Raw genomic sequence first — 183,481 nt, forward strand, 5'->3', positions numbered from 1 at the left:
CTCCACGCACTCGCGCAGATAGGCCTCGTGGTCGTCGATCCCGAGCGCGGCCCGCGCGGTGTCCCGCACCCGCCACACCACGAGCACCGCCACCCGCAGCGCGACCCCTCCGGCGTCGGCGGCCGGCATCGGCTCGCTGCGCCAGTGCCGCAGCCGGACGTCGATCCGGCGGCGGCGCACCAGCGGGTTGACCCACATCAGCCCGGTGCGCCGGACGGTCCCCCGGTAGCGGCCGAACAGGCCGAGCACCCAGGCTCGCCCGGTCCGGCCCCGGGTCAGCCCGCCGAGGCCGGCCAGACCGAGCGCCCCGGCCCCGGCGTACGCGACCCACTGCGGCAGGCCGGGCCCCGGGCCCGCGGAGGCCGGCAGCCGCAACGCCCCTGTGGCGAGCGGCGGCAGCACACCCGCCCACCACGAGGTGAGCACACAGCCCGCCGCCCCGCAGGCCCCGGCCAGGACGCCCACCGTCCCCGGCAGCACCCGCGCCGGCCGCTCCACCAGTTCCGGGTCCATCTCCGGCACCGGCCGGGTGGGGACCCGGCGCCTGAAGCGCGGCTGCTCGCCCGTGCCCTGCCTGCTGGCGACGACCGCGGGCCTGAGCCGCTCGGGGGCCGGATGGGGTTCGGGGTCGTCGCGGAAGAGCAGGTGAACCGGGATCTCGGTGGTCACCTCGTTCTGGATGAGCCGGGGGACGGAACGGTTCGCCCGGCCGTCCGCGGCCACCGCCCTCTCGCGGCCCTCGGGGTCGGGTGTGGGGGAAGTCGTCGTACTCGTGCCTGCCATACCTGCCTCCAGCCTCCGCGCCAGATGGTTCAGGACAGTTGGGTCGCCGCCCGTTCGCGGCGGTGGGTCACCCCCGCGGCGCGTGGGGCCTCATGCGAACAGCCGCCGCCAGGTCTCCGGCCCCGGGTAGCCGTCCGCCGCGCCGCCCCGCCAGCCCTGGGCCCGCTGGAACGCCTCGACCGCCCTGCGGTCCGCCTCCGACCAGCGCGGACCCGGACCGGTCGCGTAGAACCTGCCGTACCCCTTCTGCACCAGCCGCTGCCCCAGCCGTGTGACGTACGTGCCGGCGGCTCCCGGCCGGAACAGTGCCCGCCCCGGGTAGCCGGGCACCCCGTGCGAGGCGGGGGACCCGGCCGCGGCCCCGATGTTCTTGCCCCGGCCGGTCGCCAGCAGCCGCCAGGTCCCCGGCCCCGGCAGCCCGTCCGCGTCCGCCCCGGTCCAGCCCTGGGCCCGCTGGAAGGCCTGCGTCGCCTTCCGGTCCGCCTCCGACCAGCGCGGACCCGGACCGTGCGGGTAGTGGGCGGCACCGCCCCGGGCGACGAGCAGCTGCCCGAGCCGGGTGACGTGGCGGTTGTTCGCGCCGGGGCCGAAGGAGGCGGCCCCCGGATACGGCTCGGGCGAGGCCGCCTTCGGGCCGGCCGCACCCCGGGTGACGCCCTTGTAGCGGTAGGGGACGTACCGCGACGAGTTGCTCCAGTAGGCGTAGGGAGTGGTCTTGCGCCGGGTGCGCGGCGGGACCTGCTCGTAGGCGATGTAACGGGTGTGCTTGTGGTCGGTCCAGCCGCCGAAGAGCACCACGTGCGAGCCCTTCTGAGGGTTGTCAGGGTTGTGGTGGAGCAGGATGTCGCCGGGTTCGAGCTGCGCCTTCTTGATCCGGGCCGCGTACCCGCCCAGGCTGCCCGTCCACTCGTTGCGCGGCAGGTTCCAGGCCATCGAGACGAAGCCCGAGCAGTCCTGGCGGTATCCGTCCGGCCAGAAGGAGTACATGCTGTACGGCACCCGGGCACTGATCCACTTCTTGGCGCGGGCGATGATCGCCGTGCGGGTGGTGGCGCGGATCACGACCTGGCCCCCCGCCTTGGCCGGTTCGCCGTCCGGGCCGTGCAGCGGGGCCGGCTTCCCCTGCGGGGTGTCGACCTCGCCGTCCCCGCCGGCACCCGGCCGGCCCGGAGCGTGGACGGCGGCGCCGGCGGCGACGGACGGGGGCGCGTGACCGACACCGAGGGCGGCGGTGGTGACAGTGACGGCCGTCACAAGGAGCACGCATCGCATCTGACGCTTCGTACGGATATGTCCCGATCTGTGCACATTGATCAGTGTCACAACTGTCGCCGGGGCGCGCATGTTGACGGTCCGAATGATGTACCGCGGCCACCCGGGGGCCCGCCCACCAGCCACGGGTGGTCCGGAGCACCGCACCACGTCATGTAGAGTTAACGGCGTCAGCAGGCGCCGCTAGCTCAGTTGGTTAGAGCAGCTGACTCTTAATCAGCGGGTCCGGGGTTCGAGTCCCTGGCGGCGCACCACAGCAAGACCCCTCGCGGAAGCGAGGGGTCTTTTGCGTTACCAGCTTTTGCGTTACCCGCTCTTTACAGTCGCACCCTTGTGCGTTTATGCGCCGTAAACTCCTCATTTCGCATCTTGCGATCATGCTGAACACCGTAGAACCCTGGATGCCAAGTTGCCGCCGATACGCGGTAGTTGGGGGACGGCTGGGGGGATTTCGAAGAACCGTTTGAGTCGGGTTGCCCGATGCGCGGGGAGAAGGGGTCCCGGTGCGTCGGCGGCTGCCTAGGGGGGCAGCCATGCAACCGGCAAGGAACCGGATGAACACGCGCTGACGTGCGTGTGGGGGGATGACTCATGACGTCGACGCCGTCAGGCGCGCGCCACAACACCGGCACGATCACGAGCACCAGCACCAGCACCAGCACCAGCACCAGCACGGGAACCTTCCGCAGACTCAGGAAGAACCTGCCGAGATACGACTACGAGCACTACAGCCGCCTGGCCGGCCCCCTCACCCAGCCCGACCCGAGCAGGCCGTACCGGGTGCGGTACCGCTCGCTGATCTCGCAGGAACCGCACCGCGTCCGGGTGGCCCTGATGCTGGCCGCCGCGCCGCTTCTGTCGCTGGTGCTGCTGGCCTGGCTGCTGCAGCCGGAGCACTGGACCGAGCGCGACTACCCGGCCTACGACTTCCTGCCGGCGCTCGACGTCGTGATGCTGGTCTCGATCGGCCTGATCGAGTTGTTCCGCTGTCTGAACGTACTGTCGAACGCGCATGCCACCCTGGTCGCCCGCGACCCGGTGCCGGTGGTGCCCGAGACCGGCACCCGAGTCGCCTTCCTCACCACCTACGTGCCCGGCAAGGAACCGCTGGAGATGGTGACGAAGACCCTTCAGGCGGCGGTACGGCTGCGCCACCGCGGCCTCATGCACGTCTGGCTGCTGGACGAGGGGGACGACGACGAGGTGAAGGCGGTCTGCGCGCGGCTGGGTGTGCACCACTTCACCCGCAAGGGCGTCGAGCGCTGGAACCAGGCCGAGGGCCCGCACCGTGCCAGGACCAAGCACGGCAACTACAACGCCTGGCTCCAGGCGCACGGCGACGAGTACGACTTCTTCGCCTCCGTCGACACCGACCACGTGCCGCTGCCCAACTACCTGGAGCGGATGCTCGGTTACTTCCGCGACCCGGACGTCGGCTTCGTCATCGGCCCGCAGGTCTACGGCAACTACGACACGTTCGTCACCAAGGCCGCCGAGTCCCAGCAGTTCCTCTTCCACGCCCTGATCCAGCGCGCCGGCAACCGCTACGGCGCGCCCATGTTCGTCGGCACCTCCAACGCCGTACGGATCAGCGCGCTGCAGCAGATCGGCGGCCTGTACGACTCGATCACCGAGGACATGGCCACCGGCTTCGAGATGCACCGCGCCAAGAACCCCGCCACCGGCCGCAGGTGGCGCTCGGTCTACACCCCGGACGTGCTCGCGGTCGGTGAGGGCCCGGCGGCCTGGACGGACTTCTTCACCCAGCAGCTGCGCTGGTCGCGAGGGACGTACGAGACGATCCTCAAGCAGTACTGGAAGGGCTTCGGCTCACTGCCGCCGGGCAGGCTCTTCAACTACACCATGATGATCATCTTCTACCCGATGTCGGCCCTGAACTGGATCCTGGCCGCGCTGAGCTGCGCGCTCTTCCTGGGCCTGGGTGCCTCGGGCGTGAACATCGACCCGACGGTGTGGCTGATGCTGTACGGCAACGCCTCCGCCCTCCAGATCGGCCTGTACGTCTGGAACCGCCGGCACAACGTCTCCCCGCACGAGCCGGAGGGCTCCGGCGGGGTGGCCGGCATGGTGATGTCCGCGCTGTCGGCACCGATCTACGCGCGCTCGCTGACGGACGCCGTGCTGCGCCGCAGGAGCAGGTTCGTGGTGACCCCGAAGGGCGAGTCGGCCAGCCCCGACACCCTGTTCGGGACGTTCCGCATCCACTGGTTCTTCATCGTGGTCTTCGGCGGCTCCATCGCCGCCGGCCTGGCCCTCGGGCACGCCCACCCCGCGATGATCACATGGGCCTCCTTCGCCCTGCTCATCACCGCCTCGCCGATCCTCGTCTGGCGGTGGACGCTGCGCCAGGAGCGGCGCGGGGCCACCGCCTTCGCGGTCGCGGAGCCGCAGGACGCCGTGCCGCCGTCGTACACCGCACACGCCCCCCAACAGCGGCCCACCTGGACCGGGAGCTCGGAGGGGACGGGCGAGCACACCATGCAGATCGCCCTGGGCGGACTCGGGGGGCACAAGGAATGAGGGACCGAACCGGCCTCCGTCGCGCCCGCCGGCTCGGGATCGGTGCGGTGGTGGTGCTCGCCCTGGCCGGGATGAACGGGCCGTGGCTCTACCGCTTCGGCACGGAGCGCTACCACCAGTACAAGATCGCCCAGCCCGGGTACAAGGCCGCCAACGGCCACTGGGAGATCATCGAGTTCCCGAAGAAGTACCGCCAGGACACCATCCACGCCGTGCTGCTGCACACGGGAAAGGTGCTGCTGGTCGCGGGCTCGGGCAACAACCAGGCCAACTTCGACGCCAAGAGGTTCGACTCCCGCGTCTGGGACCCGGTCAAGGACACGATCAAGAAGGTGCCCACGCCCAACGACCTGTTCTGCACCGGCCACACCCAGCTCGCCGACGGCAACATCCTGATCGCGGGCGGCACCAGGCGGTACGAGAAGCTCAAGGGCGACGTCACCAAGGCCGGCGGCCTGATGATCGTCCACAACGAGAACCCGGACAAGCCGATCACGCTGCCGGCGGGGACCAGGTTCACCGGCAAGGTGAACGGCAAGGCCTTCGTCTCCAAGGATCCCGTCCTGGTACCGCGCGCGAGGAAGAACTTCGACCCGAAGACCGGAAGGTTCCTCGGCAACACCCCCGGCCTCGGCCGCATCTACGTCGAGGCGCAGAAGAGCGGCGCCAGGTACGAGACCGGCACCCAGGACAACTACCGTGTCCAGGGCCTGACCGGCGCCGACGCCCGCAACACCTACGGGATCGCGCAGAAGCTCGCCCTGGACAAGAAGGACTTCCAGGGGATCAGGGACGCCTACGAGTTCGATCCGGTGGCCGAGAAGTACATCAAGGTCGATCCGATGAACGAGGCCCGCTGGTACCCGACGCTCACCACCCTGAGCGACGGGCGGATCCTCGGCGTCTCCGGCCTGGACGACATCGGCCAGCTGGTCCCCGGCAAGAACGAGGTCTTCGACCCGAAGACGAAGAAGTGGGCGTACACCCCGAAGATCCGCCAGTTCCCGACCTACCCCGCGCTGTTCCTGCTGCAGAACGGCAAGCTGTTCTACTCGGGCTCCAACGCGGGCTACGGCCCGGACAACGTGGGCCGCGACCCGGGCGTCTGGGACGTGGACAGCAACAGGTTCACCAAGCTGCCCGGCCTGAGCGACGCGAACATGATGGAGACCTCCGGCACGGTCATGCTGCCGCCGGCGCAGGACGAGAGGTTCCTGGTGATCGGCGGCGGCGGGGTCGGCGAGTCCGCGCTGTCCAGCAGGAAGACCCGGACCATCGACCTGAGGGCGCAGAACCCTCACTTCACCGACGGGCCGTCGCTTCGGCAGGGCACCCGCTACCCGCAGTCCTCGATCCTCCCGGACGACTCCGTACTGGTCTCCGGGGGCTCACGGGACTACCGGGGCCGCGGCGACTCCGACATCCTCCAGGCCCGGCTCTACGACCCGGCGGGCAACACCTTCAAGCGGGTCGCCGACCCGCTGGTGGGCCGCAACTACCACTCGGGGTCGATCCTGCTGCCCGACGGCCGGGTGATGTTCTTCGGCTCCGACTCCCTCTACGGCGACAAGGCCAACACCAGGCCGGGCAGGTTCGAGCAGCGCATCGAGATCTACACGCCGCCCTACCTCTACCGGGACTCGCGGCCCTCCCTGTCTGGCGGCCCGCGGACCATCGCGCGCGGTGCGTCCGGCACGTTCACCTCGCGGCACGCGTCGGTGATCAGGAAGGTCCGGCTGATCCGCCCGAGCGCCTCCACGCACGTCACGGACGTCGACCAGCGGTCGATCGCCCTGGACTTCAGGACGTCCGGGGACCGGATCACGGTGACGGTGCCGAGGAGCCGGAACCTGGTGCAGTCGGGCTGGTACATGCTGTTCGTGGACGACGACCAGGGCACGCCGAGCAAGGCGCAGTGGGTCGAGGTGCCGTAGCGCGCAAGCACTTGGGGGCGCCCTCCGCCGTGGAGGGCGCCCCCGGGGCGCGTGTCGCGGGCGGCTATCCGCTCGCCCTGGCCAGCTTCAGCGCGTAGTCGGCCCACCAGTCCCCCGCCTTCGGGCCACCCTTGCAGGTGCCGTCGGACTCGCCGGGCCGCTTGACCCAGAGGTAGGCGTCGGCCAGCGGGTCGGCCGTCCTGGTGGCCGGGGGCTCACCGAGTGCCCGGCCGGGCGGGTTGCACCAGCGTTCGGCCGGATCGCCGTCCGTGTAGGGGCCGTTGCCGTTGCGGCTGGTGTCGACGACGAAGTGCTTGCCGCCGGTCTTCGCGGAGAGCTGCCTGCCGTAGGTGATGGAGTCCTGGGTGGAGTAGAAGTTGGAGACGTTGACGGCGAATCCGTCCGCCTGCCCGACGCCCGCGCGCCCGAGCGGCTGGAAGATCTCGTCGGGGTGGCCCCAGCCCGCGTTGCCGGCGTCCAGGTAGACCCTGGTGTTCTTCAGGGACTTGAGCCTGACGACCGCGCCCTTGAGGAGGTCGTAGCGCTCCTCCTGGAACTCCTGAGGGGTGCAGCCGTCCACCAGGTGCAGCACGGCGTCCGGCTCCAGGATCACCGTGGCGGCGCGGTCGCCGATGCCCCGGGCTACGCCGTCGATCCAGGCCCGGTAGGCGTCGCCGTCGGCGGCGCCGCCCTGCGAGTACTGGCCGCAGTCGCGGTGCGGGATGTCGTAGAGGACGAGGAGCGCGGTACGGCCCGCCCGGCCGGCGGCCTCGGTGAAGCCGCGCGCCTCCTGCTCGGGGTTCTCCGGCCCGATCCACTCACCGGTCGGCTGCTCGGCGATCCTGCGGATCTGCTCGGCGTCGGCCTTCCGGCCGGACCTGACGTAGGCGGCGACCTGCCGGGCGGCTCTGCTGTCCGGGTTGACCCAGAACGGGTCGGCCTCCTTTGGCTGTTGGGTGATCGTGGCGCTCACGTCACCTTTCCGGCCGCCCCCGTCCGCACCCCCGCTGCCGCCCCCACCCGCCGAGGAACACCCGGCGACCAGCAGTGCCGCCCCCAGGACCATCGCGGACGCCCGTGCCCTCGCCGAAGGGGCGCGCGAGAGGGCCCCCCTCATGCCGTACATGCCAGTCCCCCTTGGTGTGTTCGGCCAGGTCCCATGCTGGCACAGGTGAGACGGCCCCCACGAGAACACCGGGCGCCTGCCGGGGAGTGTCGTCCGGCAGGCGCCCGCGGGGCATCCATCCCCTGTCGTCGGCCATTGGCCATTGGCCATCGGGCATCGGGCATCGGGCACCGGCCATCGGGCATCGGCCATCGGTCTGGGCCAAAGACACCCGGACGTTCTAGAGTCTCCTCGTCCCCGTGTGGTTCACCCCTGAGGCCTCGAGGCCTCCCGCGCCGGTCGCCGGGTCACTCCCGCAGCCCGGGCGCCGCGCGGTCGAGGACCGGCCCGGTCGGCGACTTCCGGGGGAGCGGGTCGTCGGCCGGGCCGGGTGGTGGCGGCCCGGGGGATCAGGGACCGGTGCCCATGAGGTGTGCCGACAGGACCACGTCCACGGTGCCGCCGGACGCGATCAGCCGCAGCTCGGCACGGCTCGGCTGCTGTGCGCCGTGGGCCTGTTGGGCGTCGAACCGATCCCGGGGAAGGACTTCGACGGCGTCGACGGTGAAGTCGGCGACCGTTCCGTCGCCCCGGGCGACGCGCACCGTCGCGCCGGTTCGCAGCGAGCTGATCCGCCGGGCCACGGCCGGCCCGGTCCCGGTGCCCGCGGGCCCGGTCATCAGCGCGGTCCCGGGCGCCCCCGGTGTCACCCCGGCGGCGTACCAGCCGAAGGCACCGGCCCCGTCGGCGGGCGGCGGCTCGACCGTGCCCCGCGCGTCCAGGCCACGGGCCACCACCGGTGCCCGTACGCCCAGGTCGGGGATCTCCAGGCGCAGCGGCACGGCGGCCTTCAGCGGCCGGGCCGCGGCCGGCCGCTTGTCCCCGGCCGGCCGCTTGTCCCCGGCGGGCCGGCCGACCGCGGCCATGTCCCCGGTGGCCATCCCGGACGGCGGTTCCCGTACGTCGGCCAGGTCGCGGCCCCACAGCCACAGGCCGAGCAGCAGCACCACCCAGGCCAGTCCGGTCAGCAGACGGCCGGTGCCGCGAAGGCGTTCACGGTCGGACATCGTGATCGCGTCCTCGGTCCGTCCCCCGGCCGCGCCGGGCGGACCGGCCGCCGCCCGCGCGTCCCGGGCCCGAGCCGAGCGCCCGGGGCAGGAGAACCACGGCGGCCGCGGCGGCCCCCGCGAGCGCCAGCCCGGTCACCGCGTGCGCGGCCCCGGGCACGGCCGGGGCGTGCTGCGCGGCGGACGCCTGCGGCTGGGCGGACGGCTTCGACGGGGCCGGGCGCGCCGATGCCGATGCCGACGACGCCCGTACGGCATCGGGCCCGCCGTGCCCGCCGTCCGCCCCGTGAGCCGCGGGAACGAGGGCGGCTGCCGCCAGAGCCCCCGCACAGAGAGTGAGGTGTAGTGCACCCATCGTGAACCTCCGCTCCCAGGAGACTCCCGATCGGCCGGTCCCGCATCCCGCGGTGGGACCGCGCTGCTCCATCCGGGTGAGGGAGGGTTTGGACGGTGCGGGGGGGGTGCGGGTGAGGTGCGGGGGGGGTGAGTGCGGGAGGGACGAATGGACTGAACGGGCCGACGGGGCTGCGGTCAGATCCGATCGACCAGGTCGGCGATCGAGTCCACGGCCTCGGACGGCCGGAAGGGGTAGCGGTCGACGTCCTTGGGCCGGGTGACGCCGGACAGCACCAGGAATGTGCGCATGCCCGCCTCCAGACCGGCGAGCACATCGGTGTCCATGCGGTCGCCGATCATGGCGGAGGTCTCGGAGTGGGCCCCTATCGCGTTCAGGCCCGCGCGCATCATCAGCGGGTTGGGCTTGCCCACGAAGTACGGCTTCTTGCCGGTCGCCGCGGTGATCAGGGCGGCCACCGAACCGGTGGCGGGCAGGTCGCCCTCGACCGACGGGCCGACGTTGTCGGGGTTGGTGGCGATGAACCGGGCTCCGTTGTTGATCAGGCGCACCGCCTTGGTCAGGGCCTCGAAGGAGTACGTCCGGGTCTCACCGAGGATCACGAAGTCCGGCTCGTGGTCGGTCAGGATGTACCCGACGTCGTGCAGCGCGGTGGTCAGACCGGCCTCGCCTATGACGTACGCGCTGCCGCCGGGCCGCTGGTCGTCGAGGAACTGGGCGGTGGCCAGGGCGGAGGTCCAGATGTTCTCCACCGGCACGTCCAGACCCATGCGCAGCAGCCGGGCCTGCAGGTCGCGCGGCGTGTAGATGGAGTTGTTGGTCAGCACCAGGAACGGCCGGCCGGACTCCCGCAGCTTCTTGAGGAAGGCTTCGGCGCCGGGGATCGGAACGCCCTCGTGGATCAGCACACCGTCCATGTCGGTGAGCCACGACTCGATGGGCTTGCGGTCTGCCATGTGCGGGATCTCCTGCCGTACGCGGGCCTGCGTGAGCCCAGCCTAGCCAGTGGCCGGATCTTGCCGAAACGGTCCGGCACCCGGCTTTCCCGCGTGCGGCGGCGCTGGTGCCGCGGTGGCTCAGCGGCGCCTCCAGGTCAGTAGCAGCGTGCCGCCGACGGTCAGCAGCAGGGCGGTGGCCGTGATCACTCCGAGCGGGGTGGCGAGGCCGGTGCGGGCGAGCTCGTCGGCGAAGGGAAGGCCGTCGGGGGCAGAGGGGCCCTGGGTGGAGGTGGCGGTGGCGGTGGCGTCGGGAGCGGCGGTGACGGTGCCGGCGGGGTCGGGCGCCGGGTCGGCGGCGGGGCCTGGGCTGCGGGCCGGATCGGGTCCGGTGCCGGCTTCCGAGTCGATGCGGAACCGGTAGTCGTTGGACTGGCCGACCCAGTCCCCGTCGTCGTCGTGCCGCTGTACGACGGCGGCCTTCGCGGTGACCTCGTTCGTTACGGCGTCGGACGTGATCGCCAGCCGGACCTTCACGGTGACGGTCTTGCCCGGGGCGATGGTGAACCCGGGCAGTCCGGCGTCGAAGGGACCGACGAGCTCGGCCTGGTCCGTGCTCTCGAAGCGCACGGGGTAGGGACGGGAGCCGTCGTAGAACTCCAGCCGGGGCTGGCCGGCCTTGAGGGCGCGCTTGACGTCGACGAGGACGACGACCGGGTGGATGGCGGCACAGGTGGCGGAGGTGGTGTTGGTGAGGTCGATGGCGAAGGTGCCGTATCCGCCACCGGCGCTGTAGGAGTCGGGGCCGCCGTGAATGCGGCTGGTGATCGGGAAGTGACGGTCGTCCGGCCCGGCACAGGTGGGACGCGAGTCGGCATGGGCCGGCCCGGCCAGAACGACGGCGGCTGCGGCAAGGCAGAGGGACAGGGGCGTGCACAGTCGCATGAACATATGACCATCCCGGAACGCCACTGCCACCCGGGAGCCACGCCGCCCCGAGACCTCGAACAGCGCCACAACATCACCCACCCGGCCCAACCCCCGGACCGCCCCGGCCCGGCAGGTCCTCCCCCACCGGCTCTCTTCGGCCGCCCCACCCCGGCGGTCCCCGGTTCAGGCGGTCCTGGTCCCCCGGCCGGTTCACCTACGGGCCGCCCTCGCGCTGGTTCATCCGGCCGGTACGCCTCGCCGGTACGCCGCGGTCGGCTTTCGGCTCTCCCGGGCCGGTTACCCGTCCCCCCGGCCGAACATCGGCGCGAGCAGCAGTTGAGCCGATCCCTCCGCGACTCCCCGTTCCCCACCCGGAGCGAGCCGTACGGGCACTGCCCCGCTCGGCACTCCCTCACGCCGGGCCCGTGCGGCCAGCACCGCGGACACACCGTTCACGAACGCCTCCGGCGCGGCGGCCACCGTGCGGCCGCCCAGCAGCACCAGGTCGATGTCCAGCAGCCCTACCAGGTTCGCCGCCCCGGCCCCCAGCACCCGGGCCGCCTCCTCGATGTCCCCACGTCCGACGGCGGCCAGGCACAGCGCCTCGACGCACCCCCGGTCCCCGCACCCGCACCGCGGCCCGTCCAGCTGGATCACCTGGTGCCCGAACTCCCCCGCCCCGGTCCGCGCCCCCCGGTGCACGCTCCCACCGATCACCAGCCCGGCCCCGAGGCCCGTACCGAGGTGGAGGTAGGCGAAGGACCCGCCCTGGCCCTCGCCCTCCCCCTCCCCCACGACCGCAACGGCGAGCCCGAGTGCCGCGGCGTTGGTGTCCTTGTCGACCACCACCGGCAGCCCGAGCCGCCGCGCCAGCGCGTCCCGCAGCGGAAAGCCGTCCCACTCCGGGAACCCGGTCACCCGGTGCAGCACCCCGCGCACGTGGTCGAGCGGTCCGGGCAACGCCACCCCCACACCGACAAGGGACTCGGCACCCGCCGACGCGCCCCCGGAGGCCGCCGTAGAAGACGCCACGGATGACGCACCGCAAGCCGGACCGGAAGCCGCACCGGCATGCCCGAGCGCGTCCGCCGCCAGCCGTTCGACCTCCCGGGCCACCCCCTCCACGACGGCCTCCGCCCCCGCGCCCAGGTCGAGCGGGGCGCGCCGCTCGCCGACGACCGTCCCGTTCAGGTCGACCAGCACCGCCCGCACCTCGTCGCGGTCGACGTGCACCCCCATCGCGTGCCCGGCCTCCGGCACCAGCCGCAGCACCGTCCGCGGCTTGCCCCCGGTGGACGCCCGGCGGCCCGCCTCCGCCACTAGCCCCTCCTCACGCAGCCGGGCGGTGATCTTGCTGACGGCCTGCGGGGTGAGTCCGGTGCGCTCGGCGAGTTCCAGCCGGCTGATCCCCTCCACCCCGGCCCCGCGCAGCAGGTCGAGCACCAGGGCGGTGTTGTGGCTGCGCAGGGCGAACAGGTTCGCCCCCGCGGTGGCCGCGCCACGTGCCAGGCCCGTACCCGTAGCCATCGCCGTACCCGTACCTGTAGCCATCGCCGTAGCCGTAGCCGTAGCCGTAGCCGTAGCCGTAGCCGCCACTGCGCCCGTTCCGCCCTTCCCACTGCTCACCCTCCCATTGTCCCCACCGCTTGCACTTTGGCAACAGCGTTGCGAAAGTAGGACGCATGACTGGCACGAATGGCACGAATGGCATGACTGGCATGACTGGCATGACTGGCACTGGCCCGGCCGGCACCCGTGGCACACCCGGCGCCCCCCTCCGCGTGGGTCTCGTCGGCTACGGCCTCGCGGGCTCCGTCTTCCACGCCCCGCTGATCGCCGCGACAGGGGGCCTGACCCTCGACACGGTCGTCACCTCGAACCAGGAGCGGCAGGCGCAGGCCCGGGCGGAGTTCCCGGACGTGCGCCTCGCGGCCGGCCCCGACGAGCTGTTCGCGCGCGCCGACGAGCTCGACCTGATCGTCGTGGCCTCCCCGAACAGGACGCACGTCCCGCTCGCCACCGCCGCCCTGAAGGCCGGCCTGCCGGTGGTCGTCGACAAGCCGGTCGCCGGTACGGCGGCCGAGGCGCGGGACCTCGCGGCCCTCGCCGAGGAGCGCGGTCTGCTGCTGTCCGTGTTCCAGAACCGCCGCTGGGACAACGACTTCCTCACTCTGCGCAAGCTGATCGCCGAGGGCGAGCTGGGCGACGTATGGCGGTTCGAGTCCCGCTTCGAGCGCTGGCGGCCGAAGCCGAAGGGCGGCTGGCGTGAATCGGGCGACCCGGTGGACATCGGAGGTCTGCTCTACGACCTCGGGAGCCATGTGGTCGACCAGGCCCTCGTCCTCTTCGGCCCGGTCACGCAGGTGTACGCCGAGACGGTCGCCCGCCGGGCGGGCGCCGAGACCGACGACGACACGTTCATCGCACTCACCCACGCGAACGGCGTCCGCTCGCACCTGTACGTCTCCGCGACAGCCGCCCAACTGGGCCCGCGCCTCCGGGTCCTGGGTTCGCAGGCGGGCTACGTCAAGTACGGCCTCGACCCGCAGGAGGCCGCGCTGCGGGACGGCCGGCGCCCGGGCCCCGACGGCTGGGGCACGGAGGACGAGCCCCTGTGGGGCCGCATCGGCGCGGGAGAGTCCCCGCTGACCGGCGGCGGCCGCCCCGTACCGACCCTGCCCGGCGACTACCCGGCGTACTACGTGGCCGTGGCCGCCGCCCTGCGCGAGGGCGCCCCGAACCCCGTCAGCGCCCGGGAGGCGGCCGCCGCCCTCGACGTACTGGAGGCGGCCCGGCGCTCGGCCCGCGACGGTGTGGCGGTGACGCCGTGACGAACAACCCGAGGGCCGGCTCCAGGACCACGACCTCCGCGCAGGTCACCCCCAGGTCCACCCCGGAGATCACCCCGAGCGTCGAGGAGCTCGAGGCACAGGAACGCCGTCTGGTCTTCCGGCAGTTCACGTACGACGACGCCTGGGCACTGGGCTCGCTGCTGGTGGAGCTGGCCCGGGAGCGGCAGGCCCCGGTCGCCATCGACATCCACCGCGCCGGCCAGCAGCTCTTCCACGCGGCCCTGTTCGGCTCGACCCCCGACAACGACGCCTGGATCGCCCGCAAGCGCCGCGTGGTGGAGCGGTACGGATCGGCGTCGTACCTGGTGGGAGCCCGTTTCCGAGCCAAGGGAACGACGTTCGAGGACTCCTCGCGCCTGGATCCGGACCGGTACGCGGCCCACGGCGGCTCCTTCCCGATCATGGTGGAGGGCGTGGGCGTGGTCGGCGCGGTGACCGTGTCCGGTCTGCCGCAGCTTCAGGACCACCGGCTCGTGGTGGAGGCGCTGGAGCAGTTCCTGGACCGGTAGGCCCCTTGAGGGATTACCGGCGAGTTCCCCCGGGTTGGGGTGGCTGTACGGGTGATGATCACGGCACCCCGCCCGGAGGGATTGGAACCGATGAGCGACACGGCAGCACCGCTGGAGGAGACGGTCGGACGGTACGGCGTCTGGAGCGTCGGCCTCCGCTCCGAGGACCCGGCCCGGCGCGGCGAAATCGCCGAGGCCGCCGCCGAGTTGGAGGAACTCGGCTACGGCACCGCCTGGCTCGGCGGCAGCAGCGCCGCCCCGAACGCCGCCCCGCTGCTGGCGGCGACCTCGCACCTCGCCGTCGGCACCAGCATCCAGAGCATCTGGCAGCACGACGCCGAGGCGAGCGCGGCCGGCTTCGCCGAGCTGGAGGCCGCCCACCCCGGCCGGTTCGTGCTGGGTCTCGGGGTGAGCCACGCCAAGCTCGCGGAGCAGTACCGCCGCCCGTACTCGGCGCTGGCCGCCTATCTCGACGCCCTGGACGCCGCCGGGGTGCCCGCGGACCGCCGGGTGCTGGCCGCGCTCGGCCCGAAGACACTGGAACTGTCCCGGGACCGGGCGGCGGGCGCGGTCCCGTACCTGGTCACGGCCGAGCACACCGCCCGGGCCCGCGAGATCCTGGGCGAAGGCCCCCTGCTGGCCCCGGAGTTGAAGATCGTCCTGGAGCAGGACCCGGGCCGTGCCCGCGCTACTGCCCGCGGCTGTCTGGCCCTCTACCTCCAACTCCCCAACTACACCAACAACTTCCTGCGCCTGGGCTTCACCGAGGACGATCTGCTGGAGGGCGGCAGCGACCGCCTGGTCGACGCGGTGTTCGCCTGGGGTGATGAGTCCCGGATCCGTGAGCGCGTCGAGGAGTTCCGGGCGGCGGGCGCGGACCACGTGGCCATCCAGGTGGTGACCGACGGCGAGCGGGACGCGCTGCCGAGGCGGGAGTGGCGCCGTGTGGCCTCCCTCCTCGGCTGAGCGGTCCCGCCGGCGGGGCGCCTACGCGTCCTTGAGCTCCTGACGCTGGCGCCCCAGCCCCTCGATCTCCAGCTCCACCACGTCCCCGGAGCGCAGATACGGCTTGGGCTCGGGCCGGCCCATGGCCACCCCCGCCGGCGTACCGGTGTTGATGACGTCCCCGGGGTACAGGGTCATGAACTGGCTGACGTAGCGCACGACTTCGGCCACCGGGAAGATCTGCTGCGCGGTGGAGCCGTCCTGCTTGAGCTGGCCGTTGACCCACAGCCTCAGCGAAAGCGCCTGCGGGTCCGGCACCTCGTCGGCCGTCACGAGCCAGGGCCCGAGCGGGTTGAACGTCTCGCAGTTCTTGCCCTTGTCCCAGGTCCCGCCGCGCTCGATCTGGAACTCCCGCTCGGAGACGTCGTGCGCCACCGCGTAGCCGGCGACATGCGCGAGCGCCTCCTCCCGCGACTCCAGGTACCGCGCCGTGCGCCCGATGACCACCGCGAGCTCCACCTCCCAGTCGGTCCTGGTGGAGCCGCGGGGCACGAGCACGGTGTCGTCCGGGCCGACCACGGTGTCCGGCGCCTTGAAGAAGATCACCGGCTCGGTGGGCGGCTCGGCGCCGATCTCGCGGGCGTGGTCGTGGTAGTTCAGCCCGATGCACACGATCTTGCCGATGCGCGCCAGCGGAGGCCCGATCCGCAGCCCGCCGACGTTCAGTGCGGGCAGCTCCCCGGCGTCGGCGGCGGCCCTGATCCGGCCGAGCGCCGCGTCTTCGGCGAGCAGGGTGCCGTCGATGTCCGCGACGACACCCGACAGGTCGCGCAGCGTTCCCCCGGCGTCCAGCAGCGCGGGCCGCTCCGCCCCGGCCGTACCGACTCGCAGCAGCTTCATGTTCCCCATCTCCCTCGAACGCGGGCAGCCCGGCCGATGAAGACGACCCGGGTGCGGCGGGCGCAGCCATCGGAGGGCTGGTCGATCCTCCAAGGTCGACGTCCAGTCCGCAATACCACGTTCACGTACTGGACCGTGGTCACGGGCGCCGCCGCCTTCAGCGGTACAGGACCGCCCGCTCCACCGTGCTCCATGCCGTGCTGGTCACCACGTACAGCGCGGCCGCCAGCGGCACCACGGCCACGGTGACGAGGGTGAAGAAGGACATGAAGGGCATGACCTTGCCGACCGTGCCGAGCCCGGGCCCCTGGTCCCCGCCGGCGCCCGCGAGCGCGAGCGCCCCGCCGCCGGCCGTCGTGCGCTTGGTCCGCAGGTAGTTGAAGGTCGCGACGGCGGCCACGACCGCGAACAGCCCGACGTACACGAGTCCGGCCCCGCCGAAGACCTGGCCGTCGGTGAGCACGTCCGCCCACCGCCCGCCCAACGGCGCGCCGAACAGCCGATGGCTGAGCAGCCCGTCGGCCTCGCCGCCGGCCGCCGGGCTGGAGAACAGGCGGTAGAGGAGGAAGAAGGCGGGCAGCTGGCACAGGCTCGGCAGGATGCCCGAGAACGGCGACACCTTTTCCTCCGCGTGCAGCTCCAGCACCGCCTTCTGCAGCTTCTGCGGATCCTTGCGGTACCTCTTCCGCAGCTCGGCGATCCTCGGCTGGAGCGCGGCCCGCGCCCGCTGCCCGCGCGCGGCGGCCCGGGAGAGGGGGTGGACGAGGAGCCGTACGAGCGCGGTGAACAGGACGATCGCGGCGGCGGCCGCGGAGGCGTGGAACAACGGCTGGAGCAGCGCGGCGAGCTGCTCGACCAGGTTGGCGAAAACGGACATGGGTGAGCCCTCCGGGGGTCTCGTCGTGCCGGGTGCAAAGGGGATGGCGGCATGACGACCCGCGTGGGGCCCCGAGGTGTGCGGGCGCGCACGTACGCGCGCCGGGGTGCCCTACGCGATGGTCGCCGGGAGGGCGCGTCCGGGCGCTCGGGGCCGTGGCCGGCCGGCGGCGTCGGGATCGCGTTGGGGCAGGAAGGCCGTACGGCGGTCCCGGTCCCGGATGGCCGTACGCACCCGGGTGCGCGGCACCGCGGGCGCACAGCGCGAGGCGAGCAGGGCGCAGGCGACGAGCGCGGAACCGGCCGCGGCGGTGGCGGCGAGGGCGACGGCGGCGGAGAGGCTGCCGGTGTCGAGTACGACGGCCTGGAGAAGGTGGAGCACCAGGAGCAGCAGCGCGGCGGCGGGGAGCGGACGGCGGACCCGGTTGCGTATCACGCTCGGCTCCCCCTCCCCGTGGGCTCGCGCACTCCCCGTGGGCTCGCGCACTGGCTCTTCGTCGTACCGGTCGTTCCACCGGTCGTTGCACCGGTCGTTGCACCGGTCGTTGCACCGGTCGTTCCACCCGTTATACAGGTCATTATACAGGATCGATCTCGAGTGGCTGGAGCAGCCGCCTCGGCTTCAGCAGCGCCCGGCTGACCGGATCGGCCGGGTCCGGATCGAGTCCGGGGCCCGGCATCATGATGACGTCCTCGACGGGCACGACGGTTGCGCAGGCGGGGCATTCGCCGTAAGGGCCGAGTTCGGTGCCGCAGTCCGCATGCCGGAAGTAGCGCAGCTGCACCTCGGTGAAGTGCTCGCGCCCCCACAGGCCGAGCGCCCGCAGGGCGGGCCACAGGGCGATGCCGCGCTCGGTCAGGACGTACTCGTCCCGGGGCGGCGACTGCTGGTACCGCCGCTTCTCCAGGATTCCCTCCGCGGTCAGCGCCTGGAGCCGGGCGGCGAGGACCGCGCGGGGGATGCCGAGGTGGACCAGGAAGTCGTTGTAGCGCCGGACGCCGTAGAGCGCGTCACGGACGACGAGCAGTGTCCACCGCTCCCCGACGATCTCCAGCGCGCGGGCGATCGAGCACTCCTGCGTCGCGTAGTCCTTGCCCAGTGCCATGGGGTCCACTGTAGCCACTTTTCGCCACCTGGGTTCAGTGAACGAACTTACGGTGTTACGGTGTGGGCAGGACGTCAGTTCAATCACCGAACCGATGAAGCGGAGTGGTCCTCGCAGTCGTCCCGGAAGGACAGGCCATGCCCGAACTGGACCCCACCACGACCACGGCGCCCGACACGACCACGGCGCCCACCGCCGTACGAGATCGCGAGGTGCCCGTGAAGCCACCGCCGCGCCCCGGGGCCACCCTGGCCCTGACCAGCGCGGCCACGACGGTGGCTCTCATGACGTACACGGCACCGGCGGTCACCCTCCCCGGCACGGCCGCCGCCCTGCACACCCCGCTCTCGGCCCAGGCCTGGCTGCTCAACGGCACCCCGCTGGGCCTGGCCGCCCTCCTGCTGGTCGCCGGCAGCCTGGCCGACGACTACGGCCGCCGCCGTGTCTTCCTCACCGGCACCCTGGCCCTCGGCCTGACCACCGTGCTGGGCGCCTTCACCACGTCGACCTGGCAGTTCACGCTGGCCCGCATCGCACAGGGCGCGGCGAGCGCGGCCCTCCTGGCCAGCAGCCTGGGCCTGCTGGTCCACGCCTACCCGACCCCGCGCGGCCGCCTCCACGCCACCGGCGTCTGGGGCGCCTTCGTCAGCGGCGGCATAGCGCTCGGCCCACTGGTGGCGGGCGCGCTGCCGAACTGGCGGGTGGGCTACGGCGTCCTGGGCGCCGCGGCCCTGATCGCGGCCGCACTCGGGACACGCGCGCTGTCGGAGTCGCGCGCGCCCAGAGGCGGCCGTCCGGACGTACTCGGCGCGCTGACCTTCGGCCTGGCCCTGGTGGCCCTGGTGGCGGCCCTCACCCTGGGCCGGGACGGCTGGCTGCGGGCGCCGGTGGGGCTGCTGTTCGCGGTGGCGGCGGTGCTGGCCGGGGTGTTCCTGGTGGTGGAACGCAGGGCCGGAACCCCGATGATCGATCTTTCCCTGCTGCACCACCGGCGCTTCCTGGCCTCCTCGGCGGGCGGCCTCTTCACGGGGCTGGCGGTGATCGGCCTGTTCACCTTCCTCCCGGCCCTGCTGCAGCGGGCGCTGGGACTGTCCCCCATGGACACGGCATGGCTGTTCCTGCTGTGGGCCGGACTGAGTTTCGCGGTGGCCCTGCAGGCGAAGCGGCTGGCGGGCCGGGTGCCGGCGCACCGGCAACTGGCCCTGGGTTTCGCCCTGCACGCGATCGCGGCCCTGACGATGCTCGGTGCGCTCGACTCCGGCACCTGGACGCGGCTGCTCCCCGGCCTGGTGATCGGGGGCATCGGCAGCGGCCTCCTCAACGCGGCACTGCCCCTGGTGGCCGTGGAGTCGGTCCCGCAGCAGCGCGCGGCCATGGGCTCGGGCGCCCAGCAGACCTTCCGCTACATCGGTTCCTGCGCAGGCGTGGCCCTGACGATCGCCATCGCGACCTCCGCGGGCAGCCTGACGCGGGGCGCCGATGCGGCGATGGTCGTGTCGGCGGCCCTGGCGGCGGCCGGCGCGGTCAGCGTGGCCGCATTGAAGTGAGCTTCCCCCAGACCACCAGGCGGTACCTGGAGGTGTACTCCGGGGTGCAGGTGGTGAGGGTGACGTAGTAACCGGGGCTCCGGTACCCGTAGTCCGGCTCGGCGAGGCTCCTGGGCACGGACCGGATGACGCCGCCGTCCCGCGCGGAGGTCTGCGGCAGGACTTTGTCGACGGCGTACGTGTAGACGGCGCCCCGGGTCTCGACCTCGACGAGGTCGCGCGGCCGGAGCCGGTTGAGGTACCGGAAGGGCTCGCCGTGGGTGTTCCGATGCCCGGCGAGCGCGAAGTTGCCGGCCTGGCCCGGCTGCTGGGTGCCGGGGTAGTGGCCGACGTAGCCCTTGTTGAGGACGTCCTGCCTGCCGACGCCTTCGGCGACGGGGACGCGGAGGTGGAGGCGGGGGATGACGAGGACGGCGTAGGCCTGGGACCAGTCGGGGCGGGGACCGGCGGCCGCTGATCCCCGGCCACTGCTCGTGGGCCGCTGCCCGGCCGACGTACCGGACCCGGACCTGGACCCGGACCCGGGACCGGAAGCAGAGCCACTGCCGGAACCGGAACCGGAACCGGAACCGGATGCGTCCGCCCCGGAGGCCGCCCCGGCACCCTCGGGCCCCCCGGCCGTCCGCCACTCACGCTCCAGAGCCTGAACCTCCCGCTCGGCCCCCCGCCTTGCCTGCAGGTTGGTCCACCACAGCTGATGGACGACCAGCAGCAGAAGCAACAGCCCAGCCGTGAAGAGGAGTTCGCCCCCGGTCCACAGCGCGCGCCGCCCAAGGGCGCGCCGCCGCCGGGTCCGGTGCTGTACGACGGGAATCCGCATGCGCACGCCCTCCTCCGCCGAATCGCCCGCACGATAAGGGCAGGAGCACGAGGTATCCACCCCCGTGAGGAGGGCCGCCGCCTGGACGCGTCGGTCCAGTCGGCCTCACAATTCAGCCGCCATGTCCGCCCAGGCACGACGACCCTCGACACGGGCGTGGGCTACGCGGCGGCGGCCCTGGACGAGGGGGCGAAGCGCCTGGTGATCGTAGCGGCGAGCACCTACTCCGCCCGAACCTTGTCGTTCGCGGCGAAATCGGTGCAAACAGTGCAGATGGACGGAGTGACGGTGCAGGCGGCCCGGGTGGGATAGCCCGAAACGCGAACCCATGAACACGTGAACACATGAACACGCGAACTCATGAAGGTATGAAGGGATAGAGGCATGGACGCATAGAGGCATGGAGGCATGGAGGCCTGGAGGCCTGGCTGCGGCAGGGTGCCTGGCCTGCAGATACCTCACCTTTGTCACCGCACGGCAGTACGGTGTCCCCCATGCGCCCCGACACGCCCGCCGAAAACGTCGATCACGCCGCCGAGGCGGCCCGCCTGGAGCGGACCGCCGGCCTGTACCCCGAGGACACCGAGGCCCTCCTCCTCAGGGCCGCGGCCCACCTGGAACTGTCCGGCGACCGCCCTGCCGCGACGACGCTCTACGACCGCCTGCTGTCGTCCCCCGACGGCCTGGAGAACCCCCACCTGGTCCGAGCCCTGAAGGCCTCGAACCTCTGGGAGTACGACCACGAGGCGGAGGCCAGGGCAATCATCGACGGCATCCGGGCGACCGCACCCCGGGACCCCGCCCCCTGGGTGATCATCGCCGAGTCCCTGGAGTCCCACGACGAGTTGGAGGCGGCGCACAAGACGTTCACGGAAGCGGTGGACCTGCTGCTGTCGGAGGCCCAGGAACCCCCGTACGCCACCCACCCCCTCCTCTTCGGCCGCCACCGGGTGCGCCGCATGCTGGGCGCGGCCCACGACGACTGGGACATGCTGGCCGACACCCTGCACTCCTCCCCGGTCTCCCTCGACGAACTCCACGACCCGAAGCGGGTCTGGTCCCTGGGCTCGGAGAACCCGGCGGAACTGCAAGCGGAGATCGCGCGCCTGCGCGCGGAACTGGGCACCTACCGCGAGGCCCTCTCCCGCCCCTTCCCGGTGGCGGTCCTCCACTGGCCGGCGCCGGAGCTGGAGGAACTCCTGTCGGCCTACGCCGACCTCGCGTCCGAGTACCCCTCCCACGAGGCCCACCTGGCGACCATAGAGGCGTCCCTACGGGAACTGGCCTCCTCGGGCACCCCGAACCTCGGCATCGTGACCGGCACGGTCCCGTCCTACGAGGCCTTCGCGGCCTCGGAGGGTTCCTCACCCTCCGACGCGACCCTGCTGCCGCAGTACGCGACGACACTGGCGGCCCGCGGCCGCGCGGTCGCCTGGCCGCCGCAGCGGGGAGCGGAGTGCTGGTGCGGTTCGGGCCGGACATACACGGCCTGCCACGGAACCACCGAACCGGCCGCGGCCGTCCAGAAACCCTGACTGCTGCAAGCCTGAGCGCGGCCGCGCCTCAGAAAATCGAGCTTCCACCAGGCCCGACGCAGTTCAAAGTGACGGTCACAGCCTTTTGGGACAGTTGATAGGCAGTGATCCACTAAGTCGGCCATACTCCTGCGCATGGACTCCAGCACACACGACGGGCCAATAGCCCCTGACGGAACGCCATGGTGGGAGCTCACAGTCCAGCCGGGCACTCGGAACAAGCCATTCGGCCAAGAGCGACGCCTAGCGGCCTGGCTCTGGTTCAACAAGGAAATCGGCGACATATTCACGATGAACGAGCTCCGCGATGCGCTGGGCACTGACATCATCGGCAAGTCGGAGCACCTCAATCGCCGTCTCCGCACCCTGCGCGAAGTGGGATGGGTTATTCCGTCGTACAAGGATGACGGCTCGCTCAGACGGGATGAGTACCGGGTCCAGGTCAAGGGCGCGCGGTACTGGCTAGATGAGGACCGGAGAGCTCACAGGCGATTCGCACCATCGGCTCGCGTTCGACGCCAGGTCATGGACCGCGACGGCTGGCGCTGCGTTGTCTGCGGGGTCGCGGCTAGGGAATCGTACCCGGGCGAGCCCGACAACAAGGCACGACTCACCATAGGGCACCGGGTACCGCAGGAACGTTTGAGGGCTCGTGGAGCCGCCGACGACATCGACAACTGGCGAACCGAGTGTGCACGGTGCAACGAGCCAGTGCGAGACGAGATCCCCGACCCCAGGCAGTACGACGAGGTACTGGCGCAGGTCAGGCGTATGAGCCGCGGAAATAAGCGAACGCTGCTCAACTGGCTGCGGCGAGGAGAACGCACGCGCTCAGATCTTGACCGCGTCCACGATCTAGCGCGGGTCCTCACACACAGGGAGCAAGCCGACCTCATCACTTACTTGCAAGGCAGTCCAACAGTCTCTAGTTAGGAGCACTCCTCACATGACCGCGGCGCTTACCGCAGCCAGGAAGAAATTCCACAAAGATCTTGTCGATGAGCAGACACTTTCGCTGTCACCTGATGGTGTGGCATCAAACGCTGACGGCAGCCAGAGGACCAGCGTAGGCATCGCACTGAGAATTGCTCAAGATCTCTCCGCCCACACCATTCCTAAGAAGCTCACTGGACAGCGAGTGGGAAAGCAATTTGAGGAAGCTATCGAAGGGTTCCTATCAGACGCGTTCCCCCTCTTTCAATCTCTCCGCCCGGGCACCTGGACCATCGAAAACGTCGGCGGATCCCGTGCCGAGTATCGAATTTCCAGGTACGAGCCCTACAAGCACCTAGCTGACCTCGCGAGTGCGATTGAGAACGACCGAAATCTCTCCGCGGTACTGGGCAACTCATATGAGATCAGCCCTGATATCCTGGTACTCCGAAATCCCGAGCCAGACGAGATCATCAACCGCGATCAACATCTCGTGGATTCGGAGTCAGGCCGGTATGCAGTCATTAGGGAGGTCAACCAAGAGCAACCCATCGTCCATGCCATAGTCTCATGCAAGTGGACACTGCGCAGCGACCGCGCCCAGAATGCGCGCTCCGAGGCCCTAAACGTGATCCGCAACCGAAAAGGACGCACTCCGCACATCGCGGTCGTCACCGGAGAACCATCACCGTCTAGACTGGCGTCCTTGGCGCTCGGCACTGGCGACATCGACACCGTGTATCACTTCGCCCTGCCAGAGCTAATCATGGCAGTACATGCGACACAGAACGACGAGGCAGTCAGCATGCTCCGCACTCTGGTTACCGGTAAACGTCTCCGCGACATCAGCGACCTGCCGCTCGATCTAGCCATCTAGCGGCAGGCCCGTTGCCGGTGTGAACAGTTAGCTGATACGGGATCGCAACTCAGCGAAGCGCGTGTGCCGCTCGTGGTCTTCCTGGCCTGTAAAGCCCTTGAAGCCTGCGAGCCGGTACGCACGGCCTCCGAGTTGCTCATCCTCGTCGATCACGAAATCTCGCGCGAGCATAGCCATCCGGCGTTCGAAAGCCAACGAGTCCATCTTCTCACCGGAGAGCTGCATCAATTCCGTCTCCGTAAGTGCAGTCGACGCGTCCTTCAAGGCAAGATAAAGTCGGTCGTGCATGACTTCATTCTCTACTTCAGCCAGTTGCTTCGGCTCGCCCTTGCGGTTCAGCGCGTTGGCAATGGACGCACCAATTGCACGTGCTACGGGAGGAGGAAACGCATTGCCGATCTGACGGTACCTCGTCGTCTTGCGTCCAGTGAAATTCCACTGATACTCACGTGCTTTGCCCCATCCTTGGATGCGCGCCACCATATCCGTAGTGAGCTTGGGCAGGAAATTCACCGGGGTCGACGCATCCGGTGGCCCATCGGCGACTCCCATCGCGTCTACGCCGAGGTTGCGCCAGGCCGCTTTAGCGCGGGTTGGCCCGAGATCCGCACCGCCGTGCTTCTTTGAGCCACCAACGATGGTAGGTGCGATATCGTTTGCTTTCTTCGCCCAGGCGTCGGCACCCCTCCATCCCTCAACAGCCATCATTTGATGCAGTGCGGTTCCTACGGTGTCCTGGGTAGGGGTTTTCTCAGGCCACTCAAACCATTGAGCGTCTTCGTGACGCATGGCGACGAGGACGAAACGGGGCCGCAACTGGGGAACACCGTAGTCATTTGCATGGAAGAGTTGCCAGTCGGACCAATAGCCCAGGTCCCTGAGACGGTCTTTTACGTGCTGACGGTATGCGGAAAAGCGAGGCATTGAGAGGCCTCGCACATTTTCTAGAAGGAGCGCCCGGGGCCTCATCTTGCCAGCCAATTCGACCGCCCATGCGAAGAGATCACGCTCGTCGGTTGCGCCGAGCTGCTTACCGGCGATCGAGAACGGAGGGCAGGGCACTCCCCCGGCGAGGAGGTCGATTTCAACGTAGTCGTTGGGGCTCCAGAGCCCCTCGTCGGCGACGTCACCGTGTACTACTTTCCAATCACGGTTCTCTCGAAGCGTGTTGACGGCGTTCTCGTCCAGCTCAACGGCGAGGGCGTGGTCGAATCCTGCCAGCTCAAGGCCAAGCGACTGGCCCCCAGCGCCCGCGCAGATCTCCACGGCCGACAGATCAGCCACGCTCATACCTCCACGTCTAGCTTGCACAGGTCTACCATCCTGAACCATCAAACACTGTGGGTCTGACACTGGGGCTACGGTGTAGGCGATGAGCCCCAGCCCTGACCCCGCAGTGCCGACGCCGCCGACTCCCGGCCGCTCACGCAACATGGCCGCGATCAAACGACGGGACACCAAGCCCGAGCGGGCGATCCGCTCCCTGCTCCACGCTGCAGGGAAGCGGTACCGCGTTGATGTCCGTCTTCAGCTAGAAGGCGTCCGCCCACGGCCGGATATCGTTTTTACACGCGCACGCGTGGCTGTCTTCGTAGACGGCTGCTTCTGGCACTGCTGCCCCGAGCACGGCCGGCAGCCCGGTGTCAACAACGGCTACTGGGGGCCGAAGCTTGAGCGCAACGTGTCGCGGGACCGAGCCGCCGACGAAGCTCTTACCGCCGCAGGCTGGACTGTGATCCGTGTCTGGGAGCACGAGGCTCCAGAGGAAGCCACGGAGCGCATCATCACCGTGCTCGACCGAGCTGCCGCTGGCGATCCAGGGGCTGGGTGATGTCCAGTTCCGGCACTCTTGCCCCTGCGAGACGAACCGGCTGTCGCCGTCGCAGCAGGCTAAGCCAGGACTCCCCGGCCATAGCCCTTCCTCAGCCAGTAGCCCAAACAGGAATGCCACAGTTCCGCCTTTCTGGCCCGGAGCAGTCGGAGATCATCCACGGTCTCGGACTGCGAATGCGCCAGCTGTTACCACAGGTGCCACGGGAACGTCGCGAACAATCCCGGTGTCCGCCGTCGGCTCTCGGTAGCAGATTCACTAGTCTCCTCAGGCAGCCGCCTAGGCTGCCTCCGCTTCAGCTTCGTAGTGCATCTGCGCACGGTCGAGGATGTCGTCTGGATCATGACCGCGGGACGCGGCCCAGTGGAGCAGGTCTGCGATCAACTCAACCGCCGACTCCACGATGCCCGCCTCACGTCCTCGTCCCTGAAAGCCAAGCCCTTCCGTGATCGCCCCATAGTTTTCGAGCACCTCGACGGCCCGTTCGATACGCCGCCAGGTAGATTCCGGCCCCAGGGCGATCTCACACCACACTGCCTTGCCGAGCACAGTGACGACAGTCCCCCAGTCCATCGCCATGGCCGCGAGCATGTTCAAGCCACGGCCGCCCTCCGCATCGCAGTCAGCGCTGTGCAGGGAGGGCATCGCACGGCTCTTGTCGTGCATCTCCACCCTCAAGCGCTCACGCTTCCACTCCAGGACCATGGTGGCTGAAGTGCCCTCGCCGACATGCTTGATGACGTTCGTTGCGAGCTCCGTAATGACAAGCGCTGTTTCGTCACCGACCGTGGGCACACCCCACTGGTCCAACTGCGCTGCGGCAGCCCTCCGTAGCAGCCGGACTTCCGCCGGCAGTGCTTCAAAGGGCAGAACGCAGCGATGCGGACGGTTACTAGCGTCGACTCCAGGCATGAGCAGTCCTCCCTCCCGTGCCACGCGCATGCTGCGCCTGCCGTGTCCGAACGGCTGCAGTGCGTAGCGATCGTTAGCGAGAATGGCACAGAGAACTCTCACTGTGTAACTTCTCACCAGAATCAATCGAGTGAATCTCGTGGTGAGCGGGCTGTCGGGGTGCCTAGCCTGTTCAGGCCCCGGGCGGCTGCCCGTGGTTGTGCACGGAGGAGCCGCATGTCCGTAAGGACCACCACACGCCGCCGCCAACTGGGCGCGATGCTGCGCAAGTTGCGTGCCACTAAGGGGATGACTCTCGAGGAAGCCGGGCGGCTGGTTGGCGTATCGAAGGCAACGGTCAGCCGGTACGAGACCCAGTCGGGCCCGGTCAAATGGATCATCGTCGACGCGCTGTGCCGTGAGTACGGAGCCACCGACTCCGAACGGGAAGCAGTCGTAAAGTTCGCCAAGGATGCCAAGCAGCAGGGCTGGTGGAGTTCCTTCGCCGACTCCATCCCGGAGAGCATGAACCTCCTGCTCACGCTGGAGGACGAGGCGGTGCGCGAAGACCACTTCTCGTGCGTCTACGTCCCTGGCCTTCTCCAGACGCGCGCCTACAGCACCGCTCTGCAAAGAGCCAACGAGATTCCCCTGGCGCCAGGCGAAATCGAACGACTGGTGGACATCCGCATGAAACGGCAGGAGATCCTCGCTCGGCCGAAGCCGCCCCGCCTGTGGGCGATCCTCGACGAATCCGTGATCCGCCGGGTCGTCGGTTCACCAGAGACGATGAAGGAGCAGCTCGGCCGGCTGCTCGAAGCGAATGAGTCTCCTCACATCACGCTTCAAGTATTGCCCTTCTCCAAGGGTGCTCACTCCGCCGCTCTCGGCAGCTTCGTCGTCATCGGCGGCAACGAGTCAGCCCTGGACGTGGTCTACGTCGACTTCCATGCCGGCTCGCTCTTCCTGGAAAAAGACGAAGAACTGGAGCGCTACAGACTTGCGTTCGAGTACCTCCGCGCACAAGCGTTGGACATGGAGGCTTCCTCCACCCTGATCCATCGTCTCCAAAAGGAGCTGTAGATGCTTGCCGATCCCGAGTTCAGCCCTGAGCCTGCTTGGTTCAAGTCGTCGTACAGCGGTGGGAACGCGACCGAGTGTGTTGAGGCCGCCTTCGTTCCTCCGGGCGTCCTCATCAGGGACTCCAAGCAACCGGAAGGCCCCTGGGTCACCGTGTCGCCGTCGGCATGGGGCTGGTTCGTGACATCCCGCGTGGGGTGATACACCAATGGCGCACGGTCCCCACCGCACTATCACTGGATCTTGCACCGTTGAGTCCCGGAGTTGGCGCGCAAGCGTGATTCGGGGTCGACGGCACCACTGGCAACGTCCGCACTCACATGGTCCAGCCGCAGTAATCCCACCAACGCAGTGCAGGCCCTCGATACCTTGTCATCGTGATCCGCGCAGTGGTCTTCGACGTCGGTGAGTGTCTCGTGGACGAGACCCGGGAGTACGGCACCTGGGCCCACTGGCTCGGCGTGCCCCGGCACACGTTCGCGGCGATGTTCGGGGCGGTCATCGCGCAGGGGCGTGACTGCCGTGAGACCTTTCAGGAGTTCCGGCCCGGGTTCGATCTCTGTGAGGAGCGAGAGAAGCGGGCCGCTGTGGAGCAGCCGGAGTCGTTTGGAGAGAGTGATCTGTACGCGGACGTCCGACCCACTCTGGCGGCGCTGCGGGCCGCTGGACTGTGGCTCGGTATAGCCGGGAACCAGACGGTACGGGCCGGACGGATTCTGCGGGAGCTGTTCTCGGGTGATGTCGCTTGATCGGCACATCGGACGACTGGGGAGCAAGCAAGCCCGACCCCAGGTTCTTCAGACGGATCGCCCATGCCGTGCCCTTCGCAGTCCACGAGATCCTCTATGACGGCGATCAGTGCGACAACGACATCCGCCCTGCCCAGCAGACCGGGATGTTCACCGCGCTCGTTCGTGGTGGCCCCTGGTCGACGATCCAGTGGAACAGCACCGAAGCCACGGAACTGCCGACCTTCCGGGTCGAGGGCTTGCGTGAGCTGCCGTACCTGATCCGGGAGTTCAATAGCTCGGGGCGCTGACGGTTGCCAGCCAATCGCCCAGGCCGGGTCTATAAGCTCGGGGAGTGGGGTGACCCGCCGCCTGAAACCCGCCGAGTGGATCAATGCAGCGTCTCTATCGCCTTCACGACCAAGGCACGCGCATGCGCTCCGTAGACGGCCATGCTTCGCAACTGCTCGAAGGCCTTGAGATACAGGGCGATCTCAGACGGCTGAGTGATCGTCACCCGGGCGGACAGCAGCTCCACGGATACAAGACTGTCGTCATACACATGGAACAACTCCTGAGGCCACAGGACACGGTCCTTAGCCGCCTTGGGAATGATGCCGAGCGATACGGACGGCAGTGCCCCTGCGGTCAGCAGATAGCCGAGTTGGGCCGCCATCGCGTTCTCATCGCCCAGCTGGGGGTACAAGACCCCTTCCTCGATCAGCAGCACGAATCGGTGCCCGGCCTTATGAATGACCTTCGACCGTTCGAGGCGGGCGGCCGCGGCCTCTCTGGAGTCGTCTGGCAGGTCGAGCAGCCTCGCGGTGCTGCTGAGCACGGCCTCTGCATAGCCATGGGTTTGGAGCAAGCCGGGCACAAGGGCGGGTGAGTAGATCCGGAACAGCCGCGTCGACTCGTACAACTCGACGTAGGTTGCTTGCCGCGTTCTGCGCCGACGAGTACGGCCTGGAGCGGTGTGTGGCCGACCGGGTCATGGATCAGGCCCTCGCTCTGGTTTTCGTGATGGGCACAACCCACTCCGGCCCCACCATGGCGCCGTCTCAACAAGTCGATCCCGGATGGCACACGCTCATCCTTCACACCGACTGGTACGCCAACTGGTGCCAGGAGCGTTTCGGCTACTTCCTTCACCACCAGCCAAACAGCAAGACCCGCACGCGCGGCCTGATGACCGCGGTGGTCGACAAGATCCGTGCAGCCGGCTTCGAGATCGACGAGCGACTGTGGGGTGTGGGCGCCGAATGCAACCCGCCCGCCTGCTGCGGCGACGGTCCCTGCTGCTGATCCGACGCTCTAACGCTCCCCCTGGGCAAGGGCCGTCATCTCGAGGGCGGCCCCGCCCATCCCTGCGCCCGAACGGACTCACCGCCGTGTCCCTGACCGAGCTGAGCGCGACCAGCCGCGTGACTCTCTTCCCCCTCGAAAGCGTCACGATCGCTTACACCACCCAGTCCGGCGACCAGCGCTGCCTGGGCGAGATCGGCCTCGTCGCCGTTGCAGACGGACGCAGCGACGGCGACGAACTGTGGCGCCTCGCGCGAGACCTAGGAAGACGCTTTACTGAGGACGATCAGGCCAGATGGATCCTCACCCAGGCCAGCCGTGCCCGCATAGTGAAATCCGATGACCTGCCGAACGCTGTATGGACGGCGTACATCCGCCGGTGCTTCCCACTGAGCGCTCTCTTCGCGAACCACGAGGTTCTGATGACCGGCCGGATCGAGGTGTCTCGGGCGGCGAAGGTGGCCGGGCGGGGTTCGGGACTGGATCGCAGGTGTACGGGTGGAACGTAGCGTGGCTCCGGTCGCGAGACATCCAGGTGCCCGCCGACCCGTGCCTCACCCTTCTCGCTGTGCCCCGCTCACCTTCGCCAGCAGAAAGGTCATCAGCATGGCGGAGGCGAAAGTGAACGCGTATTCCGCCCAGTCATTGCTGAGTACGAAAGTATTCGCCAGAGCCAGAATTGCCACCCAGGCGACGAAGACAGCTGTTTTCAGCATCATTGATGCCTCACGTTTCTTGAGTCGGCAAGTGCTGGTGCGCAAGTGGGTCGTCCCCCGTTTTCCGGCACCCCCTGAGTGCCGGCGTACGCGGGATGCGCTCCCGGAGCGGGCCTGCCGAGCGGTGCTGTCGGAACAAGCCTTGGTCCTGGCCTGTTTCCCTTTGCTTGCTTTGCGTGGTGCAGTGCGCGGAGCACTTCGACGCCGTGGTCAGCGGCGCGTTGGCCGATCGGAAATCTACGGACCCCGCATCTGCGGGTTCAACCTCATTGATCAACATTTGAGGTTTCCGGCGAAGTAGACTTCTGGACTAACTGCTTGCGCCCGAATCGGCAGGTGGACATGCGGACTTGGCCGGTGCTCGGCGGTCGGTCAGGCGACGGGTCAGGGACAGGGCTGCCGCGCCCAGCAGGAAGCCGTAGACGGCGACCAGGCCGTGGCCGTTGGACTGGGTCAGCCACATGGCCAGGCCGGCCGCCGGCACGGCGAGGGCCAGCAGCGTTCCCGGGCGCTGGTGGTGGTCAGCAACAGGGCTGCCGCGACGGTGGCGGCCAGGAAGTACGTCGCTCCGGAGCTGCCCGCAGCAACGCGTAGCCTGGCGGGAGTTGATCCGGCATGCGGCGCAGCAGGTCCTCGTCGACCGTACGTGGTCGCGTCCCGCGGGTGGGGTGCTCGCCCGCGGGACGCTTGACTGCTGGGGGCCGCTCTGGGCGCGGCGCCGGATCAGCCGCTGAGCTGCTTGCGGTCGGGGCCGCCGGCGATCTGGATCTTGCGCGGCTTGGCCTTTTCGGCCACCGGGATGCGCAGCGTGAGGACACCGGCCTCGTACGAGGCGTCGATGCGTTCCGTGTCGAGCGTCTCGCCGAGGAAGAGCTGGCGGGTGAAGCTGCCCGTGGGGCGTTCGGCGACGATCAGTTCTGCGCCCTCGGGGGCGGGGGACTTGCGCTCGGCACGGACGTTGAGGACGTTGCGCTCGACGTCCAGGTCGATGGTCTCCGGGTCGATCCCCGGGAGGTCGAAGTGGACGATGAAGTCGTCTCCGGAGCGGTAGGCGTCCATGGCCATCTGGCCCGGTCGGGTGGGACCGAAGACCTGCTGCGCGAGGCGGTCGAACTCGCGGAACGGGTCGGTGCGCATGAGCATCACGGGTCACTCCTCTCGCATGGTGGTGCAGTGCGATGCCCTACGACTTCTTATATAGCTCGAAGGATGAAAGTTGACAAGCCTTGGCTCAGTTTCGGCGTGGGCGCAGCTCTGCGCGCTAGCCTCGATGGCGTTCATCAGGAACGTAGGAGGCATGTGATGGCGAGGGTTCCCAGCGCTGTGGTCGCCGCGAGCGGGCTGGTCGGCGGCTACGGCGTGGCCCGCTGGACCAGGAAGCGGCAGCTGGGCGGGGCCGTGCTGGCCGTCGCCGGGGCCGCCGCCGCGCAGCAGTGGCGGCAGCGGGCGGGCGCGAAGGCCGCGGGGGCGCTCTCGGCCGCGTACGTCGCCGCCTTCGCCGGGTCGCATCCGCTGGCCAAGAAGGTGGGCGCCTGGCCCTCCGTGTTCGGCGTCGCCGGCGCCGTGGCGCTGGCCTCCTGGGCCGTCGCCGACCGGCGGAAGTAGGCAGTCGGCAGTCGACGGCGGTCCGGTGGCGGACCCGACCCCGTTCGGGGTGGGTCCGCCACCGGACCGCCGTCGTCGGTCAGTCGTCGTTGCTCGGCCGTCGTCGGTCAGCCGTTGCCGCTCGTCCGCCGGCCGTCGTCGGCCAGTCGTCGCCTGGCGTCCGCCGGCCGTGGGCCGTCGTCGATGGGGCGAGGGGCGCGGTCAGCCGAACATGCCCGGCTGGTAGTCGCCCGCCGGCTGCTGGACGATGACGTTCAGGCGGTTGTACGCGTTGATCAGGGCGATCAGGGAGACGAGAGCGGCCAACTGCTCCTCGTCGTAGTGCTTGGCGGCGTTCGCCCAGGCCTCCTCGGTGACCCCGCCGGCGGCGTCGGCGATGCGGGTGCCCTGTTCAGTCAGTTCCAGGGCGGCACGCTCGGCGTCGGTGAAGACCCTCGCCTCCCTCCAGGCCGCGACCAGGTTGAGGCGGATCGCGGTCTCCCCGGCGTGGGCGGCGTCCTTGGTGTGCATGTCGGTGCAGAAGCCGCAGCCGTTGATCTGGCTGGCGCGGATCTTCACCAGCTCCTGGGTCGCGGCGGGGAGCGTGGAGTCCGACACGACCTTGCCGGCGGAGTTGATGTACCGGAAGAACTTGGCGGCGACGCTGTTGTCGATGAGGTTCAGGCGGGCTTCCATCGTGGGCCTCTCCTTGCTGGCTTGGCTTCGTGGTTACACACCTACGACGGAGCGGGCCCATGCGGTGTGACAGCTCGGCGGAGGAAGCGGGTGTGACCTGCATCTCACCCGGTCGGCCCTGGATGCCCGGCCCGGCAGGCCACCGGCCGATGGGCCGATGGGCCGACGGGCCGACGGGCCGACGGGCCGACGGGCACAGCCGGCCGGGTTCACCGGTCGACCGGCCGCGTCCATCGGCCGACCAGCCGCATCCATCGGCCGGCCAGCCGCATCCATCGGCCTGTTCAACCTGCTCGGGCCAGGGGGACGGTGGCGATGACCGTCAGGCCGGGTTCGAGGACTGCGGCGTGACGTCGCGGCGGCGCGCGGTCGCCGCCCTCGCCTTCTGGGTCACCGCCGTGAGCGGCTTGGCGATGTCCTCCAGGGAGCGGCGCTCGGCGTCGACCGCGAGGAAGGCGGCGACCAGGCCCGCCACGCACATCAGTCCGGCGCCGATCTGGAAGGCGAGGACCGTGTCGCCGACCTTGCCGGTGCCGGTGAGGTCGGCGAACAGCAGCGGGCCGCTGATGCCGCCGGCCGCGGTGCCGAGGGCGTAGAAGAAGGCGATGGACATCGCGCGGGTCTCCATCGGGAAGATCTCGGAGACCGTCAGGTAGGCACTGGAGGCGCCGGCCGAGGCGAAGAAGAGGACCACGCACCAGCAGGCGGTCAGCGTCCCGGCGGTCAGCGAGCCGCGGTCGAAGAGCCAGGCGGTGCCGAACAGGAGCAGGCCGGAGAGCAGGTAGGTCGAGGAGATCATCACCCGGCGGCCGACCGTGTCGAAGAGCTTGCCGAGCAGCAGCGGGCCCAGGAAGTTGCCGACCGCGATGACGGCGAAGTAGTAGCCGGTGTGGCCGGAGGGGACGTCGAAGAACCTGGTCAGGATCGCGCCGAAGCCGAAGGTGATGGCGTTGTAGAGGAAGGCCTGGCCGATGAAGAGGGAGAAGCCGAGGACGGCGCGCTTGCGGTAGTCGGCGAAGACCGTGCGGGCGATCTCCACGAACGAGACGCTGCGGCGCTGGTGGATGGTGATCTCGCCGTGCGGCTCGGGGAGGGGCTCGCCCTTCTCCTGTTCGACATGGCGTTCGATGCCGGTGACCACTTCCTCGGCCTCGCGGTCCCTGCCGTGGATCAGCAGCCAGCGCGGGCTTTCGGGGACGTGGCGGCGGACCAGCAGGATCACCAGGGCCAGGACGGCTCCGAGGGCGAAGGTCAGGCGCCAGCCGACGTTCGCGGCGAGGATGCCGGTGTTCAGGGCGAGGATCGACAGGAGGGAGCCGCCGACCGCGCCCACCCAGAAACTCCCGTTGATGATCAGGTCGACGCGGCCGCGGTACTTCGCGGGGATGAGCTCGTCGATCGCGGAGTTGATGGCCGCGTACTCGCCGCCGATGCCGAAGCCGGTCAGGAAGCGGAAGAGGAAGAACCACCACGCCTCGAAGGAGATCGCCGTCAGGGCCGTGGCCGCGAGATACACCGCGAGGGTGATCATGAAGAGCTTCTTGCGGCCGAAGCGGTCGGTCATACGGCCCCAGAACAGGGCGCCGACGCAGGCGCCGGCCACATAGAGCGCGGCGGCGACACCGGTGACCTGGCCGGAGCTGATCGCGAGGCCGCTGCCCGGCTCGGACAGGCGGCCGGCGATGTTGCCGACGACCGTGACTTCCAGACCGTCGAGGATCCATACGGTGCCGAGCCCGATGACGATCGTCCAGTGCCAGCGTGACCAGGGGAGGCGGTCGAGTCTGGCGGGGATGCTGGTGGTCACGGTACGGCCGGTCTCTGCCTCAGCGGTGGTCATGGGCTCCCTCCTCGGCGCACGGAACCACCATCGGGTGCCCGGGCGCCGACGCTTTACGCCGGTTACCGGTCACTCTGGGTTGGTGTGCCGTCCCTCAGGGCTGCCGCCGCCAGACCTCCGCGGGGCCCCGGACAGGGGCTGGTTTCGCCGGCCTCGGCACAAAGGTGCCGCCCGGAGCAACGCTCGGGCGATGACTCCTCAGGCGCCTCCTCAGGCGCCTCTTCAGGCCCCCAGTCCCCGCGACACCGTGTAGATCAGCAGCCCCGCCAGCGAGCCCACCACCGTGCCGTTGATGCGGATGAACTGCAGGTCGCGGCCGATGTGGGCCTCGATCTTGCGGGTGGTGTGCTCGGCGTCCCAGCCGGCGACGGTGTCGGTGATCAGGGAGGTGATCTCGCTGCGGTACGTCGTCACCACGTACACCGCGGCCCCCTCGACCCAGCGGTCCACCTTGCCCTGCGCCTTGGGGTCCTGGGCCGTCCGGGCGCCCAGGGAGAGGAGCGAGGCCCTCACCCGCAGACGCAGCTCGCTGCGCTCGTCCTCCGCCGCGGAGACGATCATGGATCGTACGGCGGTCCAGGCGGAGGCGATCAGGTCCTGGACCTCGCCACGGCCGAGCACCTCACCCTTGAGCCGCTCCACGCGCGCGCGTGTGTCGCTGTCGGACTGCAGATCGCGGGCGAAGTCGGTGAGGAAGCGGTCGAGGGCGCCGCGCGCGGGATGGCTGGGCATGTCGCGCATCTCGGTGACGAAGCGCAGCAGCTCCTTGTAGACCCGCTCGCCGACCTTCTTGTCGACGAACTTCGGGGTCCAGCCGGGTGCGCCGCCCTGCACGGCGTCCATCACCGAGTCGCTGTGCAGCACCAGCCAGTCGTGGGCACGGGAGACGACCAGGTCGACGACCCGTTTGTGGCCGCCGTCGGCGACGATCCGCTCCAGCATCTTGCCGATGCCCGGACCGATCTCCTGGGAGTTGGCCCGGCGGGTGATCGCCTCACCGACCACCGCCTGGACGTCGGAGTCCCGCAGGACCGTCAGGGCCCCCCGCAGCGCGGTGGCCAGCTCCGCGGTCACCCGGTCGGCGTGCTCCGGGTGGGCGAGCCAGGCGCCGAGGCGGCTGCCGATGCCGACGGCGCGCAGCCGCTGCCGTACGACGTCCTCGGAGAGGAAGTTCTCGCCGACGAACTCGCCCAGCGAGACGCCGAGCTGGTCCTTCTTGGTGGGGATGATCGCGGTGTGCGGGATGGGCAGGCCCATGGGGTGCCGGAAGAGGGCGGTGACCGCGAACCAGTCGGCGAGCGCGCCGACCATGCCGGCCTCGGCGGCCGCCGCGACGTAGCCCGCCCAGGCGCCGGCGCCCGCGTTCTGCCCCCACTTGGCGAGGACGTAGACCACCGCCACGAACAGCAGGAGCCCGGTCGCGGTGAGCTTCATACGGCGCACCCCGCGTTGGCGCTCCTCGTCGGCCGGGCTGAACACGGTCATCGCGCGGCGGGAGGCGGCTTCCGCCGTGGCCGCCGCTTCCACCGCCTCGGCCGCGTCCACCGCGTCCGCCGCGTCCGCCGCTCGGGCGGCGGCCTGTGTCGTTCGTTCCATCCCACTCCACCCGTTCGGTGATCCCGCACACAATTGTCCCTTCATGACCGACTCCTGGAACAGAACGAGAGTTCCCGGTGTCTGTCCGAAGGGGTGGTGTCGGCAGGGCCCTGTCAACTCTCCCCAGACCCATGCCGCATCATGTGGTCGTCGGATCGGAGCCCTGGGCTCCCATCGCTCGAGGAGAAACCCATCCGCACGACCAGGCGTCATGGTTACGCCCTGCTCACCGCGATCGTCGCGTTGATCGTGATCGTTTCCGCCGCCATCTACGTCTCCGTCGCCGCCGACGACGGCACTGCCGCCGACGCCCTCGGCGCCGGCCGCCACCCAGGCAACTCCGCCGCTCCCGCCTCCACCGGCACCTGGGTCGGCGCCTGGTCCGCCTCCCCGGCCGCCGCCGAGCCCCGCACGGAGACCGTCGGCATGGCGGGCCGCTCGGTGCGCAACGTCGTGCACGCGAGCGTCTCGGGTACGAGTGCCCGTGTCACGCTGTCCAATCTCTACGGACAGTCGCCGCTGACCGTCACCCACGCGTCCCTGGCGGTCGCCGCCCGCCCGGGCACCGCCGCGGCCGCCGCGGGCACCATGCGGCGGCTCACCTTCGCCGGCGCCGCCTCCGTCGTCATACCGGCGGGCGGACAGACGATGAGCGACGCCGTCCGCGTCGCCGTACCGCCGGGCGGCGACATCCTGGTCACCACCTACTCCCCCACCCCGTCCGGCCCGGTCACCTACCACCCGCACGCCCGGCAGATCTCCTACGTCGCCCAGGGCGACCGCACCGAGGACGTGACCGGGACGCCGTACACCGGGCGGACCAAGTACTGGCGCTATCTGACCGCACTCGACGTGCTGAGCAACGAGTCCGGCGGGACGGTCGTCGCCTTCGGGGACTCGATCACCGACGGCATCTCCTCCACCATCGGCGCCGACCACCGCTGGACCGACGTCCTCTCGGACCGGCTGCGGGCCGCGGTGCGGGCGGGGCGGCACGTGCCGCGCTACAGCGTGGTCAACGAGGGCATCAGCGGCAACCAGGTGCTGGCGGACGGGCGGGGACGGCCCGCCGACAACCCCAGCGGGCTGAACCGGTTCCGGCGGGACGTACTGGAACAGACGAACGCCAAGGCCGTCGTCATCGACCTCGGCGTCAACGACATCCTGCGCAACCCGGGGCTGGCCGACCCGGAGAAGATCACCGGTGGACTGCGGACGCTGGTGCGGCAGGCCCATGCGCGCGGGCTGAAGGTCATCGGGGCGACCCTGATGCCGTTCCGGGGCCACCGCGGGTACACGGCGGCCCGGGAGCGCGTGCGGCAGCGGATCAACGCGGAGATCCGGGCCGGGCAGGTGTTCGACGCGGTGGTGGACTTCGACCGGGCACTGCGGGACCCCCACGATCCGCGGCGGCTGCGGGCGAAGTACGACTGCGGGGACCACCTGCACCCCAGTGACCTGGGGTATCGGCGAATGGGCGAGGTGTTCGACCTCGGTGTGCTGAAGGGCGCGGCCCGGGCGCAGCTGTGAAGTGCCGCCGCGCCGGGCTCAGTGGTGGCCGTGCCCGTTCCTGCGGCGTTCCCTGGCCTCCCCGCGCTCCTCGCGGCGGGACGCCTGCAGCTCGCGGCGTTCCGCTCGGCGGTCCAGGCGCTCCTGGCGGCGTTCCTCCTTCAGGCGCAGGCGTTCGGCCTTGGTGGCCTTGCGTTCGACTCCCACGCCACCCCAGAAGGCGAAGCCCGTCACGATCACACGCGGGGCGCCCGGCTCCCCCGGTGCACCCTCCTCGCGGTGGTCGAAGCCGCCCATGATGCCGATGCCGCGCACCACCACCTCGACCCCGGGCGGCACCGTCACCTGCACCCCGCCCATGATCGCCACGCAGTTGATCTCGACCTCGCGGTCCGCGAAGTTCGCCTCGCGCAGGTCGATCTCGCCGCCACCCCAGAAGGCGAAGCAGTTGAACCGCCTGGGCACGGTCCAGCGGCCCTTGCGCTGGAACCCCGACATCACGGCGACGGCCCACGCCGACGAACCCTCGCCGCCGACCACCCGCCCCGCCCAACTCCCGTCCTCGACAGGCTGTTTGACCATGCTCACGGTCGGCGCGCTCACCCCGGGCACGGGCAGGTCCCGGGTGATCGGAGCGAGTTCGGCGTACGTACGTGCCTTGTACGTCGCCTCGAGACGCTCCTCGAACTCCTCCATGTCGAGGCGGCCCTCCGCCAGGGCGTCCCGCAGATGCTCGGCGACTCGTTCACGATCGGCGTCGGAAGCGCGAAGCTCCGGGAGGTCCTCCGTCATGAGAGCAGCCTACGAGACCGCTTTCCCCGCGTACATCTTCGCGATGACCGCCTCGATGTCCGGCTCCCGCACGGACAGGTCCACCAGCGGGTACGCCGCCGCGATCCGGGCCACCAGCGGGGCCGCCGACTCGGCCGCCGGGAAGGCCAGCCACTGCCGCGGCCCCTCCACCCGCACCACGCGCGCCGACGGCACCTCGATGGGTGGCAGTTCGCGCTCCAGGTCCACCACCAGGGTGCGTTCGCTCTCGCCCGCCTCGTGCAGCCCGGCCAGCGGGCCGTCGTACATCAGGCGCCCGTGGTCGATGACCATCACGCGCGAGCACAGCTGCTCGATGTCCTGCAGGTCGTGCGTGGTGAGCAGGACCGTGGTGCCGCGCTCGGCGTTCAGGTCGCGCAGGAAGCCGCGGACCTTGGCCTTGCTGATGACGTCCAGGCCGATGGTCGGCTCGTCGAGGTAGAGCACCTCGGGGTCGTGCAGCAGGGCCGCCGCGATGTCGCCGCGCATCCGCTGGCCGAGCGAGAGCTGGCGGACGGGTACGTCCAACAGGTCGGCCAGTTCGAGGAGTTCGACGCAGCGGTCGAGGTTCTCTCGGTAACGGGCGTCGGGGATGCGGTACATGCGGTGCATCAGCCGGTAGGAGTCGATCAGGGGCAGGTCCCACCACAGGGTCGTACGCTGCCCGAACACCACCCCGATGCGCTGCGCGAGCCGGGTCCGCTCGCGGGAGGGGTCGATGCCGGCGACCCGCAGCCGGCCGCCGCTCGGGGTGAGGATGCCCGTGAGCATCTTGATCGTCGTCGACTTGCCCGCGCCGTTCGGGCCGATGTAGCCGACCATCTCGCCGCGCGCCACGGTGAAGGAGATCCCGTCGACCGCCCGCACCTGCCGCCGCTCGCTCCTCAGGAACCCGGTCTTCTTGCGCACCTCGAAGACCTTCTCGACCTGGTCAAGTTGAATGAACGCGTCCCGTACGAGCACGTCCCGAGCAACTGCGTCCTGACCGATCGTGTCCTGACCGATCGTGTCCTGACCGATCGTGTCCTGAGCGATCGTGTCCTGAGCGATCGTGTCCTGACCGATCGTGTCCTGAGCGATCGTGTCCTGAACCACTGCGTCCTGAACCACTGCGTCCTGACCGGTCGTGTCCCGAATGATTGCGTCCCGAATGAATGCGTCGTCCGCCGTCACCGCCGTGCGTCCCTTCAGCTCCCCGTACTCCGATACGACCGCAGGCCCACCCGCCAGGCCGCCCCCGCCAGCGCGCAGCACCCCACCGCGACCAGCGGCGGCGCGAACGCCGTCCACCGGGGCAGGTCCAGCGGATAGGGCCGCCCCAGCACGTACAGCGCGGGCAGCCAGTTGACGAAGGCCAGCGGCAGCACGAACGTCACCCCGCGCACCAGCTCCTTCGCGAACACCGTGGGCGGGTACTGCAGCAGCGTGGTGCCGCCGTAGGTGAAGGCGTTCTGCACCTCGGAGGCGTCCTGCGCCACGAACTGGAAGGCGGCGCCCGCCACGAACACCGCGCAGAAGATCCCGCAGCCGCTCAGCACCGTCACCGGCATCAGCAGCAGCCTGAGCGGGGTCCAGTCGATGTCGAGCCTGCTCAGCGCATAGCCCAGTACCAGCCCACCCTGCGTGACCCGGCCCAGCCGGCGCAGCCCGAAGCGGTCGGCGGCGATCTGCGCGAGCACCGGGGCGGGGCGTACGAGCAGGGTGTCGAGGGTGCCGTCGCGCACCCTGCGCCCCAGCCGGTCCATCGAGCCGATCGCCAGGTCCGCCAGCCCGAAGGCGGTGCTGGACAGCCCGTACAGGAAGGCCACCTCGGGCAGCGAGTAGCCGCCCAGCGCGTCCACCCGGGAGAACATCAGCAGGATCGCCGCGAAGTCCAGCGCGGTCGCGGCGAAGTTGCCGACGGTGGTCATGGCGAAGGAGGCCCGGTAGGCCATCGTGGAGCGGATCCACATCCCGGCGATCAGACGGTACGTCCGCAGCCCGTCCGACAGCCGGTTCGCGCGGTTCGGCCGCGGTCCCCCCGACGGCCGGCCGCCGCGCTCCGGCATCGATCCGTCCGACCGCCGGCTCCGGCACTCCGGCCGGGGTCCGTCCGACCGCCGGCCCGCCCGCTCCGGGCCGGTGAGCTCAGCCACCCTGCACCACCACCCGCCGTGTCGCCACCGTCTGCAGCAGCCGGCCCGTGGCCAGCAGCGCCACCGCCCACGCACCCTGGAAGGCGTAGGTGCCCAGCGTGCCGGCGTGCCCCAGCAGAATGTCGGCGGGGGCCTGGAGCAGCGACGACCACGGCAGGGCCCGGACCACCTCACCGAGCGCGCCGGGGAAGACGTTCAGCGGCAGCAGCATCCCCGAGCAGAAGAATCCCGCCAGCCACGCCATCTGCACCACGCCGGTCCCGTCCAGCAGCCAGAACGCGCTCAGCGCGACCAGGAAGCGGATCCCGAAGCCGACCAGCATCGCCAGCAGCACCGCCCCGAGGAACGCCAGCCAGGTCAGCGGGTCCGAGGGCAGGGCCACCGGGAAGCACAGCGCGCCGAAGACGAAGGGGACGACGCCCCGGCCCAGCAGCTGGAACAGCGCCCGGCCCAGGTCGGCGGCCAGCCACCACAGCTGCAGATCGGCGGGCCGGTACAGATCGATGGCGATATCACCCGTGCGGATGCGTTCCATCAGTTCGTCCTCGACGCCGCCACCGCCGATCGCGAGCGTGGACAGGAACGCCTGGCCCAGCCACACGTACGTCACCGCCTGCGCCCGGTCGTAGCCGCCCAGGTGCGGCCTGACGTCCCACAGCGCGAGGTACGTGTACACGAGGATCAGCCCGAAAACCGTGTTGGTGAACACCCCGGCCGCCGTGGCTACCCGATACGTCGCGTACCGTCTGAATCCCCCCGCCGCGACGGCCGCGTACAACCGCCCAGCGCCCACGTCAACCGCCCTCCAAGGTCCGCCGACACCGAAGCGCAGGAGCCTAGTGCGCGCGGGACGTGGCGTGCCACGCATTTTCCGGCCCGGACGCATGCCCGCGACCGGGAACGGAACACATGGTGCGGCAGTCTTCATCCGGGGGCGCAGAAGGCGCATGAGGGCGTACGGGTACGTACGAGGCGAAGCGAAACAGGAGTCCGTGCACGACATGAGCGACGAGCCGCAGCCGCAGCCGCAGCAGCCGAACCAGGGCGCGGCACCGAAAGAGCCACCGGCGGCGACCGGGGCGGGAGGCTCGGCCGCTGGTTCGGCCGATGGTTCGGCCGGTTCCTCGGCCGGTTCCCCGGGCGGGCCTTCGGCCGGGGGCCCGGCGGGAGGCTCGGCCACGGACTCGACCGGGCGCCCGTCGGGAGCCTCGGCCGCCGACTCGGCCAGGGGCCGGGCGGCGGCTTCGGCCACGGACTCGGCCGGGGACTCGACCGGGAGCTCAGCAGGAGCCTCGACCACGAACTCGGCCCGGGGCCCAGCGGGAGCTCCGGCTTCGGCCGGAGCCCCGGCGTGGGCCCGGACCGCGGACCCGGCCAAGGACCCGGCCAAGGACCCGGCCGGAGCCTCGACCGCCGAGTCGGCCGCCGAGTCGGCCAGGGGTCCGGCGGGGGCTCCGAATACGGACTCGGCAGGGTCTCCGGCCAGGGACTCGACCGGGACTGTGAACCGGGGCCCGGCCGGGACCTCCACCGGAGCGTCGGCCGGGTCTTCGGCCCGAAACTCAGCGGGGGCCCAGGCCGGGGGATCGGCCGGGGGATCGGCGAAGGCTGCCAGCGGGAACCCGGGCGGGTCTTCGGCCAGGGACTCATCCGGTGCGTCGGCAGGCGGCCCGGCGGGGACTTCGGCCGGAGGCCCGGCCGGGGCTTCCGCCGCCGCCTCGGCCTGGGGTCCGACCAGGGCGGCGTCGGCCGGAGGCCCGTCCGGGGCGTCGGCCGGAGGCCCCGCCGGGGCCCCGGGCGGCAGGGTCCCGGCCGAAGCCACCGCGGCGAGCCGGGCGGCGGCGCCGCCGGCGGGCCGGGCCCTCGCCCCCGCGGCCGCGGGGGCGGGGGCGGGGGCGGGGGCCGGTGGCAAGGCCGGGCGGCGGCCCAAGCGCACCGGCTGGCGCCGCGCGCTGCCGACCTGGCGCATGCTGCTCGGCGGTTTCATCACCGTCGTGCTGCTGCTCATCGGCGCGTTCTTCCTCGGGTACTCCCTGGTCAAGATCCCGTCGGCCAACGCCATGGCCGTCAAGCAGGCCAACGTCTACCTCTACGCCGACGGCACCGAGATCGCCCGCGACGGCGACATCAACCGGGAGAACATCACCCTCGACCAGGTCTCCCGGGACGCCCAGCACGCCGTGCTCGCCGCCGAGGACCGCGACTTCTACACCGAATCCGCCGTCGACCCCAAGGCGATGCTGCGCGCCGCCTGGAACACCGCCACCGGCAAGGGCAGGCAGTCCGGCTCCACGATCACCCAGCAGTACGTGAAGAACTACTACCTGGGCCAGGAACAGACCGTCACCCGCAAGGTGAAGGAGTTCTTCATCTCGATCAAGCTGGACCGCAACGAGTCCAAGGACCAGATCCTCGAGGGCTACCTCAACACCAGCTACTTCGGCCGCAACGCCTACGGCATCCAGGCCGCCGCCCAGGCCTACTACGGCGTCAAGGCCAAGGACCTCGACCCGGCCCGCGCCGCCTACCTCGCCGCGCTGGTCAACGCGCCCAGCGAGTACGACGTCGTCGCCCACCCCGAGAACAAGGCCGCCGCCGTGGCCCGCTGGAACTACGTCCTGGACGGCATGGTCAAGCAGGGCTGGATCAGTGCCGCCCAGCGGGCCGGGATGAAGTTCCCCGCGCCGAAGGAGGCCACCGTCTCCACCGGCATGTCCGGGCAGCGCGGCTACCTGGTCCGCGCGATCAAGGACTACATGTCCACCAACAAGATCCTCAACGAGGACGAGCTCGCCGCCGGCGGCTACCGCATCACCACCACCCTGCAGAAGAGCAAGCAGGACGCCTTCGTCAAGGCCGTCGACGACCAGGTGATGTCCAAGCTCGACAAGAAGAACCGCAAGGTCGACACCTATGTGCGGGCCGGCGGCGCCGCTGTCGACCCCAGGACCGGCCAGGTGGTCGCGATGTACGGCGGCATCGACTACGTCAAGCAGTACACCAATAACGCCACCCGCCGGGACTTCCAGGTCGGCTCCACCTTCAAGCCGTTCGTCTTCACCTCCGCCGTACAGAACCAGTCAACGACCGCGGACGGCCGCCCGATCACCCCGAACACGGTCTACGACGGCACCAACAAGCGCCCCGTGCAGGGCTGGAACGGCGGCAACTACGCCCCCGAGAACGAGGACCAGCGGTCCTACGGCAACATCACCGTGCGCGAGGCCACCGACAAGTCCGTCAACGCGGTGTACGCGCAGATGGCCGTGGACGTCGGCCCCGACAAGGTCAAGGAGACCGCGACCGCGCTCGGCATCCCGGGGAACACCCCCGACCTGACCGGCACCCCGTCCATCGCGCTGGGCCCGGCCACCGCCAGCGTCCTGGACATGGCCCAGGCCTACGCCACACTCGCCAACCACGGTGAGCACGGCACGTACACCATGCTCAAGAAGATCACCAAGGACGGCTCCGACGTCGTGGCGCTGCCCCAGCAGACGTCCTCCCAGGCCGTCAGCCGCGAGGCCGCCGACACCACCACCTCGGTCCTGCAGTCCGTCGTCCAGAACGGCACCGCGACGGCCGCGCAGGGCGCCGGCCGACCCGCCGCCGGCAAGACCGGCACCGCCGAGGAGGACACCGCGGCCTGGTTCGCCGGCTACACCCCCGACCTCGCCACCGTCGTCTCCGTCATGGGCCAGGACCCGGTCACCGCCGCCCACAAGTCGCTCTACGGCGCCATGGGACTGCCCCGCATCAACGGCGGAGGGGCGCCCGCCGACGTCTGGGCGCAGTTCACCAGGGACGCCCTGAAGAACACCCCGGCCGGCGACTTCGACCTCCAACTCCAGTCCGGCGCCGACCAGATCCAGCCGCTGCCGTCCACCGCGTCCCCGCAGACCCCGGGCACCGGCGGCCAGGACAACGGCGGCACCACGGGCACGGTCACCGGCGGCCAGGACACCCAGGGACAGGACCAGGGCCAGACCCAGGGACAGACCGGCGGCCAGACCGGCGGCACGACCGGGGACACCACCGGCGGCACGCCCACCACCGGAGGCACCGGCGGCACGGGCGGCACCCCCACCACCGGAGGCACCACGGGCGGCAACAGCGGCGGCACCACGGGCAGCACGCCGACCACCGGAGGCACCGACGGAGGCACGACCGGCACGGACACCGGCGGCGCCAACGCAGGTACCCAGGGCGGCACCACCACGGGCACCAGCGACGGCGGAACGACGACCGGCACGGTGGCGGGCCCGCAGGGCGCGTAGCACGGCACCCGGCACCCGGCACGCAGCACGCAGCACGCAGCACGCAGCACGCAGCACATGGCGAAGGGGCTGGTGACGACGGTCACCAGCCCCTTCGTGTGCGTGGTTACAGATACAGGCCGGTGGAGTCCTCCGACCCCTCGAACCGGTCCGCGGCCACGGCGTGCAGATCACGCTCGCGCATGAGTACGTACGCGATGCCCCGCACCTCCACCTCGGCACGGTCCTCCGGGTCGTACAGCACCCGGTCGCCCGGCTCCACGGTCCGCACGTTCTGCCCCACCGCGACGACCTCCGCCCAGGCCAGCCGACGTCCCACCGCCGCCGTGGCGGGGATCAGGATGCCGCCGCCCGAACGCCGCTCGCCCTCGCTCGTGTCCTGCCGGACGAGCACCCGGTCGTGCAGCATCCGGATGGGCAGCTTGTCGTGGTTGGTGCTGTGCTCATTTCTGTTGGCGCTCACACCTCGAACCTACCTGCCTGGAGCCTGTCCATACGCGAGCGGGTCAGCCCCGGCGCCTGCGCACGCCGAGAGCCAGCAGCCCCACGAGGCCGACGGCGACGAGCGCGACGGGCACCACCCGCTCCAGACGCGGCGCGCCCTCCTCGTCCACGAACTGCGCCCGCACATCACTCACGGCCCGGTTGACCTGCACATAGGCCCGTCCGAGGGTGTGGTCGATGTTGGAGACGACCTTGGCCTTGGCGTCCCCGACGATGGTCCTGGGGTGCACCCGCACGCCGATCTCGTCGAGTGTCTCGGCCAGCACCTCGCGGCGGCGCCTGATGTCCGCCTCGATCTCAGCCGGGGTTCTGGTGTCCGCGGTGTCCGCCACCGTACCGCCTCCGAAGTCAACTGATGCCTGTTCGGGACAGTCTGTCAGCTCTCGCTCCGACCGTGCTCTCGGCACCCCCGGTTACCCTCGGAGCGACACGGTAGACACGGTATTTGCACGACGAGGAGACGACCTTCGATGACCGAGCGACTCCAGCCCGGGGACGTGGCCCCCGCCTTCACCCTCTCCGACGCCGACGGCAACGAGGTGTCGCTGGCCGACCACGAGGGCCGCAAGGTCATCGTCTACTTCTACCCGGCCGCCCTCACCCCCGGCTGCACCAAGCAGGCCTGCGACTTCACCGACAACCTCGAGGTCCTGGCCGGCGCGGGCTACGACGTGATCGGCATCTCCCCCGACAAGCCGGAGAAGCTGGCCAAGTTCCGCGAGAAGGAGTCCCTGAAGGTCACCCTCCTCGCCGACCCGGACAAGCAGGTCCTGGAGGCCTACGGCGCCTTCGGCGAGAAGAAGCTCTACGGCAAGACCGTCGTCGGCGTCATCCGCTCCACGGTCGTCGTGGACGAGGAGGGCAAGGTCGAGCGGGCCCTCTACAACGTGAAGGCCACCGGCCACGTAGCCAAGATCATCAAGGATCTGGGTCTCTGAGGTCCACGTTTCCGTGGCCTCGGCGGCCCGCACCGGGCTGACCGGTGCGGGCCGTTTCGCGGACGTCCGAGCGGACGTCCGAGCGGACGTCCAGTGAGCAGCGCCGAGCCGTACCGTCCCGGGCCTGACGAGCCACGTGCGGTGGTCGCCGAGTCGATCTCCATCGCCGAGGTACTCCGGCGGCTCGGTCATCCCGGCTGGAGCGACGACCGGCACGAGAACCTGCGGTTGCTCCGCCCCGGCTGTCATGCGATCAGCAGCACCTGGCGCCGAGGCGGAAACCGGCACGGACGCGCATCTCATCACGGGTAGCATGGCCTGACACGCGGCCGTTGCTGAACGGTATAAGCAGAGGTTTTAGGTGCCTCGGGGCATTGCCCATGTGGGTTCGACTCCCACCGGCCGCACGCACGTGAAGGGGCCGTCCACCGGGCGGCCCCTCTGCCGTGGCTCAGCCCAGCAGCTCCCGCACCGCCGGTACCAGGGCCCGGAATGCCTTGCCCCGGTGGCTGATCGCGTTCTTCTCGGCCGGGGTCAGTTCCGCGCACGTGCGCGTCTCGCCGTCCGGCTGGAGGATCGGGTCGTAGCCGAAGCCGTTGGTGCCCGTCGGTTCGTGGCGGAGGGTGCCGGGGAGGCGGCCTTCGACCACTCTTTCCCGTCCGTCCGGCAGTGCGAGGGCGGCCGCGCAGGCGAAGTGGGCCGTGCGGTGTTCCTCGGTGATGTCGGCGAGTTGGGCCAGGAGCAGGTCCAGGTTGGCCCTGTCGTCGCCGTGCTTGCCGGACCAGCGGGCGGAGAAGATGCCGGGGGCTCCGCCCAGGACGTCGACGCAGAGTCCTGAGTCGTCGGCGACCGCGGGAAGGCCGGTTGCCCGGGCCAGTGTGTGGGCCTTCAGGAGGGCGTTCTCGGCGAAGGTGACGCCCGTCTCCTTGACGTCGGGGATGTCCGGGTAGGCGTCGGTGCCCACCAGTTCGTGGGGCAGGCCTGCGTCGGCGAGGATCGCCCTGAGTTCGGTGATCTTTCCGGCGTTGCGGGTGGCGAGGATCAAGCGGGTCATGGTCCCCAGTATCAGCGGGTGCAGACCTTGGTCAGTTCGCCGGCCGCGTCGGTGACCGGGGTGATGTCGGGGGTGTTGTCGCCGTTCCTGATGGCGGTGCGGACGTTGCCGACCGCCTTGTCGAGGTCGTCGACCGCCTTGTTGACGTCGGCGTTGTCCGTCTTGTCGCCGATCTGGCGGAGGTTCTTCTCGATCGAGGCGAGGGAGGCGTCGGCCTGTGTGGGATCGTTCGCCGTGTTCTCGACGGCCTGCTGGAGGCTGGTGACGCTGTCGGCGATGGAGTCGGCGGTCTGGACGCAGTCGAGTGCCTTGTTCACTGCGCCGCAGGCGGCGGTCGCGCCGAGGGCGAGTGCGACCAGTGCCGTGGCGGCGACGGCGGTCGCGGCGGCGCTACGGCCCTGGTGTCGGCCTCGGTGTCGGCGTCGGCTCGCGGGCATGGCTTGGGTTCCCTCCACGTTCCTGGCCGGGCGTACGGCGGTGTGCCGTACGCCCGTACCGGTAGGGACGCGGGGACGGGCGGTGCGGGTTGCCCTCGGCGACCGTCTTTCTTGGGGCTCTCTTTACTTGGCGGAGCCGGTGAGCGCCGTCTCCAGGGCCGCCCGCTGGATCGCGGCCAGTTCCGTGCAGCCGGCCACGGCGAGGTCGAGCAGGGCGTTCAGTTCGTCGCGGGCGAAGGGCTCGGCCTCGGCGGTGCCCTGGACCTCGACGAAACGGCCGTCGCCGGTGCAGACGACGTTCATGTCGGTGTCCGCGCGTACGTCCTCCTCGTAGCAGAGGTCGAGGAGCGGTACGCCGCCGACGATGCCGACCGAGACGGCGCTGACGGTGCCGGTCAGGGGCTGGCGGCCGGCTTTGATGAGCTTTTTGCCCTGGGCCCAGGCGATCGCGTCGGCCAGTGCGACGTAGGCGCCGGTGATGGCCGCGGTGCGGGTGCCGCCGTCGGCCTGGAGGACGTCGCAGTCCAGGACGACGGTGTTCTCGCCGAGCGCCTTGTAGTCGACGACCGAGCGCAGGGAACGGCCGATGAGTCGGGAGATCTCGTGGGTGCGGCCGCCGATCCGGCCCTTGACGGACTCCCGGTCTCCGCGGGTGTTGGTGGCGCGGGGCAGCATGGCGTATTCCGCGGTGACCCAGCCCTCGCCGCTGCCCTTGCGCCAGCGCGGGACGCCTTCGGTCACGGAGGCGGTGCAGAAGACCTTGGTGTCGCCGAAGGAGACGAGGACGGAGCCCTCGGCGTGCTTGCTCCAGCCGCGTTCGATGGTGACCGGGCGGAGTTGTTCGGGGGTGCGGCCGTCGATTCGAGACATGGCGTCGAGCCTAGTGCCCCGAAGGTGGGGGGCTCCTCCCACCTTCGGGAGGAGCCGCTCACCGGTGCAGCGCCGGGTTCACATCATGTCTTCGATCTCGGCCGCGATGGGGTCGGCGTCGGTGCCGATGACGACCTGGATGGCGCTGCCCATCTTGACGACGCCGTGGGCGCCGGCGGCCTTGAGCGCGGCCTCGTCGACCAGTGAGGGGTCGTTGACCTCGGTGCGCAGGCGGGTGATGCAGCCCTCGATCTCATCGATGTTGTCGATGCCGCCGAGTCCGGCAACGATCTTCTCAGCCTTGCTGGCCATCTTCGTTCTCCCTGATCCGAACCGCTTTGTCGCAGTAAACCCACAGTTGGCCCATCTTGGCGAGCGGTCGTGCCGTGGCCGCCCGCATGATGGCGTTCACGACAGCGGAACCGTCGTCGACTGGTCTACACCACCGTCGGGGCGGCGGCCAAACGCGGTGCTGGGCAAGTGCGGGGAGGTCACCCATGAGTGCCGACAGCGCCGGCGGTGCGGGCAGCACGGTCACTCCCGCGCGCGAGCGCTGGAACTCCCTGTTCCAGGGACTGCAGAAGATGGGCCGCAGTCTGCAGTTGCCGATCGCGGTGCTGCCGGCCGCGGGCATCCTCAACCGGCTGGGGCAGCCGGACGTCTTCGGTGCGGACGGACTCGGCTGGACCGGTATCTCGAAGGTGATGATGGGCGCGGGGGGTGCCCTGCTCGACGGTTCCCTCGGCCTGCCGCTGCTGTTCTGCGTCGGTGTGGCGATCGGCATGGCGAGGAAGGCGGACGGTTCGACGGCGCTCGCGGCGGTGGCGGGCTTTCTCGTCTACTACAACGTGCTGCGGCAGTTCCCGCAGTGCCCCGGCGGGTCGAAGGTGGTCCCCGACTTCGGCTGCCAGGCGACCGACGGGACCCTGATGTCGTTCACCTTCCAGAATCCGGGGGTGTTCGGGGGGATCCTGCTGGGGCTGCTCACCGCCTTCTTCTGGCAGCGGTTCCACCGCACCAGGCTGGTGGACTGGCTGGGCTTCTTCAACGGCCGCCGGCTGGTGCCGATCATCATGTCGTTCGTGGCGATCGCCGTCGCCGTGCTGAGCCTGTGGGTCTGGCCGCCCATCGGGCACGGGCTGGAGAGCTTCAGCGGCTGGCTCAGCGGTCTGGGGTCGTACGGCGCCGGGATCTTCGGGGTGGCGAACCGGGCGTTGCTGGTGGTGGGGCTGCACCAGTTCCTGAACGTGCCCATCTGGTTCCAGTTCGGCAGTTACACCAAGCCGGACGGGACGGTGGTGCACGGTGACATCACCATGTTCCTGAACGGCGACCCGAACGCGGGCCAGTTCACCTCCGGCTTCTTCCCGATCATGATGTTCGCGCTGCCGGCAGCGGCGCTGGCGATGACGCACACCGCGCGGCCGGCGCGCCGCAAGGAGGTCGGCGGGCTGATGCTGTCGGTGGCCCTGACGTCGTTCGTCACGGGTATCACCGAGCCGATCGAGTACTCGTTCATGTTCATCGCCCCGGTCCTGTACGCGGTGCACGCGGTGCTGACGGGGGTGTCGATGGCGGTGACGTGGGCGCTGGGCGTGCACGACGGGTTCAGCTTCTCGGCGGGGTTGATCGACTACGTCATCAACTGGAATCTGGCGACCAGGCCGTGGGGGATCATCCCGATCGGCCTGTGCTTCGCCGTCGTCTACTACGTGGTCTTCCGTTTCGCGATCACGAAGTTCGACCTGCGGACGCCGGGCCGGGAGCCCGAGGAGGAGGTGGAGGACACCACCAAGGCCTGACCTCCGGCACCCCTTCTAGGGCCGCTTCGAGGCCCGCCCGGATCCCATACGGTGCGTAGCGGTTCCGTAACGGGAATCGCGGGTTCCTTACGTCACCTTCATCGTGCTACAACAGGTCTACACCACTGAGTGGTGTAGACCACCACCCGATGGAGGACGTATGAGCACCGCCACCGAGACGCCAGCGGCGGCCCCCGCGAAGAAGCGGGGATCAGGCCTGTTCCAGGGTCTGCAGAAGGTAGGCCGAAGCCTGCAGCTTCCGATCGCCGTACTGCCGGCGGCGGGCATCCTGCTGCGTCTGGGTCAGCCGGACGTGTTCGGCAAAGACGGCCTCGGCTGGAACAAGGTGGCGGCCGTGTTCGCCACCGCCGGAGACGCCGTCTTCAGCAACCTGCCCCTGCTGTTCTGCGTGGGTATCGCCATCGGCTTCGCGAAGAAGGCCGACGGGTCCACGGCGCTGGCGGCACTGGTCGGCTTCCTGGTCTACAAGAACGTGCTGACCGCGTTCCCGATCACCGAGGCCAAGGTCACCACGGGCGCGGACATCGCCGCCACCTACAACGACCCCAAGGTTCTCGGCGGCATCATCATGGGCCTGATAGCCGCGGTCACCTGGCAGCGCTTCCACCGCACCAAGCTGCCGGACTGGCTGGGCTTCTTCAACGGCCGCCGCCTGGTGCCGATCCTGATGGCCTTCATCGGTACCGCCGTCGGTGTCCTCTTCGGCCTGGTCTGGGAGCCCATCGGCAATGTCATCACCGACTTCGGTCAGTGGATGACCGGTCTCGGCGCGGCCGGCGCGGCCATCTTCGGTGCCATCAACCGTGCTCTGCTCCCCGTCGGCATGCACCAGTTCGTCAACACGGTGGCCTGGCAGGAGATCGGCTCCTACAAGGACGCCTCCGGCGCCGTCTGGCACGGCGACCTGCCGCGCTTCTTCCACGGCGACCCGACCGCCGGCCAGTTCATGACCGGCTTCTTCCCGATCATGATGTTCGCCCTTCCGGCGGCCGCCCTGGCCATCACCCACTGCGCCCGCCCCGAGCGCCGCAAGGTCGTCGGCGGCATGATGATGTCGCTCGCGCTGACCTCGTTCGTCACGGGCATCACCGAGCCGATCGAGTTCGCGTTCATGTTCATCGCGCCGGTGCTGTACGTCATCCACGCGCTCCTCACCGCGCTGTCGATGGCGGTCACCTGGGCCCTGGGCGTGCACCACGGCTTCAGCTTCTCGGCCGGTGCGATCGACTACTTCCTCAACTGGGGTCTGGCCACCAAGCCCTGGATGATCATCCCCATCGGCCTGGTGTTCGCCGCGATCTACTACGTGGTCTTCCGCTTCGCGATCATCAGGTTCAACCTCCCCACCCCGGGCCGTGAGCCCGAGGAGGAGGTCGAGGACCTCACGAAGGCGTGAGCCCGGCCGTGTGGGACACACCGAGGCCCCCGGAGTCCTGGAACTCCGGGGGCCTCGCGATGTCATGGGGTCTCAGATCTCGTACGACACTCCCGGCGCCGCCAGTTCCACCGGGCCGTCGTAGACCGCGCGGGCGTCGGCTAGGTTGACCTGGGGGTCGGTCCACGGGGGGATGTGGGTGAGGACCAGGCGGCGGGCGCGGGCGCGGGCGGCGGTCTCGCCGGCCTGGCGGCCGTTGAGGTGGAGGTCGGGGATGTCCTCCTTGCCGTGCGTGAAGGCGGCCTCGCACAGGAACAGGTCGGCGTCCTGGGCGAGTTCGTCCAGCGCGTCGCTGGGGCCGGTGTCGCCGGAGTACGTCAGCGTCCTGCCGCCTTGCTCGACGCGGATGGCGTACGCCTCCACCGGGTGGGCCACCCGCTCGGTGTGCACGGTGAAGGGGCCGATCTCGAAGCTGCCCGGCTTGACCGTGTGGAAGTCGAAGACCTCGCTCATCGACGAGGCGGTGGGGGTGTCGGCGTAGGCGGTGGTGAGCCGGTGCTCGGTGCCCTCGGGGCCGTAGACCGGCAGAGGGGCGCAGCGGCCGCCGTCGTACCGGTAGTAGCGGGCCACGAAGTAGCCGAGCATGTCGATGCAGTGGTCGGCGTGCAGATGGCTCAGGAAGATCGCGTCGAGGTCGTAGAGACCGCAGTGGCGCTGCAGCTCGCCAAGGGCGCCGTTGCCCATGTCGAGAAGCAGCCGGAAGCCGTCGGCCTCTACGAGGTAGCTCGAGCAGGCCGATTCCGCGGACGGGAACGACCCCGAGCAGCCGACGACGGTGAGCTTCATGAAGCAGAAACCTCCGCTGGCGGGAAACATCAAAAAGGAAGGTGACGGGGGTCGTGCGGTCCGTCGAGCGTAAGGCGCAAAACCTCCGGTCGCTCCTCCGGCAAGGGCTGTTGTGGGCGAACTCACCTGTGGTGTCACCGGTTCGGCTGGACGTGGGGCGCATGAGGTGCGGAAGAGGGCGCGCGCTGGGGGAGGCGCGCCGGTAACGTCGTCCTTATGGACACGTCCTGGTGGCTGGCGCTCGCGGCACTGGTTCTGCTCGCGCTCGTCGCCACGCTCGTCGACGGGTGGGGGCGCGGTCGCCGCCCCGCCGGCCGGAGGATGCGTCCGCCGGGGCGGCCCACGGGCCGTGGTGGTGCGGCGCGGCCGCAGCCGGCGGAGATCTGGTGGGCCAACGTCCCCTACGGTTCGGGCCCCGGAACGAAGGACCGGCCCTGCCTGGTGCTGTCCGTGCGCGGCAAGCGCGCCAGGGTCGCCAAGATCACCAGCAAGTACCACGACGAGCGGGCCGGGGTGATTCCCCTGCCGCCCGGCTCGGTGGGGGACGCGCAGGGGCGGACCAGCTTCCTGGAGACCGACGAGGTGCGCGAGGTGCCGGTGTGGGACTTCCGGCGCCGGGTGGGGGTCGTGGATCCGGTGCTCTGGGACCAGGTGCGCTACCTGGCGGGCTGAGCCGGGGCCACGGGAGGGGCGGTGCGGGCCGGGCGCCGTTCATGGCTTCGTCACCGTCACCGTGACCGTCCACTCCTGGATGCCCTTGCACGAGACCTGACCCGGGCGGGTCGCGCACAGGGGGCGGGAGGAGGTCAGCCGGGACGTTCCGGGCGCGACGGCGTCGAAGGCGGCGACCGCGTCGCCGGGCTGGATGACGAAGCCGGGGTTGGCGGCCTTCAGAGCGGTGCCGGTGGCCTTGACCGGGGTCCAGGCACGGTCCTTGGTGCCGTCCAGGGTGATCCGGACCTGACCGCCGGCCCGCAGGCAGAGGGTGCGGCCGGAGTCGCCGGCGGTGAGTTCGGCGTGGTCGGCGCAGCCGGCCGGAGCCGGGTGCGAGGGCGGCGCGGACGGGGAGGCGGACGGCGGCACGGACCCGGACGCCGAGGGGGACGCGGATCCGGACGCCGAGGGCGACGGGGACCCGGGCGAGGTGGTGGCCGACGGGGACACCGCGCCCCCGCTTGCCGAGCTCCTGCCGTCGCCCTGCGCGCCGCAGCCGACGAGGAGCACGGTCGCTGCCGCCGCGGCGGCGACGGTGGTGCGGTGAAGCGTCGTACGGCGCATGGGGCGGCCGCCTTTCTGCTCGTCGTTGTTACGGGTGCCCAGTGCCCTGGTGCCGATGTGACGTTTCTCCAGCACATCAGGATCCCCTCCCCCACGCACGCCGGGGCCCCGGTCCGTGCGCGGTGCGCCGGCCGGGGCCCCTTCTCGCGAATCGGTGGAGCGGTGGATCAGCGGATCAGCCGGTCGTCAGTGCCGTGTCGTCGACGACGAAGCTGGTCTGCAGCGAGGAGTCCTCGACACCGCTGTACTTCAGCGTGACCGTGGTTCCGGCCAGCGAGGACAGGTCGAAGGACTTCTGGCTGTAGCCGGAGGCCGCGTTGAGGTTGGAGTAGGTCGCCAGCGTCTTGGAGCCGGCGGTCACCGTCAGCTTGTCGTACTGCGTGCTGGTGGTGGTCTCCGCGGTGTCGACGTGGAGGTAGAAGGTGAGCGTGGCCTTGCAGCCGGAGGGGATGGTCACCGACTGGGACACGGTGTCGGTGTGGCTGGAGCCGTAGCCGTCGAGCCAGGCGTAGTAGGAGCCGCCGTGGGCCGCCTCACCGGTGTCGTTGGTGATGACGCCGCTGGAGGCGGTCCAGGTGGTGTTGCCCGACTCGAAGCCCGGGTTGCCGAGCAGCTGCGCCGCGTTGCAGGTGCCGCCGGAGGTGCCGACGGTCCAGGTGAAGGAGGCGGAGCCGGAGGCGCCGGTGGAGTCCTTCGCGGTGACCGTGGTGCTGTAGGTGCCGGCGGTGGAGGCGGTGCCCGAGATCAGGCCCGTGGAGCTGTTGATCGACAGGCCCGTGGGCAGGCCGGTCGCGCTGTAGGCCAGGGCCGCTCCCGCGCTGTCCGTCGCCTGTATCTGCAGGCTGACCGAGCTTCCGGTGGCCGTGGACTGGTTGCCCGGGCTGGTGACGGTCACCGTGTTGCCGGTGCTGGTGCCGGGGGCGAAGGCGGCCGTGCCGTTGGGGGTGCCCCAGCCGGTCGGGCCGTCGTAGCCGGTGCGGGCGGTGCAGAAGTACGAGGTCGAGCAGGAGCCGTTGCTGCCGCTGGTGACGTCGTACAGGTTGCCCGTGTGGGAGTAGGGGTACTTCGCCGGGTAGTCGCCGGAGCCCGGGGTGCCCGCGAGGGCGTAGACGCCGGCGACGATCGGGGCGGAGGCGCTGGTGCCGCCGTAGACCGCCCAGCCGGAACCGCCGTAGGTGTCGTAGACGGCGACGCCGGTGGCCGGGTCGGCGACCGCGGAGACGTCGGCCTCCATGCGCTTGGCGCAGCCGGTGTCGGTCTGCCAGCTGGGCTTCGGGTCGTAGGCGGAGCAGCCGGAGCCGGTGCCCTCGGTGCTGGAGGTGTTCCACACCGACTCGCTCCAGCCACGGGAGTTGGCGGCGGAGGCCAGTGCGGTACCGCCGACGGCGGTCACGTACTGCGAGGTCGCCGGGTACTCGGCGCCGTAGCCGGAGTCGCCCGCGGAGACGGTGATGGCGACACCCGGGTGCTTGAAGTAGGAGGTGTCCTCGCTGGTCTGGGTGGAGGACTCGGAGCCGCCCCAGCTGTTGGAGACGAACTTGGCGCCGAGCGAGACGGCCTCGTTCTCGGCGATGCCGAGGTCGGTGTCGTTGGCCGAATCGGCTTCCACGAGAACGATGTTGCAGTTCGGGCAGACCGCGCTGACCATGTCGATGTCCAGCGCCTCCTCGCCCGCCCAGCCGGTGTCGTCGGTGGGCAGCGAGGTGGTGGAACCGGTCTGGCTGACCTGCTTGAAGCAGCCGTTGGCCTTGGTGCACGCGGACAGGCCGTACGTCGAGCGGTAGGTGGCGAGGTCCGACTCGGCGTTGGGGTCGTTGTAGGCGTCGACGACGGCGACGGTCAGGCCGGAGCCGCCGGTCGAGGGCAGGTTGTAGGCGCTGTGCAGGTTGGCCGGGCTGAGGCCGGAGGGCGCCGCGGCGGCGAGCGCCGAGGCGAGCCGCTGCCGGATGTCGGTCCGCCGCTGGGCGAAGCAGGAGGCGTGACCCGGCCTGGCGGTGGCGCACAGGTGCGTCGTCGGCACCTTCTGGCCGGCTTTGCCGGTCGGGTGGAGGGTCTGCCGCTGGGGATCGGTCAGCGCCTTCTTGTTCTGGGTGACGCGGGAGGAGGGGGCGGGGGCCTTCGGCGCGGTGTGGGCGCCGGCGGCCGGTGCCGCCACGAGACCGGCGAGGGTGAGGGCGAGGGCGGGCACGGCGGCGGTCAGGAGTCTTCGCAGGCTCCGGCGCCGCTTGCTCGGGCGTGAATCACGCATGGGGTACTGCCTCCATCGGTGGGGTCGAACTGGTGGGCAGGCCCTTGACGCGCGTAGCGGCGGCGGACGCATGGTCATGGGCATGACATATCTGTGACACGGATGAAACGGATGAAACGGGGAGTCACATGCACACCCTGCGGGGTCGAATGAGCGTGACATGACAGGGTGCGGGCAGACCGTAGCTCCCGCGGACGGAGGCGGGCAGTACCGCAAGAAGATCTTTGCCGCCGGATGGACAGCGCTTGGCCCCCTCATAGGAGGGGGTTGGCGCGTCGATGAGGCTGCGGCCCGGCGGGCCTACGCCCAGAGCTGACCCTGGAGCTTCTCGATGGCCTCCTCCGTGGTGGCCGCCGTGTACACACCGGTGGAGAGGTACTTCCAGCCGCCGTCGGCGACGACGAACACGATGTCGGCGCTCTGGCCCGCCTTCAGCGCCTTCCTGCCGACGCCGATCGCGGCGTGCAGGGCCGCGCCGGTGGAGACGCCCGCGAAGATGCCCTCCTGCTGGAGGAGTTCACGGGTGCGGGTGACCGCATCGGCGGAGCCGACCGAGAAGCGGGTGGTCAGCACGGAGGCGTCGTACAGCTCGGGGACGAAACCCTCGTCGAGGTTGCGCAGACCGTAGACCAGGTCGTCGTAACGCGGCTCGGCGGCGACGACGCTGACGTCCGGCTTGTGCTCGCGCAGGTAGCGGCCGACGCCCATCAGGGTGCCGGTGGTGCCGAGGCCCGCGACGAAGTGCGTGATCGAGGGCAGGTCGGCGAGGATCTCGGGCCCGGTGGTCGCGTAGTGGGCGCCCGCGTTGTCCGGGTTGCCGTACTGGTAGAGCATCACCCAGTCCGGGTGCTCGGCGGACAGTTCCTTGGCCACGCGCACGGCGGTGTTGGAGCCGCCCGCGGCCGGGGAGGAGATGATCCGCGCACCCCACATGGCGAGCAGGTCCCGGCGCTCCTGCGAGGTGTTCTCGGGCATCACGCACACCATGCGGTAGCCCTTGAGCCTGGCCGCCATGGCCAGTGAGATGCCGGTGTTGCCCGAGGTCGGTTCCAGGATCGTGCAGCCGGGGGTGAGCCGGCCGTCCTTCTCCGCCTGCTCGATCATGTGCAGGGCCGGACGGTCCTTGACCGAGCCGGTCGGGTTGCGGTCCTCCAGCTTCGCCCAGATCCGGACGTCGTCGGACGGCGACAGCCGCGGCAGGCGCACCAGGGGGGTGTTGCCGACCGCGGCGAGCGGAGAGTCGTACCGCATCGGGATCAGGCCATACCGCCGGCCACGGCCGGCAGGATCGTCACGCTGTCGCCGTCGGCGAGCTTGGTGTTGATGCCGTCGAGGAACCGGACGTCCTCGTCGTTCAGGTAGACGTTGACGAAGCGGCGCAGCTGGTCGCCGTTGGCCTGGTCGATGAGGCGCGCCTGGATGCCCGCGTGCCGGGTCTCGAGGTCGGTGAACAGCGCGGCGAGGGTGTCCCCGGTGCCTTCCACGGCCTTCTGGCCGCCGGTGTACGTGCGGAGGATGGTGGGGATGCGGACCTCGATGGCCATGGCGTCAGGGCTCCTGTCGGAAAGAGTCAGGTCGGTGGGCGCGGCAGCGCGGGCGTCTCGTGTACGCGGGGCGGGCGCCGCCGGCTCATGACCGTGCGGCGGCAGGGGGCGTCAACAGATGGCGCTGGCCAGCCGGCACAGATCGACGTGCAGCCGCGCCACGAGCAGCATGCCCGGCGTCTTGTCGCTCACGTCGTGGATAACCATGGGCTCATCGTATCGATTCCCGGCCCCCGGCCCGGAGTGTGATTCCACACTTCGGACGCTCTTCAACCACTGGTTGAGATCAGTACGCATGCACGACCTTGACGTCCTCCTCGGTGACCTCGCCTTCCACGATCCGGAACGAGCGGAACTGGAACTCGCCGGCCCCGTCGGTGTCCGCGGTGGAGACGAGGACGTAGTGCGCGCCGGGCTCGTTGGCGTAGGAGATGTCGGTGCGGGAGGGGTGGGCCTCGGTGGCCGTGTGGGAGTGGTAGATGATCACCGGCTCCTCGTCGCGGTCGTCCATCTCGCGGTAGAGCTTGAGCAGATCCTGCGAGTCGAACTCGTAGAAGGTCGGCGAACGGGCCGCGTTCAGCATGGGGATGAACCGCTCGGGCCGGCCGGAGCCCACCGGTCCGGCGACGACGCCGCACGCCTCGTCGGGGTGGTCTTCGCGCGCGTGGGCGACGATCTGGTCGTAGAGCGCCTGGGTGATGGTCAGCATGGGGCTCAGGATAAGCAGACGGAAAAGGGGCGCGCCCAGCACCTCGGGCAGGTCGGTGGTGAACGACCGGTGGGCCGCTCCGTACCGGGGAGTGGTACGAAGCGGCCCACATCGCGGACGCCCTGAGCGGCGGCGGAGCGGCTTCCACGAGTATCCGCTCCGGCCGGGCGTCCGGTCCGGGGGGAAGGCGGCCTGGTCAGCCGACCTTCTCGAGCTCCGGCTCGCGGCGCTCGGTGACCTGCGGGTTGCGTGCCTTGACGACCGCCCAGCCGATGGCCAGGGTGGCGGCCCACACCGCCATCACGTACAGGCAGACGCGGGAGTCGGCGTCGTAGGCGATCAGGCAGGTGACGAAGAGCAGGAAGGCGATGGCGACGTACGAGCACTTCGCGCCGCCCGGCGCCGGGAAGGCCGAGGCACGCAGCCGGCCCGCGTCGACCGCCCTGCGGTAGAGCACGTGGCTGACCAGGATCATCAGCCAGGTCCAGATACCGGCCGCGGTGGCGACGGAGGTGACGTAGCCGAAGGCCTTCTCCGGGACGACGTAGTTCAGGACCACGCCGATGCCCATGAAGGCGACGGAGACGGTGATGCCGAGCGCCGGGGTCTTGGAGGCCGACAGACGGCTGAAGGCCCGGGGGGCCTCACCGTTGTCGGCGAGGGTGCGCAGCATGCGGCCGGTGGAGTACATGCCGGAGTTGCAGGAGGACAGGGCCGCGGTGAGCACCACGAAGTTGACGATGCCGGCGCCGGCCGGGATGCCGATCTTCGCGAAAGCCTCGACGAACGGGCTCACGCCGGGCGCGAACTCGGTCCACTTCACCACGCAGAGGATGACGCTGAGGGCGCCGACGTAGAACAGCGCGATGCGCCAGGGCAGGGTGTTGATCGCCTTGGGGAGGGTCTTCTCCGGGTCCTCCGACTCACCGGCGGTGACGCCGACCAGCTCGACTGCGAGGTAGGCGAACATCACGCCCTGGAGGGTCATCAGGGAGGAGCCGATGCCCTTGGGGAAGAAACCGTCGAACTGCCAGAGGTTGGAGACCGAGGCGGTGTCGCCGGCGGAGCTGAAGCCGAAGGTGAGCACGCCGAGCCCGATGACGATCATGCCGACCAGCGCGGTGACCTTGACCATCGAGAACCAGAACTCGATCTCGCCGAACAGCTTCACCGAGATCAGGTTGGCCACGAACAGCACGACGAGGAACACCAGCGCCGTGACCCACTGCGGGACGGCCGGGAACCAGTAGTGGACGTAGATCGCGGCGGCCGTCAGCTCGGCCATGCCGGTCACCACCCACATCAGCCAGTACGTCCAGCCTGTGAAGTAGCCGAAGAACGGGCCGAGGAACTCGCGGGAGTACTCCGCGAAGGAGCCCGAGACGGGGCGGTAGAGCAGCAGCTCGCCGAGCGCCCGCATGATGAAGAAGATGATCACGCCTGCGAGGGCGTACATGAAGATGAGACTGGGGCCGGCCTTGGCGATGTTCGCCCCGGCACCCAGGAAGAGGCCGACGCCGATGGCCCCGCCGATCGCGATCATCTGGACCTGGCGGCTGCCGAGCCCTCGCTCGTACCCCTCTTCGGTTGCTTCGCCGGCTTCGGTGACTTCGTTGACCTTCGAGGAGGTCATGTGTTGTGCGCCCTTTCTCCATGCCGAACCGGGCCGCTGGTCGGCCGCGGATCGGGTTTCGATCCCCCCGGATTGATGGAGTTGGTGCCTGGCCGGCGGTTGCCGGCTCGGTGGCGCACCCGGACGGACAGGGGTGGTGTTCGCCGGGCGGTCGTGAAGATTTATCACGGCCGCAACACTGATCGCCGGAGCTGCTTGTGGCGCATGACACAGGGAGAAGCGGACAAAGTCCGCCCGAAGGGGGCAGAAGCAGCTGCCACGGTGACGTGATCGTTATCCGGATTTGAGCGTCCGCTGAGCGAACACGAAATCCCCACATACTGGGGTACTCAGGGCAGCAAAGTGGAAACGAGGGTCTCCTGGAGCCCGCCCAGCCACAGATAGGCCATCACCATCGGCTTGCGCGGGTCCTCGTCCGGCAGCCGGTAGAGGTCGTCGGTGTCCTCCTCGTCGGTGATCTCCAGCCGGGAGCCGATGGCCAGGCGCAGGTCATTGAGGGCGCCCAGCCAGCGCCGCGACTCCTCCGGGGACAGCTTCAGCACCGCGCCGCTCTCCCCCGAGGTCTCGAGCCCGTTGAGGGAGTGGATGACCGCGAGGGCGTTCTCGCGCTTGCCGGCCCGCAGGTCGTTCTCGGTGTAGCGGCGGAACTCGGCCGAGTGGGCGCGCCGGTCGGCCGCCTCCTGCTCGGTGGCGGGCGCCTGCTCGGGGTCGCCGTAGGCGTCCGGGAAGAGCCGCTTCAGCACCGGGTCGGAGGGCGGTTCGCTCGGGCCCTCGGCGAACAGCTCGGCGAGCGGGTCGCCGGCGGCGTCCTCGGCGGGGCCGGGGCCGATGAGCTCCAGGAGCTGCACGGCCAGCGAGCGGATGATGGAGATCTCGACGTCGTCGAGGGCGACGGCCGCGCCGCCGCCGGGGAGCGGTTCGAAGGTTCCTGGCATGGAGGGGGTTCGCTGCTTCCGGTCCGGGCGGTCTTCGGGCTACTTGCGGTCCTGCTGGAGAGTGGCCCACAGCCCATAGCCGTGCATGGCCTGCACATCCCGTTCCATCTCCTCGCGCGTGCCGCTGGAGACGACCGCCCGCCCCTTGTGGTGGACGTCGAGCATGAGCTTGGTGGCCTTGTCCTTGGGATAGCCGAAGTACGCCTGGAAGACATACGTCACGTAGCTCATGAGATTGACGGGGTCGTTGTGGACGATCGTCACCCAGGGGACGTCGGGCTCGGGTACGGCGAAGACCTCCTCCGCCGACTCGGTCTTCTCGATCTCGATGGGTGCGGCTGCCGTCACATGGCCCATGCTGCCACCACAGGGGGGTGGGAGCACAAACGAGCACGACCGAAACCCGAAATCGTCAGACTGACGAAATGGGGGTACGATTCCTCGTCATGAACACAGCGGACCTTGGGCTGCCGGTGGACGTTCCCTCGACGGCGCTCTTCACCGACCACTACGAGCTGACGATGCTGCAGGCCGCCCTGAAGGCCAGGACCGCCGAGCGGCGCAGCGTCTTCGAGGTCTTCACCCGGCGGCTGCCGGACGGCCGCCGCTACGGCGTGGTGGCCGGCACCGGGCGGGTGCTGGACGCGGTGGAGAACTTCCGCTTCGACGCGGGCGTCCTGCGCTTCCTGCGCGAGAGGCGGGTCGTCGACGAGGCGACCCTGGAGTGGCTCGCCGGCTACCGGTTCAGTGGAGACATCTGGGGCTACCCCGAGGGAGAGGTCTACTTCCCGGGCTCGCCGATCATGCGGGTGGAGGGGTCCTTCGGCGAGTGCGTGCTGCTGGAGACCGTGATCCTGTCCATCCTCAACCACGACTCGGCGATCGCGGCCGCGGCCTCCCGCATGTCCTCGGCCGCGGGCGGCCGGCCGCTGATCGAGATGGGCGCCCGCCGCACCCACGAGCTGGCCGCGGTGGCCGCCGCCCGCGCCGCCTACGTCGGCGGCTTCACCTCCACCTCGGACCTGGCCGCCGGCTTCCGCTACAACATCCCGACCGTCGGCACCTCCGCCCACGCCTTCACCCTGCTGCACGACCGGGAGCGGGACGCCTTCCAGGCCCAGGTCGACTCGCTCGGCCGCGACACCACGCTGCTGGTGGACACCTACGACGTCACCGAGGCCGTACGCGCCGCCGTGGAGATCGCCGGACCCGAGCTGGGCGCGGTGCGCATCGACTCCGGTGACCTGCTGCTGGTCGCGCACCGGGTGCGGCAGCAGCTGGACGGGCTCGGCGCCCGGGACACCAAAATCATCGTCACCTCCGACCTCGACGAGTACGCCATCGCCTCGCTCGCTGCCGCGCCCGTGGACGCCTACGGCGTCGGCACCCAGCTGGTCACCGGCTCCGGCCACCCGACCGCCTCGATGGTCTACAAGCTGGTCGCGCGCGCCGAGACCGCCGCCCCCGGGGCGCCCCTCAAACCGGTGGCGAAGAAGTCCAGCGGCGGCAAGACCTCCGTCGGCGGCCGCAAGTGGGCGGCGCGCCGGCTGGACGCGCAGGGGGTCGCGGAGGCCGAGGTCGTGGGCACCGGACCGGTCCCGGCCGAGCTGGTCGAGCGGCAGCTCCTGGTCGAGCTGGTGAAGGGCGGCGACGTGGTCGGGCGCGAGCCGCTGGACGCCGTCCGGGCCCGGCACACGGCCGCCCGGGGCAACCTGCCGCTGTCGGCGACCCAGCTCTCACGAGGGGAACCCGTGCTTCCGACGGAGTACGTCCACGGGGGCTCGGGTAGCTAAAGCGGGTGTCCCCCATGACAGCGCCGAAAGCCCCCTCCCCTGCGACCCGCAGAGCTTCTAGGCTCGTAGGTTCACCGGCCGGGCCCGCACCCCTTCCTCCCGCCGATCCGATAGCCGAAGGACACCGACCATGCGCCGCGCCTTGATCGTCGTTGATGTGCAGAACGACTTCTGCGAGGGGGGCAGCCTCGCGGTGGCCGGGGGCGCCGACGTCGCCGCCGCGATCACCGAGCTGATCGGGCATGGGGGTCCCCCCTGCCCGAGCGGGGCCGAGAGCTCGGGGGAACCCGCCGGCTACCGGCATGTGGTGGCCACCCGCGACCACCACATCGCGCCCGGCGGCCACTTCGCCGACAACCCCGACTACGTCCGCTCCTGGCCCGCGCACTGCGTGGCGGGCACGGAGGGTGTGGGCTTCCACCCGAACTTCGCCCCCGCCGTCGCCTCCGGCGCGATCGACGCCGTCTTCGACAAGGGCGCCTACGCGGCGGCCTACAGCGGCTTCGAGGGCACGGACGAGAACGGCGTCTCGCTGGCCGACTGGCTGAAGGCCCGGGAGATCGACGAGGTGGACGTGGTGGGGATCGCCACGGACCACTGTGTGCGGGCCACCGCCCTGGACGCCGTGAACGAGGGCTTCCGCACCCAGGTGCTGCTGGATCTGACGGCGGGGGTCGCCGCGGAGACCACCGAGCGGGCCCTGGAGGAGATGCGGCAGGCAGGCGTGGAGCTCACCGGCAAGCCGGTCGTCGCGTAGACCGGCCTGAGCGGACCTGCACGGCCTGAGCGACCCGCCTGGAGCTGAGCGGACCTGCGCGGCCCGCCCGGACCTGTGGCGGCCCCACTCAGGTCCGCGCAGCCCTTGGGCAGACCTGCGCAGACCCGTGCGTGCGGGCCTACGCCTGGGCGGCCGTCCGGCTCCGTAGCAGGGCCCTGATCGGGTGCCACAGCTCCGGGGCGCCGACCGGGGCGCCTACAGCGTTGTCGGGGGACGTACGCCATATCAGGCCGTCGGGGTGGTGCAGGACCGCGGTGATCTCGTCCGGGGTCGGCGGGGCCGCGTTGCCCCGCAGGTAGACCGCGCGCATCCCGAGGTTGCGCAGACGGGTCAGGGCGCGGGCGCGGTTGCGGGCGTGGACCAGCACGCGGACGCCGCCGATGCCGTCGGGGACGGGGGTGGGCAGGTTCAGCGCCACCACCACCGTGCCGTTCGGCAGCTTGCAGAAGCCTCCTGCGGCCATGCGGTCACATCCCCGTTCCGGTCGGTGTCAATAAGAAAGCCACAGCACGCACCTAAACACGATCGGCGGCAACCCGCCAGGGGGCTGCCGCCGATGCGCGTCTGACCTGCGAAAATGTCGGCTACTTCACCGCGCGGCCGACCTCGAACTCGATCGTGGAGCCGTCCCAGGCCTCCTTGGTGATCTTGACCGTGGTGTTGGTGTCAGTGATCTTGACACCGGCCGCCGGGTTCGAGGCGTCGTAGTAGGTGCTGGTGTGGTCGTTGAAGACCGGCACCCCCTTCGACGACTTGATCTTCGTGGCGACGTCCGCCTTGTGCAGCGTGATGCCGTCGGTGCGGTACCGGCTGAACGGCGAGTCGTAGGCCTGGATGCGGTTGCGCATCAGCGTACCGTCGGACCACTTCAGCGCGGCCGGGTGCGAGTCGATCGGGAGGATCAGACCGGTGCCCGGGTGGGCGCTGGTGTTGTTGTCCGCCTCGGAGGTGTCCCACTTCCAGATGAGCAGGCCGTTCTGGTACGGGTAGTGCTCCACCCAGTCCGGACGGGTCTTCGAGAAGCCGAAGTTGTACGGGCCGGTCTTCAGGGTCCTGTCGTACGAGACGTACTGGCGGTTCTCGGCGATGTAGTACTGCTTGTAGTCCTTGGTGAAGGACGCGCCGAGGCGGGAGAAGCCGCTCGCCGCCCAGGCCGGGTCCGCGCTCTCGGCGTTGTCGGTGAACAGCGCCGAACCGTCCGCGGTCAGCGTGATCTCGTCGGCCGCGAAGCCCTTGAGCGCCACGCCGCCGTCCGTCTGGTAGCGGAAGCGGAGCTGGATCTTCTGGCCCGCGTAGGCGTCGAGGTTGTACGACAGCTTCTTGTAGCCGTCGACCGAGCCGGTCAGGGCCGGCTTGCCGCTGCCGTCGCGCGGGACGGCCTGGCCGTCCACCGTGCCGTCCAGGGCGGTCCAGTTGGCGCCGCCGTCGGTCGACACCTCGGTGTAGAGGTAGTCGTAGTTGGCCTCGATGTCGTACCAGCCGTCGAGCGTGAGGGCGGCCGACTTCCTGCCGGTGAGGTCGACGGAACGGGTCAGCGTGTTCTTGAGGTTGTCACCGCTGCCGCTCCACCACTGGGTCGCGCCCTGCGCCGGCGTGACGATCTGGGTGGTGACCGCCTTGTCGGGCAGCGAGACCACCACGGCCTGCCGGTACTTGGTGTTGTACTCGGACACGCCCAGCTTGTGCCACGAGTTCACGCCGGCCTTGGCGGTGTCGTAGTTGAGCCAGCCCAGCTGCAGCTTGTCCCAGGCGTTCATGTCGCCGGGCAGGTCACCGATGGCGTCCTTGCCGCGGCCGAGCCAGGAACCGGAGGACATCAGCGTCCAGAAGCCGGTGGAGTTCTCGCCGCCGGCGGTGTCGTACTCGTCGGGCAGGCCGAGGTCGTGGCCGTACTCGTGGGCGTAGACGCCGAGTCCGCCGTTCTCCGGCTGGATGGTGTAGTCGCCGACCCAGATGCCGGTGTCGCCGATCTGCGCGCCGCCGAGCTTGTTGTTGTCCGGGCCGGTGGCACCGGCGTCGGTGCCGAAGGCGTACCAGCGGTGGGCCCAGATCGCGTCCTTGCCCTGGGCGCCGCCGCCCGCGGACTCGTCCTCACCGGCGTGCACGATCTGGAAGTGGTCGATGTAGCCGTCGGGCTCGTTGAAGTTGCCGTCGCCGTCGTGGTCGTATCGGTCCCACTGGTCGTACTTCGCCAGGTCCGCCCTGATGTCGGCGTCGGACTTCCCGGCCGCCTTCTGCTGGGCGACCCAGGCGCTGACGCCGTCCTTGACGACGTTCCACACGCTCGGGCAGTTGGTGGAGCCGCAGGCGTTGTTGCCGTAACGGGCCTCGTTGTAGGGGACCTTGACCCAGTCGGAGACCTCGCCGTCGACCGAGTAGCGGCCCGAGGACTGCTTCTCGTAGTACTTCTTGACCGACTCGACGTTCTTGCCGGTGCCGAAGTAGAGGTCCTGGAAGTGCTTCTGGTTGTAGTCCTTCTGCCAGGCCGTGGAGTTGTCCTTGGTGCGGTCCGGCGCGGCTATCCGGTTGTGCAGCGGGCCCGCGGTGCCGCCGTACTTCGGGTCCGTCTGGTCGCCGAACTCGACCAGGATGGTGAAGATCTTGTCGGTCTTCTCCCGGCCCAGCTCGACGTACTTGCTGTCGCCCTTCCTGCCCTTGAGCTGGACGACCTTGGAGCCGTTGCGGTCCTGGACCTTGGTCCTGCCCGCGATGAGCTGGTTCAGGGCCTCCTGGCGCTGGGCGTCCTGAGTCTTGCTCAGCGGGCCGTCCAGGTCGTGCTTCTGCTGCTTGACCGGCTGCGGGTCGTGCCGGTTCACGGAGGCGGAGTTGCCCGTGGTGGCGGCCTCCGCGACGGCGAACGTCGAGAACGTGGCGGTGGCCGCCGCGAGCGCGACACCGATCGCGGCCGTTCTGAACGTCCAGGGTCTAGTTGTCACTTGATGTCCTCCCCTGACGCGTGCCCGTACGCGCGGAAGGGGGGTCTCTGGCCATATGAAGGTCCGCGCGCGGTCAACGCGTGTAGTCAAGTGACGACATTTGACTAGAGGTTTACGAGAAAAGACAGACCTTGACTTGGACAGGTCAAGTGCACTATGCGGAGACTGCGTTCGCTTTACGGACGGCGAACGGCTTGGCCGACGGACCCGGTTGACAGGAGCCGGTCGCGGGCGCGCGGACCGTCCACTTGGTGGACGCCATGACTCCGTGCGCCCCCTGTGCACCGGCACCGTGGGTTAGGTCACGCTTACCGGGCGTTCCGCTCGGGCATGCAGGCGAATAGAGTCGACCGGCGGAACGCCCGGAAGCCGGCGGAAAGCCAGGCCGTCACCCCTTCGCATCCCCGAAATCTTCCGAGGACACGATTGCCATGCCTCGTCCGACCGCCGCACAGCTCGCCTACGGTTCCTGCACCGTGATCTTCTCGACGCTCGCCATGCTGCTGCTGTCACAGACGAGTTCGGGCCTGGGGATCACGGTCATCGCCCTCGCGGCACTCGCCCTCGGGCTCCTGGTCGCCATGACGGTGCCGCTGCCGAAGGCACGCACGTCGGCGCCCGCTCCGGCCGCCGGCCGGCCGCAGGTGCCCACGCAGGTGCCCGCACAGGTACCCACCCAGCGGGAACCCGTCTCGGCCGGCGTGGAGCCGGTACGGGAGCGGGCGGCATCCTGAGGCCGGACCGCGGATTGGGCAGGTCCGGGCAGCCGGGCAGGTCCGGGCGGCCGGGCACGACAGGGCGGGACGTCGGCGGTCAGCCGGTGCTGACCACCACCGTCTTGGCCGCCTTGTCGTGCAGGCCCTGCTTGTAGGGCCGGTCGAAGTAGCTCCACCCGCCCGAGATCGCCAGCCAGATACAGGCGCAGCAGAACCAGAAGGGGATCCAGAGCACCGCCGCGCGCCCCAGCGCGGTCGGGACGGACGGGGTGGAGCCGTCCGACAGGTTGGCCACCCGCATGCCCAGCCACTTCTTGCCGAGGGTCTGCCCCGACTTGGCGATCATGAAGGTGTCGTACGCGATGTAGAGCACCACGCCGACGAACGACTGCGCGATGGACCTGCCGACCTCCAGGCGGTCGGCGTTCATCGAGTACTCGTTGACCCGCAGGCCCCAGGTGACCAGCCCGACGACGATGCCCACCAGGATCAGGTCGATGATCCGGGCGAGGGTGCGCTTGCCGCTGTCGGCGAGCGGGGGCATTCCGGCGAGCGGGTCGTCGGAGTACGGGCCGCCTCCGTGGGGGCCTTCGCCGTACGGGCCGCCCCCGTAGGGGCCACCGCCGGGGCCGCCACCGCCGTACGGGCCACCGGGGCCGCCGGGGCCGCCGCTGCCGTACGGGTCGCCACCGTAGGGGCCGCCGCCGGGGGGCGGTGGCTGCCCGCCGGGGGGCGGTGGCTGCCCGCCGGGCGGCGGGGGCGGTGGCTGCCCGCCGGGCGGGGGTTGCGAGCCGGGCGGGGGTTGTGAACCGGGGGGCGGTTCTGAGCCGGGGGGCGGTTCGGTGCTCATGGGCCGAGTGCATCGCGAGCCCGGTCTGCCCGCATCCGGCGAGCGGCCGTACGGATGACGCGGGACGAACCCGGCGGGTTCGCCCTACGCCGTCCTGGTCAGCCCGCCACGAAGGTGTGCGCCGCCTTGTCGTGCCAGCACTGGCGCCAGGGCCGGTCGAACAGGCACCACATCACGCCCACGACGCCGATGCCGAGCAGTCCGGGGATGCAGTGCACGAGCCAGCGGCGCAGGGCGCGGCCGAAGGACGGTGGCTCGTGGCCCTCGATGTCCCGCACCTGGAGACCGCAGAGCTTCTTGCCCAGGGTGCGGCCCCACTTGGCGGTGGGCAGCGCCTCGTAGAGGACGCCGGAGAGCAGCAGCACGGCGAGGACGATGCCGAGGTATGTCGCCGTGGTGCCGTCCAGGAGCCAGACGGTGACGGTACGGCCGGAGAGCCTGGCCGCGTCGATCTTGTGGTTGACGTGCTCGATCGCCTTGGTTCCGAGGGGCACGGCGGCCACGGCGGTGACGGCGGCCAGGACCACCGTGTCGACGAGGCGGGCGGCCAGCCGCTTGCCGAGCCCGGCCGGCCGGGCTGCCGCCTGCCGCCGCGCGGCCGCCTGGAAGAGGTCCTCGACCGGCGGCTTCCAGGGCGCGACGGGCTGCTCCTCGTCCGCCCCCGCGAGCCGGTGCACCTGCTGCGCCCAGGAGGACTGCCCCCCGCCGGGACCACTGGTGACCGGGTTGGCGGTGGGGGCGGGGCCGCCGGTGGGGGTGGCGGGTTGCTGGGGCAGGGCGGAGGCGGAGGAGGCCGCGGCAGCCGCTGCGGCGGGGGCCTGTGCGGAGGCGGCTCTCGCCTGGGCCCCCGCTCCCTGCGCCGGGCCGGGCTCCTGCTGCCGAGATGCCCGCGGCTGCTGCTGTGCCTGCACCCCAGAGCTCTGTGCCTGCACCGGGCTCTGCGCCTGCGCCGCCGCCGCACGCGCCGCGGCGGCCTTCCCGGCCGCGAAACCGGGCCCGCCCGAGGCCCCCGCGGGCGTGGCCGAACCCTGCGCGGGCACCCCCGGCAGGTTCTGGGACCCGCCCGGACCGGTCGGGTGGCCCGGGCCCGGTGCCGGGCGGAAGGTCATCGTGCCGTCGTCGTCGGCGGGTGCGCCCGGGCCCGGGATGCCGGGAGCGGGGGCATTGTCCGGCGCCCCCGTGGCACCACCGGCACCGCCCGTCGTGGGGCGGCGGAAGACGAACGTGCCGTCGGCGGAGGCCGGGGCCGCGTCCCGGGCCGGCTCCATGGGCGAGGCCGGCGGCGTGCCGGCGGCGCGGGCGGCGTGTCCCACCGGGCCGGCCGCGTGTGCCGCCCTCGGGTCGACCGCGTCCGGCCCGGCCGCGTCCGGCCCGGCGCCCCAGGAGACGCGACGGTCCTGGTCGCCGCCGAAGCCGGACTGGTGGGCGCGGTCGGCGGCCCACGCCGAGGCGGGTTCGGGGCGGCCGGCGTCCTGTGCCGCGGCCGGGCCGGGCTGGTCGACGGGGTCCTCGTCGAAGAAGTGCGGGCCCGTCTCCTCGACCGCCGGGGTCACCGCGGGCGCAGGACGCATGCCGGGCGGCGGGCTGAGCGGCTCGCCGTCGGCCGGTGCCGGCCGGCTGGTTCCCGGCACCCAGGCGGCGCCGTTCCAGTACCGGACGTATCCAGGGATGGACGGGTCCGGGTAGTACCCCTCGCGGGGCCTGTCGTCACCGGGTGCCGGGGTTGGGGCGCTCATGTCCGTCGTCCCGTATCTGCTCGGGGGTCGTCTGGGGGCCTCAACATCTATCAGACCCGGGACGGCGACACCGCCAGTCCGGCCGGACCCACTCCTTTCCGGGCAACCTCGTACACGTACTTCACAAGCCCGGAAGCCCAGACGGAAAAAAGTTCGGCCGGCCCGCGTAATGCCCGGCGGCCACCCGTCTCTCCTCTCCCGCGGGCCCGCTCCGGGGTCCGTGGAAGAGGGAGGAGGAACCGATGCGGCAGATCGTGGTGGAGCGGGAGCTCGAACTCGGACTGGTCCTGTCGCCCGAGTGCGCGATCCCCGTGCCGGCCCGGCTCGGCTACCGCAGCGAGGACCCGTACGCCGTCCACATCACCTTCCACATGGACTCCCGGCGTCCCGTGCACTGGACGTTCGCCCGGGAACTTCTCGTGGAGGGCGTGTTCCGGCCGTGCGGATACGGCGACGTCAGGGTGTGGCCGTCGAGGGCGGAGGGCCGCGGCGTCGTGCTGATGGCACTGAGCTCGCCCTCGGGCGACGCCCTGCTGGAGGCGCCGGCCGCACAGGTGTCGGCCTGGCTGCAGGACACGCTGCACGTGGTCCCGCCGGGCAGTGAGGGCGAGTGGCTCGGCATCGACGGCGCTCTGGCCGGGCTGCTCGCCCGGTGAGGGCCGGTGCGCCGGAGCGGCCGGCGGCTCAGAACAGCTTGCCCGGGTTGAGGAGGCCCAGCGGATCGAAGACCTGTTTGATCGCCCGCTGCATCTCGACGCCCACCGGGCCGATCTCGCGCGCCAGCCACTCCTTCTTCAGCACGCCCACCCCGTGTTCGCCGGTGATCGTGCCGCCGAGTTCGAGGCCGAGGGCCATGATCTCGTCGAAGGACTCGCGGGCGCGCCGCGACTCTTCGGGGTCCTTCGCGTCGAAGCAGACGGTCGGGTGCGTGTTGCCGTCGCCGGCGTGGGCGCAGACCCCGATGGTGAGCCGGTACTTCCCGGCGATCCGCTCGATGCCGTCGAGCATCTCGCCGAGTCTGGAGCGGGGCACGCACACGTCGTCGATCATCGTCGTGCCCTTGACCGCCTCCAGCGCGGTGAGCGAAAGGCGCCGTGCCTGGAGCAGCATCTCGGACTCGGCGGCGTCGTCGGCGGGGACGACCTGGGTGGCGCCGGCCGCCTCGCACAGCGCGCCGACCGCGGCGAGGTCGGCGGCCGGGTGCGGGGTGTCGAAGGCGGCGAGCAGCAGGGCCTCGGTGGTCTCCGGCAGGCCCATGTGGGCGAGGTCGTTGACGGCCTTGACCGTCGTGCGGTCCATGAGTTCGAGCAGGGAGGGCACATGGCCGCCCGCCATGATCCGGCACACCGCGTCGCAGGCGGCGGCCGCGGAGGCGAACTCGGCGGCCAGCACCAGCTGCTGCGGCGGCTGCGGTCTGAGCGCCAGGACCGCCCGTACGACGATGCCGAGGGAGCCCTCGGAGCCGACGAACAGGCGGGTCAGGTCGTACCCGGCGACGCCCTTGGCGGTGCGGCGGCCGGTGGACATCAGCCGTCCGTCGGCCAGTACCACCTCCAGGCCGAGCACGTACTCGGCGGTGACCCCGTACTTCACGCAGCACAGGCCGCCGGAGGCGGTGCCGATGTTGCCGCCGATGGTGCACATCTCCCAGCTGGAGGGGTCCGGCGGGTAGTACAGGCCGTGTTCACCCACCGCGCGGGAGAGCGCGGCGTTGACGACGCCCGGCTCGACGACCGCGATGCGGTCGACCGGGTTGATCTCCAGGATGCGGTCCATCCTGGTCAGGGAGAGCACGATGCAGCCCTCGGAGGCGTTGGCCGCGCCGGACAGGCCGGTGCGGGCGCCCTGCGGGACGACGGGGACACGCAGTTCGGTGGCGGTGCGCATGACGTGCTGGACCTGTTCCACCGTGCGCGGCAGGACGACGACGGCCGGGACGCCGGACGGGCAGAAGCTCGCCATGTCGTTGGCGTAGGAGGCCGTGACGTCGGGATCGGTGAGGATCGCCTCGGCCGGCAGACCCGCGAGGAGCCGGTCGGTGAGGTTGCCCTGAGCTTCGTCGGCTGCGGCTTGGATACGGCTCATGATCACAGCGTCGCACCCGGGGCCATCGGTGTGAACCCCGACGGGCGCACGCCTCCGCCTGCCGGGTGGCGGTAGTCGTACTGACGCACAGTGTGCGCCATGGAGAAGCCACTGCGGACCCAGGCCACGTCCCTGCCGACCGAGTCGCGGCACCGGTCCCGCCTGCTGCGCCGGGGCCTGATCGCCCTGGTCGCGGTGGCGGGCGTGCTCGGTGCGGTGTGGCTGGTGCCGGCCGTGCAGGGGGACGCGGACGGGCCGGGCACGCCGGATCCCGGGGAAGGGGCACTGACCGCGGTGACGGGTGGGGCGCCGGCCGCGCTGCCCGACCTGGCGGCGCTGATCGGCGACCGGGAACGGCATCTGCGGGCCGAGCCGCGGGACGCGCAGGCGTGGGCGGTGCTCGGGGCGGCCTACGTCGAACGGGGGCGGCGAACGGCGAACACGGCGGACTATCCGATGGCCGACAAGGCGCTGCGGACCTCGCTGCGACTGAGCCCGAAGGAGAACGCGCAGGCTCTGGACGGCCTGGCGGCGCTGGCGAACCAGCGGCGCAACTTCCGGGCGGCACGTTCGTGGAGCGAGGCGGCGCTGAAGCTGGAACCCAGGCGGTGGACGACGTATCCGCTGCTGATCGACGCCTGCACCGGTCTGGGCGACTACAAGGCCGTGGGGCGCGCGCTCGACACGCTGCTGAAGCTGCACCACGCTCCGGCCGTGAAGGCACGGGCCGCGGCCGTCTACTGGGACCGGGGCTGGCGCGAGGACGCGGCGGCCCAGCTGTCGGACGCGGCGGCGGCCGCGACCTCACCCGTCGAGCGGGCCGCCTACGTGGAGCGGGCCGGGCGGATCGCGTGGGAGCGCGGGGACGTCGAGGATGCGCTGCGGCACTTCGAGGCGGCGCTGCGGCTCGATCCCGACCAGCGGGACGCACGGGCCGGCCAGGGGCGGGCGCTGGCCGCGCTGGAGCGGACGCCGGAGGCGCTCAAGGCGTACCAGCAGGCTCTCGACAAGCGGCCCAGCCCCGAGTACGCCCTGGAGCTGGGCGAGTTGTACGAGTCGCTGGGGATGGACGAGCAGGCGAAGGAGCAGTACGACCTGCTGCGGAGGTGGGCGAGGCAGGACGCGGCGGCCGGGGTCGACGACGAGCTGGTGCTCGGGCGGTTCGAGGCGGACCACGAGGACCCGCAGTCCGCGGTACGGCGGCTGCGCGCGGAGTGGCAGCGGCAGCCCGGGATCGCGGTGGCCGACGCCCTGGGGTGGGCGCTGCACCGGGCCGGGCAGGACAGCGAGGCGCTGAAGTTCGCCACGGCGGCGATGGACGAGACGAAGGGCGGCGGGGTGCGCAACGCCCGTTACGCCTACCACCGCGGGATGATCGAGCGGAGCCTGGAGCAGCCGGGGGCGGCCCGGCGCCACCTTCAGCAGGCGCTGCGGACCAACCCCTACTTCTCGCCGCTGTGGGCGCCGGAGGCACGAGCGGCGCTGGAGGACCTGGGCGAGCCGTCGGCAAAGGAGGCGCCGCCGGAAACCAGGGTCCCCGCGGAGTCCGAGGACGGTGCGGAGGCCGGTGCCCCGGCGCAGGCCGGTGCCCCGGCCCAGACCGGGAGCCCAGCGCAGACGGGGGGCCATGCCCAGACCGGCAGCCCGGCACAGACCGGTGCCCCGGCCCAGACCGGCAACCCGGCACAGACCGGTGCCCCGGCCCAGACCGGCAACCCGGCACAGACCGGTGCCCCGGCCCAGACCGGCAACCCAGCGCAGACGGGGGGCCATGCCCAGACCGGCAACCCGGCACAGACCGGCAGCCCGGCGGTGGTCAGACCGCAGCAGTCCCGATGAGGGCGTTGCGGGTCACCAGCGACGCCAGCTCCTCCTCCCCCAGCCCGTCCGTGCCCTCGGGCCGCCTGGGCAGCACCATGTACCGGGTCTCCGCGCTGGAGTCCCACACCGTGATCTCGGTGGCGGGCGGCAGCTCCAGACCGAACTCGGCGAGCACCGCGCGCGGTTCGCGGACCACGCGGGAGCGGTAGGCCTCCGACTTGTACCAGCTGGGGGACGGTCCGAGCAGGCGCAGCGGATAGCAGGAGCACAGGGTGCAGACGATGACGTTGTGGGTGGTCTCGGTGTTCTCGACCACCCTCAGCCGCTGGTACAACCCCTCCATGCAGCCGAGTTCGCGGACCGCGGCCGTGCCGTCGGCCAGCAGCCGGGCCCGATAGGCGGCGTCGGTCCAGGCGCGGGCCACCACGCGGGCGCCGTTCGCGGGGGAGGCGCCGGTGAGGGAGGCGTCGATGATCTCGTCCAGCTGCGCGCCGGAGAGCACCCCCTTCTCCTCGAGCAGCGTCTCCAGCCGCCGCACCCGCCGGGCGATCGCCGCGTCGAAGTGGTCACCGCTCATCGGGGTCTGCCTCCAGGTAGCTCTCCCACAGGTCCAGTACGACGTGGTGGTCGCCCTCGCCCCACAGGTCGCGGGCGGCGAACCGGACGGCGTAGATCTGCTCGACGGGTGCGTCCCCGCGGCCCTGCGCGCTGACGTCGGCCAGCTCCGCAGGCCCCTCCGGCTCGACGACGACGCCCCGTTTGCCGCGCGCGTACCGCGGCAGGCGGGTGTGGTGCGGCGGGTCGTGCGGGAAGGTGCGGACGCGGGTGCCGGGCGGGAAACGGTCAGGCACGGATCTCACCCGGCCCGCCCTGCCCGCCCCGTTCGCCGGGGTCCCCCGTCTCGTCGAGCTCGCCCGGCGCCAGGACGCCCCTGCGTTCCAGCAGGGTGCAGATGGCCGTGAACCAGCGCTCGTAGTACGAGGTGGTCAGGTACACGGCGGGCGGCATGGACTCGATGGCGTCACGGAACTCGTTGGTGTTGAACAGGCCTTGCGCGCGCAGGCCGTTGAACAGCCCGACGACCCGCGCCTCCCAGTCGGCGTGGAAGGGAGCGGGGTCGTCGCCGGTGTCGACGGCGCCGAAGCCGACCGTGCCGCCCACGTCGTTGATCCTGGCCATGGGCGTCAGCCTACGTCCGCTGCGGCGCCGCCGCCTCACAGATTGCCGCGGCGCTCCTGCTCGCGCTCGATCGCCTCGAACAGGGCCTTGAAGTTGCCCTTGCCGAAGCCCATCGAGCCGTGCCGTTCGATGAGTTCGAAGAAGACCGTCGGGCGGTCCTGGACCGGCTTGGTGAAGATCTGCAGCAGATAGCCGTCCTCGTCGCGGTCGGCGAGGATCTTCAGCTCGCGCAGGGTCTCGACCGGGACGCGGGTGTCGCCGACCCACTCGCCGAGGGTGTCGTAGTAGGTGTCGGGCGTGTCCAGGAACTCGACACCGGCCGCGCGCATCGTCCGTACGGTCTGCACGATGTCGTTGGTGTTCAGCGCGATGTGCTGGACGCCGGCGCCGCCGTAGAACTCCAGGTACTCGTCGATCTGGGACTTCTTCTTGGCGAGGGCGGGCTCGTTGATCGGGAACTTGACCTTGAGGGTGCCGTCGGCCACGACCTTCGACATCAGCGCGCTGTACTCGGTGGCGATGTCGTCGCCCACGAACTCCTTCATGTTCGTGAAGCCCATGACCTTGTTGTAGAACTCCACCCACTCGTTCATCCGGCCGAGTTCGACGTTGCCGACGCAGTGGTCGACGGCCTGGAAGGTGCGCTGGGCGGGCGGCTCGACGACGGGCTTGGCCGGGGTGAAGCCCGGGAGGTACGGGCCGTCGTAGCCGGAGCGGTCGACGAGGGTGTGACGGGTCTCGCCGTAGGTGGCGATCGCGGCGAGGACGACCGTGCCGTGCTCGTCCTTCAGCTCGTACGGTTCCTCGACCGAGCGGGCGCCGTGCTCGATGGCGTAGGCGTACGCGGCGCGCGCGTCCGGGACCTCGATGGCGAGGTCGATGACGCCGTCGCCGTGCTCGGCCACGTGCTGGGCGAGGAAGTGGCCCCAGGTGGTGGCGGGCTTGATCACCGAGGTGAGCACGAACCGGGCGGAGCCGCTTTCGAGGACGTAGCTCGCGGTCTCGCGGCTGCCGTTCTCCGGTCCGGAGTAGGCGACCAGCTTCATGCCGAAGGCGGTGGAGTAGTAGTGCGCCGCCTGCTTGGCGTTGCCCACGGCGAAGACGACCGCGTCCATTCCCTTGACCGGGAAGGGGTCGGCCTGCCGAGCGGTCGCGCCGGGAGTGTGGTGTGTGGTCTGCGTCATAGCGGAAGCGTCACCCGGCCCCGCAAGGTGCGCAATAGTTCGCGTTTTCACTGGGCAAACTGTTCAGTGAACGGCGCAAGACGTCGGACTTTCTGTACATGATGACCACCTGGGAGGCGGAACCTTGGCGATCGATCGTCTGGACGGCCGCATCATCGTGCTGCTGGCGCGCGAGCCGCGCATAGGCGTGCTGGAGATGTCACGGCGGCTGGGAGTGGCACGGGGGACGGTCCAGGCGCGCCTGGACCGGCTGCAGTCCAACGGGGTGATCCGCGGCTTCGGCCCCGAGGTGGACCCGGCGGCACTCGGCTATCCGGTCACGGCCTTCGCAACGCTGCAGATCCGGCAGGGACAGGGCGCGGACGTACGGGCCCACCTCGCGACGGTTCCGGAGGTCCTCGAACTCCACACCACGACCGGCACCGGGGACATGATGTGCCGCCTCGTGGCCCGCTCCAACGCCGACCTCCAGCGCGTGATCGACCGAGTGGTCGGCTTCGAGGGCATCGTGCGCGCGTCGACGGCGATCGTGATGGAGAACCCGGTGCCGCTGCGCATCATCCCGCTGGTGGAGCAGGCCGCGGAGGAGTGAGGTGCTCGTGCGCCGCGTTCCCGGTCCGGACCGGAGCCAGTGCTGTGGCCGGAAGGGTTTGCCGGAAAGCTCGCGGCGTCCGGTGCGGTGCATCGCAAGGCGGTGCATCGCAAGGCGGAGCATCGCCCGCGTACTGGACGTACTGGGGTGATACGACAACGCGGCGAGGTGCCGTGCCGGGCGCCGCGAGCCGGTGAACCTGTCCGGTCGCAGCACTAGCAGCTCGGGACCGCGTCCTTGCCCTTCTGCAGGGCGGACAGGGAGTTGACCGCGCCCTTCAGGGTGGTCACCGGGATCAGGCGGAGCCCCTTGGGGAGCTCGGCCTTGGCGTCCGTGCACTCGGCCTTCGGGACCAGGAAGACGGTGGCGCCGTCGCGTCGGGCGGCCTGGGTCTTGAGGGCGACGCCCCCGACCGCGCCGACCGTCCCGTCGGCGGCGATCGTGCCCGTGCCGGCGATGGTGCGACCGCCCGTGAGGTCGCCGCCGCCGCCGTCGCCGTCGAGCTTGTCGACGATGCCCAGGGAGAACAGCAGGCCGGCGCTGGGGCCGCCGACGTCGGCGAGCTTCAGCGTGACCTTGATGTTCTTGTCGCCCACGCCGAGGTACTTCAGGGCGGCCCGGGTGGCCGCGTCCTGGGACTGCTTCATCTGCTCGGCGTTGTGCTGCTCGATCTCCTTCACGTTGTCGCCGCTCGGGTAGACCGCGTCGCGCGGCAGGACCGCCCGGTCGGTGGCGAACCAGCCGTCGATCACGTCGCCCAGCGAGACGTGCGCGTCCGGGCCGGTGGCCTCGATGGTCGTCATACGGAGCTGGCCGCTGGTGCTCCGGGTGGGCACACCGGAGATCGTGATCACCTGGGTGCCCTTGTTCTCGCCGAGCACGTTCGCCGTCATCCCGGGCTGCGCCACCGAGAACGGCAGCGGTGCGAAGGCAGCCGCGGCGATCAGGGCCGCGACGGGCAGCGCGCAGACGGCGAGGGCCTGGGGGCGTGTGAGACGAGAGAGCACAGGATCAATCTACGCGACGACCACTTCCGGCCACCTGTCGAGCTGCGGGCGCACATCAGGCGTACAAACCCGGACGTCTCCGCTCCCCTCCGGTCACCGCAGCGCTTCGGCCACCTCCCGGGCCGCGTCCACCACCCGCGGTCCCACCCGTTCCGGTACGGAGTCCGCCAGCATCACGACGCCGACGCTGCCCTCGACCCCCGTGACCCCGAGCAGCGGAGCCGCCGCCCCGCTGGCTCCCGCCTCCAACTCGCCGTGGGTCAGGGTGTAGCCGGGGTCCACCGACGGCTGCCGGCGGGCGGCGAGGATCGCCTTGCCCGCGGCGCCCCGTTCCAGGGGGTGGCGGAAACCGGCCCGGTAGGCCACGTGGTAGTCCGTCCAGCTCGGTTCGACCACGGCGACGGCCAGCGCCTCGGAGCCGTCCACCAGCGTCAGATGAGCCGTCGCCCCTATGTCCTCGGCCAGCGACCGCAGCGCCGGCAGCGCCGCCTCGCGCACCAGCGGATGCACCTGTCGGCCCAGCCGCAGCACCCCGAGCCCGACCCGGGCGCGGCCGCCCAGGTCACGGCGTACGAGCGCGTGCTGCTCCAGCGTGGCGAGCAGGCGGTACACCACCGTCCTGTTCACGCCCAGTTTCTGGGAGAGTTCGGTGACGGTCAGCCCGTGGTCCGTGTCGGCCAGCAGCTTGAGGACTCTCAGTCCCCGGTCGAGCGTCTGGGAGGTCTCCGCGGTCACGACGCCCACTCCTTCAATGGTGAGGTCGGCGGCCCTCCTCGCGGCGGAATACGTCACCGAGTCCCGTCAGTGACGCGCAACAGAGGCCGCCGATCGGCCGGCGGTCCGGGCCGTCCCGGACTCAAGTCGCTTCACGGCTGCGCTCCGCGGCGGCGCTGCCACGGGGCGTGTGCGTAGCGGGACATTAGCGAAGCCGGTTCGCTGAGCGGAAGCCTTCGTCCAGAATCCGGGCAGTGGCCGATTCGGCATGGCGGCGTTCGTCCTGATACGTACACCTGCGCGTACACCCGTACGTGCGTCTGTGCGTACAGACATTCGCATGCCTGTGGGCCCGGACCCCGGAAGTCACTTCATCCGGGTGGCCCACTCCTGGACCTTGGCGATGCGCTGCCGCAGCTGTCCCGCCGTCGCCTCCGCGCTCGGCGGGCCGCCGCACACCCGGCGCAGCTCGGTGTGGATCACCCCGTGCGGCTTGCCGCTCTGGTGGACGTAGGCGCCGACCATGGTGTTGAGCTGCCGGCGCAGCTCCATCAGCTCCTTGTGGGTGACCACCGGCCGTCGCTCGGCGGGCAGTTCCAGCAGGTCCGCCTCGGTGTCGGGCTTCTTGCGGCTGTGCGCGATCTGCCGGGCCTGCCGCTTCTGCAGCAGCAACTGCACCTGCTCGGGTTCGAGCAGCCCCGGAATGCCGAGGTAGTCCTGCTCCTCCTCACTCCCCGGGTGGGCCTGCATGCCGAACTCGGCGCCGTCGTAGAGGACCCGGTCGAAGACGGCGTCGGACTCCAGCGCCTCGAAGGGCAGCATGTCCTGCTCGCCGGTGTCCTCGTCCTGCTCCCGGTTCGCCTCCTCCATCTCCTTCTCGGACTCGGCGTAGGGGTCCTCCTCGCCCTCCTTCTTCGGCTTGTCGAGCGCGTGGTCGCGCTCGACCTCCATCTCGTTGGCGAAGGTGAGCAGGTCGGGGATGGTGGGCAGAAAGACGGAGGCGGTCTCGCCGCGCCGCCGGGACCGGACGAAACGGCCGACGGCCTGGGCGAAGAAGAGCGGGGTGGAGATGGTCGTGGCATAGACGCCGACGGCCAGCCGGGGTACGTCGACACCCTCGGACACCATGCGGACCGCGACCATCCAGCGGTCGTCGCCGTCGCTGAACTCGTCGATCTTCTTCGAGGCGCCGGCGTCGTCGGAGAGGACCACCGTCGCGCCGCTGCCCGTGATCTCGCGGATCAGCTTGGCGTAGGCGCGGGCGGAGTCCTGGTCGGAGGCGATGACCAGGGCTCCGGCGTCCGGGATGGCCTTGCGGACCTCGGTCAGCCGCCGGTCGGCGGCGCGCAGCACGGCCGGCATCCACTCCCCGCGCGGGTCGAGCGCGGTGCGCCAGGCCTGGCTGACGGCGTCCTTGGTCATCGGCTCGCCGAGCCTGGCCGCGATCTCGTCACCGGCCTTCGTGCGCCAGCGCATGTTGCCGCTGTAGGAGAGGAAGATGACGGGGCGGACGACGCCGTCGGAGAGGGCGGAGCCGTAGCCGTAGGTGTAGTCGGCGGCCGAGCGCCGGATGCCGTCGTGGCCCTCCTCGTACGCGACGAAGGGGATGGGGTTGGTGTCGGAGCGGAACGGCGTACCGGTGAGGGCGAGCCGGCGGGTGGCGGGCTCGAACGCCTCCAGACATGCCTCGCCCCACGACTTGGAGTCGCCGGCGTGGTGGATCTCGTCGAGGATGACGAGGGTCTTGCGCTGCTCGACGCGGTTGCGGTGCAGCATGGGCCGGACGCCGACACCGGCGTAGGTCACGGCGACCCCGTGGTACTCCCGTCCGAGCGGGCCCGCGCTGTACTCCGGGTCCAGCCTGATGCCTATCCGCGCGGCCGCCTCCGCCCACTGCTTCTTCAGGTGCTCGGTCGGCGCGACCACGGTCACCTGCTGGACGACGTGGTGGTGCAGCAGCCAGGAGGCCAGTGTCAGTGCGAAGGTCGTCTTTCCGGCGCCGGGAGTGGCGACCGCGAGGAAGTCGCGGGGCTGTTCCTGGATGTACTTCTCCATCGCGCCCTGCTGCCAGGCACGCAGCTTGCTGGCGGTACCCCAGGGAGCGCGCCCGGGGAAGGCGGGCGAGAGATGGTGCGAGTGCGAGGAGCTGGCAGACATGGGCGTGGGCCCGGAGGGCCCTCCGTTGAGGGTGGCGGCGGGTGACGGGCGGGCGGTAGTCACGGTCTCCGGTTCGTTGTACTGGGGGCTCGGCTACGTATGACAACCGGGCCACCCTACCGGCGGCCCGGTGGTGCCACCGCGCGAACGGCACGCGGCCGGTCGGGGATGGGACTCAGGTCACATCTCGTGCTCCACAAGCTCCCGCAGCGCCTCGCCGATCACCTTGACCTCGTCCAGTGCGCCCGTCGCCACGGCGATGACCAGGCGCTCGGCCGCGTCGATGTCGGGGCGCAGTTGCACGTTGTTCGGAGCCAGGGAGACGACGCAGGACGTCCAGGCCGTGGGCTTGTTCCCGTCAATGAAGGGATGGTTGATGGCCAGGGACTGCAGGAGTGCCGCCGCCTTGTCGAACAGGTCGGCGTACGCCTCCTGACCGAACATCGAAGCCGACGGCCGGTGCACGGCCGACTCCAGCAGGCCCGCGTCGCGCACCACGACGTCCTGGTCGTCCACTGCGTGCGCAGCGATGGCCAGGACGTCCTCGGCCGGCAGATGGATGGGCGTCACTTGAGCCGTTCCAGGCGCTCGGCCCACTTGGCGGTCTGCTCCCTGGCAGCCTTCCTCATCAGCGCCTCGTGCGCCGCCTCGCGAGGTGGTCGTCCACAGCTCTCAGCGGGCCACGATCACCAGCCCGCCGCCGAGCCCCTGCACGGCCCGCCCCGCGATGAACACCCACATCGTGCCCGCCGTCCCGGCCACCAGCAGCCCCGCAGCGAACGCGCCGATCCCCGCGGTCAGCGCCCCGAGCGGACCGCGCCGGTCCGACCACTGCCCGGCGGGCACCATCCCGAACAGGCTCGTCGTGAAGTACCCGGAGAACGCGAACGCGTACAGCGACACGCCGTCCAGTTCCCGCGCCGCGACCGGCATCGCCGTACCGACGGCGGTCGCCTCGAGGGCGACCAGCAGCACGACGGACACGATCCCGACGCTGAGCGACCGGTAGGTCCGGCTCAGCACGGTGTCGGCCGCCTCTTCCGGGCGGGTTCTGCCGGGGGCGTCCGCGACGTCGGTATCGCGCGGTTCGAGGGCGGTCATGGTCGCCAGGGCAAGGTCCACGGACGTCTTCGACCCCTGTCGGGAGCCGGCCGCCGGCCGGGACCTCGGTCGTACGACCTCCGTTCATGAACGGCGTATGGCAGTCCCGTTGCAGCGCCGGCCGTTCCCTTGAGGCGCCCCTCCCGCACGCCCTACGGTCGACTCACCGAGTTCGGAACGGCGAACGGCCCGCCCTTCGCCCCCGGCACGGCCGTGTGCCCGAGTGGCTCAGGGACTCGTCTGCAAAGCGAGTAACGCGGGTTCGATTCCCGCCACGGCCTCCACTGCCTTGACCAGGCAGAAGGAAAGGGCGGCACCCCGGAAGGAGTGCCGCCCTCCTGGTCCGTCCGTCTCAGTTTCCGTCTCGGTCGGCAAGGCGAGCGCCAACACCCTTCCACTCGGCGGCACACGACGACCCTGGCAACCCGAAAGGCCGTGGGCGGTTGTCGTGTAGTCCTGGACGACGCCTGACCGTCACGCGGTCTGCGGGATGAGCCGTACCACCTGTGCACACACCGGCCTGGTCGGTCACGCCCCGAAGGACGGCGACTGCGACGAGGTGAGCGCTGGGCCCGGCCGATAGCCGCGACCGATGGAGCGCCCGAACCGAGGGTTCCCGCGCCCCCCCGCCAGCCCGTCATCAAGGCCCGCTGCAGGCAAAAACATCCTCGAACAAAGGTGCGTTGATCGGATAGTGTCGCCTCCGATCGGCCGACGTCGCGCCTGACCAGCGCTGGAGGACGGGCGGCCGGACCACGGAGGGGAAAACAACTTGAAGAGGACAACTGTCCGTCGTCTCACACGGACGGGCGCCACAGCCCTGCTCGCTGCCGCGATGACGGCCGGCACCGTTGCCGGCGCGTCTGCAGCCGACGGCTCACCGACCACGCCCGCGGAATCGGCACCGCACATCGTCAGCGCAGCCCAGTACACCGAGGAAGGCGGCGCGGACCCGCAGTCCATGGCGCCTGTCGGCGAGGTGTCACCGGCCCAGGGCGCCGACGTGCAAGAACTCACCAATCTGCTCACCAAGACGACCGGGCTCAACCTCTTGCAGGCACCCGCAGTCGCGGACTACGAGAAGGTCGGCCAGTCGCTCACGTTCAGTCTCGGGGACGAGAATGTCGTGCGCCCGCTCAACATCACCCGCCTGACCGTCCACGGAGACGTGCCATCGTCGGTGCTCTCGTCCGATGGCGACACGACGCAGACGACCACGCTGCCCAGCGGCAGTCAGCTGTTCACCGCTGTGGGCAACGACGGCGTGAGGGTCAGCACTCTGTCCCGGGACGGCCGGCTGACCCTGTGGGAAGCCCCGGCCATCTCAGCGCAGCACACCTACAGCACCGAGGACATGGTCCGCTGGGCCACCACGGTTGACGAGCGGAAAATCCCGGCCTCGCACTCCCCGACTCCAGGTGTCACCCGGGCAGCCAAGCCTCACTGCCAGCTGATCCACAGCAAGGCGCCCTATCTGCACGGGGGTTGGACGACCATCCAGGCTGATGCGCAGATGCTGTGCAACCAGCGAGGCAAAGGCAACTTCGAAGCCTCGCTGCGCCAGTACCAGGGGCTCAGCATCTGGAGGACGAAGGACGTCCGGGGGTACACGAACACGCAGGGCCAGACCTTCTCGCTCCTCCTGCACTACGAGTGCTCACGGCTCACCTCCAGTGGGTGGATCTACCGCGAAGACATCGGTAACGCGACCCTGCGCAACGGCAATGGCTACTGGGGGGACCACAACGTCTGGTCCAATACGGCCACGATCCACTGTGCATAGAACACCCTCCCCCCCCTCAGCGCTATCGTGGGGTGCGCGGGGCTACGGGCCAGGCGCACTCTGATGAACGGGGAAACGGGTGCAGAACGAGCAACGCCGCCCTGATTCGGCGGATCTCGTCGTCGCAGGCTGCGGATGGCTGCTCATCGTGGCCGTGATTTCTCTGCCCGGCCTCCTGTTGGAAGACGGACCGCTGACCGCATACATGGCCACTGTCGGCGGGCTGATCGGCTTCCTCTGGGCACGCAAGAGGCTGCACCGCTGACAAGCCTTGTTCTCTGACCGGAATCACCCTGGGCAAGCCGGAACTTCCGGCTTGCCCAGACCTCAGTAGTCACTTGCTCGCCGGCGTGCGAGCTGGGACTCCATGTGCGGTCTGCCGTCTGCAAACTTCTGCACCCTGGATGACACTTCGGCTCCGTTCGCTGCCGCCCTGTTCTGAGCAGCGCGGCTTCCACACGGGATCGAACCCGTGCGAACGAGCCGGGATCAAGCTCTGACCTGCATGGACAAACCTGCAAAGCGAGCAACGCGGGTTCGATTCCCGCCACGGCCTCCAAGAGTGCGGTGCAGCAGCCAGAGGCTGAAGACGAGGGTGGAGAGGTCCTCGTCGAGCGGGTACGGCGTGGCGTCCGCTTCGCTCCAGTTCCACACCTTGCCCGTGGTGCCGTCGACGGCCAGGCTGCTGTCCGCCGCGAGCCGGCCCAGGCGTATCAAGTGGTCGGCGCGGGCGGGGAGTCCGGCGGGCGGGAAGCCGTCGGGGTGCTCGTGGGCGTAGTACTCGGCGAGGGTGGGCAGGGGCACCTCGGTGTCCAGCTGGAAGAGGAGACCGTCCTCGGGCAGGCCCGTCTCGCGCAGGAAGCGGCGGGTCGGCTCGTGGGTGAGGGTGACGGGGAAGTCGACGTCCTCGAAACGGGCGACGCGGCCCTTCCCGAACTCCTCGTCCAGGAGGCGGGAGGGAAGGTCCAGGGTCAGGCCCGGCTGCCCATGGCGGCCCGCACGGGACGCGAACCGGGCGCGCAGATCCGCCAGTTCCTCCGCCGGGTCGTCCCGGCCGGGCGCCTCGGCTGTCAGCAGAGCGCTCATTGCTCCCCCATGTCCCCCGTGCGATCGGTACGGGGCACGTCCGGCAGCCCGCCCCCCCCCGGCGGGAGCCCGTCAGTCCCCACTGGCCGAAACACTACGCCGCACCACTGACAGCGCCCTTCGGCCTGGAGGTTCAGCCGGTCACTGGTTCGTCACGACCGCGGCCTGGGGGCGGATCGGCAGGCGGTTGACCGCGCGGCCGGTGGCGGCGCGCACGGCGGAGGCGATGGCCGCGGGCGAGGTCACCACGGGGACCGCACTGACCGCCTTGGCGCCGAAGGGGGCGACGACGTCGGGCTCCTCGACCAGTTTCACGATCCGGATGTCGGGCGCGTCCAGTGCCGTGGGCAGGGCGTAGCCGGTGAGGTCGGGGTGGCGGATCAACCCGCGCGGGGTGCGCAGGTTCTCCGTCAGGGCGATGCCCACGCCCTGGGTGACGCCCGCCTCGATCCGGGCGGCCACCTGGGCCGGGTTGAGCACCTGACCGACGTCCTGGGCCACGGCCAGTTCCACCACCCGCACCGAGCCGAGCTCGATGTCGACGTCCACCACCGCGCGGATCGCGCAGAACGCGAGGCCCACGAAGGCGTCGCCCTGGCCCGCCCCGTCCAGCGGCTCCGTGGGGTGCGGGCGGCACTGGGCCGTCGCCCACAGTTCCTTGCCGTCCATCGCCTCCGTCACGGTCGTGGACAGGACGCCGTCGTACGAGGTGATCTTGCCGTCCGTGATCTGCAGCAGTTCGGTGGACATGCCGAACTTGTGCGCCAGGGGCTGCAGCAGCTGGGTGCGGACCATCTTCGCCGCGCGCTCCACCGCGCCGCCCGAGACCCAGGTGTGGCGGCCGCGGCAGCCCGCGCCGGCCGGGGGCTGGTCGGTGTCGACCGGGGCGACGTGCACCTCGTCGATGCCGAGCGTCTCCTGGACGATCTGCCGGGCGAGCGTGGCGAAGCCCTGGCCGGTCTCGACGGCCGCGCACAGCACCGTGGCGACGCCGCCCTGGACCTTGACCGTCGCCGTGGAGACCTCGTCGGCGCCCTCCGCGCCGAGCATGTGGACCATGCCCAGGCCGTATCCGACGCCCCGGCGCACCGCGCCCGGTTCCCCCGCGCCCTCGGGGCCGCCGGGCAGCAGCCACTCGTCCTCGGGGGTGTCCTTGGGCAGCGGGGGCAGCGGGTGGTCCTGCACGGCCTGAAGCAGTTCGGCGACCGGGGCCGGGCATGTCACCGTCTGGCCGGTGGGCAGTACGTCGCCCGTGGCCATGACGTTGCGCAGGCGCAGCTGTGCCGGGTCGAGGCCGAGTTTCTTGGCCAGCTTGTCCATCTGCGCCTCGTAGGCGGCGCAGACCTGCATCGCGCCCTCGCCGCGGACGTGGCCGGAGGGCGGGTTGTTGGTGCGCACCGCCCAGCCCTCGATGAAGGCGTTCGGGACGACGTACGGGCCGCAGGCGAAGGCCACGGCGGCGGCCAGGGCGTCGGCGGAGGTGTCGGCGTAGGCGCCCGCGTCCAGCAGGATCTGGGCCTCGACCTTGACCAGCCTGCCCTCGGCGTCGGCGTGATGGCGGTAGCGCAGCAGGGTCGGGTGTCTGTGCGCGTGCCCCAGGAAGGATTCCTCACGGGTCGCGGTCAGCTTCACCGGGCAGCCGGTGCGCAGGGCCAGCAGGCCGAGCGGGAGCTGGAAACCCTGGTCCTCGCGGTCGGCGGTGGCGCCGGGCACGCCGGTGACGACGATCTTCACTCGCTCGGCCTCCAGGCCGAAGCAGGCGGCGAGCGTGTCGCGGTCGGCGTGCGGGTCGGTGGAGGCAAGGTACAGCTCGACGCCGCCGTCGGGGCGGGGCACCGCGAGGCCGGCCTCGGCGCCGATGGGGGCGGGGTCCTGGCGGCCGATGCGGTACAGGCCCTCGACGACGATCTCGCCGGCCGCCTCCGGGTCGCCGTGCCTGAGCGGGATGTGCCGGATCAGGTTGCCGTCGGGATGCAGCGGCTCGGCCTCGAAGGCCTGCTCGGGGTCGGTCACCGGGTCGAGCACCTCGTACTCGACGATGACGGCCGCGGCGGCCATCCGCGCGGTGTCCGGGTGGTCGGCGGCCACGGCCGCGATGGGCTCGCCGTGGTGGCGTACGACCTCGGAGGCGAACACCGGACGGTCGACGGTACCGCGGCCGTGCACCGGGCGGCCGGGGACGTCCTCATGGGTGACGACGGCCCGTACACCGGGCATCTCGCGCGCGTGGGTGGTGTCGATGGACACGATGCGCGCGTGCGGGTGCGGCGAGCGCAGCACGGCCGCCCACAGCAGGCCCTCGGCCCACAGGTCGGCCGCGTACGGGAAGGTGCCCTCCGTCTTGGCCGGGGCGTCGGCGGCCGGCAGCGAGGAGCCGAGTCCGTGCGGCAGCGGCTCCGGGGCGGCGGCCTCCGTGGCGGCAGCGGTGGCGGCTTCGTTGCTCACGCCTGGCCTCCGTCCTGGCCGTAGGGGTCGTGCGGGTGGGACGAGCCCGGCGCCTCGAACGCCGAGGGGTGCACCCCGCCGGCTCCCGGGCCCGCCTGGTGCGGGATGCGCGGCTCGTCGGCGTCCGTCTCGGCCTGGTGGTGGCCCGCGGCCTGCGCCTCCCGCTCGGAGACGACCTCCCTGACCGCCTCCAGGACACCCCGGTAGCCCGAGCAGCGGCACAGATTGCCGCACAGGGCCTGGCGGGCCTCCAGTTCGGTCGGCGCCGGGTTGCCCTCCAGCAGGTCGTGCACGGTCATCGCCATGCCGGGCACGCAGAAGCCGCACTGCACCGCGCCGCACCGGGCCAGTGCCCGCTGCACGTCCGAGGGCTGCCCGTCGGCGGCCAGGCCCTCGACCGTACGGACCTCGCTGCCGGCCGCGGTGACCGCGGGCACCAGGCAGGAGGCGACGAGGCGGCCGTCGACCTGGACGTTGCAGGCACCGCACTCGCCCTGCGAGCAGCCGTCCTTGGCGCCCGCGAGTCCGAGCCGCTCGCGCAGCACGTACAGCAGCGACTCGCCGATCCAGGCATCCGTGACGGGCCGGTCGGCGCCGTTGACGCGCAGCACGTAGGAGGCGAGCGGGTGCTCGTCCTGCGGGGGCGCGGGGGCCGGCGGGTCGTCCGCGGGGGCCGTCTCCTCGTGCTCCCCGTACTCCCCGTGCTCCCCGTGCTCCCCGTGCCGGGCGGCGGAGCCGGCCTCCGTGGCCGTGGACTCCGTGGCCGTGGAGGCCTCTTCGGCGGCCCGGGCCACGGGCCCGGCACCCTCGGCGGGGGTGGGGCGCGCGGGCGGCTCAGCGGGGCCGTCGGCGGCCTCTACGGGCCCTTCGTCGGTCTCGGCGGCCTCACCCGCACCGGGAACGCGCCGCGCGGCCTCGGGCGAGAGCTCGGCGCCACGCCCTGCTCGTCCTTCCCGGCCCGCTCGACCCGCCTGTCCCGCTTGTCCTGCTTGCCGGACTCGTCCAAGCCGTTCCGCCTGTTCGGCCTGCTCCGCCTGCTCCGCGGGCAGTTGGACCTCCGGCCGGTCCAGGGTCCGGGGATCCGGGGCGCCGGGCGCGGCCGCCGCCTCCGGCGCGGGGTGCCCCCCGGGCCCGTACCCGGCCGTCTCGCCCTCCGGCTCCGGCCGCCCCCACGGCTCCGTCGCCCACGGCGCGGGCGCACCGCCGGGCAGGGTGGCCGGAGGGGTGCCGCCCCACTGCTGGACGAGGGACGAAGTGGTGAACTCGCCCGATTCGTCCGGGATGTCGCCCCGGGCGACGGGGATCGACCACTGCCCGGTCACGTCGTGCCCGGGCCCGGACGGGGCCTCCCGGCCCGCGGGACCTGCCGGACCCTCGTGGCCTGCCGGACCCGCCCGGCCCGCGTGGTCTTCCTGCCCCGTGTGGCCCGTTCGGGTGTCGTCGAAGGTCCACTGCTGGGTGGCGCCGGGGCGGTACGTGAACCGGTCGTCCGCGTCGGCGCCCGTGTCCCCCTCCCGCGGCACGGCGTTGGGGTCGGGCCACTCGGCGCCCCCGGCAGGCGCGGCGGGCGCGCCCGGCACGGTCCAGTTTCCGGTGGCCGCGGGATCGGTCGCCGCCTCGGAGGCGGGCGCGACCGTTATCTGCGGCGGCACGTACCCGTGGCCGGGCGCGGCGAGCGGGCTGTCGGCGGCCAGGAGGGCGTCGATGCCGCCCTCGGGAAGTTCCACGAACGCGGTGGCGCCGTCGTCGTAGTCGCCCTGGGGCAGCGGGTCCCAGCGGCCGCCGCTCCTGGGCGCGCCCTCTCCGTGCTGGTCGTCGGTCATGACAGCGCCCTCCCCAGTGCTCGTCGGGCCAGCGCGGCGACGGTCCGCCGCAGATGCAGTACGGCGGGCGGAAGCTGCTGCACGGAGCCGTCATCGGCGGGGGCCTGGTCGGGAATGCAGGCGGCGGCGACGTACTCCCCGAAGGCGTTCAGCGCCTCGGGGACGATCGTGCGGCTGTTGTCCCAGTCGATGAGCTGAGCGACCCAGTGCTCGGCGTCCAGGGGCCTCAGCGGCATCGGCGCTATGGCGCCGACCGCGCAGCGCACCCCGCGCCGGGCCGGGTCGAGGACCAGCGCCACGGACGCGACCGCGCGGCCGGGGCCGGTACGGCCGGTGGCCTTCAGGAAGACCTGCGGCGCGTGCAGCAGCGGTACGCGCACGTAGCCGATGAGCTCGCCCGCGCGGAGCATCTCAACGCCGGCCAGCAGGTGCGACACCGGGATCTCCCGGCGGGCTCCGCCCGGGCCCGCGATGATCAGCGTCGCCTCCAGGGCGGCCAGCACCGGCAGCGCGTCCCCGGTGGGGGCGGCCGAGGCGATGTTGCCGCCCAGGGTGCCCGCGTTGCGGATGTGCGGCGGGCCCGCGGCACGCGCGGCGGCCGCGAGCGCCGGGATCAGCGCGGCGAAGTCGGGGCGCCCCATGCGTGCGTGGGTCAGGCCGGCGCCGAGCAGCGCGTGGCCGTCCTGGTACTGCCAGCCGCGGATCTCGCTGATCCGGCCGAGGCCGACCAGGGCGGCGGGCCTGAGCTGCCCCGAGTTGACGGCGGCCATGAGGTCGGTGCCGCCCGCCACGGGGACGGCGGCGGGCATGGCGGTGAGCGCCGCCACGGCCTCGTCCAGCGTCGTGGGCAGCGTGACGGCCTGCGCCGCCTGCGGTGCGTGCGTGGTCAAACCGGCTGCCCCTTCCCACTGCCCCACTGGTCCCACCTGTGCTGCCGTACGGTACGACCTGACAGGGCGGACGTGGCAACTCTGGCACATCTTCGCAGGGCCCGAGGACGGGGGTCCGCTAGGAGGCATTCGCCCACCTCATCAGGGACATGGTCCGTTTTGGCACGGCATCACCGGTGCGGGCGAATTACCACTCTTCGCTGACTCTTGCGGATTTTTTCCAGTGTGTGTTCGAGACGGTTCACCGGACGGGCGGCCGGCCCTCGACCGGGCGGCCGAGGACCCCGGGGCGGCGCTGCCAGGGGCGCGGCCCGGTGGGCGGCCGGTAGCCGACGCCCAGGGCGTCGAGCCGCCGGTAGTGGGCGTCCATCCGCCGCTCGAAGCCGGCGAAGTCCCGCTCCCCCGGGGCGGGCAGCGGACTCCAGGCGACCTCGGCGAAGGCGGCCAGCCTGGGGAAGGTCTGGTAGTCCACGCGCGCCTGGTCCTCCATCACCTCGGTCCACACATTGGCCTGGGTGCCCAGCACATGGCGGGCCCGGTCCCCGTCGAGCTCGGGCGGAACCGGCTCGAACCGGTAGACGTCCTCCAGGGTGCGCACCTGGCCGATCGGTACGGGCTCGTCCTCGCCCGGGGCCTGCCGGTGGTCCAAGTACACCTGCTGCTCGGGGCACATGACGACGTCGTGACCGGCCCGTGCGGCGGCGATCCCGCCCGCGTACCCGCGCCAGGACGACACGGCGGCGCCCTGGGTCAGGCCGATTCCGGCCGCCTCGCCTGCGGGCACTTCGAGCCCTGCGGCCCGGCTCCCGCCCTCCAGGATCTCGTCCCAGCCGATGAGCCTGCGTCCGCGCGCGGCCAGCCACTTGTCGAAGTGGCCCACGAACCACGCCTGCAACTCGTCCTCGTCGGCGAGCCCGAGTTCCCTGATGCGGGCCTGCGCGGCCGGCGAGGCCCGCCACTGGTCCTTGGGACACTCGTCGCCCCCGATGTGGACGAACCGCGAGAACTGCGCCTTGTCCGCGGGGAAGAGGCCGAGCAGTTCCTCGAAGACGCCCTCGTAGAAGCGCAGGGTGTTGTCGGTGGGGGCGAGTACGTTCGGATTGATCCCCCAGTCGTCCCAGACGGTGGGGGCGGTGCCCCCCTCCATTGACGCGGTGACGACATCGGTGTTGCCGAGTTCCGGGTACGCGGCGATGGCGGCCTGCGAGTGGCCGGGTACGTCGATTTCGGGGACCACGGAGACATGCCGCTCGGCGGCGTAGGCGACGATCTCCCGGATGTCGTCCTGGGTGTAGTAACCGCCGTGCGGTTTCTCCTCCCACACAGTGGACGCCCCGTGGCCGATTCTCGTGCGTGCCCGCCAGGAGCCGACCTCCGTCAGCCTGGGGTACCGCCTGATCTCGACCCGCCAGCCCTGGTCGTCCGTCAGGTGGAGGTGGAGCACGTTGAGTTTGTGCGCGGCCATCAGATCGACGTAGCGCAGCACGCCGTCCTTGGGCATGAAGTGCCGGGCCACGTCCAGCATGAGCCCGCGCCAGCGGAAACGGGGGGCGTCCTCGACGACCTGGGCCGGGACGGTGTGCGTGGCGCCCGGCCGCAGGGGGGCGCGCCGGAAGGCGTCGGGGCCGAGCAGTTGACGCAGGGTCTGCGCGCCCCAGAAGACTCCGGCCGCGCCGCCGCCGCGGATCTCGACTCCCGAGTCGCTCGTGACGCCGAGCCGGTACGCCTCGGGCTCCAGCGTGCCGTCCACAAGGAGCCGTACGGAGTTCCGGGCGAGCCGTACGGAGTCCGGGGCGCCCTCGGCGCCGGACGGGAAGGGCAGGCCTAGGGCCGCGCCGAGCGTGCCGCGCAGCCAGCGCTCGGTGCTGCCGGTGCCGGGGGCGGCCCACAGGGCGGTGCCCGCGTCCAGCACTGCGGCGCCGCGGTCCACACCCTCGACGGCGCGCGGCGCCGGAATCACGTCATGGCCGCGCTCGTCATGGCCGCGCTCGTCACGGTCGGTCACGTCACGGTCGGTCTCGTCCTGCGCCACGGACGGAGCCTATGGACCACCGCCGACGCCCACAAGAGGTCTGGACCACAAAGGTCTGAACCACTCTCGGTGCGAGCTACTTGTCGCCGCCCTTGCCGCCCTTGTCGTCGCCGCCGCTGCCCATGGATTCGTAGATCTCCTTGCACATGGGACACACGGGGTACTTCTTCGGGTCGCGGCCGGGCACCCACACCTTGCCGCACAGCGCCACGACGGGTGTCCCGTCCAGGGCGCTCGCCATGATCTTGTCCTTCTGGACGTAGTGGGCGAAGCGCTCGTGGTCGCCGTCGCCGTGGGAGACCTGTGGCGTCGGCTCTACCAGGGTCCCCGTACCAGTCCCGCGCTCGGGCTCGAGAGTGCTCATAGGCCCCAGGGTACTGAAGGCGCCTGGAAGCTCACACGCATCAGTTGAGCGAGGGGTCGTCCGGGTACGTGGCGACCATCGCCAGCTCGCTGCGCTGGCGCCGCAGCACCTCGCGCCAGAGCCTCTCGGGGGACGGGGAGGAGACGTCACCGGGTTCCGACTCCACGACGTACCAGGCGCCGTCCACCAGCTCGTCCTCCAGCTGACCGGGGCCCCAGCCGGCGTACCCGGCGAAGATCCGCAGCGAGCCCAGCGCGGAGGCCAGCAGCTCCGGCGGGGCCTCCAGGTCGACAAGACCGATCGCGCCGTGCACCCGGCGCCAGCCGAGCGGGGCGCGTTCCCCGGAACCGCCGCCCGGGATGACGGCGACCCCGAGCGCGGAGTCCAGCGAGACCGGGCCGCCCTGGAAGACCACGCCGGGCTCCCCCGCCAGGTCCGCCCAGCCCTCCAGGATGTCGCTCACGTCCACAGGGGTGGGACGGTTGAGGACCACACCGAGGGAGCCCTCCTCGTCGTGGTCGAGAAGGAGCACCACCGCACGGTCGAAGTTCGGGTCCGCCAGGGCGGGCGTTGCCACGAGCAGCCGCCCTGTGAGCGAGGACACCTCGGTCATGCCAGACATGATCCCGCATCTTCCCTATGTGTGGGGAGCCAATCCGGCTACGGGAGTGAGGGCAGCTCACGCATGGCGGAAGCACTGGGGGCGCACGGCCCGGGCGGTGACCGCATGTGCCCGGTGTGGCACGGTTCGTGTTGTGACACAGCTATGACGGGGTTGGGCTGTCCTTGGGCTTACTTAAGGGGGGCACACGGCGATTACTCTGTCTCTCCGGCCCTTGACCGAAGTGATCGGCCGCCCCTGCCCAACTCATCGGAACGCGAGATACATGACCGTCAACGGCTCTGACGACGTACTGCTTGTCCATGGCGGAACCCCGCTGGAGGGCGAGATCCGTGTCCGCGGTGCGAAGAACCTCGTGCCGAAGGCCATGGTCGCCGCTCTGCTGGGCAGCGAGCCAAGTCGACTGCGCAACGTTCCGGACATCCGTGACGTGCGTGTCGTACGCGGTCTGCTGCAACTGCACGGGGTGACGGTCCGTCCGGGTGACGAGCCGGGCGAGCTGGTGCTCGACCCGACCCGGGTGGAGAGCGCGAACGTGGCCGACATCGATGCCCACGCGGGCTCGAGCCGCATCCCGATCCTCTTCTGCGGCCCGCTGCTGCACCGTCTGGGTCACGCCTTCATCCCGGGCCTCGGCGGCTGCGACATCGGCGGCCGGCCCATCGACTTCCACTTCGACGTGCTGCGGCAGTTCGGCGCGGTCATCGAGAAGCGGGCCGACGGGCAGTACCTGGAGGCGCCCAAGGGGCTGCGCGGTACGAAGATCCGGCTGCCCTACCCGTCCGTCGGCGCGACGGAGCAGGTGCTGCTGACGGCCGTACTCGCCGAGGGTGTCACCGAGTTGTCCAACGCGGCCGTCGAGCCGGAGATCGAGGACCTGATCTGCGTTCTGCAGAAGATGGGCGCGATCATCGCGATGGACACCGACCGCACGATCCGCATCACCGGTGTGGACAAGCTCGGCGGCTACACCCACCGCGCCCTCGCGGACCGTCTGGAGGCCGCGTCCTGGGCGTCGGCGGCGCTGGCGACCGAGGGCAACATCTACGTCCACGGCGCCCAGCAGCGGTCGATGATGACCTTCCTCAACACCTACCGCAAGGTGGGCGGCGCATTCGAGATCGACGACGAGGGCATCCGCTTCTGGCACCCCGGCGGGCAGTTGAAGTCGATCGCGCTGGAGACGGACGTGCACCCCGGCTTCCAGACCGACTGGCAGCAGCCGCTGGTGGTCGCGCTCACCCAGGCGACCGGCCTGTCGATCATCCACGAGACGGTCTACGAGTCCCGTCTGGGCTTCACCTCCGCGCTGAACCAGATGGGCGCCCACATCCAGCTCTACCGCGAGTGCCTGGGCGGCTCCGACTGCCGCTTCGGCCAGCGCAACTTCCTGCACTCGGCGGTCGTGTCGGGCCCGACCAAGCTCCAGGGCGCCGATCTGGTCATCCCCGACCTGCGCGGCGGCTTCTCCTACCTGATCGCCGCCCTGGCGGCCCAGGGCACCTCCCGCGTCCACGGCATCGAGCTGATCAACCGCGGCTACGAGAACTTCATGGAGAAACTCGTCGAGCTCGGCGCCAAGGTGGAGCTGCCGGGGCAGGCGCTCGGCTGACCTGACACGCACATACGTACGACGATGGGGCGGCCCCCGGCGAGGGGGGCCGCCCCATTGACGTTGTCGGACCTACCAGGCCCCGTACGCCGTCCCGTGGCGTAGGAACGGCGAGGTCACTTGCCCTTGGCGGCTTCCTTGAGCTTGCTGCCCGCGGAGACCTTCACGCTGTAGCCGGCCGGGATCTGGATCGGCTCGCCGGTCTGCGGGTTGCGGGCGGTGCGAGCGGCACGGTGGGTGCGCTCGAAGGTGAGGAAACCAGGGATGGTGACCTTCTCGTCCCCCTTGGAGACGATGTCGCCGACGACGTCGGCGAACGCGGCCAGCACGGCGTCGGCGTCCTTGCGGGTCACCTCGGCGCGGTCGGCCAGCGCGGCCACCAGCTCACTGCGGTTCATGTTGTTACTCCCGTGTTCTTCTTGCCGTTGAGGCGTGCCACGCGGCGGAGCCGCATGTCGGGCACGGCGAAGCCGATGCTGCCAGGTTCCTCGGTGAGTCCCCGGACCCGGGTCCGTCGTCAGACCCTCGCGCCCAGGGAGGCATCCTGCCCCCACCTGCGGCGGGAAAGCCAATCCGGCACCCGTAGGAGTCGTGAGAACACCCTTGGGAGTCACACGACAAGAGGGGCTCAGCCTGGCCGTCACGATAAGGGTGTGTCGCGGGCAGGATGTTCTGCGACGCGCCGGTTTCCCGGCACCGTGGCGATCGTCACGCCCAGGGGCCAACGCCCCCGGACGCCACCGGCGGCCCCAAGGGCCTCGTTCCCCGGGTGACCGACTCTGCTCGGACGACCGACCCGGATGAGCGACTCGGATGAGCGACTCAGATGACCGACGCGCTGGTCGCCGTCGCTCCCGCCGCCCTCGCCGCCTCCCGGACCGCACCGGCCACCGCGCCCGCGACCTTGTCGTTGAAGACGCTCGGGACGATGTAGTTCGGGTTCAGCTCGTCCTCGGTGACCACGCCGGCCAGGGCCTGGGCGGCGGCCAGCATCATCTCCGTGTTGACGGTGCGGGACTGCGCGTCCAGCAGGCCCCGGAAGACGCCCGGGAAGACCAGCACGTTGTTGATCTGGTTGGGGAAGTCCGAGCGGCCGGTGGCCACAACTGCGGCCGTCTGGCGGGCGATTGCCGGGTCGACCTCGGGGTCGGGGTTCGCGAGCGCGAAGACGATCCCGCCGTCGGCCATGGCGGCCACGTCGTCGCCGTCGAGGACGTTGGGTGCCGAGACTCCGATGAAGACGTCCGCGCCGCGCACCGCCTCCTTCAGGGTGCCCGTCAGGTTCTCGGGGTTGGTGTTGTCGGCGATCCAGCGCAGGGCCGACCCCGGGGCGGCGTCGACGAGGTCCTCGCGGCCGGAGTGCACCACGCCGTGGATGTCGGCGACGACGGCGTTCTTCACACCGGCGGCGAGCAGCAGCTTCAGGATGGCGGTACCGGCCGCGCCGGCGCCGGACATCACGACCCGGACGCTGTCGATCGGCTTGTCCACCACGCGCAGCGCGTTGGTCAGCGCGGCGAGCACGACGATCGCGGTGCCGTGCTGGTCGTCGTGGAAGACGGGGATGTCCAGGGCCTCGCGCAGCCGGGCCTCGATCTCGAAGCAGCGGGGCGCGGAGATGTCCTCGAGGTTGATGCCGGCGAACCCGGGGGCGATCGCCTTGACGATCTCGACGATGGCGTCCGGGTCCTGGGTGTCCAGGCAGATGGGCCAGGCGTCGATGCCGGCGAACCGCTTGAAGAGCGCCGCCTTGCCCTCCATCACCGGCAGCGCGGCCTTGGGGCCGATGTTGCCCAGGCCCAGCACCGCCGAGCCGTCCGTCACGACCGCAACGGAGTTGCGCTTGATGGTCAGACGGCGGGCGTCCTCGGGGTTCTCGGCGATCGCCATGCACACGCGGGCCACACCGGGCGTGTAGATCATGGACAGGTCGTCACGGTTGCGGATGGGGTGCTTGGACTGCATCTCGATCTTGCCGCCGAGGTGCATCAGGAACGTACGGTCGGAGACCTTGCCGAGCGTGACGCCCTCGATGCCGCGCAGCTTCTCGACGATCTCGTCGGCGTGCGCGGTGGAGGTGGCCGCGATGGTGACGTCGATACGGAGCTTCTCGTGGCCGGACGCGGTGACGTCGAGGCCGGTCACCGAGCCTCCGGAGGACTCCACCGCGGTGGTGAGCTGCGAGACGGCCGTTCCGCTCGCGGGCACCTCCAGCCGGATGGTCATCGAGTAGGAGACGCTGGGCGCCGTTGCCATGGCCGACTTCCTCTGCTTTCACCGTGTCGCGAAGTTGTGCCGTCCGATCGTCGCACCTACCACTGAGTACGTGGTAGCCGCCTCGGATTGCGGACTTTTTGTTCACGGCCACATATTAATTTCGGAAAATTAATTCCACCATACGAGAATCGATCAGGCAACGAAAGAGGCCCACGTCACATGTCGTGACGTGGGCCTCTCACACGCTCAATGACACCGACCCGCCATGCTCGCCTCGCGGCAAGTGGTCGCTCGTAGCGACGAAGGTTGGGCCCGGGGGCTTGGATCGGGCCGGTGCCACACCAAGGCTAACAAACGGACGCCGCCCGGCCATTCCCCTCCAGGAGGGTTCACCGGATTCGCTCCCGCCGTTCGCTCCCGCGTCTCAGTCCCGCAGCAGATCCGGCACCCCGGCCGTGTCCGGCTGGTCCCGCTCGCCCGAGACCACCGTCAGCTGCTGGGTGGCGCGGGTCAGTGCGACGTACAGGACGCGCAGGCCGGCCGGGGACTCGTCCGCGATCTCCGCGGGCGAGACGACGAGCGTCGCGTCGTACTCCAGGCCCTTGGCCTCCAGGCTGCCGAGCGCCACCACCCGGTCGCCGAGCCCGGCGAGCCAGCGCCGGGCCTCCTCGCGCCGGTTCATCGCGACCACCACGCCGACCGTGCCGTCCACCCGGTCCAGCAGCCGTCCGGCCTCCTCCCGCACCGCGGCGGCCAGGGACTCCCGTACGACGGCGAAGCGCGGCCGCACCCCGGTGGAGCGCACCGCCGACGGGGCCTTGGCGCCGGGCATGGCCAGGGCGAGCACCTTCGCGGCCAGCTCGGCGATCTCGGCCGGGTTGCGGTAGTTCACCGTCAGCTCGAAGCGCCGGCGCGGGCGGGTGCCCAGGGCCTCGTCGCGGGCCTCGGCCGCCTCGTCGGGGTCGGACCAGGAGGACTGGGCCGGGTCGCCGACCACCGTCCAGGTGGCGTGCCGGCCACGGCGGCCGACCATCCGCCACTGCATGGGCGTGAGGTCCTGCGCCTCGTCCACGATGACGTGCGCGTACTCGATGCGCTCCTGTGCCAGCCGCTCGGCGCGCTCGCGCTGCGACTCCTCGCGCACGGGCATCAGCTCCTCCAGGCCGGTGAGGTGGTCCAGCGGGTCCAGCTCGCGTCTCCTCCGCGGGCGGGCCGGGGTGCCGAGGATCGCCTGGAGCTCGTCGAGCATGGCGATGTCGTGCACCGAGTGGCCGTCCCGCTTCAGGGAGCGGGCGACCCGGCGCACCTCGCCGGGGTTGAGGACCCGCCGCGCCCAGCGGCCCAGCCGCCGCTCGTCGGCCATGGCGGTGAGCACGGCCCGCGGGGTCAGCTCGGGCCACCAGGCGTCGAGGAAGGCGACGAAGGAGTCCTCGCCGGTGACGTCCTCGTCGAAGGAGGAGCGCAGCTCGGCGGCCAGCTCGGGGTCGGTGTGCCGGCCGGCCGCGCCGGACTTCTCCCACAGGGCGTCGAGCAGCAGCCTGCGGGCGCGGGGACGCAGGAGGTTGACGGGCGCCGTGCCGCCGAGAACGGTGTGGCGGATCCGCTCCAGCTCCGCGGCCTCCAGTTCCAGGCGGCGCCCGAAGGCGACGACGCGCAGCCGGGCGGGCGGTCCGGCGGGGGCCTGCGGCGGTACGTCGGTGTCGTCGCCCGGGGCCGGCTGCCCGGCCGGGGCAGCGGCTCCCGCGCCCACCTCCAGCGCGCCGCGCGCCGCCTTCCGCAGCACCTTCAGCATCCGGTACGAGCCCTTCGCCCGCGCCACGGACGGCGAGTCGTACAGCGTGGCCTCGGCGCCCTCGACCAGCGAGCCGATCGCGCGGATGGCGACCTGGCCCTCCTCGCCGAGCGAGGGCAGCACACCCTCGGTGTAGGCCACCAGCAGCGGGGTCGGCGAGACGATCAGGATGCCGCCCGCGTACCGGCGCCGGTCCTGGTAGAGCAGGTAGGCCGCCCGGTGCAGCGCGACCGCCGTCTTCCCCGTTCCCGGGCCGCCCTCGACGTAGGTCACCGAGGCGGCGGGGGCGCGGATGACCAGGTCCTGCTCGGCCTGGATGGAGGCGACGATGTCCCGCATGGTGTGGCTGCGGGCCCGGCCGAGCGCGGCCATCAGCGCGCCGTCGCCGATGGCGGGCAGCTCGTGTCCGTCGAGGAATGCCTTCAGCTCCGGGCGCATCAGGTCGTCCTCGACGCCGAGCACGCGCCGTCCCTTGGAGCGGATGACCCGCCGGCGCACGACCCGGCCGGGGTCGACGGGGGTCGAGCGGTAGAAGGGGGCGGCGGCGGGCGCCCGCCAGTCGATGACCAGCGGCGCGTACTCCGCGTCGAGCACGCCGATCCGCCCGATGTGCAGGGTCTCGGCGATGTCGGCCGTGTTGTCCTCGCGCACCGCGCCCTCGGCCGGCTCGACCGCGGTGTACGCCCCGTCGGGTCCCTTCTTGCCGTCCTTGCCGAGCAGCAGGTCGATGCGGCCGAAGAGGAAGTCCTCGAACTCGTTGTTCAGGCGGTTGAGGTGGATGCCCGCCCGGAAGACCTGCGCGTCCCGCTCGGCCAGCGCGCCGGGTGTGCCGACCTGGCCGCGCTTGGCCGCGTCGTGCATGAGGAACTCGGCCTCGTGGATCTTCTCCTCGAGGCGCTGGTACACCCGGTCCAGGTGTTCCTGTTCCACGCTGATCTCTCGGTCGCGCACGGAGTCACGCGCCGCGTCGTGCGCCGCGTCACGCGCCTCGCCGTGCGCCGCATCGATCGCTGCGTCGCTCGCTGCGTCGTGAACCGAGTCGACCGCGGAATCCTGTTGAACCTGAGCGGCCACCGGGCCCCCTTCTGACGTGCTGGGCAGCCGTCAACCGTACGCGAAGGGGGCCTGTCGGCGGAAGCTAGGCGTTGACCTGGACGAGTCGTTTCCCGTCGAACGTCATGACCTCGAAGTGATCGATCTGGTTCGGCTTGAAGGCTGCGCCGCCACGGACATAGAGGGGGTTCTTGGCCTCCTCCGTCTTGGGGTTCGGCACGCCGTAGCCCCAGTTCGGGACGGACCAGGAGGTCAGCGTCTCCCGCTCGCCGTTCTTGCCGACGGCGATGAGCGAGCACCGCTCCGGGCCGGTCACGTTCTTCAGCTGCAGGACGGCGTTGGTGCCCCAGTCCTTCTTCTCGAGCGCGACGGTGGCGGTGACGTGCGTCGCCGGGTCGGTCGCCGTGACCTTGTCGGCCATCGTGTCGAAGGCGGACTTCGCGGGGCTCGCGGCCACGTTGGCGTTGCCGCCGCCGTCCGAACCGCCGCTCGCCGCCAGGACGGCCAGTGGACCGCCGATGATCAGCGCGGCCGCGGCCGCGACCAGGTAGAAGCCCTTGCGCCGCTTCTGGGCGCGGCGCTCGGAGACCTCGTCGACGAGCTTCTCCACCAGCCGTGGGCTGGGCTTGGCGGAGAGGGACTCGCCGATCGCGGCGTTGCCGGAGCCCGGCAGGTCCGCCAGCGCGGCCAGCATCGGCTCCATTCCGGCCAGCTCGTCGAGCTGCTGCGCGCACCATTCGCAACCGGCGAGGTGGGCCTCGAAAGCGGTTGCCTCGGCGTCGTCGAGAATTCCGAGGGCGTAGGCGCCGACGGTCTCGTGCTCGTTCGGGGCCGGTGATCCCTGCATGGACCCAGACATACCCGAACCACCCGTTCCGAACCCCCCGTACATGCTCATCACGCCGTCACCCCCCGCTCCTCCAGAGCCAGCTTCATCGAACGCAGGGCGTAGAAAACACGGGAGCGGACGGTGCCGCTGGGTATGCCCAGCGTCTCGGCCGCCTCGTTGACGGTACGCCCCTTGAAGTACGTCTCGACGAGAACCTCCCGGTGGGCAGGGGTCAGGTCGTCGAGCGCGTCAGACAGCGTCATCAGCCACAGCGCCTTGTCGATCTCGTCCTCCGCGGGGATGACCTCCAGCGGCGACGGATCGACCTCCTGCGGCCGGGCCTGCCGGCTGCGGTGGCCATCGATGACGATGCGCCGGGCGACCGTCACCAGCCAGGGGCGTACCGAACCGGTCGCTCGATTGAGCTGGCCGGCGTTCTTCCAGGCACGGATGAGCGTCTCCTGCACCACGTCCTCGGCACGCTGCCGGTCTCCGGCGACCAGCCTGAGGACATACGCAAGGAGAGGTCCGGCGTGCTCACGGTAAAGAGCACGCATCAGCTCCTCGTCAGGTTCCGAGGGCTGGGACATGCGATGTCGGGCCCTCGATCCACGTTCATTGGCCACGACGGAATCCTTGCGCACGCCCACCTCCGATGTCCGGGGGTTCCCCCAGTCGGTCGCTCGTCGACGGGTACGGATGCGGGGCGCTCCGTGTTCAAAGTGAGGCGACAGATTTCTTCGGGGTGACGTGACGAGGGGGACATGGACGCACATTCCCACCGTGCCATCTTTACATTTCCGACACATTGACGAGATCGCCGTCGCCGTCCGTGCGGGGCGGCGACCCTAACGGAATGTTGCACAAATCACGTGGGAGGCGAACTCGCAGAAGGGGCATACCGGACCGCCGGGTCCCCGGGCGCATCCGGAGGCCGGACCCTAGGCGCGGGCGAGGGCCGCGCGACGGCGGTGCCGGGCGACCCGTTCGCGGTTCCCGCAGACCTCACTGGAGCACCAGCGCCTCCTGCGTCCCCTGGAGGTGTCCAGGTACACGATCGGGCAGTTGTCGCCCTCGCACTGGCGCAGACTCGCCCGGGCGACGGGGTCGGTGAGCAGTTCCACGGCGTCCCTGGCGACCGCCCCGAGCAGCGCCCCGCACTCGGGCGGCCCGGCCAACTCGCGGACCAGGAAACCGTCTTCGCCGCGTACGGCACGGGGAGCGGGCGGGGCGGCGCGGGCGGTGTCATTGACGCGGGCGAGCGCGAGGTCGTAGGGCCGGACCTCGCAGGCGAGGTAGCCCCGCACCAACTGCGCCACATGTCCGCGCAGTTCGCGGAAGGCGCCGGGCCAGGAGGCGTCGGCGTGCCCGAGCGGCGTGCCCGCCGGGACCAGGCCGGAGCCCGTGATCCAGGCGCAGAGCGGGGCGAGGGAGGCCAGCCGTTCGCCGGGATGGGTGGTGGAGAGGAGATCCAGGCAGATCCGCCCGGCGTCGAAGCGGAGTTCGTACGGGACCGTGGCCGTACCCAGTGCCATGTGCCTGTCACCGCCTAGGTCACCCCGGTCAGCAGCGGTGGGCGGGGTGCTCGTCAGGGCTGGGAAAGCGTTCCCTCCCACAGTGCCTGCCCGCTCCCGCCGCCGGAACCCCTCGTACCGCAGGGGTGTCTTCGTCCCACGGGGCCGGCGTACCGCGGGGGATGCCTTCGGCCCACGGGGCCGGCGTACCGGGGGGCCGTCGGCTCACGGGGGCGGCGTACCGGTGGGGGCGTCGGCTCACGGGGGCGGCGCCAGGTCCTGTCGTCCTTGACGACAGGACCGGACCTGGACGACAGGACCGGACCTAGGCGTCGGCGTACTTGGCGTCGGCCGCCGGGTCCAGGGCGAGCCGGTAGCCGCGCTTGACCACCGTCTGGATCAGCTTCGGCGCGCCCAGGGCGGCACGCAGCCGGGCCATCGCCGTCTCCACCGCGTGCTCGTCACGGCCCGTCCCCGGCAGCGCACGCAGCAGTTCGGCGCGCGCGACCACCCACCCGGGCCGCCGCGCCAGCGCCCGCAGCAGGGACATCCCGGCCGGCGGCACGGGCCTGAGCTCCCCGTCCACCAGCGCCGCGTGCCCCCGGATCTCCACCCGGTGCCCGGCGATCGGCAACGCCCGCGCCCGCCCCGGAAGTTCCTGGCACAGCAGCTGCACCAGCGGCCCCAGCCGGAACCGCTCCGGCTGCACGGTGTCGACCCCGCGCGCCTGCAACGGCAGCGCGGTGACGGGCCCGACGCACGCGGGCAGCACATCGTGGTGCAACGCGGCCAGCAGCTCGGGCAGCAGCCCCCGCTCCTCCGCCCGGGACAGCAGGGACGCGGCGGCCGGAGCGCTGGTGAAGGTGAGCGCGTCGAGCCCGCGCGAGACAGCCGCGTCCAGCAGCCGGTCCAGCGGGCCCGCGTCCTCCGGCGGCATCCACCGGTACACGGGGACGGGTACGACCTCCGCTCCGCCGGCCCGCAGCGACTCCACGAACCCGGGCAGCGGCTCCCCGTGCAGCTGCACGGCGATCCGGCGGCCCTCGACGCCCTCCTCCAGCAGCCGGTCGAGCACCTCGGCCATGGACTCCGACGACGGCGACCACTCCTCGGTCAGCCCGGCGGCCCGGATGGCGCCCTTGACCTTCGGCCCGCGCGCCAGGAGTTCGACCTCGCGCAGCCCGGCGAGCAGCGCCTCGCCGAGCCCCCAGCCCTCCGCCGCCTCGACCCAGCCGCGGAATCCGATCGCGGTGGTGGCGACCACGACGTCGGGCGCCTGGTCGATGATCTCCTTGGTGGCCGCGAGGAGTTCGCCGTCGTCGGCGAGCGGCACGATGCGCAGGGCGGGCGCATGCACGACCAGCGCACCGCGCCGCTGGAGCAGCGCGCCGAGCTCGTCGGCCCGGCGCGCTGCCGTCACACCCACGGTGAACCCGGCCAGGGGCCCGTGTTCCGGTCGCTGCTGTTCGTCGTACATGGCTCTCGTCTCGCGCTCGAGTCGTCGTACCTGCCGAACGAGCCTGTCAACGGCGCGTGACAGGCTCGGTTCGACTTGATGTCACCAGTGTTACGTCACACCTCGGCGTAGCTGAGCTGCGATTTCGCCTCCGCGGTGGCGGCTGCGGCCGGAACCTGGCCCGCCGGACGGCGAAGGTATACGGCCCAGGTGACCACGAACGCCGCGCCGTAGAAGGCGAGGAAGGCGACGAACGCGCCGGTTCCGGAGCCGTAGGAGAGGAAGGACTGCCGGAAGGCGAGGTTGATGCCGACGCCGCCGAGCGCGCCCACCGCTCCGATCAGCCCCATCGAGGCCCCGGACAGCCGCCGCCCGTGCGCCGCGGCCTCCTCGCCCTGAAGCCCCTGGGCGAGGGCCTTGGCCTGGAAGATCCCGGGGATCATCTTGTACGTCGAGCCGTTGCCGAGCCCGCTGAGCACGAACAGCACCACGAAGACGGCCACGAACGGCGGCAGCGACTTCTGCATGCTGGCGACCACGAGCACGGCGGTCGCGGCGGCCATGGCGACGAAGTTCCACAGGGTGATCCTGGCCCCGCCGTACCGGTCGGCGAGCCAGCCGCCCACGGGCCGGATCAGGGAGCCGAGCAGCGGACCGATGAAGGTGAGGTAGGCGGCCTGCAGCGGAGTCCTGCCGAACTGGTTGGTGAGCACCTGCCCGAAGGCGAAGCTGTAGCCGATGAACGACCCGAACGTGCCGATGTAGAGGAACGACATGATCCAGGTGTGGGCGTCCTTGGCGGCGTCCACGGCGGCACCGGTGTCGTTCTTCACGGAGGCGAGGTTGTCCATGAAGAGCGCGGCGAGTACGGCGGCGACGACGATCAGCGGGATGTAGATCCCGAGCAGCACACGCGGCCCGCCGCTCGCCCCGATGATGGCGAGGGCGGCCAGCTGGATGACGGGCACACCGATGTTCCCGCCCCCGGCGTTCAGCCCCAGCGCCCACCCCTTCTTCCGCATCGGGAAGAAGGCGTTGATGTTGGTCATCGAGGAGGCGAAGTTGCCGCCGCCGATGCCGGCCAGCAGCCCGACCGTCAGGAAGGTGGAGAAGGAGGTGCCGGGATGCATCACGGCGAACGCGGCGACGGTCGGCACCAGCAGCAGGCTCGCGGAGATGATCGTCCAGTTCCGCCCGCCGAAGACGGCGACCGCGAAGGTGTACGGCACCCGGACGACGGCGCCGACGAGCGTCACCATGGACGTGAGCAGGAACTTGTCCGCGGGGGTCAGCCCGTACTCGGGCCCCATGAACAGCACGAGCACCGACCACAGGGTCCACACCGAGAACCCGATGTGCTCGGAGAGCACGGAGAAGAACAGATTGCGGTTGGCGGTCCTCCTCCCCGTCTCCGCCCAGAAGGTCTCGTCCTCCGGGTCCCAGTGCTGAATCCAACGACTCGCTGTCATGACGCCTCCACGGTGCGCTGAGTGGCTGAGTCCCGAAGGTAGGGAGACCGCGTTTCCGCGCTGTGGCTGTCGGTGACCGCAAGGGAACGTTGCTCTCACGCTGAGGGGCGGGGGGATGAGAGGTCCTGCGGCTCCCACGGCGCGACGCCGTACAGCTCCCTGCCCTTGGCCCGGCTCCGCCTGGCCCGACCAGAGCCAGGCCAGGCGCAGCTGCGTGACGAGTGACCACCCTCCGTGATCGTCAGTTCCGTCCGCCCACCTCGAACCACAGCAGCTTTTCGCGCCCCGCCCGAGCGGGTCACCGCCGAGCGGCCGGCCGCCCCACGAGTCCGCGTACTGCTGCACGAGAAACAGCCCACGCCCGCCGTCGGCGCCGACCGCGACGGGCGGGACCCGGTCCCGCGGAGACCCGTCGAAGGGGGCGGGGAGGTACGGATCACTGTCCCAGACCCCGACGCGCAGCCGCCCGTCGCTCAGGGCGGTCAGCCGGAGGGAGGCGGGCCCCTGGGTGTGCCGGTAGGCGTTGGTGACCAGCTCGGAGGCCAGCAACTCGACGGTGTCGAGGACTTCGCCCATCCCGTGGCTGTGGAGAGCCGCCCGCACGGTCATACGTGCGACACGTGCGGCACGGGGGTCGTGCGGCAGGCGGAGGGCGTACACCCAGGTGTCGGGCAGGGCTACGGTGACCATGAAGTCCTCCGGGCGAGGAAGGGAAGTGGATGCGCTCAACGGCTGTGCCGGGCGGTGGCTTTGCCTGGGTGGGTGCGCTTCCGGCTTACGGGCGAGGCAAGTTGGGCGGTACAGCTCTTACACTAGGCCCGAATTGAGAGATGCATCTTCCAATTGGCAGAGATGAATCTCCCATTAGCTCGTGTGAGGTATGCGAGCGTCGCAGCGCAGACCGAGAGAGGGCGCCTTGCCACCCACTGACAACCCGACACTGCGGCAGCGGAGACTCGGCTCCGAGCTGCGAAAACTCCGTGAACGAGCCGGTTTCACCGTTACCCAGGCGGCCGCACACCTGGGCGTCAACCAGGGGCGCGTGAGCATGATCGAGACGGGGCGCACATCCCTCAGCGCTGACCGCGTCCGCGCGTTGGCGTCGGCTTACGACTGCTCGGACGAGACCCTGGCCGACTCCTTGGCCGCGATGACCGGGCGCCGTGGCCGCGGATGGTGGGAGGAGTACCGCGACCACCTGCCCGCCGCCCTGGTCGATCTGGCCGAGCTGGAGCATCACGCGACGGCGTTGCGAGTGGCTCTAGTGATCCACATCCCCGCGCTCCTGCAGACCAGCGATCACGCCCGCGCCCTGTTCCGTGCCGTGGTGCCGGTCATGCGGCAGTACGAGATCGAGCACCGCCTCACGCACCGGATGAAGCGGCAGGGCATCCTGTACCGCGACGATCCGCCCCCGTACTCGGCGATCATCCACGAGGCAGCCCTGCGCATGGGCTTCGGAGGCCCGACCACCGCGCACGGCCAGCTCAAGCACCTCCTTGACATGGGCGAACTGCCGCACGTCACCGTCCGGGTGATCCCGTTCGGAACGGAATACTTCCCGAGCACCGGCCAGTCCTTCGACTACGTCGAGGGTTCCGTCCCGCAGCTCGACACCGTACAACTGGACACGCACCATGGCGGCTGCAGCTTCCTGGATGCGGATGCGCAGCTGAACAAGTACCGAGCCGTGTTGAACCACATGGAGTCCTGCGCACTCGATCCCGCCGGGTCACGCGACTTCATCCACCGCCTCATGCAGGAAATCTGAGAGGACCAGCCGTGCAAACCCTCCACTGGCAGAAGTCGAGTTACAGCGGCGACAGCTCGAACTGCGTCGAGATAGCCCGCGCCCCCAAGGTCATACACATCCGCGACTCGAAGACCCCCGCCGGCCCCCACCTGACCTTCCCGGCCGCCGCCTGGGCCGACTTCATCTCCGCGACACATCCCGAGCAGCGCTCCCCAGCGACGTGAGCGACGGGATGACAACGAGGCACTTACGTTCCTTCCCCACTCACCTTTTTCGCAAGCCTTTACCGAAACAGTGAAAGCCGCAACTAAATAGCGATCACCGCATCTCATTGTGAATCTGCTGCGCAGGTTCCATGAATTGCCCGTGAGGGTGATCACGTTGCGATTCCTTGCCGTCCCCATCTAGCTTCATTGCCGACCTTATTTTTGTTTTACGTCTGCGTGGGGGCTGCAGATGTGCCGTCACCCATGCCTGGAAGGGATTTCGGGTGACTCATCGTATGCGTAGGCTGCTCCCCCTCGTGGGGGCGGCCGCGCTCGTGGCGCTCCTGGGCGCTCCCGTGCTCGCCTCCGCCGAGCCGTTGGCGCCCCAGCCGGATCCGGGAACCTCCACGCCGCCGTCCGCCGTGGAGGACTTCGCCTACCCGAACGCGGATCAGATCCAGCGGGACAAGGGCATCAAGCTGATCAAGGGCGATGGCCACATCACCCTCTCCGCGTGCGACGACTCGGCCCAGCAGATCAAGGTCCTCACCGTGCAGGGCCCGAGCGGGAACCCGCAGGGCGCCTACTGCCTCAAGGCCACGGCCAAGACCGGCTATCTCGCCCTCGAACTCCCGCATGTCTTCGCCCTGGAGACCGCCGACCACCCCATCAGCGCCGACCTCAAACCGCAGGGTGACCCCTCTGCGACGGCGAAGACGGTGAACGTCGACAAGAACGGCTACCAGAGCGTCGGCGAGGGGACCGCTGGCGGCGCACCCGCCGTTCTGGTGGAACTGCGTGTCACCGGCTGACCGCACCACCCACCCAGCACTGCCCAACCCCTCACATCTGCAGGGATCTCCATGTCTGCCCTGCGTCCGCGCTCCGCGCGGACCGGCGGCCTGGCCGCCGCCGCGACGCTCGCCGCCCGGACACGTCAGCCTCTTCCCCGGCGTGGACGCCAAAGGCCTGCACGACGAAGTCCGCCTCACACCGGCCGGCTGACACATCCCGGCACAGCTTCCGGGAGGCGGCCACTTCGGCAACCGGTGGACCGCCCCTCGGCCGGCTGCGGCCGGGGCGAAAGGCCGTGATCGGACTGCCCAGCTGCGGCCGGGCGGTCCGAGCGGCACCCCCCCACTGAACACAACAGAGGAATCGAGTCGCAGTGACACATCCACGACGCCCACGGCGCGTGGCGGCACGGGCGCAGCACGCGATCCGCGGGCTGAGCCTGGGCCTGCTGCCCGTCGCCCTCGTCATGGGCCTGCTGGGGCCCGCGCCCACCCAGGCCGTTGCCGACGGCGCCACAACGGCGGGCACCGGCATCGGCGGTGCGCTCCCGGACACCGACCGCGCCAAGGTGGTGCGGCTCTGGGAGACCGGCGGCCCCGGTGTCCGTGCCGCCGCCGAGGTCGCTCTGGTCGGCGGTGACGACGACGTCAGGAAGTTCCTGGACGAGGCGCCCGACATCGCCGTACAGGACGAACGGGTGGCCGTCGCCCAGTACGCCGGCGTCGGTGGCCTCAGTCTTCAGGCGGCCGCCCGCAAGGCGCTCGACGGTACGCCGGACGACCTGAAGACGTTCCTGACGGACGGCTGGAAGGCGCCGCTGGAGCAGGACCAGCGGGTCCGCGTCGCGCAGATCATCGACGCAGGCGGTCCCCAGGTCCAACAGGCCGGGCGAGCCGCACTCAACGGCACACCCGACGACATCAAGACGTTCCTCGACAACGACCAGTACACCGACCGGGAACAGGACGAGCGGGTCGAGGTCGCCCAGATCATCTCGGCCTGCGGATCGAACGTCCAGGCGGCCGGCCGGATCGCGATCAACGGCACGGCCGACGACATCCACGAGTTCATACAGGTCGGGCAGTTCGTGGCCCGCTCGCGCGACCAGGAGCACGCCACCATCGCCCAACTCGCCGACCAGGCGACGAAGGCGGGCAAGCTGGCCGGGCAGCAGACCCAGGCCGCCAAGGACGCCTCCGCCCGCGCGGTGACCGCGGCACAACTGGCCAAGGAGGCGGCCCAGAAGGCCGCTGCCGAGACGCAGGCGGCCCAGAAGGACACCAAGCACGCGGCGGCGGCAGCCGCCCGTGCGGCCAGTGCGGCCAAGCAGGCCGCCACGGCCGCGCAGACGGCGATCGAAGCCGCCAATGCCGCCACCAACGCGGCCCGCGTCGCCGCCAACGCCGCCGCGGCCGCCGCCGCGGCCGCGGACGGTGCCGCCGAGGCTGCCTCGCAAGCTCGTAACGCCGCCGCCAACGCCGCCGTCGATGCCGGTCAGGCAGGCACCGCACGCAAGGCGGCGCAGCAGGCGCGGGACGCCGCCGCGGGCGCTCACGCCGCCGCCCAGGCCGCCGACTCCGCCCAGACCGCCGCTTCGTCGGCCGCGGACGCGGCCCGGGCAGCGAGCGGTGCCGGCAGCAACGCCGACAACGCCGCTGACGCGGCCGACCAGGCGAACTCCTATGCCGACCAGGCCGGCTCCCACTCCGCCGAAGCGCAGAGTGCCGCGGCCGCCGCGCACCGGCACGCCCGGGAGGCGAGCCGTGCCGCCGACGCCGCGGAGTCGCTGGCCAAGGAGGCCGCGTCCGCTGCCGGTGAGGCCCGCGACGCCGCGAACGACGCGGCCACCCATGCCGAGAACGCGGCCAAGGCAGCCGACGACGCGGCGGCCCACGCCGGGGAGGCGGCGAACGCCGCCAAGCAGGCCGCCGCGCATGCCAAGGAAGCCAAGAAGGACGCCGACGCCGCCAGCGCGGCGGTCTCCAAGGCCCAGAAGGTCCACGACCTGGCAGACCGTATCGCCACCGAGCAGCTGACCGCCCGCACCAACGAGTCCATCGACCGGGCCCAGGACCTCAAGACGGCGGAGGACCAGCGCACCGCGGCACAGCAGGCGGCGGTACAGCAGGCCAAGGACCTTCAGTCCCAGGCGGACAAGCTGGCGGACCAGGCTGCCCAGTCCGGCGCGGACCCCGCGCAGATCGCTCCCGAAGCCCGCAAGGTGGCCCTGGCGACGGCCAGGACCGGCCGTCCGTGGAGCCAGTCCGCGGCACTCGTGGCGCTGGCGGGCTCCGACACGGACGTGACCGCGTACATCCGCACCGGCCGCCAGGAGGCGAGCGGGCAGGACGACCGCCAGGACGTCGAACATCTGGCGACTGCTGCCGGCTCCGCCGACGTACGCGCCGCCGCCTCCCAGGCCCTCGAAGGCGACTCCGGCGCGGTGAGCGCATTCCTGGCCACCGGCCAGTACGCGGCCATGAAGCAGGACATGCGCCTGTACATCGCCCGGGCGATCGCTGCGGCCGGCCCGATCGAGCAGCAGGCGGGCCGCACTGCACTGGACTCCGATACACCGGACGTCCTGCGCCAGTTCATCACCACAGGCGAGTCCCAGGCACGCACCCAGGACGAGCGCGTCCGTGCCGCCCAGCTCGCCGACAGCGGCGGCCCGGAGGTGAAGGCCGCGGCGCGCATCGCCCTCGAAGGACCCTCCGGCCTCCTCCACGCCTTCATCGGCGTGGGCCAGTACAAGGCGCAGCGGCAGGACCAGCTCGCCGCCACCCACGAGGCCCAGATCCAGCAGCTCATTGCACAGGCCGCGGGCGTCGCCGCCACCGCCCAGAAGAACGCGGCGGAAGCGGGCAAGGCGGCGGCCACGGCCGCCAAGGCGGCCGCCGAGGCCGCTGGTTACGCGAAGCAGGCGGAACAGTCCGCCAAGGACGCCAGGAAGTACGCCACCCAGGCCGACGGCTACGCCAACCAGGCCGAACAGTCCGCCAAGGACGCCGCCGCCTCGGCCAAGACGGCCCGCAAGGCCCAGCAGGACGCCGAGAACGCGGCAGCGGCGGCGGTCACCTCGGCAGCCCAGGCTCAGAACTCGGCCGCTGCGGCTCGCGGCTCGGCCGACTCGGCCGGGACAGCAGCACAGCAGGCACGCGCATCTGCCACCGCCGCGGGCAAGGACGCTACAGCAGCGGGCCAAGCGGCGACGGCGGCTTACCACACCGCAGTCGTCAAGCAGCAGCAGGAGGAGGAGCGGTGGCGGCAGTGGTACGAGGCCATGAAGAAGAAGAGCGCCCAACAGGATGACGACGGCAGCTGGATTCCCGGCTGGTTGAAGGACACGGCCAACACCGTCGCCGACTACGGCTCGGCGATACTCGACAACGCCACGCAGATCTTCGGCGGACTCGTCGAAACCTTCGCCGGCGTGGGAGCGGTCGGCTTCGGGGCGTCCGGCGACTTCGCCGGTGGCGTTTTGTGCCTCACCGGAGTCGGCTGCCTGGCCGGCGCCCCCGCCGTCGTCGCGAGCACCACACTGATAGTCGGTGGCGTTTACGGCATCGGTGACGGGATCAACCGCTTCAGCGACGGACTGGGACAAGCGCTGCGCGATGCCGAGGAGAGGAGCGCTGCGGAAGAGACCTGTACCCAGTGCTTCGTGGCCGGCACCAAAGTGCTCATGGCCGACGGCCCGGCAAAGAACATCGAGGATATCAAGGCCGGCGACAGAATCGTCGCGACAGACCCGCTCGCCCGGAAGACGGCACCGCGCAAGGTCGCCCGTCTGATCATCACCGATGGCGACAAACACTTCGACGAACTGACCCTCACCACACCGGGCGGCCCACGAAAGCTCACCGCCACCTACGAACACCCATTCTGGATCCCCGCGGAGAACCGCTGGGCCAAAGCCCGCGACCTGACACCAGGCGCCACCCTGCTGAGCAGTGACGGCGGCACCGTTCGCGTCCAGGCCGACCGCGCGTTCGACCAGCGTGTGCGCACCTACAATCTCACCGTCGAGGACTTCCACACCTACTATGTCCTCGCTGGCACAACACCGGTTCTGGTGCACAACGCGACGGGCTGCGGTCCGACATCCAGTGGGGTGTATGACGGCGACGGCAATCCTGTTGACGGCACGAAAATCCCGGTCGACGACGCCCTGTCCGCAGCGGAAAAGTGGGTCGGTCCTGGATATACAGAACCCGTTCCGGGGAGCGGCCGGTTCGTTTCCAAAGACGGAACACGCGTGGCCAGGATGGGCGAGTCGGACATCACGGGACAACATGGCGGTGGCCCGCACATGAACTTCGAACGACTGGCCCCGAACCCCAAGAAACCAGGCAAGTCCATGGTCGTGGAAAACAGGCACGTATACCTTGGATGAGCACGTTAGTTGCCTGTGACGGGAGTCGCCTCGGTTCAGCTCAGCCGAGGCGACTCCCGCGCCGGACATCACCACGAGACGTGAAGGAGCCCGCAAGTGGAGCACATTGTCCAGGTCCCCGATTACCACCCCAGCAAGGGTCTACTGCTTTCCTGGGACGAGGATTTCGAAATCACCGTCTCGGTCAGCGGGTCAGAGGTCTCCATCAAAGCCAATCATGCAGGCCTGGTCTCTCTGGCTCGTCACCTCCTGACCTTGGCACAGGACCAGGTACACGAAGGTGCGCACATCCACCTGACGGCAGATCAGGAGATCGAATCCGACCACGACCTGATCCTCGAACGGGCATGAGCGAGGATCTTCGGAGCAGCCACCGCCCCGTCCCACAACATGGTGGCGGCATGGGCGTCTCATGGCCTGCGGGCGCGATGACACCCGGCACGAGGGTCACCGTGGTCCAGGAGCTGTCCTGGCCGGTCCGTGGCAGGCCGCCGAGTTCCAAGGAGTGATCGGCAGAGCCCCGAGGAAGCCGGCCAGCCGGTCGGCCGCGTGGTGGCCACGGCTGGCAGGGGTCCGGTCGGCCGGTTCACCGGGAACCCAGGTCATGACCGCCCATGGCCTCGGGAAGCGGGCGGACGGTTCACCAGCCCGCACCGGTATAGGACCAGAGGCGGAAGCCTCGGGGCCACCACAGGCAGCCACTCCTGCTCCTTGCGGAGGAGGGAGGGAGGACGTGGGGTGCGTGGCAGTCGCACGGCCAGGTCGTCCCCGAGGCGCCACATCTGGTTGTCCCAGCCCGCGATCACCTCGCGAAGGACGAGCCCGGCAACGTCCGCGTGCTGCTCCGGCAGCGAGCGCACCAACTCCTCGTCCACGCCCGCGTTGCCCATGGGCCGCGAGCCTACAAGGCCCTGCTTCTCCTCCTTCCGTTCGGCCACAGCCTCGGCTTCCTCTTCGCCGCCAGGTCCTCGATCCAGCCGAAGGTCACGACCGCCAGGGCGATCAACGGCCAGACCAGGACGAACATCCAGAGGCTGTAGGTCGAGTCGAGGAATCCCGACGCACTGTCGCTCTGCATGAAGGGGAGGTTGTAGGCCTGGTCGAGGAGCGGGACCGTGGCGGTGATCAGGAAGTTGTGCCAGAGGTAGATCGTGACCGCTCGGTTGTTGGCGAGAGTGATGGGCCTGTCCCAGCGGCGCAGGCGGCCGGGGAGTTCCTGCCAGGACGGGGAGTACTGGAGCAGGATGACGACTACGCCGAAGCTCCAGGTCGCCTGGGCCAGCGGGATGTCGTTCAGGTCCCAGCCGTCGGGGCCCTGGTGGCCGGACGCCCACCACAGGGCGACCGCCATCAGCAGGGCCGAGCACGAGACCGCCGCGTAGCGGGGGATCTTCGCCAGCATGCCCTCGTGGTGGGCGAAGCCCAGGACCCAGCAGCCGCCGTAGACCGCGAAGTCCGTGACCGCGTTGCCCGTCTCGCCGGGGATGGTCACCGCGCCCGTGCCGACCACCGCCGTCAGGGCCAGAGGGGCCAGCAGGGTCGGCCAGGGGGCGCGGCGGAAGGCCCACAGGAGCAGCGGGGAGGCAATTACGAACCAGAGGTAGGCGCGCAGGTACCACAGGGGGCCCGCGGCGTCGTCCGCCCAGGTCGGGTCCAGCAGGCCGGAGTCGGAGCCCAGGTGCCAGGGGTAGGGCGGGGCGCCGATCGGCACCAGGTAGTCCAGGAGCTTGGTCAGGCCGAGCGTGCCGCCGATGTCCGGGTCCCTCGCCGGGTTCCAGCCGGCGATCAGCATCAGGGGGAGCAGCACCGCGCCGAACGCCCACAAGGGGGGCAGCAGCCTGCGCAGCCTGCCCTTGATCACGCTCAGTGCAGGACGGTTCAGGGAGCGTGCCATCAGGGAGCCCGCCAGGGCGAACATCACGCCCATGGAGGGGAACAGCACCGTCAGCCAGCCCCAGCCGAAGAGGTGGTAGACCACGACTCGGACCAGGGCCAGGGCACGGAGGAGGTCCAGGTAGCGGTCGCGGCCGGCCGGTGGTCTGCGGTCGGCGGTGGTCTGCTGGGCGAGCGCCTGCGTCATGCCACCGGGCTCCGATCCGCCGTCTCGGCCGCGTCGCCGGTTTCGGTGGTCTCCTTCATGCTCCCCGTCCGCTCCCGCTGTACCGGACCGCCCGGTGCCTCCACCACGCCCGTGCGGCGCAGTTTCTGCCAGCGCAGGCGGCCGCCGGTGAGCGCGGTGATCCAGGACTGGAGAAGGACGACGTACATGAGCTGGCGGTAGAGGATCTGCTGGAGCGGGAGGGAGATGAGGTGGGTCATGCGTTCGCGGTCCAGGCGGAAGGCGTACGCGGCGCAGACCGCCTGGACGGCGAGGACGCCCAGCCACGCCACGATCGTCTTCCGGGTGGGGCCGAAGACGACTCCGTAGAGGAGGAAGACGTCGATGAGCGGGGCCAGCAGGGGGGCCACCACCATGAACAACGACACCAGGGGCAGACCCACGCGGCCGAAGCGGCCGGAGGGGCCCCGGTCCAGCAGCGCGCCTCGGTGTTTCCAGATCGCCTGCATGGTGCCGTAGGACCAGCGGTAGCGCTGGGACCACAGCTGCTGGACCGACTCGGGCGCCTCGGTCCAGGCACGGGCGTCCTCGGCGTACACCACGCGCCATCCTTCGCGGTGCAGGGCCATGGTGATGTCGGTGTCCTCGGCGAGGGTGTCGACGCTCATGCCGCCGGCCTGCTCCAGGGCGGACCTGCGGAACGCGCCGACCGCACCGGGGATCGTCGGCATGCAGCGCAGGACGTCGTACATCCGGCGGTCGAGGTTGAATCCCATCACGTACTCGATGTGCTGCCAGGCGCCGATCAGCGAATCCCGGTTGCCCACCTTGGCGTTGCCCGCCACCGCGCCGACCTTCGGGTCGCCGAAGGGCTGGACCAGCTCCCGGACGGTGGACGGTTCGAAGACCGTGTCGCCGTCCATCATCACGATCAGGTCGTGCGAGGCGTTCGCGATACCGCGGTTGAGGGCGGCCGGCTTGCCCGCGTTGCGCTGGCGGACCACCCGTACGCCGGGCTGGTCCATCGCCTCGACGATGTCGGCGGTGCCGTCGGCCGATCCGTCGTCGATCACCACGACCTCGACCGGGTGCTCGCTCGCGGTCAGTGAACGGACCGTGTTCTCGATGCACTTGGCCTCGTTGTACGCCGGCACTAGCACCGACACCGGTTCGGTGACCGGCGGACCCCAGCGGAACCCGGGGCGGCGCACCCGGCGGGAGTGGGCACCGGAGAGGAGCAGCATCAGCGCGAACCGGGCGATGACCAGGCCGCCGACCAGTGCCAGGCAGACCGCGAGCGCGTCGGTGACGTCGTCGGAGGCCTGGACCAGGAAGATCCACACCCGGCCCTTCCACAGGTCGACTCCGGTGACCGGGGTGAGCGCGCTGGGCGCGCCGAGCGCCTCGGTGAGGTCGTCGAACCGGTAGCCACGGGCCTGGAGTTGCGGGATGAAGCGGTCCAGTGCCTGCACGGTCTGGTGGCGGTCGCCGCCGGAGTCGTGCATCAGGACGATCGCGCCCTTGCCGCCGTGCGGGGTGGCGCGGCGGATGATCTCGCCGACGCCGGGCTTCTGCCAGTCCTCGCTGTCGGTGTTGTTGACGACCGTGATGTAGCCGCGGGAGCCGATGTACTCGGTCACCGGCCAGGAACTGTTGTCCATGGCGTCGGCGAAGGAGGAGTACGGCGGCCGGAACAGCGAGGTGCGCACGCCGGCCGCACCGGTGATGGCGAGCTGGTTCTGCGACAGCTCCCAGTCGATGCGGCTCTTCGACTGGTAGGCCAGGTCGGGGTGGTTGAAGGTGTGCAGGCCGACCTCGTGGCCCTCGGCGACCATGCGCTTGACCAGGTCCGGATAGCGCGAGGTCATGGTGCCGGTGACGAAGAAGACCGCGTGCGCGTGGTGCTTCCTGAGCACGTCGAGGACCTTGGGCGTCCAGGTCGGGTCGGGGCCGTCGTCGAAGGTGAGGACCAGGCGGTGGTCGGGCAGACGCAGGCTGGTCTCGCGCCCGCCGCGGGTGTCGATCACCGGTCCGCCCTCGAGGATCTTCTGCGGCACCTCGTCGGTGGTGGCCTCGGGCCGGATGCGGTGGTCGGCGAGGATCTCGCTGTGCACGTAGCCGCGCAGCATCAGCATCGCCATCAGGGCGGCGAGGACGAGCGTGGGCAGCAGCAGGCGCAGGGGCAGCCGCCGGCGGGGGCGGCGAGGGCCGCGGGGGCGGCGTCCGGGGCGTCCCGCGGTCGTACGTCGGGGGACGCGGGAGCCGTCGCGCGAGCCGTCACGGGAGCCGTCACGGAAGTCGCTGGCGTTGCGAGGGTTACGGACGTGGGGGTTACGGACGTTACCGGCGTCGTTACCTGCGTTACGGGCGTCGTGGGTGTCACGAGTGGGCTCGTCACCGGCTGCCGTCGTGACCCGGGGCCGGCGGGTGCTGGGCGCCATCAGGAGACGACCACGGTCGACGCCTGGGGCGGTGCCCCGGAGGCGGCCGGCTGACCGCTCGGGACCGGCGTCCCGGTGGTGGCCGGTGCCGTGCCGGGACCTGGTGCCGTGCCGGGACCCGGTGCCCCGGTGGGACCCGGTGCCCCGGTGGTGGGCGGCTCACTGGCCACCGGCACCGGGGCGCTCGCGCCATCGGCGACCGTGCCCAGGCCACCGCTGCCGGAGCCGCCCCCGCCCCCGCCGCCCGTGGACGGCGACGGGTCGGACGGCGTGGGTGAGCCGCCGCCCCCACCGCTGGGGCTCGGGTCGGGCGAGGCGGAGGCCGGGAGCGGTGACGGCTCCACGGCGGAGCCGGTCGCGCCGGAACCCGGGGTGGCCCTGGGGCTCCCGGAAGCGCTCGGCCGCGGGTCGGCCGAGGCGCCCGGCCTGCGCGGACCGGCCGAGACGTGCGGTGCGCCGACGGAGGCGCCCGGTGTGGGCCGGATGCCGTCGGGAGCCGTCGCGGGCGGCCCGGGTACGAACACGTCCCGGCCGGTACCGGGCGGGCGGGCGGGGTCCGAGGGTGCGGGCGAGGTGTCGACCTTGCTCGACGGCCGGTCGTCGGCCTGGCCGGGCACCGGCAGCCAGGGGGCCTTGGAGTTGCCCGACACGAGGGTGCCGACGATGACGACGGCGTAGACCGCGCAGGCGAGGCCCACGCCCAGACCGATCCGGCGGAAGCGGCGGCTGCGGCGGCCCGACTCGTCGACGAAGACGGGTCCGCCGTCGGAGCCGCCCTCCCGGCCGCCCACGCCCTCCCGGGCGAACGTTTTCCCGGGCTCTCCGGCGGCGCGGTCGAGCTGGACGGTCATCTCGTCCGAACCGGCGGCGCGGTCCTTCTCGTCAGCGGTCCCGGCCACCGAGGCGAGCCCGCTCCGACCGTCCGGGCCGCTCCGCCCGTCCCGGCCGCTCCGCCCGTCCGGCCCACTCCGCCCGTCCCGGCCGAAGCCGTCCAACCCGTCCAACCCGTCCAACCCGTCCAACCCGTCCAGATCGGTCTTCCCCCACGGGTCCTCGACCCGCGGCGCCTTGGTGACACCGGTCTGCGGGAACGACCGGAGCTCGCGCGCCCCGTCTTCGGCGGCGGCCACCCCCTGCGTCGCGGGCGCGGCCGCGGGCCATTCGGGTTGGGCCTCTTCCGGCCCTTTTCTCACGCGCACGTAGCTTCCCCCCAAGGGAGTGTCACGGGTGCGCATACGACCCCGAGCCCGCGTCGCCGGACCAGGCCCCCACCTGCCCCGAGCGCCCCCCTTGTCACACCGTGCTCGGCGCAACGAACGTAACGCCCCAGGAGGTTCCGGGTTTGCGAAGTATCAATGGTGAATGGAATTGATCGTTTCGTCGATGGCTGGAATCCATCCGGTTTCGGGTCGCCGGAGCCATCCCTCCGCCGCCGCGAGTTCCACCGCCGCGCGTCGCACCGCGTCGAACGCGGGATGCGCCAGCCCCCTGCGCCACACCAGCGACACCGGGGACAGCGGGACGGGTTCGACGAGCGGCCGTACCACGGTCCGGGGCAGGGCCGGGAAGCCCACCACGGCCAGCACCGGGTGCCCGGTCTTGGCCATCAGCCGCTCGAACTCCTCGACCCCCACGGCCAGTGGAGCGGGCGGTGCGACCTCGATGCCGCGCCCGTCGAACAGGCGGTGCGCGAGGTCGGTCCACTCCGGAGTACGCGGGTTTCCGGCACCGGCGTACACGGTCTCCCCCGTCAGCGCCCCCAGCGGAACCTCCTCCAGGTGCGCCAGCCGGTGGTCCTCCGGCATCACGAGTGCCATCGGCTCGTAGCGCACGAGCTGATGGTCCAGCCGGGCCCGCAGCCCCGGCTCCAGGCCCGCGTACCGCCCGAAGGACGCGTCCAGCCGGCCCGCCAGCAACTCGGCCGCCGCGCCGGTCAGCCCGCTCTCGAAGCGGGCCATGATCTCGTGCTCGGGGGCGAGTTCGCGGGCCCGGAGCACTACGCGGTGGCCGGTTGCCAGGCCCGGGGAGTTCAGGTCGACGAAGAGCGGGCGGACCTGCCCGAAGGCGGCCAGCAGCTCGTCCTGGGCGTCCAGGGCCCGGCGCGCGTACGGCAGCAGCCGCTCGCCCTCGGCGGTCAGCGTCACCTGCCGGGTCGTGCGGACGAACAGCTCGGCGCCCAGCTCCCGCTCCAGCCGCCGTACGTCGCGGCTGAGCGCCTGCTGGGCGAGGTACAGCCGGGTGGCGGCGCGGGTGAAGTGCAGCTCCTCGGCGACGGCGACGAAGGCGCGCAGCAGACGCGGGTCCAGTTGGTGGGCGGGCACGCGGTCGAACCTACAACGCCCCCGCCGCACCCCTCCACTCACATCGCAGGTGCGTGAATCGGTGCGCAGAAGGTGTTGGACCCATGATCCGTCCGGCGGGACCGTTGAGGACATGCCGCAGCGAACCCCCGGTACCCGGTTCGGTGACGCGTGTCCCCCGCGCCTGCCGGACCCCCGCCGCCCGAACGCACCCCGCACCAACGCCCGCTTCCCGAACCTCCGCTTCCCGCGCCTCCGCCGCCCGCACCCCCGCCTCCCCGGCCTCGGCCTCGGCCTCCCGAATCCCTACCGCCGCCTTTTCGCCCTCCCCGGCGCCCGCGCCTTCACCGCCGGGAACCTGATGGCCCGGCTGCCGCAGGGCATGTTCGGCGTGAGCGCGGTCGTCATGATCGCCGGAGCGCGCGGCTCGTACGCGCTGGCCGGCGCGGTCACCGCCACCGGACTCGCGGCGACCGCGGCGGCCGCCCCCTGGATCGCCCGCCTGGTGGACCGCCACGGCCAGGCGCGCATCGCCGTGCCGGCCACCGTCTGCGCGGTGCTGGGCAGCCTGGCCCTGCTGCTGTGCGTGCGCCGGAACGCCCCGGACTGGACCCTGTTCGCCGCCTACGCCGCCACCGCGACCACCCCGAACACCGGCGGGATGTCCCGGGCCCGCTGGGCCCACCTGCTGGAATCCGACCCCGAGGCACTGCACACGGCGAACTCCTTCGAGCAGGCGGCCGACGAGCTGTGCTACATGCTGGGCCCGGTCCTCGCGGCCTTCCTGTGCGGGACGTTCTTCCCGGAGGCCGGGACGCTGGTCGCCGCGCTGCTGCTGCTCACCGGCGTACTGCTGTTCGCCGCTCAGCGCTCGACCGAGCCGCCGCCCCGGCGCCGTACGCCCGCGAAGGCACCGCTGCGCGCCCCCGGCATGCCCGCGCAGCTCGCGGTCTGCCTCGCCATGGGCGCGGTGTTCGGGGCGATGGAGGTGGTCACCGTCGCCTTCGCCGACGCACAGGGCCACCGGTCGGTGGCGGGCGTGGCGCTCGGGCTGCAGGCGGCCGGGTCCTGCGTGGCCGGGCTGGTCTACGGGACGGTACGGCCGACGGGACCGGCGGGCCGGCGGCTGCCGTGGTGCGTGGCCGCGATGACGGCGCTGATGACCCTGCCGCTGCTGGCCGCCACCCTCACCGGCTCCCTCCTGCTGCTGTCCGGGGCGCTGCTCGTCGCCGGTACGGCGACCGCGCCCACCATGGTCACCAACATGACCCTGGTCCAGCAGCGCACCCCCGACGGCCGGCTCAACGAGGGCATGACCCTCGCGGTCACCGGCCTCCTCGGCGGCATCGGCTGCGGCAGCGCGATGGGCGGCTGGGTGGTCGAGCACCTGTCACCCACGGCCGGTTACGGGGTGCCGGTGACGGCGGCGGCGGTGGCGCTGCTGATCTCGCTGGCTCAGCGAACCGTGTGAGCCGGTCGGTTCCGGGAGCCCCGGAGGCCGGTCACCCGAGCCCCCAGGCCCGCCCGAGCCGGTACGCGGCGCACAGGTTCACGTCCAGGAAGTAGGAACCGGCCGTCCCGCACTGCTCGCCGCCCGTGCCGGGGTCGACGGGCTGGCCGTGCCCCATCCCGGTGATGGAGTACGTCTCCACGACCGCGTTCCCGGCCGCGTCCCGGAAGACCTGGTGGGGGTACCCGGCCACGGTGTCGCTGACGTCGGCGCTCTGGTCGGCCCCGTGCACGTCGGTCCACTGCTTCATCAGGTCGGTCATGTTGACGGGCTTGACGGTGTAGTCGGCCGTCCCCTGGAAGACGGTGAGCGTGGGCCAGGGGCCGCCGTACCCGGGCCGGGCGGCCCGCACCCGGTCCCCCCACTGCTGCGGCGTCTGAGTGGCCCCGGCGTACATGCACACGTACGGCGATCCGGCGGCCTGCGCACACCCGTACGGCAGCCCGGCGACGACCCCGCCCGCGGCGAACTTCTCGGGATAGGCGGCCATCATCACGGTGGTCATGGCGCCGCCCGCCGACAGCCCGGTCACGTACACCCGGCCGGAATCCCCGGAGACGTCCGCGAGTTGCCGGTCGACCATCTGCGCGATGGACGCGGCCTCGCCCTGGCCGCGCTCGATGTCCCCGCTCCGGAACCAGTCGAAGCAGGAGGAGATGTTGTTGGCGGACTGCTGCTGGGGCAGCACCACCGAGAAACCCCAGCGGTCGGCGAGTTGGGTCCAGCCGCTGCCGTTGCCGTAACCGGCGGCGTCCTGCGTACACCCGTGCAGCGCCACGACGACGGGCCGCCCGGCCGGCAGCCCCGCGGGGACGTAACGGAACATCCGCAGCGCACCCGGGTTCGACCCGAACCCGGTGACTTCCTGGAGGGAGACGGTTGCCGCCGTGGCCCTGCCGGGCGCGAGGAACACGGCGAGGAGAGCGACCAGCAGGGTCGCGAGGGCGGTGAAGCGGCTTGCGGCTCTGGTGTGTGTCATGCGGAGGGAAGGTAGAAGCGGCCACGGCCCGCGGACATGGGGCGCGGCACCACAACCTCCGCGCCGGTTACGTGGCGCTACAACCGTCTGTCACCTTGCCAGGAGACTGACGTCAGGGCGGCGGGACCACCGTTCGCCAGGCCCTTGTAGGTCACCGTCCGGGACGGACCCAGCTCGTGCGCGACCCGTTCCGCCAGCTCCATCCCCTGGTGGAACAGCCGATCCCACTCGGCGTCGTACCTGCCGTCCTCCCGGTCCCGCAGTTCCAGGTTCAACGTGGTGTCGATGCTCTCCGCCCATGTGTGGAGATCGGCGACGAGACCGCCGGACAGGGACAGGGCGGCGGCGGGATCGTCGGGGAGGAAGTCCCCGAATCCCTCGGAGCGCAGCGGACCGAACTTGAACTCGCCTTCGACGGTGATGTCGACCGGGTGCGGCGGTGTGCCGTGGCTGTCGCGCTCCCAGTGGAGGCGGTCGCAGCCCCAGCACACCCACTTCGCGGTCCCGTGGCGCTCGTCCCAGTAGCGCACCGCCCACAACGGCCCGAGATGCGCGGCCAGTCGCCGGGCGAGCGCCAGGCCCCGCCCGAGGTGCCTGCGCAGGTCCGGGCGGGAGGCGAAACCTCCCGGCGGGCGGGACAGCGACCAGGCACGCAGCGCGTCCGCCAGATCCGCCGGGAGAGCCGGCCGGTCGTCGTCCAGGGGGACGTTACGGGTGAAGGCGCCGAGGTCCTCCTGGGCCCCGGGAGACTCCGGTTCGTACAGCGGAGACGGCTCGGACCGGGCCTGCACGAGCACGTACCGCGGTTCTCCGTGGCCGGTTGTCGCGTCCGCTGCCGGATCATAGAGTTGCATCGCGGGCCTTTCGCATGGAGTCGCCGCCATGCGCGTTCCGGGAGGCGACTTCACCGAGGTTCCGGGAGCTCACTGGGACGACACGAGGAACTCCACGTCCGAGACGTGGAATTCGCCGTATCCGAAGTGGTCACCCAGAGTCTGACAGCGGTCGTACTGCTCGCGGTCGAGCGGCAGGGCCAGGACGTGCAGGGTCCTCAGGAACAGACGGAATCCGAGATCGGGGTCCACCTGGGAGACGACCTGCTCAAGCGCCCTGGCCACGGCACTGCCCGGAATGCCGCGCGGGTGAAGCCGCACGGTGCGGTCCGCCATCGCCGATGCCACGTGCCGTACTTCGCGGAGCACTTCGCCGGCGAGGCAGGGGCGAGCCGGCCGTGTGTGTGGCCGGTGGTCCGGGGCCACCTCCCGGAGCCGCTCCCTGCAGGCGCCGGCGATCCGCCCGAGCCACTGCCGTCCGTCGATGCCGAGGCGGTCGGGGCTCAGCCCGCCGTCCGACGCGGCCAGCCACAGGGTGGTGATCGTGTCGGTGGACAGGGGCGAGTCGCGCAGGCGGAGGGTGTCGTCGAGCAGCACGGCCGCCGCCGACCCGGGGGTCTGGTGGGCCTCGTCCCCGGCGGCGGTCGTGCTCAGGACTTCCGGCAGCGTGTGGTCGTACCAGTGCGTGAACCGTGCGCTGAGCCCCGAGAGGCCGAAGTCCCAGGTGGCGTCGCGGCGCGCCGGGTCGATGGGTGGCCAGGCGACGTCCAGACCGTCGTGGGCCACGGCAGTGTGATGGTCGAGCTTCTCTCCGAGGTCGAGGAACCGGTCGTACTGCTCCTTGCCCACCCGGACGCGGTACGCCTTCAAGGCCCGCAGGAGCAGCCGGAGGCCGAGTTCCGCCCCGGCGTGGTGAACGGCTCGCTCCAGGGCGGGGACCAGGTCCGGCAGCGGAACCCTGCGGGTGAGCTCCGGCGCGATCGCCCGTATCTCACCGAGGACGGACCGCCGCATCTTCTCCTCGTCGGGCACGGCTGTGCGGAAGAAGTGCGACGGCATGGTGCTCAGATACTTCGTGTGCTGTGCGGGAGGACCGGGCCGCGGCGGTGGAGGCGGGCACAGCTCCGACATCCGGCCGAGCCAGGCGCGCGTGTCCATACCGTGTTCGGCGGGGTCGAACCTCCCCCGCACGGCGGCAAGCCACAGCGTGTGGACGTCGGCCTCCGGCAGGGGCGAGGCCAGCAGGTTCCGGACGTCCGGGCCGATGTGCCGGTCCCCGCTCGCGGTCCTGCGCGCCACGACCCCCAGCGCGGCCTCCGCGGCGACCGGCGGCGTCAGGGTCATGAGTTCCCCGGTCAGCCCGCTGATCCCGAAGTCCCCGTCGTAGAGGACGTAGTACGGCTCATCCTGCTCGGCCGTCGTCATCGTCGTGAAGGAGTCCTTCCTGGGTCGGTGTTCGCCGGAAGTCACCGCATGTGACCGCACACGACAAAGGCCCCGCCGCCTGGAAGCGACAGGGCCTTGGCCACATGGGGCGAGGAGGCTCGGGAGCCTCCCCGATCGTGGAGATGGCGGGAATCGAACCCGCGTCCAACGGTGCGGAACCAGGGCTTCTCCGTGTGCAGTCCGCTTCGCTTTTCTCGGCCCCGGAGATCACGCGGACAAGTCTCCGACGGGCTCAGTCACTGTTTGGTTTCCCTCTTCACCCCGTGACCGGGATCAAGGTTTAGTCCCCTAGTCGATGCCAGGATCCGGGTCGGGAACATCCCCGGGCTGACACTCCCTTTAGTAGGAGGCTCGCTCGCGCTGCCTATCAGGCAGCGAGGGCGAAGGCCTGCTGGGAGGAATCGCGCTTGGTGTTGGCGATTATTTTTTTCGGCCTGTGGTTTACGAGATCATGGCCGCTTCCTCGACACGCTTCCCCTGCTTCGACAGCCGCTGTCGAAACCGATCATCCCCATGTTGATTTTTCAAACCCTCCGGAGAGGGGTCGCGCACCGGCCTCGCGGTGCAGGTGCCATCGTACGTGACCAACGCGGGTCGGTGCCAGCGTATTCCCGGCGTCCCGGACGTGTGCCTACGCCCGCTGCTTGCGCCGTACCGCCGAGATCGCCCGCTCCGCCTCGCGGCGGTCCTGCTTCTCGCGGAGGGTCTGGCGCTTGTCGTACTCCTTCTTGCCCCTCGCCAGGGCGATCTCGACCTTGGCCCGGCCGTCCTTGAAGTACAGGGCGAGCGGCACGATCGTGTGACCCGTCTCCTGGGACTTCGACTCCAGCTTGTCGATCTCCACCCGGTGCAGCAGCAGCTTCCGCTTGCGGCGGGCGCTGTGGTTGGTCCAGGTGCCCTGGCTGTACTCGGGCACGTGCACGTTGTGCAGCCACGCCTCGTGACCGTCCAGTTGCACGAAGCCGTCGGCCAGCGAGGCGCGACCCTGGCGCAGCGACTTCACCTCGGTGCCGGTGAGGACCAGGCCGGCCTCGTAGGTGTCGAGGATGTGGTAGTCGTGCCGCGCCTTCTTGTTCTGCGCGATCAGCTTGCGCCCTTTTTCCTTAGCCATAGTGCCGACCATTTTCGCACTACGGAGGGGGTGGGCGGGAAGCGGATTAACCGACCCCGCGTTTCTACGACGGATCGCCCAGGCCGGTCAGGACCGTCTGGGCCCGCTTCAGGGCGTCGCCGCCCGCCTCCAGGTCGGGGGTGATGCCGTGGCCGTCCACGCTGCGGCCGCCCGGGGTGCGGTAGTGGCCGACCGTGAGTTCGGCGACGGAGCCGTCGGGCAGCCGGCTCGGCATCTGGACCGAGCCCTTGCCGAAGGTGCGGGAGCCCACGACGACCGCGCGGCCGCGGTCCTGCAGGGCGCCGGTGAGCAGCTCGGCCGCGCTCATCGTGCCGCCGTCGACGAGCGTGACCAGGGCTTTTACCGTATCGCCGCCGGCGTCGGCGTGCAGGGCGCGCTGCTTGCCGTCGACGTCGTAGGTGGCGACCAGGCCGCCGTCGAGGAAGGCGGAGGCGGTGGTGACGGCCTCGGTGACCAGGCCGCCGCTGTTGCCGCGCAGGTCGAGGATGATGCCGCCGGCCGCCGGGGACTGCCGGACGGCCGTGCGGACCCTGTCGCCGACGCCCTTGGTGAAGGCGGCGATCCTGATGACGGTCACGCCGTCGGCCAGCCGCCGCACCGTGACCGAGTCCGTCGACAGGCGGGCCCGGCGCAGTGTCTCGCTCCACGCGCGCGTGCCGCGCTGCAGGCCCAGGGTGACGGCGGTGCCCGCGGGCGCGTCGTCGGCGTCGCCGCGCAGTAAGGAGACGACCTGGGTCACGGGCAGGCCGTCCACCTTCTCGCCGTCGATGCTGCGCAGCCGGTCGCGTGGACGGATCCCGGCGTCCGCGGCGGGCGAGCCCGTCTGCACCTTCGTGACGTCGATACGGCCGTCCCGCTCGCGCCGCGCCCACAGGCCCACGCCGGTGTACTGGCCGTCCAGGGCCTCCTGGAACTCCTGGTACTCGCCCTGGGAGTAGACGGCGCCCCAGCGGTCGCCGCTGCGGCTGACGGCGCGTTCCGCGGCCTCCATGGGGGACTTGCCGTCGGCCATGGCCTCGGCCGCCGCCCTGGCCACCTCCTCGTGGTGGCCGGCGGGGGCCGCCGAACCGACCGCGCCCGCCGGGGACTTCCGGCCGGAGCCGGAGGGCGAGCCGGGCAGCGAGCCGGTCGCCGCACCGGCCACGAGCACGCTCGCGAAGACCAATGTCAGGGCGGCCCCGCGGCGGGGGCGGCGGGGCTGGCAGAACAGGTCACGACCTGACATGGCGGTGAGTCTAGGACAACGATTCAGGGCCGTACGGCCGGTTGACCGTACGACCCTCCGGGCGTACGGAGGCGTGCGTCACACCTTCAGGTACTTGCGGAGCGCGAAGAAGGCGGCGAGCGCCGGCATCAGCAGGCTCGTGGCGAGGATCAGGGGCAGCTTCGTCAGCACGGCGTCCCAGCCGATGAAGTTGATCAGGTTGAGCTTGTGGGACAGGTCGAGGCCGTGGTCGATGATGAAGTACCGGGCGATCACCAGGAACCCGCACGCCACCGTGCCGCCGATCAGCCCCGCGACCGCCGCCTCCATGATGAACGGCGCCTGGATGTAGAAGCCCGAGGCGCCCACCAGGCGCATGATCCCGGTCTCGCGCCGCCGGCTGAAGGCGGAGACGCGCACCGTGTTGACGATCAGCATCAGCGCGACCACCAGCATCAGCGCCATCACCGCGCGGGCGGCCCAGTTCATGCCGTTGAGCAGCCCGAAGAGGTTGTCCAGGATGGTCTTCTGGTCCTGCACGGACTGCACGCCGTCACGTCCGTTGAAGGCGCTGGCGATGACCTGGTACTGCTCCGGGTTCTTCAGCTTGATCCGGTACGACTGCTGCATCTGGTCCGGCGTGAGGGAGTTGGCCAGCGGGGAGTCGCCGAACTGCTCCTTGTAGTGCTTGTACGCCTCGTCCTGGGACTCGTAGGTGACCTTCTGGACCACCGACATCTTGCCCAGGTCGGCGAGGATCGCCTTCTTCTGGTCCTCGGTGACCGCGCCCTTGGCGCAGTGGGGATCGTTGTCCGCCTCGCTCTTGTTGCAGAGGTAGATCGTGACGTTGATCTTGTCGTACCAGTAGCCCTTCATCGTGTTGACCTGGTCGCTCATCAGGAGCGACCCGCCGAACAGGGCGAGGGACAGGGCGACGGAGACGATGACGGCGAACGTCATCGTCAGGTTGCGACGGAGACCCACACCGATCTCCGAGAGGACGAACTGGGCGCGCATGGCGTCTGGTCAAGCCTTTCGGTCGTGGACTTCGCTCAGTGCTGGTAGCCGTAGACGCCGCGTGCCTGGTCGCGGACGAGGCGGCCCTTCTCCAGCTCGATGACGCGCTTGCGCATCTGGTCCACGATATTCTGGTCGTGGGTCGCCATCACCACGGTCGTGCCCGTCCGGTTGATGCGGTCGAGCAGCTTCATGATGCCGACGGAGGTCTGCGGGTCGAGGTTGCCGGTGGGCTCGTCGGCGATCAGCAGCTTGGGCCGGTTGACGAAGGCCCGCGCGATGGCCACACGCTGCTGCTCACCGCCGGAGAGCTCGCCCGGCATCCGGTCCTCCTTGCCGCCGAGCCCGACGAGGTCGAGCACCTGCGGCACGGACTTGCGGATCTCGCCGCGCGACTTGCCGATCACCTCCTGCGCGAAGGCGACGTTCTCGGCGACCGTCTTGTTCGGCAGGAGGCGGAAGTCCTGGAACACCGTCCCCAGCTGGCGGCGCATCTGCGGCACCTTCCAGTTGGAGAGGCGCGCGAGGTCCTTGCCCAGGACGTGCACCTGGCCGTGACTGCACCGCTCCTCGCGGAGGATCAGCCGCAGGAAGGTGGACTTTCCGGAGCCGGAGGACCCCACGAGGAACACGAACTCGCCCTTCTCGACCTCCAGGGAGACATCCCTGAGGGCGGGGCGGGTCTGCTTGGGGTAGACCTTGGAGACGTTGTCGAATCGGATCACGGATGCACCACGGGTAGCCGGGGGTAGATGAGCGTGACCATACGCGAGTCTGGTGTGGGAGCGCAGGCACCGGTTGCGGTTGGGCGGCAGTTGTACGTTTTGTCTGCGCCGACGGGTTGTACGCGCCCCGCAGGGGCCCGCAAAGGCGCCCTCTCGGGGACCCCGCGCTGAATTCCGGGGAACCTGGCATTGTGGAGAGGGGAACGTTCGCGTGTGCGTGAGCGTTGTGTAGGTGGAACCGGTGCAAGGAGGGCGAGCGCATGACGTACGACCGGTTGGTGTGCGCGAACTGCGCGGCGCCCGTGAGCGAGGGCCGGTGCCCCGTGTGCCGCGCGAACCGCGAGCGGCTGCAGCAGGAGAACTTCTTCGCGGGGCTCAACCCGATGGCGCTGATCGCGCTGCTGGCGGTGCTGATCGCCGCGGTGGCGCTGCTGGCGCACCAGACCGCGTAGCGGAGCCGTCGGGCCGCGGAGGGCAGGCGGGACTCAGGACAGGCAGGACAGGCGAAGGGCCCGGAGCGTGGAGCTCCGGGCCCTTCGGCGTCGTCGTGGCGCACACCCCGTAAGGGTGCGGCTACGCTCAGGCGGCAGCGCCGCCGCGGCCGCCCATCAGGCGCGGCAGAACGCGGAAGCCGATACCGCCGGCGATCATCGTGGCGGCGCCGACCAGCAGGAACGTGGTCTGCGCGGCACCCGTCTCGGCGAGCTGCTTGCCGCCACCCTGGGCCGAGGTGTTGGTGTCCGAGCCCGTGTCGGTGAGGGCGGAGGTGCCCTCCTCCTGGGCGGAGGTGCCGGAGCCGCCGTCCGGGTCGGCGTTGTTGCCGCCGCCGTTGCCGTTGTGGCCGCCACCGTTGCCGTTGTGACCGCCGCCGTTGCCGTTGCCCGGCTGGGTCGGCTCGTCGGTCGGCTCGGTCGGATTGCCGGTGGGCTCGGTGGGCCCACCGGTCGGCTCCGTCGGACCGCCGGTCGGCTCCGTCGGACCGCCGGTCGGCTCGGTGGGAAGACTGCTCGGGTCGGTGGGAAGACTGCTCGGGTCGCCGGTCGGGCCGTCGACCTTGACACCGGCCGTGGCGGAGCCGTTGTCGACGCCGGCGCTCACGCCGATGCCGAAACCGGCGGCCGAGGCGGCGCCCGCGGCGGTCAGCGAGGCGCCGGCCGCTATCACGACGCCGGCCGCTGCGCGGGCGACGCGGATCCGCGTCTTGTTCGTCATCTGGTTGCTACCCCCAGTAGCTGAATGGTCAATGAGCGGCGCGAGGGGCCGTGATCGACGGAGGCAGCTGGCGAAGTGCTAGTCCCCCCGGTTCACATGCGCCCCGGAAATACGCATGCCACGCTTCAGCCTTCCGACTTTTCAATGGACCGTCAAGGTCATTGCGTACGCAATGTCCAATTGCACCTTGTTTGCGGGTCGTTGAAGGCTGTGAGTGTGATGTAAAACCCAGACATCCGCAGACAGAAAAGGCAACTGCCGCCGGGGAGGCGGCAGTTGCCTTGTCGACAAAGCGTCTGCTCTTACTTGCCCTGCTGTTCCTGCTGCTTGCGCCAGCGAATCCCGGCCTCGAGGAAGCCGTCGATCTCACCGTTGAACACGGCCTCGGGGTTGCCGACTTCGAACTCGGTCCGCAGGTCCTTGACCATCTGGTACGGGTGCAGGACGTAGGAACGCATCTGGTTGCCCCAGGAGTTGCCGCCGTCGCCCTTGAGGGCGTCCATCTTGGCCTGCTCCTCCTGGCGGCGCCGCTCCAGCAGCTTGGCCTGGAGGACGTTCATGGCGGTGGCCTTGTTCTGGATCTGCGACCGCTCGTTCTGACAGGAGACGACGATGCCGGTGGGCAGGTGGGTGATGCGCACCGCGGAGTCGGTGGTGTTCACGCCCTGGCCGCCGGGGCCCGAGGAGCGGTAGACGTCGATCCGCAGCTCGCTCTCGTCGATCTCGACGTGGTCGGACTTCTCGACGACGGGAAGGACCTCGACGCCGGCGAAGGAGGTCTGCCGCCGCCCCTGGTTGTCGAAGGGCGAGATGCGGACGAGCCGGTGGGTGCCCTGTTCGACGGAGAGGGTGCCGTAGGCGTACGGCACCTGGACGGCGAAGGTGGTCGACTTGATGCCGGCCTCTTCGGCGTACGACGTCTCGTAGACCTCGGTCTTGTAGCCGTGCTGCTCGGCCCAGCGCAGGTACATGCGCTGCAGCCGCTCGGCGAAGTCGGCGGCGTCGACGCCGCCGGCCTCGGCCCGGATGTTGACGAGCGCCTCGCGGGAGTCGTACTCGCCGGACAGCAGCGTCCGGACCTCCATCTCGTCCAGCGCCCTCTTGACGTCGATGAGCTCGATCTCGGCCTCGGCGCGCGTGTCCGGGTCGTCCTCGGCCTCGGCGAGCTCGAAGAGCACACCGAGGTCGTCGATGCGCCCGCGCAGCGCTTCCGCCTTCCTGACCTCCGCCTGGAGGTGGGAGAGCCGGCTGGTGATCTTCTGCGCCTCGTCCGGGTTGTCCCACAGGGACGGCGCGGCCGCCTGCTCCTCGAGCACGGCGATGTCTGCCCTCAGCCTGTCGAGGTCCAGAACGGCCTCGATCGACTCCATGGTCGAGGAGAGGGACTTGAGCTCTTCGGATACATCGACGACTGCCACGCCTCCAGCGTAACGGCTCCGCCAACCGTGGAACGCCGAGTGAGCGGGCCGGCCTCCCCGTCCCTGCCCGTCCCGCACCCGGCCCGGCCCCTTGGGGGGCCGGGGGGAGGGAGGGGCTTGGGGCCCGCCGGGACCGGTACTGGCTGGTGGGGGCGCCTGTGCGGGCCCGGGGTGGGCGGGTGCGGGCCGGCGTGGGCGGGTGCGGGCGGGTGCGGGCCGGTGGGCAGGTGCAGGCCGGCGTGGGCAGGTGCAGGCCGGTGCGGGCCGGCGTGGGCGGGTGCGGGCCGGTGCGGGCGGGTGCAGGCCGGCGTGGGCAGGTGCAGGCCGGTGCGGGCCGGTGCGGGCCGGTGCGGGCGGGTGCGGGCCGGCGTGGGCAGGTGCAGGCCGGTGCGGGCCGGCGTGGGCAGGTGCCGGCGCCGGTCTGGCTGGTGGGGGAGGTGGGGGAGGTCAGCGGCGGGACTGGTGCCGTGTCCCACGGGGAGGGCCGGATGGGTGGGCTGATGCGGCGCGGGGGCGCAGCCGCCCCGGAGTCCGGGCCGCGTCTCAGGGGCGCGAGCCCCCTGCCCCACCTGGACAGCCGGGAGCGAGTCGGCCGGGTGAGGGGCGAGGTTACGGCGAGGAGGGCGCCGAGTGCTGGGAGCTTCCCGGTACCGTGCCCGAGTCGTCGCTCGACGACGCCCACCACGCGCCGATTCCGACCACCGCCGCCAGCACCACCCCGGCGACGCCGAGCGTCACCCGGCGGCGGCGGGCGGCGGCCCGGTGGCGGGCCGAACCGGGGCGCGGGGCACCGGCGGCGCGGGGCACCCGCGCCGTCCCCCGTGCCCCGCCGGCCAGCTCGTCCGGCGCGGGCACCCGCATCGACGTATGCGTGTCCCGGTTGGAGTCCGGCTTCGCGCCGGGCACCAGTGGCACCGCGCCCCGGCGGCGCCCGGCCGGGTCCCCGGCCGGCGCCGGGGGCGCCGCGGCGGTCTCCTCCCGCGGCTCCTCCTCCTGGTCCGTGTCCGGTTCGTCCACGTCCAGCGGCGGCATCCCCGCGAGCATCGGCAGCAGCTCACGCAGCCGTGCCGCCAGCTCGGAGGCCCGCAGCCGCGAGGCCGGCGCCTTCGCCAGGCACTGCACTATCAGCTGCCACAGCTCGTCGGGGATGCCGGGCAGCGGTGCCACCGTCTCCGTGACGTGCCGGCGCAGCACCGCGCCCGGGTGCCCGCCGCCGAACGGAGTGAAGCCCGCCAGCAGCTCGTACAGCACCGTGGCCAGGGCGTAGATGTCCACCGCCGCCCGCGGCGGCAGGCCCTCCACGATCTCCGGGGCCAGATAGTCCGGCGTACCGATGATCTTCGTCGCGCGCGTGCGCTTCGGCGAGTCGATGAGCTTCGCCACCCCGAAGTCCGTCAGCAGCGCCGGGTGCGCCCCACCGGGGCCGAGCGGGCCCTGCATGTCCAGCAGCACGTTCTCCGGCTTGACGTCCCGGTGCACGACCCCCGCCGCGTGCGCCGCGGCCAGCCCGTCGGCCACGTCCGCCGCGATCGCCACCGCCGCCCCGGGCGCCAGCCGCCGCTCGCGCTCCAGACGGGTGCGCAGGTCCGTACCGCGGACGAGGTCCATGACCAGGGCGAGGTCGTTGCCGTCGACCACCAGGTCCCGTACGGAGACCACGTTCGGGTGTTCGAGGCCCAGCAGCGCCGTCCGCTCCTGCACGAAGCGGCCCACGAGTTCCTGGTCGGACGCGAGATCCTCGCGCAGCAGCTTGACGGCGACGGGCCCCTCGGGCCCCTCGCCGAGCCACACCGTGCCGGCGCTGCCCCGTCCCAGGATCTGGTTCGCGGTGTACCGGCTGCCGATCTTCCGTGCCAAGGCTGCTCCTACAGACGCGTGTTGCCGATAAAACTACGCGTCTGTGGAGCCAACCTTCACCGCGGAGACGGAAATCACCCGCCAGGTGTCGACAAATATCCAAACTCGTGAGCAGTGCCGTGAGCGGCGGCCAGTGCTCAGTTGCCCTTCGAGCCCCTGCTCAGGTCCTTGATCAAGGAGGTCACCTTGCCGACCCAGTGGCTCATCTCGCCCCAGTAGCTCCTGCCGGTCCCGATCCACTCCTGCAGCGGGCTCAGCTCCCAGACCAGCCAGCCCGCGACGAACAGGATGACGATCGTGAACAGGCATCCCTTGAGGCAGCCGAGCCCCGGGATCTTCATCGGGTTCGCGCTGCGCTGCCTGGGCGGCCGCGGCTCGCGCGCCGGGCGCTGGGGCTCCGGCGGGGCGGGCGGGGCGTACCGCTGGGGCTGCCGGGACTGGCGAGGCTGCTGGGGCTGGGGCGCGGGCGCGTACTGCTGCGGCTGGTGCTGCTGGGGGTAGCCGTATCCGGGGCCGGGCTGCGGCTGGGGGCGCTGCTGGTGCTCCGGCCGGGCCACCTGCCGCTGCGGGCGGCGGCGCAGCGGGTCCTCGCCCGGGTCCAGGTACTGGATCTGCGTCTGCTCGTTGCGGTCACGGGCGGCGCGCAGCTGGGTCTGCCAGGGGTGCGGCTGCTCGGACTGCTGCCCCTGCGGCCCGCCGTCGTTCGGCCGGCCCTGGGGCACGGGCGGCATCATGCGCGTGGGATCGGCCGCGCCGTGGCTGGGCAGCACGGTGGTCGGGTCGGCGGCCCCGTCGGGGCCACCCGGGCCGCCGGTGTGCGGCAGGACGCTGGTCGCGGCGTTCGGGTCGTACGACGCCGCGCCCTGGGGCAGTACCTGCGTCGGGTCGGCGGCCCCGGGTACGCCCGAACCGGGCACGGTCGCGGGCGCCGGATCGGGGGCCAGCAGGGCCGCGACGCCGTCCGCGGCGGCGATCTGGGCGGCACTCGCGTGCACGCCGACGCCCTCGGCGACCACGCGCAGAGCACGGCCGAGGTTCTCGGCGCTGGGCCGTTCGTCGGGGTTCTTGCGCATGCAGCGTTCTATGACCGTCCACAGCGGGTCCGGGGCGGTCGACGGGCGGCGCGGCTCGGCGCTCAGGTGCTGGTGCAGCACCTCCAGGGCCGAGCCGCCGGAGAACGGCGGACGGCCGGTGACCAGCTCGTACAGCAGGATGCCGGCGCCGTAGATGTCGACGGCGGACGTCTGCGGGCGGCCCTCGGCGGACTCGGGCGCGACATACGCGGGCGTGCCGACGAACTCGTGGGTGCGGGTGAGACCGGGCGAATCGGCCAGCCGGGCGATGCCGAAATCGGTCAGCATCGGATGCATCTGCCCGCCGTTCTGCCGCAGCAGGACGTTGGCCGGCTTCAGGTCCCGGTGGACGACCCCGTCGGCATGGCTCGCGGCGAGCGCGTCGGCGATCTGGGCGGTGAGCAGCGCGGCGGCGACGGGCGTGAAGGGCCCGTTCTCGCGCAGGTAGCGGTGCAGGTCGGGACCTTCGACGAGATCCATGACCAGCGCCAGCAGATCGCCCTCGACGACCAGGTCGCGGACCCGGACGATGTTGGGGTGGGTCAGCCGCAGCAGCACGGACCGCTCCCGAAGGAACCGCATCACGACGTCGGCGTCGTTCGCCAGCTCCTCCTTGAGGACCTTGATCGCGACCATCTCGCCGGGCTGACCGGCCACGGCCGCCTCGGCGCCCGCGGTCTCTCGCTGGCGGGCTCGCCAGACGGTGCCCGTGGCGCCGCGTCCGAGCGGCTCCTCGAGCAGGTACTTGCTGCCTACCGGCCGCACGTCATGCGCTCCCTGCTGCTTGCTTGCCTGGTCCCCCGCGCCTTCCGGGGCCTGCCGCGGGTGTTCCGACCCACTGTAGTGCCGCCGTGGGCGGTACCGGGCGGTCGTACTACTGCGCCCGGTGGTCCTTCCCTGCTCACCACGATCGCTCCATGCGACCGCTCCTCGCGACTCGTCCGTCCTTTTCAGGTGTCCTCTTCGGGTGTCCTTTCGAGGCGTTCTCCCGGGGCGTCCTTTCGAGGCGACTTACGCAGGGGGCGCCGTACATGTTCGATGGAAAGACGCTCGGCTCGGGTCGGTTGGTTGCCGCGAGCGGACGTGACCGATCTCAAGCGGGTCTCAAGCGGACACTCGCAGGGCACTGGACAGGCACTTTTGCGGGCAGAGCCGACCAATCAAGATCACTTGCCGGTGGGCGGCGGGCGCGGTGTCAGTAGCAGGTGCGAGGATGCTGCCAGTACTGGCCGACGTGCCCGTGCGGCGGTGGGGGAAGTCCGCGGTGGGGGACCGCGGGGCGGCTTCGCCCCTCCCGTTCCCGGGCGCCCCGCAGAAGGGACCGCTGACGGCGATGCAGATCCGGCTGACCGTCGTAGACCCGCTGGGCCCGCCCTCCCCCAAGCTCGCGGCTTCGCTCGAGCAGGGGGTCTCCCCATCACCGCGACGCCCCGCAGCCCGCTGCGACGTGCTGGTCACGGCACCGGCCGGTACGGCCCTGTCAGCGGTGGCATCGGCGCTCGCGGCCGCGGTCGCCGGCGACGGCGGTACGGGGTCCGAGCGCGGTGGACGGGAGCGCGGCGCGGCCGAGCGGAACGGCCGGGAGCGCGGCGCCGCCGAACGCGGCGGCCGGGACCCCGGCGCGGGCCCGGTGGTGCTGTACGCGGGCGCGGAGCGGCTCGACGCCCAGCGCTGCACACTCGGCGAGCCCCCGCTGCTGGACGGCGCGGTGCTCTCCCTGGGCGCCCCCGCCGAGCCCGAGCCGCATCCCGAGCTCGACGACGCCCCGACCCAGCTGCACGTGGTCGCGGGCCCGGACGCGGGCGGGGTCCATCTGCTGCACGGCGGGCAGATCACCGTCGGCCGTTCCGCCGACGCCGGCGTCCCGCTCGACGACCCCGACGTCTCCCGGGTGCACTGCGCGGTGACGGTCGCTCCCGACGGCGGTGTGTCGGTCGCCGACCTCGGCTCCACCAACGGCACGGTGCTGGACGGCCGGCAGGTCGGCGCCCGCCCGGTCCGCTTCACCCCGGGCGCGCTGCTGCGCATCGGCGAGTCGGCCCTGCGCCTGACGCCGGCCGCTGGACCCGGTGCGCGCGTGGCGACCGCACCGGACGGAGAGGGGCATGTACGGGTGGCCTCCGAGCGCGCGCGGGAGCGCGGGACGGCCGGCGTGCCCGGCACCGCCGCGGCTCACGCGCGCGTGGCGGCCGGTGGCAGCGCCACGGACCCGGCCGGGGCACCCGCGGGGACGCTGCCCTCACAGGCCACCGGTGAGACCCGCCTCTCCTACGGCTCGGCGAGCTGGGGTGCCTCCGGGGACGCGCCGGGGGCTCAGGAGCACGCGGCGCTCGAACCTCCCGCGGTGCCCGCGCAGGGCCGCGCGTCGCGGATCGAGGGCCCGGGCGGCGGCGACACGCACGCGGGCCGGTTCGGAGCGGGCGACCGCACCGGGGCCTTCACGACCGAGCATGCCGGGGAAGGCGAGTACCGCGAATACGGCGAGCACGGCGAGGAAACCGCCGGCGGCCCGCCGCGTACGGCGGCCCCGGACGGCCGCGCGGACGGTGCCCTCGGCGGCAGCGGACGCAAGGGAACGCCGCTGCGGGGCACCGAAGTGCCGCAGGGCCTGCGCAGGCGCGGCGGGCTCGGCGCGTGGGCACGCAGGCTGGCCGGCGGACGCGGGGAGCAGACGGCGGCCCGGCACGAGACGTACGGCGAGGACACAGCGGCCATACCGGCTGACGCGCGGGCGCGGGAGCCAGGCCTGCCCCCTGTGTACGCCGGCGCCCCGCAGCTGGCGGAGACCTGGCCGGACCCGGCGGCGCTGCTGCTGACCGCCCTCGGCCCGGGCCCACGGCTGTGGGAGCGCGGCCCCGGGCACCCCGAGGCGCTCACGGTCCGGCTGGGCACGGCCGACCGGGCGGCCCCCGACGGCTCCGGGCGTCTGCTGCCCGCCGTGCCGGTGACCGCCGACCTGCGGGAGGTGCGGGCGCTGGGCCTGGCCGGACCGCGAGCCCGTCTGTCCGGGCTGGCGCGCGCGGTGGTGTCCCAGCTCGCCGCGCTGCACTCCCCCGACACCCTCGAGATCGTCCTGCTCTGCACGGACCGCGCCCGCCCGCTGGAGGAGCGGGTCGCCGAGTGGTCCTGGCTCGGGTGGCTCCCCCATGTGCGCCCGGTCCACGGCCAGGACTGCCGTCTCCTGCTCGCCCACGACCGCGAGCAGGCCACCGCGCGCACGGACGAACTCCTCCGCCGGCTGGACGACCACCTGGCGGAGACCGGCGGACACGCACGCGGCCAGGCACGACGGTCAGCACCGGGAGAGGCCCGGAGCGGCGCGCCCGCGCTGCGCACCCACCCGGCCGACGACAGCCGCGCCGCCGCCCGGCGGCCCTCCTGGGCCCGGGACGACGACATCCCCGACGAGCCGGGCTTCGCGGGGCCTTACACCGTGGTCGTCGTGGACGGCGACCCGGGCGGCACCGCCGTACGGGAGGCGGTGGCGCGGCTGGCGCACGAGGGACCGCGGGCCGGGATACACGTCGTGTGTCTCGCCGAGGCGGCACCCGCCTCGCCCGCGTCCCCGGTCACGGAGACGTACGAGGCGGCGTGCGCGGTGTCGCCGGTGTTCCGCGAGTGCGGGGCCGTCGCCCTGCTCAGCGGCGACGTGGCGACGGCGCTGCGGCTGATGCGCGTCGCGCATTCCGGGACGGAGACGCCACGGCCGGGCGCCGCGGCAGCCACACAAGCACCGGCACCGGCACCCACGGCCGCGCCCGCCCACGGCCCCGGTGTCACCGCCACCTCCACGTCCGCCCCCGCCACCGTCGCGGCGCCCACACCCACCCCCGTACCCCCCGGCACGGTCGCCGTGGTCGACGCCGTCTCCCTCATGTGGGCCGAGCGCTTCGGGCGGGCGCTGGCGCCGCTGCGGACGGACACGGCCGCGGGAGACCGGCCCGCACGGGTGTCGGCGCCGCTGCCGCAGTCGGCACGGTTGCTGGACGAACTGGGACTGGCCCGGGCCACCCCGGCCTCGCTCCAGGCGCGCTGGGCGGACGCGGCCGACGACGCCGCGGCCCGCGGCGGGCGGGCCTGGGCGATACTCGGGGCCGGGCCTCGCGGTCCGGTCTGCGCGGACCTCGTGGCCGACGGCCCCCACCTGCTGGTCGAGGGACCGGCGGGCAGCGGCCGTACGGAGCTGCTGCGGTCCGTAGTCGCCTCGCTCGCCGCCGCCGAGCGCCCCGACCGCTTGGGCGTCGTCCTGCTGGACGGCCGGGACTGCGTGGGCTCGGCCGGCGGGTCCGGTGACGGCCTGAAGGTCTGCACGGACGTACCGCACGTGACGACCCATCTCACCGCCAACGACCCCGTGCGGATGCGGGAGTTCGCCCAGTCGCTGAGCGCCGAGCTGAAGCGGCGGGCCGAGCTGCTGGGGCGGTCGGACTTCGCCGAGTGGCACACCGGGCGCGAGGTGTCCGGCCGTATCGTCGCCCAGCGCACACCGAACGGGCGAGGCACCCCCGGCCCCACCCCGCCGGCCCGTGGCGCCTCCCCCGCGAGCCCGGCCGACACAAGGACGGCAGGGGCAGGACCGGCCGGCCCCGGACCAAGCGGCACCGGACCGGCCGGCCCCGGACCGAGCGGCACCGGACCGGCCGGCACAGGGACCGCGGGCACCGCCCCGATCGGCACCGGCGCGGCCGACCTCGACACCCCGCCCAGTTCCACCCTCCGTCTGCGCCCCGCGGCGGCGCGTGCGCGGGCCGAGGCCACGACGGCGCCGCCACTGCCCCGGCTCGTCGTGGTGGTCGACGACCTGGACGCCCTCGTCTCCCCCGCACTCGGTTCGCCCGGACGGCCCGCGGCCGGGTCCGTGATACGCGCGCTGGAGGCGGTGGCCCGGGAGGGCGGGCGGCTCGGCGTCCACCTGGTCGCGTCCGCCATGCCCGGAGGCCGTACGGCGGAGACCGAACCGGCGCGCCGGGCCGCGCTGCGGGTCACGCTGGACGCACCGGCCACCGGACCGGACGAACCGGCGCCCGGGCGCGGCCGGTTGACCTGCGCGGACGGGCGGGTCACCGCGTTCCAGGGCGGCCGCGTCACGGGCCGTATCCCCCGGACGGCGACCCAGCGCCCCACGGTCGTCCCCCTGGAGTGGCACCGTATGGGCGACCCGCCCGCCCGGCGCTCGGTGCGGGAGCTGGGCAACGGGCCGACGGATCTGGCCCTGCTGGCCAGCGCGTTGGAACGGGCGGCCAGGGAGGTGTCGGCGGCCGAGGTCCCCTCGCTGCTCTGATCGGGCGCCACCTGACGCACCGCCCCCCCTTCGCCCACGTGTTCCGCTTCCCCTTCACCGCCCGGCGATCAAGGTTGACGTAGAGTCACGACGTGGTCACGATCGCCCGGTTGACACCGTGGGCGCTCTTGCCGACCGCCGGGCCCCGGCGTAGACCAGAGCGCACGGGACAGCGCTCGACGTTCGACGAGGAACGAAGAACGGGGCAGTGATGCGCAGCACGAGCAGCACCATCCGGACACACCGGGCCGCCAGGACCGCAGCAGCCGTCGCCGCAGGAGCACTGGCTCTTTCCCTCACCGCGTGCGGCGGCTCGGGCAACGACAAGAAGAGCGGCAACGACCAGAGCGGCGGCGGGGCCACTCAGACCGGCGCCACCGTCACCCTCCCCAAGCTGAACGGCACGACCCTGGAGGTCGCCGCCGTCTGGACCGGCGCCGAACAGGCCAACTTCAAGAAGGTCCTCGCGGAGTTCACCAAGCGCACCGGCGCCAAGGTCACCTTCGTCCCCGCCCAGGACCCGATCATCAACTTCCTCGGTTCGAAGATCGCGGGCGGCCAGCCGCCGGACGTCGCCCTGCTCCCGCAGCCGGGCGCCATCAAGCAGGCCGTGGAAAAGAAGTGGGCCAAGCCGCTGGGCCCGGAGGCCCAGGCACAGCTCGCCAAGAACTACTCGCAGGGCTGGCAGGACATCGGCAAGGTCGACGGCAAGCAGTACGGCGCCTACTACAAGGCCGCCAACAAGTCGCTGATCTGGTACAACGCCAAGGTCTTCGAGAACGCGGGCGCAGTTGAGCCCAAGACCTGGAAGGACCTGCTGAGCACCGCGCAGAAGGTCTACGACTCCGGTGTCACCCCGTTCTCGGTGGGCGGCGCGGACGGCTGGACCCTCACCGACTGGTTCGAGAACGTCTATCTCTCCCAGGCGGGTCCGAAGAAGTACGACCAGCTGGCCCAGCACGAGATCAAGTGGACGGACCCGTCCGTCAGGCAGGCCCTCACCACACTCGCTCAGATCTGGTCCAAGAAGGACTACATCGCGGGCGGCCCGGACGGCGCGCTGCAGACGGAGTTCCCGGCCTCCGTCACCCAGACCTTCACCGGCGGCGACCAGCCGAAGGCCGGCATGGTCTTCGAGGGCGACTTCGCACAGGTCAACATCGGCGAGACCAAGGCCAAGGTGGGCACGGACGCGAAGGTGTTCCCGTTCCCGGCCGTGGGCACCACCGCGCCCGTGGTCTCCGGCGGCGACGCGGCGGTGATCCTGAAGGACTCCAAGGCGGCGCAGGCCTTGGTCACCTTCCTGGCCTCGCCCGACGCGGCGACGATCCAGGCCAAACTCGGCGGCTACCTCTCCCCGAGCAGGAACGTGCCCGACTCGGCGTATCCGAACGAGGTGCAGCGAAGGATCGCCAAGGCCCTGATCGCATCGGGCGACTCCTTCCGCTTCGACATGTCGGACCAGGCCCCGCAGGCCTTCGGCGGCACGCCCGGCAAGGGTGAGTGGAAGGATCTCCAGGACTTCCTGAAGAACCCCTCCGACGTCGCCGGCACCCAGGCGAAGCTGGAGAAGGACGCGGCGGCGGCCTACGGCGGCGGGAGCTGATCCGTGATGACCGTTCGCAACCATCGAGGACGGGACCGGCGATGACCTCGGCCACGGCGGCGGGAGCCTCACCGGGCCGCGCCGCCCCCCGTGGTCGCAAGAGCGTGACCGGCACCCGCAGGACCGTGGCGGCCCTGTTCCTGCTGCCCGCCCTGGTGCTGCTCGGCGCGCTCGTGGTCTACCCCATCGGGTACTCGGTCGTCCGCAGCCTCTACAGCGCCTCCGGCGACTCCTTCACCGGGATCGACAACTACAGGGCCCTGTTCACCGACGACGGCATCCGCACCGCGCTGAAGAACAACATCATCTGGGTGGTGTTCGCGCCGGTGGTCGCCACCGCGCTCGGCCTGATCTTCGCGGTGCTCACCGAACGGGTGCGCTGGGGCACGGCGTTCAAGCTGGTCGTCTTCATGCCGATGGCCATCTCGATGCTGGCGGCCGGGATCATCTTCCGGCTGGTGTACGACCAGGACCCGGACAAGGGCGTCGCGAACGCGGTGTGGGTGGGGGTCCACGACACCTTCGCGCAGTCGTCGGCGTTCCCGAAGGCGCACCCGGGCCGCGACTCGCCGCTCAGGCCCGACCAGGGCGGGTTCCTCACCACCAGCCCGGTCCACACGGGCCAGTCGGTCGCCCTGCCGCTGGTCGGCGTCGCCCCCGACCAGATGCCGGACAGCGCGAAGAAGGCCGTGCAGGCCAGGCCGGAACCGGGGAGGATCACCGGAACCACCTGGCAGGACTTCACCCGCGGCAAGGGCGTCGGGAAGCTCGGCGCGGTCGACCCGTCCGAGCTGGGCTACGCCGGTATGCGGATCGAGGCGGTGAAGGACGGCAAGGTGGTGGCCTCGGCCAAGGCCGCCGACGACGGCACGTTCGCCCTTCCCGCGCAGGCCGACGGCGCCCTGCTGCGGCTTCCGGCGAGCAACTTCGAGGCGCCGTACAACGGTGTGGACTGGCTGGGCCCCTCGCTGGTCACCCCGGCCATCATCGGGGCGTATGTGTGGATGTGGGCCGGGTTCGCGATGGTGCTGATCGCGGCCGGGCTCGCCGGTGTGCCCCGGGAGCTGCTGGAGGCGGCCCGGGTGGACGGCGCGAACGAGTGGCAGGTGTTCCGCAGGGTGACGGTGCCGCTGCTGGCACCGGTGCTCGCGGTCGTCGCCGTCACGCTGATGATCAACGTGCTGAAGATCTTCGACCTGGTCTACATCATCGCTCCGGGCTCCTCCCAGGACGACGCCAACGTGCTGGCCCTGGAGCTGTACCGCAAGGGCTTCTCGGAGGGCCAGCCGGGCATCGCCAGCGCCATCGCGGTGTTCCTGCTGCTGCTGGTCATCCCGGTGATGCTGTTCAACATGCGCCGGCTCAGGCGGGAGGTGCGGCGATGACGGCGGAGGCCGGGAATCCCACCCGGACGGCACGGGTTCCCGAGACCGTGAGGGCCGGGCGCTCCCTCGGCTCGCGTCTCGCGGACGCCGCGAGCGGCGGTCTGGTCCGCGTCTTCCTGATCCTGGTGGGCCTGTTCTGGCTGGTCCCCACGATCGGTCTGCTGCTGTCCTCGCTGCGCTCCCCGGAGGACATGAGCGCCAGCGGCTGGTGGACGGTCTTCGGCAAGCCCGCGCAGCTCACCTTCGACAGCTACCGGAAGCTGCTGGAGAACGGCGACATCACCCACTCCCTGCTGAACACCGTGCTGATCACGGTTCCGGCGACGGTCCTGGTGGTCGTCGTCGGCTCGCTCGCGGGCTACGCGTTCGCGTGGATGGAGTTCCCGGGCCGCGACTGGTGGTTCCTGGCCGTGGTCAGCCTGCTGGTCGTGCCGGTGCAGGTGGCGCTGATCCCGATCGCCGAACTGTTCGGGAAGATGGGGCTGTTCGGGACGATCTTCGGGGTGATCCTGTTCCACACGGGATTCGGGCTGCCCTTCGCGGTGTTCCTGCTGCGGAACTTCTTCGCGGAGATCCCCCGGGAGCTGCTGGAGGCGGCCCGTCTCGACGGCGCCGGTGAACTGCGGCTGTTCGCCCGGGTCGTGATGCCGCTGGCCGGACCCGCGATCGCGAGCCTGGGCATCTTCCAGTTCCTGTGGGTGTGGAACGACATGCTGGTGGCGCTGGTGTTCACCAAGTCCGGTACGCAGCCGATCACGGTCGCCCTGCAGACCCAGGTGCGCCAGTTCGGCAACAACATCGACGTGCTGGCGCCCGGCGCGTTCATCTCGATGGTGATCCCGCTGGCCGTGTTCTTCGCGTTCCAGCGGCAGTTCGTGTCCGGCGTGATGGCGGGCGCGGTCAAGTAGCCAGGGCACCGGCCCCGTCCCTTCCCGATCACCCGCGGTCCCCCACATGCCGTACCGAGCCGTAACCGGTTCACTCCATCGGCCGTTCCCGGGCAGAAGGCCCGCGCCGACCCTTGGATGTCCCCCTTGCCCAGGTTCAGTGTCATCGTCCCCGCGTACCGGGTTCAGGCGTACCTGCGCGAGTGGGGCGGCGTCCTGGCTACCACCGGCCGTCGGCTCTTCGACGTCTTCGAGCAGTACGACCGCATCTTCGCGTTTCTCGGCCGGCGGCCCCAACCGGCTTGCCGACGGCCGCCGTTGCTCCGACCGCTGGTCGACCACCTCTCGCCCCTGTTCAGCCGGACCGGCCTGCTGCCGCGTGGCTGCCGCACCGACTTGCTGCGCAAAGCCCGTACCCACCAGCGCCGTTGCCGCAGCCTCGGCGCCCGCCTGGCCCCGCGCCCCGGGCTGCGGCACGCCCTGGTCCGGCTGGGTCTGCGCCGCGCCTTCCGCGGGCTGCTGCTGGCGACGACCCTGTGCCGCCGGGCGGTCAAGCCGGCCGTCAAGTCGCTGCGCGCGCTGCGGGCCGCCGCGCTCCAGCTGCACCACCGTGTCCAGCCGCACCGCCGCGTCCAGCCGTGGCTGCCGCTGCGCGCCGGCCGCGCCGGAGCACCGGGGCGACAACGTCGGCTCCGACCGCCGTCCGGACTGTTCCCTGTCCGCCGGCCGGCCCACCGCGCCGGCCCGGGAGCGGGTCGCGACCAGCCGGTCACCAGGCCGTCGCCGAGAGCCTCTGAACGCCGTTTGCCCTTCCGGGGAGTCCGTATGCGACCCAACACGTCACGGCCCACCCCCACCCGGCCGTCCACCTGGCGGCCGTCGGGCCGCCCGGGCCGGGAACGTCACACCAGGACCGCAGGGGCAGGACCGCAGACGACCGGGCCCGCACGAGGCGGTCACTCGATGAGGTGACTGGTGATGGTGCCGTTGACGCGGGCGGGAATATACGGCCAATGGTCCGTAGATCCCCGTCCGCGTCCGCCCCGATCCGGTGAGCACCGGCGCCCTCCTCCGGCGGCGGTCCGTACGCGGTGCGACCGCGCTGCGCGGCGGCCAGGCCCGGCGCCCGAGCCCGTACCAGGTCCTCGGCCTCCTGTTCTGGCTGGTGATGTCGCTGGCGTACTGGCGGGTGCCGCTGTGCTGCGACGCCGGCCAGCACGCGGCGGTGATCGAGCGGCTCAGGGCGGATCTGCTGCATCCGCGCCACCCGACGGCGGACCTGCCGGGCGCCGGCAGCCCGTACTACTCGCCGTACGCGGTCGCCGAGGGCGTCCTCGCCCGGCTGACGGGGCTGCCGGGCTGGGATGTGCTGCGGCTCGCCGGGCCGCTCAACCTGCTGGTGCTGCTGACCGGTCTGGGCCGCTTCGTGCGGCTGCTGACCGGGCGGCCGTGGGCGCCGGTGCTCGCGCTGGGCGCGATGACTCTGCTGTGGGGCACCGAGCGGACCTGGTGGAGCGGCTACCTGGGGCTGATGTCGATGACGGGCGGCCTCGGCCGGCCGTCGGCGTTCGCGATGGGCCTGGCCCTCTGGGCGTGGGCGCTGACGGGAGAGCGGGCGCGGGACGCGGGGCCGGTGCGCTTCGTGGGGCCGAACGGGCTGCGCGGCTGCTGCGGGTACGCGGCGCTCGGCGTGCTGTACGGGGTGATCCTGCTGGTGCACCCGATCACGTCGGTGGCGGCGGGGGCGGGGGCGGTCGCCTGTGTGGCGGGGTGGCAGCGGGGGTGGCGGCCCCGGGTGGCGGGCCGCTGGGTCCTGACCGGGGCCGTGGCCGTGGCGGTCGCCGTGAGCTGGCCGTACTTCGACGTGTTCGACGTGTTCGCGACGGTCGGGGCCGGGCGGCTGGATCAGCTGCACCGGGTGCGGCACGACGACCTCGGCGGCCGGTTCTGGCTGGCGCTGCTCGGGCTGCCGGCGCTGTGGGCGCGGGCGCGCCGGTCGCGGGGGCGGGACCCGCTGGTGCTGATGTTCCTGCTCGACTGTCTCGTCGTGGCCTGCGGACGGCTCAGCGGTCACTTCGCCTACGGCCCGGTCCTCGGCCCGGCCCTGCTGGGAGGGCAGGTCGCGCTCGCCGTGGAACTGACGGCGGCGCGGCCGTGGGCGCCGTGGCGCCGTGTGCTCGGGGTGCTCGCGGCGGCGGGGGCCTGTCTGGGCCTCCTCACCGTCCAGGCGGGGGCGGTGGTGCCGCGCTCACTGGACCCGGTCGGCTTTCCCCAGCCGCCGCGCTGGCCGACGTACGGCTGGGCGGCCCGGCACATGCGGCGCGGTGACGTCGTACTCGCGGACGGCTACTACGCACTGCACTCGATCGCCGGGTACGGCGTGAACCTCGTCGCGCCCGCCCGGCCGGACGGCGCCCTGGACGAGCGGACGCGCCGCCGGCGGAGCGACGACGTGCGTGCCTATCTCGACGCCCGGACGACCCGCGCCGGCCGGTCCGCCGTCGTCCACCGCTACCACGTGCGCTGGCTGCTGCTGACGCCTCGGCGCAAGGTGCCCGGGGAGGCGGTGGTGGTGGCGTGGAGCCTGCGGACCGGGGAGGTGCTGGCACGGGTCGGGGGCTAGTGCTGTGGCCGGAAGGGTTTGCCGGAAAACTCGCGGCCTCCGGTGCGGTGCATCGCAAGGCGGAGCATCGCCCGCGTACTGGAGGTACTCGGGTGATGCGACAACGAGGCGAGGTGCCGTGCCGGACGCCGCGAGCCGGTGAACCTTGCCGGTCGCAGCACCAGTCACTCCAACGGCCCGGGGGACGAGCTCGACCACTCGAAGACGGGCTCGGCCACTCGGCTACTCGACGACGATCTCGACCGGGATGTTTCCGCGGGTGGCGTTGGAGTACGGGCAGACCTGGTGGGCCTGCTCGACCAGCTTGCGGCCGGTGGCCTCGTCCACGGTGCCGGGCAGCTCGATGCGGAGGGTGACGGCGAGACCGAAGCCCTGGCCCTGCTTGCCGATGCCGACCTCGCCGGTGACGGCGGCGTCGCTGACGTCCACCTTGGCCTGGCGGCCGACGAGGCCGAGGGCGCTGGCGAAGCAGGCGGCGTAGCCGGCGGCGAACAGCTGCTCGGGGTTGGTGCCCTGCCCGTTGCCGCCGAGTTCCACCGGCGGGGCCAGCTGCACGTCCAGCTTGCCGTCGGAGGTGAAGGCGCGGCCCTCGCGGCCGTGGGTGGCGGTGGCGACGGCGGTGTAGAGCGCGTCCATGGAAAACCATCCCTCTCGAAGAGTCTCGTAAGGCGTCCCGAACAGTAGAGCACACAACTTAGTTGTGCACAATTAAATGGAGGGCCGGAGCTATCCTGGGGACATGACCACCGAGGTTCCACCCAGCGCCGCGCCGGACGAGGACTGGCTGCGCCTGGACCGCCAGATCTGCTTCTCCCTGCACGCCGCCTCGCGCGCCTTCAACGGCGTCTACCGCGTGCTCCTCAAGGAGCTCGGACTGACCTATCCGCAGTACCTGGTGATGCTGGTGCTGTGGGAGCACGGCCCGACCCCCGTGAAGAAGCTCGGCGAGCACCTGCGCCTCGACTCCGGCACCCTGTCCCCGCTGCTCAAGCGCCTGGAGGCGGCAGGGATGGTGCGCCGGGAGCGCAGCGCCCGGGACGAGCGCTCGGTTCAGGTGCGGCCGACCGAGGAGGGCGCGGCGCTGCGTGAGCAGGCGGCCCTGGTGCCGCGCCGGATCGCGTCGGCGACCGGCTTCACCCTCGATGAGATCCGCGATCTGCACTCCCGCCTCGACCGGCTCACCACGGCGCTCGACGCGGCGGCCCTGGAGGAGACGCCGGGCTGCCGATAGGCGGCTCTTGGCGCCGGCAGCGGCGTATCAACGCAAAGAAGACATATATAGACATTACGATCCGCCGTGATGACTGCTTTCCAGAGCGTGACGGGCGCCCTCACGCGTGCGTCGACGCGACACCGCCTCCTTGCCCTGACGGCCGCCTGGCTCCTCACGCGCACCCTGATGCTGTGGCTGCTCGCCCACAGCAGCCGGCCCCTGCTGGGCGGGGGCGTGGTGGCGCCCGAGGTGTGGAAGCTGTACCAGCGCTGGTACCACGTGCTGTCCCACGGCGCCTTCCCGGCACACGACAAGCTGTGGCAGTACCCGCCGGGTGCCGGACCGGTGTTGCTGTCGCCCGCACTGCTGCCGGGCCTGACGTACTTCCAGGCCTTCGTGACGCTCACCCTGGCCGCCGACGCGGTGATCGCCCTGGCACTGGCCCGCGCGGGCACGCGTCGCGGCCGCTCCCTGCGCGGGGCGGGCTACTGGACGCTGGGCCTGCCCCTGCTGCTGCACATCCCGCTCGCCCGCTACGACATCCAGGTCACGGCCTTCGCCGTGCTCTCCCTGCTGGCGCTGAAGCGCTCCACGCGCGCGTGCGGCACGTTCGCCGCGCTGGGCGCCCTGGTGAAGGGCTGGCCGGCCCTGGTGCTGCTGGGCACGCCCCGGGGCGGTGCCACACGGTCGGCGTGGACCTCGGCGGCCGTCGCCGGGAGCGCGGTCGGCCTGGTCCTCGTCTGCGCGTTCCGCAACCCGCTGGCCTTCGTGCGTCAGCAGGGCGGCCGGGGCGTGCAGATCGAGTCGTTCGGCGGCACGGCACTCTCCCTGGCCACGCACGCCGGCTGGTCGGGGAGGGTTCGGTACCAGTACGGCGCGCTGGAGTTCACCGGACCGCACGTCGCCGCCGTCGCGCACCTCTCACTGGCCCTGTCGGCGGCCGCCTTCGCGCTGCTGCTGCTGTGGCGCATCCGGGCCCGGCACTGGACGGAGGCGACGCCGTACGACGCCGCGCTGAGCGCCGTACTGCTCTTCACCGTCACCAGCCGGGTGATCAGTCCGCAGTACATGATCTGGCTGCTGGGGCTCGCCGCGGTGTGCCTGACCTCACGGCAGACCTCCCAGCGCCCGGTGGCCGCGCTGATCGCGCTGGCGAGCCTGGTCAGCGTGATCGCCTACCCGACGCTGTACCACGAGGTCGCCGCCCGCACATGGACCGGCTGCGCGCTGATGATCGTACGAAACGGTTTCCTGGGCCTGGCCGCGGTACTCTCTCTGGCCCGGCTGTGGCGCTCGACAAATTTCGTGGCACGTGGAAGGGAACCCGAATCGGACGCACACCGTCTTCCGCACGGGACGCTAAGTCCCTCTTAACGGGAGATTACCGACCGCCCCTACCCTTCCGCCCGTGGATTCAATGCAGCCGCAACGCCAGCAGAAGCCCGACGTCAGCGTCGTCGTGATCGGATACGACGACGAGGCCAACATCACCGACGCCGTGCGTTCGGCGCTCGCACAGGGAGCCGCCGTCCGGGAGGTCGTCGCCGTGGACGACTGTTCGACGGACGGCACTTTCGAGGCGCTCACCCATCTCGCCGAGACCGAGCCGCGCCTGCGGGTGATCCGGCGCGAGACGAACAGCGGTGGCTGCGGCAGCCCGCGCAACACCGGCATCGACGCGGTGACGTCGTCGTACGTGATGTTCCTCGACAGCGACGACGTGCTGCCGCCGGGTGCGGTGGACGCCCTGCTCAGGGCCGCCCGGGAGGAGCGCGCCGAGGTGGTGAGCGGGCTCTGCGTGCGCCGTGAGCTGCCCTCGGGGCGCGAGGTGCTCTGGCAGGACTCCCTGTACCGCGAGAGCGCGGTGCTCGAGCGCCCCGCCCAGCTTCCGGCCCTGGTGCACGACACCCTCTGCGTCAACAAGCTCTACCGGACCGACTTCCTGCGCGAGCGCTCCATCCGCTTCCCCGAGGGCCGCTTCCGCTACGAGGACTTCGTGTTCACGGCGCGGGTGCTGGCCGCCGGGCCGCGCATGGCCCTCATCCCGGACCGGGTGTACGTGTGGCACGTGCGCCGGTCCGCCGAGCAGCTGTCGATCTCGCTGGACCGCGGGGACATCGGCAACTGGCAGGCACGCGCCGAGGCGAGCAGGCAGGCGTACGACATCCTGCTGAGCGCCGGGCAGAAGGAGCTCGCCCGGGCCGCGCGCGCCAAGTTCCTCGACCACGAGCTGCGCATGTACGTGCGCGAGCTGGACCTGCGCGACGCGGAGTACCGGCGCGCGTGGTGGACGCACACGCGCGAGTACCTCGGGGAGTACGACGCCGCCGACTGGACCGTCAACCAAACGGCACCCGGCCGCCTCCTCGCCCGGGTGATCCTGGCCTCGCCCGAACCGCGCGACCTGCCCAGGCTCAAGGAGCTCGCCGCCCGGCCGACCCGCCTGTGCCCGCCCTACGCACGGGACAGGGACGGCACCCCGGTCTGGGCGGACGACCTGCCCCAGCTCACCCTGGAGCCGTTCCTGACCCGTCCGGCCCACCAGCTGCCCCTCGCCGTGGACGCGGAGCTGCACCCCGGCGCGCGCGTCACCGCCCTGCGGCTGCGTCTGCACGAGCTGTACGGCCGGGTGGCGCCGGCCGGACCGCGGGAGCTGGCGGTGGAATGGCGGCACCGGGAGCGGGGACTAACGCGGCGGACCGCCACGGTGGCGCTGACGCCCTCCGCCGACGGCACCTGGGCGGCCGAGACCGCCGTGGACCTCGCGGGGCTCGGCGCCGGTACCTGGGACCTGCGGCTGCACGTGCGCTTCGCCGACGGCACGACCCGGGAGATGACGGCGCACGCACGCACGGGGCCCGGGCTGCTGCGCCGCCGCGTCGTCCCGAGCCTGCTGCACGGCGTCCTCCTGGTGCAGCCCTACGCCACGCACTCCGGCGCCCTGGCCGTCCGCATGGCGACCGGCCCGCGCGGTGTCACGTCCGTGCTGCGTGGCAGACTCCGCCGCCTGTTCCGCTGACGAACCGGGTACCGGGTACTGAGAGTACCGAGCACGCCCGTACCGAGCACGCCCTCACACGCACCGAGCACGCCCCACACACGCACCACCCTCATGGGCCAATGACGAGGAGACGCCCGCACATGACCTGGCTGATCACCGGCGGCGCCGGCTACATCGGATCGCATGTCGTCCGCGCGATGACCGAGGCGGGCGAGCGGGCGGTGGTGTACGACGACCTGTCCACCGGCATCTCCGAGCGCGTCCCGGACGGGGTGCCGCTGGTGGTGGGCTCCACGCTGGACGGGGACCGGGTGACGAAGACGCTCACCGAGCACGAGGTCACCGGGGTCGTGCATCTGGCGGCGAAGAAGCAGGTCGGCGAGTCGGTGGACCGGCCGCTGCACTACTACCGGGAGAACGTCGAGGGCCTGCGCGTCCTGCTGGAGGCGGTGACGGCGGCCGAGGTTGCCTCGTTCGTGTTCTCCTCCTCGGCCGCCGTGTACGGGATGCCCGACGTGGACCTGGTCACGGAGGAGACGCCGTGCGCGCCGATGTCGCCGTACGGTGAGACGAAGCTGGCGGGCGAGTGGCTGGTCCGCGCGACGGGCCGGGCGACGGGCATGTCCACGGCCTGCCTGCGCTACTTCAACGTGGCGGGCGCGGCGAATGCGGACCTCGCGGACGTGGGCGTCTTCAACCTGGTCCCCATGGTCTTCGAGAAGCTGACGCACAACGCACCCCCGCGCATCTTCGGCGACGACTACCCCACGCCCGACGGCACCTGCATCCGTGACTACATCCACGTGGTGGACCTCGCGGAGGCACATGTCGCCACGGCCCGCGCCCTGCAGGCCTCCCCCGGCCTCGACCTGACCCTGAACATCGGGCGCGGCGAGGGCGTCTCGGTCCGCGACATGATCGACACGATCAACGCCGTCACCGGCTACGACCGCCCCCCGACGGTCACCCCCCGCCGTCCCGGGGACCCGGCCCGGGTCGTCGCCTCCGCCGACCGCATCGCCACCGAACTCGGCTGGACGGCCAAGCGCGACGTCCACGACATGATCACCTCGGCCTGGGAGGGCTGGGTGCGCCACCACCCGGAGGCAGCCCGCAGCTGACCGGCCCGACATCCTCGACCGGGTCCGTTTCGGCGGGCCCGGTGCTGTTTCTCCGGCGGCGTTCACCGCGACGTCACAACGGCGTCCGCGGCGGTGTCGCAGCGGCGTCCGCGGCAGCGTCCAGGGCGGGCGTCACAGCCGCCTTCGCGGCAGAGTCCAGGGCGGGCGCTTCACAGCCGCCTTCGCGGCAGCGCCCAGGGCGGGCGCTTCACAGCGGCGTGCACGGCAGCGTCACAGCGGCCTTGCGGTGGCGCGCACGGCGGTCTTCACGGCGGCGCTCACAGGGCCTTGATCGCCGCGGCCGTCGCCCGCGTCAGACCGTCCAGGTAGCCCTTGGGCAGCTTCGGGGTGCGGATGACGACCGCTCGCCAGTACAGCGGGCCCGAGATCAGGTCGAGGGTGAGGTCCGGGTCCAGGCCCGGGCGGATCTCGCCGCGCTGCTCGGCCGCGGCCAGGATGCTGCTGGCGACGCTCTCCTGGCCGTCGCGCACGGCCTTCTGCATGGCCTCGGCGATCTCGGGATTGCGGGCCGCCTCGGCCTGGAGGTCGGGGATGATCTGCGAGGCCACGGGGTGGCGCAGGGCGCGGGAGGTCACCTCGTACAGCAGCCGCAGGTCGGTCTCCAGGGAGCCGGTGTCCGGCGCGGGCAGGCCCTGCACCGCGAGCGCCGAGACGATGTCGAGCACCAGGTGCAGCTTGGAGCGCCAGCGGCGGTACACGGCCGTCTTGCCGACGCCCGCGCGCCGCGCGATCCCCTCGATGGACATGCGCGCGTAGCCGACGGCCGCGAGCTCCTCGAAGACAGCGGCACGGATCGCCTCCGTCACGTCCTCCCTCAGTACGGCCGCCCCGGCAGGGACCCGGCGGCGCGGACGCGTCTGGGGCTCGTCGGCGTTTGTCGTCATGCCGTCAAGCATAGGGCGTTACGACGAAACGGTTGCGTTCCGACGTCACTTCGGCCTACGCTCGCGTTGCGACGATACGGTGCCGTTCCGGCGTAAGAAAACGTGAAGAGAACCGTAAGGAAACGGGCGGCGGACACGAACCCGGACGCCCGCACCCCCTCCCCCCGACGAAAGCAGCGGATGTGAGCCAGGTCCTCCACACACCGCCCTCCGCCCCGGCCCAGGCCGAGGACGACCTCGCGGCGCTCGCCGCCCGCCACGGCCTGTCCGTCAGCGGTGCCCGCCCCTCGCTGCGCGAGTACGTGCGCCAGCTGTGGGCGCGGCGCCACTTCATCAGCGCGTTCGCCACGGCCAAGCTCACCGCCCAGTACAGCGAGGCGAAGCTCGGCCAGGTCTGGCAGGTCGCCACGCCGCTGCTGAACGCCGCGGTGTACTACTTCATCTTCGGCATCCTGCTGGGCACCAGCCGCGGCGTCTCGGACTACATCCCGTTCCTGGTGACGGGTGTCTTCGTCTGGACGTTCACATCGAACTCGATCATGGCGGGCACCCGGGCGATCTCCGGCAACCTCGGCCTGGTGCGGGCCCTGCACTTCCCGCGGGCCGCGCTGCCGGTCTCCTTCGCGCTGCAGCAGCTCCAGCAGCTGCTGTTCTCGATGGGCGCCCTGGTGGTGATCCTGCTCTGCTTCGGCGTGACGCCCGGCATGGCGTGGCTGCTGGCGTTCCCGGTGCTGGTGCTGCAGTTCGTGTTCAACGCGGGCGTCTCGATGGTGATGGCCCGGCTGGGCGCGAAGACCCCGGACATCGCACAGCTGATGCCCTTCCTGCTGCGCACCTGGATGTACGTCTCGGGCGTCATGTGGAGCATCGACGCGACGCTCAAGCACAGCAGCATGCCGCACATCGTCAAGACGCTGCTGGAGGCCAACCCGGCCGCCGTCTACATCGACCTGATGCGCTTCGCGCTGATCGACAGCTTCAAGGCCCACCAGCTGCCGCACCACGTGTGGGCCTACGCGCTGGGCTGGGCGCTGCTCGCCGGCGTCGGCGGCTTCATCTACTTCTGGAAGGCCGAGGAGACGTACGGCCGTGGCTGAGCGGAAGACCGAAATGATCCCCACCGTCATCGCCGACCGGGTCGACATCGTCTACCGGGTCAACGGCACCGGTTCCGGCAGGGGCAGCGCCACCGCCGCCCTGAACCGCATCATGCGCCGCGAGAAGGCCGAGAAGGCGGCGGGCGTGCGCCGGGTGCACGCGGTGAAGAACGTGTCCTTCGTCGCCTACAAGGGCGAGGCGATCGGCCTGATCGGCACCAACGGCTCGGGCAAGTCCACGCTGCTCAAGGCGGTCGCGGGCCTGCTGCCGGTGGAGAACGGCAGGATCTACACCGACGGCCAGCCCTCCCTCCTCGGCGTCAACGCGGCCCTGATGAACGACCTGACCGGCGAGCGCAACGTCCACCTCGGCGGCCTGGCCATGGGCATGACCCGGGAGCAGATCAAGGAGCGCTACCAGGACATCGTCGACTTCTCCGGCATCAACGAGAAGGGCGACTTCATCACCCTGCCGATGCGGACGTACTCCTCCGGCATGGCGGCCCGGCTGCGTTTCTCCATCGCCGCCGCCAAGGACCACGACGTGCTGCTCATCGACGAGGCCCTGGCCACCGGTGACCGCTCCTTCCAGAAGCGCTCGGAGGAACGGATCCGCGAACTGCGCCAGCACGCGGGCACGGTGTTCCTGGTCAGCCACAACAACAATTCGATCCGCGACACCTGCGAGCGTGTGCTGTGGCTGGAGCGCGGCGTGCTGCGCATGGACGGCCCCACGGAGCAGGTCCTGGAGGCCTACGAGGCCTTCACCGGCGGCAGCGACAAGGCGACGAAGCCCAAGTCCTGACCCCGCCCCGCCACAGCCGCCGACGGCCCCGCGTCCGCCGGCCGGCGGCGGCTGTGGCGGGCGGTCAGGGCACCACCGCGTACAGCACCTGGCCGTTCGGGCCGTGGGCCACCGGGCGCAGGGCGGGGTCGGGCGGGAGCTGTCCGGTGTCGACGACCCAGCGGACGTCGTAGGTCCGCAGGATGTCCCTGCGGACGGCACGCGGCGTGCCGCGGGTGTAGTAGCGCTGGACGGCCGTCTCACGCTGTGACTCGTCCGGGAGGAAGAAGTCCGGGTAGCCGGGGGCGACGGTGTAGGGGCCGTAGGCCGGGATCAGGCAGGCGGGGAAGTCGCGGGCCATGACCACCTCCCCGTACTTCACATACGGGGTGATCCAGTAGTAACCGGCCCACGGGGGCGTGTAGTTGGCCGCGAGCGCATCCGGCAGCGCGGCGCGGCCCACGACATAGCCGACGGCCCCGGCCTGGGTCCACGCGCCCACGGCCAGCGCGCCGGACAGCACCCAGGCCCAGCGCAGCCGCACGGCCCGCCGACCGCCCTGGACCACCTCCAGCGCCGCGGCGAGCTGCGCCGGGATCAGGGCGGCGGGCAGGGCCCGGCCCCAGGAGTAGTGACCTACGGCGAAGCCGGCCGCGCACACCAGCGCGCCCAGCACGAAGAAGATCGCCAGCGGGTCCCACCGGTCGCGCCGCCACCGCAGGAACAGCGCGGCCACACCGAGCAGCGCCAGCCAGTAGCGGCCGGAGAGGTGCGTGTAGAGCGCCCGGTGCACCTCCTCCAGGCCGCCGCCCGAGGAGAACAGCGCGAAGAAGTCGTAGTACGGCCACAGCCACAGCACCAGCAGGCCCAGCGCCGCACCGGCGGCGGGCCGCGGCCACAGCCACCGCGGGGGCCGGGCCGCGATGACCGCGGCGAGCCCGCCCAGCGTGTCGACGACCCCGGTGAACTGGTGGCAGAGCAGGATCAGCGCCCACAGCGCCCCGAGCCCGAGCCACACCGCCCACCCCGCCGGCACGCGCAGTGCCCGGGTGAGCCACGCCCAGTGGTGGAAGGTGAGGCCGAGGGCGAACACGCTCGGGTACGAGACCGTCAGCGCGAGGGAGTTGAAGGAGAGGAAGCCGCTCCAGTTGATCACGGCCGTGCCCCACAGCAGGACCAGGCTCAACGCGGCAAGGGCGGGCGCCGCCGGGTGCCGGCTCAGCGTCCTGACGTACCGCCACACGCCCGTCACCAGCAGCGTGAGCCCGGCCAGCGCGGCGAACCGCAGAACAATGAAGACCGACAGGCCGGTGGCCCGGGCGACACAGCCGAGCAGCAGCATCCACGGCGAGTAGTACGGGCTCGGGGTGTCGGCGTCCACGAGCGGGTTGCCGGGATGCAGGAGGCTGTGGCGGAGGCGTTCGATGGTCGCCGCGTGCATGCCGAGGTCGCCGGCCCACGGCAGCCGGACTATGACCCCGAGCAGCAGGACGACGACAAGCGCGGCGGCGGCCCGGGGCGCGACGGCCCGTCTCGTGGGGGCCGGTGGCCGCGGCGCGGCTCTGCCCGCGGGGCGCGCCTCAGGCGGCGCGGCGCGCATCGTGCCGGAAGACCCAGGTGCGGCAGACGAGGAAGCGGAATGCGGAGGCCAGGACGATGGAGAGAGCCTTCACCGCATTCACGCCGACCGGGCCGCGCATTCCCAGGCCGTGATAACCGATGTAGAACAGTGCGCTTTCCATCACCACACCGACGCCACTGAAGGCGAAGAACAGTGCGATGTGGCGCGCGGTGCACGAGGCCCGGTCCCGATAGGCGAAATGGCGGAAGCCCAGGTAATTCGTGGCCATCGCGACGCAGCTGGCCAGGACCGTTGCGGTCATCGCCGACCGGCCCAGGCCCTCCAGCAGGAGACCGAAGACCAGAAAGTTGACGACGACACCGCTTCCGCCTACGACCGCGAATTTCACCGCTTCGAGGACGAGACGCGCGAGCGGCCGGTCCGGAAGTGGAAGGTTTGCTGTGACACGTACGGGTGCGGGGGCGTTCGCGGCCGGACGGCTCTCGGCGAGGTTCACAGTCACACGGCCACATTATCCGATTCATCCCGATTAACAGGAAAAGGTAAATTCGCCGTGCGGCGTTTCTTAAACCCGCACAAGAAAACGACATGAAGGCGCCCCGGGCCGCTGTGGCCCGGGGCGCCCTCGATCGGGTGAGTTCTACGCGTGCGACCGCAGCAGCGTGCGCATGGTCCGCATCGCCACCGACAGGTTGGCGAGGTCGAACTCGTCGGAGCTGCGGATCTCCACCAGGGTGGTGCGCGCGCGGGAGAGCAGCGCCGCGTTCTTCTGCTCCCAGAGCTTGAAGCGCTGCTCCGGCGTGGAGCTGCCGTTGCCGACGGCCAGGACGTCCGAGGTCAGGGCCGCGTGCGCCGCGTACAGGTCCTCGCGGATCGCCGCGCGGGCCATGGACTGCCAGCGGTCGTTGCGCGGCAGCTCGATGATGCGGTCCATCAGCTGGGTGATGCTGAGGCGGTCGGCGAGGTCGTAGTACACCTCGGCGACGTCCATCGGGTCCTTGCCCATCCGGTCGGCCACCAGGACGATGTCCAGCGCCGGGAAGGCGGAGGAGAACCCGGCCACGCGCGTGGCCAGTTCGTCCGGGACGCCGGCGGCGGACAGCTCGTCGTAGACCTGCTGGTACCACTCCAGGTCCGCGCCCCTGAGCAGCTTCGGCAGCTGGGCCCACACCTGCTCGACCCGCTCGGAGAAGAACGCCACCGTCTCCGACAGCTCCAGCGGCTGCGGCCGGTTGTTCAGCAGCCAGCGTGTGCCGCGCTCGACCAGACGGCGCGAGTGCAGCCGGATGCGGGTCTGCACCTCGGACTCGACCTTGTTGTCCAGCCCCTCGACCGCGTCCCACACCGGGGCGGAGCGGAAGATCGCGCGGGCCGCGGTCTGCGCCCGGACGATCTCCTCCAGCGACGCGCCCGTCTCCTCCCGCAGCCGGTGCAGATACGTCGTACCACCGGTGTTGACCGTGTCGTTGACCAGGACGGTCGTGGTGATCTCACGGTGCAGCGGGTGGCTGTCGATCTGCTCGCCGAACTGCTCGCGCAGCGCCGTGGGGAAGTAGGCGTGCAGCAGGCCGCGCAGATACGGGTCGTCCGGCAGCGAGGTGTGCAGCAGTTCCTCGGCCACCGTGATCTTCGTGTACGCCAGCAGGACGGCCGTCTCCGGACCGGTCAGGCCGTGCCCGGTGCCGAGCCGCTCGCGGACCTGACGGTCGGTGGGCAGGAACTCCAGCGCCCGGTCCAGATGGCCCTCGCGCACCAGGTGCTTCATGAAGCGCTGCTGGGCGTGGAGCATGTCCTTGGACTGGGCGAGCGCGTTGGCGATCGCCGTGTTCTGCGCGTAGTTGTTGCGCAGCACCAGGGCACCGACCTCGTCGGTCATCTCGGCGAGCAGCTTGTTGCGCTGCTTGACGGTCATGTCGCCGTCCGCTACCAGGCCGTTGAGCAGGATCTTGATGTTCACCTCGTGGTCGGAGGTGTCCACGCCCGCGCTGTTGTCGATGGCGTCCGTGTTGACCTTGCCACCGGCGTGCGCGAACTCGATCCGGCCCAGCTGGGTCAGACCCAGGTTGCCGCCCTCGCCGACGACCTTGACCCTGAGGTCCGCCCCGTCGACGCGGATCGCGTCGTTGGCCTTGTCGCCCACGTCCGCGTTGGACTCCGTGGACGCCTTGACGTACGTACCGATGCCGCCGTTCCACAGCAGGTCCACCGGGGCCTTGAGGATCGCCCGCATCAGGTCGGCCGGGGTCAGCTTGGTGACGCCGGACTCGATGCCCAGGGCCTCGCGGATGTGCGCGTTGACCGTGATGGCCTTCGCGGTGCGCGGGAACACACCGCCGCCGGCCGACAGCAGCTCGGTGTCGTAGTCGCCCCAGGAGGAGCGCGGCAGCTCGAACAGGCGGCGGCGCTCGGCGTAGCCGGTGGCCGTGTCCGGGTTGGGGTCGATGAAGATGTGCCGGTGGTCGAAGGCGGCCACCAGGCGGATGTGCTCGCTCAGCAGCATGCCGTTGCCGAACACGTCACCGGACATGTCACCGATGCCGACGACCGTGAAGTCCTGGCTCTGGGTGTCGACGTCCAGCTCCCGGAAGTGCCGCTTGACGGACTCCCAGGCGCCGCGGGCGGTGATGCCCATGCCCTTGTGGTCGTAGCCCGCGGAGCCGCCGGAGGCGAAGGCGTCGCCGAGCCAGAAGTTGTACGACTGCGCGACCTCGTTGGCGATGTCCGAGAACGTCGCCGTGCCCTTGTCGGCCGCGACCACCAGGTAGGTGTCGTCGCCGTCGTGCCGCACCACGTCCTGCGGGGGCACGACCTCGCCCGCGACCATGTTGTCGGTGATGTCGAGCAGCGCCGAGATGAAGGTCTTGTAGCTGGCGATGCCCTCCGCCAGCCACGCTTCCCGGTCCACGCTCGGGTCGGGCAGCTGTTTGGCGACGAAGCCGCCCTTGGCGCCCACCGGCACGATGACGGTGTTCTTGACCATCTGCGCCTTGACCAGGCCGAGAATCTCGGTGCGGAAGTCCTCGCGGCGGTCGGACCAGCGCAAACCGCCTCGCGCGACCTTGCCGAAGCGCAGGTGCACGCCCTCGACCCGCGGCGAGTACACCCAGATCTCGTACGCCGGGCGCGGCGCCGGCAGGTCCGGGATGGCCTGCGGGTCGAACTTCATGGAGACGTAGTCGTGCGGGTGGCCGCCGAGCGCCTCCTGGAAGAAGTTGGTGCGCAGCGTCGCCCTGATGACGGTGAGGAAGGAGCGCAGGATGCGGTCCTCGTCCAGGGAGGCCACCTGGTCGAGGGCCGCGTCGACCTCTTCGAGCAGCGCGTCCACCAGCTCGTGCCCGGCCCGCTGCCGCTGCGGCGCCATCCGCGCCTCGAAGAGGGAGACGAGCAGACGGGTGGTGTGGACGTTGTTGCGGAGGGTGTCCTCCATGTAGTCCTGGCTGAAGGTGGAGCCCGCCTGGCGCAGGTACTTGGCGTAGGCGCGCAGCACCATCGCCTGGCGCCAGCCCAGTCCGGCGCTCAGCACCAGGGCGTTGAACCCGTCGTTCTCCGCCTTGCCGGTCCAGGCGGCGGCGAAGGCGTCCTGGAAACGCTCACGGGCGTCGTCACCGAGGTAGTCGCCGGTGCCGCCGGCCACGGCCGTCTTCGGCATGCGCAGACCGAAGTCGTAGATCCACGCCGTCGTCCGGTCCGCGCAGCGCAGCTCGTAGGGCCGCTCGTCGGTGACCTCCACGCCCAGCCGGCTCAGCACCGGCAGCACGGCGGACAGGGAGACCGAGCCGCCCTTCTGGTAGATCTTGAACCGGCGCTCCTCGGGCGCGGCGCCCACCGGCTCGTACAGGCTCAGCGCGAACGTCATGTCCTCGTTGAGCGCTTCGAGGTGGATCAGGTCCGCCACCGCCGCACGCGGGGTGTGGTCGGCCTTGTAGCCCTCGGGGAAGGCGTTGTTGTAGCGGCGCAGCAGCTCGGCCGCGTGCTCCTCGCCGAGCTCGGCGGTCAGCGCCTCGGCGAAGGCATCGGCCCAGGAGCGGGCGGCCTCCACCAGCCGGGCCTCGATGCGCTCCTTGTCCGCGTCGGACAGCTGCGGCAGCTCGGTGCCCTGCGGGACGCGGACGACGAAGTGCAGCCGGGAGAGGATCGACTCGGTGTTCCAGGCGGTGAAGTCGACGCTGATGCCGCCGAGTTCCTCCTTCAGGATGTCGATGATCCTCAGGCGCACGCCCGTGGTGTAGCGGTCGCGCGGGAGGTAGACGAGCGCCGAGTAGTAGCGCCCGTACTCGTCCTGGCGCAGATACAGGCGCAGCCGGCGGCGCTCCTGCAGATACAGCACCGAGGTGACGATCGACTGCAGCTCGGCGACCGGGGTCTGGAAGAGCTCGTCGCGCGGGTAGGTCTCGAGGATCTGCAGCAGGTCGCGCCCGTCGTGGCTGTTGGGCGAGAAGCCGGCGCGCTCGAGGACCTCCTCGACCTTGCGGCGGATGACCGGGACCCGGCGCACCGATTCGGTGTACGCGGCGGACGAGAACAGCCCGAGGAAGCGGCGCTCGCCGACGACCTCGCCGTTCTCGTCGAACTTCTTGACGCCGATGTAGTCCAGGTAGGACGGCCGGTGCACGGTGGCCCGGCTGTTGGCCTTGGTCAGCACGAGCAGCTTGTGCTCGCGGGCCTTGGCGCGGGCGTCGGCGGGCAGCCGCTCGAAGGACGGGCTGACCGGGTGGTTGTCGTCGCCTCCGTGCTGCGGGTCCGATCGCAGTATGCCGAGCCCGGTGCCGGGCTCGGCGGCCAGGCAGTCGTCGCCGCGCAGCTGGTACTCGCGGTAGCCGAGGAAGGTGAAGTGGTCGGCGGACAGCCAGCGCAGCAGCTCGCGGGCCTCCTCGACCTGCTGCTCGGGCAGGTCGGCGGGGACCGGCTCGTCGGGCAGCCCGTCGGCGAGACGAGTCGCCGCCTCCCGCATCTTCTCCCAGTCCTCGACGGTCTCGCGGACGTCGGAGAGCACGCGCAGCAGATCGGCGGTGATCTGCTTCAGATCGGCGCGGTCGGTCTCGCGGTCGATCTCGACGTGGATCCAGGACTCGGTGTGCGCGTCGTGCGGCAGCGCCTCGCCGGCCGGCGCGGCGGGCAGCACCTCGATGAGCTTGCCGGTGAGGTCACGGCGGACCACGAACTGCGGGTGGATGACGACGTGGATGCCACGCCCCTGCCGGGTCAGCTCGTTGGTGACCGAGTCGACGAGGAAGGGCATGTCGTCGGTGACGACCTCGACGACGGAGTGGCTGCAGGTCCAGCCGTTCTCCTCGACCGTCGGGGTGTGGACCCGCACGTTGGCCGTGCCCTGTGGGCGCTTCTCGGCCAGACGGTAGTGCGAGAAGGCGGCTCCGAAGACGTCGACCGGGTCGCGGTCGGCGAGATCCTCCGGGGCGGTGTGCAGGTAGTAGCGCTGGAGGAACGAGAGCACGGAGTCCCGGTCCGGGGTGCCCTCGCCCGTCGACCCGGTCGGTAGGTGCCCCCCGACCGGGCTGTTCTCAGCTACCCGAGCAGCCCTCTCGAGCAACTCGGCCTTGGCTTCGTCCAGCTTGGTCTGCATTGTCCTCTGACTCCTGTCGCGCGCCGTTGCGTGACGTTGAAGGAAGTACGGTCTCTTCCCCTGCGGCTCGACGCCACGGCCCGGGGTGTCCGGTCCGCTCCGACGCTATGCCGCTGGGTGAGATGGGCGGGGGGGTATCAGCCATTTCCGACGCGCCCGACGGGTGTGACGCTGCTCTCCGCGGCGCCGCTGCCCGGGGTTGACGCGGCGTCCCGGGGACCGTCGAGGCCCCTTCCCGCCCGCGAGGACCAGCGACCGCCGCCCGGTCACGGATGTGGTCCGTGCTCACCGGGCGCACAGCGGAGGCGACGGCGCCCCCGCGAACTATCGCGCTGATCACGCCACAAGGCTATCGCTCCTCACGGGGGGCCCGTCATGAGCCGTATGTGTACAAAACCAGGGGTGGAACTTTGACGTTCTGCACAGGGGCGGAAAGGGTACGGACGGCGTATTCAGGCCACCGCGGCTCAGACCCACAGCCAGCCGCCCCGCGGCGCACACCGGCCGGCCCGCGCACACCGGGCCGGCCTGCCTGCGCGCGCCGGCCCGGGCGCCGGCCTGCCTGCGCGCGCCGGCCCGGGCGCCGGCCTGCCTGCGCACACTCCGGACCACGGGCGCCGGACCGCCCGCACACTCCGGACCACGGACACCGGACCGCCCGCACACTCCGGACCACCGACACCGGGCCGCCCGCGCGCGTCGGGCCACCAGGACACGAGCCGTGGAGCCTCAGGGCTGGGGGGCTGGGACGGGACCACCGGGCCGCGGGACCACCGGGCCGCGGGGCCGCCGGGCCGCGGGACCACCGGGCCGCGGGACCACCGGGCCGCGGGGCCGCCGGGCCGCGGGGCCGCCGGGCCGCGGGACCACCGGGCCGCGGGGCCGCCGGGCCGTGGGGCCGCCGGGGTATCGAGGCCGAGGGTCGGGAGCACCCCAGGCCACGAGGCACCGCGGCCGCCAGGGCCCCAGGGACTGCCCAGGCCGCGAAGGTCACGGGCCGCGAAGGTCACGGAGGCCTCGGGCTGCCAGGGTCGCGAGGCCGCCGCGGCTACGGGGCCGCGAGGCTACGGAGCACCGGAGACCGCGAGGCCGCCAGGGCCCCCGGGGGCGCGGGACCCCGGGACTGCGAAACCGCCGGACGCCCGCCGCCGCGAGGCCGCCGAGGTCACTGGCCGGCTGGGGTCGCCGGAGGCCGCCGAGGCCGGGAGGTGGTGGCGCAGGGGCGTTGCGGCGGGCCTTGGGGGCCCGGCGACCGTCACGCCGCCAGGCGCTCCGCCTCGGCGACCGCTTCCATGAGCGTGTCCACGACCGGTACGCCGGCCTCCTCGAGGCTGGCGCGGCTGTGCGAACCGCCCGTGTACAGCACCGCCCGCGCCCCCACGTGCAGCGCGGCCACCGCGTCGTCCGCGGCGTCCCCGATCACCACCGTGCGCGCGGGATTCACCATCCCGGCCAGCGCCCCGAGGTGCCGCACCATGTGCTCGGCCTTGCTGCCCCCCGACGGCCCGGTCCGCCCGTCGACGCGTATGAAGTGCGCCTCGATTCCGAAGCCCCTGACCAGCGGCACGAGTTCCTCGTGCCCGTACATGCTGAGGATCGACTGGCTGTGCCCGGCCGACGCCCACCCCGCGAGCAGCTCCACCGCCCCGTCGGCCAGTCCGCAGCGGACCCGGTGCTCGGCGTAGTACCGGTGGAAGACCTCGTCCATGACGTCCCACTCGGCCTCGGTCGGCAGCCGGCCGAGGAGCCGCTCGTAGAACTTCGGTACCGGCACGCAGTACAGGGCGCGGTACCGCTCCAGTGTGATCGGCTCCAGGCCGAGCTCGGCGAACGCGGCGTTCGTCGCGCCGACGACCGCGTCGTTGTCATGGAACAGCGTGCCGTTCCAGTCCCAGACGATGTGCGCCCCTGACTGCATCCCCATGTCAGAGAACGTACCCGCCACCACTGACATTCAGGACCCCCCACCCAGCCCGACGAGGTTCGGGATCTCCTGCGTGGCGTACCACAGCAGCTCGTGGTCCTCGGCCCCGTCCACGACGAACTGCGCGTCGTCGTCCCCGGCGTCCGCGGCCTCGAGCGCCCGCGCCGCCGCGGACACGTCCGCCTCCGCGTCCGCCGAGTCGGCATGCACCGCGGCCGCCTTCGCCAGCGGTACGGTCCCGGTCACCCGCACCTCGCCCAGCGCGGCGGGGTCGAGCCCCCGGTCGGGGTCGGCCGTCGCCGCCGCGTCGGGTACGTCGACGGCGACGACCACCCTGCGAGGGGCCGCGTCCGGGTCGCCGGCCAGCAGCCGCAGCGAGCCCAGCGCGGCCCGGCTCAGCGCGGCGTACTCCAGTTCCTCGATGTCGTCGGAGAGGTACCACTCGCGCAGGGCGGGCGTGACGGCGTACGCGACGAGCGGCCCCGCTCCCAGCTCACCCGTCCTGTACGCCTCGGCGAGACCGGGGAGGGTCAGGGGGACGTAGACACGCATGGCTGGCCGCTTTCGTGGTCGGAGGCTCCGCAGGTGCTCCGGGAAGCTTTCCGATCACGACGATCCCACGGCTCCCGGACGGCCTTCAGGATACGTGCGGGCGTCCCCTTTCGGGCCCCTGCCCACGCCCTCGGACGCGTCCACTCCACGCCCCTCGTCTCACCCGGTGCGCCCCCGTTCTCCCGGGGTTCGCGGGCCCCGGGATCACACGGATGGGTGAACTTCTCCGCCGTCCGACCCGGACCGCACCCTCCTTGCCGCCACCGGCACCGGCCCCGTACAAGATCCCCAGCAGCAAGTTACTGCCCGGTATCGCCCGGCTCGCACCGAACGGGGACCCCATGAACAAGGTCATGACCAGGATCCAGCGCCGCCCGGGCACCCGCCCACCGGGCCGCCACGACGCCCGCCGCCCCGGCGGCCCCCCGCCCCGGACTCCGGACGGAGCCCGCTCCCGCACGCCGGGCGACGGCCGCCCGCCGGGCGCGCCGGGCGGGCGGCCCCCCGCGCGCACCGGCCCCACCGACACCCGCCCCGGCGCCGGGCCCGGCCGAAGCGACACGAGAGGGGCCCGAGCCGTCTCGGCCGGAGGCACCGCCACCGCCACCGCGGCGCAGGCCGCACAGGCCGTGGCACAGGCCGCACAGGCCGCCCCGCGGACGGCCCCGCACCCCGTCACCACCGACCTCTTCGCCGACCGGCTGCTCGCCGTGCTCAGCGGGCAGCGGCCCGTGCACTGGATGCTCCGGCACACCGCGGGCCGTGCCTACGACGAGCTGGCCCGGCTCGCCGAACGCGGCCCCCTGCGCACCCGGGGCGCCCGCCCCGTCGTCCGCGACATCGGCTACTACGAGCCCCGCCCGGGCGCCCTCGAAGCCTTCGCCCGCATCGGCGCCGGCGACCAGCTGCGCGCGATGGCCTTCCGCCTGGAGCTGGGCCGCGATCTGCGCTGGCGCTGCACGGCGGTGGAACTGGGCGGCCCCCGCACGCCCAGGACGGACGACGACTGATCCCGGCCGCGCCCCACCCAACCCGAAGGGCCGGGCACCCTCGGTGCCCGGCCCCTCTTCGTGCGCTGCTCCTCGCGGAGCGACGGTCACTTCTTGCGGCGGCGCCCGGCCTTCGCCTGCTTGCGGCGCTCCGCGCGCGTGAGGCCGTCGGACTCGGAGCGGATGGCCTCGTCGTCGGTGGCGAAGTCGCCCTCGACGATGCCGCCCTCGCCGTCCACGGTCGGCGCCGAGAAGTGCAGGTCACGCCGCTGCGGTGCGTCCAGGCCCTTGGCGCGGATCTCCGGGCGCGCGCCCGCCTGAGCCGGCACGGCCTCCTGCGGGCCCTTGTCCAGGGACGGCTGGGCGTCCTCGACCGGGACCTCCTCGACCTGCTGCTCGACCTGGACCTCCAGGTTGAACAGGTAGCCGACGGACTCCTCCTTGATGCCCTCCATCATCGCGGTGAACATGTCGAAGCCCTCGCGCTGGTACTCCACCAGCGGGTCCTTCTGCGCCATCGCGCGCAGGCCGATGCCCTCCTGGAGGTAGTCCATCTCGTAGAGGTGCTCGCGCCACTTGCGGTCCAGGACCGACAGCACGACCCGCCGCTCCAGCTCACGCATGATCTCGGAGCCGAGCTGCGCCTCACGCGTCTCGTACTGCTCGTGAATGTCGTCCTTGATGGAGTCGCTGATGAACTCGGCCGTCAGACCCGCGCGGTCGCCCGCCGCCTCCTCGAGCTCATCGATGGTGACCTTCACCGGGTAGAGCTGCCGGAAGGCGCCCCACAGCCGGTCGAGGTCCCAGTCCTCCGGGAAGCCCTCGGCGGTCTCGGCCCCGACGTAGGCGTCGATGGTGTCGTCCATGAAGTGCTGCACCTGCTCGTGCAGGTCCTCGCCCTCCAGGACGCGGCGCCGCTCGCCGTAGATGACCTCGCGCTGGCGGTTGAGGACCTCGTCGTACTTCAGGACGTTCTTACGGGTCTCGAAGTTCTGCTGCTCGACCTGCGACTGGGCGGACGCGATCGCGCGCGTGACCATCTTGTTCTCGATCGGCACGTCGTCCGGGACGTTCGCCATCGACATCACGCGCTCGACCATCTGGGCCTTGAACAGGCGCATCAGGTCGTCGCCGAGGGAGAGGTAGAACCGGGACTCGCCCGGGTCGCCCTGACGGCCGGAGCGGCCGCGCAGCTGGTTGTCGATCCGGCGCGACTCGTGCCGCTCGGTGCCGAGCACGTAGAGCCCGCCGAGGTCCTTGACCTCCTCGAACTCGGCCTTGACCGCCTGCTCGGCCTTCTCCAGAGCGGCGGGCAGGGCCTGGGCCCACTCCTCGATGTGCTCCTCGGGGTCGAGGCCGCGCTGGCGCAGCTCCGCCTCGGCGAGGTCCTCGGGGTTGCCGCCGAGCTTGATGTCCGTACCGCGGCCGGCCATGTTCGTGGCCACCGTCACGGCGCCCTTGCGGCCGGCCTGGGCGACGATCTGGGCCTCGCGCTCGTGCTGCTTGGCGTTGAGCACCTCGTGCTGGATGCCGCGCTTGCTGAGCTGCTGCGAGAGGTACTCGGACTTCTCGACCGAGGTGGTGCCGACCAGGATCGGCTGGCCCTTCTCGTGCTTCTCGGCGATGTCGTCGACGACCGCCTCGAACTTGGCGACCTCGGTGCGGTAGATGAGGTCCGACTGGTCCTTGCGGATCATCGGCCTGTTGGTCGGGATCGGGACCACGCCGAGCTTGTAGATCTGGTGGAACTCGGCGGCCTCGGTCATCGCCGTACCGGTCATGCCGGAGAGCTTGTTGTAGAGGCGGAAGAAGTTCTGCAGGGTGATCGTGGCGAGCGTCTGGTTCTCGTCCTTGATGTCCACCCCTTCCTTCGCCTCGATCGCCTGGTGCATGCCCTCGTTGTAGCGGCGGCCGGCGAGGATGCGGCCGGTGTGCTCGTCGACGATCATGACTTCGCCGTCGATGACGACATAGTCCTTGTCGCGCTTGAAGAGCTCCTTGGCCTTGATGGCATTGTTCAGGTAGCCGACCAGCGGGGTGTTCACCGACTCGTAGAGGTTGTCGATGCCCAGCCAGTCCTCGACCTTGGAGACACCGGCCTCGTGGATGGCGACCGTGCGCTTCTTCTCGTCGACGTCGTAGTCGCCGGTCTCCTCCAGGCCCTTGAGCGGGTTGCCCGCCTCGCCCTTCTTCAGGCGGGTGACCAGCTTGGCGAAGTCGCCGTACCACTTGGTGGCCTGGTCGGCCGGGCCGGAAATGATCAGCGGCGTACGGGCCTCGTCGACGAGGATGGAGTCGACCTCGTCGACGACGGCGAAGTTGTGGCCGCGCTGGACCAGTTCGTCCTGCGCCCAGGCCATGTTGTCGCGCAGGTAGTCGAAGCCGAACTCGTTGTTCGTGCCGTAGGTGATGTCGCAGGCGTACTGCTCGCGGCGCTGGGCCGGCGTCATGTTGGCGAGGATGCAGCCGACGTCCAGACCCAGGAACTTGTGGACGCGGCCCATCATCTCGGAGTCGCGCTCGGCCAGGTAGTCGTTGACCGTGACGATGTGGACACCGTCTCCGGACAGAGCGTTCAGATACGCGGGCAGGGTGCCGACGAGCGTCTTGCCCTCACCGGTCTTCATCTCGGCGACATAGCCCATGTGCAGGGCGGCGCCGCCCATCAGCTGCACGTCGTAGTGGCGCTGGCCGAGAACGCGCTTGGCGGCCTCACGCACGGTGGCGAAGGCCTCGGGCAGCAGGTCGTCCAGGCTCTCGCCGTCTGCGTACCGCTGCTTGTACTCATCGGTGAGGGCCCGCAGCTCGGCGTCGGAGAGGTCGACGAAGTCCTCTTCGATGGAGTTGACCTGGTCCGCGATGCGGTGCAGCTTGCGCAGGATCTTGCCTTCGCCTGCACGCATGATCTTCGAGAGGACGGACACGGGGGTTGGTCTCCTTGCCGGTCGGGCCTGGGACGGTCGGTTTCCATTTGACTTGACTGAGCAACGGCCATCGTATGCGAGGACCCGGCCAAGCCGGGAGGGCCTGCCGTGGCGGCCGTCCGATGCTTCGCTTCGCTTCACTGGGGACAACGGCCGGGGGTCGCGGATGGTGCCGCGTTCCCGCGACGAATTGCGCGAATTGTGATCACCCGCTCACCGAACGCAAAACCGATGGCGCCCCGCCACGCCCCCGAGCAGAATCGGCCGATGGAACCCGTCATGCTCACCACCGACCGCCTCGTGCTGCGCACCGTGGGCCCGCAGGACACCGACGCGGTGTACGCCGCCGCGCAGGACCCGGACATCCAGCGCTGGACCACCGTCCCCTCGCCCTACCTGCCGGAGCACGCGCGCGGCTTCACCGGACAGCTGGTCCCCGAGGGCTGGGACAACGGGTCGATGTTCACCTTCGGGCTCTTTCGGCACGACCCCGAGGGGGACCTCGTGGGCATGCTCGGCGTCACCATGCGTTCGCTGGGCGAGGCCGAGATCGGCTACTGGGGCACGAAGGAACACCGCGGCAACGGCTACGTCACCGAGGCCGCCCGCGCCGTCGCCCACTGGGCCTTCACCCAGGTCGCCGTCGACCGCCTGGAATGGCGCGCCGAGGTCGGCAACCACGCCTCGCGCGCGGTGGCCGAACGGACCGGCTTCACCGTGGAGGGCACCCTGCGCTCCGCGCTCAACAACAAGGGAGTGCGCCGGGACTGCTGGGTGGGCTCCCTGCTGCCGTCGGACCTGGAACTGCCCTCGACGGCGCCCTACCTGCCCGCCCGCGCCTAGGCGAAGGCGCAGCCCGGTACGCGCTGTCAGTGGCACCGCCTATCGTGCCGACCATGACGACCGCCCCACGTCCCACCACCGAGCTCTCGGCGGACGAAGCCCGCCGCATCGCCCTGCGCGCCCAGGGTCTTCTCGGCGCCCCCGACCGGAGGTCCGGCGTGCGCGGCGTCCTGCGCCACCTCGGCGCGGTCCAGCTGGACACCATCTCGGTCCTCGCCCGCTCCCACGAGCTCATCCCGTACGCGCGCCTCGGCGCGGTCGGCCGCAGGACGGTCGAGGACGCCTACTGGAAGACAGCACCGGCCGGCGCGCCTTCGGCACGACCGCACGCCTTCGAGTACTGGTCGCACGCCGCCTGCATCCTCCCCATCGAGGAGTGGCCCCACTTCGCCTTCCGCCGCCGCGCCTACCGCAACCGCCCGCACTGGAACCACGAGCTGCCCGACGGCGCCTACGACCAGGTCATCAAGCAGCTCCAGGCCGAAGGACCGCTGACCGCCACGGAGTTGGGCGGGGCCAAGAGGACCAGCGAGTGGTGGGACTGGTCCGGCTCCAAGGTCGCCGTCGAGCGCGCGCTGATGTACGGCGAGGTCGTCTGCGTCGAGCGCCGCGGCTGGAAGCGGGTGTACGACCTCTCCGAACGGGCGGTACCGGAGGCACTGCTGCACGACGAGCTGGACGACACCGAGTGCCTGCGCCGTCTGGTCCGGCTGGCCGGCCAGTCCCTGGGCGTCGGCACCCGCGCGGACATCGCCGACTACCACCGCCTCAAGAACGAGCAGGTCGACGCGGTCATAGGGGACTCCGGACTGGTCCAGGTCACCGTGGAGGGCTGGGGCAGACCCGCCTGGGCGGACCCGGCGGCCCTGGCCACGCCCCCGCGCGGCCGGCACCGCACCACGCTGCTGTCCCCCTTCGACTCCCTGATCTGGGAGCGGGCACGCACCGAGCGGATCTTCGGCTTCACCCACCGCCTGGAGGCATACGTCCCCAAGCCCAAGCGGGTCTACGGCTACTTCGCGATGCCGGTGCTCGCCGGCGGCCGTCTGGTCGGCCGCGTGGACCCCGCCCGCGAGGGTCGCGCCCTGGTGGCCAAGCAGGTCACCCTGGACGGCGCCAAGGCAGTACCCGCGGTCGCCCAGGCGCTCATGGCGGCCGCGGACTGGGTGGACTGCACGGACGTCCGGGTGGAACGCGTCGATCCCCCGGAGCTGCGCGAGGCCCTCGTCCGGGAACTCGCCCGCGCAGTCGGCTGAGGTCAGCGGATCTCGAGGATCTTCTCCCGCATCGCGTACACCACCGCCTCCATCCTGGAGTGCAGCTGGAGCTTCTCCAGGATGTTGCGGACGTGGTTCTTCACAGTGTTCTCGGAGATGAACAACTCCTTGGCGATGTCGCGGTTGTTCATCCCCGTGGCGACGAGTTTGAGAACCTCCAGCTCCCGGTCCGTCAGCCGCGGAGCGGGGACGAGGCGGCGCTCGTCGGTGCGCTGGATCATCGACTTGAACTCGGTGAGCAGCTTCGAGGCCATGGACGGGCTGATCTGCGACTGGCCGTCGGCCACCGCGCGGATGGCGGTGGCCACCTCGTCCGTGGAGATCTCCTTGAGGAGGTAGCCGGTCGCGCCCGCCTTGATGGCGTCGTAGAGGTCGGCCTCCTCGTCGCTGATCGTCAGCATGATGATCTTGGCGCTCGGGGCGACCTCCTTGATGGAGGTGCACGCCTCGATCCCGCCGCGCTTCGGCATCCGTACGTCCATCAGCACGATGTCGGGCAGCAGGTCGGCCGCCTTGTCGACGGCCTCGGCACCGTCGCCCGCCTCGCCGACGACCTGGATGTCCTCCTCGGCGGCAAGCACGATCTCCAGGCCGCGGCGGAAGAGAGCGTGGTCGTCCACGACAAGGACTCTGATCGGCTCCTTGCGTGGAGTGCCCGCGTCCGGGCCCATGCCGGCGACGCCGTCGTCGGCATCCTCGTCCCGCATCGGTCCGAAGCTGTCCGCCATCGTGTGTTCCTCCCCCTGAGGCTGTGGCCTGGTGTGCGGTGCCGTGGCCAACCCAAGGCAACGGCCCATCGGTTGAGCCGTTGCGGCCATGATTCCATGTCCGGCCGACACTGCGGTGACCGAGCGGTGCTCCCAGGGGTCGCACACCGGTGCCCCTGGGGGCGCACACGCGCTCCAGGGGCACCGGCTCAGCTGTCGGCCGGGTGGGTCAGCCGCCCAGTGTGCCGCCCGCCTCGGGAGAGTGCCCCTGAGTGACCATCGTGTCCGTCCTGAGGTGGATCACGCCGTAGTCGTAGGCGTGCCTCCGGTAGACGACGCTGGGTTCCTTGGTCTCGGAGTCGACGAACAGATAGAAGTCGTGCCCGACCAGTTCCATCTCGTAGAGGGCCTGGTCGAGGGTCATCGGGGAGGCGATGTGGTTCTTCTCGCGGACGACCAGGGGCCCGTCCCCCTGCACCTCCAGCGAGCCGACCTTCTTGGTGGGCACCTGGCCCGCTTCCTCTTCCGCCGCGGTCAGGCCGCTGCCGTTCAACGTCGCCGCGCCGGGGACGTGGTCGGCCACCTCGGCCGCCGGGATCCGGCGCGCACCGCGCCGCGAGAAACGCTTGTCGTGCTGCTTGCGCAGCCGGGCTCCCAGCTTCTCCGCCGCCAGGTCGAGCGCCGCGTACGGATCGCTTGCCGCTGCCTCCGCCCGGATCACCGGACCGCGGGAGCGGAGCGTGATCTCCACTCGATCGCAGCGGTCGGCCTGTCGGGGGTTGGGCTCCTTGGACACCTCGACGTCGAGGCTGATCACCTTGCCATCGAGCTTCTGGATCTTCTCCAGGTTCAGCTTCTCGGCCACGTGCTTGCGGAACCGCTCGGGCACCTCGGTCTTGCGGCCCTTGACGACGATGTCCACGCAGAACTCCGTTCCCGGATCGCTCCGCTTCGACGGCGGAGCATCTCCCTTTTGCACCCGGTTCCGGTGACGCCCGGAACCTCGGACTCGGTGACGTCCACCTCCTCCTCCCCCGCGGGCAAGATCTCCACCCCGCCGGTACGGGTGATTGCGGAAAACCTGCGAACCAACCCGCAGCACGGCATTCGGACATGACGGGGATGGCCTGCGCCTTTCCCTCACAACCGAACATATCTCGCCCGGACGGATGACGTCACCCTCTACTGCGGCGTACCTCCGTTCAGGTGAATTGACCCTCTCATTACCTGCAACGACGCGAGTTCACAGTCGGTTCCGGTTTATTTCGAAGGAATGCGGCGAGGCCGCGACGACGGCCGCGTGGACCGTGTCCCCGGCGCCGTACGCACCCGCCATTTCCGCTGCGCGATACACCGAGTGCCCCTCCTTCCGCCTCGATCCCGGCTTCCGTTCCCCCATCCCTTCCCGGGTCGGCGCCGCGTACACGGCCGAAGTCGCCGCCCGCACCGCCCGCGCCGCCTCGGTCAGCGAGGCGCCCGTCGTCATGAGGTCGTCGACGAGCACGACCGGCCCGCCCCGCAACAGCCGCACGCCGCTCGCGGCCACCTCCAGCGCGCCCGCGAGGTTGTCCAGCCGCTGCCGGGCGTCGAGCCCCGTCTGGTCGGCCACGGCACGCCGCTGCCGCAGCACGGCCAGCGCCCTGGCCGGCGTCCCGGACCGCCGGAGCTCACCGGCCGCCGCCAGCGCGATCCGGCGTACCGGGTCGTGTCCCCGCGCCCGCACGGCCCGCCGCGCGGACGGCACGGGAACGAGCAGCACCGGCCCGCCGTCCCCGCCACCCGCGACGCCCCGCAGACCCGCCCGCACGGCGCCCGCCAGAGCCGTACCGAGCGGACCCGCCAGCGCCAGCGCACCGCGTTCCTTGTGGGCGAGGAGCACCGCCCGCACCTCGTCCGCGTACGGAGCCGCCGCGTGCACGGCCGGCAGGCCTGGCGGCTCCGGCACTGGACGCACCCGGCGCGGCGCGGCCCCGCTCAGGACGGCACGGCACCGAGGGCAGAGCATCGTCCGAGGCCTGCCGCAGCCTCCGCAGTCGGCCGGGAGTACCAGGTCGGTCAGGTCCCGCCACCACCCGCGCATGACCCCACTGTGCCAACGCCGGAGCGTCCCGGCCACCCCTGTGGACAACGCCCCCGACGCCCTGTGGACAACTCCGCCCACACTCACCGGGGCATCCCCCACACGGGCGCCGGACGCGTCCCCGCACGGGCAGGGGCAGCGACCTCACCCCGGATAGACCGGCGCCGAACCGTCCTTGACCACCTTCTGCCACTGCGCCCCCGACGGCAGCCGGACGATCCCGTCCTCCGAGTACGCCACCAGCGGCAGCCGCTCGTCGCCGGACGCGGCGATCGACTGCACACCCGTGAGCGCGGCCGGCGCGGGGCCCTCCGGCGTGGAGCCGTCGACCTGGACGTAGCGCATCGTCTGCACGCCCCCCTGCTCGCGTCCGGCCACCACGAGCCGGCTGTCGCCCGCCCACGACATGGCGGTGACGTCCTCCAGCTCCGGCGCCGCCGAACGCAGTTCGAGCACCGAGACCACCGGACGCCCGCCGGCCTTCCCGTCCCGCTCGATCCGCCCGATCAGCAGGGACCTGTTGCCGTCCTTGCGCTGCACGACCAGCGCGATCCGCACGCCGTCGGCCGCCACCCGCACCGCGTTGATGCGTCCCTCCAGCCCGGGAATCCGCACCTCGAGCGGCTGGCCCGCGCCCTGCTCCAGCACCAGCAGCCGCGGCCGGGCCGGATCGCGGTCGGCCACCCACAGGTCGCCGCGCGCGTCCCAGCTGGGCGCCGTCAGCCGGTCGTTCTCCGTCTTTCCCGCACTCTGCAGCACCGGGTTCCCGAGCGTGCCGTCCGGCACCAGCGAGTCGACGAACAGCGACTTCGCGTCGAAACCGACCGCGGCCGCGGTGCGCTCGTCCCAGGACACGGCCGCGGACCTGAACCGCTGGGCACCCTCCCCCAGCGCGCCCGGCACCGGTTCGGCGCTCGTCGCCGAACTGCCGCCGGCGATCCGCACCAGCCGGTGCTTGTCGTCGACGAAGTACAGGTACTCGGGCCGCTTCACCGAACCGCGCGTGGCGACCGTCTCGGCCCGGTCCTCGCCCAGCGTGCACAGCGTGCTGCCGTCGGCCCGCTGCAACTCGACCGTGTCCACCGTGGGCGTCAGGTTCTGCAGCGTGAACAGCAGCTGCGTGGCCATCTCCGAGCACTTCTCCCGGCCTGCCCGGGACGCCTTCTCGTTCAGCGGCACCGTCAGCTTGTTCTGGTCGTCGGGCGTCAGCGCGGCGACACCCTTGCGCAGCGCCGTACCGGTCGGGAAGCTCGACCTGACCACGGGACCGAGCCAGCGCGTGGGCCCGTTGAGCAGGGAGCGCACCATCTGCGTCATCGCGTCCACGCGCCGGCGCACGTAGACGGGGTCGGCGACGGCCGTCGCCGGAGCGCCCGCCGCGGCCGAGGCGTTGGAGGCGAAGTAGTACTTGTTCACGGACACGTAGTTGCGCTGGAAGTCCGACTGGCCCATGACCACGCCCTGCGGCAGTGCGTCGATGCGCCACTGCCCGGTCTTCTTGTCCCGCATCAGGTGCACCGGCTGGCCGTAGCGCCCGCCCAGCGGCGCGTACGACTGCTGCGCGTCCACCCGGGCCACCTTGCTGCCGGTCAGCGTGAACGCGTAGTCGTCGGTGTCGTCGTGACCCGTGGAGCGGTCGACCTGGATGTCGGGCCCGCTGGCGAGGACGGTCGTGGACAGCTCCGGCCTCCACTGCCGCGAGGCCGCGCCGGTCAGATACTGCCGCGCTGTCGCATACGTCGGATCGTCGCTGGTGAGCGCCTCAAGAAAGCCCTGCACGATCTCCGACGGCGGGGCATCCTCCCGGGGCGGCATGGCGAACACACGCACCTCGGTGTCCTGGCGCGGGGTGGACTCCACGTCCCGCAGATCCCCGCTGTCGGGCATCGAGGCGCACCCCGCCAGCAGTACGGCTCCGCAGACGGCGTACGCCGCCGCGCGCATCGGCCGCCGCCGCCCGCCCCCCTCGCGGTCAGCGCCCACGAAATGCCTCCCCTTGCCTGTACGTGTCCCGCGGACCGGCTCCCTCCGGGTCCGCGGGGCTCACCGTCTCGTTCCCCGCCGGGTCCGCGGCGGGCACGGCCTCCGGCCGCCGAGCGCCCGAGGCGGGCCGGGGCACCACACGCGCGCCGTTGCCGGGCAGCGCCGTCGGATCGGCCGTGGGGGTCGTCGTGGCCGCACGGGACACGATCGGGTCGCGTGACGGCACCGTCGGATCGCCCGCCGCCTGCACGGGCACGGTGGCCCGCTTGTCGCCGCCGTGCGGCAGACCGGCGTCGTCGAGGCCACGGTTGCGCCGCGAGTCCTTGGGCTCGAGCGGTATGGGCGAGCCCCGCAGCGGCTCGTCCGCCGTCCTCGGCAACGTCAGCCGGAACTGCGAGCCGCCGCCCGGCTCGCCCCACGCCTGCAGCCAGCCGCCGTGCAGCCGGGCGTCCTCCAGGGCGATCGACAGCCCCAGGCCCGTACCACCGGTGGTACGCGCGCGTGCCGGGTCGGCCCGCCAGAAACGGCTGAAGACACGAGTGGCCTCACCGGGCTTGAGCCCGACGCCGTAGTCGCGCACCGCGACCGCGACCGCGCCGCCCGCCGCGGCGAGCTTGACGACGACGTCCCGGCCCTCGCCGTGCTCCACGGCGTTGACCACGAGGTTGCGCAGCACGCGTTCCACGCGCCGTGCGTCGGCCTCCGCCACCACGGGCTGCTGGTCGCCGACGATCCGTATCAGCGTCCCCTTGCGCTCGGCGAGCGGCGCGGCGCCGCTGACGACCCGGCGCACGACCTCCCTGAGGTCGATCGGCTCGGCCTCCAGCGCCGCCGCGCCCGCGTCGAAGCGGCTGATCTCCAGCAGGTCCGCGAGCAGCGACTCGAACCGGTCCAGCTGGTCGGCGAGCAGCTCCGCAGACCGCGCGGTGACAGGGTCGAAGTCCTCGCGCGCCTCATGGATGACGTCGGCGGCCATCCGCACGGTCGTCAGCGGCGTGCGCAGCTCGTGCGAGACGTCGGAGACGAAGCGTCGCTGCATCCGCGACAGGTCCTCCAGCTGCTGGATCTTCAGCTGCAGGTTCTGCGCCATCTTGTTGAAGGCCTCGCCGAGCCGCGCGATGTCGTCCTCGCCGGTGACCTTCATCCGCTCCTGCAGCCGCCCGGCCGACAGCCGCTCGGCGATCCCGGCCGCCATCCGGACCGGTGTGACGACCTGCCGCACCACCAGCCAGGCAATGGCCCCGAGCAGTACGACGACGAACAGACCGGCCGTCGCCAGAGTCCCCTTGACCAGGCTCAGCGACTTCTCCTCCTGGCTGAGCGGGAAGAGGTAGTACAGCTGGTACGGGTCGCCGTTCGGGTCGTTGACCTGTTTACCGATGACGAGAGCGGGCTGCGACTCCTTGTCGCTGTCCTTGTAGATGATGCGGGTGTAGCTCTGTGCGGCCACCATGCTGCTGTTGATCCGCGCCCGCAGGTTTTCGGGCACGGATGCGGTCGGGTCCACGCCTCCGGAGGCACGCGGGCCGCGCCCGCCGCCGCTGTCGTAGCCCGCCGGGAGCGTGACGACGTCGAAGGCGCCCTGGCCACCGCTGGAGAGCGACGACACCAGCTCGCTCATCCACGAGATGAGGTTCTGGGAGGAGTGCCCGTCTCCCGGGGTGCCGTCGTCGGCGGTACCGGTCGCCGCCTCGTCGGCCCTCTGCTTGGCCACCGAGAACCCGCCCGTGGCCTGGCTCTGCGACGCCCTCACCTTCGCGTCCAGCAGCCCGTTGCGCACCTGGCCGATGACGACGAAACCGAGCAGCAGCACCACGCCCAGCGACATCAGCAGCGTGGTGGCGACGACCTTGAGCTGGATGTTGCGCCGCCACAGCCGCATGACGGGCAGCAGCGGCCGACGCACCCAGCGCATGAACAGACGCAGGACCGGGCTGCCCTGCACACCCCCGTGCAGCAGCCCGCCCTCCAGAAGACGTCCCCAGCGGGAGCCCGCGCCCTGCCGGCCGACAGGCCGCCCCGCGCGGGCCCCGGACCGCCCGGGGGACGAAGCGGCACTGTCCCCGGACACGTCAGCTCGGTCCGGCCTTGTAACCGACGCCACGGACGGTCACCACGATCTCCGGCCTCTCCGGGTCCTTCTCGACCTTGGAACGCAGCCGCTGCACATGCACGTTGACCAGACGGGTGTCGGCCGCGTGGCGGTAACCCCACACCTGCTCCAGGAGCACCTCACGCGTGAACACCTGCCACGGCTTGCGGGCCAGCGCCACCAGCAGGTCGAACTCCAGCGGCGTCAGCGCGATCGACTGGCCGTCCCGCTTCACGGAGTGTCCGGCCACGTCGATGACGAGGTCACCGATGGCGAGCTGCTCCGGCGCCGGCTCCTCCGACCTGCGAAGCCGCGCCCGGATACGGGCCACGAGCTCCTTGGGCTTGAACGGCTTGACGATGTAGTCGTCCGCGCCGGACTCCAGGCCCACGACGACGTCGACCGTGTCGCTCTTGGCCGTCAGCATCACGATCGGCACCCCGGACTCAGCCCGGATCAGGCGGCACACCTCGATGCCGTCCCGGCCGGGCAGCATCAGGTCCAGCAGCACAAGGTCGGGCTTTGCCTCCCGGAAAGCGGCCAGCGCCTTGTCGCCGTCCGCCACGAAAGACGGCTCGAAACCTTCACCACGCAGCACGATGCCGAGCATCTCGGCCAGTGCGGTGTCGTCGTCGACGACGAGGACTCGTCCCTTCATAAACGACATCATCCCATTCTCGTAACAGTGGCGAAGATCCAGGTGAGGCAGCTCACTGGCCTGTGACGATAGTCGTATCGAGTCGCTACTGTCTGCCCTCGGCCCGAGAACGGAACACGGGTGCTAACCGATCGTCGTCTGCCGGGACCTGGCGCACAGCTCCGCGAGTCCCTTGGCGGTCACCGGCGAGACGGCGCCCTCCTCGGTGACGATCGCCGTCACCAGCTCCGGCGGGGTCACGTCGAACGCCGGGTTGTAGGCCTGGGTGCCCAGGGGAGCCACCGGAATGCCGCCGCCCGCGCCCGTCACCGGGATCTGGGGGACGATGATCTCGGTCACCTCGTAGCTCGGGCGCTGCTCGACCTCGATGGAGGCACCATCCGGCGTCTGCGGGTCCACCGTCGTCACCGGCGCCACCACGATGAACGGCACATGGTGATAGCGGGCCAGCACCGCCAGCGGATAGCTGCCCACCTTGTTCGCCACCGAGCCGTCCGCCGCGATCCGGTCCGCGCCGACCAGCACCGCGTCCACCTCACCGGCCGCGAACAGCGAACCGGCCGCGTTGTCGGTGAGCAGCGTGTACCCCATGCCGTTGCGGGCCGCCTCGTACGCCGTCAGCCGGGCGCCCTGCAGCAGTGGCCGGGTCTCGTCCACCCACAGCCGCCGCAGCCGCCCCGCGCGGTGCGCCGCGAGCGCCACCGCGAACGCGGTGCCCTCCCCGCCCGACACCAGCGAGCCGGTGTTGCAGTGGGTGAGGATGCGGTGGCCGCCGCCGGGCAGCAGCTCGTCCAGCAGCGCCAGCCCGTGCTCGGCCATCCGCGCACTTGCCTGGGCGTCCTCCTGGTGCAGCTGCCGGGCCGCGGCCAGCGCCGCCGAGGCGGCCTGCCGGGAATCGCCGGTCTTGGCCAGCGCGGCCCGGTGGGCGGACTGCGCCCGGCGCACACCGACCGACAGGTTCACCGCGGTGGGCCGGGCGCCGGCCAGCGCCGACGCGGCCTCGTCCACGTCGAATCCGCGTACGGCGGCGAGCGCGACGCCGTACGCCCCGGCGATGCCGAGCAACGGCGCCCCGCGCACGGCGAGCGAACGGATCGCCTCCACCAGCGCGGACGCGTCCGTGCACACCAGCTCGACCTCCTCGGCGGGCAGCCGCGTCTGGTCCAGGAGGACCAGGACCGGGCCCTCGGGCGGCTCCTCCCAGCGGATGACCGGTGTTCCGGCCGGCCGGTTGTCCTCGCGGGTCTGCGCGTACTGATCAGCCATGCCGTCAGTCTGCCCCGTATCCGGCGGACAATTGAAGGTACGCACCCGCTACCGCGGCCAGTCACCCGAAGACCACCCCATGGCACGATGGCTGCCAACCTGCCGCCGCGACCGCGGACGGGCACCGTGAAGGAGCGACGATGAAAGACACTCCGGGCTGGGCCTCGCCCGGATCCGCCCCGTCCGACGGGCAGGAACCCGGCGCGTCCGGCCCTGCCGGCGCCGCCGGCCACCCCGGCCCCGCGCAGCCGGCACCGCCCGCGCAGCCCGCGGACCAGCCGGGCGCGCAGCCGCAGGGACCCGGCGTGAAGTGGTCGAAGGAACAGCCGCCACCCGGCCAGTGGTCGGCGCCCACCGGAGCCCCGGCCCCCGGCCAGACCCCGCCGCCGCCTCCCGGCCCCGGCTGGGGCGGCCGGCCCCCGGCGGGCGGCGGTCACGGCGGCTACGGCCCTCCCCGCGGCGGCTACGCAGGTCCCGGCGGCGGCTACGGAGGTCCCGGCGGCGGTTCCGGCGCGTACGGCGCCTGGGGCACCGGCTGGGGCGGTCCGCCGCCCGCGGCCAAGCCGGGCGTGATCCCGCTGCGTCCGCTGGGCGTGGGCGAGATCCTCGACGGCGCCGTGTCCACCATGCGCACCTACTGGCGCACCGTCCTGGGGATCTCGCTGGTCGTCGCGGTCATCACCGAGACAGTCGTCGTCCTCGTCCAGGGCCTGGCCCTGAACGACCTCGCCAACAGCAGCGCGCTCAACGACCCGAACGCCACCCCCGGCGACCTCTTCCGCGCCATGGGCGACTCCCTGATCGGAACCGGCTTCGTCTCCGTCGTCTCCATGATCGGTACCGTCCTGGCCACCGCGCTGCTCACCACGGTCACCAGCCGCGCGGTGCTCGGCAGGCCGGTCAGCCTCGGCGAGGCCTGGCGCGACGCGCGTCCCCAGGTGCTCAAGCTCTTCGGCCTCATCCTCCTGCTCCTGCTCATCGGCGTCGTGGTCTTCGGCGTGGGCATGCTGCCCGGCATCCTCGTCGCCGTCTCCGGATCGCCCGTGGGGGGCTTCGCGCTCGCCCTCCTGGGCGCCCTGGGTGCCGGTGTCGTCGTCCTGTGGCTCGCCGTCCGCTTCTCCCTGGCCTCGCCCGCGCTCATGCTCGAGAAGCAGGGCATCAAGCAGGCTCTGAGCCGCTCGGCCAAGCTGGTCCGCGGCTCCTGGTGGCGGGTCCTCGGCATCCAGCTGCTGGCCGCGGTCATCGTGGGCGTCGTCTCGGCCGTCATCGCCATCCCCTTCAGCCTGACCGCCGCGGCGGTCAGCGGCGACGGCGTCTCCGGCCTGCTCAACGGCAGCGGCCACCTCGGCTGGACGTACTTCGTCATCAGCGGCATCGGGGCGGTGATCGGCTCCATGATCAAGTTCCCGATCTCGGCGGGCGTCACCGTGCTCCTCTACATTGACCAGCGCATCCGCCGCGAGGCCCTCGACCTCGAGCTCGCCCGGGCCGCCGGTGTCCAGGACCACGGCCCCGGCGCACCGGCCTCGGGGAGCTGATGCCGTGAGCCTGCCGGGGGGAGTTCTCACAGTGCTGCCGGCGCTGCCATGCGCCGCGGAAGGAGTCGTACGGCCCCTGCTGCGCGCCCACGCCACCGCCGTCCTGTCGGGGCCGCGCACCGGCACCGAACCGCCGGTGACGATCCCGCGTGACCCCGCGCGGGAGGCGGCCCGGCGTGAACTGTCCAAGCGGATGTACCACGAGAACGACCCCGGCCTGCTGCAACGCGCCCTCGACAGGTTCTGGGACTGGGTCGACAAACTCTTCAGCTCGGCCTCGGCGGCGGCACCGGGAGGGACCGTCGGCCTCGTCGTCGTCATCGTGGCCGTCCTCGCGGTCCTGGGCGCCCTGTGGTGGCGCCTGGGCACCCCGCGACGGGAACCCACCTCCTCCGCCGCGCTCTTCGACGACCGCCCCCGCAGCGCCGCCGAACACCGCGCGGCCGCCGAGGCGCACGCCGCCCAGGACCACTGGAACCAGGCCGTCCAGGAACGGATGCGCGCCATCGTCCGCTCCCTGGAGGAACGCGCCCTCCTCGACGTCCGCCCCGGCCGCACCGCCGACGAGGCCGCGGCCGAGGCCGGCCGCTCCCTGCCCGCGCACACCGAACGGCTCCGCGCCGCCGCCCGCGACTTCGACGACGTCACATACGGCGGCCGCAGGGCGACCGAGCAGGCGTACCACCGCATCGCCGAACTCGACCGCGACCTGGAACGCACCCGGCCCCAGTCGGCGAGCGACGACAGCGACAGCGACAGCGACAACAGCCGGAGCACGGCCCCCGTCAGCCGCCACGGAGCCGCCGGATGAGCACCGAGGCCACCGTCCCGACCACCTCGGCCTCGCCCACCGCCCGCCAGGTGTGGACCCGCACGCGCGGCATCCTGCTCGCGCTCCTGCTCCTCATCGCGGCGGCCGTCGCGATGGCCGCGCTCCGCTCGGGCGCCCAGCACGGCCGCCTCGATCCGCGCTCCGCCGACCCCTACGGCAGCCGCGCCGTCGCCGCGCTCCTCGCCGACCGCGGTGTGTCCACACGCGTGGTCACCACCCTCGACCAGGCGCGCGCCGCGGCCGCCCCCGACACGACGCTGCTCGTCGCCGTCCCCGACCTGCTGACGGACGGCCAGCAGTCCCGGCTGCGCACGGCGACGGAAGCCGCCGGCGGACGCACCGTCCTCGTCGCCCCCGACGTCTCCTCCGTCGGCGGCCTCGCCCCCGGTGTCACCGCCGACCCCACACCCAGCTTCGACACCACGCTCGCCCCGGGCTGCTCGCTGCCCGCCGCCCAGCGGGCGGGCACCGCCGAGACCGGCGACATCCGCTACTCCACCACCGCCCCCCACGCGGACGCCTGCTACCCCAGCGACGGCCTGCCCACCCTGCTGCGCATCCCGCAGACCGCCAAGGGCGGCGACACCATCGTCCTCGGCGCGCCCGACATCCTCTACAACGACCGCCTCGACAAGCAGGGCAACGCCTCGCTCGCCCTCCAACTCCTCGGCTCCCGCCCCCATCTGGTCTGGTACCTCCCCTCGCTCGCCGACGCTCCGGCCCCCGAGACCGGCAAACGCAGCTTCTTCGACCTGCTCCCCTCCGGCTGGCTCTGGGGCACCCTGCAACTCTTCGTCGCGGCCGCCCTGGCCGCCCTGTGGCGGGCACGCCGGCTCGGCCCCCTCGTGCCCGAGCAACTCCCCGTCGCGATCCGCGCCTCCGAAACCGTCGAAGGCCGCGCCCGCCTCTACCGCAAGGCGAACGCCCGCGACCGCGCCGCCGCCGCTCTTCGCTCCACCACCCGCACCCGCCTCGCCCCCCTCGTGGGCATCCCCGTCGCCCAGGCGCACTCGCCCGAGGCCCTGCTCCCCGCCCTGTCCGCCCAGCTTCACGGTGATGGACAGGCATCCCTGCACGATCTGCTCTTCGGCCCGCCGCCCGGCGACGACGCGGCCCTCGTCTCCCTCGCCGACCGACTCGACGCCCTCGAAAGAGAGGTACGCCGTTCATGATGGACCCGACCACTGACAACGCCGGGCACACTGGGGACGCGGGCACCGCCCGGTCCGCCCTGGAAGCCCTGCGCGCCGAGATCGCCAAGGCCGTGGTCGGCCAGGATCCCGCCGTGACCGGCCTCGTCGTCGCTCTGCTCTGCCGCGGCCACGTCCTGCTCGAAGGCGTTCCCGGAGTCGCCAAGACCCTGCTGGTCCGCACGCTCGCCGCGGCGCTCGAACTCGACACCAAGCGCGTCCAGTTCACCCCCGACCTGATGCCCAGCGACGTGACCGGCTCCCTGGTCTACGACGCCCGCACCGCGGAGTTCTCCTTCCAGCCAGGCCCGGTCTTCACCAACCTCCTCCTGGCCGACGAGATCAACCGCACCCCGCCGAAGACCCAGTCGTCGCTGCTGGAGGCCATGGAGGAACGCCAGGTCACCGTCGACGGCACCCCGCGCCCGCTCCCCGACCCGTTCCTCGTCATCGCCACCCAGAACCCGGTCGAGTACGAGGGCACCTACCCCCTCCCCGAAGCCCAACTGGACCGCTTCCTGGTCAAACTGACGGTCCCCCTGCCCTCCCGCCAGGACGAGATCGACGTCCTCACCCGGCATGCCGGGGGCTTCAACCCACGCGACCTGCGCGCCGCCGGCGTACGCCCGGTGGCCGGCCCCGCCGACCTGGACACGGCCCGCGCCGCGATCGCCAAGACGACGGTGTCTCCCGAGATCACCGCCTACGTCGTGGACATCTGCCGGGCCACCCGCGAGTCGCCGTCCCTCACCCTCGGCGTGTCCCCGCGCGGGGCGACGGCCCTGCTGTCCACGGCCCGTGCGTGGGCGTGGCTGACCGGCCGCGACTACGTCATCCCCGACGACGTCAAGGCCCTCGCCCTGCCCACACTGCGCCACCGAGTGCAGCTGCGGCCCGAGGCCGAGATGGAAGGCGTGACTTCCGACTCGGTGATCAACGCGATCCTCTCCCACGTCCCGGTCCCCCGCTGATGGCCCTCACCGGACGCGCCGCGCTGCTCGCGGCCCTCGGTTCCCTGCCCGTCGGCGTCTGGGACGCCGGCTGGCCGGGCATCCTCGCCGTGAACGCCCCCCTGGCCATCGCCTGCGCCTGCGACTACGCCCTCGCAGCGCCCGTACGGCGACTCGGCCTGACCCGCTCCGGCGACACCTCCGTACGCCTGGGCGGAGGCGCCGACGTCACCCTCACGGTCACCAACCCCTCCCGCCGGCCACTGCGCGCCCACCTCCGCGACGCCTGGCCGCCGAGCAGTTGGCAGCCCGGCACGGAGACGGACGCATCCCGCCACCGGGTGACGGTGCCGCCCGGCGAACGCCGCCGCGTCACGACCCACCTGCGCCCCACCCGCCGCGGCGACCGCCAGGCAGACCGCGTCACGATCCGCTCCTACGGCCCGCTCGGCCTCTTCTCCCGCCAGGGCACCCACAAAGTCCCGTGGACGGTGCGTGTGCTGCCCCCGTTCACCAGCCGCAAGCACCTGCCCTCCAAGCTCGCCCGGCTGCGCGAGCTCGATGGCCGCACCAGCGTGCTGACCCGGGGCGAGGGCACCGAATTCGACAGCCTGCGCGAGTACGTCCCCGGCGACGACACCCGCTCCATCGACTGGCGCGCCACGGCCCGCCAGTCCGCGGTCGCGGTCCGCACCTGGCGCCCCGAGCGCGACCGCCACATCCTGGTGGTCCTGGACACCGGCCGCACCTCCGCGGGCCGCGTCGGCGACGCACCGCGCCTGGACGCCTCCATGGACGCGGCCCTGCTCCTCGCGGCACTGGCCGCCCGCGCCGGCGACCGCGTCGACCTGCTCGCCCATGACCGCCGGGTACGCGCCCTCGTCCAGGGCCGCACCGCGGGCGACCTTCTCCCGTCCCTGGTCAACGCCATGGCCACACTGGAACCGGAACTCGTCGAGACCGACGCCCGGGGGCTCACGGCCACCGCACTGCGCACGGCACCGCGCCGCTCGTTGGTCGTGCTGCTGACCAGCCTTGACGCGGCACCCGTCGAAGAGGGCCTGCTCCCCGTCCTCCCCCAGCTCACCCGGCGCCATACCGTTCTGGTGGCCTCGGTGGCGGATCCGCACGTCGCCGGGATGGCGGCGGCCCGGGGGAACGCCGATGCGGTGTACGAAGCCGCGGCGGCGGCGCAGGCGCAGGCCGACCGCCACCGGACGGCGCAGCAGCTCCGTCGTCATGGCGTCACCGTCGTGGACGCGACACCGGACGAGCTGGCGCCGGCGCTGGCGGACGCGTATCTGGCGCTTAAGGCGGCGGGTCGGCTTTGATCGGGGGCGAAAGCCCCCTTCCCCCACGGCCCTCGCACTCGGACGACCCGAAAACGCAGAAAACCCCGCACCATGAGGTGCGGGGTTTTCTTCAAGATTTGTTCGGCGGTGTCCTACTCTCCCACAGGGTCCCCCCTGCAGTACCATCGGCGCTGTAAGGCTTAGCTTCCGGGTTCGGAATGTAACCGGGCGTTTCCCTCACGCTATGACCACCGAAACACTATGAAACTGACAACCGCACCACACCACCAACAAAAGAAGAAGTGTGGGGTT

At 71.3% G+C, this 183,481-nt stretch carries 154 protein-coding genes, 3 tRNA genes, 1 rRNA gene, 1 other RNA gene and 7 pseudogenes (1 of these 166 only partly in view); 62 read left to right on the plus strand and 104 right to left on the minus strand.

Annotated features, from left to right (window positions below; all coding sequences use genetic code 11):
• Both ACH4UM_RS17095 and ACH4UM_RS17100 read right to left on the minus strand, forming a co-directional pair.
• On the minus strand, positions 1–783 hold the 5' portion of the coding sequence (locus ACH4UM_RS17095; protein WP_398179190.1) for an SPFH domain-containing protein. It extends 369 nt beyond the left edge of the window; only the first 783 of its 1,152 coding nucleotides appear in the window; the start codon lies at positions 781–783; the stop codon falls past the left edge of the window.
• 90 nt (positions 784–873) lie between these two features.
• Positions 874–2,127 (minus strand): peptidoglycan-binding protein, encoded by a 1,254-nt coding sequence (locus ACH4UM_RS17100; RefSeq protein ID WP_398179193.1) that lies wholly within the window; start codon positions 2,125–2,127, stop codon positions 874–876.
• A gap of 105 nt (positions 2,128–2,232) precedes the next feature.
• Between ACH4UM_RS17100 and ACH4UM_RS17105 the strand changes: the two genes are divergently transcribed.
• The 3 genes from ACH4UM_RS17105 to ACH4UM_RS17115 all read left to right on the plus strand — a co-directional run bounded on the left by ACH4UM_RS17105 (position 2,233) and on the right by ACH4UM_RS17115 (position 6,530).
• A tRNA-Lys gene (locus tag ACH4UM_RS17105) sits at positions 2,233–2,309 on the plus strand.
• 337 nt (positions 2,310–2,646) lie between these two features.
• Positions 2,647–4,596: a glycosyltransferase family 2 protein gene (locus ACH4UM_RS17110; RefSeq protein ID WP_398179196.1), complete on the plus strand. Its 1,950-nt coding sequence runs from the start codon at positions 2,647–2,649 to the stop codon at positions 4,594–4,596.
• The gene (locus ACH4UM_RS17115; RefSeq protein WP_398179199.1) at positions 4,593–6,530 is read left to right on the plus strand and encodes a galactose oxidase-like domain-containing protein; all 1,938 of its coding nucleotides are present in this window, start codon (positions 4,593–4,595) and stop codon (positions 6,528–6,530) included. The genes ACH4UM_RS17110 and ACH4UM_RS17115 overlap by 4 nt, the downstream gene beginning before the upstream one ends.
• A gap of 64 nt (positions 6,531–6,594) precedes the next feature.
• Here ACH4UM_RS17115 and ACH4UM_RS17120 read toward each other — a convergent pair whose 3' ends face one another.
• The 5 genes from ACH4UM_RS17120 to ACH4UM_RS17140 all read right to left on the minus strand — a co-directional run bounded on the left by ACH4UM_RS17120 (position 6,595) and on the right by ACH4UM_RS17140 (position 12,449).
• Complete coding sequence (locus tag ACH4UM_RS17120) at positions 6,595–7,656, minus strand: glycoside hydrolase family 6 protein (RefSeq protein WP_398179202.1); 1,062 nt, start codon at positions 7,654–7,656, stop codon at positions 6,595–6,597.
• A 389-nt stretch (positions 7,657–8,045) separates the two neighbouring features.
• Positions 8,046–8,702 (minus strand): sortase domain-bontaining protein, encoded by a 657-nt coding sequence (locus tag ACH4UM_RS17125; protein ID WP_398179205.1) that lies wholly within the window; start codon positions 8,700–8,702, stop codon positions 8,046–8,048.
• A gap of 531 nt (positions 8,703–9,233) precedes the next feature.
• The gene (locus ACH4UM_RS17130) at positions 9,234–10,013 is read right to left on the minus strand and encodes an HAD-IIA family hydrolase (protein ID WP_398179208.1); all 780 of its coding nucleotides are present in this window, start codon (positions 10,011–10,013) and stop codon (positions 9,234–9,236) included.
• Positions 10,014–10,133: 120 nt separating this feature from the next.
• The gene (locus ACH4UM_RS17135) at positions 10,134–10,943 is read right to left on the minus strand and encodes a hypothetical protein (RefSeq protein WP_398179211.1); all 810 of its coding nucleotides are present in this window, start codon (positions 10,941–10,943) and stop codon (positions 10,134–10,136) included.
• Positions 10,944–11,219: 276 nt separating this feature from the next.
• The gene (locus ACH4UM_RS17140) at positions 11,220–12,449 is read right to left on the minus strand and encodes an ROK family protein (RefSeq protein WP_398179596.1); all 1,230 of its coding nucleotides are present in this window, start codon (positions 12,447–12,449) and stop codon (positions 11,220–11,222) included.
• Between the two features lie 200 nt (positions 12,450–12,649).
• Between ACH4UM_RS17140 and ACH4UM_RS17145 the strand changes: the two genes are divergently transcribed.
• From ACH4UM_RS17145 to ACH4UM_RS17155, 3 genes are all read left to right on the plus strand, one after another.
• The gene (locus ACH4UM_RS17145; RefSeq protein WP_398179214.1) at positions 12,650–13,753 is read left to right on the plus strand and encodes a Gfo/Idh/MocA family oxidoreductase; all 1,104 of its coding nucleotides are present in this window, start codon (positions 12,650–12,652) and stop codon (positions 13,751–13,753) included.
• Positions 13,750–14,283: a heme-degrading domain-containing protein gene (locus ACH4UM_RS17150; RefSeq protein ID WP_398179216.1), complete on the plus strand. Its 534-nt coding sequence runs from the start codon at positions 13,750–13,752 to the stop codon at positions 14,281–14,283. Before ACH4UM_RS17145 ends, ACH4UM_RS17150 begins: the two co-directional genes overlap by 4 nt.
• Positions 14,284–14,373: 90 nt before the next feature.
• Positions 14,374–15,249 (plus strand): LLM class F420-dependent oxidoreductase, encoded by an 876-nt coding sequence (locus tag ACH4UM_RS17155; protein ID WP_398179219.1) that lies wholly within the window; start codon positions 14,374–14,376, stop codon positions 15,247–15,249.
• Between the two features lie 21 nt (positions 15,250–15,270).
• Here ACH4UM_RS17155 and ACH4UM_RS17160 read toward each other — a convergent pair whose 3' ends face one another.
• The 4 genes from ACH4UM_RS17160 to ACH4UM_RS17175 all read right to left on the minus strand — a co-directional run bounded on the left by ACH4UM_RS17160 (position 15,271) and on the right by ACH4UM_RS17175 (position 18,110).
• Positions 15,271–16,128: a fumarylacetoacetate hydrolase family protein gene (locus ACH4UM_RS17160; RefSeq protein ID WP_398179221.1), complete on the minus strand. Its 858-nt coding sequence runs from the start codon at positions 16,126–16,128 to the stop codon at positions 15,271–15,273.
• A 157-nt stretch (positions 16,129–16,285) separates the two neighbouring features.
• Complete coding sequence (locus tag ACH4UM_RS17165) at positions 16,286–17,005, minus strand: YidC/Oxa1 family membrane protein insertase (RefSeq protein ID WP_398179224.1); 720 nt, start codon at positions 17,003–17,005, stop codon at positions 16,286–16,288.
• Positions 17,006–17,116: 111 nt separating this feature from the next.
• Positions 17,117–17,440 (minus strand): DUF6412 domain-containing protein, encoded by a 324-nt coding sequence (locus ACH4UM_RS17170; RefSeq protein ID WP_398179227.1) that lies wholly within the window; start codon positions 17,438–17,440, stop codon positions 17,117–17,119.
• A 142-nt stretch (positions 17,441–17,582) separates the two neighbouring features.
• Entirely contained in the window at positions 17,583–18,110 is a 528-nt protein-coding gene (locus ACH4UM_RS17175) for a winged helix-turn-helix transcriptional regulator (RefSeq protein WP_398179230.1), read from the minus strand.
• 137 nt (positions 18,111–18,247) lie between these two features.
• Between ACH4UM_RS17175 and ACH4UM_RS17180 the strand changes: the two genes are divergently transcribed.
• The gene (locus ACH4UM_RS17180; RefSeq protein WP_398179232.1) at positions 18,248–19,657 is read left to right on the plus strand and encodes an MFS transporter; all 1,410 of its coding nucleotides are present in this window, start codon (positions 18,248–18,250) and stop codon (positions 19,655–19,657) included.
• Here ACH4UM_RS17180 and ACH4UM_RS17185 read toward each other — a convergent pair.
• Positions 19,635–20,477, minus strand: coding sequence for a class E sortase (locus tag ACH4UM_RS17185; RefSeq protein WP_398179235.1), 843 nt, complete (start codon positions 20,475–20,477; stop codon positions 19,635–19,637). The genes ACH4UM_RS17180 and ACH4UM_RS17185 overlap by 23 nt on opposite strands.
• A gap of 494 nt (positions 20,478–20,971) precedes the next feature.
• Here ACH4UM_RS17185 and ACH4UM_RS17190 point away from each other — a divergent pair, with 494 nt between their 5' ends.
• From ACH4UM_RS17190 to ACH4UM_RS17200, 3 genes are all read left to right on the plus strand, one after another.
• Complete coding sequence (locus ACH4UM_RS17190; RefSeq protein ID WP_398179238.1) at positions 20,972–22,012, plus strand: SEC-C domain-containing protein; 1,041 nt, start codon at positions 20,972–20,974, stop codon at positions 22,010–22,012.
• A gap of 135 nt (positions 22,013–22,147) precedes the next feature.
• Positions 22,148–22,945, plus strand: coding sequence for an HNH endonuclease (locus ACH4UM_RS17195; protein WP_398179241.1), 798 nt, complete (start codon positions 22,148–22,150; stop codon positions 22,943–22,945).
• Between the two features lie 13 nt (positions 22,946–22,958).
• Positions 22,959–23,822 (plus strand): NgoMIV family type II restriction endonuclease, encoded by an 864-nt coding sequence (locus tag ACH4UM_RS17200; protein ID WP_398179244.1) that lies wholly within the window; start codon positions 22,959–22,961, stop codon positions 23,820–23,822.
• 27 nt (positions 23,823–23,849) lie between these two features.
• Here the strand turns inward: ACH4UM_RS17200 and ACH4UM_RS17205 are convergent, their stop codons facing one another.
• Positions 23,850–25,112: a DNA cytosine methyltransferase gene (locus tag ACH4UM_RS17205; protein ID WP_398179247.1), complete on the minus strand. Its 1,263-nt coding sequence runs from the start codon at positions 25,110–25,112 to the stop codon at positions 23,850–23,852.
• Between the two features lie 82 nt (positions 25,113–25,194).
• Here ACH4UM_RS17205 and ACH4UM_RS17210 point away from each other — a divergent pair, with 82 nt between their 5' ends.
• Entirely contained in the window at positions 25,195–25,653 is a 459-nt protein-coding gene (locus ACH4UM_RS17210) for a very short patch repair endonuclease (RefSeq protein ID WP_398179250.1), read from the plus strand.
• Positions 25,654–25,932: 279 nt separating this feature from the next.
• On the opposite strand, the gene ACH4UM_RS17215 is transcribed toward ACH4UM_RS17210, so the two are convergent.
• Entirely contained in the window at positions 25,933–26,565 is a 633-nt protein-coding gene (locus tag ACH4UM_RS17215) for an ATP-binding protein (protein ID WP_398179253.1), read from the minus strand.
• A gap of 216 nt (positions 26,566–26,781) precedes the next feature.
• On the opposite strand from ACH4UM_RS17215, the gene ACH4UM_RS17220 reads away from it, so the two are divergent.
• The 3 genes and pseudogenes from ACH4UM_RS17220 (at position 26,782) to ACH4UM_RS17230 (ending at position 28,663) form a co-directional block, all read left to right on the plus strand.
• Entirely contained in the window at positions 26,782–27,627 is an 846-nt protein-coding gene (locus ACH4UM_RS17220) for a helix-turn-helix domain-containing protein (protein ID WP_398179256.1), read from the plus strand.
• The gene (locus ACH4UM_RS17225) at positions 27,628–27,825 is read left to right on the plus strand and encodes a DUF397 domain-containing protein (RefSeq protein WP_398179259.1); all 198 of its coding nucleotides are present in this window, start codon (positions 27,628–27,630) and stop codon (positions 27,823–27,825) included.
• 176 nt (positions 27,826–28,001) lie between these two features.
• A pseudogene (locus ACH4UM_RS17230) lies at positions 28,002–28,663 on the plus strand (HAD family hydrolase).
• Positions 28,664–28,743: 80 nt separating this feature from the next.
• On the opposite strand, the pseudogene ACH4UM_RS17235 reads toward ACH4UM_RS17230, so the two are convergent.
• Positions 28,744–29,292, minus strand: a pseudogene (locus tag ACH4UM_RS17235) (DUF5753 domain-containing protein); the annotation flags it as partial.
• Positions 29,293–29,330: 38 nt separating this feature from the next.
• On the opposite strand from ACH4UM_RS17235, the gene ACH4UM_RS17240 reads away from it, so the two are divergent.
• On the plus strand, positions 29,331–29,657 hold the full coding sequence (locus tag ACH4UM_RS17240; RefSeq protein WP_398179262.1) for a hypothetical protein: 327 nt from the start codon (positions 29,331–29,333) through the stop codon (positions 29,655–29,657).
• Positions 29,658–29,743: 86 nt separating this feature from the next.
• Positions 29,744–30,166, plus strand: a complete 423-nt coding sequence (locus ACH4UM_RS17245; RefSeq protein WP_398179265.1) for a hypothetical protein — start codon at positions 29,744–29,746, stop codon at positions 30,164–30,166.
• A gap of 45 nt (positions 30,167–30,211) precedes the next feature.
• On the opposite strand, the gene ACH4UM_RS17250 is transcribed toward ACH4UM_RS17245, so the two are convergent.
• The 3 genes from ACH4UM_RS17250 to ACH4UM_RS17260 all read right to left on the minus strand — a co-directional run bounded on the left by ACH4UM_RS17250 (position 30,212) and on the right by ACH4UM_RS17260 (position 31,516).
• The gene (locus ACH4UM_RS17250; RefSeq protein WP_398179268.1) at positions 30,212–30,418 is read right to left on the minus strand and encodes a hypothetical protein; all 207 of its coding nucleotides are present in this window, start codon (positions 30,416–30,418) and stop codon (positions 30,212–30,214) included.
• 265 nt (positions 30,419–30,683) lie between these two features.
• Positions 30,684–30,857: a hypothetical protein gene (locus ACH4UM_RS17255; RefSeq protein ID WP_398179271.1), complete on the minus strand. Its 174-nt coding sequence runs from the start codon at positions 30,855–30,857 to the stop codon at positions 30,684–30,686.
• Positions 30,858–31,096: 239 nt separating this feature from the next.
• The gene (locus ACH4UM_RS17260; RefSeq protein WP_398179598.1) at positions 31,097–31,516 is read right to left on the minus strand and encodes an Hsp20/alpha crystallin family protein; all 420 of its coding nucleotides are present in this window, start codon (positions 31,514–31,516) and stop codon (positions 31,097–31,099) included.
• A gap of 159 nt (positions 31,517–31,675) precedes the next feature.
• Here ACH4UM_RS17260 and ACH4UM_RS17265 point away from each other — a divergent pair, with 159 nt between their 5' ends.
• Positions 31,676–31,978 carry a hypothetical protein gene (locus ACH4UM_RS17265; protein ID WP_398179274.1) on the plus strand — a complete coding sequence of 101 codons (303 nt, stop codon included), beginning with the start codon at positions 31,676–31,678 and terminating at the stop codon, positions 31,976–31,978.
• Positions 31,979–32,179: 201 nt separating this feature from the next.
• Here ACH4UM_RS17265 and ACH4UM_RS17270 read toward each other — a convergent pair whose 3' ends face one another.
• The 3 genes from ACH4UM_RS17270 to ACH4UM_RS17280 all read right to left on the minus strand — a co-directional run bounded on the left by ACH4UM_RS17270 (position 32,180) and on the right by ACH4UM_RS17280 (position 35,978).
• Positions 32,180–32,653 carry a carboxymuconolactone decarboxylase family protein gene (locus tag ACH4UM_RS17270; protein WP_398179276.1) on the minus strand — a complete coding sequence of 158 codons (474 nt, stop codon included), beginning with the start codon at positions 32,651–32,653 and terminating at the stop codon, positions 32,180–32,182.
• 322 nt (positions 32,654–32,975) lie between these two features.
• Positions 32,976–34,493 (minus strand): MFS transporter, encoded by a 1,518-nt coding sequence (locus ACH4UM_RS17275; RefSeq protein ID WP_398179279.1) that lies wholly within the window; start codon positions 34,491–34,493, stop codon positions 32,976–32,978.
• A 222-nt stretch (positions 34,494–34,715) separates the two neighbouring features.
• Complete coding sequence (locus ACH4UM_RS17280; protein ID WP_398179601.1) at positions 34,716–35,978, minus strand: DUF445 domain-containing protein; 1,263 nt, start codon at positions 35,976–35,978, stop codon at positions 34,716–34,718.
• Between the two features lie 252 nt (positions 35,979–36,230).
• Between ACH4UM_RS17280 and ACH4UM_RS17285 the strand changes: the two genes are divergently transcribed.
• A complete protein-coding gene (locus tag ACH4UM_RS17285) occupies positions 36,231–37,619 on the plus strand; it encodes an SGNH/GDSL hydrolase family protein (RefSeq protein ID WP_398179282.1) in 1,389 nt (462 codons plus the stop codon).
• Positions 37,620–37,637: 18 nt separating this feature from the next.
• On the opposite strand, the gene ACH4UM_RS17290 is transcribed toward ACH4UM_RS17285, so the two are convergent.
• From ACH4UM_RS17290 to ACH4UM_RS17305, 4 genes are all read right to left on the minus strand, one after another.
• Positions 37,638–38,390 carry a DUF1707 domain-containing protein gene (locus ACH4UM_RS17290; RefSeq protein ID WP_398179285.1) on the minus strand — a complete coding sequence of 251 codons (753 nt, stop codon included), beginning with the start codon at positions 38,388–38,390 and terminating at the stop codon, positions 37,638–37,640.
• Positions 38,391–38,399: 9 nt separating this feature from the next.
• Positions 38,400–39,413: an ATP-binding cassette domain-containing protein gene (locus ACH4UM_RS17295; RefSeq protein ID WP_398179604.1), complete on the minus strand. Its 1,014-nt coding sequence runs from the start codon at positions 39,411–39,413 to the stop codon at positions 38,400–38,402.
• Positions 39,414–39,595: 182 nt separating this feature from the next.
• Positions 39,596–40,456: an ABC transporter permease gene (locus ACH4UM_RS17300; RefSeq protein WP_398179288.1), complete on the minus strand. Its 861-nt coding sequence runs from the start codon at positions 40,454–40,456 to the stop codon at positions 39,596–39,598.
• 79 nt (positions 40,457–40,535) lie between these two features.
• On the minus strand, positions 40,536–41,336 hold the full coding sequence (locus ACH4UM_RS17305) for an ABC transporter permease (protein ID WP_398179290.1): 801 nt from the start codon (positions 41,334–41,336) through the stop codon (positions 40,536–40,538).
• 709 nt (positions 41,337–42,045) lie between these two features.
• On the opposite strand from ACH4UM_RS17305, the gene ACH4UM_RS17310 reads away from it, so the two are divergent.
• On the plus strand, positions 42,046–44,820 hold the full coding sequence (locus tag ACH4UM_RS17310; protein ID WP_398179293.1) for a transglycosylase domain-containing protein: 2,775 nt from the start codon (positions 42,046–42,048) through the stop codon (positions 44,818–44,820).
• Positions 44,821–44,926: 106 nt separating this feature from the next.
• Here ACH4UM_RS17310 and ACH4UM_RS17315 read toward each other — a convergent pair whose 3' ends face one another.
• Entirely contained in the window at positions 44,927–45,283 is a 357-nt protein-coding gene (locus ACH4UM_RS17315; protein WP_398179296.1) for a GroES family chaperonin, read from the minus strand.
• A 43-nt stretch (positions 45,284–45,326) separates the two neighbouring features.
• A complete protein-coding gene (locus ACH4UM_RS17320) occupies positions 45,327–45,656 on the minus strand; it encodes a DUF3618 domain-containing protein (RefSeq protein WP_398179299.1) in 330 nt (109 codons plus the stop codon).
• Positions 45,657–45,794: 138 nt separating this feature from the next.
• Here ACH4UM_RS17320 and bcp point away from each other — a divergent pair, with 138 nt between their 5' ends.
• The 3 genes and pseudogenes from bcp (at position 45,795) to ACH4UM_RS17335 (ending at position 46,669) form a co-directional block, all read left to right on the plus strand.
• Entirely contained in the window at positions 45,795–46,262 is a 468-nt protein-coding gene (gene bcp, locus ACH4UM_RS17325; RefSeq protein WP_398179302.1) for a thioredoxin-dependent thiol peroxidase, read from the plus strand.
• 198 nt (positions 46,263–46,460) lie between these two features.
• Positions 46,461–46,574 (plus strand): annotated as a pseudogene (locus ACH4UM_RS17330) (HNH endonuclease); the annotation flags it as partial.
• 13 nt (positions 46,575–46,587) lie between these two features.
• A tRNA-Leu gene (locus ACH4UM_RS17335) sits at positions 46,588–46,669 on the plus strand.
• Between the two features lie 44 nt (positions 46,670–46,713).
• Here the strand turns inward: ACH4UM_RS17335 and rdgB are convergent.
• The 4 genes from rdgB to ACH4UM_RS17355 all read right to left on the minus strand — a co-directional run bounded on the left by rdgB (position 46,714) and on the right by ACH4UM_RS17355 (position 48,935).
• Positions 46,714–47,316 carry an RdgB/HAM1 family non-canonical purine NTP pyrophosphatase gene (gene rdgB / locus ACH4UM_RS17340; RefSeq protein WP_398179305.1) on the minus strand — a complete coding sequence of 201 codons (603 nt, stop codon included), beginning with the start codon at positions 47,314–47,316 and terminating at the stop codon, positions 46,714–46,716.
• A gap of 11 nt (positions 47,317–47,327) precedes the next feature.
• Positions 47,328–47,753, minus strand: coding sequence for a hypothetical protein (locus ACH4UM_RS17345; RefSeq protein ID WP_398179308.1), 426 nt, complete (start codon positions 47,751–47,753; stop codon positions 47,328–47,330).
• Positions 47,754–47,876: 123 nt separating this feature from the next.
• Positions 47,877–48,623, minus strand: a complete 747-nt coding sequence (rph, locus tag ACH4UM_RS17350; RefSeq protein ID WP_398179311.1) for a ribonuclease PH — start codon at positions 48,621–48,623, stop codon at positions 47,877–47,879.
• Between the two features lie 78 nt (positions 48,624–48,701).
• Positions 48,702–48,935 (minus strand): PTS glucose/sucrose transporter subunit IIB, encoded by a 234-nt coding sequence (locus ACH4UM_RS17355; RefSeq protein ID WP_359192554.1) that lies wholly within the window; start codon positions 48,933–48,935, stop codon positions 48,702–48,704.
• A gap of 185 nt (positions 48,936–49,120) precedes the next feature.
• On the opposite strand from ACH4UM_RS17355, the gene ACH4UM_RS17360 reads away from it, so the two are divergent.
• Both ACH4UM_RS17360 and ACH4UM_RS17365 read left to right on the plus strand, forming a co-directional pair.
• A complete protein-coding gene (locus ACH4UM_RS17360; RefSeq protein WP_398179314.1) occupies positions 49,121–50,425 on the plus strand; it encodes a PTS transporter subunit EIIC in 1,305 nt (434 codons plus the stop codon).
• A 160-nt stretch (positions 50,426–50,585) separates the two neighbouring features.
• Positions 50,586–51,842 (plus strand): PTS transporter subunit EIIC, encoded by a 1,257-nt coding sequence (locus tag ACH4UM_RS17365; protein ID WP_398179317.1) that lies wholly within the window; start codon positions 50,586–50,588, stop codon positions 51,840–51,842.
• 72 nt (positions 51,843–51,914) lie between these two features.
• On the opposite strand, the gene ACH4UM_RS17370 is transcribed toward ACH4UM_RS17365, so the two are convergent.
• Positions 51,915–52,667, minus strand: coding sequence for an MBL fold metallo-hydrolase (locus ACH4UM_RS17370; RefSeq protein WP_398179320.1), 753 nt, complete (start codon positions 52,665–52,667; stop codon positions 51,915–51,917).
• Positions 52,668–52,883: 216 nt separating this feature from the next.
• On the opposite strand from ACH4UM_RS17370, the gene ACH4UM_RS17375 reads away from it, so the two are divergent.
• Complete coding sequence (locus ACH4UM_RS17375) at positions 52,884–53,339, plus strand: type II toxin-antitoxin system PemK/MazF family toxin (protein WP_398179323.1); 456 nt, start codon at positions 52,884–52,886, stop codon at positions 53,337–53,339.
• A gap of 39 nt (positions 53,340–53,378) precedes the next feature.
• On the opposite strand, the gene ACH4UM_RS17380 is transcribed toward ACH4UM_RS17375, so the two are convergent.
• The 9 genes from ACH4UM_RS17380 to clpS form a co-directional block, all read right to left on the minus strand.
• The gene (locus ACH4UM_RS17380) at positions 53,379–54,020 is read right to left on the minus strand and encodes a hypothetical protein (protein ID WP_398179326.1); all 642 of its coding nucleotides are present in this window, start codon (positions 54,018–54,020) and stop codon (positions 53,379–53,381) included.
• A 100-nt stretch (positions 54,021–54,120) separates the two neighbouring features.
• Positions 54,121–56,193 (minus strand): putative Ig domain-containing protein, encoded by a 2,073-nt coding sequence (locus ACH4UM_RS17385; RefSeq protein ID WP_398179329.1) that lies wholly within the window; start codon positions 56,191–56,193, stop codon positions 54,121–54,123.
• Positions 56,194–56,493: 300 nt separating this feature from the next.
• On the minus strand, positions 56,494–57,444 hold the full coding sequence (locus ACH4UM_RS17390) for a PLP-dependent cysteine synthase family protein (RefSeq protein WP_398179332.1): 951 nt from the start codon (positions 57,442–57,444) through the stop codon (positions 56,494–56,496).
• A gap of 5 nt (positions 57,445–57,449) precedes the next feature.
• Positions 57,450–57,737, minus strand: a complete 288-nt coding sequence (locus ACH4UM_RS17395; protein ID WP_398179335.1) for a MoaD/ThiS family protein — start codon at positions 57,735–57,737, stop codon at positions 57,450–57,452.
• Positions 57,738–57,848: 111 nt separating this feature from the next.
• Positions 57,849–57,944 (minus strand): putative leader peptide, encoded by a 96-nt coding sequence (locus ACH4UM_RS17400; protein ID WP_373304403.1) that lies wholly within the window; start codon positions 57,942–57,944, stop codon positions 57,849–57,851.
• A gap of 79 nt (positions 57,945–58,023) precedes the next feature.
• A complete protein-coding gene (locus ACH4UM_RS17405) occupies positions 58,024–58,446 on the minus strand; it encodes a Mov34/MPN/PAD-1 family protein (protein WP_398179338.1) in 423 nt (140 codons plus the stop codon).
• Positions 58,447–58,642: 196 nt separating this feature from the next.
• Entirely contained in the window at positions 58,643–60,079 is a 1,437-nt protein-coding gene (locus ACH4UM_RS17410; protein ID WP_398179341.1) for an amino acid permease, read from the minus strand.
• A gap of 329 nt (positions 60,080–60,408) precedes the next feature.
• A complete protein-coding gene (locus tag ACH4UM_RS17415) occupies positions 60,409–61,014 on the minus strand; it encodes a DUF2017 domain-containing protein (RefSeq protein WP_398179344.1) in 606 nt (201 codons plus the stop codon).
• Positions 61,015–61,053: 39 nt separating this feature from the next.
• Complete coding sequence (clpS, locus tag ACH4UM_RS17420; RefSeq protein ID WP_398179347.1) at positions 61,054–61,371, minus strand: ATP-dependent Clp protease adapter ClpS; 318 nt, start codon at positions 61,369–61,371, stop codon at positions 61,054–61,056.
• An 89-nt stretch (positions 61,372–61,460) separates the two neighbouring features.
• Between clpS and ACH4UM_RS17425 the strand changes: the two genes are divergently transcribed.
• Together ACH4UM_RS17425 and ACH4UM_RS17430 are read left to right on the plus strand one after the other, a co-directional pair.
• Positions 61,461–62,807, plus strand: coding sequence for a nicotinate phosphoribosyltransferase (locus ACH4UM_RS17425; RefSeq protein WP_398179350.1), 1,347 nt, complete (start codon positions 61,461–61,463; stop codon positions 62,805–62,807).
• Between the two features lie 130 nt (positions 62,808–62,937).
• The gene (locus tag ACH4UM_RS17430; protein WP_398179353.1) at positions 62,938–63,564 is read left to right on the plus strand and encodes an isochorismatase family protein; all 627 of its coding nucleotides are present in this window, start codon (positions 62,938–62,940) and stop codon (positions 63,562–63,564) included.
• Between the two features lie 139 nt (positions 63,565–63,703).
• Here the strand turns inward: ACH4UM_RS17430 and ACH4UM_RS17435 are convergent, their stop codons facing one another.
• Both ACH4UM_RS17435 and ACH4UM_RS17440 read right to left on the minus strand, forming a co-directional pair.
• Positions 63,704–64,048: a hypothetical protein gene (locus ACH4UM_RS17435; RefSeq protein ID WP_398179356.1), complete on the minus strand. Its 345-nt coding sequence runs from the start codon at positions 64,046–64,048 to the stop codon at positions 63,704–63,706.
• Between the two features lie 121 nt (positions 64,049–64,169).
• Positions 64,170–66,521 (minus strand): immune inhibitor A domain-containing protein, encoded by a 2,352-nt coding sequence (locus tag ACH4UM_RS17440; protein WP_398179359.1) that lies wholly within the window; start codon positions 66,519–66,521, stop codon positions 64,170–64,172.
• A 431-nt stretch (positions 66,522–66,952) separates the two neighbouring features.
• Between ACH4UM_RS17440 and ACH4UM_RS17445 the strand changes: the two genes are divergently transcribed.
• Positions 66,953–67,255 (plus strand): hypothetical protein, encoded by a 303-nt coding sequence (locus ACH4UM_RS17445; protein WP_398179362.1) that lies wholly within the window; start codon positions 66,953–66,955, stop codon positions 67,253–67,255.
• Positions 67,256–67,334: 79 nt separating this feature from the next.
• Here ACH4UM_RS17445 and ACH4UM_RS17450 read toward each other — a convergent pair whose 3' ends face one another.
• Together ACH4UM_RS17450 and ACH4UM_RS17455 are read right to left on the minus strand one after the other, a co-directional pair.
• Complete coding sequence (locus tag ACH4UM_RS17450) at positions 67,335–68,087, minus strand: RDD family protein (protein ID WP_398179365.1); 753 nt, start codon at positions 68,085–68,087, stop codon at positions 67,335–67,337.
• A 98-nt stretch (positions 68,088–68,185) separates the two neighbouring features.
• Positions 68,186–69,823, minus strand: coding sequence for an RDD family protein (locus tag ACH4UM_RS17455; RefSeq protein WP_398179368.1), 1,638 nt, complete (start codon positions 69,821–69,823; stop codon positions 68,186–68,188).
• 242 nt (positions 69,824–70,065) lie between these two features.
• Between ACH4UM_RS17455 and ACH4UM_RS17460 the strand changes: the two genes are divergently transcribed.
• On the plus strand, positions 70,066–70,479 hold the full coding sequence (locus tag ACH4UM_RS17460) for an SsgA family sporulation/cell division regulator (RefSeq protein WP_398179371.1): 414 nt from the start codon (positions 70,066–70,068) through the stop codon (positions 70,477–70,479).
• A gap of 28 nt (positions 70,480–70,507) precedes the next feature.
• On the opposite strand, the gene ACH4UM_RS17465 is transcribed toward ACH4UM_RS17460, so the two are convergent.
• Positions 70,508–71,914: an FAD-binding oxidoreductase gene (locus ACH4UM_RS17465; RefSeq protein ID WP_398179373.1), complete on the minus strand. Its 1,407-nt coding sequence runs from the start codon at positions 71,912–71,914 to the stop codon at positions 70,508–70,510.
• A gap of 93 nt (positions 71,915–72,007) precedes the next feature.
• Here ACH4UM_RS17465 and ACH4UM_RS17470 point away from each other — a divergent pair.
• Positions 72,008–73,435, plus strand: a pseudogene (locus ACH4UM_RS17470) (tetratricopeptide repeat protein); the annotation flags it as partial.
• Between the two features lie 289 nt (positions 73,436–73,724).
• Here the strand turns inward: ACH4UM_RS17470 and nthA are convergent.
• The 4 genes from nthA to hppD are packed head-to-tail and all read right to left on the minus strand — an operon-like array spanning position 73,725 to position 76,092.
• Positions 73,725–74,306 carry a nitrile hydratase subunit alpha gene (nthA, locus tag ACH4UM_RS17475; protein WP_398179375.1) on the minus strand — a complete coding sequence of 194 codons (582 nt, stop codon included), beginning with the start codon at positions 74,304–74,306 and terminating at the stop codon, positions 73,725–73,727.
• Positions 74,296–74,580, minus strand: a complete 285-nt coding sequence (locus ACH4UM_RS17480; protein ID WP_398179377.1) for an SH3-like domain-containing protein — start codon at positions 74,578–74,580, stop codon at positions 74,296–74,298. The genes nthA and ACH4UM_RS17480 overlap by 11 nt, the downstream gene beginning before the upstream one ends.
• Positions 74,573–74,908: a hypothetical protein gene (locus ACH4UM_RS17485; protein WP_398179379.1), complete on the minus strand. Its 336-nt coding sequence runs from the start codon at positions 74,906–74,908 to the stop codon at positions 74,573–74,575. The genes ACH4UM_RS17480 and ACH4UM_RS17485 overlap by 8 nt, the downstream gene beginning before the upstream one ends.
• A gap of 35 nt (positions 74,909–74,943) precedes the next feature.
• Positions 74,944–76,092, minus strand: coding sequence for a 4-hydroxyphenylpyruvate dioxygenase (gene hppD, locus ACH4UM_RS17490; RefSeq protein ID WP_398179381.1), 1,149 nt, complete (start codon positions 76,090–76,092; stop codon positions 74,944–74,946).
• Positions 76,093–76,216: 124 nt separating this feature from the next.
• Here hppD and ACH4UM_RS17495 point away from each other — a divergent pair, with 124 nt between their 5' ends.
• Complete coding sequence (locus tag ACH4UM_RS17495; RefSeq protein ID WP_398179382.1) at positions 76,217–76,684, plus strand: Lrp/AsnC family transcriptional regulator; 468 nt, start codon at positions 76,217–76,219, stop codon at positions 76,682–76,684.
• Positions 76,685–76,899: 215 nt separating this feature from the next.
• Here the strand turns inward: ACH4UM_RS17495 and ACH4UM_RS17500 are convergent, their stop codons facing one another.
• The 5 genes and pseudogenes from ACH4UM_RS17500 to ACH4UM_RS17520 form a co-directional block, all read right to left on the minus strand.
• Entirely contained in the window at positions 76,900–77,691 is a 792-nt protein-coding gene (locus ACH4UM_RS17500; RefSeq protein WP_398179385.1) for a S16 family serine protease, read from the minus strand.
• 93 nt (positions 77,692–77,784) lie between these two features.
• Positions 77,785–78,426 (minus strand): IclR family transcriptional regulator, encoded by a 642-nt coding sequence (locus ACH4UM_RS17505; RefSeq protein ID WP_398179388.1) that lies wholly within the window; start codon positions 78,424–78,426, stop codon positions 77,785–77,787.
• A gap of 345 nt (positions 78,427–78,771) precedes the next feature.
• Complete coding sequence (locus ACH4UM_RS17510; RefSeq protein ID WP_398179390.1) at positions 78,772–80,562, minus strand: DEAD/DEAH box helicase; 1,791 nt, start codon at positions 80,560–80,562, stop codon at positions 78,772–78,774.
• 180 nt (positions 80,563–80,742) lie between these two features.
• Positions 80,743–81,132 carry a type II toxin-antitoxin system death-on-curing family toxin gene (locus tag ACH4UM_RS17515; RefSeq protein WP_398179393.1) on the minus strand — a complete coding sequence of 130 codons (390 nt, stop codon included), beginning with the start codon at positions 81,130–81,132 and terminating at the stop codon, positions 80,743–80,745.
• 108 nt (positions 81,133–81,240) lie between these two features.
• Positions 81,241–81,663: pseudogene (locus tag ACH4UM_RS17520) on the minus strand (MFS transporter); the annotation flags it as partial.
• Positions 81,664–81,872: 209 nt separating this feature from the next.
• Here ACH4UM_RS17520 and ACH4UM_RS17525 point away from each other — a divergent pair.
• From ACH4UM_RS17525 to ACH4UM_RS17535, 3 genes are all read left to right on the plus strand, one after another.
• Positions 81,873–81,947 (plus strand) — tRNA-Cys (locus ACH4UM_RS17525).
• Between the two features lie 551 nt (positions 81,948–82,498).
• Positions 82,499–83,446, plus strand: coding sequence for a hypothetical protein (locus ACH4UM_RS17530; protein ID WP_398179396.1), 948 nt, complete (start codon positions 82,499–82,501; stop codon positions 83,444–83,446).
• A 79-nt stretch (positions 83,447–83,525) separates the two neighbouring features.
• Positions 83,526–83,711: a hypothetical protein gene (locus tag ACH4UM_RS17535; protein ID WP_398179398.1), complete on the plus strand. Its 186-nt coding sequence runs from the start codon at positions 83,526–83,528 to the stop codon at positions 83,709–83,711.
• 224 nt (positions 83,712–83,935) lie between these two features.
• Here the strand turns inward: ACH4UM_RS17535 and ACH4UM_RS17540 are convergent, their stop codons facing one another.
• From ACH4UM_RS17540 to ACH4UM_RS17570, 7 genes are all read right to left on the minus strand, one after another.
• Positions 83,936–84,532: an SUKH-4 family immunity protein gene (locus ACH4UM_RS17540; protein WP_398179401.1), complete on the minus strand. Its 597-nt coding sequence runs from the start codon at positions 84,530–84,532 to the stop codon at positions 83,936–83,938.
• Between the two features lie 141 nt (positions 84,533–84,673).
• Complete coding sequence (locus ACH4UM_RS17545) at positions 84,674–86,977, minus strand: xanthine dehydrogenase family protein molybdopterin-binding subunit (RefSeq protein WP_398179403.1); 2,304 nt, start codon at positions 86,975–86,977, stop codon at positions 84,674–84,676.
• A complete protein-coding gene (locus ACH4UM_RS17550; RefSeq protein ID WP_398179406.1) occupies positions 86,974–88,800 on the minus strand; it encodes a 2Fe-2S iron-sulfur cluster-binding protein in 1,827 nt (608 codons plus the stop codon). Before ACH4UM_RS17550 ends, ACH4UM_RS17545 begins: the two co-directional genes overlap by 4 nt.
• Positions 88,797–89,690 carry an FAD binding domain-containing protein gene (locus ACH4UM_RS17555; RefSeq protein WP_398179409.1) on the minus strand — a complete coding sequence of 298 codons (894 nt, stop codon included), beginning with the start codon at positions 89,688–89,690 and terminating at the stop codon, positions 88,797–88,799. The genes ACH4UM_RS17550 and ACH4UM_RS17555 overlap by 4 nt, the downstream gene beginning before the upstream one ends.
• 241 nt (positions 89,691–89,931) lie before the next feature.
• Positions 89,932–91,695 (minus strand): beta-N-acetylhexosaminidase, encoded by a 1,764-nt coding sequence (locus ACH4UM_RS17560; protein ID WP_398179607.1) that lies wholly within the window; start codon positions 91,693–91,695, stop codon positions 89,932–89,934.
• A 103-nt stretch (positions 91,696–91,798) separates the two neighbouring features.
• On the minus strand, positions 91,799–92,086 hold the full coding sequence (locus ACH4UM_RS17565) for a DUF3039 domain-containing protein (protein WP_031225798.1): 288 nt from the start codon (positions 92,084–92,086) through the stop codon (positions 91,799–91,801).
• Positions 92,087–92,126: 40 nt separating this feature from the next.
• Positions 92,127–92,699, minus strand: a complete 573-nt coding sequence (locus ACH4UM_RS17570) for a YqgE/AlgH family protein (protein ID WP_398179412.1) — start codon at positions 92,697–92,699, stop codon at positions 92,127–92,129.
• Between the two features lie 274 nt (positions 92,700–92,973).
• Between ACH4UM_RS17570 and murA the strand changes: the two genes are divergently transcribed.
• Positions 92,974–94,320, plus strand: coding sequence for a UDP-N-acetylglucosamine 1-carboxyvinyltransferase (murA, locus tag ACH4UM_RS17575; protein WP_398179415.1), 1,347 nt, complete (start codon positions 92,974–92,976; stop codon positions 94,318–94,320).
• Between the two features lie 116 nt (positions 94,321–94,436).
• On the opposite strand, the gene ACH4UM_RS17580 is transcribed toward murA, so the two are convergent.
• From ACH4UM_RS17580 to ACH4UM_RS17620, 9 genes and pseudogenes are all read right to left on the minus strand, one after another.
• On the minus strand, positions 94,437–94,718 hold the full coding sequence (locus ACH4UM_RS17580) for an HU family DNA-binding protein (RefSeq protein ID WP_003990598.1): 282 nt from the start codon (positions 94,716–94,718) through the stop codon (positions 94,437–94,439).
• 424 nt (positions 94,719–95,142) lie between these two features.
• Positions 95,143–96,576 carry an NAD-dependent malic enzyme gene (locus ACH4UM_RS17585; RefSeq protein WP_398179418.1) on the minus strand — a complete coding sequence of 478 codons (1,434 nt, stop codon included), beginning with the start codon at positions 96,574–96,576 and terminating at the stop codon, positions 95,143–95,145.
• A 385-nt stretch (positions 96,577–96,961) separates the two neighbouring features.
• Positions 96,962–99,403, minus strand: a complete 2,442-nt coding sequence (locus tag ACH4UM_RS17590) for a HelD family protein (protein ID WP_398179421.1) — start codon at positions 99,401–99,403, stop codon at positions 96,962–96,964.
• Positions 99,404–99,467: 64 nt separating this feature from the next.
• Positions 99,468–100,280, minus strand: coding sequence for an anti-sigma factor family protein (locus tag ACH4UM_RS17595; protein ID WP_398179424.1), 813 nt, complete (start codon positions 100,278–100,280; stop codon positions 99,468–99,470).
• A complete protein-coding gene (locus ACH4UM_RS17600; RefSeq protein WP_010039908.1) occupies positions 100,280–100,801 on the minus strand; it encodes a sigma-70 family RNA polymerase sigma factor in 522 nt (173 codons plus the stop codon). Before ACH4UM_RS17600 ends, ACH4UM_RS17595 begins: the two co-directional genes overlap by 1 nt.
• Positions 100,802–101,152: 351 nt before the next feature.
• A complete protein-coding gene (locus tag ACH4UM_RS17605; RefSeq protein ID WP_398179427.1) occupies positions 101,153–101,746 on the minus strand; it encodes a CGNR zinc finger domain-containing protein in 594 nt (197 codons plus the stop codon).
• Positions 101,747–102,050: 304 nt separating this feature from the next.
• A complete protein-coding gene (locus ACH4UM_RS17610; protein WP_398179430.1) occupies positions 102,051–103,202 on the minus strand; it encodes a uroporphyrinogen-III synthase in 1,152 nt (383 codons plus the stop codon).
• Positions 103,203–103,297: 95 nt separating this feature from the next.
• Positions 103,298–104,650 (minus strand): nitrate/nitrite transporter, encoded by a 1,353-nt coding sequence (locus ACH4UM_RS17615; protein WP_398179610.1) that lies wholly within the window; start codon positions 104,648–104,650, stop codon positions 103,298–103,300.
• A 336-nt stretch (positions 104,651–104,986) separates the two neighbouring features.
• A pseudogene (locus ACH4UM_RS17620) lies at positions 104,987–105,340 on the minus strand (ATP-binding protein); the annotation flags it as partial.
• 226 nt (positions 105,341–105,566) lie between these two features.
• Here ACH4UM_RS17620 and ACH4UM_RS17625 point away from each other — a divergent pair.
• The 5 genes from ACH4UM_RS17625 to ACH4UM_RS17645 all read left to right on the plus strand — a co-directional run bounded on the left by ACH4UM_RS17625 (position 105,567) and on the right by ACH4UM_RS17645 (position 112,151).
• A complete protein-coding gene (locus ACH4UM_RS17625) occupies positions 105,567–106,421 on the plus strand; it encodes a helix-turn-helix domain-containing protein (protein WP_398179433.1) in 855 nt (284 codons plus the stop codon).
• 11 nt (positions 106,422–106,432) lie between these two features.
• Positions 106,433–106,627 (plus strand): DUF397 domain-containing protein, encoded by a 195-nt coding sequence (locus tag ACH4UM_RS17630; RefSeq protein ID WP_398179436.1) that lies wholly within the window; start codon positions 106,433–106,435, stop codon positions 106,625–106,627.
• A gap of 278 nt (positions 106,628–106,905) precedes the next feature.
• Entirely contained in the window at positions 106,906–107,421 is a 516-nt protein-coding gene (locus tag ACH4UM_RS17635; RefSeq protein ID WP_398179439.1) for a hypothetical protein, read from the plus strand.
• 356 nt (positions 107,422–107,777) lie between these two features.
• Entirely contained in the window at positions 107,778–111,800 is a 4,023-nt protein-coding gene (locus ACH4UM_RS17640) for a polymorphic toxin-type HINT domain-containing protein (RefSeq protein WP_398179442.1), read from the plus strand.
• A 96-nt stretch (positions 111,801–111,896) separates the two neighbouring features.
• Positions 111,897–112,151: a hypothetical protein gene (locus tag ACH4UM_RS17645; protein ID WP_398179445.1), complete on the plus strand. Its 255-nt coding sequence runs from the start codon at positions 111,897–111,899 to the stop codon at positions 112,149–112,151.
• Positions 112,152–112,307: 156 nt separating this feature from the next.
• On the opposite strand, the pseudogene ACH4UM_RS17650 reads toward ACH4UM_RS17645, so the two are convergent.
• The 5 genes and pseudogenes from ACH4UM_RS17650 to ACH4UM_RS17670 all read right to left on the minus strand — a co-directional run.
• Positions 112,308–112,690 (minus strand): annotated as a pseudogene (locus ACH4UM_RS17650) (phosphotransferase); the annotation flags it as partial.
• A gap of 11 nt (positions 112,691–112,701) precedes the next feature.
• Positions 112,702–113,880 (minus strand): acyltransferase, encoded by a 1,179-nt coding sequence (locus ACH4UM_RS17655; RefSeq protein WP_398179448.1) that lies wholly within the window; start codon positions 113,878–113,880, stop codon positions 112,702–112,704.
• Entirely contained in the window at positions 113,877–116,000 is a 2,124-nt protein-coding gene (locus tag ACH4UM_RS17660; RefSeq protein ID WP_398179613.1) for a glycosyltransferase, read from the minus strand. The genes ACH4UM_RS17655 and ACH4UM_RS17660 overlap by 4 nt, the downstream gene beginning before the upstream one ends.
• Positions 116,001–116,299: 299 nt before the next feature.
• Positions 116,300–117,499, minus strand: a complete 1,200-nt coding sequence (locus tag ACH4UM_RS17665) for a translation initiation factor IF-2 (protein ID WP_398179451.1) — start codon at positions 117,497–117,499, stop codon at positions 116,300–116,302.
• Between the two features lie 153 nt (positions 117,500–117,652).
• The gene (locus ACH4UM_RS17670; protein WP_398179454.1) at positions 117,653–118,621 is read right to left on the minus strand and encodes a LysR family transcriptional regulator; all 969 of its coding nucleotides are present in this window, start codon (positions 118,619–118,621) and stop codon (positions 117,653–117,655) included.
• Positions 118,622–118,733: 112 nt separating this feature from the next.
• Between ACH4UM_RS17670 and ACH4UM_RS17675 the strand changes: the two genes are divergently transcribed.
• Positions 118,734–120,071 (plus strand): MFS transporter, encoded by a 1,338-nt coding sequence (locus tag ACH4UM_RS17675; RefSeq protein WP_398179457.1) that lies wholly within the window; start codon positions 118,734–118,736, stop codon positions 120,069–120,071.
• 31 nt (positions 120,072–120,102) lie between these two features.
• Here ACH4UM_RS17675 and ACH4UM_RS17680 read toward each other — a convergent pair whose 3' ends face one another.
• From ACH4UM_RS17680 to ftsE, 8 genes are all read right to left on the minus strand, one after another.
• On the minus strand, positions 120,103–121,089 hold the full coding sequence (locus ACH4UM_RS17680; protein WP_398179460.1) for an alpha/beta hydrolase family esterase: 987 nt from the start codon (positions 121,087–121,089) through the stop codon (positions 120,103–120,105).
• 77 nt (positions 121,090–121,166) lie between these two features.
• A complete protein-coding gene (locus tag ACH4UM_RS17685) occupies positions 121,167–121,886 on the minus strand; it encodes a hypothetical protein (RefSeq protein ID WP_398179463.1) in 720 nt (239 codons plus the stop codon).
• 126 nt (positions 121,887–122,012) lie between these two features.
• Positions 122,013–123,347, minus strand: coding sequence for a hypothetical protein (locus ACH4UM_RS17690; RefSeq protein ID WP_398179466.1), 1,335 nt, complete (start codon positions 123,345–123,347; stop codon positions 122,013–122,015).
• Positions 123,348–123,482: 135 nt separating this feature from the next.
• Positions 123,483–123,881: a transfer-messenger RNA gene (gene ssrA / locus ACH4UM_RS17695) on the minus strand.
• A gap of 118 nt (positions 123,882–123,999) precedes the next feature.
• Complete coding sequence (gene smpB, locus ACH4UM_RS17700; protein ID WP_398179468.1) at positions 124,000–124,479, minus strand: SsrA-binding protein SmpB; 480 nt, start codon at positions 124,477–124,479, stop codon at positions 124,000–124,002.
• Positions 124,480–124,543: 64 nt separating this feature from the next.
• Positions 124,544–125,725, minus strand: a complete 1,182-nt coding sequence (locus tag ACH4UM_RS17705) for a S41 family peptidase (RefSeq protein ID WP_398179471.1) — start codon at positions 125,723–125,725, stop codon at positions 124,544–124,546.
• Positions 125,726–125,803: 78 nt separating this feature from the next.
• Positions 125,804–126,721, minus strand: a complete 918-nt coding sequence (gene ftsX, locus ACH4UM_RS17710) for a permease-like cell division protein FtsX (RefSeq protein WP_398179474.1) — start codon at positions 126,719–126,721, stop codon at positions 125,804–125,806.
• A 35-nt stretch (positions 126,722–126,756) separates the two neighbouring features.
• The gene (gene ftsE, locus ACH4UM_RS17715) at positions 126,757–127,446 is read right to left on the minus strand and encodes a cell division ATP-binding protein FtsE (protein WP_004000799.1); all 690 of its coding nucleotides are present in this window, start codon (positions 127,444–127,446) and stop codon (positions 126,757–126,759) included.
• A 260-nt stretch (positions 127,447–127,706) separates the two neighbouring features.
• Between ftsE and ACH4UM_RS17720 the strand changes: the two genes are divergently transcribed.
• Positions 127,707–127,898 (plus strand): hypothetical protein, encoded by a 192-nt coding sequence (locus ACH4UM_RS17720; RefSeq protein ID WP_016438128.1) that lies wholly within the window; start codon positions 127,707–127,709, stop codon positions 127,896–127,898.
• Positions 127,899–128,025: 127 nt separating this feature from the next.
• Here ACH4UM_RS17720 and ACH4UM_RS17725 read toward each other — a convergent pair whose 3' ends face one another.
• From ACH4UM_RS17725 to ACH4UM_RS17740, 4 genes are all read right to left on the minus strand, one after another.
• A complete protein-coding gene (locus ACH4UM_RS17725; protein WP_398179477.1) occupies positions 128,026–128,658 on the minus strand; it encodes a hypothetical protein in 633 nt (210 codons plus the stop codon).
• Between the two features lie 302 nt (positions 128,659–128,960).
• Positions 128,961–130,076 carry a peptide chain release factor 2 gene (gene prfB, locus ACH4UM_RS17730; protein WP_398179480.1) on the minus strand — a complete coding sequence of 372 codons (1,116 nt, stop codon included), beginning with the start codon at positions 130,074–130,076 and terminating at the stop codon, positions 128,961–128,963.
• A 609-nt stretch (positions 130,077–130,685) separates the two neighbouring features.
• Positions 130,686–131,933: a serine/threonine-protein kinase gene (locus ACH4UM_RS17735; protein ID WP_398179483.1), complete on the minus strand. Its 1,248-nt coding sequence runs from the start codon at positions 131,931–131,933 to the stop codon at positions 130,686–130,688.
• A gap of 137 nt (positions 131,934–132,070) precedes the next feature.
• On the minus strand, positions 132,071–133,771 hold the full coding sequence (locus ACH4UM_RS17740) for a serine/threonine-protein kinase (RefSeq protein ID WP_398179486.1): 1,701 nt from the start codon (positions 133,769–133,771) through the stop codon (positions 132,071–132,073).
• Between the two features lie 568 nt (positions 133,772–134,339).
• Between ACH4UM_RS17740 and ACH4UM_RS17745 the strand changes: the two genes are divergently transcribed.
• The 6 genes from ACH4UM_RS17745 (at position 134,340) to ACH4UM_RS17770 (ending at position 144,788) form a co-directional block, all read left to right on the plus strand.
• Positions 134,340–138,287, plus strand: a complete 3,948-nt coding sequence (locus ACH4UM_RS17745) for an FHA domain-containing protein (protein ID WP_398179616.1) — start codon at positions 134,340–134,342, stop codon at positions 138,285–138,287.
• A 211-nt stretch (positions 138,288–138,498) separates the two neighbouring features.
• Complete coding sequence (locus ACH4UM_RS17750; protein ID WP_398179489.1) at positions 138,499–139,893, plus strand: ABC transporter substrate-binding protein; 1,395 nt, start codon at positions 138,499–138,501, stop codon at positions 139,891–139,893.
• A gap of 41 nt (positions 139,894–139,934) precedes the next feature.
• Positions 139,935–141,278 carry a carbohydrate ABC transporter permease gene (locus ACH4UM_RS17755; protein ID WP_398179491.1) on the plus strand — a complete coding sequence of 448 codons (1,344 nt, stop codon included), beginning with the start codon at positions 139,935–139,937 and terminating at the stop codon, positions 141,276–141,278.
• Positions 141,275–142,186 (plus strand): carbohydrate ABC transporter permease, encoded by a 912-nt coding sequence (locus tag ACH4UM_RS17760; RefSeq protein ID WP_398179494.1) that lies wholly within the window; start codon positions 141,275–141,277, stop codon positions 142,184–142,186. Before ACH4UM_RS17755 ends, ACH4UM_RS17760 begins: the two co-directional genes overlap by 4 nt.
• Positions 142,187–142,312: 126 nt before the next feature.
• Entirely contained in the window at positions 142,313–143,137 is an 825-nt protein-coding gene (locus tag ACH4UM_RS17765) for a hypothetical protein (RefSeq protein WP_398179497.1), read from the plus strand.
• Positions 143,138–143,216: 79 nt separating this feature from the next.
• On the plus strand, positions 143,217–144,788 hold the full coding sequence (locus ACH4UM_RS17770) for a hypothetical protein (protein ID WP_398179500.1): 1,572 nt from the start codon (positions 143,217–143,219) through the stop codon (positions 144,786–144,788).
• A gap of 222 nt (positions 144,789–145,010) precedes the next feature.
• Here the strand turns inward: ACH4UM_RS17770 and ACH4UM_RS17775 are convergent, their stop codons facing one another.
• The gene (locus ACH4UM_RS17775; protein WP_398179503.1) at positions 145,011–145,424 is read right to left on the minus strand and encodes an organic hydroperoxide resistance protein; all 414 of its coding nucleotides are present in this window, start codon (positions 145,422–145,424) and stop codon (positions 145,011–145,013) included.
• A 103-nt stretch (positions 145,425–145,527) separates the two neighbouring features.
• Between ACH4UM_RS17775 and ACH4UM_RS17780 the strand changes: the two genes are divergently transcribed.
• The 4 genes from ACH4UM_RS17780 (at position 145,528) to galE (ending at position 150,123) form a co-directional block, all read left to right on the plus strand.
• Positions 145,528–146,019 carry a MarR family winged helix-turn-helix transcriptional regulator gene (locus ACH4UM_RS17780; RefSeq protein WP_398179506.1) on the plus strand — a complete coding sequence of 164 codons (492 nt, stop codon included), beginning with the start codon at positions 145,528–145,530 and terminating at the stop codon, positions 146,017–146,019.
• 69 nt (positions 146,020–146,088) lie between these two features.
• Positions 146,089–147,375 (plus strand): glycosyltransferase family 87 protein, encoded by a 1,287-nt coding sequence (locus tag ACH4UM_RS17785; RefSeq protein WP_398179509.1) that lies wholly within the window; start codon positions 146,089–146,091, stop codon positions 147,373–147,375.
• 43 nt (positions 147,376–147,418) lie between these two features.
• Positions 147,419–149,020 (plus strand): glycosyltransferase family 2 protein, encoded by a 1,602-nt coding sequence (locus ACH4UM_RS17790; RefSeq protein ID WP_398179619.1) that lies wholly within the window; start codon positions 147,419–147,421, stop codon positions 149,018–149,020.
• 122 nt (positions 149,021–149,142) lie between these two features.
• Positions 149,143–150,123 carry a UDP-glucose 4-epimerase GalE gene (gene galE, locus ACH4UM_RS17795; RefSeq protein ID WP_398179512.1) on the plus strand — a complete coding sequence of 327 codons (981 nt, stop codon included), beginning with the start codon at positions 149,143–149,145 and terminating at the stop codon, positions 150,121–150,123.
• A 278-nt stretch (positions 150,124–150,401) separates the two neighbouring features.
• Here galE and ACH4UM_RS17800 read toward each other — a convergent pair whose 3' ends face one another.
• The gene (locus ACH4UM_RS17800) at positions 150,402–151,028 is read right to left on the minus strand and encodes a TetR/AcrR family transcriptional regulator (protein ID WP_398179515.1); all 627 of its coding nucleotides are present in this window, start codon (positions 151,026–151,028) and stop codon (positions 150,402–150,404) included.
• Between the two features lie 182 nt (positions 151,029–151,210).
• Between ACH4UM_RS17800 and ACH4UM_RS17805 the strand changes: the two genes are divergently transcribed.
• Both ACH4UM_RS17805 and ACH4UM_RS17810 read left to right on the plus strand, forming a co-directional pair.
• Positions 151,211–152,125, plus strand: coding sequence for an ABC transporter permease (locus ACH4UM_RS17805; protein WP_398179518.1), 915 nt, complete (start codon positions 151,211–151,213; stop codon positions 152,123–152,125).
• Between the two features lie 13 nt (positions 152,126–152,138).
• Positions 152,139–152,930, plus strand: coding sequence for an ABC transporter ATP-binding protein (locus tag ACH4UM_RS17810; RefSeq protein ID WP_398179622.1), 792 nt, complete (start codon positions 152,139–152,141; stop codon positions 152,928–152,930).
• Positions 152,931–152,994: 64 nt separating this feature from the next.
• On the opposite strand, the gene ACH4UM_RS17815 is transcribed toward ACH4UM_RS17810, so the two are convergent.
• The 5 genes from ACH4UM_RS17815 to ACH4UM_RS17835 form a co-directional block, all read right to left on the minus strand.
• A complete protein-coding gene (locus ACH4UM_RS17815) occupies positions 152,995–154,509 on the minus strand; it encodes a hypothetical protein (protein WP_398179521.1) in 1,515 nt (504 codons plus the stop codon).
• On the minus strand, positions 154,490–154,993 hold the full coding sequence (locus tag ACH4UM_RS17820; protein ID WP_398179524.1) for a GtrA family protein: 504 nt from the start codon (positions 154,991–154,993) through the stop codon (positions 154,490–154,492). The genes ACH4UM_RS17815 and ACH4UM_RS17820 overlap by 20 nt, the downstream gene beginning before the upstream one ends.
• Before the next feature lie 138 nt (positions 154,994–155,131).
• A complete protein-coding gene (locus tag ACH4UM_RS17825) occupies positions 155,132–160,072 on the minus strand; it encodes an NAD-glutamate dehydrogenase (protein ID WP_398179527.1) in 4,941 nt (1,646 codons plus the stop codon).
• A 1,255-nt stretch (positions 160,073–161,327) separates the two neighbouring features.
• The gene (locus ACH4UM_RS17830) at positions 161,328–161,996 is read right to left on the minus strand and encodes an HAD family hydrolase (RefSeq protein WP_398179530.1); all 669 of its coding nucleotides are present in this window, start codon (positions 161,994–161,996) and stop codon (positions 161,328–161,330) included.
• Positions 161,997–162,026: 30 nt separating this feature from the next.
• The gene (locus tag ACH4UM_RS17835) at positions 162,027–162,548 is read right to left on the minus strand and encodes a DUF6912 family protein (protein WP_398179533.1); all 522 of its coding nucleotides are present in this window, start codon (positions 162,546–162,548) and stop codon (positions 162,027–162,029) included.
• A gap of 341 nt (positions 162,549–162,889) precedes the next feature.
• Between ACH4UM_RS17835 and ACH4UM_RS17840 the strand changes: the two genes are divergently transcribed.
• Positions 162,890–163,558 carry an Rv3235 family protein gene (locus ACH4UM_RS17840; protein WP_398179536.1) on the plus strand — a complete coding sequence of 223 codons (669 nt, stop codon included), beginning with the start codon at positions 162,890–162,892 and terminating at the stop codon, positions 163,556–163,558.
• A gap of 86 nt (positions 163,559–163,644) precedes the next feature.
• Here the strand turns inward: ACH4UM_RS17840 and secA are convergent, their stop codons facing one another.
• Positions 163,645–166,461, minus strand: coding sequence for a preprotein translocase subunit SecA (gene secA / locus ACH4UM_RS17845; protein ID WP_398179539.1), 2,817 nt, complete (start codon positions 166,459–166,461; stop codon positions 163,645–163,647).
• Positions 166,462–166,728: 267 nt separating this feature from the next.
• Between secA and ACH4UM_RS17850 the strand changes: the two genes are divergently transcribed.
• Positions 166,729–167,304 carry a GNAT family N-acetyltransferase gene (locus ACH4UM_RS17850; RefSeq protein ID WP_398179542.1) on the plus strand — a complete coding sequence of 192 codons (576 nt, stop codon included), beginning with the start codon at positions 166,729–166,731 and terminating at the stop codon, positions 167,302–167,304.
• Between the two features lie 53 nt (positions 167,305–167,357).
• Positions 167,358–168,560 carry a winged helix-turn-helix domain-containing protein gene (locus tag ACH4UM_RS17855; RefSeq protein ID WP_398179545.1) on the plus strand — a complete coding sequence of 401 codons (1,203 nt, stop codon included), beginning with the start codon at positions 167,358–167,360 and terminating at the stop codon, positions 168,558–168,560.
• Positions 168,561–168,562: 2 nt separating this feature from the next.
• On the opposite strand, the gene ACH4UM_RS17860 is transcribed toward ACH4UM_RS17855, so the two are convergent.
• The 7 genes from ACH4UM_RS17860 to mtnA form a co-directional block, all read right to left on the minus strand.
• Complete coding sequence (locus ACH4UM_RS17860; RefSeq protein ID WP_398179547.1) at positions 168,563–169,309, minus strand: response regulator; 747 nt, start codon at positions 169,307–169,309, stop codon at positions 168,563–168,565.
• A 208-nt stretch (positions 169,310–169,517) separates the two neighbouring features.
• On the minus strand, positions 169,518–170,210 hold the full coding sequence (gene hpf, locus ACH4UM_RS17865) for a ribosome hibernation-promoting factor, HPF/YfiA family (protein ID WP_398179550.1): 693 nt from the start codon (positions 170,208–170,210) through the stop codon (positions 169,518–169,520).
• 321 nt (positions 170,211–170,531) lie between these two features.
• Positions 170,532–171,368 (minus strand): ComF family protein, encoded by an 837-nt coding sequence (locus tag ACH4UM_RS17870; RefSeq protein WP_398179553.1) that lies wholly within the window; start codon positions 171,366–171,368, stop codon positions 170,532–170,534.
• A 144-nt stretch (positions 171,369–171,512) separates the two neighbouring features.
• Entirely contained in the window at positions 171,513–173,351 is a 1,839-nt protein-coding gene (locus ACH4UM_RS17875) for an LpqB family beta-propeller domain-containing protein (protein WP_398179556.1), read from the minus strand.
• On the minus strand, positions 173,341–175,422 hold the full coding sequence (mtrB, locus tag ACH4UM_RS17880; protein WP_398179559.1) for an MtrAB system histidine kinase MtrB: 2,082 nt from the start codon (positions 175,420–175,422) through the stop codon (positions 173,341–173,343). Before mtrB ends, ACH4UM_RS17875 begins: the two co-directional genes overlap by 11 nt.
• Position 175,423: 1 nt before the next feature.
• Positions 175,424–176,113 (minus strand): two-component system response regulator MtrA, encoded by a 690-nt coding sequence (mtrA, locus tag ACH4UM_RS17885; protein ID WP_187283109.1) that lies wholly within the window; start codon positions 176,111–176,113, stop codon positions 175,424–175,426.
• A 111-nt stretch (positions 176,114–176,224) separates the two neighbouring features.
• Positions 176,225–177,367, minus strand: a complete 1,143-nt coding sequence (mtnA, locus tag ACH4UM_RS17890; protein ID WP_398179562.1) for an S-methyl-5-thioribose-1-phosphate isomerase — start codon at positions 177,365–177,367, stop codon at positions 176,225–176,227.
• A gap of 140 nt (positions 177,368–177,507) precedes the next feature.
• Between mtnA and ACH4UM_RS17895 the strand changes: the two genes are divergently transcribed.
• The 5 genes from ACH4UM_RS17895 to ACH4UM_RS17915 are packed head-to-tail and all read left to right on the plus strand — an operon-like array spanning position 177,508 to position 183,208.
• On the plus strand, positions 177,508–178,905 hold the full coding sequence (locus ACH4UM_RS17895; protein WP_398179565.1) for a glycerophosphoryl diester phosphodiesterase membrane domain-containing protein: 1,398 nt from the start codon (positions 177,508–177,510) through the stop codon (positions 178,903–178,905).
• Positions 178,906–178,909: 4 nt separating this feature from the next.
• Entirely contained in the window at positions 178,910–179,716 is an 807-nt protein-coding gene (locus tag ACH4UM_RS17900; protein WP_398179568.1) for a DUF4129 domain-containing protein, read from the plus strand.
• Positions 179,713–180,909: a DUF4350 domain-containing protein gene (locus ACH4UM_RS17905; RefSeq protein WP_398179570.1), complete on the plus strand. Its 1,197-nt coding sequence runs from the start codon at positions 179,713–179,715 to the stop codon at positions 180,907–180,909. Before ACH4UM_RS17900 ends, ACH4UM_RS17905 begins: the two co-directional genes overlap by 4 nt.
• Positions 180,909–181,898, plus strand: coding sequence for an AAA family ATPase (locus tag ACH4UM_RS17910; RefSeq protein ID WP_398179625.1), 990 nt, complete (start codon positions 180,909–180,911; stop codon positions 181,896–181,898). Before ACH4UM_RS17905 ends, ACH4UM_RS17910 begins: the two co-directional genes overlap by 1 nt.
• On the plus strand, positions 181,898–183,208 hold the full coding sequence (locus ACH4UM_RS17915; protein WP_398179573.1) for a DUF58 domain-containing protein: 1,311 nt from the start codon (positions 181,898–181,900) through the stop codon (positions 183,206–183,208). The genes ACH4UM_RS17910 and ACH4UM_RS17915 overlap by 1 nt, the downstream gene beginning before the upstream one ends.
• Before the next feature lie 100 nt (positions 183,209–183,308).
• On the opposite strand, the gene rrf is transcribed toward ACH4UM_RS17915, so the two are convergent.
• A 5S ribosomal RNA gene (gene rrf / locus ACH4UM_RS17920) occupies positions 183,309–183,425 on the minus strand.
• Positions 183,426–183,481: the final 56 nt, after the last annotated feature.

It is taken from the genome of Streptomyces sp. NPDC020801 (assembly GCF_044334385.1).
Classification (GTDB): Bacteria; Actinomycetota; Actinomycetes; order Streptomycetales; family Streptomycetaceae; genus Streptomyces.

Excerpts from the sequence above, each read along its gene's own strand:
- ACH4UM_RS17485 (WP_398179379.1), bottom strand. The coding sequence starts at position 74,908 with ATGGCCAGGATCAACGACGTGGGCGGCACGGTCGGCTTCGGCGCCGTC.
- ACH4UM_RS17210 (WP_398179250.1), top strand. The coding sequence starts at position 25,195 with ATGAGCCCCAGCCCTGACCCCGCAGTGCCGACGCCGCCGACTCCCGGC.
- ACH4UM_RS17635 (WP_398179439.1), top strand. The coding sequence starts at position 106,906 with ATGCGTAGGCTGCTCCCCCTCGTGGGGGCGGCCGCGCTCGTGGCGCTC.
- ACH4UM_RS17275 (WP_398179279.1), bottom strand. The coding sequence starts at position 34,493 with ATGACCACCGCTGAGGCAGAGACCGGCCGTACCGTGACCACCAGCATC.
- ACH4UM_RS17285 (WP_398179282.1), top strand. The coding sequence starts at position 36,231 with ATGTGGTCGTCGGATCGGAGCCCTGGGCTCCCATCGCTCGAGGAGAAA.
- ACH4UM_RS17345 (WP_398179308.1), bottom strand. The coding sequence starts at position 47,753 with ATGCCCGCGAGCCGACGCCGACACCGAGGCCGACACCAGGGCCGTAGC.
- hppD (WP_398179381.1), bottom strand. The coding sequence starts at position 76,092 with ATGACGCAGACCACACACCACACTCCCGGCGCGACCGCTCGGCAGGCC.
- ACH4UM_RS17675 (WP_398179457.1), top strand. The coding sequence starts at position 118,734 with ATGCCGCAGCGAACCCCCGGTACCCGGTTCGGTGACGCGTGTCCCCCG.
- ACH4UM_RS17215 (WP_398179253.1), bottom strand. The coding sequence starts at position 26,565 with ATGCCTGGAGTCGACGCTAGTAACCGTCCGCATCGCTGCGTTCTGCCC.
- ACH4UM_RS17830 (WP_398179530.1), bottom strand. The coding sequence starts at position 161,996 with ATGGGGATGCAGTCAGGGGCGCACATCGTCTGGGACTGGAACGGCACG.
- ACH4UM_RS17425 (WP_398179350.1), top strand. The coding sequence starts at position 61,461 with ATGAACACAGCGGACCTTGGGCTGCCGGTGGACGTTCCCTCGACGGCG.
- mtrA (WP_187283109.1), bottom strand. The coding sequence starts at position 176,113 with ATGATGTCGTTTATGAAGGGACGAGTCCTCGTCGTCGACGACGACACC.
- ACH4UM_RS17815 (WP_398179521.1), bottom strand. The coding sequence starts at position 154,509 with ATGCGCGCCGCGCCGCCTGAGGCGCGCCCCGCGGGCAGAGCCGCGCCG.
- ACH4UM_RS17270 (WP_398179276.1), bottom strand. The coding sequence starts at position 32,653 with ATGGAAGCCCGCCTGAACCTCATCGACAACAGCGTCGCCGCCAAGTTC.
- ACH4UM_RS17895 (WP_398179565.1), top strand. The coding sequence starts at position 177,508 with ATGAAAGACACTCCGGGCTGGGCCTCGCCCGGATCCGCCCCGTCCGAC.
- ACH4UM_RS17835 (WP_398179533.1), bottom strand. The coding sequence starts at position 162,548 with ATGCGTGTCTACGTCCCCCTGACCCTCCCCGGTCTCGCCGAGGCGTAC.
- ACH4UM_RS17120 (WP_398179202.1), bottom strand. The coding sequence starts at position 7,656 with ATGTACGGCATGAGGGGGGCCCTCTCGCGCGCCCCTTCGGCGAGGGCA.
- ACH4UM_RS17410 (WP_398179341.1), bottom strand. The coding sequence starts at position 60,079 with ATGACCTCCTCGAAGGTCAACGAAGTCACCGAAGCCGGCGAAGCAACC.
- ACH4UM_RS17205 (WP_398179247.1), bottom strand. The coding sequence starts at position 25,112 with ATGAGCGTGGCTGATCTGTCGGCCGTGGAGATCTGCGCGGGCGCTGGG.
- ACH4UM_RS17595 (WP_398179424.1), bottom strand. The coding sequence starts at position 100,280 with ATGAGCATGTACGGGGGGTTCGGAACGGGTGGTTCGGGTATGTCTGGG.
- ACH4UM_RS17565 (WP_031225798.1), bottom strand. The coding sequence starts at position 92,086 with ATGAGCACTCTCGAGCCCGAGCGCGGGACTGGTACGGGGACCCTGGTA.
- ACH4UM_RS17870 (WP_398179553.1), bottom strand. The coding sequence starts at position 171,368 with ATGCGCGGGTGGTGGCGGGACCTGACCGACCTGGTACTCCCGGCCGAC.
- ACH4UM_RS17155 (WP_398179219.1), top strand. The coding sequence starts at position 14,374 with ATGAGCGACACGGCAGCACCGCTGGAGGAGACGGTCGGACGGTACGGC.
- ACH4UM_RS17220 (WP_398179256.1), top strand. The coding sequence starts at position 26,782 with ATGTCCGTAAGGACCACCACACGCCGCCGCCAACTGGGCGCGATGCTG.
- ACH4UM_RS17655 (WP_398179448.1), bottom strand. The coding sequence starts at position 113,880 with ATGACGCAGGCGCTCGCCCAGCAGACCACCGCCGACCGCAGACCACCG.
- ACH4UM_RS17200 (WP_398179244.1), top strand. The coding sequence starts at position 22,959 with ATGACCGCGGCGCTTACCGCAGCCAGGAAGAAATTCCACAAAGATCTT.
- ACH4UM_RS17130 (WP_398179208.1), bottom strand. The coding sequence starts at position 10,013 with ATGGCAGACCGCAAGCCCATCGAGTCGTGGCTCACCGACATGGACGGT.
- ACH4UM_RS17225 (WP_398179259.1), top strand. The coding sequence starts at position 27,628 with ATGCTTGCCGATCCCGAGTTCAGCCCTGAGCCTGCTTGGTTCAAGTCG.
- ACH4UM_RS17910 (WP_398179625.1), top strand. The coding sequence starts at position 180,909 with ATGGACCCGACCACTGACAACGCCGGGCACACTGGGGACGCGGGCACC.
- ACH4UM_RS17780 (WP_398179506.1), top strand. The coding sequence starts at position 145,528 with ATGACCACCGAGGTTCCACCCAGCGCCGCGCCGGACGAGGACTGGCTG.
- ACH4UM_RS17660 (WP_398179613.1), bottom strand. The coding sequence starts at position 116,000 with ATGGCGATGCTGATGCTGCGCGGCTACGTGCACAGCGAGATCCTCGCC.
- ftsX (WP_398179474.1), bottom strand. The coding sequence starts at position 126,721 with ATGCGCGCCCAGTTCGTCCTCTCGGAGATCGGTGTGGGTCTCCGTCGC.
- ACH4UM_RS17375 (WP_398179323.1), top strand. The coding sequence starts at position 52,884 with ATGGACACGTCCTGGTGGCTGGCGCTCGCGGCACTGGTTCTGCTCGCG.
- ACH4UM_RS17800 (WP_398179515.1), bottom strand. The coding sequence starts at position 151,028 with ATGACGACAAACGCCGACGAGCCCCAGACGCGTCCGCGCCGCCGGGTC.
- ACH4UM_RS17165 (WP_398179224.1), bottom strand. The coding sequence starts at position 17,005 with ATGTCCGTTTTCGCCAACCTGGTCGAGCAGCTCGCCGCGCTGCTCCAG.
- ACH4UM_RS17810 (WP_398179622.1), top strand. The coding sequence starts at position 152,139 with ATGATCCCCACCGTCATCGCCGACCGGGTCGACATCGTCTACCGGGTC.
- ACH4UM_RS17785 (WP_398179509.1), top strand. The coding sequence starts at position 146,089 with ATGACTGCTTTCCAGAGCGTGACGGGCGCCCTCACGCGTGCGTCGACG.
- ACH4UM_RS17190 (WP_398179238.1), top strand. The coding sequence starts at position 20,972 with ATGCGCCCCGACACGCCCGCCGAAAACGTCGATCACGCCGCCGAGGCG.
- ACH4UM_RS17450 (WP_398179365.1), bottom strand. The coding sequence starts at position 68,087 with ATGAGCACCGAACCGCCCCCCGGCTCAGAACCGCCCCCCGGTTCACAA.
- ACH4UM_RS17855 (WP_398179545.1), top strand. The coding sequence starts at position 167,358 with ATGACGACCGCCCCACGTCCCACCACCGAGCTCTCGGCGGACGAAGCC.
- ACH4UM_RS17755 (WP_398179491.1), top strand. The coding sequence starts at position 139,935 with ATGACCTCGGCCACGGCGGCGGGAGCCTCACCGGGCCGCGCCGCCCCC.
- ACH4UM_RS17140 (WP_398179596.1), bottom strand. The coding sequence starts at position 12,449 with ATGGCTACGGGTACGGGCCTGGCACGTGGCGCGGCCACCGCGGGGGCG.
- clpS (WP_398179347.1), bottom strand. The coding sequence starts at position 61,371 with ATGGGCCATGTGACGGCAGCCGCACCCATCGAGATCGAGAAGACCGAG.
- ACH4UM_RS17185 (WP_398179235.1), bottom strand. The coding sequence starts at position 20,477 with ATGCGGATTCCCGTCGTACAGCACCGGACCCGGCGGCGGCGCGCCCTT.
- ACH4UM_RS17840 (WP_398179536.1), top strand. The coding sequence starts at position 162,890 with ATGAACAAGGTCATGACCAGGATCCAGCGCCGCCCGGGCACCCGCCCA.
- murA (WP_398179415.1), top strand. The coding sequence starts at position 92,974 with ATGACCGTCAACGGCTCTGACGACGTACTGCTTGTCCATGGCGGAACC.
- ACH4UM_RS17265 (WP_398179274.1), top strand. The coding sequence starts at position 31,676 with ATGGCGAGGGTTCCCAGCGCTGTGGTCGCCGCGAGCGGGCTGGTCGGC.
- ACH4UM_RS17370 (WP_398179320.1), bottom strand. The coding sequence starts at position 52,667 with ATGAAGCTCACCGTCGTCGGCTGCTCGGGGTCGTTCCCGTCCGCGGAA.
- ACH4UM_RS17915 (WP_398179573.1), top strand. The coding sequence starts at position 181,898 with ATGGCCCTCACCGGACGCGCCGCGCTGCTCGCGGCCCTCGGTTCCCTG.
- ACH4UM_RS17400 (WP_373304403.1), bottom strand. The coding sequence starts at position 57,944 with ATGGTTATCCACGACGTGAGCGACAAGACGCCGGGCATGCTGCTCGTG.
- galE (WP_398179512.1), top strand. The coding sequence starts at position 149,143 with ATGACCTGGCTGATCACCGGCGGCGCCGGCTACATCGGATCGCATGTC.
- ACH4UM_RS17415 (WP_398179344.1), bottom strand. The coding sequence starts at position 61,014 with ATGCCAGGAACCTTCGAACCGCTCCCCGGCGGCGGCGCGGCCGTCGCC.
- ACH4UM_RS17455 (WP_398179368.1), bottom strand. The coding sequence starts at position 69,823 with ATGAGCGCCCCAACCCCGGCACCCGGTGACGACAGGCCCCGCGAGGGG.
- ACH4UM_RS17550 (WP_398179406.1), bottom strand. The coding sequence starts at position 88,800 with ATGACCGACGACCAGCACGGAGAGGGCGCGCCCAGGAGCGGCGGCCGC.
- ACH4UM_RS17145 (WP_398179214.1), top strand. The coding sequence starts at position 12,650 with ATGACTGGCACTGGCCCGGCCGGCACCCGTGGCACACCCGGCGCCCCC.
- ACH4UM_RS17725 (WP_398179477.1), bottom strand. The coding sequence starts at position 128,658 with ATGACGAACAAGACGCGGATCCGCGTCGCCCGCGCAGCGGCCGGCGTC.
- ACH4UM_RS17605 (WP_398179427.1), bottom strand. The coding sequence starts at position 101,746 with ATGGCACTGGGTACGGCCACGGTCCCGTACGAACTCCGCTTCGACGCC.
- ACH4UM_RS17760 (WP_398179494.1), top strand. The coding sequence starts at position 141,275 with ATGACGGCGGAGGCCGGGAATCCCACCCGGACGGCACGGGTTCCCGAG.
- ACH4UM_RS17615 (WP_398179610.1), bottom strand. The coding sequence starts at position 104,650 with ATGACAGCGAGTCGTTGGATTCAGCACTGGGACCCGGAGGACGAGACC.
- ACH4UM_RS17825 (WP_398179527.1), bottom strand. The coding sequence starts at position 160,072 with ATGCAGACCAAGCTGGACGAAGCCAAGGCCGAGTTGCTCGAGAGGGCT.
- bcp (WP_398179302.1), top strand. The coding sequence starts at position 45,795 with ATGACCGAGCGACTCCAGCCCGGGGACGTGGCCCCCGCCTTCACCCTC.
- ACH4UM_RS17775 (WP_398179503.1), bottom strand. The coding sequence starts at position 145,424 with ATGGACGCGCTCTACACCGCCGTCGCCACCGCCACCCACGGCCGCGAG.
- ACH4UM_RS17680 (WP_398179460.1), bottom strand. The coding sequence starts at position 121,089 with ATGACACACACCAGAGCCGCAAGCCGCTTCACCGCCCTCGCGACCCTG.
- ACH4UM_RS17430 (WP_398179353.1), top strand. The coding sequence starts at position 62,938 with ATGCGCCGCGCCTTGATCGTCGTTGATGTGCAGAACGACTTCTGCGAG.
- ACH4UM_RS17365 (WP_398179317.1), top strand. The coding sequence starts at position 50,586 with ATGAGCACCGCCACCGAGACGCCAGCGGCGGCCCCCGCGAAGAAGCGG.
- ACH4UM_RS17280 (WP_398179601.1), bottom strand. The coding sequence starts at position 35,978 with ATGACCGTGTTCAGCCCGGCCGACGAGGAGCGCCAACGCGGGGTGCGC.
- ACH4UM_RS17690 (WP_398179466.1), bottom strand. The coding sequence starts at position 123,347 with ATGACGACGGCCGAGCAGGATGAGCCGTACTACGTCCTCTACGACGGG.
- ACH4UM_RS17790 (WP_398179619.1), top strand. The coding sequence starts at position 147,419 with ATGCAGCCGCAACGCCAGCAGAAGCCCGACGTCAGCGTCGTCGTGATC.
- ACH4UM_RS17705 (WP_398179471.1), bottom strand. The coding sequence starts at position 125,725 with ATGTCAGGTCGTGACCTGTTCTGCCAGCCCCGCCGCCCCCGCCGCGGG.
- ACH4UM_RS17395 (WP_398179335.1), bottom strand. The coding sequence starts at position 57,737 with ATGGCCATCGAGGTCCGCATCCCCACCATCCTCCGCACGTACACCGGC.
- ACH4UM_RS17530 (WP_398179396.1), top strand. The coding sequence starts at position 82,499 with ATGACGGCCGGCACCGTTGCCGGCGCGTCTGCAGCCGACGGCTCACCG.
- ACH4UM_RS17115 (WP_398179199.1), top strand. The coding sequence starts at position 4,593 with ATGAGGGACCGAACCGGCCTCCGTCGCGCCCGCCGGCTCGGGATCGGT.
- ACH4UM_RS17405 (WP_398179338.1), bottom strand. The coding sequence starts at position 58,446 with ATGCTGACCATCACCCAGGCGCTCTACGACCAGATCGTCGCCCACGCG.
- ACH4UM_RS17160 (WP_398179221.1), bottom strand. The coding sequence starts at position 16,128 with ATGAAGCTGCTGCGAGTCGGTACGGCCGGGGCGGAGCGGCCCGCGCTG.
- ACH4UM_RS17360 (WP_398179314.1), top strand. The coding sequence starts at position 49,121 with ATGAGTGCCGACAGCGCCGGCGGTGCGGGCAGCACGGTCACTCCCGCG.
- mtnA (WP_398179562.1), bottom strand. The coding sequence starts at position 177,367 with ATGGCTGATCAGTACGCGCAGACCCGCGAGGACAACCGGCCGGCCGGA.
- ACH4UM_RS17385 (WP_398179329.1), bottom strand. The coding sequence starts at position 56,193 with ATGCGTGATTCACGCCCGAGCAAGCGGCGCCGGAGCCTGCGAAGACTC.
- nthA (WP_398179375.1), bottom strand. The coding sequence starts at position 74,306 with ATGAGCGGTGACCACTTCGACGCGGCGATCGCCCGGCGGGTGCGGCGG.
- smpB (WP_398179468.1), bottom strand. The coding sequence starts at position 124,479 with ATGGCTAAGGAAAAAGGGCGCAAGCTGATCGCGCAGAACAAGAAGGCG.
- ACH4UM_RS17750 (WP_398179489.1), top strand. The coding sequence starts at position 138,499 with ATGCGCAGCACGAGCAGCACCATCCGGACACACCGGGCCGCCAGGACC.
- rph (WP_398179311.1), bottom strand. The coding sequence starts at position 48,623 with ATGTCTCGAATCGACGGCCGCACCCCCGAACAACTCCGCCCGGTCACC.
- ACH4UM_RS17585 (WP_398179418.1), bottom strand. The coding sequence starts at position 96,576 with ATGGCAACGGCGCCCAGCGTCTCCTACTCGATGACCATCCGGCTGGAG.
- ACH4UM_RS17570 (WP_398179412.1), bottom strand. The coding sequence starts at position 92,699 with ATGACCGAGGTGTCCTCGCTCACAGGGCGGCTGCTCGTGGCAACGCCC.
- ACH4UM_RS17850 (WP_398179542.1), top strand. The coding sequence starts at position 166,729 with ATGGAACCCGTCATGCTCACCACCGACCGCCTCGTGCTGCGCACCGTG.
- ACH4UM_RS17540 (WP_398179401.1), bottom strand. The coding sequence starts at position 84,532 with ATGAGCGCTCTGCTGACAGCCGAGGCGCCCGGCCGGGACGACCCGGCG.
- ACH4UM_RS17510 (WP_398179390.1), bottom strand. The coding sequence starts at position 80,562 with ATGTCTGCCAGCTCCTCGCACTCGCACCATCTCTCGCCCGCCTTCCCC.
- ACH4UM_RS17195 (WP_398179241.1), top strand. The coding sequence starts at position 22,148 with ATGGACTCCAGCACACACGACGGGCCAATAGCCCCTGACGGAACGCCA.
- ACH4UM_RS17390 (WP_398179332.1), bottom strand. The coding sequence starts at position 57,444 with ATGCGGTACGACTCTCCGCTCGCCGCGGTCGGCAACACCCCCCTGGTG.
- ACH4UM_RS17745 (WP_398179616.1), top strand. The coding sequence starts at position 134,340 with ATGCAGATCCGGCTGACCGTCGTAGACCCGCTGGGCCCGCCCTCCCCC.
- ACH4UM_RS17125 (WP_398179205.1), bottom strand. The coding sequence starts at position 8,702 with ATGTCCGACCGTGAACGCCTTCGCGGCACCGGCCGTCTGCTGACCGGA.
- ACH4UM_RS17175 (WP_398179230.1), bottom strand. The coding sequence starts at position 18,110 with ATGGCACTGGGCAAGGACTACGCGACGCAGGAGTGCTCGATCGCCCGC.
- rdgB (WP_398179305.1), bottom strand. The coding sequence starts at position 47,316 with ATGACCCGCTTGATCCTCGCCACCCGCAACGCCGGAAAGATCACCGAA.
- ACH4UM_RS17720 (WP_016438128.1), top strand. The coding sequence starts at position 127,707 with ATGACGTACGACCGGTTGGTGTGCGCGAACTGCGCGGCGCCCGTGAGC.
- ACH4UM_RS17135 (WP_398179211.1), bottom strand. The coding sequence starts at position 10,943 with ATGTTCATGCGACTGTGCACGCCCCTGTCCCTCTGCCTTGCCGCAGCC.
- ACH4UM_RS17100 (WP_398179193.1), bottom strand. The coding sequence starts at position 2,127 with ATGCGCGCCCCGGCGACAGTTGTGACACTGATCAATGTGCACAGATCG.
- ACH4UM_RS17260 (WP_398179598.1), bottom strand. The coding sequence starts at position 31,516 with ATGCTCATGCGCACCGACCCGTTCCGCGAGTTCGACCGCCTCGCGCAG.
- ACH4UM_RS17860 (WP_398179547.1), bottom strand. The coding sequence starts at position 169,309 with ATGGCGGACAGCTTCGGACCGATGCGGGACGAGGATGCCGACGACGGC.
- ACH4UM_RS17180 (WP_398179232.1), top strand. The coding sequence starts at position 18,248 with ATGCCCGAACTGGACCCCACCACGACCACGGCGCCCGACACGACCACG.
- ACH4UM_RS17355 (WP_359192554.1), bottom strand. The coding sequence starts at position 48,935 with ATGGCCAGCAAGGCTGAGAAGATCGTTGCCGGACTCGGCGGCATCGAC.
- ACH4UM_RS17460 (WP_398179371.1), top strand. The coding sequence starts at position 70,066 with ATGCGGCAGATCGTGGTGGAGCGGGAGCTCGAACTCGGACTGGTCCTG.
- ACH4UM_RS17445 (WP_398179362.1), top strand. The coding sequence starts at position 66,953 with ATGCCTCGTCCGACCGCCGCACAGCTCGCCTACGGTTCCTGCACCGTG.
- ACH4UM_RS17610 (WP_398179430.1), bottom strand. The coding sequence starts at position 103,202 with ATGTACGACGAACAGCAGCGACCGGAACACGGGCCCCTGGCCGGGTTC.
- ACH4UM_RS17905 (WP_398179570.1), top strand. The coding sequence starts at position 179,713 with ATGAGCACCGAGGCCACCGTCCCGACCACCTCGGCCTCGCCCACCGCC.
- ACH4UM_RS17600 (WP_010039908.1), bottom strand. The coding sequence starts at position 100,801 with ATGTCCCAGCCCTCGGAACCTGACGAGGAGCTGATGCGTGCTCTTTAC.
- ACH4UM_RS17110 (WP_398179196.1), top strand. The coding sequence starts at position 2,647 with ATGACGTCGACGCCGTCAGGCGCGCGCCACAACACCGGCACGATCACG.
- ACH4UM_RS17580 (WP_003990598.1), bottom strand. The coding sequence starts at position 94,718 with ATGAACCGCAGTGAGCTGGTGGCCGCGCTGGCCGACCGCGCCGAGGTG.
- ACH4UM_RS17435 (WP_398179356.1), bottom strand. The coding sequence starts at position 64,048 with ATGGCCGCAGGAGGCTTCTGCAAGCTGCCGAACGGCACGGTGGTGGTG.
- ACH4UM_RS17290 (WP_398179285.1), bottom strand. The coding sequence starts at position 38,390 with ATGACGGAGGACCTCCCGGAGCTTCGCGCTTCCGACGCCGATCGTGAA.
- ACH4UM_RS17300 (WP_398179288.1), bottom strand. The coding sequence starts at position 40,456 with ATGCCGGAGCGCGGCGGCCGGCCGTCGGGGGGACCGCGGCCGAACCGC.